This window comes from Streptomyces sp. CC0208 (assembly GCF_003443735.1).
Classification (GTDB): domain Bacteria; phylum Actinomycetota; class Actinomycetes; order Streptomycetales; family Streptomycetaceae; genus Streptomyces; species Streptomyces sviceus.
The window spans coordinates 1,998,530-2,229,215 of the sequence record NZ_CP031969.1; the positions used below are offsets into that span (position 1 = coordinate 1,998,530).

Here is a 230,686-nt window from a genome sequence, read left to right on the forward strand (position 1 = left end):
GGAGCGGCGCGGTTTCGGCGCCGCCTGCCATGCGGGGCTGACCGCGGCCACGGCCGACATCGTGTGCTTCTGCGACTGCGACGCCTCCCTGGACCCCTCCGACCTGGTGCCGTTCGTGGCCGAGGTGCTGGCCGGCGAGGCGGACCTCGTGCTCGGCCGGCGCCGCCCGCAGGCCCGCGGTGCCTGGCCGCCGCACGCCCGGGCGGGCAACCTCGCGCTCGCCCGGCTGCTGCGCCGCCGCACCGGTCTGCGCCTGCGTGACCTGGGGCCCCTGCGGGCCGCCCGGCGCGAGCCGCTGCTCGCCCTCGGCCTGACGGACCGGCGCAGCGGCTACCCCCTGCAGATGGTGGTGCGGGCGGCCGACGCGGGCTGGCGGATCACCGAGCACGACGTGCCGTACCACCCGCGCACCGGCGCCTCCAAGGTGACGGGCACCTGGCGGGGCACCTGGCAGGCGGTGCGGGACATGAGCCACGTCCTGAACGAGACGGGGGTGCGCGCGTGACCACGCTGCTCGTCATCGCCAAGGAGCCGAGGCCGGGGCGGGTGAAGACCCGGCTCACCCCGCCGTTCACGCCCGAGGAGGCGGCCGCGCTGGCCGAGGCGTCCCTCGCGGACACCCTCGACGTCGTGGCCCGTACCCCGGCCCGGCGCCGGGTGCTGGTCCTGGAGGGCACGCCGGGCCCCTGGCTGCCGCCGGGTTTCGAGGTCGTCCGGCAGTGCGCGGGCGGTCTCGACGAACGGCTGGCCGCCGCCTTCGCGGGCTGCGAAGGACCGGCCCTGCTCATCGGCATGGACACGCCCCAGGTGACTCCGGAGGTGCTCACGGTGGACTTCGCCGACTGCGATGCGTACTTCGGGCCGGCCGTGGACGGCGGCTTCTGGGCCCTGGGCCTCGCGAAGCCCGACCCGGCCCTGCTGCGCGGGGTCCCGATGTCGACGCCCCGCACCGGCGCGGCCCAGCGCGCCCGGCTGACCGGACTGCGGGTGCGGGAGCTGCCGCCGCTGCGGGACGTGGACACGGCGTACGACGCGGAACTGGTGGCGCGGGCGGCACCGGACGGACGGTTCGCGGCGGAGCTGGCACGGCTCGCGGGGGTGGCGCGGTGAGGGGGCTACAGGTCGGCGTGGCACCCCGGCCCGCCACGGACACGGCACCCGTACGACCGGACGCCGGGACGGGGCCCGGGCCCGGGCCCGGGCCCGGGACGAGCGAGCCCCGCCCACACGGCAACCCCGACAGTCCATGCCCCCGGGCGGACGGGATCGGGCACCCGACGGACACCGGCCGAACACCCCGAGAACCGGACCGGCCCACGGAACCCGGCACGCCGACCGGTGTCGGGCCGCCCGCCGAGGGCCCGGAGCCGGTCGGGGCGGCAGCTGCGGCGACCGGCCCAGTCCCCGGCCCCCGGCCTGCCCTCCCGGGCGTCGATGCCCGGCCGTACGACGGCACCTGGTCCGCCGACCCCTATGCGCGGGCCCTGCGCACCGGCCGCGGCCCCCTCTTCCTGCGCCGCTCCGACGGCTGGCTGCTCCCGCTGGAACTGGAGCGTTGGTGCGCCGCCGCGGATGCCGCGGACCTGGAGGTGCTGCGGCGCTGCGAGGGTGCGGTGCTGGACGTCGGGTGCGGTCCGGGCCGGCTCGTCGCCGCGCTCGGGGCCCGTGGCCGGAGGGTCCTCGGCATCGACGTGAGCGAGGCGGCGGTCGCGCGGACCGTCGCGCTCGGCGGACAGGCCCTGCGGCGGTCCGTCTTCGAGTCCCTGCCGGGCGAGGGCCGTTGGGGCACCGCGCTGCTGATCGACGGCAACGTCGGCATCGGCGGCGACCCGCAGGCCCTGCTCGACCGGACGGCCCAACTCCTCAGGACGGGAGGTCTGTTGATCGCCGAGACGGTCACCGGCCCGGACCTCGACGAGCGGGTCCAGGTGCATGTCACCGACGCCCGGGGTGCCGTCGGCGACCCGTTCCCGTGGGCCCGGCTCGGCACCCCCGCCCTGCTGCGGCACGCCGCCCGCTCCGGCTGGGTATCCGTGGATCAGTGGACGGCGGGCGGCCGCTCCTTCGTCGCCCTGCGCCGCCGTACGACGAAGACCACGGCGGAACCGCCGAAGAGCACGGCCGTCACCAGCAGCCACCGGGCCAGGAACCCGTCCGGGGACAGGCCCGTCGCCCGGCCGTAACGGTCCGCGACCTGCCCGCTGATCAGCGGGAACCACACGAGCAGGAGCAGCAGGGAGAAGGCGGCGGGGACCCGGACGTACAGGACGTGCCGCCCCGCCGCCTTCACCAGTGCCCGGTCCGCCGCCGCGTACAGCGGCAGCAGCACCAGGTCGTGCAGGACGGCCGCCCCGACGAACCACAGCGCGACCCCGAACCAGTCGCCTGCCAGCAGCCGCACCCCCGCATATCCCGCCAGGGCGAACGAGCAGACGAGCAGGAGGAGTTGGAGAGGACTGCCGAGAGGGATCCGCATCACAGGTCTCCGAAGGTCAGCCGCGCCACCCACTTGGTGTTGAGCACACCGGGGGCCGCGGGCACGATGATCCGGGCCGGGTGGCCGTGGTCGGGGGTCAGGTCCTCGCCGTTGACGAACAGGGCGAGCAGGGACCGCGGGTCGGCGACCTGGTTGGCGCGCAGGGCGGCCCGGCGGAAGGCGCCGTGCCGTTGCAGCGACTCCACGAAGAGGTCCGGCGGATCGTCCTCGTACCCGACGAGCGCCGCGAGGTCCCGCAGCCGCACCCCGCGCCACCACTGGTCGGAGGTCGACCAGCCCTCCACGCAGGCGATGGGCAACGCCGAGCTGTGCAGGGGCAGTCGGAGGAGTTCGGCACGCCCGATCCGGACCGTGCGGCCGTCGCGCCCGGTGACGACCAGCCGCCAGGCCTCCTCACCGGTCTCGGCCGGGTCGATCCCCGCGTACGCGGCGGTCTTGTTGATCTGGAAGCCGCCCGGTCCGGACGCCGGCTCGGCGCCGCCGTGCGGGGCGAGGAGGGCGGTCCGGCGCAGGACGCCGTCGAAGTTCTGCCCGGCCGTGGTGAGGAACAGCAGCAGCGAACCGCCCCCGACGAACCAGAGCGCCCCGCGCCGCGACACAGTCGGCTCGGCCGGGTCCGGGGACACCAACTCGCTCTGTTCCTCCCGGGGTTCCCGAAGCCGGCGCAGATTGCGCAGCGCGAGCGGCGTCTTCAGCACGGCATGGGCGACGAACGCGGTGAAGAACACCCACGCCCCGTAGAAGTGCAGTGGGTAGAAGGACCCCGGGAAGAGGTAGTCCAGCTGGACGTTGAGCACCCCGGTCACGAACTCGAACAGGGCGCCGCCGACCAGCAGCAGCAGCGAGATCCGCTCCAGGGCGTGGGCAAGCGAGCGCGCGGGCGGCAGCGTGAACAGCTTCGGCACCACCGACCACAGCTTGGCCAGCAGGACGGGGATCAGGGTGATGCCCAGGGTGACGTGGACACCCTGGTCCAGCCGGTACAGCCAGTGCGGGTCGGTCGGCCAGGAGAAGAGGTAGAAGCCGAGGATGCCCTTGTCCGGGGTCTTGTCGTTCACCGGCGCGAGGTCCGGGTTGTAGGCGGCGTACGACAGCAGGCCCGTCACGAACAGCAGGGTGATTCCGCCGAGGAGGACGATCCCGAGGACCGAGGTGAGCCAGGGGCCGCGCAGCGGGCTGCGCCAGAAGGAAGGTGCGAAGGGAGACCGTGCCATGCCCCGACGGTAGGCCCGCACCACCCCGTGAACGGGCCCGCGAACCATGACGAAACTCTGACGTCGTCGCATGTCAGCCGTCCGGAGGCGGTCGTGCGGCCTAGCGTCGTCCGAGTGAACCGGGACCTCCTGCGTGACCTGTACGCGGCCGTGTGCGCCGCGCTCCTCGTGCTGACCGCCGTACTGGTCGGCACGGCGATCCAGCACCGGAACGGCTCGCTGCGTGTCGGCTGGCCTCCTCTGCTGGCGAGTTGGGACCCGCATGTCGGCCCCGGCACGCCGGCCGCGGTGGTCGTCGCGGCCGTCGTGGTGGTCTACGGTCCCTCGCTCGCCCTCCGGCTCCCCTGGCGTCCGCTGCTGCTCGCCGTCTGGGCCGCGGGCATGGCCTGGACATGGTCCCTGGCCCTCGTGGACGGCTGGCACCGGGGCATCGCCGAGCAGCTCACCACCAAGAACGAGTACCTCCGGGCCGTCGGTCGCTTCCACGACATCCCGGCGGCCCTGCGGGACTTCACCGGGCACATCCTGATCGGCTCGCCGGACAACTGGGGTGCCCATGTCGCCGGGCATCCCCCGGGCGCGACCCTCACCTTCGTCCTGCTCGACCGGGTCGGGCTCGGCGGCGGGGGCTGGGCGGGAACCTGGTGCATCACCGTCGGCACGACCGCGGCGGTCGCGGTCCTGATCGCCGTACGCGCCCTCGCCGACGAGTCGCTCGCCCGCCGCGCCGCGCCCTTCCTGGTCCTGGCCCCGGCCGCGGTCTGGGTGGGCACGTCGGCCGACGGGTACTTCGCGGCGGTGGCCGCGTGGGCGGTGACCCTGCTCGCCCTCGCGGTACGGGGGTTCCGGCCGGGACCGTACGGCTTCTGCTCCGGGTTGTTGTTCGGGCTGACCGTCTATCTGTCGTACGGCCTGACCCTCATGGCCGTCGTCGCGGGGGCGGTGCTGCTCCTGGGCTCCGCGCGTCGGCCCCTGCTGTTCGCCGTGGCCGGGTTCGTGGTCGTGCCGGTGCTGTTCACCGTGTCGGGGTTCGCGTGGTGGGAGGGGTACCGGGTGCTGGTGACGCGGTACTACCAGGGGGCGGGCGGGGTGCGGCCGTACGGGTACTGGGTGTGGGCGAACCTCGCGTGCACGGTGCTGATCGTGGGGCCGGCGACGGTGGCGGGGCTGCGGCGGGCTGTCACTCGGCTGCGGAGGCGGGGCGAGGGCCGCGTCGATCTTCGGCTCTGTCTGCTGGTGCTCGGTGCTCTCCTCGCGCTTCTCCTCGCCGACCTGTCCGGGATGAGCAAGGCGGAGACCGAGCGGATCTGGTTGCCGTTCGCGGTGTGGCTGCTGCCCGCGTGCGCCTTTCTGACGGGGGTGCGGGGATGGCTGATCGGGCAGGCCGTACTGGCGCTGCTCCTCAACCACCTGCTGCTCACCGGGTGGTGAGGGCCCGTCCGGGCCGGCCGTGCACGGCCGGCCCGGACGGGTGGGGTCGGCCCGGACGGGTGGGGTCGGGTCAGCAGGTGGCCACGCCCGGCAGCCAGTCGGGGCCCTTGATGTAGATGACGGTCATCCACGAGCCGTCGGTCAGCTTCGCCCAGGCGTCGTTGGTGTAGCCCTCGGCCGTGACCTGCTGGGCGTGGGCCTGGCAGACCACGTTGACCGTGGTCGGCTGCGCGAAGTAGTCGACCACGCCGGCGTTGACGTTGGGCTCGCTGTGGGTGCGCACGCCGGTGCCCCAGGTCTGGAACGCCTTGCTGCCGCCGGACGGCGGCGGGGTGCTGCTGCCGCCGCAGTCCGGGATGCCGGGCAGCCAGGCCGGGCCCTTGATGTAGATGTTGGTCACCCACGAGCCGTCGGCGAGCTTGGCCCAGGCGTCGTTGGTGTAGCCCTCGGCGGTCACGGTCTCCGCGTGCTGCTGGCACTGGACGGACACCTGGGTCGGTCCGGGGAAGGTGTCGACGACGGCGGAGCCCACGCTCGGCGACCGGTGCGTGCGCACGCCGGTGCCCCAGGTCTCGAAGACCGTGCCGCCGTTCGCGGGCGGCGGGACGGGGGTGCCGGAGCCGTTGATGCGGACCGCGCCCGCGTAGTCGCCGCCGGTGCGCACGGACGTGACCCTGATGTGGGTGCCCGACTCGTACGCCTCGACCATCTGGCCGCCGCCCAGGTACATGGCGACGTGGTGGATGTGGCCGCTGCCCCAGAACATCAGGTCGCCCGGCAGCAGCGGGGCGGTGCCCTGTCCGGCGGAGAAGCGGGCGGAGGCCTGCGAGGTGTGGAACTGGTCGTCGGCCGTGCCGTTGAGCAGGTCCCTGCCGGTCGCGCGGTAGTAGGCGTACCGCATCAGGCCCGAGCAGTCGAAGCCCTTGCGCTCGCCGTCGTGGAGGCTGTCCGGGTCGGAGCCGTCGTAGTAGCCGTAGCTGGCGCCGGGCGTGGCCGCGTGGCCGCCGCCCCAGCTGTACCAGACACCGATCTGCGAACAGGCCGCGTCGACGGCGGCCTGCGCGGTGGCCGAGGCGCCGGGCGCCAGGACACCGCAGGTGGCGTCCTGGGCGGCGTGGGCCGGGGCGGAGAAGAACGCGGTGAGCGCCAGGGCCGAGGCGCCCAGGATCGCGCCGCTGGTCCGGCGGCGCGTGCTGATGGTCTGCAAGGGACTCTTCCTTCGTCGAGGTGGCGTCAGCGGGATGCCGGGGACGCCGGAGGCAGACGCGGATGGCACACCCCACCCCCGTGGAGGTGTGCCATCCGGGCTAGGGGTGGAGGGCGGCACGCATCTTGGCGAGGCCGCGCAGGCGGTTGCGCTGGACCGTGCCTCGGTGGGCGCCGAGCCGCTCCCCGGCCGTGTCGTGGGTGAGTCCCTCCAGGTCCACGAGGATCACCGCGGCGGCTTCCTTCTCGGAGAGCATGCGGAGCAATGCGAGCGCCGTGGCGGAGGCCTCGTAGGAGTCGAGTCCGCCGTCCCAGCCGGCTTCCGGCAGCTGGTCCGTGGTGCGCTCGCGACGGGAGGGGTGCTGCCAGGAGTCGCGCAGCAGGTTGAGGGCGACGGCGCAGGTGTAGGCGTACGGGTGCTGCTGCCGTGTCAGGCTCTGGGAGCGGGCTCGCCGGGAGAGCCGCAGATAGGTCTCCTGGAGCAGGTCGTCGGCGTCGTGCGGATTGCCCGTCAGTGCCAGCAGCCGCCTTCGCAGGCGGGGCATGTCGGCGGTGAAGGACGCGTCGAAGTCGCCGGCGCTCATCCGGTTGTCGGCCTCGCGCGGTGGTGGTGGGCAGGTGGCATGGCTGTGGTGCATTTCTTTCCCCCTTGCGGTGATCCCTTGCGGTGATCCCTGCGGTGTTCTCGCTGCGGTCGTCGTGCGCCGCCCCGCTCCGGTGGTCAGGCCGGAGGACGGGGCGGGTCGGCGGGGCCGTAGCGGGCGGCCGGTACGCGGCGCATCAGGGCCCAGTACCGGTCGCCGTACGACCAGTGCCACCACTCCGTCGGGTAGTTGACGAACCCGGTCTCGGTGAGCACCCGGCCCAGCAGGGCCCGGTACTCGCGCGCCTCGGCGCCGATGCCGGGCGCGTCGGTGCGGCAGGCGCCCGCGCTCTCCTCCGGGGTGGCGTTGACCTCCGTGCCGAGCGGCAGCTCCCGGCCCGCGTGGTCGCACAGGGTGAGGTCGACCGCGCCGCCGCTGACGTGCGGGGCGACCTCGGGCGGCGAGATGTACGCGCTCGCCAGCTCACGGATCCGCTCGGGAGCCGCGTCCGGGTGGGCCCGCCGCATGGTCGCTGCGTACTGCTCGAAGTACCGGCGCTGGAGGCCGGGCGGCCGGTACCCCTCCACCACCAGCAACCGGATCCCCGCGGGCAGCATCCGCTGCGCCCGCACGAGCCGCTGCAGCGCACCGGCCCTCAGATGCGCGTAGCTCCCGTCCTCGTCGGCCTGCCGGGAATCGAGGAGCAACTGCCCCTCCTCCCGCAGATCGACGAGCGGTTCCCCGCACTCGTCGTGCGTCACCGCGGCAACCCTCGGGTCCGCGAGCGTGATGATGTCGGTCACGGAAAGAGCATCCCGGGGGCCTCTGCAATTGCTCTGCAGATCGCCTGCAAGCGCCGGACCAGGGGTTCTGTAGCACCCTGCCGACACCCCCGGACCGCCTGGGCCCACGCCCACCCCTCATCCCGGGCCCCCGGACCACCGACCCCGCAACCGCCCCGCACCGCGGCACCCCCGGACCGCGGACCCCCGCAACCGCCCCTCTTCGCGGCACCCCCAGACCGCCGCCCCCCGCGCTCGCACCACATCACGGCACCCCCGCCAACGCCCGCACCCGCGCCACATCACCGCACCCCGGGCCGTCGACCCCCGAGAGCTGCCCCTCACCGCGGCCCCCGGACCACCGACCCCCGCACCCGCGCCACACCGCGGCACCCCCAGACCGCCGACCCCCACAACCGCCCTACACCGCGGCGCCCCCGCCAACGCCCGCACCCGTTCCACACCACAGCACCCCCGCCCCGCCTACCCCCGCTCCCGCGCCTCCCGTGCCCCCGACTCCCGGAAGAAGCGCATCGCCTCGGCGCGGGCCTCCGAGGCCGCGGCCGTCTCTCCGGCGGCCTCCCGCACCTCCGCCAGGTTCCACAGCGTGCGCGCCCGCCACAGCGGGAGCCGCAGCGCCTCCCAGAGCGACAGTGCCCGCTCCAGCGGGTCCCGTGCGCTCCCGGCGTCACCTGCGGCCAGCCGCCACTCCCCCAGTGTCCGCAGCACCAGCGCCTCGCCGAACCGGTCCTGCCGCTCCCGGGCCAGCTCCAGACACCGCCCGAGGCGTTCGCGCGACGCGTCCAGGAGGCCCAGCCGCAGCTCCACCTTCGCCAGCGACTGCTCCGTGTACATCACGCCGAACGTGTCGTGGAGGCCCGCGAAGATCCGCAGCACGTCCCGCAGCAGCCGCTCGGCCTGTGCGTACTCCCCTTCGGCCCGGTGGCACAGCGCCACCGCGCGCAGCACCAGCGCCTCGCCGTGCCGGTCGTTCTCCGCCCGGTACAGCTCCAGCGCCTGCGCGAAGGCCTCGCGGGCGGCGGGGTCGTCGCCCTGTTCCCGGTGGACGTAGCCGAGGCCGTAGAACACCCGGGCCCGGGCAAGGCGGTCGTCGAGCCGCCCGTACCCGTCCAGAGCCCGGTTGAGAAGCTCCAACGCCTCGCTGTAGCTGGCCTGTTCACGCCGGGCGGTGGCCATGCCGAGCAGGGCCTGGGCGGCGCCCTGGACGTCGTCATGGGCCTCGAACAGCCGCAGCGCGTCCCGGTAGTAGGCGTACGACTCCTCGAACTCGTCCTGTTCGTAGCGCAGTTGACCGAGCCCGGTAAGGAGCCACGCCTCGCCCTCGCCGTCCCCGCTGCGCCGCACCGCCGCCATGGCCGCGGTGTGCGAGCGGGACCAGGCGTCGAACTGGTTGTACAGCGCGACCGAGCTCGCGATCAGCGCGCCGGCCAGATCCCGGGCGGCGCGGTCCATGCCGTGGTCGGCGCAGTACTCCACCGCCGCCAGCAGACCGGCCTGTTCGGCGGCGAACCAGGCCGCGGGCCGCGTGAGCAGCTCCTCCTCGGCCCGCGGGTCGGCCGGGTCGAGGGGACGCACGGCGGCCGGTTCGGGGAAGTACCGTGCCGTGCCGCCGGGGCCCCGCGCGGCGGCCTTCTCGGCCAGCCCCAGCCAGCACTCCACGAGGCGCCGCACGGCCGCCGTCCGCTCCTCGGCGCTCTCCTCCGACAGACAGCGCTCGCGGGCGTGTTCCCGGGCCAGGTCGTGGATGCGGTAGCGGCCGCGGCCCGTGCCGTCCACGCCGATCACGTCGATGAAGTGGCAGTCCACGAGCCGCTCGACGGCCTCCTCGGCCTCCTCCGTGCCGATGTCCAGCAAGGGCGCGGCGATCCAGGCCGCGAAGTCGGGCAGGTCGAGCAGGGCCAGCCGACGCAGGGCGCGCTGTTCCTGCGGGTCGAGGTCGGCGTAGCCGAGTTCGAGGCTGGTGCGCAACTCCAGGTCCCCGGCGCGCAGTTCGTTGAGCCGCAGCCGCTCGTCCCGCAGACGGGCGGCGAGCCGGCCGGGCACCCAGTGCGGCCGGGCCGCGAGCCGTGCCCCGGCGATGCGCACGGCGAGCGGCAGCCGCCCGCACAGGGAGACGATCTCGGCGGTCTGTTCCGGCTCGGCGCGCACCCGGTCCGCTCCGGCGACCCGGCGCAGGAGTTCCAGGGCCTCCTCCTCGTCCGGGACGGTCAGATCGAGGTGCGCCGCGCCTTCCAGCGCCACCAGCCGGCGCCGGCTCGTGACGAGCACGGCGGAGCCGGGACCGGGCGGCAGCAGCGGCCGTACGTGCGCCTCACCGGCGGCGTTGTCGAGGATCAGCAGGATGCGGCGGTGCCCGGTGTACGTGCGGTACAGCCCCGTCAATTCCTCGACGGAGCTCGGCAGGGTCTCCGGTTCGGCGCCCATGGCGCGCAGCAGCCGGGCGAGGGCGTCGGCGGGCTGCAGGGGGGCGGTGTCGGCGGCCCGCAGGTCCACGAACAGGCGGCCGTCCGGGAAGAGTTCCGCGGTGCGATGGCCGACGTGGACGGCGAGCGCGGTCTTGCCCGTGCCGGAGCGCCCGGAGATCACCCCGATCGGCGGGGCGGTACGGCCGGGCTCGTCGACGCGGCCCAGCAGCGTGACGGCCCAGTCGATCTGCTCCGACCGGCCGACGAAGTCGGCTATGTCCGGGGGGAGATGGGAGGGGGCGGGTCGCGGGGCCGACGTGCCCGGTCCGCCGCCGGCCGCCGCCGTACGGTCCGCGGTCCGCTGCCGGGCTTTCGAAGCGGTGGCGGTTTCCGTGGACGACGGGTCGGATCCGGGGCCGGGCTGCGAGGGGTCGTGGGAGCGTGCGCGGGAGCCGAGTGGTGACGGGCCGCGGGAGCGCGCGCCCCGGCCGAGCGGCGAGGGATCGTGCGGCCGGGAGCCGGGGCCGAGCAGGGCGGGGTCGTTGGTGAGGACGGCCTTGTGCAGCGCCCGCAGTTCCGGCCCGGCGTCGATGCCCAGCTCCTCGCGCAGGGCTTCGCGGCCCTCCTGGTAGGCGCGCAGGGCGTCGGAGACCCGTCCGGTGCGGAACAGGGCGGTCATCAGCTGGCCGCGCGGCCGTTCCCGGAGGGGGTGGGCGGCGACGTGCGCGAGCAGGGGCGCGATGGTGCGGTCCGCACGGCCGAGCTCCAGCTGGAGGCCGAAGGACTCCTCCTGGGCGACCAGCCGCAGTTCGGCGAGCCGGGCCGCCTCGATCCGGGCGAACGACTGGTTCAGCCCTTCGAGTGCCTCCTGCCCCCGCCACAGCCCCAGCGCCTCGGACAGCAGCTCGGCGGCCTCCTCCGCGCGGCCCCCGGCCGCCCGGGCCCGGCCGGAGACGAGCAGTTCCTCGAAGCGGCGGGCGTCGACCTGGGAGGCGTCGAGATCCGCCACGTACCCCGGGGGCCGGGTGCGGATCACCTCCGCCTCGCCGACGCGGGCCAGGGCGCGGCGCACCGCGGAGACATGGGTGGCGACGAGGGCGCTGGCCGTGGCGGGCGCCTGCTCGTCCCAGACACAGTCCACGAGCCGTTCGGTGGAGAGCACTTCGCCGAGGTGCACGACGAGTGCGGACAGGACCGCCAGGGGTCTGACCCCGCCCAGCGGGGCACGTCGGTTCCCTTCCCACACCTCCACCGGACCGAGAAGACGTACCTGGAGCATCGTTCCCCGATCGCCGTACCGCCCGCCCCACGGATGCGTGTTCGACGATATCGACGGGCGGTGTCCGCGGACGACGTGAGCTGCGCCGTCCTGGCCGGATCCGGCCAGTCGGCCACCCTGTGCAGGCCAGGCGGCGGGGCCTGACACCGGTGCGAAGGGGCTGATTTCCCGGCTCCCTCCGTGGACGTCGGTTGACTGGATTTCGACGGTGTCCACAGCTGCCCCTCAGCTGAGGGACGGCTGGTCGGGGGCGTTCGTATGAGCGCTCTCCGACATTCATGGCGGAGCACTCTCCGAATTCATGGCGGAGCGCTCTCCGACATTTCTCGCGCCGGAAGACCGGTCGCCCCACCCGGTGTCGTCCGCCCGCCCGCACTCCTTCGACTGCCGGACATTTGAACGTCACACCGAGCGGGAACGTTTCCCTCGTCCCCTCTGCATCGCCTTGCCTCCGTCATGCCCCGTGTCCCGCACGGGGCATGACGCGAAAGGACGACGTGCGCCGTGTCCCTGCTTCCGCTCGAAGGTCCCCCGGGTCCGCTCCCCGTCACCGCCCCGGCCCCGCTCCCGATCAACACCCCGGCCCCCGCTCCCGCCGGTTCCCGCCGCCCCCTGACCCGGCTCACCCGCCGCCTGGTCACCGTGCTCCCCCTGCTGCTCATCGGCATATGGGCGGCACTGGACTGGCGTGCCCTGTACGACGGCACCGCGCGGCTGGCCTCGGCCGATCCCGGCTGGCTGCTCGTCGGGCTCTTCTACACCTGCCTGGGCTGGATCTCCGCCTCCGTCGTCCGCCAGGGCGCGCTGCCCGAGCGGCTGCCGTCGGGGCTCCTGGTGGCCTCGCAGTTCGCCGCGGGCGCCGCCAATCATGTACTGCCGGCGAGCCTCGGCGCGCACGCCGTCACCCTGCGCTTCCTCCAGGGCCAGGGCATCCCACTGGCCCGCGCCACCGCCTCGCTCGCCCTGTACGCGCTGGTCAGGCCGATCGCCAAGACGCTCGTCCTGATCGGCTTCCTGGTCGCGCTGCCCGGTCTGCTGCGGCTCGGTGATCTCGTCCCCGATCGGCGCATGCTGTTCCTGCCGCTGGTGGCCGCGGGACTCGGACTCGGCGCCACGCTCCTGCTGTTGACCCTGGTGCGCCCGCTGCGCCGCCCGGCGGTCACGTTCGTGCGGACCGCCCTGACCGACGCCCGCCGTCTGCACACCATGCCCAGCCGGGTCCTCGCCCTGTGGGGCGGCGCGGCCGCCGCGCCGCTGCTCCAGGCGAGCGTGATCCACGCGGTCGGCGCCTCGCTCGGGGTGACGCTGTCCTGGGCGCAGGTCACGTTCGCGTACCTCGCCGCGAGCAGCGCGGTCGGGTCCGTGCCCGCGCCAGGCGGCATCGGCCCGGTGGACGCGGCCATGGTCTTCACCCTCGCCGTCTACGGCGTCCCGTTGAGCGTCGGCACGGCGACCCTCATCGGCTATCGCGTCCTGACGGTGTGGCTGCCCCTGTTGCCCGGGGTGCTCTGCATGTCGGCCCTCGTGCACCGAAAGGTCCTGTGAACACCTGGCGACAGCCGCCCCATTGAATGATGCATTCAACACTCCTAGCATTCTCAGGTGGATTCATTCATCAATCTCAGATGCATGGCCGCCGCCCTGCTGCTGGCGCTCGGCCTCGCGGCCCCCGCGGCCCCCGCCTCGGCCGAGCCCCGGCATTCCGTGCCGGAGGTATGGCCGACGCCCCAGAGGATGACCGTCGGAGCCGGCCGGCTCCCCGTCCCCGACCGGGTCGTCGAGGTCGTCGGCCCGGGCACCGATCCGTCCGCCCGAAGGGTTGTCGAGGCGGCTCTGAAAGCGGCCGGGGCTCACCGCATCACGAAGGTCGACGCCGGAGACCGGCCGCCCCCGGCCGGCCTGACCGTCTACCTCGGCGGCCCCGGCGAGAACACCGCCACCGCCCGGGCCCTCACCCGCCTGGGCGCCGCCTCCCCGTCCGGCCTCGCCTCCGGCGGCTATGTCCTGGCCTCCGGCCGCAGCCACGGCCAGGCCCTCCTGGCCCTCTCCGGCGTCGACACCACCGGCACCTTCTACGCCGCCCAGACCTTGCGCCAACTCCTCGACACCACCCACGAGTTGCCCGTGGTCACGGTCCGCGACTGGCCCACCGCCGCCCTCCGCGGAGTCATCGAGGGCTTCTACGGCACCCCCTGGACGCACGCCGAGCGGCTCGCCCAGCTCGACTTCTACGGCCGTACGAAGCAGAACGTCTACGTCTACTCCCCCAAGGACGACGACTACCTGCGCGCCCGCTGGCGGGACGAGTACCCGGCGGCGGCGCTGGCGCGGCTGAAGGAGCTGGTCGACCGGGCCGACGCCGACCACGTCCGCTTCACCTACGCCCTCTCCCCCGGCCTGTCGGTGTGCTACTCCTCCGACGCCGACGTCAGGGCGCTCACCGCCAAGTTCGACTCGCTGTACGCCATCGGGGTCCGCTCCTTCGCGATCCCACTGGACGACATCAGCTACACGAAGTGGAACTGCCCCGAGGACGAGCGGGAGTTCGGTACGGGCGGCGGTGCGGCCGGGACCGCGCAGGCCCGTCTGCTGAACACCGTCTGGAAGGACTTCTCCGCCACGCACACGGGGCTCCAGCCGCTGGAGACGGTCCCCACCGAGTACTCCGACCTCGCCGACTCCCCGTACAAGAAGGCCCTCAGGGAGCGGCTCGACCCGTCCGTGGTCGTGGAGTGGACCGGTGTCGGCGTCATGGCGCCGACCATCACGACCGACCAGCTGAAGCAGGCCCGCGAGGTCTACGGCCACCCGATCCTGGTCTGGGACAACTACCCGGTCAACGACTACGTCACCAGCCGCCTCCTCCTCGGCCCCTACACGGGCCGCGAACCGGGCGTGGCGAGCGCGGCCACCGGGGTGACCGCCAACCCGATGGTCCAGGGCGAGGCGAGCCGGATCGCCCTGTTCACCTCGGCCGCCTATCTGTGGAACCCGAACGCCTACGACCCGCGCCGGGCTTTCCTCGCCTCGGTCCGGGACCTGGCGGGTCACAGCGCCGCCACATGGCTGCGGATCTTCGCCGAGAACAACTACTCCTCCCAGCTGGACGCGACCGAGTCCCCCACCCTCACCCGGCTGATCGCCGCCTTCCGCAAGGCCTACGAGCACAACAGCGGACTCGACCGGGCGGCAGCCGCGTTGAAGGCCTACTTCACCGACATGGCCGCGACCCCCGCCCAGTTGCGGGCCCGGCTCGACAACCCCGGGTTCCTCGACGAGACCTCCGCCTGGCTCGACAAGCTCGGCAGCTACGGCCGCGCGGGCGGGACGGCCGTGGACCTGCTGCTGGCCCACAAGGCCGGTGACACGGACGCGGTCTCGACGTACTGGAAGCGACTCCAGCAGGAGCGGAAGGAGCTGGACGCCGTCCCGCAGCAGGTCTCGCCGGGTGTGATGGACCAGTTCCTCTACACGACGGTGCTGGAGAACGCGCCCGATCCCGGAGTCGACGCCTCCTTCTCCCCGGGCGCGCTCTCCTTGCAGCCCGGGGCGTCCGCGACGGTCACCCTGAAGCTCTCCGACGCCCGTGCCAAGACGGTCAGTTGGAAACTCGACATGCCCGATGGCGTCACCGCCACCCCCTCCGAGGGCACGGCGACGACCCCCGCATCCGTCACCGTCACGCTCACGGGCGGGACCGAGGGCGTGCACTCGGTCGTGGTCGAAGGCGCCGGAATCCTCGACCGGGCGCTCCCGGTCCAGGTCAGCGACGGCACCGGCACACCCCGCGCCCTGACAGCGAACTTCAGCGGCGCGTCGGTGAGTTCGATCGACCTCGCCTCCGGCACGACGAAGAACATCGCCGTCGGCGACAACCCCGGCGAGGTCGTGGTGAGCGCGGACGGCCGTACCGCGTACGCGGCCAACCAGGGCTCGAACACGGTCAGCGTGATCGATGTGGCGAGCGTCAAGGTCACCGCCACCGTCGCTGTCGGCAGGGTCCCGGCATGCCTCGCCCTCACCCCGGACGGCGACACTCTGTGGGTCGCCAACTACACGGACGGCACAGTGCAGTCGATCGACACGGCCACTCTGAGGACCGGCACACCGGTCCCGGTCGGGGACGGTCCCGAGAACATGGCGATCACCCCCGACGGCCGGACCCTGTACGTGGCCGACATCCACGACAACACGGTCAGCCCCGTCGACCTCGCCACCGGCAAGGCGGGCACGGCGATCCCGGTCGGCCCCAGTCCCTTCAACGTGGTGGCGGCCCCCGACGGCAGCACGGTGTACGTCTCCAACTCCGGTGGCTCGACGGTGACTCCGATCGACACGGCGACGAACGAGACCGAACCGACCTTCCTGGTCTCCGGCCAGGCGTACGGCCTCGCCCTCTCACCTGACGGCCGGACCCTGTGGGTCAGCCCGAGCAACGGAGACACCGTCACCCCCGTGGACACGGTCACCGGCGCACCGGGCAAGCAGGTGACCGTCGGGAAGTCGGCGTTCGACGTGGCCCTGAACTGGAACGGCAGCACGGCATACGTGACGACAGCGGACGGTAACGCCTTGGTGCCGATCGATGTCGCCTCGGGGACAGCAGGGCCCTCCTTCAACACCGGCGCCTACCCACTGGCGGTAGCGCTGACTCCGTAAAGGGGCGCGGGGAACTTGCGACCAGCCCCCACCGGCCGCAAGTTCCCCGCGATCCCGCAACCCCCGAAGAAGCTACGTCGCCGTACGCCGCACCCGCCCGGCGTACCGCTTCTCCAGCTCCAGGTTCCCCTCAAAGCCACCCGGCACATTGGCGGAGACATACACCGGCGGCCGCTCACCCGCCGCGAGCAACAGGCCCGAAGCCTCCGCAACAGCCATCTGCACCAGCATCACCCCGGTCAGGGTGGACAGCGCCCCCACCGCCCCGCCCCCCGGCAACGACAGCAACGCGTCCCCGACCGGAGCCGCGTTGTCCAGCACCACGTCCGCCAGGTCCACGAGCTTCTTGCCGCTCTCGTGCCCGGCGGGCACCGCCGCCGTATGCGTGAGGGAGGTGATGGCGAGGATCTTGTGACCCTGCTCCTTGGCGTGCAGTGCCATCTCCACGATGACGTTGTTGACGCCGGAGTTGGAGATGATGACGAACAGATCCCGGGCGTGCGGCGCGGCCAGGTCGTAGAGGCGGACGGCCACCCCCGGCTCACGCTCCAGCAGCGGGTCGTCGAGGACGCTCGGGTCGTCACCGCCGTAGAGGACCAGGTCGGAGATCTGCAGCCGGTTCGTGGGCACGAGTCCACCCGCGCGGCCCGCGACCTCCAGGACCATCGCCTGCGAGTGGCCGGTTCCGAAGGCCTGGATCACACCGTCGGCGCGGATGCAGTCGACGATCAACTCGGCGGCGCGGCGCACGTCCTCGCGGGCGGAGTCGACGACGTGACGGAGGACGTCCAGGCTCTGTTCGGCGAAGCCCTGGGCGCTGACTGACTCGACGGACACGCGACACTCCCCACTGATGGATTGAACCACCATACAATCAGCCATCAATGAATCAATAAACCATACTGTGGTCCTGGTATTCAATCAGTGGCCCTAAGGGTGGCTGGTACCTTCTTTCCATGCCTCCGACCGACGTCACCACACTGATCCGCACCGAACTGCCCCGGCTGGCCGGTTCACTGCGGAAGGTCGGCGAGCTGATCCTGGAGGATCCGGCCGCCGTCACCCACTGCTCGGCCGCCGAACTGGGCCGCCGCACCGGAACCTCGCAGGCCACGGTGACCCGGTTCTGCCGCGCCATCGGGCTCGAGTCCTACCAGCACCTGCTGATCGAGCTGGCCCAGGAACGCGGTCGCGGCGAGGTCTCCGACTGGGGCTCGGCCGAGATCGGCCCGGACATCTCCCCGGACGACAGCCTGGAGCGGGTCGTGCAGGTGGTGGGCAGCGCGGACCTGCGGGCGATCCAGCAGACGATCGAGCGCATCGACCTCGACGCCCTGGAGCGCGCGGCCCAGGCGCTGGCCAAGGCCCGCCGCATCGACGTGTACGGCGTCGGGGGCAGCGGCGCGGTCGCCCAGGAGACCGAGACCCGGCTGTTCCGTATCGGCTGCCAGGTCCGCGGCTGGACCGAGGTGCACGGCGCGGCCACCTCCGCGGCCCTGCTCACCCCGGCCGACGTGGCCATAGGGATCTCCCACTCGGGCGCCACCCGCGAGACCCTCGAACCCTTCGAGATGGCCAAGGAGCGGGGCGCGACCACCATCGCCATCACCACCGACCCGCGCTCCCCGCTGGCCAAGGCCGCCGACATCCGGCTCATCTCCGCGACCTCGGAGACCAGTTTCCGCACCGGCAGCATCGGCGGCCGGCACTCCGTCCTGATGATCGTCGACTGCCTCTACGTCCGGGTCGGCCAGGTCGCCTACCAGCGGGCCAGCGCCTCCCTCGCGCTCACCGACCACATCACCCCGCAGCACGCGGTGAAGGCTCGCCGGACGCGTTGACCGAGTCCGATCTTGCATGGATGAACCACCGAGATAACACAAAGATGGTTGTTTGAATCATCCCCTCGGTGCCAGGATGGGGCTCCCCCGAGTCATCTCGTAGGAGCCCCATGCGCGTCACCTCTGTTGAGTCGACCGAGCTGTTCGTCGGTACACCCGAGCAACCGCTCCAGCTGGTGTGGGCCGGGATCGAGCACGTCCCGGGCCGCTCGGTCCATGTGCGGGTCGAGGGGCACGGCACCGGGGAGACCGTCGTCACCGTCGGCGAGGACGGCACCGTACGCGCCGAGATACCCGTGACCGGCGCCGGCGGCCCGATCACGGTCACCGCGGCCGACGGGGACGAGACCGCGAGCGGCACCGGCGAGTTCACGGTCGCCGAGCCCGGCTGGACCATGTTCATGGTCAGCCACTTCCACTACGACCCGGTCTGGTGGAACACCCAGGGCGCGTACACCGAGACCTGGGACGTCGCCGACGACCCGGCCACGGCCGGCCTGCCCGCCCGTACCTTCGACTCGCGCGGCCAGTCCGGGATGAGCCTGGTCCGGGCCCACTCCGACCTGGCCCGGCGCGACCCGGCGTACACCTTCGTGCTCGCGGAAGTCGACTACCTCAAGCCGTACTGGAACGCCTTCCCGGAGGAGCGCGGCTTCCTGCGCGAGCTGATCCGCACCGGCCGCGTCGAGATCATGGGCGGCACCTACAACGAGCCGAACACCAACCTCACCGGCGCCGAGGCGACCGTACGCAACGCGCTGTACGGCGACGGATACCAGCGGGCGATCCTCGGGGCGTCCCCGGAGACCGCCTGGCAGCTGGACGCGTTCGGGCACGACCCGCAGTTCCCGGGGCTGATGGCGGACGCGGGGGTGACGTCCAGCTCCTGGGCGCGCGGGCCGTTCCACCAGTGGGGGCCGACCCTCTCCGTCTTCGGGGAGGAGCCGCGCGACCCGCAGCGGATGCAGTTCCCGGCCGAGTTCGACTGGATCGCCCCCTCGGGGCGCGGGATCCTCACCGCGTACATGGTCAACCACTACGGCGCCGGCTGGCGGATCGACAACGCGCCCACGCTGCCCGAGGCGGAGGCGGAGGCGTTCAAGCTCTTCCGGGGCCTGAAGAAGGTCGCGCTCACCCGCAACGTGCTGCTGCCGGTCGGCGGGGACTACGCACCGCCGTGCCGCTGGGTGATGGGCATCCACCGGGACTGGAACGCCCGTTACGTCTGGCCCCGGTTCGTCTCCGGCATCCCCCGGGACTTCTTCGCCGCCGTCCGCGCGGAGCTGGAGGCCGAGGGACGCAGGGCCTCGCCGCAGACGCGGGACATGAACCCGGTCTACACCGGCAAGGACGTCTCCTACATCGACACCAAGCAGGCCCAGCGGTACGGCGAGACGCTCCTCGCCGACGCGGAGGCCTGGGCGACCCTCGCCTCCCTCGTCACCGGGCATCCCTATCCGGACGCGGCCCTCGACAAGGCCTGGCGCCAACTGGTCTACGGCGCCCACCACGACGCCATCACCGGCTCGGAGTCGGACCAGGTGTACATCGATCTCCTCACCGGCTGGCGGGAGTTGGCCGATCTCGCGGAGACCGTGCACGCCGACGCCACCAAGGCGCTGGCCGACCGGGTCGAGCCGGGCACCGGGCCCGATCTGGTGGTCTTCAACCCGACCACCTGGGAACGCCAGGACGTGCTCACCGTCGACGACCCCGGCCTGGTACCCGTCGGTGACGACTTCCAGCCGCTGCCGGCGGTACGCGAGCAGGACGGCACCCTCAAGGTCGTCGTCCCCGAGGTCCCCGGCATGGGCCTCAAGGCCCTGCCCCTGGCGGCCGGTTCGCTGCCCGGATGGACCTCCGGCGAGGGCCTGACCATCCGCAACGAGTTCTACGAGGTGACGGTCGACCCCGCGCGGGGCGGTGCCGTGAGCAGCCTGCGGGCCGTCGACGGGGAGGGCCGCGAGCTGCTGCCCGCCGGTGACATCGGCAACGAGCTGGTCGTCCAGGAGGAGTTCCCGCGGCACCCGCGCTTCGGCGAGGGCCCCTGGCACCTCACCCCGACCGGCACGACCGCCGCCCGCAGCCGGGACGTCACGGCGGACGTCGACGTCGAGCACTCCCCTGCCGGGTCCCGCATCACCGTCCGCGCCGACCTCGGACTCTTCACGTACACACAGAAGCTGACCCTCTGGACCGGCGTGAACCGGCTCGATGTCGCCACGACGATCGACGGCTACGACGGCGAGGACCGCCTGATCCGGGTCCGCTGGCCCTCGGACGTGCGGGGCGGACTGCCGGTGCACGAGGTCGCCGACGCGGTGATCGGGCGCGGGTTCGGGTTCGTGGAGGTGAACAGCGAGGAGTTCCCGTGGACTTTGGACAACCCGGCCAACACGTGGTTCGGGCTGGGGTCCACGGCACGGGTGGCGCTGCGCGACGACTCCGGCGCGCTCCTGGGCCAACGGGCCTTCGGAGTGGCCGAGTTGGTGTACGCCGACTGGGACGAGGCGGGTGAGCTGGGCAGCCCGCTCGCGGCGGCCCTGGTGCGCGCGGGCGTCACCGCGACCTCGACCGTCGCGGGCGGCCCCCGCTACGGCGACCTCGAGGTCGACTCCAACCTTCCCGACATCCGGATCGCCGTCGGCGGCCCCGAGCGCAACCCCCTGGTCGCCGAGGCGCTCGCCATGGACCCGGCCGCCGACCGCGAGCTGCGCCGCCAGATCGCCCACCAGGGCGTGGCGGCCGTCTGGGTCGCACCGCGCGCCTCCCTGCGCGAGGAGTGGGTGCCCGGAGCCGACCTGCGCGACCTGGAGCGGCTGCCGTTGCTGGTGATCGCCGGCGCCGACCCCTCCGGGGACGCGAAGGCCGTCGACGCGCTGATCGCGGACCTGGAGGACTTCACCGTCACCGCCACGGCGGCGGGCGGCGGCGAGGCGCTCCCGCCCGGTGACGCCTGGGACGGGCGCGGCTTCGCCGTCCTGAACCGGGGCACGCCCGGCTGTGTGGTCACCACCTCCGGCGACCTCTACATGTCCCTGATGCGCTCCTGCACCGGCTGGCCGTCCGGCATCTGGGTCGACCCGCCCCGCCGTACGACGCCCGACGGCTCGGGCTTCCAGCTCCAGCGCTGGTCGCACACCTTCGAGTACGCGGTCGTCGCGGGCGAAGGTGACTGGCGGGACCTCGAACTCCCCGCGCGGGGCCATGAGTTCAACCACCCGCTCACGGCCCGCGTGCGCGGCGAGGGCGCGTCCGCGCTCCTGCCCCGCAGCACCTCCCTGCTGGAGGTGGAACCGGCCCGCGAGGTGCTCCTCGACGCCCTCAAGCCGCTGGGTTCCCCGCTGGCCAGGGGCAGCGGGGCACCCGTGGATCCGAGGCGCGGAGTCGTGGTCCGCGTGCACGAGGTCAACGGGCGGCCGGTGCGGGTGCGGGTGCGCGGGCCGGTCGCCTGGACCGAGGGCGCCCGGGCGGACGTACTGGAAAGGCCCGGGGAGTCCCTGCTGCCGGACGGCGAGGGGGCACTGGAGGCCGGGCTCACCGGATTCGAGGTGGCCACCGTCCTGGCCACGCCCCCGCAGGCACCGGAGCCCGGAACCGACCCCGGGGTCGCCGCCCACGAGCCCGCCCAGCCCGTCCACACCCGCTACTGGCTGCACAACTCCGGGCCCGCCCCGCGCGGCAACATGCCGGTCTCCGTCTACCTCTCCCCGACCGCGCTCACCGCGACCGGCCCCGTCACCGCGACCGTGCGGATCGGCTCCGAGCTCACGGACACGTCGACGAACGGCACGGTGGTCTTCGACGTGCCGCCCGGCTGGACCGCCGAGCCCCCCGAACTGCCGTACGCGCTCGGGCCCGGCGGCTTCTCGCTGGCCGAGGTGACGGTGACACCGCCACCGGGCGCCGAGCCCGGCCGGCACTGGCTCACGGCCCGGCTGTCGTACGGCGGCCAGACGTACGAGGACGTCGTGGGCCTCGACGTACCAGGCGGACCGCCCCCGGGGCAGGGCCTGGTGTGCGACCTGGCCGCCGACCGGGTCACCGTGCGCAGGGGTGAGCGGGCTCAGGTTCCGGTGAGCCTGCGCAACTCCACCCGGGGCCCGGTCGGCGGTCAGCTGTGGGCGGTGTCGTCCTGGGGCACGTGGCAGGGCGTGACACCGGGCCTCCAGGGCTTCACGGTGCCGGGCGGGGAGCAGACGGAGGCGGTCGTCGAGGTGGACGGCTCGCAGATCCCCCCGGGCACGTACTGGCTCATGGCGAAGGCGGCGTGGAACGGCCAGGTGGCGTACACGAGGACCATCCCCCTGGAGGTGACCCCGTGACGCCGGAGCACGCGGCACTGATCGACGGCGAACCACTGCCGAGGGAACGGGTGGACTCGTTCCTGGAAGCGCCCTATGGGGGCGCGGGGAACTGCGCGACAAGCCACGACGAACCCGCACCCGCCAGACGCCGGATGGAACCCCCCTCTGTCGCGAGACAAAGACGCCGCTGGGCCACACAGGTCGTGGTCACGGACGAACTCGCCCGCAGGGCCTGCGCGGACCGCGGCCTGAAGGTGCCGGAAGAGGTGTCACCGGTCTCCGTCCTGGCCGTCGCCGAGACAGACGTGGCGGACCTCGGCAGCATCGTCGCCGCAGCGTTGGCCCACTCCCCCGCCGCCCGCACGCTCCTCGCCGCCCTGGAGTCCGAACAGACGGTCCCGGAGACCGCCGTACGGGACTACTACGACCGCAACCAGGACCGCTTCCTCACCCCGGAGGCGCTACGGCGAGGCGTGACCCCCTTCGACGGGGCGTCCCCGGAGGACGTACGCCCGTACGACGAGGTCCGCGACCAGATCACCCGTGAGCTCCGCACCGCAGCCGGCCGCCAGGCGTTTTTCGGTTGGCTGGACCAGGCACGCGGCGCCGTGACCTACTCCCACGGGCACGAACACCCCGGCGACCCCTCACATCCGGACCACGAACACCGTCACTGATCTCGTACGGAACCTAAACGCAACACAGCAAACCATTGACCTCCGATGAATTCTGGTCCACCTTTTCATCAATCGGAGTCGGAGTTGGTTCATTGAACCAGCCGTGGAGGGCATCACATGCACGCAAAGAGACTGACCCGCACCCTGACCTGTATCGCCGTTCTGTCGCTCGCGGCCACCGGCTGCGGCCTCAGCGGCGGCTCCGACAGCGGTGACGCCACCGCCGGCGGCTGCAAGGTCGACAAGGGCAACGTCGGGTCGGGGAAGCTGACCGGGGACGTCAAGGGCACGATCACCTTCCAGACCACCAACCTGAAGAAAGACTTCGGCGGCTTCTTCAACGGAGTGATCGCGGACTTCCAGAAGGCCCACCCCGGCACCAAGGTCAAGTGGATCGACGACCCGGGCGACAACACCTTCACGAGCCGGACCGTCGCCGACGCCCAGGCCTGCACGATGGCCGACGTCATCAACGTCAACGCGCCGACGGCGACCGCCCTCACCAAGGCCGGCTACCTGCTCGACATCGGCACCAAGGACCCGGCCGCGTCCAAGCCCTTCGTCCCGTCGTTCTGGAAGACCGCCACCTTCGCGAACGCCTCCGGCAAGGCGATCCACACCACGCTGCCCTGGTACACCGGGGGTGTCCTGCTGACGTACAACAAGGACCTGCTCCAGAAGGCCGGCGTCGACCCGGCGAAGCCGCCGACGAGCATCTTCGGGCTCTTCGCCGACTACGAGAAGGTCGCCAAGGCCGCCGACGGCAAGTACTTCGCGACGATGGCCAACCCGATCTGGCGCATCCCCGCCGACTTCGACCAGATGGGCATCAAGGTCCTGTCCGCCGACGGCAAGTCCGCAGTGTTCGGCGACGACCCGCGCACCACCCAGTGGGTGGCGTGGATGGCGAAGCTGTACAAGGAGGGCGCGATGCCGAAGGACTCGCTGTCCTCCAGCAACGACCCCTCCACCCTCTACAGCCAGGGCAAGGTCGCCTACGGCTCGACGAACCCGAGCTTCGTGCGGTTCGTGAAGCAGAACAGCCCGTCGGTGTACGACAAGACGGCCGTCGGCCAGCAGCCCTACGACGCGCTCGGCCGGGCCTCCGCCGGTGCCCCGCAGTACATCTCGGTCGCCGCGACCAGCAAGAACGCGCCCACCGCCCTGTCGTTCGCCGAGTTCCTGACCAACGCCGAGAACCAGACGGCCTGGTGCAAGGACCCCGACGTGGTGATCTTCCCGACCACCACCGACTCGCTCAACGACCCGTTCTTCCAGAACGTGACCGGCAGCGACCCGTTCTCCCAGGCCCGCAAGCTCGTCGCCGACCAGCTCAAGACGGCCGACACCAACCAGACCAACCTCTCCCCGGCCGTGCAGAACGCCATCGTGTCCCAGGTGCAGCTGGCCATGCAGGGCAAGAAGAGCCCGGCGGACGCCGTCAAGGACGCCCAGGAGAAGGCGAACGAGCTGCTGAAGCAGGGCAGCTGACGGTGACGGCACAGATCATGCAGCCGGTGTCCGGCACGGAGTCCCCGAGCTCCGCGCCGGGCCCGGCCCCGTCCCCGTCCCGCCTCCGCCGACTCGCCAGGGCCGTGCTGCCCGGTCCAGCCCCCGGGGCCAACGGAGCGGCCATGTACCGCCGTTGGTGGCTGCCGTGGCTGTGGACCGCCCCGGCGATCGGGTGCGCGGTGGTCTTCGGGGTGTTCCCGTTCCTCAACACGCTCCTGCTGTCCTTCACCAACGCCAAGCCGCTGGGCGGCACCGCGGGTTTCGTCGGACTCGACAACTACACGCGGATGCTCCAGGACGACGACTTCTGGCTCGCCACCCGCAACAGCGTCCTGTACGCGGTGATCGTCGTGCCGCTGATGGTGCTGCTGCCGCTGATGCTGGCCGTCCTGGTGGAGCGGAACCTGCCCGGCATCGGCTTCTTCCGCTCCGCCTTCTACACACCGGTGCTCGCCTCCAGCGTGGTCGTGGGCCTGAGCTGGCAGTGGCTGCTCGCGGACGACGGACTGGTCAACACCTGGCTGGAGAAGGCCCACCTGATCAGGTCGGCGATCCCGTTCCTGTCGGACTCGTGGCTGATCCTGCTCTCCGCGATGGGCCTGACCCTGTGGAAGGGCCTCGGCTGGTACATGGTCTTCTACCTGGCCGCCCTCGGGAACGTGCCCAGAGAGCTGCACGAGGCCGCGCAGATGGACGGCGCCGGTGCCGTGCGCCGCTTCTGGCACATCACGATCCCCGGCGTACGCCAGGCCATGATGCTCGTCGGCACCCTCACCGGCATCGGCTCGCTCAGGGTGTTCACCGAGATCTACATGCTCGGCAGCTCCACCGGCGGTCCCGGCGGCGCCGACCGCACCCTGCCGTTCTACATCCGGGACGTCGGCCTGGACCCGATCACCGGCAACGCGGGATACGGCTCGGCCGTCAGCGTGGCCCTGTTCGCGCTGACGCTGGGGCTGACCCTGCTGGCGCAGCGTCTGACCAAGGAGGACGAGTCATGACGACGAGTGTCGTCGAGCCCAAGGGCCGTCGCCTGATGCCGCGTTGGGGTGACTACGGCCGCCCGCGCGAGCTCGTCGTCCGCTATCTGCTCCTCCTCCTGGTGCTCGGCCTCACCGTGGGCCCGCTGCTGTGGCAGCTCCTTGCCTCCCTGAAGGGCACGAGCGAGGACGTCTTCGGCGCGGACGCCACCCTGCTGCCGCACCACCCGACGCTGCGCGCCTACCGGACGGTCTTCGACCAGGTGCCGGTGTGGTCGTACATCAAGAACAGCCTGATCGTGGTCGCCCTGTCGGTCACCAGCCAGCTGGTCTTCTCCACGACGGCCGGCTACATGCTCTCCAAGCCCGACTGGAAGGGCCGCAAGGCGGTCTGGGTGGTGCTGGTCGCCTCGATGATGTTCCCCTTCGAGTCGATCATGGTGTCGCTGTTCATCAGCATCCGCGACCTGGGCCTGGTCGACAGCCTGGCGGGTGTGTGGCTGCCCGGGTTCGTCGGCGCCATCAACGTCCTGCTCATGCGCGGCGCGTTCCTCGCGGTCCCGCGCGAGATCGAGGACTCGGCGATGCTCGACGGCGCGAACGAGTGGCAGCGCTTCCGGTACCTGTATCTGCCGTCCGCGTGGGGCGCGATCATGGTGGTCGTCATCAACACGTTCATCAGCGCCTGGGACGACTTCCTGTGGCCGCTGATCGTGCTGCGCTCCGAGAGCCACATGACGCTGACACTGGGGCTCTCCCGTCTGCAGAGCTCGTCGTTCGGCTACGACCAGCGGATGGTCATGGCCGGTTCGGTGATCTCGGTGGTCCCGGTGCTGGTGCTGTTCGTGATCACCCAGCGGTGGTTCTACAAGGGCGTGTCGTCGGGGGCCGTCAAGCTGTGACCCTTCGCGGTGAGCGCCTCCCGGGCTGACGCGGCGACCCTGATCTCGACGGTGCCGCTGACGCCCTCCAGGGGCAGGGTCACCGTACGGCGCTCCCCCGGCGCCAGGCCGACACCCTCGAACGCGCACAGTTCGAGGGTGCGCGGCCAGGTGCGCGTGATCAGCCGGCGCAGATACACCTGGACGACCGAACGCCCGTACCGACGGCCGGTGTTGGTGATGTCGACCTCGACCGTGCGTCCCGTCAGCCGGGGCTCGCCGTACGCGAAGCTCGTGTACGACAGCCCGTGCCCGAAGGAGTACCGCGGCTCGGCGCTCTCGTCGACGTATCCGCCGTACTCGGTGTCCTTGTGGTTGTAGTAGACGGGGAGTTGGGCCGCCGAGCGGGGCACGGAGACGGGCAGGCGGCCCGCCGGTTCCGTGAGCCCGAGCAGCACCTCGGCGATCGCCTCGCCGCCCCACGGGCCGGGATACCAGGCGGAGAGCAGGGCGGGCGCGGTGTCCGGCACGAGGTGCGGGCGTCCCTGGACCAGCACGACCGCGGTCGGCGTGCCCGTCGCCACCACGGCGTCCAGCAGCGCGTACTGGGCGCCGCCCAGCCGCAGCCCGGCGAGGTCGACGCCCTCGCCGCAGGTCATCTCGGAGACCGCCTTGAGCGCGGCCCCGTTGGCGTCGAACTCGGTCCCGGGCGTACGGGCGCTGCTGCCGCCCAGCACCAGCACGGCGAGGTCGGACGCGGCGGCCTGGGCGATCGCCGCCGGGATGCCGGAGAGGTCGTCCCCCGTGAGGGAACAGCCCGGTTCGTGGCGGATGTCGAGGCCGGGCGCGAGCCCGCGCAGGGCGTCGAGGACGCTGCTGCCGGTGCCGGGGCGCTGCGGGGCGGTGTAGTCGCCCGACTGGTGGGCGGTGGTGGCCGCTTGGGGTCCGAGCACGGCGATCCGGGAGACGTCGGCGCCGACGGGGAGCACGCCGTCGTTGCGCAGCAGGGTGACGGCGGCCCGTGCGACCTCCTTGCTGAGTTCCGCGCCGCCGGCAGGGCGGGAGGCCGTCGGGTGCTGTCGCTCGAACAGTCCCAGCCGGAACTTGAGGCGCAGGACCCGGGCGACGGCGGCGTCAAGCGTCCCCTCGCTCACCAGGCCGCGCTCGACCGCCTCCTGGAGATGCGTGAAGCCCTCGTCCCAAAGGCTCAGATCCACACCGGAGTCGAGCGCGAGGGCGCCCGCGGAGACCTTGTCGCCGGTGATCCGGGCCAGCCGGTCGACGGCGAGGCCGTCCGCCATGACGAGCCCGTCGAAGCCCCACTCCTCGCGCAACAGCCCGGTGAGCAGGGCGCGGTTGCCGGAGCAGGGCATGCCGTCGACCTCGTTGTACGCGGCCATGACGGCGGCGGCACCGGCGCGGACACCGGCCCGGGCGGCGGGGAGGTGGATCTCGTGCAGCTCACGCCACCCCAGCTCCGACTCCGCGGAGTTGCGGCCACCGACGGTGGCTCCCTGCCCGGCGAAGTGCTTGAGGACGACGGGGGCTTTGTCGGCGGCGAAGAGGCCGTCCGGACAGGCGCCCTGCATGCCCCGGACCAACGCCTGTGTCAGCCGGCCCGCGAGGTGGGGGTCCTCGCCGAAGCACTCCTCCGTACGGCCCCAGCGCGGGTCGCGGGCGATGTCCAGCGCGGAGACGAGGGCCACGTGGCCGCCGCGGGCCCGCAGTTCGGCGGCGGCGTGGGCGGCGGCACGCTCGTACAGCTCGGGGTCCCAGGTGGCGCCGATCGCCAGGTTGACCGGGAGGACCGTGCCGTCGAGGGCCATGAGGCCGTGCGGGACCTCCTCGACGAACAGCGTCGGGATGCCGAGCCGGCTCCGCTCCACGACGTGTCGCTGCACCAGGTCGGCGAGGGCGGCCCCGTCCTCCGCTCCGGGGCCGTTCCCGTGGTCCACGCCGGACCAGGCGTCGGCGCGCTGGAGGCCGTACAGGGCGCCCAGGCCCTCGAAGCGGTCGGTCTCGGCGCGCAGGGCCTCGGTGAGCTCGAAGCCGCCGTCGGGGGTGCGGCGGTAGGCGTCCCAGCCGTACATCCGCTGGTTGAGCTGGCCGACCTTCTCGCGCAGGGTCATCCGGGACAGGAGGTCGCGGACGCGGGCGTCGACCGGGGCGGTGGGGTCGCGGTACACGGCGTCGCTCATGACCGGTGCGCCAGGCGTGCGAGGGCGACCGCGCCGGGGCAGCCGTCGGCCACCCAGTCCAGGCTCAGGCCGTGCGCGCGCAGCCGTTCGGCCAGCGGGGCGGTGAGCGGCCCCTCGGGACCCAGGAGCCCGCCCGTGGCCACGATCCGCTCCCCGGGCCGCGGTTCCAGCGCCCGGACGGACTCCAGCAGGTGGTCCGCCGCCTCGCTCAGGATGGTCCCGGCCACGGCGTCCCGCTCGGCGGCCGCCTCGGCGACCAGCGGGGCGAAGCGGGCCAGCCGGATCGGCGGATCGGCCATCACGGCGGGCAGCAGATGGCGGCGGAAGTCCTCACGCCGGGCGCGCTCCCAGCCGGGGACGCCGGTGGGGTGGGGGGCGGTACCGCCCGGGGGGACGGCGCCGGAACGGTCGTACGAAGGGATCGCGCTCTTCGGGAGGACGTCTACCGGCAGGTCCAGGGCGCGGCCGACCCAGCCGGCGAGGACCGTCGGACGGCCCCGGCCGTCGGCCATGCGCAGGGCGGCGCGGACCGCGCTGCGGCCGATCCAGAAGCCGCTGCCCTCGTCGCCGAGGAGCCATCCGTCGCCGTCCACGGTGGTCGTGGCGTGCCGGTCGGTGATGCGCATGGCGACCGCGCCCGTGCCCGCGACCAGGGCGAGGCCGTCGGAGGGGGTGCCGGGGGCGGCGGCGAACGCGGCCTCGATGTCGCTGCAGACGCCGACCCGGCCGGTCGGCACGCCCAGGCGGCGCAGGGCCTCGGTGAGGGCGGTGCGGGCCCTGCCGGTGCCGGGGTCGTCCTCGGAGGCCGCCGTGGCGCCCGCGAAACCGCCGGTCACGGCCACGACGCGGGTGCGCGCCGCCTCGGGCACCACCCGGGCGAGCGCCTCGGTGAGGTGGTCGGTGAGCTGGGGGACGGGGACGGTCATGGCGTTGCCCGGCCCGCCGGTGCTCTCGCCCAGCACGCGACCGTCGTCGGCGGCGGCGAGGACCGCGCGGGTGCGGGTGCCGCCGGCGTCGAGGCCGATGACCAGAGCGCCAAGGTCGCGCACGTCGTGGTTCAAATAATTACCCATCGATGACTATGGTGATTGATACATTCGCGCAGGACAAGAGCAGAACCCGAGCCGGACCGAGGTCGGACCTGGCCGAACCCGAGGAGGATCCCATTCCCACGCTCCGCTTCGGCGTCAACTACACGCCCCGCCACGGCTGGTTCCACGCCTGGCACGACTTCGATCCCGCACGCACCCGCGAGGATCTGGCCCAGATAGCCGGACTCGGGCTCGACCACGTCCGGGTCTTCCACCTGTGGCCACTGCTCCAGCCCAACCGCACGCTGATCCGCTCCGCCGCCGTGGACCAGCTGGCGCGGCTGGTCGGCCTGGCCGCCGAGGCGGGCCTCGACGTGCTGGTGGACGGCGTGCAGGGCCATCTGTCGAGCTTCGACTTCTACCCGGAGTGGACCCGCAGCTGGCACCACCGCAACGTCTTCACCGACCCGGACGCCATCGGCGCCCAGGCGGACCTGCTCCGCACCCTCGGCCGCGCCCTCGCCGGCCGCCCGAACCTCATCGGCCTCCAGCTGGGCAACGAGCTCAACAACCTGATCGAGCACAACCCGGCGACGCCGACGGAGGTCGACCACTACCTGGACACGCTGCTGGCGGCCGCCCGAGAGGGCCTCGGCGCCGACGGCGGACTGGTCACGCACTCCGCGTACGACGCCGCCTGGTACGGCGACGACCACCCCTTCACCCCTCAGGCCTCGGCCCGCAAGGGTGACGTCACCACGGTTCACCCGTGGGTCTTCTCCGGCGGCTGCGCGAGCCTGTACGGCCCCCGCTCCCCCCAGGTCCTGCACCTCGCCGAGTACGGCACGGAACTCGCCAAGGCCTACGCCGAGGACCCGTCCCGCCCGGTCTGGATCCAGGAGACGGGCGCCCCGGAACCGCACATCCCGGCCGCCGACGCCCCGCACTTCGCCCGCGAGACGATCCTGAACGCCTCTGGGTGCGCGGACCTGTGGGGCGTGACGTGGTGGTGCTCCCACGACGTGGACCGGTCACTGGCCGACTTCCCGGAACTGGAGTACACGCTCGGTTTGTTCGACGCGGCGGGCAGGCCCAAGCCGATCGCGGAGGCGGTGGCGGCGACGATCGCCGAACTGCGCGCGGGCCCGCTGTCGGTCGAGCCGCGCGACACGGCCCTGGTCCTGGACTGCACTCCGTCCACGCGCTCGGTGTCGGGGCCGGGCGGGGCGTACTTCGAGGAGTGGATGCGGTTGCGTCAGCAGGGGGTGCGTCCGGCGGTGGTCCTGGCGGAGCGGGCGGAGGACGAGAGCTACCTGGCGACCAGGGGAATCAAGGAGCTCATCCGAGTTCCGTAGCAGACAGATCACCGCACCCGGCCAGCACCTCGGCCACGGCCCGCAGATTGACCTTCCCCCGCCCGTAGGAACACAACGCCCCACCGTCCGGCAGCCCCGTGGCGACCCGCACCGCCCCCGGCCTCCGGACCAGCAGCTCATCCCTGACGCGGGCCTGCCACGGGTACAGGCTCGCGTCACACGTCGCCACCACCAACGGCGCGCTCCCGGCCTCGGCCAGAACCACGTCGACGAGCGCGGAAGGATCGACCGGCTCCCCCGCCACCGCCGTCCCCGTAGCCGTCGGATCCACCGCGAGCACTTGGGTCAGCAGATCCTCCCCACCCCAGTTCAACGCGGGATGCGGCGCCGGAAACAGGTCGACGACGTGCGCGCCCGCCACGGGCACGGGGAGCGCCTGCGAGCACACCGCCCGCCGGGCCGCCTCCAGCCCTGCCCCCGCGTCCCATACCGCGACCTCGTCCACCGGCGTGGCGTACCGCTCGACCAGCCGCTGAACCCGCCGGGCGGCCTCCCCCACCCGCTCCTCCGCCAGCATCCCGTCCCGCAACGCCTCCAGGACCGCGTCCCGGCACTCCAGCGTGACCCGCAGATCCGGTACGGCGACGATGACCTGGTCCGCCCCGGCGGCGAGTGCGATCCGCGCCCCGGCCGCCTCCCCGTACAGGTCGGAGATCGCCTTCATCTCCAGCGCGTCGCTGACCAGCACCCCGTCGAACTCGAGCTCCTGCCGCAGCAGGTCCCCGAGGATGCGCCGGCTGAGCGTGGCCGGGCGGTTGGCGTCCAGTGCCGGGAAGACGACGTGCGCGCTCATCAGCATCGGCACACCCGCGGCGATCGCGGCCCGGAAGGGGGCGAGATCGAGTTCGTCGTACGGCCGCGGGTCGACGGCGAGCTCGTGGTGGCTGTCGGTGAGCGTGCCGCCGTGCCCCGGGAAGTGCTTGGCGCAGGAGGCGATGCCGCGCGCCTCGGTGGCCGTGATCCAGGCGCCGAGGTGCCGGGACACCAGCGCGGTGTCCTCGCCGAAGGCACGGGTGCGCACGATCGGGTTGCCGGCCTGTCGCTGGACGTCGGCGACGGGGGCGTAGGAGGCGGTGACGCCGAGGGTGGCCAGGTGTCCGGCGAGGGCGTCGGCGCAGCGGGCGGTGAGGTCCAGGTCGTCGACGACGCCGAGCGCGTAGGAGCCGGGGACCTCCGGGGCGCCCGCGGCGACCAGGTGCCCGATGCCCCCGCCCTCGTTGTCGATGGCGACCAGCAGATCGGGGCGCAGCGCCCGCAGGGTGTCGGTGAGCCGGCGCACCTGTTCCGCGTCGCGCACGTTGCGGGTGAACAGGATGACCCCGCCGAGACCGCGGTCGATGAGCCGCTTCAGGGTGTCGGGGACGGCCGTGGTGCCGTCGAACCCGGCGACGAGACAGCGGTGGGCGGCCTCGTCGAGGTCGACGGGGAGGGCGGTGCGGGCAGACGGGCGGTCGGTGTGGGTCACCCCCGGAATCCTCTGGCTCACTCAGCCGAAAGTCAACATACCAGTGGTTCTGCCATTCATCGCTGCCTCTCCCAGCCCAGCCCGTCGGCGGAGGCGACGAGGTGGCCCGGCGCGGCGGGCGCGGTCTCGTCCAGGGGGCCGCCGTAGAGCGCCTGCTCCTGGAGGTCGTTGCCGGTGCGGAAGGTCTCGCCCACGACCCGCGTGGACAGCAGCGGGTTCGTCCGGTCGTCCGACGTGGCCAACCGGCCCACCGCGCCGTCCAGTTCGGCCGCCGCGGCACTCCACCGGTCCCCGAACCGCTCCGGTCCCAGCACCGCCGTGTCGCCCGAGACCAGTCCGCCCGCCAGCTCGGCGAAGGCCGCCACCTCGGTGCTGTCGACGTTCGTGACCTTCTTCGCGGACCAGAAGTACGACTCGTCGTTGCGCTCCATGTCGTAGAAGGCGATGAGGAAGTCGTAGAACACCCGGTACTCGTGCCGGTAGCGCGTCTCGAACTCGGCGAAGCCGCGCCCCTCGGGCACGCTGCCGTCGAGCGCGGAGTTGACCGCGCGGGCCGCCAGCAGGGCGCCGTAGGTGGCCAGATGGACCCCGGAGGACAGCACGGGGTCCACGAAGCAGGCGGCGTCGCCGACGAGCGCCATGCCGGGCGTCCAGAAGGACGTCTTCCAGTACGACCAGTCCTTGCGCACCCGCACCCGGTCGTACGGCGGCTCGGTCGCGGCCGGCACTCCGTCGACCAGCTCGGCGACCTCGGGGCAGGCCCGGACCATGTCCTGCCAGGCGGCACGCGGGTCCCGCTGGACGGCAGGATGGTGCTCGGGCGAGATCACGGCGCCGACGCTGGTCAGGTCGTCGCGCAGCGGGATGTACCAGAGCCAGCCGGCGTCGAACGCGGCGCAGAAGATGTTGCCCCGGTTCGGTTCGGGGAGCCGGCGTCCGCCCGCGAAGTACCCGAACACGGCGAGGTTGCGGAAGAAGTCGGAGTACACCCGCGCCCCGCCCACCCCGGAGTGGACCCGGCTGGTGTTGCCGGACGCGTCGATCACGTGACGGCCGTATGCCGTACGGGAGTTGCCGTCCCTGTCGGTGTACTCGACCCCGCGCACCCGCTCGTCGTCGGCGACGATCCGGCGCACCGGGCTGCCCTCGCGGACCTCGGCGCCGACCCGGGCCGCGTTGCGCAGCAGGATCTCGTCGAAACGGGAGCGCTCCACCTGGAAGGCCGTCGCCGTGGGTTCGGGCAGCCGGGGCGTCATGGCGAAGGAGAACTGCCATGGCTTCGGGTCGCGGCCCCAGCGCAGGGTGCCACCGCGTTTGAGGGTGAACCCGGCCGCGGCGACCTCGTCGGCGACCCCGAGGATGCCGCACAGGCCGTGCACGGTCGCGGGCAGCAGCGACTCACCGATCTGGTACCTCGGGAAGGTCTCCCGCTCCAGCAGCAGCACCCGGTGGCCGCGCAGCGCGACGGCGGCCGCCGCGGTCGATCCGGCCGGACCGCCGCCGACGACGATCAGGTCGTACTCGGGGTTCATCGGGAGCTCCTGTTCTCGATCGGGTCACTCGGTCAGCCAGGCCCGGATCGCCGCGGCCGTGGAGTCGGCGTCCTGGTGGACGACGGAGTAGTGGTCGCCGGGGACGTCCGCGGTGTCGTGGGGCAGCGGCCAGTGCGGCAGCCAGTCCCCGTCGGGGTCCGTGCGCCGCATCTCGGCGGTCGGCCGGCCGCGCAGCAGCAGCGTCGGCACGGGCGGGAGCCCCGGGTCCTGCCCGGGCTGCCATCCCTCGAGAACGCGCGCATAGCCACCGCCCGCGACGAGCAACGAGTCGTCGAACTCCGCGACCACGTCCTCCGGGAGGGCGGCACCGGCGGCCATCAGGGCGAGTGCGCGGGCGTCCCCGCGCCGGAGCACGCCCGCGTGGGAGTCGACCAGGACGACACCGGCCGGCGGCTCTCCCGCGGTCGCCAGACGGCGGGCCACCTCGTGGGCGATCACACCACCGGCGCAGTAGCCGACCAGGACGACAGGCCCGCCCCGGGCGATCTCGCGGACCGTGTCGGCGTGCGCCCGCGCCAGTGTCTCCATCGAGTCCGGAACCGCCCTGCGGGCACCGAGTCCTGGGTGCTCCAGGAGGTACACGTCCCGTTCCCCGTCGAACCGTTCGGCCAGGCCCGTGGGGACCCGGTGGAAGGGTGCCAGGTAGTCGGGGAGGTAGGCCAGCGCCGCGGCCCTTGCGCCGGTGCCGCCTCGGGCGAGCCGGACGGGTCGGACGGCGTGCCGCGCGCGGTCGGCCGCGGTGAAGGACGGCAGGGCGTACGAGGCGACGTACCGCAGGGTCATCGCCTCCAGGGGGCCCTGCTCACGCAGGACGCGGTGGTAGAGGGTGGTGAACCGGTAGGCGGGCGAGGGCACTTGGGTCGGCGGCTCCGTCGCCCCCGGCCCCAGGGTGTCCGCCGGCTCCGGGAACGCGCCCGCCTCGCCCAGCGCGGCGAGGAGGTGCGCCGACAGCCCCTCCAGCGTCGGGTGTTCGAGGACGACCGTCGGCGCCAGCCGCACCCGGGTGAACGCGCTGAGCCGGTTGCGGAACTGAAGGGCCGTCAGCGAGTCGAAGCCGAGCTGTCCGAACTCGCGGTCGGCGGGGAAGGCGTCCGCGTCCGGGAAGCCCAGCACTGCAGCCAGCTCGGCGCGGAGCAGACCCGCCAGCACACCCGCGCGGTCGGCCTCGGGAGCAGCGGCGAGCCGCTTGCGCCAGGCACCGGGCGCCTGGTCGGCCGCCGGTGCCGCGGCGGCCGGGGTCGGGCGCGCCGGCCGCAGGTCCGCGAGCAACGGCAGGGGCGAGCCGCCGCGCGGGGCGCGGGCGAACGGGACGGGCACCAGTACCGGTGCCGGCGTGCGCAGTGCGGAGTCCAGCAGTTCGGCGCCCTCCCGCTCGGTGATCGCCGGCACCTCGTCCTGGGCCGGCAGGTTCGGCGCGACCCGGCCCGCCATGCCGTCGTGGTGCGCGGTGGTCCAAGGGCCCCAGGCGAGCGACCGCGCGGGCAGCCCGCGGGCGGCCCGGTACGCGGCGAGCCCGTCGAGGAAGCCGTTGGCGGCCGCGTAGTTGGACTGTCCCGGCCTGCCCAGCACTCCGGCGGCCGAGGAGTACAGCACGAACGCGGCCAGGCCCCGTCCGGCGGTCGCTTCGTGCAGGTGCCAGGCGGCGTCCGCCTTGGGCGCCAGCACTTCGGCGACCCGCTCCGGCGTCATGCCGTCCACCACCCCGTCGGCCACCACTCCGGCGAGATGGAACACGCCGGTCAGGGGCGGCCGGCAGGACTCGACCAGGGCGTCCACGGCAGTCCGGTCGCTCACGTCGCAGGCCACCACCCGTACGTCCGCGTCCAGTTCGGCCGCCCAGTCGGGCGTACGGCCGCTGCGGCTCGCCAACAGCAGGTGGCGGGACCCGCGTTCGGCCACGAGGTAGCGGGCGAGGCTCGCGCCGAGCGCTCCGGTGCCGCCGGTGATCAGCACGGTGCCGTCGGGGTCGAGAGCGGGCGGCGGGGCACTCGCGGGACCCGTGGTGACCAGCCTGGGCACCAGGACCGTGCCGTCGCGCAGGGCGAGTTGGGGTTCGCCGGTGCGCAGGACGGCTTCCCGTGCCGCGGGCGTGAGGGTGCCGCCGCGGAGGTCGACCTGCACGATCCGGCCGGGGTGCTCGGACTGGGCGCTGCGCACGAACCCGGCCACCGCGGCCTGCGCCGGGTCCGGGTCGTCCCCGCCCGCGTGGTGGGTGAGCACCAGCAGACGGCCCGGACGGGTGCCGGCGACCCGGTCGCGTACCCGGGCGAGGACGGCCGTGACGAGCTCCCGGGCCCGGCCCGGCATGTCCTCGCGGCGGTGCTGGTCCAACAGGTCCGCCGTGTCCAGGAGTTCGTGCTCGGTGTCGGTGTGCCCGGCTTCCGCGGCGGGCCGCCAGGCCACCTGGTACAGCTCCGTCGGGCGGACCTTCATCACCCGGGTGACGAGGGATTCGACGGTGGCCAGCGGCCGCCCGTCCATGCCGGTCAGCGTCACCCGTGCCTCGTCGGGCCCGAGCCGTTCCAGACGGACCCGGGCGGCCGAGGCGCCGGTCTCGTGCACGCTCACGCCCGTGCAGGCGAGCGGGATCCGTGCCTCTCCGGGCCCCTCGGCCAGCAGCGCGGCGTGCAGGGCGGCGTCGAACAGCGCGGGGTGCAGGGTGTACGAGCCGGCCTCCGCCGCCTCTTGAGGCCGCAGCGCCACTTCGGCGAAGGTCTCGGCACCGCGCCGCCAGAGCCCGGTGACCGCGCGGAAGGCCGGCCCGTAGTGGTGCCCGTACGCGGCGAGCCGCTGGTAGTCGACGGCGACCTCCTCGGCGCCGACGGGTGGCCATGCGGTGTCCTGTGCGGCTGCGGGAGCTGTGCCGGCCGGGGCGACCGAGGCTGCGGCATGGCGCGTCCAGGTCGGGCCCGTCCGTGCCCACACGGTGACCGGACGGTTCCCCGCCGCATCCGGGGCGTCCGCGACCACCTGGATCCGCACCGGGTCCGAGGCGGGCAGCACCAGCGGCTCGTGGAGGACCAGCTCGGACAGCCGCAGCGGGCCGTTGGCCGCGTCCGCCCCCGCCGCCCGGAAGGCCAGCTCGGCGAAGACCGTCGCGGGCACCAGCAGCCGGTCGCCGATCACATGGTCCGCGAGCCAGGGCTGCCGTGCGGTGGACAGCACACCGCTGTACCGGGTCCCGGGCCCGTCGGCGTCCGGCTGCGCCTCGCCGACCAGCTTCCCGTCGTCACCGCTGCCCTGGTCACGGACGTCGAGCCAGTAGCGCTGCCGCTGGAAGGGGTACGTCGGCAAGGGCCGTCGGCGGGCACCGGTTCCCGCGTACACGGACCGCCAGTCGACCGGCACCCCGTGGACGTGCAGCTCCGCCAGGGCCACGGTCGTCTCGGCACCGGACGTGAACAGGGCTCCGGAGTCCGGCTCGACGCACTCCTCGGCCGCCGTGATGAGGGCCGCCGACGGTCCGGCCTCCACGTACGCGGTCACCCCCGTGCGCGCCAGCCAGTGCACCGCGTCGGCGAACAACACGGTCTCCCGCGCCTGCCGTACCCAGTACTCGGCGGTCCGGATCGCGTCCGGCTCCGGGCGGCCGGTCAGTGTCGACACGACCGGTACGGACGGCCGGTGGTAGGTGACCGACTCCGCGATCTCCCGGAACGCGTCCAGCATCGGGTCGAGCCGCGGCGAGTGGAAGGCGTGGCTGACCTTCAACCGGGTCGCCGTACGCCCGAGTCGGGCGGCCAGCGCGGACACCGCCTCCTCGTCGCCGGACAGCACCACGGACTCGGGTCCGTTGACGGCCGCGACGGCGACCCGGGCACCGGGTTCCTCGTCGAGCCGTTTCACCACGTCCGCCAGGGGTGCCCGCACGGCGAACATGGCACCGCCCGTGGGCAGTTCGGCCATCAGACGGCCTCGCGCTGCCACCAGCCGTACCGCGTCGGCCCGCGAGAACACACCCGCGATGTGCGCGGCGGCCAGTTCGCCGATCGAGTGGCCGACCAGGAAGTCGGGGCGTACCCCGCTGTCGGCGAGGAGGGCGTGCAGCGCGACCTCGTAGGAGAACAGGGCGGGTTGCGCGTAGTCGGTGCGGTGCAGGAGGCCGCTGTCGGGGTCGTCGATCACCTCACGCAGGGGCCGGTCGAGCAACGGCGTGAAGGAGTCGCACAGTTCGCCGAAGACGGTGGCGAACACGGGGAAGCGGGCCGCGAGTTCACGGCCCATGCCGGTCCGCTGGGCGCCCTGGCCCGTGCAGAGCAGCGCCACCTTGGCGGTGCCGCGCGCGGTGCCCTTGCGCAGTGCGGGGCTGTCGGCGCCTTCGGCCAACTCCCGTAACCCGGCGAGGAGTCCGTCGGTCCCGGTGGCCAGGACGGCGGCACGGCGCTGGAGGGGTGCGCGGGTGGTGGCGAGCGAGTAGGCGATGTCCAGGGCATCGGCCTCCCCGTCGAGGTCGGCCAGCGTGGTCGCCAACTCCCGGGCGTGGGCACGCAGTCCGGCCTCGTCGCTGCCGCCGACGAGCCAGGGGGTGGTGATGCCCGGGCCCGAGCGGATGGTCTCAGGCTTCTTCTCGGCTTCCCCCGACTTGGGGCGGGCCTCCTCGATGATCACGTGCGCGTTGGTCCCGCCGATCCCGAACGACGAGACCGCCGCCCGGCGCGGCCGGTCACGCTCCGGCCAGGGCCGGGCCCGGTCCAGCAGCCGTACCGCCCCGTCGGACCAGTCGACGTGCGGCGACGGCCGCTCCGCGTAGAGCGACCTGGGCAGTTCGCCGTGGCGCATCGCCTCGATCACCTTGATGACGCCGGCCACCCCGGCCGCGGCCTGGGTGTGCCCGAAGTTCGACTTCACCGAGCCCAGCCACACCGGGTCGTCGGCGTCGCGGCCCCGGCCGTAGGTGGCCAGCAGGGCGCCCGCCTCGATCGGGTCGCCGAGCGCGGTTCCGGTGCCGTGGCCCTCGACGACGTCGACGTCGGCCGTCTCCAGCCCGGCGTCGGCCAACGCCAGTCGGATCAGCTCGCGTTGGGCCTGGCCGTTGGGGGCGGTGAGGCCGTTGGACGCGCCGTCCTGGTTCACGGCGGAGCCGCGCAGCACGGCCAGGACCGGATGGCCGTTGCGCCGGGCGTCCGACAGCTTCTCCAGCAGCACCAGGCCGACGCCCTCGGCCCACGCGGTGCCGTCGGCGCCGTCCGCGAAGGACCGGCAGCGGCCGTCCGCCGACAGCCCGCGCTGCCTGCTGAACACCACGAACGGCTTCGGACTGGCCAGTACGGTCACTCCTCCTGCCAGCGCGAGGGTGCACTCGCCCGCGCGCAGAGCCGCGGCGGCCAGGTCCATGGCGACCAGCGAGGACGAGCAGGCCGTGTCGACGGTCAGGGCGGGACCGCGCAGGCCCAGCACATAGGAGATCCGCCCGGAGGCCACGCTGCCCGCGGACCCGACGCCCAGGTGCGACTCCAGCGCGTGTGCCGAGGCCCCGGCGCCGTAGCCGCCGTGCATCAGGCCGACGTAGACGCCGGTGGCACTGCCGCGCAGCGAGGGTGCGGGGATGCCGGCGCGCTCCAGCGTCTCCCAGGCGACTTCGAGCAGCAGCCGGTGCTGCGGGTCGGTGGCCGTGGCCTCGCGCGGCGAGATGCCGAAGAACAACGGGTCGAAGTCGGCCGCGTCGGTGAGGAAGCCACCGCGTCGGGTGTACGTCGTCCCGAGCCGGTCGGGGTCGGGGTGGTACAGGGCACCGACGTCCCAGCCGCGGTCGGCCGGGAACTCCCCGGTGGCGTCGACCCCGTCGGACACCAGCCGCCAGAGGTCCTCGGGCGAGCGCACCCCGCCCGGGTAACGGCAGCCGACGGCCACGATCGCGATCGGCTCGGCGGCGGGCCCGCGGCGCGGGGCCGTGGTCGCGGACCCCGCGCCGTGCAGCCGCTCGTCGAGGTGGGCGGCGACCGCGGCGGGCGTCGGGTGGTCCCAGACCAGGGTGGCGGGCAGCCGCAGTCCGGTACGGAGGCCGAGCCGGTGCCACAGGGTCATCGCGCCCATGGAGGTGAGACCGAGGTCGGCGAAGGCGGTGTGGGGGTCGATCGCCGCCGCGTCGGTGACGGGTGCCTCGTCATGGACGGCAGCGGCGTGACCGACGGACCGTTCGCGGCCCATGTACGCGCCGCGGACGGCAGCGTCCTGACCGCCGGACCGGGCACGGCCCCTTGCCGGCTCATGCAGGGCCGCGGGACTGTCGACGGCCGCGAGCCCACCGCCCACGGCCACTTCGGCGACCGCGACCGTCACACTTGCACGGCCCCCCACACCCCCGTTGACCACCGAGGCACCGCCGATCGCGGCCGTCTCCGCGCACACCAGCTCGGTCAGCGCCGCCCGGCGCTCCGCCGGGGTCCGGGCGGCGAGTCCCGCGAGGGCCTCCTCGGCCTGGCGGGCGGCGAGGCCCTCCCTGAGGACGGCCCGTCGCGGCTTGCCGGCCGCGGTGCGGGGGATGGCCGGGGTGAACAGGACGTCCTCGGGGACCTTGTGCGCGGAGAGCACTTCGGCGCAGGCCCGCAGCAGTGCGCCCGTGTCCAGGGCCCGTTCCTCCGGTACGACGAACGCGACCGGGACCTCGCCGAGCAGCGGATGCGGCCGCGCCACGACCGCCGCGTCCAGCACCCCGGGCAGCCCGCGCAGCACCTGCTCGACCTCGACGGGGTCGACGTTCTCCCCGCCCCGCACGATCCGGTCGTTCGCGCGCCCGGTGACGGTGAGATACCCGTGCTCACCCAGTCGCCCCAGGTCGCCGGTGCGGTACCAGCCGTCGCCGTCCACCCCCGCCCCGTCGCGGTAGCCGAGCATGACGCCGGGCCCGCGCACCCAGATCTCCCCCTCGGCGCCGACGACCTCCGCACCGGTCCCGGGCTCGACGAGCCGCACCTCCATGCCGGGCAGCACGGCCCCGCTGCTGCCCGGCACCCGCGGCCCCGCCGGCGACTCCATCGCGATCTTGCCGCAGGTCTCGGTGCTGCCGTACCCGTCGAGCAAAGGCGCCCCGAACCGCTCCTCGACCCGCTCCCGCAACTCCGGCGCGCTCGGTGCCCCGGCGGTGACACACACGCGCAGCGAGGACACCTCACCGAGTCCGGAGTCGAGCAACTGCTGGTAGGTGAGCGGCACTCCGCCCAGTACGGTCGGTGCGAACTCCTCGATGAGCCGTACCAGCGCGGCCGGTTCCCGCACCGCCGTGATCCGCGCGCTGCCGCCCGCCACGGTCGTGCCGAGGACGCAGAGCGAGTGGGCGTAGGTGTGCGCGAGCGGCAACGGCCACAGCAGCCGGTCGTCCGCCGAGAGCCCCAGGCGGGGCACGTAGCAGGCGACCGGCGACCACAGCGCGGAGCGCTGGCTGGCGACGGCGGCCCTGGGGGTGCCCGAGGTGCCGGAGGTGTACAGCAGCCAGGCGGGCTCGTCCAGGGCGAGGTCGTCGCGGGGCCCGGGTGAACGGCCGTCCGCCACAAGGTCGTCGAAGTGCGCGACCCCCTCGGGCACGGGTCCCTCGCCGGTCACCACGAGTCGCGGTGACCGCTCCCCCACCACGCTGGCGATCCGCGCCAACTGCCGCCGGTCGACGACCAGTACGTCGGGATCACAGTCGGCGAGCAGCGCCGCGAGCTCGGCATGGGTGCCCCGCGGACTCAACGGGACCCCGACGGCGGCGGCCCGCGATGTGGCGAGCAGTCCCTCCACGAGTTCGACGCTGTTGTCGAGGCAGAACGCCACCCTCGCCCCACGGGTCACCCCGAGCGCGCCCGCCAACCGCCGCGTCCGGAGCTCCAGTTCGGCCCAGTTCACCGATCGCCGGTCATCGGCGAACGCGAGCTTCCCGCCGTACCGCGAGGCGTTCTCGACCAGCAACTCCGCCACGGGCCGGACCGCGGACTCTGCCCCGACGCGCATCGGGCCTCCCTCTGGATCACCGAGTCCGCACCGTATCCCGCCCGGGCGCCCGCCACCGCATCGCAAGTGGACGCAGGGCGGGCGGAGTTGGCGGAACCGGTCACCGGACTCGGTGAACGGGACCCGGGGTCAGTCCTCGTCGGCCGTCAACCGCAGGGAGATGCTGTTGATGCAGTACCGCTGGTCGGTGGGGGTCGGATACCCCTCACCCTCGAACACATGTCCGAGGTGTGAGCCGCAGCGGGCGCAGCGCACCTCCGTGCGCACCATCCCGTGCGAGCGGTCCTGGATCAGCTCGACCGCGTCCGTGTCCTTCGGGTCGTAGAAGCTCGGCCAGCCGCAGTGGGACTCGAACTTCGTGGTGGAGGTGAAGAGTTCGGCACCGCAGGCGCGACAGGAGTACACGCCGGTGGCCTTGGTGTTGGTGTACTCACCGGTGAAGGCGGGTTCCGTCCCGGCCTGGCGGAGTACGGCGTACTCGGCCGGGGTCAGCTCCGCTCGCCACTGCTCGTCCGGCTTTTCGACGTCGTACGACATGAAGCTCAGCCCCTTACTTCGCGAGACGGTCCAGGATCAGCGGGCCGAGGTCCGTCACGTCACCCGCGCCCATGGTGAGAACGAGATCACCGGCCTTCGCCATTCCCGCGACCACCTCCGGCACGTCCGCCTTGTCGTGGACCGGCGTCACGTCCGCGCCCGCGGCCCGCGCCGCGTCGATGATCAGCTCGCTCGTCACCCCGGGGATCGGGTCCTCGCGGGCCGGGTAGATCTCCAGGACCAGCGAGCCGTCCGCGAGCGCGAGGGCCTCGCCCATCTCCTTGCCGAGCTCCTGCGTCCGCGAGAACAGATGGGGCTGGAAGACCACGAGGATGCGGGCGTCCCCGGCGGCGGCGCGCATGGCCTCCAGGTCCGCCGTCATCTCCGTGGGGTGGTGGGCGTAGGAGTCGATGACCTGCACCCCGGCCGCCTCGCCCTTGAGCTGGAGGCGCCGCTTGACACCGGTGTACGCGGCCAGGGCAGGCGCCAGATCCTCGGCGGGGACACCGAGCGCCACGCCCGCGGCCAGCGCGGCCACCGCGTTGTGCGCGTAGTGGCGGCCGGGGACGGAGACCGTGAAGGTGAGCTGCCTGCCGTCGAGGAGGACGGTGACCTCGCTCTTGAGGCCCTGGGGCGCGACCGACAGCACCCGCACGTCGGCGTCCTCGGCGTCGCCGTACGTCACCACGCGCACACCGCTCGCCGTGACCCGCCAGGTCAGCTCCCGGGCGCCCTCGTGGTCCGCGTTGACGACCAGCGTGCCGCCCTTGGCGATGCGGTCCACGAAGGTCTCGAAGGACTCGTAGATCTCGTCCATCGACGCGTAGTTGGCGTGGTGGTCGAGCTCGACGTTGAGGACGATGGCGACCTCGGGGGCGTACTTGTGGAAGCTGCGGTCCGATTCGTCCGCCTCGGCGACGAAGATCTCGCCCTCGCCGTGCAGCGCGTTGGAGCCGGGGGCGTCCAGGTCGCCGCCGATCGCGTACGAGGGCCGCAGTCCCAGCTCGGACAGGGAGACCGCCAGCATCGAGGTCGTGGTCGTCTTGCCGTGCGTGCCGGCGACCGCGATCGGCCGCAGGCCGTCCATCAGCGAGGCGAGGGCGTCGGAGCGGTGCACGACCGGGATGCCGAGCTCGGCCGCCCGGGCCAGCTCGGGGTTGTCGGCCCGGATCGCCGACGACACGACCACACAGGTGGCGTCGGCCGCCAGGTGCTCGGCGGCGTGCCCGATGTGCACGGTCGCGCCGAGCGCGCGCAGGGCCTCCGCGGTGGCGGACTCCTTGGCGTCACTGCCGGCCACCTTCGCGCCGCGCTGCGCGAGGATCTTCGCGATCCCCGACATCCCGGCCCCACCGATCCCGATGAAGTGCGGTCGGTCCATGGCGGTAGGAAGGCCGGGTGCCATGCGTGTGTCTCCCCAAGGTGGTGCGGTACGGATGCGGGGTTCAGCCTATGCCTTGCTGTGCGAGAACAGCTTCAGCACCGGTACGCCCACCTTGTGCCGGGCCCGGGACGCCCAGTCGCGGTGGAAGAACTCCTCCACGTAGTGGGGGTCGGTCAGCACGATCACCTCGTCCGCGCCGATCTCGCCGACCAGGGCCTTCAGCGCGTCCAGGGGGTGGTCCTCGACGAGCCGCCCCTCCGCCTCGCTCCCGGAGGCTCTGAGCGCCTGGAGGGACACCTCCAGGGCCCGCTCCCCCACCCCCTTCGCGGCCTCGCCCTCGGGCGTCTCCCGCTCCCGTACGGCCTCGTCCAGCTCGCCCAGCGCCACGTCGTCGATGGCCCGCAGCAGCCGGTCGGCCTGGTCCCCCCGCGGCTGGAGCAGCACATGGAACGCGACCGCCTCGTCGCCGTGCAACGTGGTGACGAACTCCACGTCGGCGGACGTCAGGGCCTTCTCGATCATCAAAACGCTGGTGAACACCGGGCATCCCCTTCTCTGCGCGCTGCGGAAACCATCCTGCCCCGTGATCGCACGGGTACTGCCGGATTCAGTGTGCCCGCCGGAAAACTAAACGGAACGAAAGATTCCGCTGATGTCGGCCTCAGCGGTACCGATCGAACCCGCGTCCGGGCGGTCAGTGCCTGCGATACCTGCTGTAGAGGAAGCCGTCCTCCTCCAGCAGGGAGTCCAGTTCGAACCGCGCCGGGACGGCCACCGACGGCCCCCCGGCGATCCGCTGCGCGCTTCCCGCGGTGAGCATCGGGGACAGGGTCAGACAGAGCTCGTCGAGCACCCCGGCGGCCACCAGCTGCCCGAGCAGCCGGGGGCCGCCCTCGGTCAGCAGCCGGGTGTGTCCGAGCTGGGCGAGCGCCCGCACGGCCCGCGCGGGGTCCACGCCGACACCGTCCCCGGCGATCACCACCCGCGCGCCCGCCTTCTCGGCCGCGGCGACCCGGTCCGGAGCCGCCGCGGCGCCGGTGAGGATCAGCGTGGGCACCAGGGGCGAGGTGTACAGCGGGAGCGAGAAGTCCAGGTCCAGGCTCGCGGTGATCACCGCGATCGCCGGGACCGGGCCCTGTCCGGCCGCCTCCCGGAGCTCCGCGAACTCGTCCCGCACGCGTGCGGGCCGGTATCCCTCCTGCCGTACCGTTTCGGCACCGGCGATCACCACGTCCGCAAGGGCTCGCAACGTTCCGAAGATCCGCATGTCGGTCGCGGTGGAGATGGGGTGCGACCGGCCGTCGTGCTGGGCGGCCCCGTCCAGCGTGGAGACCATGTTGGCGCGCAGCCACACCTCGGGGGTCCCGGGGCCGGGCCCGAGCTCGGGGTACGCGTAGGCGGCGGCCAGCTCGGCGAGGCTCCAGTCATGGCCGGTCTCCCCCTCGGGGTTCCGGATCTCTGTCTCGTCGGTCACAGGGAACAGGCGTCGCATGTCGTGCAGTGTGGCACGGCGCTTAGCATGGTGAACCGTGTCTACTTCCCCTGCCGCGTCCGGGTCCGGTTCGATGACCGACACCGCCCCGCTCTCCCTGTGCGACCGTGAGCCGCACGTTCCCGCGGACCGGCTGGTCGCCGAGATGGTGCCGCCGCCGCGGTTCGACTCGGTGCGTTTCGACACGTACATCCCGGACCCGAACCAGCCCAGCCAGACCGAGGCCGTCCGGGTCCTGGAGGGCTTCGCGGCGGGCCTCGGCGGCGCGCACGCGGTCGGCGGCGGCAGGCGCGGCTTCCTCGGACTCGGCAGGCCCAGGGCCCCGAAGACCCCGGCGGGCCCCCGTGGCGTCTACCTCGACGGCGGCTACGGCGTCGGCAAGACCCACCTGCTGGCCTCCCTCTGGCACGCCACCCCCGCCGAACCCTCCCTCAAGGCGTTCGGCACCTTCGTCGAGCTGACCAACCTGGTCGGCGCCCTCGGCTTCCAGAAGACGGTCCAGACGCTCTCCGGCCACCGTCTGCTGTGCATCGACGAGTTCGAGCTGGACGACCCGGGCGACACCGTCCTGGTCTCCACCCTGCTGGGCAAGCTGGTCGACGCGGGCGTGGCGCTCGCCGCCACCTCCAACACCCTGCCGGGCAAGCTCGGCGAGGGCCGGTTCGCGGCCGTCGACTTCCTGCGCGAGATCCAGGGCCTGGCGGCGCACTTCCGGCCGCTGCGCATCGACGGCGAGGACTACCGCCACCGCGGGCTGCCCGAGGCGCCGGCGCCGTTCACCGACGAGGAGGTCACGAGGGCGGCGTACGCCACCGAGGGCGCCTCGCTCGACGACTTCCCGAGCCTGCTGGCACACCTCGCCAAGGTCCACCCCAGCCGGTACGGCGCCCTGACCGACGACCTCCGGGCGGTCTGCCTCACCGACGTGCAGCCGGTGCCGGACCAGTCGACGGCGCTCCGGCTCGTGGTGCTCGCGGACCGTCTCTACGACCGCGAGGTTCCGGTGCTGGCCTCCGGGCAGCCCTTCGACCGGCTGTTCAGCGAGGAGATGCTGAACGGCGGCTACCGCAAGAAGTACTTCCGCGCGATATCCCGGCTGACCGCGCTGGCGCGCGACGCGAAGGGTCTCGTCGCTTAATCACAGCGAAACCTCGCACGTCAAGAGGGAGTTCGCGTCAGCGACCCCTCGCGCTTCAGCCTCTCTTCAGCCGGAAACGTTAAGTTAACCCTGCAAACGACTTTGCCGAGTTAGGGTGTTTCTTGACCAGTCATTGACCAGTGGTTGGTCTGGACTAGAGGTGTGAATCATCGAGAGGGGGGCGCATGATGCGAGGTGCGAGGCTACGGACCGCGGTAGCGGCCCTCACCGCCGTGCTTCTGGCGCTCCTTTTCTTCACATCCTCCACGGAATTCGCAACCGCGCACACAGGCCGTCAGGCTGAGGCCAAAGCCCAGAGCGGGACCCCGCTCTCCGGCAAGGCGTCACGCGCCGAAGCCCCCGGCAAACGCCACTGCAACCACCTCGGGGACCCGACCGGTCCCCTGCGCACCCGCGACCGGCACCGCGCCGTCGACTTCGCCCCCGAGGGGCCCGAGAGGCCCCTGCCGGCTCAGCAGCAGCCGGCGGCCGCGCCCGCGCGGGTCGCAGCAAGCGAGTTCCCCCTGTCGAGACCCTCGACAGCCCACGCTCCGGCGGCACTTCAAGTGTTCCGCTGCTGACAGCGGAGCAGCCCCACCTGCGTTCCCCCACCTGTCATGTAAGCCGACGCGCCCTTCGGCGCGCCAGGTAACCCGACGCGCCCCCACAGCGCGCCAGGAGGAGTCACCACATGCAGCCCCTCATCGACAACGCCCGTACGTTCGGACAGCGCCCTGAGGAGTTCGCCAAGCTGGCCGAAGGCCAGTCCCCCCAGGTTCTGTTCATCACCTGCTCGGATTCCAGGGTCGTCCCGGCCCTGATCACGGGCGCCAGCCCGGGCGAGCTCTTCGAGCTGCGCACCGCGGGCAACATCGTTCCCCCCTACGCCTCGGAGCACCCCACCAGCGAGGCGGCCACCATCGAGTACGCCGTGGAGGTGCTGGGCGTCCGCGACATCGTGGTCTGCGGACACTCGCACTGCGGCGCCGTCGGCGCCCTGGTCCGCGGCGACGACCTGGACGCCGTTCCGGCCGTGCGTGCCTGGCTCAACCACGCCACCCCGCGCCCGGCCGGCGCCACCGAGGACCCGGAAGTGGCCGAGGGCGTGCAGAACCACGTCCTGGCCCAGGTGCTGCGCCTCAGGTCGTACCCGTTCATCGACAAGAAGCTGGCGGAGGACCAACTGACCCTGCACGCCTGGTACTACGAGGTGCACACGGGCGCGGTGCGCGTCCACCGCGCCGAGACCGACGCGTTCGAGGGTCTGTGATCGCCATGATGACCAAATACCCTCACCTGCGGCAGGACTTCGCCGCTTCCCTGGTCGTCTTCCTGGTCGCGCTCCCGCTCTGCGTGGGCGTGGCCGTCGCCTCCGGCGTCCCGGCCGAACTGGGCCTCGTCACCGGCATAGTCGGCGGCATAATCACCGGTCTGATGCGGGGCAGCAGCCTCCAGGTCTCAGGACCCGCGGCCGGTCTGACCGTGCTCGTCTTCGAAGCGGTGAGCGAGTTCGGGCTGCCCGCGCTCGGTGTCATCGTGCTGGCCGCCGGACTGATCCAGCTCGCCATGGGCGCCCTCAAGCTGGGGCGCTGGTTCCGGGCGATATCCGTCTCGGTCGTCGAGGGCATGCTGGCCGGTATCGGTCTCGTGATCATCGCGGGCCAGCTCTACTCGGCGGCCGGTCTGAAGGCCCCCGCCTCCGGACTGGACAAGATCCTCGGCCTGCCCGGCGCCGTCGTCGACGCGCTGGGAAGCACCACGGCGCTCGTCTCGCTCGCCGTCGGCGCGGGCACCATCGCGGTGCTGGTGCTGTGGAAGAAGCTGCCCAAGAAGGCGCAGACCGTGCCGGGCGCGCTCGCCGCGGTCCTGCTGGCCACCGTGGTCACCCAGGTCTTCGGTCTGTCGATCGCCACCGTCGAGGTGAACGGCCTGCTGGCCTCCATCCAGCCGCCCGGTATGGACGCCTTCGGCGAACTGGCCAACCCGGCCATCTTCGGCACGATCATCGCGTTCACGCTGATCGCCTCCGCCGAATCGCTGTTCAGCGCGGCCGCGGTGGACCGCCTGCACGACGGTCCGCGCACCGAGTACGACAAGGAGCTCATGGCCCAGGGCGTGGGCAACACCGTGTGCGGCGCGCTCGGCGCCCTGCCCATGACCGCGGTCATCGTGCGCAGCTCCGCCAACGTCCAGGCGGGCGCGAAGACCAAGGCGTCCCGGGTCATGCACGGCGTGTGGCTGCTGCTGTTCGCGGCCCTGCTGCCCTCGGCGCTGGCCCTGATCCCACTGCCCGCGCTCGCCGGCATCCTGGTCCACGCCGGTTTCAAGCTGATCCCCTTCAAGGAGATCGTGTCGCTGTGGCGCGGCCACCGCGGTGAGGCGCTGATCCTGGTGGCCACGGCCGTCTCGATCGTCGCGGTGAACATGTTCGAGGGCGTGCTGATCGGTCTGGCCCTGTCGGTCGTCAAGACCGCCTGGGAGGCATCGCACCTCAAGCTGGAGATCGTCGACAAGGGCGCGGGCCCGATCCAGGCCCACCTGTCGGGCAACGCGACCTTCCTCAGGCTGCCGAAGATCCTCGACAGTCTGGAGTCGCTGCCCCAGGACCGGCCCGTGGAGCTGGACCTCTCCGGTCTGCACCACCTGGACCACGCCTGCCGTACGGCTCTGGAGAACTGGGCCGAGCGGCACAGCGCGGTCGGCACGGAACCGGTCCGGGTCACGGAACCGGAGCCGGCGAAGGCCACCGCCGCCTAGCGCTCTCCCGCCCGGTCCGGGGCCTGTCGTGGCCCCGGGCCGGGCACCGGGCATATCGTTGCAGGAGCAGACATACAGACCTCTGGACGAGGAGGTCGGAATGCTCCAGGAACTGTTGACGGCGGCCGTGGCGGCCGCGGCCGCCGGGACCGTCTACCTCGCGGCGGCGGCCAGGGTCGTCAAGCAGTACGAGCGCGGAGTGGTCTTCCGCCTCGGACGCCTCGCGGGCGAGGTGCGGGACCCCGGGTTCACGGCGATCGTGCCGTTCGTGGACCGGCTGCACAAGGTGAACATGCAGATCGTCACGATGCCGGTGCCGGCCCAGGAGGGCATCACCCGGGACAACGTGACCGTGCGCGTGGACGCGGTGGTCTACTTCCGGGTCGTCGACGCGGCGAGCGCCCTCGTCAAGGTCGAGGACTACAAGTTCGCCGTCTCCCAGATGGCGCAGACCTCGCTGCGCTCGATCATCGGCAAGAGCGAGCTGGACGACCTGCTGTCCAACCGCGAGAAACTCAACGAGGGCCTGGAGCTGATGATCGACAGCCCGGCCGTCGGCTGGGGCGTGCAGGTGGACCGCGTCGAGATCAAGGACGTGTCGCTGCCGGACACGATGAAGCGGTCGATGGCACGCCAGGCCGAGGCCGACCGTGAGCGGCGGGCCCGGGTCATCAACGCCGACGCCGAACTCCAGGCATCCAAGAAGCTCGCCGAAGCCGCCAAGGAGATGTCCGAGCAGCCCGCCGCACTGCAACTCAGGCTGCTGCAGACGGTCGTGGCGGTGGCCGCCGAGAAGAACTCGACACTCGTCCTGCCCTTCCCGGTGGAGCTGCTGCGCTTCCTGGAACGGGCGCAGGAACACCCGACCGGGACCTGACGGGCCGGGACACGCTACGCGCGTGGTTCCCGCGGGCCGACCCAGGTGATAGACACAGCGACGTCACAGTCCTGTCCGCCAGCAGGAAGGTTGCTTCGCCATGTCTCTGTCCGGTTCTCCGGCGACACGACGTCAGGTCCTGGCCCGTTCCGGCGCCTTGGGCGCGGGTATCGCCTTCACCGGCGCCCTCTCCGAACTCTTCGCCGGCACCGCCGCCGCCCAGTCCCTCGGACACCACGGCTACGGCCCCCTCGTCCCCGACCCGAAGGGCCTGCTGGACCTGCCGAAAGGTTTCCGTTACAAGGTCCTCTCCCGCGAGGGAGACCAGCTCCGCTCCGGTGAGGGCAAGGTCCCCTCGAACCACGACGGCATGACCGCTCTGCCCGGCAGACACGGTCGCGTCCACCTGGTCCGCAACCACGAGAACCGCCCCACCGCGGCCATCGCCGTCCCCACCGTCGACGGTCTTACCTACGACCCGGCGGGCAAGGGCGGCTGTACGGCCCTCACGCTGGACTCCCGCAACAACGTGCTGTCGGAGCGGGTCGCCATCGCCGGCACCGCCGTCAACTGCGCGGGCGGGCCCACGCCTTGGGGCACCTGGCTCACCTGCGAGGAGACCGAGGACAAGGCCGGCACCAACGGCTACACCAAGGACCACGGCTTCATCTTCGAGGTCGATCCGACGGACCCGCACCGCAGTGGCGCGGTCCCGCTGACCGCGATGGGCCGCTTCCAGCACGAGGCCATCGCGATCGACCCGAAACGCGGCATCGTCTACGAGACCGAGGACGCCTTCCTCAAGCCCTTCGGCCTCTTCTACCGCTTCCTGCCCCACAAGCCCGAGGGTGGCCTCGGTTCACTGCGCGCGGGCGGCCGGCTCCAGGCGATGCGGGTGCCCGGCGTACCGGACCTGTCCGCGATCCAGGAGACCGGCGCCTGCTTCGAGGGCATCGAATGGGTCGACGTACCGGACCCGCTGGCCACCGAAACCCCCGTCCGGCTCCAGGACTTCGGCCCCAAGGGCATCACCCACGCCCAGAAGCTGGAGGGCTGCTACTGGGGCGGGACGTCCGTCTACTTCGTCTCGTCGTTCGCGCACAGCGCCGACGGTTCGGCCGCCGACCACTTCGGGCAGATCTGGCGCTACGACCCCTCGGCGCGCCGCCTCACCCTGGTGATCGTCTTCGGTCCAGACACCGATGTGCAGCTGCCCGGCGAGTCCCCGGACAACATCTGCCTCGCGCCCAGCGGTGGCCTGATGGTGTGCGAGGACGGCAGCGGCGCCCAGCACGTCTTCGGTGTGACCCGGCACGGCGAGGTCTACGCGATGGCCCGCGGCCGGCAGAACATCGGCACGCCCGAGGCACCGGAATGGGGCGAGTTCGCCGGCGTCACCTTCTCCCCCGACGGGCAGACGATGTACGTCAACTGCTACACGCCCGGGACGACCTTCGCGGTGACGGGGCCCTGGCGCAAATAGCCGCCTGAACGACGGCCGGCGCGCCCCTGTCCCCCGGCGCAGGATCGAGGGGCCGGCCCCGGACCGGAAGGGGTGCCCCATGTCGAAGAAGGGCTCGAAGGCCCGCGAGGCGAAGAAGGGCGCGCAGGGCGGGGACGGCCTCGCCCTGCGCGAGCTGCTGCGCGTACCGGGCGGCAAGCCGGTGGACCTGGCCGCCCACGACGCGCGGGAGACCCCGGCCGGCCCCCGTGACAAGCGGGCCGGCCGGGCCGCGATGACCGAGCTGTCCGACCCGCTCGCCGACCTCCAGGAACGTTTGTGGGCGGCGAGCTCGGCGGGCGACCGGCGCCGGGTCCTGCTGGTGCTGCAGGGCATGGACACCAGCGGCAAGGGCGGCACGGTCAAGCACGTCATCGGCCTGTTCAACCCGTCCGGCTGCCGTGTCCACGCCTTCAAGGCCCCCACGCCGAAGGAACTCACGCACCCCTTCCTCTGGCGCATCAAGAAGGCCCTGCCGCAAGCCGGCGAGCTGGGCATCTTCGACCGCTCGCACTACGAGGACGTCCTCATCGCCCGCGTCCGCTCCCTCGCCGCGCCCGCGGAGATCGAGCGCCGCTACGACGAGATCAACCGCTTCGAGAAGGCCCTCACCGACGACGGCGTCACCGTCGTCAAGTGCTTCCTGCACATCTCGTACGGCGAACAGCGCGACCGCCTCCTCAAGCGCCTGGACCGCCCGGACAAGCACTGGAAGTTCAACGTCGCCGACATCGACGAGCGCGCCCTGTGGCCCGCCTACCAGCAGGCGTACGAGCTGGCCCTGGAGCGCTGCTCGACCCCGTACGCCCCCTGGTACCTGGTCCCCGCCGACCGCAAGTGGTACCGGAACTGGGCGGTCAGCCGGCTCCTCCTGGAGCACCTGTCGGAGCTGGACCCGCGCTACCCGGAGGCGGACTTCGACGTGGAGGAGGCCCGCCGACGGCTGCTGGAACAGTGAATCCCGGGGTACTCGGGGCGCATGACCGAGAACCGGCATGTCAAGGGCTCGTACTGGCTGGAGACGGCACCCGGCGGACCCCGGCCGCCGCTGACCGAGGACCTCGACGTCGACGTGGCCGTCATCGGCGCCGGCATCGCCGGGCTGAGCACGGCGTGGGAGCTGACGCGGGCCGGCCGGCGGGTGGCGGTCCTGGAGGCCGGGCAGGTGGCCGCCGGCGTCACCGGGCACACCACGGCCAAGCTGACCGCCCTGCACACCCTGATCTACGACAAGCTGCGCCGCACCCGCGGCCCCGAGGGCGCCCGGCTGTACGCCCGCTCGCAGAGCGAGGCGATCGAGCGGGCCGCCGAGATCGCGGAAGAGCTGGGCGTCGACTGCGACTGGGAGCAGCGCAGCGCCTACACCTACGTCCATGACGAGAGCCGGGTCGAGGAGCTGCGGGCCGAGGCGGCGGCCGCCCGGGAGGCGGGACTGCCGGCGTCGTTCGTGACGGAGACCGGGCTGCCGTTCCCGGTGGCGGGCGCGGTGCGGGTGACCGGGCAGGCGCAGTTCCATCCGCGCAAGTACCTGCTGGCCCTGGCCGAGGACCTGGTCGCCTCCGGTGCGGCCGTGCACGAGCACACCGCGGTCCTCGGGCTCGACGAGGGCGAGCCGTGCCGGCTGTCGACCGACACCCGGGCCACGGTGACGGCCCGGGACGTGGTGGTCGCCACCCACTACCCGATCTTCGACCGGGCCCTGCTGTTCGCCCGGCTCTCCCCGCGCCGCGAGCTGGTCGTCGCCGGGACGATCGAGCGGGAGCGGGACCCGGACGGCATGTACATCACGCCGGACGAGGGCACCCGCTCGGTCCGCACGGCCCCCTGGGACGCCGACCGGCGGCTGCTCATCGTCACCGGCGAGCACTTCACCCCCGGCACGGGCGACACCCGGGCCCGGTTCGACGACCTCTCGGCCTGGGCCACTCGGAACTTCCCGGGCGTCGAGCTCAGCCACGCCTGGGCCACCCAGGACAACGACCCCACCGACACCGTGCCGCTCGTAGGCCCGCTGCACCCGGGGGCCCGGCACGCCTATGTCGCCACCGGCTTCGGCGGCTGGGGCATGAGCGGCGGCATCATGGCGGGCCGCCTGCTCGCGGCCCAGATCACCGGCGAGGAGTGCGCGTGGAGCGAGCTGTACGACCCGCGCCGCCTGCGCTCGACGGTCCGCGAGGCCCCGACCTTCCTCAAGACCCAGGGAAAGGTGGCCCGCCACTTCGTCGGGGACCGGCTGCGCCCGGCACCCCCGCTGGAGTCCCTCCCGCCGGGCGAGGGCGCGGTGGTCCGGGTGAACGGCGACCGCCTCGCGGTCTACCGCGACGACGACGGCGACCTCCACGCCGTCTCCCCCCGCTGCACCCACCTGGGATGCCTGGTCTCCTTCAACGGCGCCGAGGACGCCTGGGAGTGCCCGTGCCACGGCTCCCGCTTCGCCACGGACGGCAAGGTGATCCAGGGGCCGGCGACCAAGCCGCTGGAGCAGCGGGACATCTGAGCGGGTGATGTCACGGCCGGGGTGACCGGCGAAGAGGACAGTTCGCCATATTTTCATATGGTGATCACTCTCGTACGACGCGTCACCGCCGCCTGTCTCCTCGGCGCCGCCCTCTCGGCCTGCGCCGCCACTCCCCACCAGGCCCCCCGGGTGACCCGCCCGGCTCCCTCCACGGCCTCCGCTCCCTCCACGGCCTCCGCTCCCTCCACGACCTCCGCGCCCCCCACGCTCGCCCCCGGCCCCGGGGGTCTGACCCCCGTCTTCAAGCACGGCTCCCGTGCCCGCGGCAGGACGGTCGCGCTCACCTTCGACGCCGACATGACCGCGGGCCAGGGGGCCCGGGCGGCGGCCGGCGAGCACTTCGACAATCCCGGGCTGATCGCGGCGCTGCGCGCCCTGAAGGTGCCGGCCACCGTGTTCATGACCGGGCGGTGGGCCGAGGAGTATCCGGACCAGGCCCGTTCTCTCGGGCGGGACCCGCTCTTCGAGATCGCCAATCACTCCTACAGCCACTACGCCTTCACCGACGACTGCTATGGGCTGCCGACGGTCTCCGGCGACCGGATGCGGGCGGACGTGGAGCGGGCGTACGCGGCGTTCCGTAAAGCGGGGGTGCCGGACGCGAGGCCGTACTTCCGCTTCCCCGGCGGGTGTTACGACCGGCGGGCGCTGAAGGCGCTGACCCCGGTCGGCGTGACCGCCGTGCAGTGGGACGTGGTGAGCGGGGACGCGTTCGCGACGGACGCTCAGGCCGTGTCCCGGCAGGTGCTGGAAGGCGTGCGTCCGGGGTCGGTCGTGGTCATGCACTGCACGCGCAGTGCCGCGCCGACGACGGAGCGGGTGGTGCGGACGGTGGTGCCCGAGCTGCGGGCGCGGGGGTTCCGGTTCGTGAAGGTGTCCGCGCTGATCGGGTCCTAGGCTGGAGGGATGAGCGAAGACCACTGCACGATCGGAGACGTGCCGAAGCCGCCGGTCGCCGAGGGGCCGCCGTACGCGATGGGGGTCCCCCCGCTCGAGCGAAGCCGAGAGTGGGGGAGCGTGCTGTGCCGGAAGCCGACCGAGTATCCGGAGTCGTTCAAGGGGATCACTCTGTGCCCGGTGTGCGAGTGGCAGGAGGCACAGCGGACGGCTTGTTCGGGGTGACCTTAGGGTTGTGCGGGTGAGCCACGATGTGACGCCCTCGACCGACAGCCCCTTCCGTTCCGAGCCGACCGCACGCGACCAGGCACCCCAGTTCGTGCTGCCCCTGGTCGTCCGCATCGAGAAGGCCGCTCCGCCCGCTCGTACAGACGCCCTCGAGACCGCCGCCCGCGCTGTTCTCGTCCTGCTCGCCGACGAGCGCTCGGCCGGCGACGGGGAGTGGGCCGAGGTGGTGCGGGACTGGCAGGACGCCCGGATCCGCAAGGTCGTACGGCGGGCCCGGGGGGCCGAGTGGCGGCGGGCCGAGGCCTTGCCCGGGATCACCGTGACGGGGAAGTCGGCCGAGGTGCGGGTGTTTCCGCCCGTGCCGCTCGACGGATGGCCCAAGGAGCTGGCCAGGCTCCAGGTCTCCGGTACCGATCTGGACGATCCCGAGCCGCCCGCGGCGGCGGACCCGGCGGCCCCCGTGCTGTGGCTCAGCCCGGACCTCGACATGTCGGCCGGCAAGGCGATGGCCCAGGCCGGTCACGGCGCCCAACTGGCCTGGTGGGAGCTGTCGGCCGAAGAACGGGCCGCCTGGCGGGACGCCGGCTTCCCACTCGCCGTACGGACTGCGGCTCCCGGTCGCTGGGCCGAACTCACCACCAGCGGGCTGCCGTTGGTCCGGGACGCCGGTTTCACCGAGATCGCGCCCGGCTCCTGCACGGTCGTCGCGGACCATCCGGCACTCCGGTGACCAAGGTCGACGGACGCGTCGAGCGGGGCAACCGCACCCGGCGGACCGTGCTGCGGCGGGCCGTCGACATCGCCTCGGTCGAGGGGCTGGAAGCGTTGTCGGTGGGGCGCCTGGCCGGGGAGCTGGAGCTGAGCAAGAGCGGGGTGTTCGCGCTGTTCGGGTCCAAGCAGGAGCTGCAACTGGCGACCGTGCGGGAGGCCTCGCGGATCTTCGTCACCGAAGTGCTGGAGCCGGCCTCCGGGGCGGCCGACGGGCTCGTCCGGCTGCGGGACCTGTGCGAGGGCTGGCTCAGGTACTCGGAGCGGCGGGTCTTCCCGGGGGGCTGTTTCTTCTACGGCGTCATGGCCGAGTTCGACGCCCGCGAGGGAGCGGTCCATGACGCCCTCGCCGAGGCACAGCGCGCCTGGCTCGCGGAGCTGGAGAGGTGCGCCGAGCGGGCCAGGGCCGCGGGCGAGCTGGGCGCGGACACCGATCCGGCGCAACTCGCCTTCGAGCTCGTCGCGTTGATGGAGACGGCGAACGCGATGTCGGTACTGCACGGCGAGACCGCGCCCTATGCCAGGGCCCGGCGGGGCATCGCCGCACGCTTGCGGGGCTGAGATCTGCAGCGAACCGGTCGCCAAGCCGTTTCGCCCTCGAAAACTAGTAGCACGATCGTTCGTTTAGTTTTAGGGTCGGGACATGGGCACCGACTTCACGGGAGTTCGGATGGATGTCGTCGCGCTGGACCGGATCGCCGTACAGGAGGCCGCGCGGGTGGTGGAGCTGGCCCGGGGCGGGGACGACGGGGACTGGGCCCGGGACACCCCCTGTGCGGGGTGGGACCTGCGGCGGCTGGTGGCGCACATGACCGCGCAGCACCACGGGTTCGCGGCCGCGGCACGGGGCGCGGGCGGCGAGCAGGCGTCCTGGCGGGAAGAGGAGGAGGTGGGCGAGCCCGCCCGGGCGCATCGCGCTGCCGCGGACGCGGTGCTCTCGGCGTTTGCCGAACCGGGCGTGACGGAAAGGGAGTTCGTGCTGCCGGAGCTGGGCGGAGGGTTCGCGGGCCGTACGGCGATCGGCTTTCACTTCGTCGACTACGTCGTGCACGCGTGGGACGTGGCGGCCGCGCTCGGGGTGCCGCTCCAGCTCACGGACGAGGTGCTCGTCGCGGCACTGGCCGTGGCCCGGCGCGTTCCCACGGATCCGGCCGGCCGGGGCCCGGGGTTCGCGTTCGCGCCCGCGCTGAGGGTTCCGGAGGGGACCGGACCGCTGGAGGAGACGCTGCGGCTGCTGGGCCGCGAACCGCGGGCGTGGCCCGGGACGGGCGGGTGACGTCACCGGCCCGAACCTCAAATGTTGCTCTGAACGTCCCCCCGGCGCGGTTCGGGCCCGGACGCCGGGGCCATACCTCCGTCACGCCGGGCGGGCGACGACCGGAGCGGATGCGGGAGTGGCCGAGAGGGGACGGACCATGGAGCGACTGGGCACGGGGATCGGATGGCGGCCGGAGATCGCGGACGCCGTGGAGAACATGCCGGGCATCGACTGGGTCGAGGCCGTGGCCGAGAACGTCTGCCCCGGGCACCTGCCCGAGTCGCTGCGGCGGCTGCGCGAGCGCGGTGTGACCGTCGTGCCGCACGGCGTCTCGCTCGGCCTCGGCGGGGCGGACCGGCCCGACGCCGGGCGGCTCCTGGCGCTCGCCGAGCGGGCCGAGGCACTGGGCTCGCCGCTGGTCACCGAGCACATCGCGTTCGTCCGGGCGGGCGGCCCGCTGACCGCCTCCCCGCGCCTGGAGGCGGGGCATCTGCTGCCCGTCCCGCGCACCCGGGACGCCCTGGATGTCCTCTGCGAGAACATCCGCATCGCGCAGGACGCGCTGCCGGTGCCGCTCGCCGTGGAGAACATCGCCGCACTGATCTCGTGGCCTGGCGAGGAGCTGACCGAGGGGCAGTTCCTGTACGAGCTGGCCGACCGGACGGGGGTACGGCTGCTGATCGACGTGGCCAACCTGCACACCAACCACGTCAACCGCGGCGAGGACCCGGCCGAGGCACTGGCCGGACTTCCCCTGGAGGCGATCGCGTACGTCCATGTCGCGGGCGGGTTCGAGCGGGACGGGGTGTGGCACGACAGCCACGCCCACCCGGTTCCGCGTCCGGTCCTCGACATCCTCACCGAGCTCGCGTCCCGGGTCTCGCCGCCGGGGGTGCTGCTGGAGCGGGACGAGAACTTCCCCGAACCGGCCGAGCTGGAGAGGGAGTTGGCGGGGATCCGGGAGGCGGTGGAGAAGGGGGGCGGTGCGCGGGCCGACGGCGCGTGGCGCGCTGCCGCGGAGCCGTCGAGCGTCTCGACCGAGTCCGCCCGCCAGCGGGTCGCGCTCGCCCAGACCGCGCTGCTGTCCGCGCTCGTGGCCGGGACGCCGGTGCCGGAGGGGTTCGACCGGGTGCGGCTGGGGGTGCAGGCGCGGGCGCTCGCGGGGAAGCGGGCGGACGTGGTGGCGAAGGTGGCGCCCGAGCTGCCGGTGATCCTCGGGGCGGGGTACCGGCCCGCGTTCCTGGCGTATGCGCAGGGGGCGCCGATGACCGACGGGTATCGGCGGGACGCGCTGGACTTCGCCGAACACCTCCTGCTGGCCGGGGAGCCGGGGGACGCGCGGGTGCGGCGGGAGCTGCGGGAGTGGTGGCTGGAGCGGTCGGGACCGGCACCGAGGTCCCGGAGACCGGGGATCCGGCTGGCCCGGGCCACACGGAGGGCGCTGCTGCGGCGGTGAGGGTACCGGGGGCCCGGGACGGGGGCGGGTGGTACCCGGGACGGGTGCGGGGGCCCGGGACGGGTGCCGGGGGCGGGTGCGGTTGGTGCCCGGGACGGGTGCCGGCGCGGGAGCCCGGGTGCGGGCGCGGGCGCGGATGCCCAGGACGGGCGCCGGCACGGATGCCCGGGCGCGGGCGCGGGCGCGGACGCCCAGGACGGGTGCCGGCGCGGGTGCCCGGGGCCGGGCCGTCGTGGTGGCCGGGCGAACACGGCGGAAAGGGACGTTGACCCGGCAGTAATATGTCAACCCCGCACCTGAGACCCCCTAGCGTGCGGTGCCGCACCAGGAGGCACCATGCGACCGCGACCGCGACCGCCCGTCAAGGGACGAGGCATCTTCACCGGCACCGGCGTCATCATCGCCGGACTGACGGCGACCCTCGTGGCCCTGCTCATCCCGATCTGGTCGTACGCCGACCGCTCCGGCACGGGACTGAGCGTGCTCAACGCCGAGACCGTGGCGACACCGTACGGGCCGCTCTCCGCGCTGGACCGGGAGTTCGTCACCAAGGTGCGCCTCGCGGGGCTGTGGGAGCTGCCCGCGGGTCAGCAGGCGCAGCAGAAGGGCACGACGCAGGCCGTGCGGACGGCGGGACAGCACCTCGTGGAGGGGCACACGTTCCTCGACGCACGCGTGCGTGACGTGGCGGCGAAGCTCGGGCTCGCCCTGCCCAACGAGCCCAATGACCAGCAGAAGCAGTGGCTGGCCACCCTCGACCAGGCCCAGGGCGTCGACTACGACCGCCAGTTCGCGAACATCCTGCGCCTCGCCCACGGCAGGGTGTTCTCCGTCGTCGCCGAGGTCCGCGCGAGCACGCAGAACTCCCTGGTCCGCGCGCTGGCCGACGACGCCAACAGCACCGTGCTGGACCACATCAAGGTCCTGGAGGCCACCGGGTACGTCGACTTCGGCGCCCTGGCCCGGGACATGGCCATGAGCAGCACCCCGCCGATCACCAACTCCCCGGCCCCGCCCGGCCCGACGGCCGACCCAGGCGCGGTCGTCCCGGTCACCCCGTCGCCGTACGCCACGACCTTCACCCTGCCTCCGGCCGCCTCCAGCCCGCCACCGGTGCCCCTGCCGTCGTAGTCCGCTTCCGGACAAACGGAACGTCACACACCGACAACACTCCGTCCGGATCGTGAACAGCCCATGGCGCCGCCAGGAGCCTTTGGCATAGAAACGCGGCATGTTCTGGGTTCTTCTTCTGCTGCTGGCCTGGGCCGCCGCCGGCACCGCGTGTACGCGGCTGTGCCTGGCCGCCGTACACGCGGCGGCCGCGGACGCGGATGCCCGGGGACACGATCTGACGCTCTACGAGGCCGCGTTCCTCTCCGGCGGCCCGCGGCGGGTCGCCGATCTGACGCTCGTCTCCATGGCCCGGCAGCGCCGGCTGCTGCTGGCCCACACCGGCTGGGCGACCGTCGTCGATCCGCGCGGCCGGGACGAGATGGAGCGCACGGTCATCGGGGCCATCGGGCCCGAGGGACAGTCCCGGATCGCTCCGGTGCGGGCGGTCGCGGCCTCGGCGGAGGCGGTGCGCGGCCTCGCCGACCGGCTCGTGGACGCGGGGCTCGCCATGCCCGCCGGCACCCGGTCCGGCATCGCGGCGGCGGTCCGCCAGGTGCGGGTGGCCGCGGTGGCCGTCATAGCGCTGGGCGCGATCGCGCTGCTGACGCCCGCCCCGTCGGAGATGCCGCGGCATCTGGTCGCCCTCTGGTTCGCGCTGCCGCTCGCACTGACCTTGAGCTGTCTGGCCATCGCACGGATGGAGGTCCACCCGTACTCGCGCTGGGCGTCCCCGGCGGGCCAGCGACTCCTGGGCACCCTGACCCGGCGCCCGGCCGGCACGGACGAGCGGACGTATCTCACCTCCGTCGCCGTACGGGGCATCAGCGCGATCGGCGAACCGGACCTGCGCGCGGCCTTCGCCCACCGTGAGCAGCACCATGGCCCGCACCGCGAGGTACGGCGAGGAGAGCGGCCCGGCGGACACGGCGAGGAGCACCGCCGCCCGCACCGGCACGACTGAACCCACCTGGGGGCGCACGGAGGCATTGGGGCCGACACCGGCGAGGCGGTGCTTGCCTTCCCCCGCGGCCGAACCAAACATCCCTTTTGTCGCTGCCGCGCACCGAAGGGACACCGATGAGAGCTCCCGCCCTCTACACGGCCGCCGGAGCCTTGCTCCTGACCACGCTCGCCGCCGCACCGGCCGGGGGCGCCCCGGCCGCCCCGGGTGCGGCCGAGCTGCACGGCACCGCGGTCGCCGCCGCGCGGGCGGGGACGTCCGGCGTCCGCTTCGGCGCCTGCCCGGCGGTCGAGGACCTGCCCGGCGGTGTCCAGTGCGGCACGGTGTCCGTTCCGCTCGACTACGCGCACCCCGACGGCCGGCAGATCGAACTGACCGTCAGCCGGGTGCGGGCCACCCAGAAGGACCCGCACAACAGCAAGCGCCGGGTACCGCGGCAGGGCGCCCTGGTCTACAACCCCGGCGGTCCCGGCGCCTCCGGCATGTACTTCCCGCTGATCGGCGCGCTGCCCGAGTGGAAGGGGCTCGCCGCGGCCTACGACCTGGTCGGCTACGCCCCGCGCGGGGTGGGCCGTTCGGCGCCGCTGTCCTGCACGGACCCGAAGCAGTACTTCAAGGCGCCCACGCAGGCGCCGACGCACCCCTCGGAGTCGTACAAGAAGGAACGCATCGCGCAGGCGAAGGCGTACGCGCGCGGATGCGCGCGGCGGGCGGGCGCGGCTCTCCCGTACTACAGCTCCCTGAACAACGCCCGGGACCTGGACGTCCTGAGGGCCGCGCTGGGCGAGCAGCGGCTGACGTTCATGGGGGCGTCGTACGGGACCTACTTCGGCGCGCTGTACGCGACGCTCTTCCCCTCGCATGTACGGCGGATGGTGTTCGACGCGGCCGTGAACCCGGCCCCGGAGCAGGTCTGGTACCGCAACAACCTGGACCAGTCGGCCGCGTTCGAGGAGCGCTGGGCGGACTTCCGGGAATGGGTGGCCCGGCACGACGACGTGTACGGGCTAGGAACCACGTCCGAGGAGGTGCTGCGCAGCTACGAGAAGGCGGCTGCGCGGCTGGCCGCCGAGCCGGCCGGCGGGAAGGTCGGGCCGGGGCAGCTTCAGGGGGCGTTCCTGTCGGCGGGCTACTACGACGACTTCTGGCCGCATCGGGCGCAGGCCCTGTCGGCGTATCTCAAGGGCGATCCGAAGCCGCTGATCCAGCAGGCGGCGCCGCATCAGGAGGCGGCGAAGGAGGCGGAGAACTCGGACGCGGTCTACACCGCCGTCGAGTGCAGCGACGCGCCCTGGCCGACGGACTGGAAGGTCTGGGACCGGGACAACACACGGCTGGCGCGGGTGGCGCCGTTCGAGACGTGGGACAACGCGTGGATGAACCTGCCCTGCGCCTACTGGCCCACGGCCCGGCAGGAGCCCCTGGACGTGCGGACCGGGCCCGGTGAGCTGCCCGCGACGCTGATCCTCGCCGCCGAGAGGGACGCGGCGGCTCCGTACGACGGCGCCCTGCAGCTGCACCGGCGGCTGTCCGGATCGGTGCTGGTGACCGAGCGGGACGCGGGCACCCACGGCATCGCGGGCGGCCCGAACCCCTGCGTCAACGGATACCTGGACGCCTACCTGCTGGAGGGCAGCCTCCCGGTGCGGCGCGCCGCATGCGCCCCGCACCCCGAGCCGGAGCCGAAGCCGACGGCCGGCGCCCGGAAGGCGACCGGCAAGCCGACGCGCTGATCAGGCGAGACCCGCCACGAGGTCGCCGAGGTCCTTGCGGCGGCCCGTGTAGAACGGGACCTCCTCGCGGACGTGCATGCGGGCCTCCGAGGCGCGCAGGTGGCGCATGAGGTCGACGATGCGGTACAGCTCGTCGGCCTCGAACGCCAGGATCCACTCGTAGTCGCCGAGGGAGAAGGAGGCGACCGTGTTGGCGCGGACGTCCGGGTAGCCGCGGGCCATCTTGCCGTGGTCGGCGAGCATGCGGCGACGGTCCTCGTCGGGCAGGAGGTACCAGTCGTACGACCGCACGAACGGGTAGACGCTGACGTAGTCCCGGGGGTTCTCGTCGGCCAGGAACGCCGGGATGTGCGAGCGGTTGAACTCGGCGGGGCGGTGCAGCGCCATGTTCGACCAGACCGGCTCCAGGGCGCGGCCCAGCTTCGTGCGGCGGAAGAGGTTGTACGCCTCCTGGAGCTGGTCGCTGGTCTCCGCGTGCCACCAGATCATGACGTCGGCGTCGGCGCGCAGGCCGGACACGTCGTAGGTGCCGCGGATCGTGACGTCCTTGGCGGCGAGCTGGTCGAACAGCTCCTGGACCTCGTCGGCGTAGCCGGTGCGGTCCTCGGGCAGCACGTCCTTCAGCCTGAAGACGGACCAGAGCGTGTAACGGATGACCTCGTTGAGGTCCTTGGCCAGCTTGCCCTTGTTCGGGACCCTGCCGGACTCGGGGGTGGGGGCGTCGTTGCTCATGGCCTCTATTCTCCCGCTCCGCCGTGCAGACTCTGCACCGGGTTGGCGGTGAGCTCCCGCACCGCGGTCAGGTCGCCCTGGATCTGGTCCACGGCCGCGTGGGCACTCGCGATGCAGGCCGGGATGCCGACGCCGTCGTACTGCGCGCCGCACACCGCGAGGCCGGGGAGCTTGGCGACGTGCTCACGGATGCGGGCCACGCGCGTGTGGTGGCCGACGGGGTACTGGGGCAGGCCGTCGGTCCAGCGGGTGACCCGGGTCTCGAGGGGGGCGGCGTCCAGCCCGGTCGCCTCGCGCAGGTCGTGACGGGAGACGTCCACCAGGGCGGTGTCGTCGCGCTCCAGGATCTCCGTCTCGCCGAAGCGGCCGACGGAGGTGCGCAGGACCACCAGCTCCGGGTTCTCCTCGGCGATCCAGCCCCACTTCTGGGAGGCGAAGGTCGAGGCCTTGATGGTGCGGCCGTCCACCGGCGGGACGAGGAAGCCGCTGCCTGCCGGAAGGTCCGTGTCGGAGCGGCGGTAGGCGAGGGTGACCAGGGCCATGGAGGCGTACTCCACGGTGTCGAGCTCGGTGGCGGCCTCGGGGGCCTCGGCGCGCAGCAGGCCGGCGGCGGCCGGGGCGGGGACGGCGACGATCACGGCGTCGGCGTGCAGGACGCGGTCTGCGGTGACGACCTTCCAGCCGCCGGAGGGTTCGCGGCGCAGCTCGCTCACCGGGGCGCCGGTGACGATCTCGCCACCCCGCGCGCGGACCGCGTCGGCGACGGCGAGCGGGAGGGTGCCCACACCGCCCTCGAGGCCCATGAACACGGGCCCGGTCTGCTGGTTGGCCACCATCCTGGCCTGGATCTCGCGGACGCCCTCCGTGAGCGAGGTGTGGGTCCTCGCGACCTGGAAGAGCTGCGGGACCGCCGAGCGCATCGAGATGCGGTACGCGTCGCCCGCGTAGACCCCGCCCAGCAGGGGCTCGATGAGGCGGTCCACGACCTCGCGGCCCAGGCGCGCCGCCACGTACTCCCCCACCGCCACGTCGTCGCCGACCTCCGTGCGGGGCAGCTCGGCGTCCTGCTCGATGCGGGCGAGGCCCTCCTCGGACAGCACTCCGGCCAGGGCCTCGGCGGTGCCGGGGACGCCCATGACGTGCCCCTTGGGCATGGGGCGCAGGGCGCCGCGGGTCCAGATCGAGGCGGTCGCGGTGGCCGGCGGCCGGAGGCGCTCGTCGAGGCCCACCTCGCGCGCCAGGGCCACCGCCTCCGGCCTGCGGGCCAGCATCGACTCGGCGCCGAAGTCCACGCGCGCGCCCGCGATCTCGCCGGGCAGCAGCTTGCCGCCGACACGGTCCGACGCCTCCAGCACGGTGACGCGGGCGCCGCGCCGCGTCAGCCGGTGGGCCGCGGCCAGTCCCGCGATGCCGGCTCCGATGACGACGACCTGTGATCCGCTCATGGACCCAGCCTCTCAGACCCCACTGACAGTCCACCGGCGGCCCGGTGTCCTTCACGAGTCCTGACCGTGACCGCATCGGAACCACCGCAGTCCAACGTCCGCGCCCCCTCGGGCGTCGAAGGAGCGTCAGTTGTTCACGACCCTCGGGGGGACGCCCGCATGCGCACATCACGATCACGACGTTCCGTACGGCCGTCACAGGCCCTGGCCGGCCTCCTGCTCGCCGCGGGCCTCGCCCTGACCGGGTGCAGCGTAGGCGCCGACAGCAGCAGCGACGGCGGCAGCGCCCTGTCCGACCACAAGGCGGCACAGAGTCAGGCGGAGGGCGCGGCCGGTGCCGAGGCCGGCACGGGCGGCAAGCAGGCAACGACCGCGCCCCAGCCCGCCGCGAACCACATCATCCGCACCGCCACGCTGACCGTGCAGGTCAAGAACGTGCCGAAGGCCCTCGCCGCGGCCCGCACCACCACCGAGAACGCGGGCGGGTTCGTCGGCAAGGAGTCCACCTCCCGGGACGAGGAGGGCCGGGAGCAGACGGAGGTGGTGCTGCGGGTGCCCGTCGAGAAGTACGACGAGGTCCTCTCCGACCTGGAGGGGGCGGGCAAACTCCTGGAGCGCACCGCGAACGCGCAGGACGTCACCGACCAGGTCGTCGACGTGCAGAGCCGGATCGCGACGCAACGCGCGAGCGTGGCGCGGATCCGGGAGCTGATGGACAAGGCGACCAAGCTGAGCGACGTGGTGACCCTGGAGGGTGAGCTGAGCACCCGTCAGGCCGACCTGGAGTCGCTGCTGGCCCGCCAGGCGTCCCTGAAGGACCGCACGAGCCTGGCCACCATCACGCTGTCCCTGTCCGAGTCGCCGGTCGTCAAGGCCGAGAAGGACGACGACCCCGGCGTCGTCGACGCGCTGGCGGGCGGCTGGGACGCGTTCGTGACCATGCTGCGCTGGATCGTGGTGGCGCTGGCCGCGGTGCTGCCGTTCCTGGCCGGGATCGCGCTGCTCGTGCTGGTGTGGCTGCGGCTCGTCCGGCCCCGGCTGCCGCGCCGGCCGGCGCCCGCGGGTGCCTCGACCGCACTGGGCCCGCTGCCCATGGCCCGTCCCGTCCCGGACCCGGAACGTGAGCAGGAGCGGGGCGAGCGGGAGTGAAATGCCCCGCCCTCGTAGCGTGTTCGCATGAACATGAGCCGTACGCGGGACACGAGGGAACGTCTGGTCGTGATCGGCGGCGACGCCGCGGGGATGTCCGCGGCGTCGCAGGCCCGTCGGATGAGGGACCCCGACGAGCTGGAGATCGTGGCGTTCGAGCGGGGCCACTTCACCTCCTACTCGGCGTGCGGCATCCCGTACTGGGTGGGCGGGGACGTCGCCGGGCCGGACCAGTTGATCGCCCGTACGCCCGAGGAGCACCGGGAGCGCGGCATCGACCTGCGCATGCGCACCGAGGTCACGGAGATCGACGTCGAACGGCAGCGGGTACGCGCGCGTGACCTCGATTCGGGGGCCGAGTCCTGGACGTCGTACGACAAACTCGTGATCGCGACCGGCGCCCGCCCGATCCGCCCGGACATGCCGGGCGCCGACGCCCCCGGTGTGCACGGGGTGCAGACCCTCGACGACGGCCAGGCGCTGATCGACACGCTGGCACACACGCGTGGCCGCAGGGCGGTGGTGGTGGGCGCCGGGTACATCGGCGTGGAGATGGCCGAAGCGCTGATCAACCGTGACTACGAGGTGACGGTCCTCAACCGGGGCAGTGAGCCCATGTCGACGCTCGACCCGGACATGGGCCGCCTGGTGCACGAGGCCATGGAGGGCCTGGGCATCACCATGGTCAACGACACCGAGGTGACCAAGGTGCTCACCGGCGACGACGGCCGGGTCCGCGCGGTGGCCACGCAGGACGCGGAGTATCCGGCGGACGTGGTGGTGCTCGGTATCGGGGTACGCCCCGAGACGACCCTCGCGAAGGCGGCCGGCCTGCCCCTGGGCGAGCACGGCGGCCTGCTGACGGACCTCGCGATGCGGGTGCGCGGCCACGAGAACATCTGGGCGGGCGGTGACTGCGTGGAGGTCCTCGACCTGGTGTCGGGGCAGGAGCGGCACATCGCGCTCGGCACCCACGCCAACAAGCACGGGCAGGTCATCGGCACGGGCGTCGGCGGCGGCTACGCCACCTTCCCCGGGGTCGTCGGCACGGCCGTCAGCAAGGTCTGCGACCTGGAGATCGCCCGCACCGGGCTGCGCGAGAAGGACGCGCGCCGGGTGGGCCTGCAGTTCGTGTCGGTCACGATCGAGTCCACCAGCCGGGCCGGCTACTACTCGGGCGCCTCCCCCATGACGGTGAAGATGCTCGCCGAGCGCCGCACGGGGCGGCTGCTCGGCGTGCAGATCGTCGGACGAGAGGGCGCGGGCAAACGGGTCGACATCGCCGCGGTGGCCCTGACGGCGGGGATGACGGTGGAGCGGATGACGGCCCTGGACCTGGGGTACGCGCCGCCGTTCAGCCCGGTGTGGGACCCGGTGCTGGTGGCGGCCAGGAAGGCCGTCGCGAAGGTGCGGGGCTCCTGAGGGCCAGGCCTGTCCGGCGGATCAGGCCCGCTGCGAGAGACGGCGCGGAGCCACGGCAACGCCGCTGGGGGCACCCCCTCCGGGGGAGCGTGTGCCAGACCCCGCGGCATCGGCATGATCCGCCGGGCAGGCCCTACGCCGTTCCGTTGATCCGCTCGATGGCCTGGCGGGCCTGGTCGGCGGGCGGGCGGGGCGGCAGCGCCGAGACGGAGGCGCTGGTGCTGGCGGGCATCGCGGTGGGCTGCTCACCGGCCGGCTTCGCGTGCGCCGCGGGCCGGGTGGACCGGAGACGGTTGCTCACCGCCTCGTCGAGCGTCACCGGCCGCTGCATCTGGGACGCCAGCCGCCCGGCCTCCTGACCGAGCCTGGCCACGTCCTCCCACGGCAGTCGCACCACCAGGGAGAGTTCGGCCTCACCGTCGGGAAGAGCGTGCATCGGCGGAGTAATACGGTCGTTCATCGCTGTTCCTCACGTCGTCCCCGCGGCCCGCCTTCCCCGTGCCGCGGGCGGTTGAGGAGACATACGCACGCGTGGGTGCGGGTGTTCACCGGGACCCCACCGATTCGCCGGGCCCATCGCGGGCAGTACTTCCTTGTGGTCATCCCCGTCCATGACGTGAACCCCGTGCGCCGCACCCCCGTGGTGACGTATGCGCTCATCGCCGCGAACGTCCTCGTGTTCCTGTACACGCCCGGCCTGGCCGGCTCCGTGGCGGGCGACAGCAGCGTGTCGCAGCTGTGCCACCTCCAGGCGTTCCTGGACCACTGGGCGGCGATCCCGCAGGAGTTGATCCACCATCAGATGCCGAGGCTCGTCCCCACGGGCGAGGTCGGCACCAGCGCACAGGGCGCGGCGGGGTGTGTGGTGGCCCCGCCGGACTACGACAAGTCCCCCGCCCTGTCGGTCCTGACGGCGATGTTCCTGCACGGCGGCTGGCTGCACCTGCTGGGCAACATGCTGTTCCTGCTGATCTTCGGCAACAACGTCGAGGACCGCATGGGGCATGTGCGCTTCTCGCTGTTCTACGTCGTCTGCGGCTACGCGGCGTCGTACGGCTTCGCGCTGCTCAACGACGACTCGGGCGACCCGCTGATCGGCGCCTCGGGGGCCATCGCCGGTGTCCTGGGCGCCTATCTGGTGCTGTATCCGAAGGCCAGGGTGTGGGTCCTGGTGCCCTTCCTGGTGTTCCTGCCGCTCAGACTGCCGGCCTGGCTGGTGCTGGGCTTCTGGTTCGTGCTCCAGGCGTTCTACTCGTCAGGGGAGGGCGTCTCCGCGGCGGGCACGGTGGCGTACGCGGCGCACGTCGTCGGCTTCCTCGCCGGGATGCTGCTCGCCTGGCCGCTGAAGCCGGGCACTCCCCCGCCGCCGGAACCACGCGGCCTGCTCTTCGGCAGGAAGGCGCGGCCCCGGCACACGTGGTGACTCAGCGGGCGGTGTGCGTGTGGACGTACTCGACGAGGCGGGTCAGCGCGTCCGGGTCGGTGGACGGCATGACGCCGTGACCGAGGTTGAAGACGTGGCCCTCCAGGCCCTCGGCGGAGTCCAGGACCTCGCGGGTCTTGGCCTCGACGGCCTCCGTGGAGGCGAACAGGACCGTCGGGTCGAGGTTGCCCTGGAGCGCCTTGCCGGGGCCGACGCGGCGGGCGGCCTCGTCGAGCGGGACACGCCAGTCGACGCCGACGACGTCCGCGCCGGCCTCGCCCATGAGCTGCAGCAGCTCACCGGTGCCGACGCCGAAGTGGATGCGGGGGACGCCGTATCCCTCGACCGCCTTGAAGACCTTCGCGGAGGCGGGCAGCACCGAGCGGCGGTAGTCGGCGGGGGCGAGGGCGCCGGCCCAGGAGTCGAAGAGCTGGACGGCGGAGGCGCCGGCCTCGATCTGGACCTTCAGGAAGGCGGCGGTGATCTCGGCGAGGCGGTCGAGGAGGTCGGCCCACAGCTCGGGGTCGCCGTACATCATCGACTTGGCGTTCTCGTACGTGCGGGACGGGCCGCCCTCGACGAGGTAACTCGCGAGGGTGAAAGGCGCGCCCGCGAATCCGATGAGGGGGGTCGGGCCGAGCTCCCGGGTCAGCAGGCCGATGGCCTCGGTGACGTAGGAGACGTCCTCGGGGGTGAGGTCGCGCAGCTGGGCCAGGTCGGCGCGGGTGCGGATCGGGTGCTCGACGACCGGGCCGACGCCGGGCTTGATGTCGAGGTCGATGCCGATGGCCTTGAGCGGGACGACGATGTCGCTGTAGTAGATCGCCGCGTCCACGTTGTGGCGGCGCACCGGCTGAAGCGTGATCTCGGCGACCAGTTCGGGCCGCGCGCAGGACTCGAGCATCGGGATGCCCTCGCGCACCTTGCGGTACTCGGGCAGCGAGCGCCCGGCCTGGCGCATGAACCACACGGGGGTGTGCGGCACGGGTTCGCGCCGGCAGGCCTTGAGGAAGGCGGATTCGTACGTGGCCGGCGGCGGCGTTTGGTGTGCACTCACGTCGGAAAGTCTCGCACGGTGCGATGAGTGCCCGATGCGCGGTGTCTGTGTGGGCATGGAGCCGAGTCAGGGTGTCTAGGCCCGCACCAGGCCCCCGTTCCCCTTAACCTTCCCGCATGGCTGCGGCACAGGGACGACTGTCGGACGACTCGGGCGGAATGGACGACGCGAAGGGGAGTGACCGGGATGGGAGCGGTGCGGCTCCGCCGGCCTTCCAGGCCGCGGTTCAAGCCCTGCGCGGCAGTCGGCTGCGGCCGCAGATCGAGATCGAGCCGACCCGGGCGCCCCAGCGGCTCGCCCCGCACGCGTACGCGTTGGAGGCGACCGTCGTCGACGGCGACCAGGACCTCGCCGACGGGCGGCTCGTGCTGCTGCACGACCCGGACGGCCACGACGCCTGGCGGGGCACCTTCCGGCTGGTGACGCTGGTGCGCGCGGAGCTGGAGCCGGAAATGGCCGCCGACCCGCTGCTGCCCGAGGTCTGCTGGTCGTGGCTGACCGGCGCGCTCTCGGCGCGCGGGCTGTCGTACGGCGAACCGAGCGGCACCGTCACGCGCGCGAGCTCGCACTACTTCGGCGGTCTGTCCGAGCGCCCCGCGGCCTCGCAGATCGAGATCCGGGCCTCCTGGACGCCCCGTGAGGGCCTGGGCGGGGTGCCGGACACGGCGGGCCACCTGATGTCCTGGTGCGACCTGTTGGCCCAGGTCGCGGGCCTGCCGCCGGCCGGGCCGGGTGACGCGTCGGTGGTGACGTTGCCACAGCGACGGGACCCGCAAGCCCGCTGACCCTCCGCCTGACCAGCCGTAGCGGCCACCCACATGGAGCATCAATTTGTCGATACGGCCACTTTCAGTCAGGAGTGAGTCATCGAACGAACCGATATGTTCACCGAACGATCGACCGTACGTCCGAATTGCACTAATTGTTACTCACTAGATCGTGATCATTCTCTAAAGGACGCCGGGTTCGGTGCCGAAGACGTCTGTGACCTTCCAAGCCGTCCCGCACCCCAGGAGGCCCGGTGTCCGTTCTCCTCGAGCAGCCCGCAAGCCTGGTCGCCTACCGCCCGAACAAGCCCACCGCCATGGTGGTCGTGGCCGACCCGCGCGTCCGATCCACCGTCACCCGTCACCTCTGGGCGCTCGGTGTGCGCGATGTCATTGAAGCCTCGTCCGTGGCGGAGGCCCGTCCCCGTATCGGCAGTCCCAGAGACATCTGCGTCGCCGACGTCCATCTCCCCGACGGCTCCGGCCTCACCCTGCTGTCGGAAACCCGCGCCGCGGGCTGGCCCAACGGGCTCGCCCTCTCCGCGGCCGACGACATCGGCGCCGTACGCAACGCCCTCGCGGGCGGAGTCAAGGGCTATGTCGTCACCGGCACCCGGACCAACCTCGGGCTCCCCACCCGACCGGGAGCCGCCCCCATCGGCGCCGCCGCCGCCCGTATGCACCGCCGCCCCCCGGGTGCCCCGAGCCACCCGGGCGGCTACCGCGAGCTCTCCGGCCGTGAGGTCGAGGTGCTGCGGCTGGTGGCCGAAGGGCAGTCCAACAAGGCGATCGGCGTCTCGATGGGCCTGTCCGCACTGACCGTCAAGAGCCACCTCGCCCGGATCGCCCGCAAGCTCGGCACGGGAGACCGTGCCGGGATGGTGGCGGTGGCTCTCCGTACCGGCATCATCCACTGAGGCTCCGTCCGAGCCTCCCCGTTCACGGACGTGAACCAGAGCTTTCACCGAGCTGACTGGTTTACGACCCCCAGGCGCCTGCCGACGGAACGTTCCGTCGGCAGGCGCTGTCCATACACAGATACCCTTGACATGTGACCGACGCCCAAGAGACCGCAGCAGACGTTTCACTGCGAACCACCGGAGGCGGCCCTCCGGACGATGGCGAATCTTCTGCCGCGGAGGCTCCGATCCCGCTGCTGGAGCCGCGCGAGGGCATTCCGCCCGTGATCGCCGACGAGGACGCGCTCGCCGAGGTGATCGCCGCGTTCGCCGCGGGCTCCGGCCCCGTCGCCGTCGACGCCGAGCGGGCGTCCGGCTACCGCTACGGACAGCGCGCGTATCTCGTGCAGCTGCGCCGCGCGGGCGCGGGGACCGCGCTGATCGACCCCGTGGCCTGTCCCGATCTCTCGGGTCTCGGCGAGGCGCTCTCCGGGGCCGAGTGGGTGCTGCACGCCGCCACGCAGGATCTTCCGTGTCTGCGCGAGATAGGCATGATCCCCTCGCGCCTCTTCGACACCGAGCTGGCCGGGCGGATCGCCGGGTTCCCCCGGGTCGGGCTCGGCGCGATGGTCGAGGGAGTGCTCGGCTTCGTCCTGGAGAAGGGGCACTCGGCCGTCGACTGGTCGACCCGTCCGCTGCCCGAGCCGTGGCTGCGCTACGCCGCCCTCGACGTGGAGCTCCTCGTCGACCTGCGGGACGCGTTGGAGAAGGAGCTCGACCGGCAGGGAAAGCTGGAGTGGGCGCTTCAGGAGTTCGACGCGATCGCCTCCGCCCCGCCGGCCGAACCGCGCAAGGATCCCTGGCGCCGGACCTCCGGAATGCACAAGGTACGGCGGCGGCGGCAGCTGGCCGTCGTGCGCGAGCTGTGGGAGGCGCGGGACCGGATCGCCCGGCGGCGGGACGTGTCACCGGGCAAGGTGCTGTCCGACACGGCGATCGTCGAGGCCGCGCTGGCCCTGCCGGTCAACGTGCACGCGCTGGCCGCGCTGAACGGGTTCGGGCATCGGACGGGACGGCGGCAGCTGGAGCAGTGGCAGGCGGCCGTCGACCGGGCCAGAGCCCTGCCCGAGGCGCAGCTGCCGCAGCCCGGGCAGTCGGTGACGGGACCTCCGCCGCCGCGCGCCTGGGCCGACAAGGATCCTGCGGCGGCCGCGCGGTTGTCCGCCGCGCGGGCCGCGGTGTCCGCGCTGGCCGAGACGCTGAACATGCCTCAGGAGAACCTGATCACTCCGGACACCGTCCGGCGGGTCTGCTGGGAGCCGCCGGCCGAGGTCAGTGCGGAGTCGGTGGGAGCGGCGTTGGCTGGTTACGGGGCTCGGCCCTGGCAGGTCGAGCAGGTGACTCCGGTGTTGGTGGCCGCGCTGTCCGCCTAGCCGTCGCGGGTGGTTCTCGGGAGGGGAGTCATCTGGTCGCGCCCCTCATGAAGCCGTTGTAGATGAAGCGCTGCAACGACAGGAAGACGATGAGCGTGGGCAGGATCACCAGGACCGCTCCTGCCGAGATCACCTCCCAGTGGGCCGCGTACGGGCCCTTGAAGCGGAAAAGCGACGTCGAGATCACGCCAAGATCTTCCGAGGGCATGTAGAGGAACGGGATGTAGAAGTCGTTGTAGACCGTGATGCCCTTCACGATCACCACGGTCGCCGTCGCAGGCTTCAGCAGCGGGAAAATGATCTTCCGGTAGATCGTGAAGGCGTTGGCGCCGTCCAGGCGGGCCGATTCGTCCAGGGAGATCGGGATCGAGCGGACGAACTGCAGGAAGATGTAGATCGAGACGATGTCCGTGCCCATGTAGAGGACGATCGGCGCCCACAGCGAGTCGAACATGCCGAGGCTGTTGACGATCTGGAACGTGGCCACCTGGGTGGTGACGCCGGGGACCAGGGCGGCCGTCAGGAAGAGCGCCACCACCAGCTTCTTGAAGCGGAAGGTGAAGCGGTCGATGGCGTAGGCCGTCATCGACCCGATGAGGACCGTGCCGCCGACCGAGACCAGCAGGATGATCCCCGTGTTGGTGAAGGCGGAGAGCATCCCGCCGTCCTGGAAGGCCGCCACGTAGTTGTGGAAGTTCAGCGGGTCGTCCGGGAGGTCGAGGGCCCCGCTCGTGTTCGCCATCTCCTTCTCCGACTTGAGGGAGGTGAGCAGGACGACGACGAGCGGGAGCAGGACGACCACCGTCGCGGCGAGCAGTGACAGGTGGACCAGGGCGCGGGTGAGCGTACGGCGGGTCATACGAGGTCCACCTTGTCGTCGGGGACCAGGCGCCGCTGCACCCAGGTCACCAGCAGGATGATCAGCAGGAGGACGACGGCGGCGGCCGAGGCCAGGCCCGTCTTGTTGAACCGGAAGGCCAGGTTGACCGTCTGGATCACGAAGGTCTCGGTGCCGGTCGCGCCGCCGGTCATGATGTACGGGATCTCGAAGACCGAGAGCGAGCCGGAGATCGAGAGGATCACCGTCAGCGTCAGGACCGGTTTGATGCCCGGCGCGATGATGTAGCGGAACTGGTGCCAGCGGCCCGCGCCGTCCAGCTCCGCGGCCTCGTACAGCTCCCCCGGGATCGACTGGATCGCGCCCAGGAAGAGGACGAAGTTCAGGCCCAGGTAGCGCCAGACGGAGACGCCGGCCAGCGAGGTGTTCGCGGAGGCGGGGGTGCCGAGCCAGGCGTGGTCGGTGTGGACCCCGAACAGGCTCAGCACCGAGTCGAGGGTGCCGCCGTCCTGGAAGAAGTAGAGGAACACGAACCCGATCGCGACCCCGTTGATCAGGTACGGGAAGAAGAGCACGCCCTTGAAGAAGTTCCGGAAGCGGACGTTGAAGCTCAGGACCGTCGCGAAGTAGAGCGCGAGGACGATCTGGACCGCGGAGGCGGCGAGGTAGTAGCCGCTGACCCAGAAGACCTCGAAGAGATCCGGGCGGGTGAAGACCTCCTGGTAGTTCTCCGTGCCCGTGTAGTGCAGGACGGGGCTGACGCCGTCCCAGTCGGTGAAGCTGTACGCGAGCATGTTGACGATCGGCGCGTAGGTGAAGGTGATCAGCAGCGCGAGCGGGGCGACCAGGAACAGCCACGGGGTGACGCCCCGCCGGAGCCGGGTCCGGCGCGTGGCGGGGGCCGGGGCGGGGGCGGCCGGGATCACCTCCACGGCCGCCTTCTGTGTCGTGTCCGTCATCAGGACCCCAGGTTCTTCTGGGCGTCCGTCCAGCGCTTGCTGAGGTCGCCGAGGAAGCTGTCGAGGCTGCCCTTGCGGGCTCCGCGGGCGAGGTCGACGAGGTTCTGGCGGTACTCGGGGGCGTAGATGCCCACCTCCGAGTCGCTGTCGAGCTGCTTGACCCGGGCGCCCTTGGAGTCGTCGACCTCGATGAGCTTCACGCCCCGCTCCTCGTACGGCTTGAGGACCTCGGGCATGGAGGCGTTCTTCAGCGGCGAGATGGCCAGGTTGTCCCGCCCGTACGTGGACTTGTCGGTGAACCAGTCGATCCAGGCGCGGGCGGCCTCCTTGTGCTTCGAGTGGACGTTGACGGCCTGGTTGTAGTCCGGCGCCACCGTCGCGCAGAACTTCCCGTCCGTCTGGGACGGGAAGGGCATGAAGCCGATGTCGTCGGGGTTCACCCCGGCCTTCTCGGCGGCGTCCCGGAACTGCACGATCGCCCAGGTGCCGAGCCACTGGGTGGCGATCTCGCCCTTGGCGGTACGGGGCTTGGACTCCTCCCAGTTGCTGGTCGTGGGGTCCTTCTCGACCAGGCCCGCCTTCACGATGTCGTGGAGCAGGGTGTCGCCGACGCGCAGGTCGGCGCCCTTCGCCCACGGGTCGCCGTCGGCGAGCTCGGTGGTGGCCTGCGGATCGCAGTGGACGGCGCCGTCGACATACGTCCACGAGGTGAGCGTCCAGCCGGCCGCGAAGTTGGTGTAGTACGGGATCGCGTCGGTCTTCGCCTTGATGGCCTTGAGGTCCTGGATGAACTCGGCCGGGGTGGTGGGCCATTCGGTGACCCCGGCCTCCTTCCAGATCCGCTTGTTGTAGACGAACCCGGGGGCCACGCCGATCGGGCTCTGTCCGTAGACCTTGCCGTCGACGGTGGTGTAGTCGGTGAAGCGGTACTTCTTGCCGCGCTCGGCCGCGGTGCCCAGCGAGGCGAAGAACCTCGGGTAGTCGGCCTTCTTGATGACCGCGGGGATCAGCAGGACGTCACCGTAGTTCTCGGTGTTCATCCGGATCTTGACCTCGGCCTCGTAGTTGGTGAGGGCCTCGAACTCGACCTTGACCTTGGGGTACGTCTTGTTGAACTCGGCGGCGTACTTCTTCATCGTGCCGTCCTGCACGAGGTCGGTGCGGACGGTGAGGACCTTGATGGTTCCGGTGACCTTCGACGGGTCGTCAGGAGCCTTGGCGTCGGCGCCCTTCGAGGATCCTCCGGTGCCGGTGCAACCCGGCAGCAGCAGGGCGGCACTCACGACCACGGCCAGGGACAGGACAGTACGGCGGTTCATGTGCATCAGCTCCGTTCACGGGACGGACGAGCACGAGCGGGTTGGCTGGTTCGGTACTCTGACAACGTTTTCTTAACCGGTAAAGTCCCTATCCCGCCAACGATGGCAGCGCTGTCGGAAAGTGTCCGCAGCGCTGAACTTGATCGGTTTAGGGAGTGCGTAGATGCTTCAGGCCACACCGCTCACCGAGGGATGGATCCTGCGGCACGAGGGGGGCGCGCTGCCGGCCGTGGTGCCGGGCTGTGTGCACACCGACCTGCTGGCGGCGGAGGTGATCCCGGATCCGTTTCTCGGGCGCAACGAGAGCGAGGTCGCGTGGGTGGGGCGGCGGGAGTGGACCTACGAGAGGGACCTCGCGCCCGTGAACGGGCATGAGCAGACCGACCTCGTCCTCGACGGTCTGGACACCGTGGCCGAGGTCCTGCTCGACGGCCAACTCCTGGGCCGGACACGGAACATGCACCGCTCGTACCGCTTCGACGTGACCGGCATGTCCGGGCGGCTCGCGGTGCGGTTCGTCTCCGCGTACGCCGAGGCCGAGGCGGTGCGCGGGAAGCTGGGCGAGCGTCCCGCCGCGTACGCCGAGCCGTACCAGTACCTCCGCAAGATGGCCTGCTCGTTCGGCTGGGACTGGGGGCCCACATTGGTGACGGCCGGGATCTGGCGGCCGGTCCGTCTGGAGCAATGGTCGACGGCCCGGATCGCCCGGGTGCGGCCGCTGGTGACCGTCGAACAGGGCGCGGGCGTCGTCGAGTTGGCGGTCGAGGTGGAGCGGGCCAGAGTCGAGGCGCCGCTGTCGGTGGAGGCTTCCGTGGGCGGGGTGCGGGCGCGCGCCGCGATCGACGGGACGACGGGGACCGTACGGTTGGAGGTGCCCGACGCACGACTGTGGTGGCCACGAGGGTACGGCGAACAGCCGCTGTACGAGGTGGAGTTGACGCTGCTGCACGAGGGCCGCCCGCTCGATGTGTGGCGGCGCCGGGTGGGCTTTCGGACCGTCGAGCTGGACCGGTCGGCCGATGAGCACGGCACCGGGTTCACGTTCGTCCTGAACGGCGAGCGGCTCTTCGCGCGCGGCGTGAACTGGATCCCGGACGACGTGTTCCCCTCCCGGATCACGCGTGAGCGGTACCGGGAGCGGCTCGGCCAGGCGGCCGACGCGGGCGTCGACCTCGTGCGGATCTGGGGCGGGGGGATCTACGAGAGCGAGGACTTCTACGACGTCTGCGACGAGTTGGGGCTGCTGGTGTGGCAGGACTTCCCGTTCGCGTGCGCGGCCTATCCGGAGGAACAGCCGCTCAGGGGTGAGGTGGAGGCGGAGGCCCGGGAGAACGTGGTACGGCTGATGCCGCATCCCTCGCTCGTGCTGTGGAACGGCAACAACGAGAACCTGTGGGGCTTTCGGGACTGGGGCTGGGAGGTGCGGCTCGCCGGGGACTCCTGGGGCGAGGGGTACTACCTGGGTGTACTGCCGCGGGTGGTGGCGGAGTTGGACCCCACGCGTCCGTACACGGCGGGCAGCCCCTGGTCCGGTTCGTGGGAGCACCACCCGAACGACCCGGCGCACGGGACGCACCACTCGTGGGAGGTGTGGAACCGTCTCGACTACGCCGGGTATCGCGACGACGTCCCGCGGTTCGTCGCCGAGTTCGGCTGGCAGGCACCGCCCGCGTACGCCACGCTCGCGCGTGCGCTGCCCGGGGAAGAGCTCGCCGCGGACTCCCCCGGTGTGCTGCACCACCAGAAGGCGGACGACGGGAACGGGAAGCTCCGGCGGGGCCTGGAACGCCATTTCCCTTTTCCCGAGGGGGACTTCGACCGCTGGCACTACCTCACGCAGGTCAACCAGGCGCGGGCCGTGGCCGCCGGGATCGAGCACTGGCGGTCGCACTGGCCGGTGTGCGCGGGCACGGTGGTGTGGCAGCTCAACGACTGCTGGCCGGTCACGAGTTGGGCGGCGGTGGACGGCGACGGCCGGGAGAAGCCGCTCTATCACGAGCTGCGGCGCCTGTACGCGGACCGGTTGCTGACGGTTCAGGAGCGGGAGGGCGGGCTGGTGCTGGCGGCGGTCAACCAGGCGGGCGATCCATGGGCGGGGGTGCTGCGGCTGCGGCGGATGTCGGTGGAGGGGGTGCTGATCGGCGAAGGCGAAGTGGGGTTCGCCGCCGAGAGGCGTGCGGTGGCCCGCGTCGACGTGCCGAGGGAGCTGGAGCCGCTCGGACCGAAGGAGTTCCTCGTCGTGGACGCCGACGGGCTGCGGGCCCTGCACTTTCCCTGCCCCGACCGTGACATCCCCTACCCCCGGCCCGAGTTCGACGTGTCCGTGGCGCCGGGTTCGGTCACGGTTGCGGCTCGTACCCTCGTACGGGATCTGCTGCTCCAGGCGGACCGGCTGGATCCGGGGGCGCGGGCCGACCGGGGGCTGGTGACGTTGTTGCCCGGGGAGCGGGTGACCATCGGGGTGCGGGGCTGGGAGACTCCTGACGCGGATGCCGCCCGGTCCGCCCTGTACTGCCTGGAGCCCAGCCGATGACAGCCCAGCCGGCCCCGCGCGTCACCATCAAGGACGTCGCCGCGCGCGCCGGGGTGTCCAAGGGGGCCGTGTCGCTCGCCTTCAACCACAAGCCGGGGCTGTCGGAGGCGACCCGGGACCGGATCTTCCGGGCCGCGCGGGAGCTGGGCTGGGCGCCGAACCTGACGGCACGGACGCTGGCGGGGTCGAGGGTGGACGTCGTCGGGCTCGCGATCTGCCGGCCGGCCCGGCTGCTGGGGCTGGAACCCTTCTACATGGAGTTCGTGTCGGGCGTGGAGAGCGTGCTGATCGAGCGGAACTGCGCGCTGCTCCTGCGGCTCGTGCGGAACGTGGAGGAGGAGGTCGGCCTCCAGGAGTCGTGGTGGCGGGGACGGCAGGTCGGGGGGTCGATCCTGGTCGACTTCCGGGCCGAGGACCCGCGCGTCGCGGCGGCCGAACGGCTGGGGATGCCGGTGGTGGCCGTAGGGCATCCGTCGTTCACCGGCGGCCTCACCTCCGTGTGGACCGACGACGCCACCGCCGTGACGGAGGCCGTGCGGTATCTGGCGGCGCTGGGACACCGGCGGATCGCCCGGGTGGGGGGCGCGGCGGCGCTCGGGCACACGGCGACGCGGACGGCCGCGTTCGACGACGCGGCGCGGGGGCTCGGGCTCGCGGGGGCCTGGCAGGTGACCACCGACTACTCGGGAGAGGCCGGAGGGCGGGCCACCCGGTCCCTGCTGACCGCCCCGCCCAGCGACCGGCCGACCGCGATCGTCTACGACAACGACATCATGGCGGTGGCCGGGCTGGCGGTCGCGGCGGAGATGGGGCTGCACGTCCCGCGTGACGTCTCGCTGCTCGCCTGGGACGACTCCCAGCTGTGCCGGCTCACCCATCCCACGCTCTCCGCGATGAGCCATGACGTGCACGGATTCGGCGCGGAAGCGGCCCGTACGCTGTTCGGGGTGATCACCGGGGAGGGGCCGGGATCGCACCCCGTGCCCACTCCGGTGCTGACACCGAGGGGTTCCACGGCACCTCCCGGGGTGTGACCTTCGCCGCTCCGGCCTCCAGGGGTGGGCAGTCACGTTACTGATAAGTAGCATGGGTCCTGAGCGCGCGCTCAGCGCAGCGCGGCAGTGCAGATCCCGCATCTGGAGGAGAGCCATCGTGCCTCGTACCGTCAGGGACGTCGTCTTCGTCGACGGCGTCCGCACCCCGTTCGGCAAGGCGGGCCCGAAGGGTATCTACCACGAGACCCGTGCCGACGACCTCGTCGTGAAGGCGATCCGGGAGCTGCTGCGCCGCAACCCGGGTCTCGACCCCAAGAAGATCGACGAGGTCGCCATCGCCGCGACCACGCAGATCGGTGACCAGGGGCTCACCATCGGCCGTACCGCCGGGATCCTCGCCGGTCTGCCGCAGTCCGTGCCCGGTTACTCCATCGACCGCATGTGTGCCGGTGCGCTGACCGCCGTCACCACGGTGGCCGGTTCGGTCGCCTTCGGGGCGTACGACATCGCCATCGCCGGCGGTGTCGAGCACATGGGCCGCCACCCCATGGGCGAGGGCGTGGACCCGAACCCGCGGTTCGTGAGCGAGAAGCTGGTCGACGAGTCCGCCCTGTTCATGGGCATGACCGCCGAGAACCTGCACGACCGGTACCCGACGATCACCAAGCAGCGCGCCGACGAGTACGCCGTGCGCTCCCAGGAGAAGGCCGCCAAGGCGTACGCCAACGGCAAGATCCAGGCCGACCTGGTGCCGATCTCGGTGCGCCGCACCAACCCCGAGGCCGGTGAGACCGGCTGGGGCCTCGTGACCGCCGACGAGCCGATGCGTCCGGGCACCACCCTGGAGAACCTGTTCGGGCTGAAGACCCCGTTCCGCGTCCACGGCCGGGTCACCGCCGGTAACGCGGCCGGTCTGAACGACGGCGCCACCGCCTCCCTCATCGCCTCCGAGGACTTCGCCCGCGAGAACGACCTGCCGGTGAAGATGCGCCTGGTCGCTTACTCCTTCGCGGGCGTCGAGCCGGAGGTCATGGGCTACGGCCCGATCCCGGCCACCGAGAAGGCCCTCGCGCAGGCGGGTCTGTCGATCTCCGACATCGGTCTGTTCGAGGTCAACGAGGCCTTCGCGGTCCAGGTCCTCGCCTTCCTGGAGCACTACGGCATCGCGGACGACGACGAGCGCGTCAACCAGTACGGCGGCGCCATCGCCTTCGGCCACCCGCTGGCCTCCTCGGGTGTGCGTCTGATGACGCAGCTGGCCCGCCAGTTCGAGGAGCAGCCCGAGGTCCGCTACGGCCTGACCACCATGTGCGTCGGCTTCGGCATGGGCGCGACGGTCATCTGGGAGAACCCGAACCACAAGGACGCCGGAGGCAGCAAGTGAGCACCACGGAGCTTTTGAAGGGTGCGGCCGAGCTGTTCCCGGACGAGGTAGTCACCCAGGCGCACGTACGCCACCTGGACCTGCCGTTCAACGCGGGCCGCTTCGCGCTCATCACGCTGGACAACGGCTTCGACCACACCAAGCCGACCACCTTCGGCCCGGCGTCGCTGGCGAACCTGAACACCGCCATCGACCAGGTGGAGAAGGAGGCGTCGGCCGGCGAGATCGTCGGTGTCGGCATCACCGGCAAGCCGTTCATCTTCGCCGTCGGCGCCGACCTCAAGGGCGTCGAGCTCCTCAAGGAGCACAAGGACGCGCTCGCCATCGGCAAGGGCGGCCACGAGGTCTTCAAGCGCCTCGCGGGCATCGCGGTGCCGACCTTCGCGTACTACAACGGTGCCGCGATGGGCGGTGGCGTCGAGGTCGGTCTGCACTGCGCCTACCGCACGGTCTCCGCTGCTCTGCCCGCGTTCTCGCTCCCCGAGGTCTTCCTCGGCCTGGTGCCCGGCTGGGGCGGCTGCACCCTGCTGCCGAACCTGATCGGCGCCGAGAAGGCCGTCTCGGTCATCATCGAGAACAGCCTCAACCAGAACAAGCAGCTGGGAGGCGCCCAGGTCTACGAACTGGGCATCGCCGACGCGCTGTTCGAGGGCGCGGACTTCCTGGAGCAGTCCCTGCTGTGGACGGCGTCCGTCCTCAAGGGCGAGATCGTCATCGAGCGCCCGGTGATCGACCGCGGTGAGGCCTGGGACCAGGCCGTCGCCAAGGGCCGTTTCATCGCGGACTCGAAGGTGCACGGGGCCGCTCCGGCCGCCTACCGCGCCCTGGACATCATCCAGGCCGCCAAGAACGGCGACCTCCAGCAGGGCTACGACGCCGAGGACCAGGCCCTCGCCGACCTGATCATGGGTGGCGAACTGCGCTCCGGCATCTACGCGTTCAACCTGGTGCAGAAGCGCGGCAAGCGTCCCGCGGGCGCCCCGGACAAGAACCTGGCCCGCCCGGTCACCAAGGTCGGTGTCGTCGGCGCCGGTCTGATGGCCTCCCAGCTCGCGCTGCTCTTCCTGCGCCGCCTGGAGGTGCCGGTCGTGCTGACCGACATCGACCAGGAGCGCGTCGACAAGGGTGTGGGCTACGTCCACGCCGAGATCGAGAAGCTGCTCGGCAAGGGCCGTATCAACCAGGACAAGGCCAACCGCCTCAAGGCCCTGGTCACCGGTGTGCTGGACAAGGCGGAGGGCTTCTCCGACGCGGACTTCATCATCGAGGCCGTGTTCGAGGAGATCGGCGTCAAGCAGCAGGTGTTCGCGGAGGTCGAGGCGGTCGCCCCGGCGCACGCGATCCTCGCCACCAACACCTCCTCGCTCTCCGTCTCGGAGATGGCGTCGAAGCTGAAGAACCCCGAGCGGGTCGTGGGCTTCCACTTCTTCAACCCGGTCGCGATCCTCCCGCTGCTTGAGATCGTCCGCGGCGAGCAGACCGACGACGCCTCGCTGGCGACCGCCTTCGCCGTCGCCAAGAAGCTGAAGAAGACGGCGGTTCTGGTGAAGGACGCCCCGGCGTTCGTCGTGAACCGCATCCTCACCCGCTTCATGGGCGAGATCCAGAACGTCATCGACGAGGGCACCCCGGTCGCCGTGGCGGAGAAGGCGGTGGAGCCCCTGGGCCTGCCGATGTCCCCGCTCGTCCTCCTGGAGCTGGTCGGTCCCGCGATCGGTCTGCACGTCTCGGAGACCCTCAACCGGGCCTTCCCGGACCGCTTCACGGTCTCCCCGAACCTCGCGGCCGTCGTCAAGGCGGGCAAGCGCGGCTTCTACGTCTACGACAGCGGCAAGCCCGAGCTCGACCCCGAGGTCGCCGCACTCCTCAAGCAGGGCGATGTCGTCCTGTCCGAGGAGCAGGTCCGTGAGCGCGTCCTGGACGCCGTCGCCCAGGAGATCGGGCTCATGCTCGACGAGGGTGTCGTCGCCGAGGCGCAGGACATCGACCTCTGCCTGATCACGGGCGCCGGCTGGCCCTTCCACCTGGGCGGCATCACGCCGTACCTGGACCGCGAGGGTGTCTCCGAGCGCGTGAACGGCAAGAAGTTCCTGGCTCCGGGCGTGGCGTCGGTTCCGGCGTAACACCCAGGCAGCTGAAGAGGGCCTCCGCTTCGGCGGGGGCCCTTTGCCGTTCACCACGGACCGGACGGGGGCGGGTGGGCCCTCAGACCTCCTGCCAGGCCGCCAGGGCCAGTCCCGGCTCGTCCTTCTGCCGGGCGATCCTGAGCTCTCCGTCGGGGGTCACCGTCGCCGCGACGACCCGGCCGTCGGCGTCCTCGGCGAGGGCGACGGCCGTGTCCGCCGGCAACTGCGGTCCGGACTCCGTCCACCACAGGCCCGCCGACTCCTGCTCCGCCGGACAGGCGGCGAAGGCGACCCGGCCGGAGGCCGAACGCTGGGCGAGCAGCGTGCAGTCGTGGCCCTCCAGGGTGCAGCGCAGCAGGGCCGCCGGGCCGGGCCCGGCCGCCGCCGGCAGTGGGGTGGGCTCGGTGCCCGGACGCCAGGCGTAGAGCATGCCCTCGCGGTCCGCGAAGAACAGGGTGGTGTGTTCCTTGGAGGTGGGCAGGGCGCTGAGCGTGCCCGGCTCGACGCGCACCGGCAGCGAGTCGGCCGGGACGAGAGGCGCGCCCGCCTCCTCCTGGCGCCAGCGCAGGATGCCGGCCTGGTTGCTGCCGTACAACTCGATCCGGCCCGACTCCCCCGTCACGGCGGTCAGTTGCTCGTGCACGTCGGTCCCCTTGAGGTCGGCCCAGGCGTTCCAGCCGCCGCGCTCCTTCTGGATGAGGGCGCGCACGCTGCCGCCGCGGTTGCGGACGAAGACATGGGCCCTGCCCTCCGCGTCGACGGCCACGGCGGGTGTGCCGGTACGCGCACCGGCCTTGTCGGGGTGGCCGACCGGGCTCCAGTCGAGGGCGGCGAGGTGGACGCGGAAGTGCGTGGAGTGCACCAGGCCTGCCTCCTGGGCCTTGGTGGGCCGCCAGGAGACGAGGTGTGCGTAGCCGTCGGCGCCGTGTCCCACGGCGAGGACGGGGTGCAGGCGCTGGTCGCCGCCGACCTTGCGCCATGGCAGCCAGGTGTCGCCGCCCGGGCGGCGCTCGGCCCTGCACCACACCGCCTCGTCACGGATGGCGTAGACGCCGAGTCGGCCGTCGCGGGCGCGGATGAGCCAGTCGCCGTTCACTGTACGGACCATTGACACGGCTCCACTCTAATCGGGCGGCCGGCGCCGTCCTCGGGTGGGCCGGTCGTGGGACGCTGAGGGCATGAGTGACGTGCTGTTGGTCGTCGTGGATGCCGCGAACGTCGTCGGCTCGGTGCCGGACGGGTGGTGGCGGGACCGTCGGGGGGCGGCGGAGCGGTTGCGGGACCGGCTGGCGGCGGACGGGGTGCCGGGGCGGCCCGGGGCGGTGGAGATCGTGCTGGTGGTGGAGGGGGCGGCTCGGGGGGTGGAGTCGGTGCCGGGGGTTCGGGTCGAGTCGGCTCCGGGGAGCGGGGACGACCATATGGTCGAGTTGGTGGCGGAGGCGGGTGAGCGGCCCGTACTGGTGGTGACGGCGGACCGTGAACTCCGGCGGCGAGTCGGGGAGTTGGGGGCGGAGGTGGCGGGGCCGCGGACGGTTCGTCCCTGAGCGCCTTCCGATGTGCCGCGCTGTGCCGTGTCGCGGCTGCGGGCCGGTGGGGGCTGGTCGCGCCGTTCCCCGCGCCCCTTGGGTACGTGCTCTGGCCCCCCTCCAGAGGTGCGGGGGGCGCGTGAAGGACGGGCGGCCCCATATCTCCTGGGTGAGCAGGACACATGGGGCCGGAGAGGTGGAACGTATGCGCTACTCCCTGTTGTCTGCCGTCGCCGCCATGCGCTGTCCGAGACGGCTGTGGCTCCGGCCGTAGAGGAAGTACACGGCGAACCCGATCACCATCCAGATCGCGAACCGCAGCCAGGTCTCGGCCGGCAGGTTGAGCATCAGCCAGAGGGAGGCCGCCACCGACAGGATCGGGATGACCGGCACCCACGGGGTGCGGAAGGCACGGGGCAGGTCGGGGCGGGACCTGCGGAGGATGATCACGCCGATGGCGACGACCACGAAGGCGAACAGGGTGCCGATGTTGACCAGTTCGGCGAGTTCGCTCAGGGGCGTGAAGCCGGCGACGATCGCGATGATCACGCCGAGCAGGATGGTCGGCCGGTGCGGGGTCCGGAACTTCGGGTGGACGTGGGAGAAGAACGTGGGCAGCAGTCCGTCGCGGCTCATCGCGAAGAAGACCCGGGTCTGGCCCAGCAGCAGGATCATGCACACCGTCGTCAGGCCGACCGCGGCGCCGAAGCTGATGAAGCCCGCGAACCAGGGGTGGCCGGTGGCCTTGAAGGCGTCCGCGAGCGGGGCCGTGATGGACAGGTCCGTGTACTTCTGCATGCCCGTCACGACGATCGACACGGCCACGTAGAGGGTCGTGCAGATGAGGAGGGAGCCGAGGATGCCGCGGGGCATGTCGCGCTGCGGGTTCCTGGTCTCCTCGGCGGCCGTGGCGACCACGTCGAAGCCGATGAAGGCGAAGAAGACGACGGAGGCGGCGGTGAAGATGCCCATCACACCGAAGTTGGAGGGCGCCCAGCCGAACATCAGCTGGATCAGCGGCGACTGGAGACTGTCACCGGCCGGCACTTCCTGGGCCTTCGGGATGAACGGGTCGTAGTGGTCGCCCTTGACGAAGAAGGCGCCCGCGATGATCACGGTCAACACGACCGTCACCTTGACGGCGACGACGATCGAGGTCACGCGCGCGGAGAGCTTGGTGCCGAGCACGAGGATGGCGGTGAGCACCAGGACGAGCGCGGCGGCGAGGATGTCGAAGCCGAAGCCGTGGGCCCCGTCGCGGCTGCCGAGCGCGGCCGGCAGATGCCAGCCCGCGTTGTCCAGCAGGGAGGCGATGTAGCCGGACCAGCCGACGGACACCACCGCCGTGCCCAGCGCGAACTCCAGGACCAGGTCCCAGCCGATGATCCAGGCGGGCAGTTCACCGAGGGAGGCGTAGGCGAAGGTGTACGCCGATCCGGCCACCGGGACGGTGGAGGCGAACTCGGCGTAGCAGAGCGCGGCGAGCGCGCAGACGACGCCGGCCACGACGAAGGCCAGGGCGACCGCCGGTCCTGCGTTGTTCTTGGCGACGGTGCCGGTCAGGACGAAGATGCCGGTGCCGATGATGACACCGACACCGAAGACGGTCAGATCCAGCGCGGACAAGGACTTCTTGAGCGCGTGCTCTGGCTCCTCGGTGTCGAGGATGGACTGCTCGACCTTCTTCGTCCGGAAGAGGGTGCTGCTCACGGGGACCTCCCACGCTGTGTCGTCCTCGACATGATCGAGAGGGGGCGTAGGTCGTATGCCCCGGCACGGGCGGATTCACGCGAACGGGCCGGTCACACCACTGTCAAGAGTGGTGTGACCGGCCCGTTCGGCCGAGTTCCGAAGGCGCTAGTCGCGGGCGGGCTGCGCCTCGGCCGGGGCGTTGTCGTACCGGCCGTCCAGCTTCGAGACGAGGCCCGTGACCTGGCGGGCGATGTCGGGCGCGGTCAGCCCGATCTCCGCCATGATCTCGGCGCGGGAGGCGTGGTCGAGGAAGCGCGGCGGGATGCCGAAGTCGCGCAGCGGGACGTCGACGCCCGCGTCGCGCAGGGCCTGTGCGATCGCCGAGCCGACACCGCCGACGCGGGAGTTGTCCTCGACGGTGACGACCACGCGGTGCCGCTCCGCGAGCGGGGCCATGGCCTCGTCGACGGGCTTGACCCAGCGCGGGTCGACGACGGTGGTGGAGATGCCCTGCTTGTCGAGCAGACCGGCGATCTCCAGGCACATGGGGGCGAGGGCGCCGACGGAGACGAGGAGCACGTCGGGCGTGTCCGTGCCCGGCTCGCGCAGCACGTCCATGGAGCCGACGGTGCCCACGGCGGGTACGGCGGGGCCGACGACGCCCTTGGAGTAGCGCAGCACGGTCGGCGCGTCGTCGACCTGGACGGCCTCGCGCAGCTGGGCGCGCAATTGCTCGGCGTCGCGCGGGGCGGCGAGCCGCAGCGTCGGGATGACCTGGAGCATCGACATGTCCCACATGCCGTTGTGCGAGGCGCCGTCGTCGCCGGTGACCCCGGCCCGGTCGAGCACGAAGGTCACGCCGCACTTGTGCAGGGCGACGTCCATGAGGACCTGGTCGAAGGCGCGGTTGAGGAAGGTGGCGTAGACGGCGAACACGGGGTGCAGGCCGCCCGTCGCGAGGCCCGCCGCGGAGACGGCCGCGTGCTGCTCGGCGATGCCGACGTCGTAGATGCGGTCCGGGAAGGTGTCCGCGAACTTCTTCAGGCCGACCGGCTGGAGCATGGCCGCGGTGATGGCGACGATGTCCTTCCGCTCCCGGCCCAGCTTGACCATCTCGTCGCCGAAGACGGAGGTCCAGCTGGCGGCGGCAGCCTTGATGGGCAGGCCGGTGTCGGGGTGGATGGGGCCGATGCCGTGGAAACGGTCGGCCTCGTCCTGCTCGGCGGGCTCGTAGCCGCGGCCCTTCTCGGTGAGGCAGTGCACGATGACCGGGCCGCCGAACCGCTTGGCGCGGGCCAGCGCCGACTCCAGCGCCTCGATGTCGTGGCCGTCGATGGGGCCGACGTACTTCAGGCCGAGGTCCTCGAACATGCCCTGGGGCGCGATGAAGTCCTTGAGGCCCTTCTTGGCGCCGTGCAGGGTCTCGTAGAGGGGCCGGCCGACGACCGGGGTGCGCTCCAGGAGGTCCTTGCCGCGGGCCAGGAAGCGCTCGTAGCCGTCGGTGGTGCGCAGGGTCGCCAGGTGGTTCGCGAGGCCGCCGATGGTCGGCGAGTAGGAGCGCTCGTTGTCGTTGACGACGATGACCAGGGGCCGGTCCTTGGCGTCGGCGATGTTGTTCAGCGCCTCCCAGGCCATACCGCCGGTCAGGGCGCCGTCACCGATGACGGCGACGACGTGGTCGTCGCGTTCGAGCACCTGGTTGGCCTTGGCGAGCCCGTCGGCCCAGCCGAGGACGGTCGAGGCGTGGCTGTTCTCGATGACGTCGTGCTCGGACTCGGCGCGCGAGGGGTAGCCGGACAGCCCGCCCTTGGAGCGCAGCTTCGAGAAGTCCTGGCGGCCGGTGAGCAGTTTGTGCACGTACGCCTGGTGGCCGGTGTCGAAGAGCACCCGGTCCTTCGGCGAGTCGAAGACCCGGTGCAGCGCGATGGTCAGCTCGACCACACCGAGGTTGGGGCCGAGGTGGCCGCCGGTCTTGGAGACCGCGCCGACGAGGAAGCTCCTGATCTCCTCCGCCAGCTGGTCCAGCTCCTCGAGGCTGAGCCGGTCCAGATCACGCGGTCCCCTGATACGGGTCAGCAGCGGCACCCGTGCCTCCTTGCTTAGAGCTGATCGAGCTTTGCCGGGCGGGGTCGAGTCTAATGTTCCACGAGAACAGTCCTGCCCGGCACCTCGTGGGTGCCGGGCAGGACCGTCGACCGGGAGGGGCTGTCCCCTGCGGTGTTATCCGCGGCCCGAGGCCTTCTGAGACCTTCGCGACACCGAGTCGATGACGACCGCGCCCAGCAGAACACCGCCGGTGATCATGTACTGGATCGAGGCGTTCATGTTCAGCAGGTCGAGACCGGTCGTGATGGACTGGATGACCAGCATGCCCAGGAGGGCCGACCACACCGAACCGCGGCCGCCGAACAGGCTCGTACCGCCGATGACGGCCGCCGCGATGGCGAGCATCAGGGTGTTGCCGCCACCGGCGCTGAGCGTCGCGCTCGCGGTCTGACCGGCGAAGAACATACCGCCGATCGCCGCGAAACCGCCGGAGATGGCGAACACGGTGATACGGACCATCGGCACGTTGATACCGGCACGGCGCGCGGCCTCGATGCCGCCGCCCACCGCGAAGACCTGACGGCCGTACGTGGTGCGGCGGAGCACGAAGTCGACGACCACCAGGGCCGCCAGGAAGATCACCAGCGAGTTGGAGACACCGGCCGCGTTGTTGAGCACGGCGGCGGCCAGGAAGGACGCGATGGCGAGCGCGCCGACGCGGACCAGGATCTCGACGGTGGGCCGGAAGGGCACGCCGGCGGCCTTGCGGCGCCGCTGCTCGCTGAAGTTGCCGACCAGGGTCAGCACGACGGCGAGGCCGGCCAGCAGGTACGCGCCGACGATCGCCTGGTCCATGAAGAACGAGCTCTGGCCGAACAGGTGGATCGGACCCGAGTCGGACGGGATGTTGATGGTGCCGCTGGAGCCCAGCAGCCACAGCATCAGGCCGTTCCAGCCGAGCAGACCGGCCAGGGTGACGACGAACGCCGGTACGCCGACCTTGGCGAAGAACCAGCCGTGCAGGGAGCCGATGGCGACACCGGTGACGATCGCCAGGAGCAGCGCCAGCCAGACGTTCATGCCGTGGTTGACCACCCACACCGCGAACAGGGTGGAGGCCAGGCCGCTGACGGAACCGACCGACAGGTCGATCTCGCCGAGCAGCAGCACGAACACCAGGCCGATGGCGATCATGCCGGTGGCCGACAGGTAGTAGCTGATGTTGGAGACGTTGTCGGCGCTCAGGAAGCGGTCGTTCTTGAACTGGAAGATCGCCCAGATGACGATCAGTCCGACCACCACGGGCAGCGAGCCCAGTTCACCGCCCTTGACCTTGCGGGTGAACTCGGTCCAGTAGCCCTTGAAGCCCTCTTCGCGGACCAGCAGCCGGGGGTCGACCACCGAGACCGGTGCCGCGGTGGGGTCGTCGGCGGGGGCGACCGTGGTCTGCGTCTCCGTGTCCGCCTTGGAAACCTTCGAGGTGTCGCTCACTTTGCCGCCTCCGCGCTGCGACGTCCCGCACGACGGGTCACGGCGTTGTCCGTGGCACCCGTGATCGCGGAGATGATTTCTTCCTGACTGGTGTCCTTCACCGAGAAGGAACCGTTGTTCCTGCCCAGCCGCAGCACGGCGACGGTGTCGGCGACTGCCTTCACGTCGGCCATGTTGTGGCTGATGAGGATGACGCCGAGGTTGCGCTCGCGCAGCCGCTCGACGAGGTCGAGGACCTGTGCGGTCTGCTCGACACCGAGGGCGGCGGTGGGCTCGTCGAGGATCACGACCTTGGGGTCGCCGATCAGGGCGCGCGCGATGGCGACGACCTGACGCTGACCGCCGGAGAGGCTCGCGATCGGGATGCGCACACTCGGGATGCGGATGGAGAGCGTGTTCAGCAGCTCGCGCGCCTTCTGCTCCATCGTGACCTCGTCGATCACACCACGGCGCAGCAGCTCGCGTCCGAGGTAGAGGTTGCCGACCACGTCGAGGTTGTCGCACAGGGCGAGGTCCTGGTAGACCGTCGCGACGCCGAGTCCCTGGGCGTCGTGCGGCCTGTTGATGCTGACCGGGTTGCCGTCCCACTCGATGACGCCCTCATCGATGGGGTGGACACCGGCGATCGTCTTGACCAGCGTGGACTTTCCGGCGCCGTTGTCGCCGACCAGGGCGACGACTTCTCCGGCGTGGACCTCCAGTTCGACATCGGTGAGGGCCTGCACCGCACCGAATCGCTTGGAGACTCCGCGCAACGCCAGCACGGGCGTAGCGGACACGTGAACCATCTCCTTCGCCGCCTGACCGGCGGGGATGCCGCGCTTGGGGTAAGGCGCGGAGGGGTTGCGCTCGTGGCACTCAGGCTCGTAGCACTCGACTGACGAGTTGTGCCGTAAGCACGGATTTACTAGTCGAACATGCGCGCGACCGGTGCCTCTTGGCAACGGTTGCGTCCGTCATGCTTCCGTCCGGCGCCCGCCCCGCAGCGGGGTATGAAGGCGGTGCGGGCGCCGGACAGGCTTGGTGCCTGCCTCGGGGCGGCCCGTCGAAGGACGCGCCCCGGGGCTCAGCGGCTCTTTACTGAAGGCCGGCCTTCTTGCACGCGGCGGCGTAGTCCGCGGTGCAGATGTCGGCGACGGTGTACAGACCGTCCTTGACGACCGTGTCCTTGATGTTCTTGACGGTCACCGAGACCGGGGTCAGCAGCTTCGCCTGGACCTTGTCGCCGGAACCGCTGGTCACCGTGGTGTCGGCCAGGGACTTGATGTCCTTGCCCTGCAGCAGGTTGACCGCGAGCTCGGCGGCGGTGTCGGCCTCCGGCTTGTAGGCCTTGTAGACCGTGGCGGACTGGGTGCCGGCGACGATCCGCTGGATGGCCGCGAGCTCGGCGTCCTGACCGGTCAGCGGGATGGTGCTGATGCCCGCGCCCTTGAGGGTGTTGGCGATACCACCGGCCATGCCGTCGTTGGCGGCGTAGACGCCCGCGATGTTCTTGGCGCCCAGCTGGGTGATGGCCGCGGACATCTTCTGCGCGGCGACCGTGTCCTTCCACAGGCCGGACTGCTCGTAGGCGATGTCGACCTTGCCGTCGAGGACCTTGTGCGCGCCTTCCTTGAACTGGCCGGCGTTCGGGTCGGCGTCGTCACCGTTGATCATGACGACCTTGGACTTCGGCGTCGCCTTGGAGCCGAGGGCGTCCAGCAGGGCCTGGCCCTGGAGCTGGCCGACCTTGACGTTGTCGAAGGAGACGTACGCGGAGACCGGGCCCTGGGCCAGACGGTCGTACGCGACGACCTTGACGCCCTTGCTCACCGCGGAGGCGATGGAGGACTTGATGGCGGCGGAGTCCTGCGCCGAGACCACGATCACCTTGACGCCCTTGGTGACCATGCTGCTCATCTGCTGGGCCTGCTTGGCCGGGTCGGCCGCGGCGTTGGCGTAGGAGACGGTGCAGTCGCTGCACAGCTCCTTGACCTTGGCCACGAAGTACGGCTTGTCGAACTTCTCGTACCGCGCGGTGACGTTGTCGGGCAGGAGCAGACCGATCGACTTGCCGCCGGACCCGGAGCTGCTGCTGTCGCTGCCGCTGTTGTCGTCGCCGGCCTTGCCGCAGGCGGCGACCGAGACGGCGAGCGCCGAGATCGCAACGGACACGGCGGCACGACGCATGAGCGTGTTCACTTGAGAAACCTCCCTGACGAGGCCGCGTCGTTGCGGCCGAGGTGGCTGGAAGTCAACTCGGCCACACGTGCGACGTCAAGAAGTAAATACTTAACGAGATGGCAACGGCGTCCTGCGTTCTCTAAGTGAAGGCAGGTGTCGCTGCGTGCAACGTGCTGTCCAAAAGGGTCGAATCACCCATCTCGCTGAGGGCGAGGGCGAGTGCTCCGAGCACCTCCGCACGTCCGCCAAGTGCCCCTGGAAGCACGGACAGTTGACGGGCCGCACTGGGGATCGCATAGCGGCCGACCGACTCCCGGATCGGACCGAGCACCAGCTCACCGGCCTCGGCGAGATCACCGCCCAGGACGACTCGGCTCGGGTTCAGCAAGTTGCAGAGATTGGCGACTCCACTGCCGATGTGTCGGCCGACGTCGGCGATCACCCGACGGCAGCCAGGATCTCCGTCCCGTGCGAGTCGAACTACGCCTTCCATGGTGAGATCGGTGCCGTGGCTGGACTGGAGCAGCGGAAGCACATAGCGCGCGGCCGCGAAGGTCTCCAGGCAGCCGCGGTTGCCGCAACGGCAGACGGGGCCGGACTCATCAAGAGTAATATGCCCGATTTCTCCCGCTGTGCCACCTGGGCCACGGTAGATCTTGCCGCTGATCACCAGACCGGCGCCCACACCGCTCGCGACCTTGATGTACGCCAGATCGCGCACTCCCCGGCCGCTCCCCCAGACGAGTTCACCGAGGGCGCCCAGGTTCGCGTCGTTGTCCACGTGAACAGGCACGCCGAGGCGCCCCCCGAGCTCCTCGGCGGGCTTGGTGCCGATCCAGCCCGGCAGGATGGCGGAGGAGCCCAGGGAGCCGGATTCCAGGTCGATCGGGCCGGGCACGCCGAGGCCCACCCCGGCGATCTTCGTACGGTCCACCCCGGTCGCCTCGATCAGCCGGTTGACCAGCTGTTCCGCCCGGTCGAAGCCCTGGGTGGAGGAGGCGTCCACGTCCAGCGGCTCGGACTCCTCGGCGAGCACCTGGTGGGCGAGGTTCCCGACCGCGACGCGCAAATGGGTGTGTCCGAAGTCCACCCCTATGACGATGCCGGCGTCTCCGCTCAGGGAGACCGCGCGGGCCCGCCTGCCACCCGCCGACGTGGGCGTGACCTCGACGGTTCCGCCGTCCTTGAGCTCACGGACGATGTTGGAGACGGTCGCGGCGGACAGTCCCGTGGTCCGTGCGATCTCCGCCTGCGTGAGCGACCCGGCCAGCCGGACGGCTCGGACGACCCGTTCCAGGTTGGCCCGATGCAGTGACGACTGCGACCCCGGAGTCTCCACGACGACCTCCTGCGCGCGGGACCGCACCAATGAGGCCCCGTCTATGTCCAACTAGTGAACTCTAAGCTGAGCCGTTCGGGTCGCCTCCCGTCAAGAGGTTGAACACTATCCGCGCTCTTGCCCATGCCGAAGGGGCGCCGCCCGCTCAAGATCCGGATCTTGAAGGGGTGACGCCCGCGCGGGCGGCCCGAGATCTACTTCAGGGCGCCCGCCGTCAGCCCGGCCACCACCTGTCGCTGGAAGACGATGTAGGCCGCGAGGACCGGGAGCATCGCCATGACCAGGCCCGCGAACAGGCCCGACCAGTCGCCCTTGTAGCCCTGGCTGGCCGCGAGTTGGACCAGCCCCTGGGTCAGCACCCGTTTGTCCGGGTCGGTGTTGAGCACCGTGGGCAGCATGTACTGGTTCCACTGGCCCAGGAAGTTGAAGATCCCCACGCTGATCAGGCCCGGCTTGGCCATCGGCAGCATGATCTGGAAGAACGTCCTCGTGTGCGAGGCCCCGTCCACGAAGGCCGCCTCCGCCACCGAGGTGGGCAGCGTGCGGAAGAACGCGGTCAGGAAGAAGACCGTGAAGGGCAGCGAGTAGGCGATGTAGACCAGGATCAGCCCGTGGATGGTGTTCAGCAGGCCCATGTTGTTCACGACGTAGAACAGCGGGACCAGCGCCAGCATGATCGGGAAACTCATGCCGCCGATGAACAGGAAGTAGATGAACCGGTTGCCCGGGAAGTCGAACCGGGCCAGCACGTACGCCGCCATCGAACCGAGGACCAGAGTGCCGATGAGTGAACCCGCCACCACCAGAACGGTGTTGAGGAAGTAGTCGCTCATGTTGGCGTCGGTCCAGGCCCGCGCCCAGTTGTCGAAGTGCAGCTTGTCCGGCAGCGCCCAGGGCGAGTTGAAGATGGAGCTGTCGTCCTTGAAGGACGTCATCACCGCCCACAGCAGCGGCATCACGACCATGAACGCCCATATGACCAGGACGCCGTGCGAAAAGACGTTGAGGACACCGCCCTCCTTCTTCTCCTTCCGGGGCGGCCGGTCATGGAGGTCGGTCTTGGCGACGGGAGCACCGGACTCGGCCGGTACGGGGGTTTCGGTCGTCTTCATCGGATCAGTACTCCAGCCGCTCGCGCCGGCCCAGCCGCATCACCAGGGCGGCGAACGCCAGCGTGACGAGGAGCAGGGCGACGCCGATCGTGGTGGCGTAGGCGGCCTGCCCGTCACGGAACGCCTTCTGGTACACGTACAGGACCATGACGGTGGTCGAGTAGTCGGGACCGCCGGGCCCGGTCGTCATGATCTGTACGACCGCGAACGACTCGGCGCCAAGGGCCAGGATGCCCATGTAGATCCAGCCGGACTGCACGGTGTCCCACAGCAGCGGCAGGGTCATCCGGAAGAACGTGGTGGCCCGCCCCGCCCCGTCGAGCAGCGCGGCCTCGTACAGATCCGCCGGGATGGAGGCCATACCGGCGCTGAACAGGACCACGAAGAAACCGACCGTGGACCACACGAGGACCGCCATCACGGCCCACAGGGCGAGGTCCGGGTCCCCCAGCCACAGCGGCTGGACGCTGTCGAGCCCGATGCCCCGCAGGACCGAGTTGATGGCACCGCTGTCCGGGTTGTACGCGAAGGCGAACAACAGGGCGACGATCGCGATGGAGAGGACCTGCGGGAAGAAGTACACGATCTTGTAGAAGGAGGAGCCCCGGACACCGGTGACGACCGGGCCTCCCCTTCTGTGACGTCCGCCGACATTGATCATGAAGGAGAAGAACAGTGCCAGGCTGATCGTCACCAGCGGCAGCACGAGCGCGAAGATCAAGCTGTGCTGCAAGGACTTCCAGAAGATCTCGTCGTCCAGCATCCTCCGGTAGTTGTCCAGGCCGACCATCTTGAATTCGGGGCTCAGGCCGGTCCAGTCCGTGAACGAGTAGTAGATGGACTGGATGAACGGCCAGACCACGAATAGCGCGTACAGTCCCAGGGGCAGCGCCAGAAACCCCACGATGAACCGGTACTTGCCGTGCTGCATCGCTGCTCCGTCGCCGTTACTGGTGCTTGTAGTGCTTGATCGACGAGTCCTTCGCGGCCGCGTCGGCGTAGCCCTGGATCTTCTTGATGGCCTCCGCCGGAGTGAGCCGTCCGGCCATCATCTCGCCGAGGCCCGCCACCCCGATCTGCTCCTTCTGGAGCTGGACGTACCAGTCCTGCAGACGCGGGTTCACCACGTTGTCGCCGGCCAGCTTCAGCGCCGCCACACCGGACTTGAGGCCCGGGGTGAGGGTGATGCCCTCGGTGCCGCCGTTGTAGGCGGTCAGGGACTTCACCTTGGACGTGAAGTTCTTCGAGGACGCCTCGCTGAGCATGATGCGCAGCTGCTCCATGCCGCCCGCGGTGTTCTTCGCCTTGGCCGGCACGATGAAGGGCTCACCGCCGGAGGCCCAGATGGTGCCGAAGGGCATCTTGTCGGAGGAGTCGATGCCGGTGGGGGCGGAGACCGCGAGGTCGAAGTCCTTGGGGATGACGTTCGCCGACTCGTTCTCCACCCAGGAGCCGTTCGGGATGAACAGCGCCTTGCCCTGGGCCCAGGCGGTCTGCGACTGGATGTGGTCCAGGCCGGGGGTGCCCTTGAGGACGTAGCCCTTCTTGTAGAGCTCGTAGTAGGCGTCGAAACACGCCTTGACCGCCGGGTTCTTCCAGGCGTTGGGCTCCAGGTTGTCGATGGCGTCGAGGACCTCGCGGCCGCCGACCTTGCCGATCATCGGGTAGAGCGAGAAGGGGAGGTAGTACGGGTACTTGCCCGCGTACGTCCAGCCCGCCATGCCCTTCTTCTTGGCCTTCGCGCACACCGCGAGCATCTCGTCCCAGGTCTTCGGGTACTCCGCGTCGAGGGAGTCGAGGGCCTTCTGGGAGTACCAGACGCCGTAGACCGTGTACGCGTAGTACATGATCCACACCGGGTCGCCGTCGAACTGGCCCATCTCGACGATCCCGGGGCGCAGGGTGTCGCGCACCTTCTTGTTCGGGTCGTCGTAGGACGGCGCGTCCAGGAGCGGGGTGAGGTCGGCGAGCTGCTTCTTGCCGACCAGGACACCCATGTCCATCTGCTCGGCGCCGGAGTTGTCGATGAGGTCCGGCGGGGTGCCCTGGTTGAAGCGGGGCTGGAGCGTGGACTGGATCTTCTGGGTGGCGGAGAACTTCACCGTGGCCTTGGGGAAGTTCTTCTCGTAGATCTTGACGGCGTCCTCGGCGTACTCCTTGCCGAAGCCGCCGTCGAACAGGACGAACTCCATCTGCGCGGTCTCGTTGACGGCCAGGGGGTTCTTCGCGGTCTTCTTGCCCGCCTTGGCCTTGTCGCCGCTGTCGTCGCCGCCGCTGCTCGCGCAGGCGGACAGAAAACTCATCGTCGGGACGGAGATCAGACCGAGTGCGGCCGATCGCTTGATCAGATCTCGGCGGCCTACACCCGCGCTGCCGTTGTTGCTGTTCTCGGCGGAAGTGGATCCCATGCTCAAGTCCTCGCCTTCTCCAGGACTCAGGCGGTGAACCGGATCCTCCCCGGCACCGCGGTCAGGTCAAGCAGGTTCGTGCAGGAGGTTCGTGCAGGTTGGGGTGAATCGCCGACAGGTATAGTCCACTTCCGGTCGGCGGAGCAAGATCGAATGCAATGTTGGCCTTGGGTGTTTTCGAGTTGAGACCTCGCGGAAATATGAGCGCCCTGTGCGAAGCTTGCCGGAAAAATCCGCGACATACGCCCCGAATGCCGCAGCCAACACCCTTGACATCACCGTCCACTTGGGCCCCTACTGATCCTTGCACGGATTGTGTGACAACGTTGTCCGTCCTTGTGCAGGGAGGGTACTCGCCGATGGATCGGTACAGAACTCGGCTCAGACGGAGTACGGCGGTCGTCTTCACGGCCGCCTTTGTCATGACGGTGGGCTCCCAGGGCGCGGCGGTCGCCCTGCCCGAGGCTCCCAGCCCGGCCGACCGGCAGTTCACCTCCTCCTTCGAGGCGGGAGAACCGGCCCCCGACTGGATCAGCACCGTCGATCACGGCCGGGCCTCCGGCGTCGACGGCGGCTACCGCACCGGTATCCCGGGCAATGTCACCGACCACGTCACCGACGTCCGGGCGAGCGCCGAGAACACCTCCGGCGGCGAGGTGAAGGAGAACCTCGCCGACAGCGAGCCGGGCACCAAGTGGCTGGCCTTCGCCTCCACCGGCTGGGCGGAGTTCGACCTGGACAAACCGGCGAAGGCGGTCACCTACGCACTCACCTCGGCCAACGACTTCGCCGAGCGCGACCCCAGGGACTGGACGCTCAAGGGCTCCACGGACGGCAAGGACTGGAAGACCCTCGACACCCGGGCGGGCGAGACCTTCGCCGAGCGGTTCCAGACCAAGTCGTACGACATCCCCGCGGACGCCGTCGCCGAGTACCGGCACTTCCGGCTCGACATCACCGCGAACAACGGTGCCTCCGGCATCCTGCAGCTCGCCGACGTGCAGTTCTCCACGGGCGGCGGCGACGGGCCGGTGCCGCCGGAGATGCTCTCGCTGGTCGACCGTGGTCCGAGCGGATCGCCCACCGCGAAGGCGAGCGCCGGATTCACCGGAAAGAGAGCTCTGCGTTACGCCGGTCGGCACATCGCGGACGGGCGGGCGTATTCGTACAACAAGATCTTCGACGTGGACGTAAGGGTCGACGCGCTCACCCGGCTGTCCTACCGGATCTTCCCGTCGATGGCGGACGGCGACCGGGACTACGACGCGACGAACGTCTCCGTGGACCTGGCCTTCACCGACGGCACCTTCCTCAGCGACCTCGGGGCACGCGACCAGCACGGATTCACGCTCTCGCCGCAGGGACAGGGCGCCTCGAAGGCCCTCTACGTCAACCAGTGGAACAACGTGGTCGCGCGGATCGGGTCGGTCGCGGCCGGGCGGACCGTCGACCGGATCCTCGTCGCCTACGACTCCCCGACCGGGCCGGCGAAGTTCCGGGGCTGGCTGGATGACGTGACGCTGGAGCGGGCCGCGCCGGAGGAGCCCAGGGCGCATCTGTCCGACTACGCGCTCACCACCCGGGGGACCAACTCCAGCGGCGGCTTCTCGCGCGGCAACGACTTCCCGGCGACGGCCGTGCCGCACGGCTTCAACTTCTGGACGCCGGTGACCAACGCGTCCTCGCTGAGCTGGTTGTACGACTACGCACGCGCGAACAACGGCGACAACCTGCCGACGATCCAGGCGTTCAGCGCGAGCCACGAGCCGAGCCCGTGGATGGGTGACCGGCAGACCTTCCAGGTGATGCCGTCGACCGCCTCGGGCACCCCGGACACCGGCCGTGAGGCGCGGGAGCTGGCCTTCCGGCACGAGAACGAGACCGCGCGGCCGTACTACTACGGGGTGCGGTTCGAGAACGGGCTGAAGACGGAGATGGCGCCGACCGACCATGCGGCGGCGCTGCGCTTCAGCTACCCGGGCGACGACGCGAGTGTGCTCTTCGACAACGTGACGGACCAGGCGGGGCTGACGCTCGACAAGGACGCGGGCGTGATCACCGGGTACTCGGACGTGAAGTCCGGACTGTCGACCGGGGCCACCCGGCTCTTCGTCTACGGCGTCTTCGACCGGCCGGTGACGGACGGCTCGTCGAGCGGGGTCAAGGGCTATCTGCGCTTCGACGCCGGCACCGACCGGACCGTCACGCTGCGGCTCGCGACCTCGCTGATCAGCCTCGACCAGGCGAAGGACAACCTGCGCCAGGAGATCCCGGACGGCACCTCCTTCGAGAAGGTCCGCGACCGGGCCCAGCGGCAGTGGGACCGGCTGCTCGGCAGGGTCGAGGTCGAGGGCGCCACGCAGGACCAGCTGACCACGCTGCACTCCAGCCTGTACCGGCTGTACCTGTACCCCAACTCGGGCTTCGAGAAGGTGGGTTCGAAGTACCAGTACGCCTCGCCCTTCTCGCCGATGCCGTCCCCCGACACTCCGACGCACACCGGGGCGAAGATCGTGGACGGCAGGGTGTACGTCAACAACGGCTTCTGGGACACCTATCGGACCACCTGGCCGGCGTATTCGCTCCTGACGCCCTCTCAGGCGGGCGAGATGGTCGACGGCTTCGTCCAGCAGTACAAGGACGGCGGCTGGACCTCGCGCTGGTCCTCCCCCGGTTACGCGGACCTGATGACCGGCACCTCCTCGGATGTCGCCTTCGCGGACGCGTACGTCAAGGGTGTCGACTTCGACGCGAAGTCGGCGTACGAGGCGGCCCTGAAGAACGCCACGGTCGCACCCCCGTCCTCCGGCGTGGGCCGCAAGGGCATGGAGACCTCGCCCTTCCTCGGCTACACCAGCACCGACACCCACGAGGGCCTGTCCTGGGCACTGGAGGGCTACCTCAACGACTACGGCATCGCGCGGATGGGCCAGGCGCTGTACGCGCGGACCGGCGAGAAGCGCTACCAGGAGGAGTCGGCGTACTTCCTCAACCGGGCCCGGGACTATGTGAACCTCTTCGACTCCAGGGCCGGTTTCTTCCAGGGGCGCAGCGAGACCGGCGAGTGGCGCGTCGAGTCCTCGAAGTACGACCCGCGCGTGTGGGGCTACGACTACACCGAGACCAACGGCTGGGGCTACGCCTTCACCGCCCCGCAGGACAGCCGGGGCCTCGCCAACCTGTACGGCGGCCGCTCGGGTCTCGCCGACAAGCTGGACGAGTACTTCGCGACACCCGAGACGGCCTCGCCGGACTTCGTCGGCTCCTACGGCGGTGTCATCCACGAGATGACCGAGGCACGGGACGTCCGGATGGGCATGTACGGCCACTCCAACCAGGTCGCCCACCACGTCAACTACATGTACGACGCGGCCGGTCAGCCCTGGAAGACGCAGCGCAACGTCCGTGAGGTGCTGTCGCGGCTGTACGTCGGCAGCGAGATCGGGCAGGGCTACCACGGGGACGAGGACAACGGCGAGCAGTCGGCCTGGTTCCTGTTCTCGGCGCTGGGCTTCTACCCGCTGGTGATGGGCAGCGGCGAATACGCCGTCGGCTCACCGCTGTTCACCAAGGCCACGGTCCATCTGGAGAACGGCCGGGACCTGGTGGTCAGGGCGCCGAAGAACAGTGCGCGGAACGTGTACGTACAGGGCCTGCGGGTCAACGGCAAGCCCTGGAGGTCGACTTCGCTCCCCCACTCGGTCCTGTCCAAGGGTGCCGTCCTGGACTTCGACATGGGTCCGCGGCCGTCCAAGTGGGGCACCGGGAAGAGCGCCGCCCCGGTGTCGATCACCCAGGACGACGAGGTGCCGTCGCCGCGTGCGGACGTGTTCGCCGGGGACGGGGCGCTGTTCGACAACACGTCGGCGACGGACGCGACCGTGACCTCCGTGGACCTTCCGGTGGCCGGTGAGGTCAAGGGGGTCCAGTACACGCTGACCTCGTCGTCGGACCGCACGAAGGCCCCGACCGGCTGGACGCTCCAGGGCTCCGACGACGGCTACAAGTGGAAGACCCTCGACCAGCGGTCCGGGGAGTCCTTCGGCTGGGACCGTCAGACACGGGCGTTCTCGGTGAGGTCTCCGGGTACGTACGGGAAGTACCGTCTCGTGCTCGACGGCGAGGCGGTGGTCTCGGAAGTCGAACTGCTCGCCTGAGCAGGAGTGTTGGGGGTCTCATGCAGGGTGTCGATCCGGCCTGGCTGCCGGACGGGGCGTTCCGGCCGATCGGCACCCGGCGGACCCTGATCCGCGGCTCGGGCCCGCTGGTGGACACGGTCCACGGCGAGGTGGCGGAGGCCTGCGAGCGGTTCGGCGGCAGTGTCTCGCGTGCACCGGAGCCATGCGACCTGGTGTTGGAGCTGACGGGCGACGACGGCTCCGAGGGGTTCGTGCTCGGGCGCCGTGACGGCTGTACGACCGTCACGGCGTCCGGCGCGCGCGGGTTGCTGTACGGGCTGTTCCACGTCGTACGGCTCGGGGAGGCGGCGTTTCTCGGCGAGACTCAACCTGCCGTCCATGAGCCGAAGTTGGCGCTGCGCATGCTGGACCACTGGGACAACGTGGCCGTGCACCCGGTCATGGGCCAGGTCGAGCGCGGGTACGCCGGCGGGTCGCTGTTCTGGGAGGACGGGCGGGCGCGCGGGGACCTGGACCGGGTGCGGCGGTACGGCAGGCTGCTCGCCGCCTGCGGGATCAACGCCGTGTCCGTCAACAACGTCAACGTGCACGCGGCCGAGGCACGACTGCTGACCGAGCGGCTCGGCGAAGTGGCCGACATCGCGGGCGCGTTGCGGCCGTACGGGATTCGTGTCCATCTGTCGGTGACCTTCGCCGCCCCGATGGTGCTGGGCGGTCTGCCGACGGCCGATCCGCTCGACCCGGGGGTGTCCGCGTGGTGGGCCGAGGCGACCGCCCGGGTGTACGCGGCGGTCCCCGACTTCGGCGGCTTCGTGGTGAAGGCCGACTCCGAGGGACAGCCGGGCCCGTTCGCGTACGGGCGCACCCATGCCGACGGCGCCAACATGCTGGCCGCCGCCGTGGAGCCGTACGGCGGTACGGTCCACTGGCGGGCCTTCGTCTACGACCACCGCCAGGACTGGCGGGACCGCTCGACCGACCGGGCGCGGGCGGCGTACGACCATTTCGTGCCGCTGGACGGGGAGTTCGCCGACAACGCCGTCCTCCAGGTCAAGCACGGGCCGATGGACTTCCAGGTGCGGGAGCCGGTCTCCCCCCTGATCGGGGCGATGCCGGGCACACGGCTGGCGGTGGAGCTCCAGGCGACGCAGGAGTACACCGGGCAGCAGCGGCATGTGTGCTGGCTGGGGCCGATGTGGAGCGAGGTGCTGCGCTTCCGGATCGACGGGGAGTCCACGGTCGGCGCGTCGGCGCGCGGCGGGCTCGTGGCCGTGTCCAACGTCGGGGACGACCCGTTCTGGACCGGGCATCCGCTGGCCCAGGCGAACCTGTACACGTTCGGGCGGCTGGCCTGGGAGCCGGGCGGCGATCCGCATCGGTTCCTCGACGAATGGATCGGGCTCACCTTCGGGAGCGCCCCTGGGCTCGCGAAGGGTCTGCGCTCGATTCTGGACGGCTCATGGCGGACGTACGAGAAGTACACCGCTCCCCTCGGGGTCGGGTTCATGGTCCAGCCGGGGCACCACTACGGGCCGAGCGTCGACGGGTACGAGTACAGCCCGTGGGGCACCTACCACTTCGCCGACCGCGACGGTGTGGGTGTCGACCGGAGCGTGGCGAGCGGGACCGGCTACGCGGGGCAGTACGCGAAGCCCTGGGCCGAGGTGTACGAGTCCGCGGAGACCTGCCCGGACGAGCTGCTGCTGTTCTTCCACCACGTGTCCTACGGACACACGCTGCACAGCGGAAAGACGGTGATCCAGCACATCTACGACACGCACTTCGAGGGGGTGGCGGAGGTGGAGGCGGCCCAGGAGGTGTGGGCCTCGCTGGCGGACCTCGTGGACCCGGCGCGGCACACGCGGGTGACGGAGCGGTTCGAGGAGCAGCTCCGCAGTGCCCGCGAGTGGCGCGACCAGGTCAACAGCTACTTCTTCCGTAAGTCGGGGGTGCCGGACGCGCGGGGGCGGACGATCCACTGAAGACGATCTACTGAAGCCGGAGGACCGCCACGCCTCTCGGGTCGAGGGCGAAGGGGGCTCCGGCCTCCGTCCGTTTGCCGGTGAGCAGGTCGGTGGCGGCGATGTGGGCCTTCAACTCGGCTGTTCTGTCGGTGTGGTTGAGGAGGAAGAGCAGGCGGGTGCCGTCGGGGGTCGTCCGGTTCGCCGTCTCCACGCCGGCGTGGCCCGCGTACGGGCCGACGAGGTCGTGGCGGTCCAGGACGCGGCGGACGACCTCGTCCACGCCCGGCTGGTCGAGGGCGGTGGCGACGTACCAGCCCTCGCCCTGCCCGTAGGCGTTGCGGGTGACGGCGGGGGTCCCCGCGTAGAAGTCGGAGCCGTAGGTGGCGACCGCCTCGGCGCCCCGGAGCCGCACGATCTCGAAGACGAGCCGTCCCTCCGAGGCCAGTTCGGGGATGGACTGGGCGAACTCCGGTCGGCGGGAGTCCCATTCGTCGATCCGGATGCCCATCAGGGGCGCGAGCGGGCCGGGGACGTCCGTGAGGAATGCCCGGTCGTGTGCGTCGACGCGACCGGAGAGGAAGGTGGCGAGGACCGTGCCGCCACGTTCCGCCACCGCTTCGAGGCGGGTGGCGAGGTCGCCCTTGACCATGTGCAGGGCGGGGGTGAGGACCACGTCGTACGGGGTGAGGTCGGCGGTGTGCGGGACGACGTCCACGTCGGCGCCTGCCTCGCGGGCGGCCCGGTAGTAGGCGTGGACCACCTCCTGGTACTTGACCAGCCGGGACGGGCCGTCGGAGATCTCCAGGGCCCACCAGCTGTCCCAGTCGAAGAGCAGGGCCGTGCGGGCGGGGGTGCGGGCGCCGAGGGAGACGTCGCCGAGCTGCTCCAACTCCGCTCCCAGCACGGCCACTTCCCGGAACACCCGGGTGTCGTCGCGGCCCGCGTGGCCGATCACCGCTCCGTGGTACTTCTCGCAGGCTCCCCGGGAGGCGCGCAGCTGGAAGTAGAGGGCCGCGTCGGCGCCGTGGGCGATCGCCTGGAAGGTGGCCAGGCGCAACTCCCCCGGCCTGCGCAGGGGATTGACGTCACGGCAGGCCGTCGTTGACGGGGTCTGCTCCATCAGCCAGAAGGGGGCGCCGTCCTTGAGGCCGCGCATCAGGTCGTGGGCCAGGGCGGCCCAGGTCGGCGGGGCGTCCAGGGGTGGGTAGCTGTCCCAGGACGCGAAGTCGAGGTGGGGCGCCCAGCGGTGGTAGTCGAGGGGGCGAAACATGCCCATGAAGTTGGTCGTGACGGGGGTGACCGGATCACGGGCGCGGATCACCTCCTTCTCGGCGAGGAAGCAGCCGAGCAGCGCGTCGGTGGTGAAGCGGAGGTAGTCGAGCGTGATGCCCTGGAAGGCGGTGTGGTCGGGGCCCCGCCAGTGCTCGGTGAGGGCGTTGGGCGGCTCGATCTCCTCGTAGGAGGTGTAGCGGTGCGACCAGAACGTCGTCCACCAGGCGTCGTTGAGGGCGTCGAGGGTGCCGTACCGGTCCCGCAGCCAGTCCCGGAAGGCGTCGGCGCACAGGTCGCAGTAACAGGCGCCGCCGTACTCGTTGTTGACGTGCCAGGCGAGCAGCGCCGGGTGGTCCGCGTACCGTTCGGCGAGGCGTGCCGCCATCTTCGCGGCCAGTCCGCGGTACGCCGGTGAGCTGGGGCAGAAGTTGTGGCGCTGGCCGTAGCGGTGCCGGCGGCCCTCGAAGTCGGTGCGGTTGACCTCGGGGTACTTCTTCGCGAGCCAGGGCGGCAGGGCGGCCGTACCGGTGGCCAGACAGACCTGCCGGCCCTCGGCCGCCGCCCGGTCCAGGATGCGGTCGAGGACCGTGAAGTCGTAGGTGTCCTCGGCGGGTTGGGTGAGCGACCAGGAGAAGACGCCGACGGTGAGGGTGTCGATGCCGGCCCGGGTGAACAGCCGGTGGTCCGCGTCCCAGACCTCCGCCGGCCACTGCTCGGGGTTGTAGTCGCCGCCGTAGGGGATCTTGGAGCTCGACGGCCTCATGCGGTGAAGTCCTTCTGGGTCTCGGCGATCACCGGGCGGCTGCTGTGCAGCAGGGACAGCAGCAACGGGGCCGCGAGCAGGGCGGGCAGGGCCTCGGTCAGTACGGCGGTCCCGGCGGCCGTCAGGACGAGCAGCGAGGCGGCGCCGAGGGTGGCGCGGCCGTGCCGGAACAGGAAGTAGCCGGCGAGGCGTGCGGTGTCCCTGGCCCGGAAGGCGAACAGGGCGGTGAGGACGAGCGCGTGGGCGCCCCACAGGAGGGAGCCGACGCCGACGGCCGCGAGCAGTACGGCCCACCAGTCGGGCAGGCCGGTGGCGGTGAAGTGGGTGAGCGTGAACGCGATGACCGTGAGCCAGGCCAGCAGGGGTGTCCACAGCTTCAGCGCGGGAACGGCGTTGAGCCGCCAGCCGCGCCAGTAGGAGCGGGCCGGGTGGAGGTCGGTGAGGTCGCGGTCGCGGCGGTCGAGGGCGTACAGGGCGGCGGCCGTCGCCGGACCGAGGGGCAGCAGGCACACGGCGGCGAGCGGGAGGTTGGCCGGGGCCGGGCCCAGCAGGAGCAGAGCCGCCAGGCCCGGGGAGGTGGCGACGAGGAGCAGGGCCTCGACGGTGACCAGGGTGTGGATCAGGGCTGCGGCGCGGGAGAGGGAGCCGGTGCCGAAGGAGGGGGCGGGGGGTTCACGGTTCTCCGGCGGCTCCTGCCCCGCGGGCGGGCGGCGTGGGGTGTCATGGGTCCCGGCCCTGGTGCCACCGGCGGCCGCCCGTACTCGGCTCGTTCCGGTCACCGCGGCTCCCTCCCCAGCAGCCGACGTAGCGTGATCTCGTGGCGGGTCGGCGGCAGGTCCAGTGCGGCCCTGCCGTCCGCGCGTGCGATCCTCCCGGTGTTCACGCAGTGGCGCCAGGCGTCGGAGAGCGGGCCGGACGGCTCGGCGGGGACGCGGAGGATCACCCGTTCTCCTTCTTGAACCGTTCGTGCGCCTTGTTGTGCAGGTCGACGAGTTGCTGCATGTTCTTCGCCTTCAACTCGGCGAGATACGCGTCCCATTCGGACATCGGGCGCTTGCCGAGCACGAACTGCAGGGTGTTCTGGATGGCGTGGTCCTTGAGCGGGGTGTCCCAGAGGGTCGCCTGCTCCTGCTCGAAGGACTGCAGGGGGTGGGCCGGGTCGACGGGGAGTTCCTTGCGCTGGGACATGACGTCCTGGAACTTCTTCTCGTCCGGGCTGAAGTTGGAGGACACCAGCTCCCAGCTGCCGCCGTAGGTGAACACGCCGTTGAAGAAGCCGTAGTCCTTCTGGAGGTCCTTCGGGGCGTCGGGGTCGGAGCCCATGAGGGAAATCCCGGGCTTCAGCGTGTACGTGCCGCCGGACTCGGTGTAAGTGACGCCCTCCACGCCCCACTTGCAGAACTTCTGGCCCTCGTCGGAGTACCAGAGCCAGTCCACGAACTGCATCATCGCGACGAAGTCGGCGCTCTTGAGGGCCTTGCTGGAGATCATGACGCCGTTCTCCAGCCGGATGCCGCTCAGCAGGATCGGTCCTGCCGGGCCGAGCGGCACCGGGACCATCTCGATCTTCGCGCCCTTGACCTGCTTGCCCAGGTTGTAGCGGTAGTTCTGCACCAGCTCCTGGGGGTTGGCGCTGATCACGTAGGACTTCTCGGCCAGCAGCTTCTGCACGGCCTGGTCGTCCTGCTGGGTGAAGCTCTCGGGGTCCAGGAGCTTCTCGGCGACGATCTTTCTCAGGAACTCGATCATCTGCCGGTAGGCGTCCTGGGCGGCCGTGAAGACGAACTTCTGGGCCTTGGTGTCGAAGCTGATGTTGTCGTACGTCCAGCCGGCCTTCACCCCGTAGGCCTGGCCGAGGTATTGGAACAACGCCCCGCAGGGGAAGGGTGTGTTGGTGCTCCAGCGGTCGCTCCAGGGGTATGTGCCGGGGTACTGCTCCTTGAGCGCCTTGAGGACGTCGTACACCTCGTCCCAGGTCGTGGGCAGGGTCAGTCCGTGCTTGTCGAGGATGTCCGTGCGGAAGGACAGCGAGTAGCCGGACTTGGGCTTCTCGTGCAGGCCGGGCAGCAGGTAGTACCTGCCGTCGGACTGGCGGATGGAGTCGAGCTCGGGCTCGAGCTTCCACTTCTTCACCTTGTCCCGGAAGTTGGGCATCAGGTGGACGTACTCGCTGACCGGGAGGATCGCGCCCGAGGACACGAAGGCGACCTCGCCGGGGTGGTACGTCTTCGGGATGATGAAGGGGGCATCGCCCGCGCCGATGAGGACACTGCGCTTCTTCTCGTAGTCGGCCAGGGGGACGTCGAGGGGTTTGATGGTGACCCCGGTGCGCCGGGTGACCTCCTTCCAGAACAGCCAGTTCTTCTTCAGGGGATAGACCGGGTTGTCGTTGTGCAGCATGGAGAAGGACAGCGCCTTGGTGGCCTTGAACTGCTGGCCGGCCTGGTACTCCTTCATCGCTCCCTGTCGCTTCTTGGAAAGGTCCTTGGAGTCCCCTCCGTCATCGCCGCTGCCGCAGCCGGTCAGGGTGGCGAGGCCGATGAATCCCGCGGCGGCGAGGATCTGACGCCGTGACAGCTGTCCTGAGTTCTCCACGGATACTCCCTTGTTCCGTAAGCGAATTGACGGACTGTCAGCCCTTGACCGCGCCGAGCATCACGCCCGAGACGAAGAAGCGCTGGACGAACGGGTACACGCAGATGATCGGCAGCGCGGTGAGCACGATCGTGACGGCCTGGATGCTCGCGCCGACCTGGCTGAGCTCCGCGGTGCCGGCGCCCGCGTTGCCGCCGCCGGTGGCGCCCGCGATGAGGTTGCGCAGATAGACGGTGACCGGCATCAGGTCGGACTGGTCCAGGTAGAGGAACGCGCTGAACCACGAGTTCCAGAAGGACACCGTGTAGAAGAGCACCATGGTCGCGACGACCGCCTTGGACAGCGGCAGCACGACCCTGAAGAGGATGCCGTAGGTGCTCAGGCCGTCGATCTGCGCGGCCTCCTCCAGCTCGGCCGGCAGGCTCTCGAAGAAGGCCTTCATCACCAGCAGGTTGAAGACGCTGATCGCGTTGGGCAGCGCGATCGCCCAGACGCTGTTCTTCAGTCCGAGCTCGGTGACCAGGATGTAGTTGGGGATCAGACCGCCGGTGAAGAACATCGTGAACACGGCGATGCCGACCAGCACCCCGCGCCCCTTGAGGTTCTTCTTCGAGAGGACGTAGGCGTAACAGGTCGTCAGAACCATCGCCACGGCGGTGGATACGACCGTGTAGAAGACGGTGTTGCCGTAGTTCCGCCAGAACATCGAGTCCTGGAAAACGATCCGGTACGTGGTGAGGTTGAACCCCTTGGGCCACAGGGTCACTTCACCGGCCCGGATCTGCCGTTCCCCGCTGAAGGACCGCGCGACGATGTTGGCGAACGGGTACAGGGTCACCAGCACGACGAGGGTGAGGACCACCCCGTTGACGCCCTGGAAAACCCGGTAGGAACGGCTCGGCCTCACCACAGGCTGGTCCCCACTGTGCGGCGCGAGAGCGTGTTGGCGGTCGTGATCAGGACCAGGCCGATGACCGCCTCGAACAGGCCGATCGCGGCCGCGTAACTGAAGCTGTTGGACTCGACACCGGCGCGGTAGACGTAGGTCGAGATCACGTCGGCGGTCGGGTAGGTCAGCGGGTTGTAAAGCAGCAGGACCTTCTCGAATCCGACCGCCATGAACGTGCCGACGTTGAGGATCAGCAGTGTGACCATGGTGGGGCGGATGCCGGGCAGGGTGACGTGCCAGGTCTGCCGCCAGCGGCCCGCGCCGTCGATGCGCGCGGCCTCGTACAGGTCCTCGTCGATGGTGGTGAGCGCGGCGAGGTAGAGGATCGTGCCCCAGCCGGCGGTCTGCCAGATCTCCGAGCCGACGTAGATCGTGCGGAACCAGCCGGGTTCCTGGATGAACCGGATCTCGCCGTGGCCGAACCAGCCGAGGGCGTGGTTGACCGGCCCGTCGGTGGCGAGCATCTGCATCGTGAGGCCCGCGACGATCACGATCGACAGGAAGTGCGGGAGGTACGAGACCGACTGCACGAACCGCTTCAGGGAGCGCCGGCGCACCTCGTTGAGGAGGAGGGCGAGGACGATCGGGATCGGGAAGCAGAACACCAGCGTGAGCCCGCCTAGCCACAGGGTGTTGCGGAACACCTGCCAGAAGGTCGGGTCGCTGAGGAACATGCGCACATAGCGCAGGCCCACCCAGTCCTCGCCGAACATCGAGCCGCCGGGCTCGAAGCGCCGGAACGCGATCACGTTGCCGATCATCGGCAGATAGCGGAACACCAGGAAGAACAACAGCGGCAGGACCGCCAGGGAGTAGAGCTGCCAGTCACGGCGCAGGGCCCGGCGCCACGTGCCGCGCGGCGCGGGGCGGGAGACGGCGCCGGGCAGGTCTTCGACGCTGGATGGTGGAGAGGCCGACTTGACGGATGTGCTCATGCTCGGTCCTCTCAGACGGAGACATGGAACCGAAACTTTCGAGCTCTTACCGGTAACTGCGCGGCAACTTAGAGGGACGAAGAAAGCGCTGTCAATGGGGCGGACAGGAGATACGTGGGGCGGGAGTGGGGTAGAACCGGGAGGCCACACCCCTTGACTCTCCGCAAGTTTCACTACTTGGACCGACTCATGCGAGGTGCCCTGTGCCTGCGTTCGACCTGCCCGTCGCGGAGCTGGAGCACTACCGTCCCGATGTCCAGGAACCCCCGGATTTCGACGAGTTCTGGCGTGACACCCTGAAGGAGGCGGCGCAGACGGACGTGTTGGTGTCGATGCGCCCGGCACCGAGCGGACTGCGGCTGACCGAGACCTGGGACGTCACCTTCCGGGGCTTCGCCGGCGACCCGGTACGCGCCTGGTACAGCCGACCCGCCGGGGTGCGTGAGCCACTGCCCGCGGTCGTCGAGTACGCCGGCTACGGCCGTGGGCGCGGCCTTCCGCACGAGCGGCTGACCTGGGTGAACGCCGGGTACGCGCATCTGCTGATGGACAACCGCGGCCAGGGCGACCAGTACGGCAACGGCGGCGCGACCCCCGACCCGCACGCCTCGGCACCGGGCGGCCCGGGGCCCGCGGTACGAGGCCTGCTCGACCCCCGCGCCTACCACTACCGGCGCCTGATCACGGACGCGGTGCGCGCGGTGACCGCGGTGCGGGCGCTACCGGAGGTGGACGTCCGGCGCGTCGCGGCCGTCGGCAACAGCCAGGGCGGCGGGCTGGCGCTGGCGGTCGCGGGACTGGTGCCGGATCTGGCGGCGGTCCTGGTCACCGCGCCTTTCCTGTGCGGCATCCGGCGCGCTCTGGACCTCACCGACGCGAGTCCGTACGGCGAGATCGGCGCGTACCTGTCCGTGCACCGGGGCGTGGAGGAGGCCGCGTATCGCACGCTCGCGTATGTGGAGGGCGTCTCCTTCGCGCGGCGCGCCGCGGCCCCGGCCCACTTCGGGACCGGCCTGCGGGACACGGTGTGCCCGCCGAGCGGGGCGTACGCGGCCTTCAACCGCTACGGCGAGCTGACCGGCGTGGACCCCCGCAAGGAAATCCACGCCTATCCGTACAACGGCCACGAGGGGGGCGACGCCGTGCAGGTGCGGCGCCAACTCGACTGGTTGGCGGATGTGTTGCGGGTCAGCCGGTAGCCAGCGTGAACACGTGCAGGTCCGTGTTCCGCGGCAGCTTCACGCTCGCGATCCGCTTGCCCTCCGGTGCGGTGAACGGCTTGGTGGCGAAGACGTACGTGGCCACCGGGTCCCGGTCCGCGCCCGCCACGTTGCGGTAGGCGGCGCGGGCGACGACCTCGTTGCCGTACTGGACGGTGCCGCCCCCTCCCCCGACGGTCCAGTCGGTGAAGGCCAGTTCGACTGTGTCGGTGCTGCCGTCGGTGTAGGTGACGGTGGCCTGGCTCTGCTGGTTTCCGTTGACCGCGCTGCCGATGAAGGACAACTGACCTGCCGACTGGTGCAGTTGGACGGTCTGACCGGATGCCGTCGCGTTGTCGGGCCGGCCGCTCGGTGAGTTCGGCCAGGTGAAGGACAGGCCGTCGACCGTCCCCTGCCCGCCCGGGGTGAGACCGGCCGCTTCCAGCGCCTGGCGGGAGTAGCTCCAGCCGCCGCCGTCGTAGTCGGCCTCGTCGTGGTCGCCGGAGTCGTCCGAGATCCCGGTGTTGTCGTAGGCGGCGAGAAGGGTGCCGGGTGCGGCGACCGTGAGGGACACGGGCTGTTCGTACGCGGTGCCGTCCGAGGTGACGGCGACCGTGACGTCGTAGAAGCCCTGCGCGGTGTCCTCGGTGGTGGTCAGGGTGATCTCCTGGGAGCCGTCGGCCACCGTGCCCTCGGCGGGGCTCGCTGTGATGCCTTCCGGTGTGCTGACGCGGAAGCGGACCTCGGGGCCCGTGCCGTCGCCGCTCAGCGACAGCGCGCGGACACCGGTCTTCGTACTGCCGCCCGGCGCGATCGTCGCCGCGGTCGGGCCGACACCGATCTGGTACGGCTGCTCGCCCGCGCGGAAGGACGGCGGGGCCGCGTCCGCTCCCCAGGCCGGGGCGGGCTCGGTGGACAGGGTGTAGTCCAGCCGGCCGCCGTCCCGCACGAAGGAGGCGGGGAGCCAAGGTGCCTCACTCGTACGGCCGTCGACCTTCAGGGAATGGACGTACGGCGCGTCGGCGGCCGCTCCCTGCGCGCGCACGGAGATGTCGTTGCCGAAGGGGCGGTCGATCTCGATGCGCGGGAACAGCGGTGAGGCGAGGACCAGTTCGGACCGGGACGGCACCTGGGGGTACATGCCGAGCGCGGAGAAGACGTACCAGGCCGACATCGCGCCGAGGTCGTCGTTGCCGGGGATGCCGCCCGGCTGGGTCGACCAGAGCTGTCGCATGGCGGCGCGGACGGTCTCCTGGGTCTTGTGGGGGGCGCCCGCGTAGGCGTACAGGTAGGGGACGTTGATCGACGGCTCGTTGTCCAGCTCGGACTTGTCGCCGCCGTTGCCGGTGAAGGCCCAGTCGCCCTTCTCGTCGTGGAAGAAGGAGTCGAGGCGGTCGAGGGCCTTGTCGCGGCCGCCCATCGCGGCGAACAGGCCCGCCGGGTCGTGCTGGACCATCCAGGTGTACTGGGCCGCCGTCCCCTCGACGAACCCGTTGCCGGTGGCCGGGGTGAAGCCGGTGACCCAACTGCCGTCCGCCTTGCGGTGGGCGATGTACCCGCCGCCCGGGTCGGCGGCGATGTTGAAGGTGTTCTGCCACCACTGGGATCTCTTGGTGAAGGCTGCCGCGGTGTCCTTCTCCCCTGCCGCGCGGGCGAGTTGGGAGAGCGCGAAGTCGGCGCCGGACATCTCCAGGGTCTCGGCGGCCCCGCCCCAGGCGTTGGAGACGGACGGCATGTAGTGCAGCTTCAGGTACTTGTCGAGGGAGGGCCGCTGGCCGACGGACAGCACGGGCTTCCCCGCCGACGACAGGTCCCCTTCAGTGGGGAGCGTGGCCGCCCGGACGAGCGAGTCCAGTGCGCCGCGCAGGTCGAAGCCGGTGCCGCCGAAGGCATGGATGCCGGCCAGGGCGATGGGTGAGGGGTCGCCGTTCATGACGTGGGTGCCGCTCGCGCCGTGCAGCCAGCGGTCCCAGACACCGCCGTTCTGCCGGGCCAGTTCGTACAGGGACTGCGCCACGTCCGAACCGGTGCGCGCGTCGAGCAGGGTCAGCAGTTGCACCTGGCCGCGGTAGACGTCCCAGCCGGAGAAGGTGCCGTACTGGGCCCGGTGGCCGCGGGCCACGCGGTGCACCTCGTCGTCGCTGCCCCGGTATCTGCCGTCGGCGTCGCTGATGACGTTGGGGTGGAGAAGGGCGTGGTAGAGCGCGGTGTAGAAGGTGATGCGTTCGTCGTCGGTACCGCCGCCGACGCGGATCGCCCGCAGCCGGTCACGCCAGGCACGGCGGGCCGCGTCGCGCACCGCGTCGAAGGAGCGCCGGGGCGGGTTCTCCGCGGCGAGGTTGGCCTCCGCCCCCGCCCGGCTGACGTACGAGATCCCGATCCTGACGCCGACCTGCTCGGTGCCGGGTGCGAACCGGACGTATCCGCCCGCCCCCTTGCCCGCGACGGGCCGCCCGTCCTGGGAGAAGCCGCCGGTGCCGCCGGAGGCCTTGAGGGACCCGGGGGCGAGGGTGTCGTCCTGCCAGGTGCCGGTGGCCGCGAAGGGGCGGTCGAAGTGGGCGGTGAAGTGGAGGGTGTAGTAGGCGCGTCGGCCTTCCGGGTCGAGGTAGCCGCAGAAGTTGCCGGAGGTGACCGAGCCGGAGACGGTCCGGGCCTCCGGGTCGATCTCGACCGTCGAATCGGTCGAGCCCACCTCGGAGTTGGCGGTGCGGAACAGCAGCGAGGCGGGCTTGTCGGCCGGGTAGGTGAAGCGGGCCGAGCCGGTGCGGGCGGTGGCGGCGAGGTCGGCGGTGACGCCGGAGTCGAGGCCCACCTTGTAGTGGCCGGGCTCCGCGGTCTCGTCGGCGTGGCGGAAGCCGGCCGCGTACACCGCGTCCTTGGTGTCGCTCGCCGGGGACGAGGTGACCTCGCCGGCGAAGGGGAAGAGGGGGACGTCACCGCTGCCGCCCGCGCAGCCCGTCCCGGACATGTGGGTGAGGCTGAAGCCGCGGATGCGGGTGGCGTCGTACAGGTAACCGCCGGGGGCGGCGGTGCGGGTGGCGTCGCCGCGGGTGTTCTCGGGGCTGAAGGAGAACATGCCGGACGGGGTGACGGCGCCGGGGAAGACGTTGCCGCCGTTCTTCGTGCCGATGAGCGGGTTCACGTAGGCGGTCGGGTCGTCGACGAGGCCGGGTGGCGCGGCGGGCGCCGCGAGGGCGGGGGTGGCGCCGGTGGCCGCGAGAACGGCCGCCAGCAGCAAGGACGTAGGACGGAAACGCATGACGCGGCCCCTCCTCCTTCGGACGGGTCGCGCACCACAGGTCGCACAAGCCGCAGGGACAGTAACGTGCGCCACGCGTATCACGGAAGGGTGCGTACGGCGGAAGGGACGCGCGAGGGTGTCGCCCGGGCGGCCGGGCCGGCCATTTTCCCCAACTTATTTGACATCGTTGTCCGTTGGCGCGGTAAAGTCATGTATAGACCACTCGACAACGTTGTCGCGCGTCGGGTCGTCACAAGCCATGCACCATCCGCGTCGGCCATCACCCCCCTTGCGCCGGCACGGCTCGCGGACCCGGTGGCGCACAGCTCCACCGGGTCCGCCCTGAGCGGAAGGTTCGAGCGGGTTTCTGACGCTCGCGTTTTCTGAAACGCTCGTGCTTTCTGAAACGCTCGTGTTTTGACGCCGACTCAGCCGACTCGGCAGGGAAGGGTCGCGGCAGTGTCACCTCCGGAGCCGGTGACGACGTATCCGAACGTCGTACTCTGCCCCGGACTGAGCGAGCCGTTCCAATTGGCGTTGTGGACCATGACCGCCTGGCCGTTGTAGGTGGCGTTGCCGTTCCAGAGACTGTCGACCTTCTGTCCGACCGGCAGGCTCCAGTCGACCATCCAGCCCAGCATCGGGACGTCGCCGGAGTTGGTGACGGTCACCTCGGACTGGTAGCCGCCGCTCCAACTGCCGGTGGTCTTACGGGTGGCCGTGCAGGTGCCGGGCACCGGCTCGGTCGGGTTGCCCGGCTCGTGGATGCCGGTGACCTCGCCGTTGCCGCCGTCGAAGACGACGTCGGAGCAGGAGTAGAAGGTCTCCGCGCTGTCCGAGCGCTGCCAGACCATGTAGATGATGTGGCGGCCGGACTTGTTCGCCGGAAGCTGCCCGGTCCAGGAGTAGTTGGCCTCTACCGTGCCCGGGCTGCCGTTCAGCGGCGGGTGGTCGACGCTGAGGAACGGCTGGGCCTCCATGTCGTCCCAGGTGAGGGTCTTCTTCGGGTCGAAGCCGTCCTTGGTGACGTAGACGTAGAACCAACCCGGGTGCGCCGCCCAGGCGTTGTAGGAGAAGTCGACCGTCTTGCCCGCGGTGAGATGGGTGAGCGGCCAGTCGTCGCGGGCGGCGTTGAAGCCGGTGAAGTTGGGGTTGCCGCCGCTGCACAGCTGGCCGTCCGGGACGAAGCCGCGGGTGCGGCCGGCGCCGTCCGAGCGGAGCACGGAGAACCAGTTGTAGAACGGGGTGGTGCCGCTGACCGCCTGCGCGTTCTTGCAGGCCGGGTTCACCGGTTTGATCTCACCGGTGTCGGTCAGCGCGTCCTGCCAGCACAGGAAGGTGCGGCTGGCGGGCTTCATCGGGGTGCCGTGAGCCTCGGCCTTGACGCCGGCCGTGAGGACCAGGCTGAGGGCGGGGATGGTGGCCAGGAGGGAGACGAGGACCAGGAAGAGGGCTCTGGGACGGGTCACCCTCGATAACTTTGTCAGGATCATGACAGTCCAGTCCGTTCCTTGAGGTACGGGCCGTGCGGGGTGTGTGTGGTTGCCGTGGGATGGGAGCTCCAGGCGGGCGGGTTCCGGTCCGTCCGAGTGGGAGCGCTCCCACCCCACGTGTTGCGGAAGGTAGCGCGAAGTGGGGCGGGTGTAAACAGGGGGCGGGGGGTTGGGGGAATTGCCCCGTGCGGGACGTGGAGGCCCTACCGACTGGTCACACCGGGTGGGCCGTCTGAAAGGCCAGTCGCTTCTGCGCGCCTTCTCCTATGGCTGTCAGCGTGTCGTCGAGGGCCAGGAACTCCTCCCACACCGTCCGGCCGCTCGCCTCGGCCAGCCTCCTGATCACCAGGTCCTCCAGTTCCGGCACCCGCTTGTTCTTCCAGATCTTGTCGGCGACGCTGACGAGCAGGTCTTCGAGCTCGATGTCCGGGCGTGTCCAGGCCGCGTGCGTGGCGGCGAAGCGGGCGCGGTCGGGGGTGATGCCGTGGGCCAGGAGGAGTTCACGTCCGGCCTCCTCGTGTGCGGAGCCGGGGCCGGAGAGTTCGGAGGCGTGCGCCGTCTTTCCCACGTCGTGCGTCGCGGCCCCGAACAGGACTGCCTCACGGTCCAGTTGGAGCCCCGGGTACCGCACCGCCAGCCATTCGACGAGCTCGTACGCCACGTCGTGCACGAGTCTCAGGTGGGCTGCCAGCCGGGGTGGGGCGTCCAGCGTACGCAGGAGCCTGGCGGCCTCATCGGGGAGGGGGCGGGGGCCGGGGGCCTGGAGGGCTTGGTGCAGGGGGTCACGGGGGGTCACGCGGTAAGGGTAGGGGTGAGTAAAGGAGTTGGGGTGGGTCCGGGCGTGCCGTCCGCCGGCCGACGTCGTACCGGCAAGGTCGGCCCGTCTGCCGGTTCTGACAACGAGCTCCGCACGGTCGCCCCGACCGGGCTGTGGCCCGTGCGTGACGGCGGGCCGACTACTCGATGAAGGAGGCTTCCCCGCGGGACCACGCGGGACCACGCGGGAAGGCACGGGGAAAGCAGCGTCTCCGCGTGCTGCGTGACAGCGCTCCGGGCGATCCTGAGCGCGCGCACTTCGTTCCCGTGGGTCGAGCCCTCGTCGTCGCGCATGCGCAGGACGCCGCTGCCGCGGTCTCCCTGACCGTGCCCTCCAGCGGTGGTGCTCGAACACACCGCGCTCCAGATGAGGCCGGTGGCAGCGGTTGCCACCCGCCTTGCTGGCACTTGGAGCCTGGCCCGACAGGCCCCAAGTGCCCATGCCGGCTCAGCGTTTGAGCGTGAAGGTGAAGTCGCCGGAGAGTCTGGAGCTCAGCCGGGCCACGGAGACCAGCTTCCCCTCCGTGACCAGTCTCTCGACCTCGGCCCGGGACACGCCGCAGCCCTCGGCGATCAGCCGCACCGGACGGACGGGGATCCGTGCCGCGAAGCGGACCGAGACGTCGATCACCTCGCGGTCCAGGTGATCCGATCCGCCGGTGTCGAGACGCCAGGCGTCGTTCCAGTCCAGGGCGATGCGGTTACGGCGCCGCACGACCGGGTCCTGGAGCAACTCGGCCGCGAGAGCAGGGTCGTTGTCGTGCAGCCGGTCCAGCAGTTCAGGTCGTACGGAACGCACATGCGTCCGCTCCAGGAGTGTGAGCTTCGCCGTTTCCCCGCAGGCGGTGCAGAGCACGAGGAGCCAGATGTCGAGGAGCTTGTGGTTCGCGTTGACACGGAACCTGCCGTCGGCCCGGAAGCGATCCGACGCGCACGTGCGGCAACGGCGGAGAACCAGCGGAAGGCAGGTGGGCATGACCACCCAGTTGGTGAGCACAGAAGTACACCGGTTTCAGTGAGAAGTCCGCAGCAAGAAGCGGCGCGGCGCACATGCGCGACGCGCGACCGATCAGCGCTTGGGGGGTCTCACAGGGTGTACAACGGCACGTCCTTGCCTGGGCGACTCGGTTCGCCAGCACGCTAACGGCGACCGGCGGTGCTGATCCATTGGTTTTCGGTCGAGGCGGCTGAGCGCCCCCACTCGACGGCCGCCCCCGCCTGCCCGGCACCCGGCCGCATGCCTGTCGCCTCCAGGAAGAACACTCCTTCAGGAAGAAACGCCGTCGTCGGCGTTCATGCGCGGGACCGCCCGACTTGCCACCCTCGTAAGGGAGTTACACCGATAGCCCGCTTCCGGACACCGCTCGTGCCTCGGCCCCCGCCTCCATGGCCGCCGGGAGATCGATCGTGAACTCGGTGCGTCCGGGGACGCTGTTCACCTGGATGCGGCCCCCGTGCGCTGCCGAGATCGCCGCCGCGATGGCCAGACCGAGGCCGGAGCCGCCGGAGTCGGCGTCGGCGCGTGAGCGGGAGGTGTCTGCCCGGGTGAAGCGTTCGAAGACCGTGGGGAGGAGGGCCTGGGGGATGCCGGGGCCGTTGTCGCGGACGCGGATCACGCAGCGGCCGTCCGCGGACTCCACCGATGCCGTCACCCTCGTGCCGGCCGGCGTGTGCATCCTCGCGTTGGACAGAAGGTGGGCCACCACCTGGTGCAGGCGGGCCTCGTCACCAGACACCAACACCGGTGCGTCCAGGCTCAGTTCGAGCTGCCAGTCGTGGCCGCTCCCCGTCGCCCGCGCGTCCCACACCGCCTCCGCGACCAGGGCCGCCAGGTCCACCTCCCCGGACTGGAGGGGGCGGCCCTCGTCGAGGCGGGCGAGCAGGAGCAGGTCCTCCACCAGGCCCGTCATCCGTGCCGACTCCGCCGAGACCCGGCGCCAGGCCAGCACCGGTTCGACGCGGCTGGTGCCGCGGTTCATCAGCTCGGCGTACCCGGCGATCGAGGCGAGCGGTGTCCGCAGTTCGTGGCTGGCGTCGGCCAGGAAGCGCCGCATGCGTTCCTCGCTGCGCCGCATCCGCTCCTCGCCGTGCTGCCGTTCGGCAAGGGAGAACTCCACATGATCGAGGAGGTGGTTGAGCGCGGCCCCGACCTGGCCGGCCTCGCTGGCGGGGTCGGTGTCCCGTTCGGGCACCCGGGTCAGGGTGGTGGCCTCGCCGTGTCCGAGCGGGGCGCGGGAGACCTCGGCGGCGGTGGCGGCGACCCGGCGGAGGGGGCGCAGTTGCCGTCGTATGACCACCGCGCAGACGCAGCCGGCGGCGGCGAGTCCGGCCAGGGCAACGCCTGTCTCGATCATCACAAGGCCGCTGATCATGTCCTGGACGCCGTCCATGGGCAGGCCGGTGAGGACCCGGGCGTCTCCGCTCACGCGGACGGTGACCCGGTAGCTGCCGAGGCCGGGCACGGCACGGGTGTGCAGTGCACCGTCCGCCCGGATCCCGGCCAGGGCGGTGCGCTGGCCGGTCCTGAGGCCACGGGTCGGGGCGTCCGGGACGGCGACGGCCGCGGAGACGATGGCGCCGTCCTCGTCCAGCCGGGCGGAGAGCATCCCGGCGGGCTGCCCGGACTCCCGCAGGAAGGCCAGGTCGTCGTCCGTGTCCCGGTGCGACGAGGCTCCTCCCAGGGCCCGTTCGGCTGCGTTGCGGACGCGGTCGTCCAGGTTGCCCATAAGATAAGCACGTTGGAAGAGCGCCGTGATCAGGCCCGTCGCGACACAGACGACGACCAGCGTGGCACTGACGAACACGAGCAGACGGGTGCGGAGGGACCGGGTGCGCGTCCTCGCGTTCGGTCGCCGGCTCATCTCCCTTCCTCCGCGGCCCTGACGGCGTACCCGAGGACGCCGAAGAAACCGCACCGGAGGTGCTCGGGGATCCGCGCCTTCCTCAGGATCTGACGCGGGTGTGCGAGCAGGTCGTACTCCCCCGCGGTGAGCCGGACGGACCCGCCCGCGTGGCGCACTTCGCGGGTGTCCTCGATCGTGACCAGGTCGCCGCGCACGTGGACGGAGGCGTCGGCGCCGGTCTCCGGAGCGTCGAGCCGGTGTGCCGGGGCGTCGGGGGCGGTCAGCGTGCGGACGGGCGGCTTCGGATTATCGAAACGCAGCCGGCGCGGGACCTGGAGGCCGTCGAGGGCGGGCGGCATCCCGTCGGGCACAACGGCGTGCGGTGCGCAGCCGCGCGCGGTCCGCAGCCCGCTCCGTCCGTCCAGCGCCGGGTAGGGGCGCCGGGCCGCCTCGGTGACGGCGACGGACGGCACTTCGCCGAGTGCGGGCTCGTCGTCGACGATGAGCACGCGTGCGCGGCCGGTTCGTGGTCCGGAGGTGCCAGTCATGTACCGATCGTGTCCCCGCCCGCTGAGGGAATCCTGTGTTCCACCTGAGGCTGGGTGATGACCCCCGCCGCGGCGGGTACGGCCGAGGGCCGCACCCCGTCACGGGAGTGCGGCCCTCAAAGGCCCGAAAGGACTTGCCCTGGGACCTACTTGCGGATCAGGCTGCGCAGCACGTACTGCATGATGCCGCCGTTGCGGTAGTAGTCGGCCTCACCGGGGGTGTCGATGCGGACGACCGCGTCGAACTCGACGCCCGTGTCGGTGGTGACCTTGACCGTGCGCGGCGTGGTGCCGTTGTTCAGCTCCTCGACACCGGTGAAGGAGAAGGTCTCCTCGCCGGTCAGGCCGAGGGTCGCGGCGGACTGGCCCTCGGGGAACTGGAGCGGCAGGACGCCCATGCCGATGAGGTTCGAGCGGTGGATGCGCTCGTACGACTCGGCGATGACGGCCTTGACGCCGAGGAGCGCGGTGCCCTTGGCGGCCCAGTCGCGGGACGAGCCGGAGCCGTACTCCTTGCCGGCCAGGATGGCCAGCGGGATGCCCTGCTCGATGTAGTTGCGGGAGGCGTCGTAGATGAACGACACCGGACCGCCGTCCTGCGTGAAGTCGCGGGTGTAGCCGCCCTCGGTGCCCGGCGCGATCTGGTTGCGCAGGCGGATGTTGGCGAACGTGCCGCGGATCATGACCTCGTGGTTACCACGGCGCGAGCCGTAGGAGTTGAAGTCACGACGCTCCACACCGTGCTCGGTGAGGTACTTGCCGGCCGGGGTGTCGGCCTTGATGGCGCCGGCGGGCGAGATGTGGTCCGTCGTCACCGAGTCGCCCAGCTTGGCCAGGACCCGGGCGCCCGCGATGTCGGAGACCGGGGTGGTCTCCATCGTCATGCCCTCGAAGTACGGGGGCTTGCGGACGTACGTCGACTCGGCGTCCCACTCGAAGGTGTTGCCGGTCGGGATCGGCAGCGCCTGCCACTGGGCGTCACCGGCGAAGACGTCGGCGTAGGACTTGTTGAACATGTCCTCGCCGATGGCGTTGGCCACGACGTCGTTGACCTCGGCCTCGGAGGGCCAGATGTCCTTCAGGTAGACGGCGTTGCCGTCCTGGTCGACACCGAGCGCGTCCTTGGTGATGTCCACCTTCATGGAGCCGGCGAGGGCGTACGCGACGACCAGCGGCGGAGAGGCCAGGTAGTTCATCTTGACGTCGGGGTTGATACGGCCCTCGAAGTTCCGGTTGCCGGAGAGGACCGAGGTGACCGCGAGGTCGTGGTCGTTGACGGCCTTGGAGACCTCCTCCGGCAGCGGGCCGGAGTTGCCGATGCAGGTGGTGCAGCCGTAGCCGACGAGGTTGAAGCCGACCTTGTCGAGGTACGGGGTCAGGCCCGCCTTGTCGAAGTAGTCGGTGACGACCTTCGAACCCGGGGCGAGGGTGGTCTTGACCCACGGCTTGCGGGTCAGGCCCTTCTCCACGGCCTTCTTCGCGACCAGCGCGGCGGCGACCATGACGTACGGGTTGGAGGTGTTGGTGCAGGAGGTGATGGCCGCGACCGTCACCGCGCCGTGGTCGATCTCGTACGTCGAACCGTCGGGGGCGGTCACCGTGACCGGGTTGGACGGGGCGCCGTTCGGGGCGACGGCCGGGGCGTCCGAGGCCGGGAAGGACTCCTTGCCCGACTCGTCGACGTCGTCGACGTAGTTGCGGACGTCCTGCTTGAACTGCTCGGCGGCGTTCGCGAGGACGATACGGTCCTGCGGGCGCTTGGGACCGGCGATCGACGGGACGACCGTCGACAGGTCCAGCTCCAGCTTCTCGGAGAAGTCCGGCTCGGCCTTCGGGTCCAGCCAGAGGCCCTGCTCCTTGGCGTATGCCTCGACGAGCGCGACCTGCTGCTCGTCACGGCCGGTCAGGCGCAGGTACTTCAGGGTCTCGTCGTCGATCGGGAAGATCGCGGCGGTGGAGCCGAACTCCGGCGACATGTTGCCGATGGTGGCGCGGTTCGCGAGGGAGGTGGCGGCGACGCCCTCACCGTAGAACTCGACGAACTTGCCGACGACGCCGTGCTTGCGGAGCATCTCGGTGATCGTGAGCACGAGGTCCGTGGCGGTGGTGCCGGCGGGCAGCTCACCGGTGAGCTTGAAGCCGACGACGCGCGGGATGAGCATGGAGACCGGCTGGCCGAGCATCGCGGCCTCGGCCTCGATGCCGCCGACGCCCCAGCCCAGCACACCGAGGCCGTTGACCATGGTGGTGTGGGAGTCGGTGCCGACGAGGGTGTCGGGGTACGCCTGTCCGTTGCGGACCATGACCGTGCGGGCCAGGTGCTCGATGTTCACCTGGTGGACGATGCCGGTGCCCGGCGGGACGACCTTGAAGTCGTCGAAGGCGGTCTGGCCCCAGCGCAGGAACTGGTAGCGCTCGCGGTTGCGGCCGTACTCCAGCTCGACGTTCTGCGCGAACGCCTCGTGGGTGCCGAACTTGTCGGCGATGACGGAGTGGTCGATGACCAGCTCGGCCGGGGAGAGCGGGTTGACCTTCGCGGGGTCGCCGCCGAGCTCCTTCACGGCCTCACGCATGGTGGCGAGGTCGACGACACAGGGCACGCCGGTGAAGTCCTGCATGATCACGCGGGCCGGCGTGAACTGGATCTCCTGCGACGGCTGGGCCTGGGAGTCCCAGCCCCCGAGGGCGCGGATGTGGTCGGCGGTGATGTTCGCGCCGTCCTCGGTACGGAGCAGGTTCTCCAGGAGAACCTTGAGGCTGTACGGCAGGCGGGCCGAGCCCTCCACCTTGTCCAGCCGGAAGATCTCGTACGACTCGTCGCCCACGCTCAGCGTGGCGCGGGCGTCGAAGCTGTTCGCCGACACGACAGTCTCCTTCATTTTTGTGCGCTTACCACCGCATCCTGCCGCCACGCCGTCTTGGCCGATCCGCTAAGGTAAGGCTAAGTTAGGTATGCCTTACTGTCAGACCCAGCGAAAGCGTGCGACTGCGGTACGCCTCGGCAGATATCTCGATGTCGAGATAACTCTAGTACATGAGGCCGGGATGGTCATGCCCGGCCTCACTGTGATGTGCGGCGCGCTGAGGATTCTCCGGGAGCGGGGGACGGCCGGGCCGGGGGCGGCCGGGCCGGCTCTCCCCTGTCGACTCCCGGACGAGGTCCGGACCCGCACCCCCAACTCGCCCACGCCGAAGGGGCGGTACGAACCCGGTACCCATCACTTCACCGAGCCGGGGTAGGCGAACGAGGTCGAAAGCACGCGACCGACCTTCAAAGGGAGGCCCCCATGCCGCTCACGTTCCGCAAGAGTTTCCGGATCCTTCCCGGGGTGCGGCTGAACATCAACCGGCACTCCTGGTCCATCACGACCGGTGGCGGAAGCCACGGACCGAAGCACACCCACAGCAGCACGGGACGTCGTACGACATCAGTCGATCTGCCCGGGCCTTTCGGGTGGCGTCGGACCCGCACCGCCAAGCGCCACTGACGTTCCCTCAGGTCCGTTCGGGCCTCTCCCCCGAACGGCCCTCTCGAAATGCGGCATCTCATATCTGAGATAGCCTCAACCTCATGGCAGACGACTACCTCGTACGTATCGGCAGGCTCATCCGTGACGCCCGGCAGCACCGGGGCTGGACACAGTCGCAGCTTGCCGAGGCGCTCGGCACCAGTCAGAGCGCCGTCAATCGCATCGAGCGCGGCAACCAAAACATCAGCCTTGAGATGATCGCCCGTATCGGTGAAGCACTGGACAGCGAAATCGTCTCTCTGGGCTACGCGGGCCCGATGCATCTGCGGGTGGTCGGCGGTCGTCGGCTGTCCGGCGCGATCGACGTCAAGACGAGCAAGAACGCGTGTGTGGCCCTGCTCTGCGCCTCGCTCCTCAACAAGGGGCGCACGGTGCTGCGCAGGGTCGCCCGCATCGAGGAGGTCTACCGCCTTCTGGAGGTGCTGAGCTCCATCGGGGTGCGCACCCGGTGGATCAACGGCGGTGTCGACCTCGAACTCGTGCCGCCGGCCGAGCTGGACATGGCCGCCATCGATGCCGAGGCCGCCGTCCGCACGCGCTCGATCATCATGTTCCTCGGCCCGCTGCTGCACCGCATGGACAGCTTCAGGCTGCCGTACGCCGGCGGCTGCGACCTCGGCACCCGGACCATCGAGCCGCACATGATCGCGCTGCGCCGGTTCGGTCTGGACGTCGCGGCGACCGAGGGCCAGTACCACGCCCGGGTCGACCGGCAGGTCCGCCCCGACCGTCCGATCGTGCTGACCGAGCGCGGCGACACCGTGACGGAGAACGCGCTGCTCGCGGCCGCCCGCCACGACGGCGTCACCGTCATCCGCAACGCCTCCTCCAACTACATGGTCCAGGACCTGTGCTTCTTCCTGGAGGCCCTCGGGGTCAGGGTCGAGGGCATCGGCACCACCACCCTCACCGTGCACGGCGTGCCGCACATCGACGTGGACGTCGACTACTCCCCCTCCGAGGACCCGGTCGAGGCGATGAGCCTGCTGGCCGCGGCCGTGGTGACGGAGTCGGAGCTGACGGTGCGCCGGGTGCCGATCGAGTTCCTGGAGATCGAGCTCGCGGTCCTGGAGGAGATGGGGCTCGACCACGACCGCACACCGGAGTACGTCGCCGACAACGGCCGCACCCGGCTGGTCGACCTCACGGTGCGCCCCTCCAAGCTGGAGGCGCCGATCGACAAGATCCACCCGATGCCGTTCCCCGGGCTGAACATCGACAACGTCCCGTTCTTCGCGGCGATCGCGGCGGTCGCGCAGGGCCAGACCCTCATCCACGACTGGGTCTACGACAACCGCGCGATCTACCTGACGGATCTCAACCGGCTGGGCGGACGCCTCCAACTCCTCGACCCGCACCGGGTACTGGTGGAGGGACCGACCCGCTGGCGCGCCGCCGAGATGATGTGCCCGCCGGCCCTGCGCCCCGCCGTGGTCGTCCTGCTGGCGATGATGGCGGCCGACGGCACGTCGGTGCTGCGCAACGTCTACGTCATCAACCGGGGTTACGAGGACCTGGCCGAGCGGCTCAACTCGGTGGGGGCGCAGATCGAGATCTTCCGCGACATTTGATGGGCATCTCTGGGACGTCTCTGGGCCTTCGGGCCCGCGCCGGGCCACGGGCCACGCCGCAGAGGCTCTGCCGACCGGCCGAAGGCTCCGGGTGTCAGCCGACTGCCGGGACCGTTCCCGCCAGTCGGCTGACGGCGAGTTCCGCGAGCAGTGCGGCCCCGTCGGCGAGCACGGAATCGTCGAAGGAGGCCTGTGCGGAATGGTTGTACGGCGCGGTGTCGGGGTCACGGTCCGAAGGACAGGCACCGAGCAGGAGGTAGGCGGACGGCACCCGCTCGGCGACGTAGGAGAAGTCCTCGGAGCTGGAGACGGGGCGGGACAGGTCCACGAAGCGGTCTGCGCCCAGCAACCCGCGGGCCACCGAGGCCGCGAAGTCGGTCTCCGCCGGGTCGTTCACCGTGGGGGGATAGCCCTCCTCCCACCGGACATCAGCCGTCAGCCCATGGGCCTCGGCCACACCTCTGATGGTGCGGAGCGCCTCCTCGCGCAAGCTCCCGCGGGCCTTCGGTGTGAAGGAACGGGCTGTCGCCTCGTAGCCGGCCGTGGCCGGGATGACGTTGGCCACCTCCCCCGCGTGGATGCTGCCGACCGTCACGATCACCGGGTCGAAGACGTCGAACCGCCTGGTGACCATGGACTGCAGGGCAAGGACCGTTTCACACACCACCGGTACGGGGTCCAGGGCGCTGTGCGGAACGGAGCCGTGCCCACCCCGGCCGTGTACCGTCACCTTGATCGTGTCGGAGGACGCCATCAGGGTCCCGGGACGACTGGCGACCACACCGCAGGGCAGCGCGGCCGAAGCCACGTGCAGCGCGTAGGCCGCCACCGGCGGGGCGCCGGCGGCCTCGAGCACCCCCTCTTCGATCATCAACCGTGCGCCGGCACCCTCCTCCTCGCCAGGCTGGAACATCAGCACCACCGAGCCCCGCACCTCGTCCCGCCTGTGGAGCAGTTCATGCGCGGCGCCCACCAGCATCGCCGTGTGCAGGTCATGCCCGCAGGCGTGCATGGGCGCACGGACGGCCGACCCGGGCGGCGTTCCCGGTTCCGCCACGGGCAGGGCGTCCATGTCGGCGCGGAGCAGCACCGTGGGTCCCGGGCGCGTGCCTTCCACGACGGCGGTCACCGAGCTGAGCCGACGCCCGGTGGTGATCCGCAGTCCGAGGCCCGACAGGGCCCCGAGGACCAGTTCCTGTGTGCGTGGCAGGTGCAGTCCGGTCTCGGGCACCCGGTGCAGTGCGCGCCTCAGCCGCACCAGTCGGCGTTGCGCGGCAGCCCGCCCGGACTGTCCTCGGCTCGCAGGCGGCGGCCCTGCGACCGGTGTCCGGGCCGTCTCGGCCATCGCCTTCTCAGCCGCCGTTTCAGCCATCGGCCTTCGCCAGGAATCCACTGATGGCCTCGGTGATCTCCTTCGGCTTCTCCTCCTGGGGGAAGTCGCCGCAGTCCGGCAGTACGACCAGGGTCGCGTCGGAGAGCAGGGACTCGAAGCGTCGGCCGGTGGACACGGGGACGAGCCGGTCCTCCGCGCCGAAGAGCAGCAGGGTGGGTACCGCGAGGCCGCTGATCGGCTCGGCCAGTGCGTCGAAGCGCTCGCCGTAGCTCAGCCGCAGTTGCAGACCCACCCGGGCCATCTGGGCACCCTGGCGCCGCAGTTGCCGGAAGTAGCGGTCCACCACCCCCGGCTCCGGGTGATAGCCGGGGCCATGGGCCGCCAGCCACCGCCGCTCGAACATCCCCTTCGGGAACAGACGGGCGATCCAGGCGCCCAGCCACCGGTGGGCGAGCAGCCGGTACAGCGTCAGGTTCGCCTCCGACTCACCGAGAGCCCCGGCCGCCATGAGGACCAGACGGTCCACCCGCTCGGGACGCCGAGCGGCGAACCAGGCGGCGAGTGAACCCCCCATCTGGCTGCCGACGAAGACCGCACTGCCGATGCCCAGTTCGTCGAGGAGTTCCTCCACGAGCCGGACCCAGTGAGCGGCGTCCCATCGGCCGTCCCCGGGCGCGGGTGTGTCGCCGCTGCCCGGCAGGTCCACCAGGATCACCCGGTAGTGGCCGGTGAACGCGGGATGGATGTTGCGCCAGGTGAACGCCGAGGTCAGAAAGCCGTGCAGGAAGACCAGCGCCGGCCCGTCCGGTCGCCCCCTCTCGTAGACGCGGACCTGCCCACCCGCCACGTCGACCAGGCGCCCGGCGTGGGTCTCCTCCGGTGCCGGGGTCACCGCTCCGCCCCGAAGAACTCGGTGACGATCTTGTTGAACGGCAGCGGAGCCTCGACCGGGGGCACATGTGCGGCGGGCAGCAGTTCGAGCGACGCGCCCGGGATCGCCGCGGCGAGCGCCTCGGTGACGGACGGCGGGAAGAGCATGTCCTCCGCTCCTCCGATCACCAGGGTGGGGCTGTGTATCGCGCCGAGCGCGGCCAGGAGATCGTGCTCGCGCGCCTGGCCGTAGATGCTGCGCAGCGCCGCGACGGTGTACTGGTCGAACATCGCCCGCCGAAGGTGCGTCTCCATCCGGGTCATGCGTTCCCAGCCGGCGGCCGAGAACAGGAAGCTCTTCAGTACCTCCCAGAAGTTCGGCAGGTCGTCGCGGTCGAGGAAGCCGTTGAGCATGTTCAGGAAGATGCCCGTGGAACTGCCCGGCCGGCCGAAGGTCGCGACCAGCGCGAGTCGGTGAACCCGGTGGGGATGGCGCAGGGCGAAGTGCTGGGCGACGAGACCGCCGTGGGAAAGCCCGAGTACGGATGCCCGGGGGATGCCCAGTTCCTCAAGGAGCCGGTCCAGATCGTCGGCGTGCTCCGCGTTGGAGGGGAAACCCTGTGAGGACGGAGAGTCGCCGAAGCCGCGCATGTCGTAGGTGATGACGGAGAAGTGCTGGGAGAGTTCGGGAATCTGCCGTATCCAGGTGCCGGCCAGTGTCGACACCAGGACGAGCGGCGGGCCCTCCCCCTGTGTGCGGTAGCTGATCGCGCCGTTGCCGAGTTCCAGGGTCTGTCGCGTCATGGTCATCCCCTCACGCTGAGCCACTGTGCCCCGGCGCCGTAGATCTCCTCGATCTTGTGCCGACGGGGCTTGCCGGTTTCGGTCAGACAGCCGTCCTCGACGGAGGGCATGGCAGCGACGACCGAGAAGCTGTGGAGGCGCTCCCAGGGGTGCAGTCGCTCGTTCACCACCTTGAGCGCGGCCCGGCATTCGTCCTCGCTCCCGGCTCCCTCCGGGGAGGCCGGATCGAAGAACAGCACGGCGCCCAGGCGAGATCCGTCGGTCTTCATCACGGCGCACAGCCCGGCGCCGGTGGCGGCCGCGGCGGATTCCTCCACGGAGCGCAGGAAGACCTTCTCGCCGTTGGGCAGAGCCACGAAGTCCCGCATGCGTCCGTAGACGGTCACGTAGCCGTCCTCGTCGACAGCGCCGACGTCGCCCGTCGGCCACCAGACGTCCGGGTCCCGTACCACGGGGACGATGCGGGGCCCCAGCACCTCGCCGTAGAGGAAGGGGGTGGGGGTACGGACCAGGATCTCGCCGGTGGCCGGGTCCGTCCTCACGTCCCCCCAGGGGATGGGACGGCCGACGGTGCCCGGGCGGGTGGCCCCGGGGACGTTGAGGCCGATCATTCCGAGTTCGGTGGTGCCGTAGACCTCGTAGACCGGCAGCCCGCCGGCGTGCAGCTCGGCGAGCAGCGCCGGATCGGTGGGCGCGCTGCCCACGAAGACCGCCTTCAGGGCCGTCCCGAACACCGACGCGTAGGCCTTCGCCATGCCGCCGTCGGTGCCCTCCAGCCCCTGTCGCCGCGCGATGTCCTGTGCTCGCTTGTGCAGGTGCTGCAGCGAGCGCGGTACGGCCACGTGAAGGGTGGGGGACAGGTCGGCGCTGTCCGTCGTGATGCGGGCCGGGTCGCTGAGGACGAAGTCCATCCCCTGGCCGAGACCCCAGTACAGCATCATGCGCTGCGGCAGGTGGGACAGCGGCAGGTAGAGCAGCAACCGGTCCTGGCCACCGAATCCGTACAGTTCGGCGAACCGGTCCATGGTGTACAGCAGCGGGGCGGAGTGGACCGCGAAGAGTTTCGGTTCGGAGAGGGTGCCGCTGGTCGAAACGATGGTGAACGGGCCGTTTCCCCGGTCCACCGGCTCGAAGGTGTCCTCGGCGGCCTCGGCTTCGCCGATCAGGCCGACCACCGACGGCGCCGCGTCGGCGCTGCCCAGGACCACCACGTCCATTCCCGCGGCGCGGAAGGCGGCCGCGCAGCCCGCCTGGTCGGTGAGGACCGTACGGCAGCCGGCTTCGCGGGCGGTGGCCACGGCCCGGTCCTGCGGGGCGCTCGGGTACAGCGCCACCGAGACGGCCCCGGTCAGCAGGACCGCGAGATCGGCCAGGACCCATTCGTATGACGTCGCGCCGTGTATCGCGACCCGGGAGCCGGGGGTGACGCCCCGCCGCCGCAGGGCAGCGGCGAGCAGCAGGGCGTCACGGTGGCACTCCGGATAGGACACGGACGTCCGGACCCCACCGCGCCGACACAGCAGAGAACTCGACGTCATGCTCGGCATGGCGGCGACGATCTCGGTGAGCGAACAGGATCCGACAGCCATGGTCATGCCATTGGTGTCCATGTCATCCGATCCGCGGGGCCGCGGTGGCCAGGTCCGAGCCGCCTCGCTCCAACGCGTCGGTGAACAGCTGGGCGTAGGCCCGGAGGGTGTACTTCCAGGCGGCGACCATCACCGTGTACGCCTCCTCGGACTCCGCGCAGCGCTCGAATCCCTTGCGGACGGTCTCGATGTGCTCCTGGTCCTCGGTCGAGTGCACTCGGAGGAAGGACAACGCGTCCTTGGCGAAGTCGTACTGCCGCATCGCCTCGGCCACCTTGGGGGCGAGAGTGGCCCCGAGCCCCTCGGTGGCGGCGGCGAAGCCGATGATGCCCGCCGGTTCGGCCGCGCGGGCCAGGTAGTGGTTCTGTCCCACCATCGTCCAGGTGCCGAGGCCCGGGACGGCACCGAGGTACCCGTCGGGGTCGATGCCCAGCTTCTTCAGGTCGCGCACACAGAGCCTGTTGTGGTGCCGCTCGTCGCGCGCCAGGTCCAGGAACCAGTCCTGCAGCCACTCGCTGTCGCTGTGCGAGGCGGCGGCCGCCAGAAAGTAGGGGGTCTGGCTCACCAGGTGGTAGGTCTCGCGCAGATAGGCCGCGTAGACCTCCTCGGTGAGCGTCCCCTTCAGGATGCACTCGATGAAGGGGTGCTTCTCGATGTACTCCGCCAGCACGGGCGCGGTCTCGGCCTCCGCCCGCTCGTACGCGGTCGTGGTCATCTCATACCTCCACAAGGCCCAGCTTGGACATCGTCTCGTCGAACCGCGCCCGGGTGCGCGGGATGTAGTCGGCCTCGACGAAGCCCTGGCCGATCGCCCACGAGATGGTCTGCGACAGTTCGCCGCCGAGATAGTTCTCGAGATGCTCCGAGTACCACTTGCAGTACTCGATGCCCCGACGCCGGGTGTCCTCGTCCTCGTCGAGCAGCCGCTTGGCCACCGTCAGGCCGAAGCCCATGTGACGGCGCTCCTCGCGCTCGATGCGGGCGAACTCCGGGAAGTACTCGGGCTTGTTCCGGCCGAGCTGGTGCAGTTCCTCCATGGCGAGCACGCCCTCGGCATAGAGGTTCAGCCCGATGAGGACCTCGATCTCGTCGTCGCTCTCGAACAGCCGGCGGAAGCGCTGGTCGATGTCGTCGATGCGGTACTTGTCGTGGTCGAACTCGTCCCAGACCAGTCCCAGCCGCTCGACACCCTCCTTGAACAGACGGGCGTGCACGACCTCGTCGGACGCGTGGTGGAGGAGGTACGACTTCTCACGCAGGTCCTCCCGCCGCGGGATCCAGCGGGCGCACAGGTCGATGATCTCCAGCTCGGAGTAGTAGAAGTTCAGGTACACGGTCAGCACGAGGTCCAAGGCGTTCTGGCCGTGCTTCTCGATGATCTCGTCCTTGAGAGTCGGGGTGCTCATGGCGGTGCCTCCTTCACTCCGGATGTGCCGACGCGGCGGAGAAGATCTCCTCGACGTCGATGGACAGGGCTTTGAGGAACCTGCTGGTGAGGTTGTACGTGCCGATCGCGAGCACGATGTTGACGATCTCCGCCTCGCTGAACACCTCACGCAGCCGCTTGCGCAGTTCGTCGGTGGTGCCGTCCGGATCGTGCGTCAGCCGGTCGGCGAGTTCGAGGATCAGCGCCTCCCTGGGGTCGAACACCTGCGCCTGGACCACCGAGTTGCCGACGGCGCCGATCTCGTGCTCGTCCATGCCGGCCTTGCGCGCCGAGGCACTCATGTGAGCCACGCAGTAGGTGCACTCCTGGGCCTTCGCGGTGCCGAGTGCCGCCAGGGCACGCAACCGTGGGCCGATGGTGGGCGAGGCGTAGATCTGCGCCCAGAAAGGGACGAACGTCTGAAGCAGGTCCGGGCAGTGTGCCATCGCCCGGAGGATGTTCGGCACGAACCCGTATTCCTCGCGGACCGCGGCGAAGGTGGATCGCACCTCCGGTGCGACGTCCTCGTCCTGCTGTAGGTCGACGAATGCCATCGGAGCCTCCTCTCAGTCCTTCGCCGGTTCCTGGGGCTCGAACAGCCCGAAGGCGATGGCCTCGTGCACCAGTGCCCGGGCCCGGTCCGGCGGTTCGAGCTCCTTGTCCACCAGCAGGCCGATGAGGTCGTCGGCCGATCGGCTGCCGTCGGCCAGTTCCCGCAGCGCCGCCAGCGCCGGGGTGAGCGGCATGCTGGTGCCGGAGGAGTGGCGAAGGACCGGCGACGGCCTCAGATGTCCGCCGTCCACGGCGAGATCCTCCCCGACCTCGATCTCCTCGGACGGTACGACGGGCTGCTTCCAGTCCACGTTGACGCCGACCGTCTTGCCGTCGAAGACCCCTTCGATGGTGCTGCGCAGGTCCGCGGGGACGTCCAGCTGTTCCAGGTACCTGCGGTACCAGGAACGGTGCTGGAAGGCACCGGCGATGAGGGAGATGAAGGCCTTCTCCGGTTCGATTCCCGGCACGTCGAACTGGCTGCGGGCGTGCCAGAAGTAGGACTCCTTCGACCCGCCATGACCGCCGTAGAGGAAGTAGACCTGGGCGCGGAGCCGCTCGAACTCCTTGCGGTAGGCACTCTCGTAGAAGTCCAGCACCGTGTCACGGCCGAGCTCGGGCTTGTCCAGGATGGTGTTCACGGCGGTCGCGGCCAGGTACCCACTGAGCATCGACAGGTGCACTCCGGTCGAGAACAGCGGGTCGATGAAGCAGGCGGCGTCGCCGACGGCGATGTAGCCGTCCCCACTGAACCGGTCGTAGATGTACGACCAGTCGCGCTGGGCGTGCATCTTGTCCACCTGTTCGGCGCCCTGCAGCCGCTCGGCCAGCTCGGGTGTCCGCTCCAGGCAACTTCGGTAGTAGTTGTCCAGCCCGGCTTCCTTGTTCTTGAGGTACGACTGGCGGTCGACGACGACGCCGACGCTGGTGATGTCGTCGCGCAGTGGGATGAACCACCACCAGCCCTCGTCGAAGGTGGGCAGGAAGGTGTTGCCGGCGTCCAGCCCGGCCGGGCGCTCGGCCCCGCGCCAGTAGGTCCACATGGCCATGTTCTTGAGGTACGGGTCCCACTCCTGCTGATGCAACCGCTTGGTGACCAAGCCGCCCTGTCCCGAGGAGTCCACGAGCCAGCGGGCGGTCACGGATCCGGGCTTGTCGTCGGCGTCCCTGTAGTCGACCCGTACGGTGCCGTCGTCGCCGATCACGAAGTCCGTGACGCGGTGCTCCTCGCGGGCGTCGACGCCGTGCTCGCGGGCGTTCTCCAGCAGCATCTGGTCGAAGGGGCCGCGTTCGACCTGGTAGCCGTAGTCGTACGGCATGGCCAGCGCGTCCTTGAAGTACACCGTCCACGGCTCGCGGCGTTCCCCCCAGACCCACTCGACGCCGTACTTCTTGATGAACCCGGCATTCTCCAGTTTCTCCAGGACACCGATCTTCTTGAGCAGGTCGGCGGTGCCGGAAAGCAGCGATTCGCCGATGTGGTAACGCGGGAACTTCGCCGCCTCGAACAGAATGACGCGCTTTCCGTACTGAGCCAGCAGGGTGCTCGTCATGGAACCCCCGGGCCCACCGCCGATGACTACGACGTCGTACTCGGATGCGGAGTCCGTCATTTTTTCTCCCGTCCCGGTGCTTCAGTGGTAGACGTCAACCGTGCTGTCGTACTCGTTGAGATAGCGGTAGAACGAGGCACTGGTTCGGAACGGCCGCGAGAACAGCTCGGCAACACGCAGGAGCAGAGCGATGCTCCGTCCGGAACCTTCGAGTTCCGTGTCGATGAACTCCTTTCCGGTTTCCTCGAAACCGAGCGCGACCAGCGGGGCGATGGGCGTGGTCGCGGTCTCGGTGAAGAGATCGGCCACGATGTGCGTGGCATTGTGGACGACGCACCAGTGAATACAGCCCTTCACCAGAGCGGCGAGCACCCCGTACGGCATCTGGTCGTACCGCCGGTTGCGGTACTCGGGGAGGATCATCAGCCGCTGACATTCGATGAGCCGTCGGCGGGGGCCGCGCAGATCGTCGATGGCGACGAACTGCTCGATGGGCAGTCCGTCGGCCCCGTCCTCCACCAGCCGCATCGTGCCGACCACCCGGCCCTCGGCACGGGCGAGCAGATAGGTGGACTGCGCGTCGTACCGATCCTTGTGCCGGGGACCCTCCGCCGCGGGCAGCCAACCGCACTCCTCCCCGTACACCGCCTCCCACAGCGCGTCCACGGCTTCGAAATCCGCTTCGGTCGAGGCGATGTACAGGAAGAAGGGCTGATCCGCGTCTTTGGGCTCCTCCCGGAATTCCCAGCCGGCGAGGCGTTTTCCTGCGGTTTTCCGGGGCGCCGGCCGATCGCCGGCAATGATCAGATCCTGGGATTCCGACCCGCTCTTCATAGGCACCACCCTTATTTCGTCGGGAAGTACGGAAGGAACCTCGATGCGCAGCGGGCAAGCCGCACGGCCCCGCTTGAGGATTTTGGGATGCATTCGGCATAACTGTGCGATGTGCGTGACAACGCGCTCGTCGTAGAAGTCAAGCGACCAGATAGCGCTTGCGACTTGCCGAACCTAGCGGTGCCGATCGACACAGAGCAACAAGGCCGGACAAGGGCTGCACCGATATCCGGCCGCCTGCGGGCAACACTCCGGCGTCACAGCTCATCACACACGCAACACCCGTTGTCTGCATGCCTGCTCGGGTGGCCCAGCGGAACCGTTCCGCACATTGGCCAATTGACGCCACAGAGCCCTTGTGAACGGCATGCGAAACGTTTCGTCAAGAGGTTACTACAAGACCCGAAGGCGATATTCGGCCAACAGTTCACCACACCATTGGCGGATTATCGCGATTCTGCAATTCTCGACCCTCGGGTCCGCCGTCGATGCCCTCCCGGCGCTCAGCAGGTTCGCGCGCCCAGGCTCAGGTCGAACATCCGTCCACCGTGACGCGGATACCGCAGTGCCCCCGACGATGTGGGCACCTTCCGCTGAACACGCCTGCTCGCGGCTTCGATCCGCGCGCTCGGGCCCTGCCCTCGGTCTCCCGGACAGTTGACAACGGAGCGTGTCATGGACGTGATGACAGCCATCCTCACCCGCCGCAGTGAACACTTCCTTGCCGATCCGGCCCCGTCGGACGACGAACTCACCTACCTTCTGCGCGGTGCGGCGACCGCTCCGGACCACGGAACGCTCAAGCCGTGGCGGTGGATACTGCTGCGCGGCAAGGACCGCGTCGTGCTCGGGGACTGCCTGGCGGACGAACATCCGGGGCAGGCCTCGGACCGGATGGCGGCCCGCATGCTGAGTGCACCGCTCCTGGCCGTACTCGTCTTCGCGCCGCGACCGAACGCCAAGGTGCCGGAATGGGAGCAGCTCGCCGCCACCAGCTCCATGACGCATTCGCTCATGCTTCTCCTGCATGCGCGGGGCTACGGAAGCATCTGGCGTACCGGGCGGCTCGCCGAAAGCACGGCAGTCCGTTCCCTGCTGCGGATCGACCCGGCTGAATCGCTTCTCGGCGGCCTCTGGGTGGGTACACCGGATCCTGCCAAGGAGCGCCCCCGGCGGCCACTGGAAGACGTGTCCCATCGGATATCGGTGTTCAGGGCGACTGAGCAGACCGCCGTGGAACACGTCTCGCACGCCGTGTGACTCCGCTCTTCGGCCGGTGTTCCGAAGCGCGTTCGTGACGCCCCCGTCCGCGCCGGCCTGAGCCGTGGGCGGCGGGGACCGGAAAGCAGAGGAACGCATGACAGAACTCCAAGCGGCGATCCTCCTCGCCGATCTCGCACTGATCCTCGTCCTGGCCCGGTTGGCCGGCCGACTGGCCCGCGCGCTGGGACAACCACCCGTCCTGGGAGAGATCGTCGGGGGAATCCTGGTGGGTTCCACTCTCTTCGACGGAGCCATCGCCGAGACGCTGTTCCCGCACGAGGTCCGCCCCTATCTCGGCGCCCTCGCGAACATCGGGCTCGTGCTGTTCATGTTCGTCGTGGGCCTGGAGTTCGACTTCTCCCGGCTGCACGGAAGCGGGCGGGTCGCCGGCGTCACCGCGCTGGGCGCCACCGTGGTGCCGTTCGGACTCGGCTGCCTGCTCGCCCTCCACCTCGCCGCCTCCCATCAGGCGACGAGCCGCCTGAGCTTCGTCCTCTTCATCGGCGTGGCCCTGTCGGTGACCGCGTTCCCCGTGCTCGCGCGCATCCTCGACGACCGCGGGATGACCGGAACCAGAGCCGGGACGCTCGCACTGTCCGCGGCAGCGGTGTGCGACTTGGCCGTGTGGACCATGCTCTCCTTCGTCCAGGCGCTCGTCGACGGGGACGGCCGGGATCACTGGCGGGTGACCCTGGCCATCCCCTTCGCGCTGTTCCTTTACGTTGGCGTCAGGCCGCTGCTCACGAAGATCCTGGTCCGGCAGGGAGCCGGCCGCCCGCTGACCGGTAACAGCCGCGTGGTACTGCTCAGCGGTCTGCTCGCGTCGTCCGCAATGACCCAGTGGCTCGGGCTGCACTTCGTGTTCGGCGCGTTCCTGTTCGGACTCGTCGTACCGCGCTCCGCGAACAGTGGCTACCGGCAGGAGGTGACCCAGGACATCAAGTCCGCCACCAACCTGCTGCTCCCGGTCTACTTCATCGTCGCGGGGCTCAACGTGGACCTGTCCGAGGTGGGACTCCAGGGACTGGGCGAACTGTCCCTGATCATGCTGGTCGCTGTCACCGGGAAGTTCGGGGGCGCCTGGCTCGCGGCCAGATCCCAGGGGATGCCGCCACGCGACTGCGCGGTTCTCGCCACGTTGATGAACACCCGCGGCCTGACCGAACTCGTAGCGCTGAGCGTCGGTTTGCAGGCCGGCATTCTCGACGAACGGCTCTACTCGCTGATGACCGTCATGGCCGTGGTCACCACCGCTGCCACCGGTCCACTGCTGGCGTGGCTGGCCCCTCGGCGGGAGAGCGCGAAGGCGTTCGGGAGACCGGACGACCAGAGCCGGACGGCACCCGCTCGCTCCCCGGCGGCGCAGGTGCCCGGCGAGGGACAGTCCCCGCCGTAGCCCGGCGGACCGAACACCGGTCACTGGCGGGAGGTCGGCTCCGGTTCGGGGCCGGTCGGCACGGGCCTGTGCGGTGTCCGCCCACCAGGGGCACGGGTGAGGACCACGCCGACGACCACCAGACAGGCGCCGACCAGTGTGTTCCAGGACAGGGGTTCGGACAGCAGCAGCGTCCCGAACAAGGTGGACCAGAGGGGAATCACGTACGTGACGGTGGAGGCGATGGTCGGCCCCGCGACCCGGATGACCCTGAGGTTGAGGATGTACGCGATGCCGGTGCCGAGCGCGCCCAGCACGGCCAGGGCAGCGAGGCCCTTCGCACCCGGGACCTCCGGGGCACCGTTGAGAAGGGGGGCGAGCAGCGCGAGTTCGACCGTCGCACAGATGAGTTGGACCGTCGACAGCGCCACGGCGGAGCCGTCACGGCCGGAGAAGAACCGGCGCGTGTACGCGAAGCCCGCGCCCAGGCAGACGGTCGAGGCGATACAGGCCAGGCTGCCCACGAGGGACGCGCCGCCGAGTCCCTGCCACACGCCGAGCACGACCAGCACCCCGCAGAAGCCGACCGCCAGTCCGGACAGCCGCCGCGCTGTCAGCTGCTCCTGCGGGACGAGAGCCAGCGCGAACAGCAACGTGGAGAGAGGGGTGACCGCGTTGAAGACGCCGGCCAGCACAGAACTGACATGGGTCTCCCCGAAGGCGAGGAAGGAGAAGGGCAAGGCGTTGAGCAGCGCGGCCACCGCGAGGGCGTGGCTCCAGGTCGCGCGGGAGCCCGGAAGCGCGTCCCGTCGCACCAGGCAGATCGCGCCCAGTGCCAGAACACCGAAGAAACAGCGGCCGAAGGCGACCCAAACCGGAGCCACTCCTTCGTCCAACGCGACCTTGATCAGGGCGAAGCTGGAACCCCACACGACCGACAGGGCCAGAAAGCTTGGCATCCACCGGACGGTTTCCCCGTGTACCGACCGGCCGATCGTTCCCGTTCTCACAACGTCCCGTCCTCAAAGTCTTGACGAATCGCATTGCCGCCTTCGCCGCAAGATTGTGCAAGAACGGGACGCGTGCGTCCAACAAGTAATCAGAAACCCGCCATGAACATCCCTCATGACCATAATGAGATCCAGTCAACTTCGCACTCGTCCGATGTTGTATGCCGATCAGCCGAATGCTAACGTGGCCGACACCAATCCAATTCGCGGGACGCGATATTTGCCGTGCCCGCCGGTGCGGGCACGGCCGTAAAACGGGGGGACAGAAAGCACGATGTGTCGAATAATTCTTGCTCGGGGTGACTTCGACTCCGATGCGATGGTGAACGCCGCCCTGGCCATGAGCACCGGGCGCACCGCCGACCACGAGAAGCCGGAGCAGACCCACGCCCACGGATGGGGTGCGGTCTGGCGGGATCCGGAGGCCGAGGGCGGACTCGGGGTCCACCGTGACGTGCGGTCCCTGGCCGAGAGCGTCGAGGAGTCGCCACTGCGGTCGGTGCGCAGCGACTTCCTGGCCATCCATGTGCGCCACGCGACCCTGGAGCACCACCGGGGCCCGGACTTCACCCACCCGCTGGAACGCATGAATTCCGATCCGGCCTGGTACTTCATGCACAACGGGTATCTGCCCACCGTCCACCGCCGGCTCGGACTGCTGGCCTCGACGTTCGACACGGCCGAGTACTTCCAGTACATCGTGCCGGGGGAAGGCAGCCGACTCGACCCGGACGAGACACTGGCACGACTGCGCTCGATACCGCCGGGCGGCCTGGCGGCAAACGCTGTCGCCGTGAACCGGGAACGTGCCTACGTCATCCACTGGTCGCCTGAGGAAAATCCCTTTCCGCGCTACTTCGGAATGTTTCGCCTGAACCTTCCCAACTCACTCGTGATTGCCTCGGAAATAATTCCCGAGCTTTCCCCGGCAGCAGAATGGGAACCTCTCAAACCGGAGCAGATCCTCGAAATTGATCTCGACTCGGAGTGGTACTGAAAAGGAGCAGAAGTGGGATCAGAGGTCCACACGGCCACGGCTACGGCAACGACGAACCGCTGGGATCGCGTGGTGCGCCGGGTCGGCATCGACCCGATCGAGCCCGACTTGTTGCGGCGGCTGATCGACGGGGACATCGCCGTCCTCGTGCTCAGGGGTCTGCTGCCGAGTGAGAACTTCGCGCGGCACAGGCAACTCGTCAACGACATGTTCGACCGCGCGTCGACCACCTACTACGCCAACGGACATCTGACCACCATCGGCTCGTATCTGGCGAAGCACCTGTCCGACGTGGACGAGTACTTCGCGGAGAGCGAGAAGATCGCCCAGGTCACCGCGGATGCCTCCTTCACGCTCGGGGACGACGTCAGGGCGGGGCTCGCCCGGGCGCTGTCACTGCGCTCGCTGGATGTGGCCGAGGAACCCGACGGCCGGCGCTATGCCGACGTCTGCGTACGGATTCACCCCGACGGGGTGGCCAACCCCATGCACAACGACAAGATCATCCGGGACGCGGCCGGACTCGACCTGGTGGTCTCCCGCCTGCTGTACCAGCTGAGTTGTGTCATCTGCGTCCAGGAGTGCGACACCGGCGGCGAGGCCAAGGTCTACGCGAAGCCGTGGGAGCCGCAGGACGAGAAGTTCAAGATCCCCAACGGCCTCGGCTACGAGTACGGCGTCGTGGAGGGCGTACCCGCCCATGAGTTCAAGCCGCAGGCGGAAGACGTGTACCTGATCAACCCGACGTATTACCACGAGATTCTCCGGGTCGGCGGTGACACCAGGGTCACGGTCGGGTTCTTTCTAGGGTTCTTCGACGACACGCTGGACAGCGCTGTCACTTGGGGCTGAGTGGGTTCGCTCGGAATCGGCGGGACGGGGCTGCGGGCCACCGCTGCCACGTCCCGCGGTTCAGCCCGCCCGAACGGCTCGTTGCACTCGGCGAGGGGCTTCACCATCATGAGTGGACTGAATGAGTCTCCGGGCCACTTGAGAGCGGTTCATGAACATCGGCATTTCACATCTGCGGGCTTTCGTCGCCGTCCTCGACTGCGGCAGTTTCAGCCTCGCCGCCGCCGAACTGGGCATCAGCCAATCAGCGGTGTCGCACTCCGTGGCCACGCTCGAACGCTCGCTGGGCGCTCCTGTGTTCGTCCGCAGCAGCGGGGTGCGACTCACTGTTCTCGGAGAGCAGATCCTCGTCCACGCCCGCCAGGTGGTCGGTGCCTACGGCGCCATTCGTGACGTGGCGAGCCAGCATGGTGGGCAGCCGTCCGGAACGGTTCGGATCGCCGCGACCCCCACCGCCTGTCAGGGAGTTCTGCCGCAGTTGCTGCACCGCTGGCAGCACGAGTTCCCCCTGGTCACGGTCGTGGTGCTCGAGGGCGACGATGCCGAGGTCGAGTCATGGCTGGGCGAGGGCGCCGTGGAGCTGGCCGTGCTCATCGACCGGCCCTCCGATGCCGGGGTGCTGCTGACCACCGATCACTTCCACGCGCTGCTGGGAAGCGATCATCCGCTCGCGGGCGAGGCCGAGATCGACATCGCCGACCTCGACGACGACTCGATGATCGTCTCCACAAGCGGCTGCGAGGAGTACGTACGGAAGGTCTACCGGTTGGCCCACCGCTCATTGCGCCCAGGTCACCGCGTCCGGGACATGGGGACCCTGCTCGCCATGGTGCGCAGCGGCCTCGGGGTGTCCGTCGTCCCCGGGCTGACCTCGGCGATGCTGGACCACCGGCTTGTCATGATCCCATTACGGCAGTACGTCAGCCGCGACCTGACGCTCACCGGCCCGATCGGACGGCCGTGGCACAAGGCCGCGCAGGTCCTCGTGGAGTCGTGCCGGCAGGTCCCCTCCCAGCCGCTCCCCGGACAGCAGGGCACCCGGCTCACCCTGACAACCAGCCGTGGAGCGGCGCGGCGGGCGAGAACGGCCCGGTCCGAGGCCGGCTGAGGATCAGCCGCGCCGACGGCAGGCGGCATCGGCGGCGGCGAGCATGGCGTCGTACAGGTGCTGCGCCTTCTCGGGGGACTTCTCGATGGCGACCAAGCCCAGTTTGCCGACGCCGGGGAGCGCGCCGAGCACGTAGAAGACGACGCCGGTGCGCGTCGCCCGGCTGTAGTGCAGTCCCTCGCGCAGAGCGATGTCGACGACCTCCTCGGGCCGCAGCAGTTCATATCCCTCACGCTGGGCTCGGTCGCTGGCGACATAACAGCGTGGTTCGCCCTCAGGCGTCAGGTATTCACCGGTGTCCTGCGCGTACGTACCCTCGACCGCCCCGTGCAGCAGGAAGAACGGCGCGGTGGCGCCCCCCATCCGCAGATTGATCTCCAGCGCGTGAATCCCTTTGCCCGACACCGGGTCCTCGACCAGGAAATCGACGCTGAGGTGGCCCAGTACGCCCTTCGCGGCCAGCGCATCGCCGGCCCGCAGGGCCAATCGCTGAATCTCCGTCCGGTAGGCGGGCCCGGCCGGGAACGTACAGCCCACGAACACCTGCCCCGCCGATCCCCCGAGTACCTGCTCGTGGGTGGACACCACCTGTGCGCCTCGCACCGGGTCGATCTCCAGCTGGACGGACGGGGAACACGCACCCGGCGTGTCGATGAAGCGCTCCACGATGCCGCCCATCTCCCACAGCCGTGCCCCGTAGCTCTCCCAGGTGTCGGACTGCGCGGTGAAGGAGAGTTGTTCCGGCAACCTGGCGCTCACCCACGACTCCAGGTCGGTGGCCGGCGCCCCGGCGTAGGAGAACACCGCGTTGCCGCAGCCCGCAAAGCTGTCGTCGAGTTTGACGACCGCCCGCTCACAGCCCGCGTTCTGGGCTCGCAGCTCGGCAAGGGCCTTGACCAGTCCCTGTTCGTCCCTGATGTCCTCGAACCCCTCGGGTACCGGGACGCCGGCCATGCGCAGCAACTGCCGTCCGCCGCTCTTGGTGCCGCTGGGAGACAGTGCCGGGTCGCAGGCGTAGAGCGGAATGCCCAGTCGCAGCGCCAGCGCCCGCTCCAGGGGAGTGCTGTTGAAGGTGACCAGATAGGCCTGGTCACGGTCGGGGACGGCGGACAGGATGCGGTCGAGCAGTCCATCGTCCTTGAGGATCTTCTCGGTCAGTGGCTGGGAAGATCCGTCCGCGCAGTCGAGCAGCGTCAGCCGACTGCGCGCGTGTCCGGTCGGCAGTGACGAGATCGCTCCGAGGGCGTAGTCGACGACGGTCTGCTGCAGCGGAAGGCTCGTGACGTACAGCATCCGGGCGTCGGGAACGCGGAGGGCCTGGGTGAGAAAGAGGAGGCGCTCCTCGAAGTGGATGACGCCCTTGATCTTGCGGAGTTCTTCGCTGTCGAGGGAGAGACTGGGCACGACGACCAGGGTTGGTGCTTGAGCGCCCCGCCGGGCGAACAGGGCCGGGAGCCGCTGCTGGAGCTGCTCGAACGTCTGCTGACTGGTCGGGCCGTCCGATTGCGTCGCAAGCAGGCCGCTGGTCATCTGTCTTCCTTTCGGCGGGGGGTGCCGGAATGATTCCGTATGGCGGATAATTCCGCTCGCTGTACAGACGCGTCAAAGAATCAGCGTTTTACGGAGTATGAACACCGCTCATCTTGCGACACATGTACGACGGAAAACCGTGCGAGTCCCCACCGGCTGCGAGCACCCCTGGCGAAGCCCCTTTTCCAGCGTTCGCCGACCGCTTCGGCCGCCGCCTGAAAAAACGCGGACCTGCCATTGCCGGTCTCGGAGCAATTCGCCTTCGACATCACCTCTGTTCGCTCTCCCCGCGTTCGGGCTGTTCCCGGAGGTCTTCTCGCGGGGAAGACGAACTGCGCCGCCCGCGGTCGTCGCGCATGCCGACCGCCACGGCCACGGCCGCGAGCAGTCCCGTGGCACCGAACAGCGTCCAGACCATGCTGTTCAGCGCGCTCCACAGCGCCACGCCGACGGCTGGGCCGAGCGCGGTGCCGGCACCGAACACCGCCTGGGACGCGCCCATGTAACGGCTCACCAGCTCGGAACGAGCGGCGGCCTGAGCTGGGTAGGCGACCATCGTGGGCGAGCCCACGGTCTCGCCGAGCGACCAGACGAGGGTGGCCACGACGAATCCCGCGACGCCGAGCGGAAGTGCGTAGGTGGCCACCCCCGCTGCCACCAGCACGATGCCGCTCACGGCTGCCACTCGGTGCGGCCAGTGCTGCACCTTCCTGGTCACCACGAGTTCGCAGGCAATCACGATCAGACCGTTGAGAGAGATCAACATCCCGTAGACGAAGGTGGACAGGCCCGCGTCCCGCACAGCCAGCGGCAGCACGGAGACGTAACTGATGTAGATCGCCGCGTACGCCAGCATGCCCAACAGGAACAACAGGTAACGGGCGTCGCGCAGCACCGTCAGATAGCCGACCGGGGCGAAGCGCTCACCGCTCGGGCGGGTCTTTCGGGGTGTGTCACGCGGCAGCGCCCGCCAGCCGATCGCGGCGCAGGCCAGCGCCGCCGCGGCCTCGGCCCAGAAGAGCAGCGGGTAGGAAACGGAGGCGAGCACCGCGCCGATCAGCGGGGCGGCGGTGGTACCGGCGTTCAGGGCGAGACGGTACATGGCGAAGACCATCACCCTGCGCCGGGGCGCGATCCCCGCGCTGACCACCTCGGCGGAGGCTGGGCGGTAGACCTGGCCGGCGGCACCGAGTGCGGTGACCACGACCAGCAGCAGGGGGTAGGAGCCCACCCAGAGGACGGCGGCGGTGAGCGCGGCGGTGAGCGTCATCGAGCCGCTGATCGCCCTTCGCGTGCCGATCCGGTCCGCCAGCCAGCCGCCGAGCAGTGCTCCGGCGATCCCGCCCGCGCCGTTGGCGCCGAGCGCGATGCCTGCCTGAACGAAGTCGTAGCCGCCCTGGACCAGGTAGAGCACGAGAAACACCTGGAGGAAGCCGCCCAGCCGGTTGACGAAGATCCCGGCGATGACGGCCTTGACCTCGGCCGGAGCTTCCCGCCAGGTCGCCACCACCCCGGTCGCCTCGGCGTCCATGGGCTCCTGACGGGAGGTCACTGCCGGATGTTCCCTTCTCGGAAGTCGGCCTCGCCGGACCCTCCGGCTTCGTCCGCCGGGACCAGGGTGACGGCGTGAGCCGCCGCGTCCAGGGCCTCGGCGCACTCCGCGGCGGTGGCAGCGGTGACAACGATCAGGGCGTAACGGCACGTCACATGCGCGGCCGGCGGAAGCAGCAGTGACTGGCCGGGCTCGGCGAGGATCTCCAGCCGGTCCACGGAGGCGGGCAGCCTGGCCTCGTCGACCTGGACGGATCCGACGACCGTGTCCCGCTCGGGGTACAGGAAGCGGATCGCCGCCGCGCCGTGCGGCCGTACCCGTGCCTGCGGACGGATGCCGAGCCCGAGCGAGGCCGCGGCAAGTCCGGCGTCCACGCCGGTGACCAGGCGGCCGAGATAGGGGATCAGGTCACCGCCGCTTCGCGCGTTGATCTCGACCAGCCGTGGGCCGCGGGCGGTGAGCCTCCACTCGGTGTGGGTCCACCCCCGGGTGAGACCGACGGCCGCGTGCGTCGCGTTGAGGCACGCGGCCAGGGCCGGGTCCTCCAACAGCGGGTCGGCGGCATCGACGGTGTGGCCGACCTCCTCGAAGTGCGGAGGGAAGCCGAGTTCCTTGCGGGCGACGAACAGCGGGGTGACGCTGCCGTCCCAGCAGAGGCTGTCGACGCTGATCTCCGGGCCGTCCAGGTACTCCTCGATCACCACCGGGGCCGGGAACCGCTCCCGTACTTCTGGCATGGAGCACGCGGCGACGGAGTCGAAGACGGACAGCAGCCGTTCGCGGTCGGTGACCAGAGTGGTGCCGTTGCTGCCGACCAGGGCGCGCGGCTTGACGACGACGGGGTAGCCGACGCGTTCTGCCACCGCCAGGGCCTCGGTGGAGTCGCGGGCGGTGGCCGCGGCCACCGGTGAGACTCCGGCCCGGCCCAGGGCCTGCCGGGTGGCGAACTTGTCACGGCAGGTACGCACCACCTCCGGGGGCATCGTGGGCAGGCCGAGAGCCCGCGCGAGCAACGCCGAGGCCAGAATGCGGGTCTCGTCCCAGCACACGACGGCGTCGGCAGGGATGTCCCGCGCGGCCTCGATCATCGCCTCGGCGTCCAGCGTGTCCACGACCGTGTGGCCGCACACCGAGTCCCGTTCCCAGGAAGGTTCCTCCTCCTTGAACAGCCACAGCCGGTACTCCTTCGCGACGGACTCCAGCAGATAGCCGCGAGTGAGTTCCCCCATCGGACTGACAAGGATCAGTAATGGCCGGCTGTCCCCGACTGTCCGCCTGTCGGCGTCCGTTCCCCGATGCATGTTCCCCGTTACCTCTCTTTGTGCTGATGGCCTTTGCCGCCGCCGCTCCGCGGCGTCACCCGCCCCGCCCGGCTTCCAGCGGCACTGCGCCGGCGCTGTCGAGGTGTTCCGTTCGCCGCACCGACCTGAGGCACGGTAGCGCCATGTGGATGACCACATGCGTGACAGTGATCGCGAGCAGCGTGGCACGGACACCGAAGGCGTCGACCGCGCCGCCGACGGCCGCGTACCCGAGCGGCGCGAACGCCAGGGAGCCCAGCCAGTCGTAGGAGCTGACCCGGGCGATGACCCCGGGCGGGACGCGTTCCTGGAGCGCCGTCTCCCACAGGGTGTCCGCGGCGTTGAGCCCCGCGGCTGCCACGGCGGCGCCGAGCAGCAGGGCTGCCAGCCCGGCTCCCGACCACAGCGCCACCAGAAACGGCACGTCGAGCAGCAGGAGGGCGGCCGCGAGCATCAGGGGCCGGTGTGGCCGCCAGCGCAGCAGTGGGAACCCCGCCACGAGGGCTCCCACGGCACGCGCGGTGAGGACGGCCGCCCAGCCGGTCACGCCGACGGTGGACCGGGCGATCCCGGGCCCGGCGACGTAGATCGCGGGCAGTACGGTCGCCTGGTAGACGGCGAAGCTGGTCACCATCATCCAGATCCACGGCTGTGAGACGAACGTTCGCCAGCCCTCGGTCACGTCCCTCAGCAGCCGGGCGTGCGGCTGGCGGGTGCGCAGTCCGGCGGGCAGCCCGGCCATGGCCACCGCGGCGGCAGCGAAGCTGGCGGCGTCCACGGCGAGCGCCCAGCCCGGCCCGGCCACGGTGACCAGCACTCCGGCGCACGGCGGTCCGAGGATACCGAAAGCGTTCCTGGCCACCCGCATCACGGAATTGGCCTGCTGGAGCAGGTTCTTGGGCGCGATGTCGGGGACCGCGCCGGTGGTGGCGGGCAGCGCGAAGGCGCCCGCGCAGCCGTAGAGGATCTGCAGCAGTGCCAGATGCCATACCCGCCCGGCGCCGGAGAGCAGCAGCAGGGCGGTGACCGCCTGACAGAGCGCCATGCAGACATCGGTGCCCAGCAGCACCTTGCGGCGTTCCAGACGGTCGCCCGCGACCCCGCCCAGCAGGACGAGCGCGACCTTGGGCAGGACCGTCGCGCCGAGTACCAGGCCCACGTCGCCGGCGTCGCCGCCGATCGCGAACACCGCGAAGGGCAGCGCCACCTGGGTCATGGCGGTGCCCAGTTCCGACACCGAACGGCCCACGAAGTAGCGGCGAAACGCGGGCTGCCGCAACACCGCGAAGTCACGCGTCGCGTTCATGTGCGGTCCTCCGCGGGCTCGGCCGCCAGCCGGACCCGGTCGATCTTCCCGGCCGCGGTACGGGGAAGTGCCGGGCGTTCGACGATCGTGGCCGGCCGGGCGGCGGCGGGCAGCCGTTCGGCGAGCCAGGCGCGCAGCGTCCGCGGGGACACGCCGACGGACGAGGCGACCACATAGGCGCTGATGTGCGTGCGCTCCGGTCGCTCCGCCTCGCGCACCACGGCGGCGGCCTCGACCACGTCCGGGTGTTCTTCCAGCGCGGCTTCCACCGCGCCCAGCTCGACGCGGTGGCCACGGAGTTTCACCTGCGCGTCGTCGCGGCCGAGGAATTCCAGTACGCCGTCGGGGCGGGCGCGGGCCCGGTCTCCGGTGCGGTAGCAGCGCCGTGGCCCGTCCGGGGTGTCGAGGGTGAGGAAGCGCCGCAGGGTGGCCTGGGGCGCGTCGAGGTATCCGTCGGCCAGACCGTGCCCGTACAGCACGACCTCCCCCTCGCCGGGCGGGTCGAGGAACATCCCGGAGCCGGGCAGGGGCTCGCCGAGGCCGACGCGAGCGGGGTCTCGGACATGGTCGGCACTGGCCCAGATGGTGGCCTCGGTGGGGCCGTACAGGTTCCACAACTGCGCGCAGCGGGGCAGCAGTTGCTCGGCGAGCGACGTGGTGAGCGCCTCACCGCCGCACCAGAGGCGACCGTCCGGCAGCCCTTTCCAGCCCCAGGCCAGCAACAGCCGCCAGAAGCTCGGCGTGGCCTGGACGACGTCGGGCCTTCGCCGGCCGACGAAGTCGGCGAACGACTCGGGGTCGATCCGCGCCTCGGCGGGCGCGACCTCCACGCGGGCGCCGAGGGTCAGCGGCAGCAGCAGTTCCGCCATGACGATGTCGAACGACAGGGCGGTGACCGCCGCCATCGACTCCCCCGCCGTGAGCCCCGGTCGGGCGGCCAGCCCGCGCAACCGGTCGGACAGGGCGGTGTGCGGCACGAGGACGCCCTTGGGTTCACCCGTCGAGCCGGAGGTGTACATCACGTACGCGATGTCGGTCAGGTCGGGTGCCCGGGTCGGGAACGCCGCCTCTGACAGGCAGTGGACCGTCAGGTCGGCCTCGCCCGGGGCCGCCTCGCGCAGCAGGCCCGCAGGGGCGGCGTGGCGCAGCACGCGCTCCCGGCGGTGCGGCGGGTCGGCCGCGCTGAGCGGCAGTACGGCGCAGCCCGCACGGGCGGCCGCCAGCACCGCGACGGCGGCGGCGGCGTGCCCGGTGGCCTCCAGGGCGACCAGCGAGCCGGCCGGGCAGACCTCCCGAAGCAGGGCGGCCGTGTGCCCGGCGCGGTCGATCAGCTCCCGGTACCCGATGTCCCGGCCGTCTGCGTGCATGGCGGTGACCTCGGGGGTGCGGCGCGCGTGGGCGAGGACGGCGTCCCAGATCGTGGTGGGCAGCGGAGGTGTCGCTGTCACTCCGCGGTCCTTGCCTCGGTGCGGTCCGCGAGGGCGCGGGCCAGGCGCTCGGGGGTGGGCTCGTGGACGATGTCGATGAGCCGCAGCCCGTGACCACTGCGCTCGGTGAGCCGTGCGACCAGCTCGAGGGCGAGCATGGAATTGCCGCCGACGTCGAAGAAGTTGTCGTCGAGCGCGATCTCGTCGGTCTCGATGATCTCGCCGAAGATGTCCGCAATCTGATGGGGTGTCATGTGGGGGTCCTTGTTCTCGCGATCTGTGTCCACCAGTCGTCGTCCCGCAGTGTCCGGCCTTCGGCGTCGCGGTACTGGAAGCGTTCCCCTAGCAGGGTCACGGTGTCGGTGAGCCGCGCGCTCAGCGCGTCGTGGTCGTCCGCGCCGAGCCACACCGTGGCGACGGTGCCCGCCGCACCCGTACGCCAGTGCACCGGACGGCCCGCCGTGGCCACGTGGTCCACCGCCAGTACGCCGGGCAACCGGGCGATCTCACGCCGGGCGGGAGCGGCGGTGATCCGGGCCGCGCCGGGCGGTGCCGGGAAGAGCAGCACCAGGACTGCTCGGTGCCAGGCCAGGCGGAGTTCCGTGGGGCGGGACAGGGCGGCGTCCAGGGCGGTCCGTGCCAGGTCCTGGCCGGTGCCGTAGCGCACCAGCCGGGTCACGAATCCGCCCAGTCTGCCGTTGACTTCGATGATGTCCGGGCGCTGCGTCCCGGGTTTGACCTCGACGTGATAGGCGCCGTCCGGCACGTCCAGTGCTCGCAGCGCGCGCTCGGCGCAGTCGGTGACCGCGGCCCGGCTGCCCGTGTCCAGGCCGGTCGGTAGCACCAGTCCGGTCTCCCGGCAGGGGCGTTCGGGCAGCAGCCGGTCGGTGACGAAGGCGGTGCGGGCCCGTCCTCTGCTCACGAACACCTCCACGGAGACGTAGTCCGCCAGGTGCGGCGCGTGCGGCCGACCGCCGATCACGTACTGCTCGGCGAACATCCCGGCGGACAGCGCGCCGCCGTCAGGGGCTTCGGCACGCCTCTCGTACAGGAACCGGTCCAGCTCCTTGTCGTCGCGGACCAGCCAGACGTCCCGGCCGGAGACGCCGTCGGCCGGTTTGACGACCAGCGGCCAGCCCGCCTCGGCGGCGAAGCGCCGCAGCGACGCCTCGTCACCGAGCGCGGCGGAGCGCACCCCCGATACCCCGGCCTCGCGCAGTACGCGGCGCTGGAGGTCCTTGCGGCCCCACAACCCCGGTGTACCCATGAGCAGGGCGGCGAGCGGACACAGTCGGTCCACGAAGGTCGTCACCGCGTCCGCTCCGGCGACCGCCCGCCGACAGGCGTCCACGTCGGTGAAGTCCACACGCAAGGTGGGCGCCAGGGCTTCGGCGATCACGGCCAGCCCGTCGTGGTCGGCACCGGAGTCGACCAGGAACCGAATCCGTACAGGGTTCGAGGCGTCGTCGGCCGCGCCGGCGATCTGCACGGGCGTCAGCGAGCCGGAGTCCCCCAGCAGTACGGCCAGAAGCGGATCCGGCGGGTCTCCCCCGGCGCGGATGTCGCGGTCAACAGATCTCATCTGCAAGCCTCTTGGTGTCCGAGACGCTCAGCACGCCCCCGTAGACCTCGTGCATGACCGCGCCCCGGGACTTCTTGGGCACCTCGGCCGCCAGGCCCGCGCGGATCGCGGTCAGCCGGTGGTCCCTGGCGTACGCCAGGGGCTGGTGGAAGAGCAGGTCGAGATAGACAGCGATGCGGTCGGGGCTCTCCTGTCCGGTCAGGCCGATCTCGTACAGCTCCAGCTCACTTCGCCACACCAGGGCGGTCAGCACGCCTCGCGCGGTGCCGGCCGACGCGGTGAGGGCGATCACCCGGACCGGTTCGCACAGCGCCCACTGTTCGTGCCGCAGCGCGACGAACTCCGGGTGGTCCGGGCTTCCCTTGCGGCTGTTGTGCCGGGCGATCAGATCGGCCGCGTCGTCGGCGACGTCCGCCCAGTCGCTCACGGTGGTACGTACCCCGGCCGCGGCGATCAGCCTTCGGTCACGGCGCAGCACACCGCGTACCCGGGACACGGCACGTTCCTCGCGGTCGGGGGCGTCGGCGTCCGGGAAGCGGGCCTCGCGGCCCAGCGGGGCCCACCCCGCCCGGTCGCGACATGCCTGGGCGATCAGTCGCCGGGCGGGGGCGTAGACATACGGGAAGGCCAGGCACTGGTCGGTCTCGGCGGCCGTCCTGGCGAGCCCGGCCAGGACGGACCGCGCCACCCGCTCGCCGTCTGCCGTCGGGCCGATGTGGAGGGCGGAGCGCAGGTCGGTGCAACCGCCGACGAACAGGCACCGGTCGGCGGTCAGGTCCTCGGGCACCAGCCCGGCCGGAAGCCCCCAGCGGCGCACGTCGTACGCGGGGTCCGGCCAGCCGGTGCCGAGCCTGGTGCAGGCGGGTACGGCGGCCAGCAGTCGGTCGGCCTCGCGCCGCACCGCGTACCGCATCCGCCAGCGGAGGTCCGACTCGCGCTGCAGCAGCCGATGATGGCAGCCCGCGGCTCCGGCGCTGTCGTCCAGGGCGTCGAACTGCTCGGGTGACAGCGCCCCGATGCTGTCCAGGAGCGTGGTGGTCACAGCCCGCCGCTCCCTTCGTCCCCGGTCGCGGACAGTACGGCGGCGGGCAGTTCCGCCGCTTCCAGCAGGTCCTGCCCGGCGACCGGCAGGTACACGGTGCGCGGGGGCCGGCTGTCCGGCCATGGCAGGCCGAGCCGGTCGTCGTTGCCGCCGACCAGTCGAGGAGCGATGGCGGGCGCCGGCCCGGCCCGTACGTCGTGCGCGACGGTGAGCTGGAAGCCGAGCCAGGCCCGGTAGCGATCGAGAAGGTCGTGCAGGAGATCCTGGCCCTCGGGCGTGCCGAGCCCGCGTCGCGTGGCAGCGGCGGCCGTCTCCGTCTCCAGTACGGCCATCATGTGTCCCAGCGCTGCCTCGGGTTCCTCCCCGTCAGGGCAGGGGCCCCAGGGCGCAGGCGGTTCGCCGTCCGCCCACTGGGCGCGGAAGGACTCGAACTCCTCCCACGCCTTACGTCCGGTGGGCCAGGTGGGCTGCACCAGGACGCAGTGGCACGGCGGTCCGCACGGCCCACCGAGCCGCTCGGCCACCCGCAGCGCGAGGGCTGCGGCACTGCAGTAACCGACGACCAGCGGGGGCCGGCCCGTGAAGGCCGTCAGACCGGCGCACAGCTTCGCGTACTCGTCGGCCAGTTCGGTTATACCGACGCAGTTCCGGCTCCGGGTCAGGAGCCCGACCGGGTCGGCGCGGAAGACCGGTCGGCCGCCGCCCTGCGCCGCGAGTACCGAGCCGAGCGACCGGGCGGCGGTGAACTGGAGGAAGTCGACGACGAGGACCGGTGTACCGGACCCGTCTGCCAGTCGCTCCCATGCCCGTTCCATCATCACCTTCCCGGGGCCCCGGCGCCGGGTGGGCGCTCGTCGTCGTACCAGAGGCGCTGGACGACATCGGCGACATGGCCGACGTTCTCCTCCGCGATGAGGTTGAAGTGGTCACCCGGCACGTCGTGGACGGCGACCCCGCCCAGGCTGCTCCGCTTCCAGATCGCCAGGTCCTCCTCATCGGTCCGGCCCTCTCGGGGGCGGATCAGGTCGGTGCGACCGGGGTGGACGCCCGGCCGATAGGCGTACGCGGCATCGGCGTTGATCTGGTAGATGCCGATCAGCCGGGTGAGCCGGTCGGTGCCGAACCCGGGCGGCAGGGTGCCGTGGCGGGTGGCGAGCCGGAGGATGCGCTCGGCTTGCTCCTGCGGGTCGAGCGCGGCCAGCTCCTCGACGTCCACGTCCAGGCCGAGCGCGTGCCCGACCAGCGACCACAGCAGCCGGGCCCGGGACGGGGGCTCCTCGAGGCTCGTGGTCGCGGGGGTGTCGAGCAGCAGGACGCCGGCCGCCGGGGTCCCGGCGTCGGCGAGTTGGCAGGCCATCTCGTGGGCGACCAGGCCGCCGAAGGAGTACCCGACGAGCACCACGTCACCCGGGGCGTATGCCGCCGCGACGGTGTCGGCGATGTAGCGGCGGGCCATGGCGGGGATGTCCGGGTCGGCAGTCAGCGCGGGGTTGAGACCGCGGGCCTGCAGGCCCAGGGTCGCCACCCCTTTCGGCAGCGCGTCGGCCAGGTGGCGATACCACAGGACGGTGCCGCCGATGGGGTGGACGCACACCAGCACCGGCCTGCGCTCGCCGCCGAGGATCGTCACCAGCGAGGTGGCGGGCACCTGTTCGGCGCGGGCGCCGGTCCTGGCCAGCGCGGCCATGGCCTCCACGGTCGGCGCTCTCAGGATCGCGTCCAGCGGCAGCTGCACCCCGGTTCGCTCGCGGATGCGCGCCAGGAGCGAAACGGCGCCCACCGAGTCGCCGCCGAGGGCGAAGTAGTCGGCGTCCAGCGTCACCCGGGCGGTGTCGAAGTGCTCCCGCCACGCCCCCCACACCGCCAGCTCGACCGCGTCGCGTGGGCCGCGCACCGTGCCGGAGGTGATATTGCCCCGGCGCGCGGCGTCCAACGCGTCGGGCGGGGTCGTGGGGGACGAAGGAGTCATGTGGGCGTCGTTCACCGGTGGTTCTCCAGCGCTCTGTGTGCGGCCTGGTCGCTCACCAGGCCGATGTGGGCGGTGGCCGCGAAGGAGCCGGGCGGGCAGAAGCGCACCCGGTCCACCACGGCACGCGCTTCGAGGTCCACGACGAACAGCTCGGCCGCTCCGGTCATGAAGACGTACCGCCCGTCGGAGCTGACCGCCAGATAGAGCGGGGCGCTGCTGTTCTTCTCACAGACGTAGGGCGGTTCGCGGTGTTCCTCCTCGAACAGGACGATGCGGTCCACGAGTTCGAGGGTCTCGGCGTCCAGTATGTACAGCTTGTTGGGATAGCCGGTGACGGCGAGGAGCCGGCGTTGCTCGCGCTGGAAGCAGCGCTGCGAGGTGATGCGCAGGAACTCGGGGTCGCTGTAGCTGCCCTCCAGGGTGACCGCGCCGTCCCGGTAGCGGTAGCGCTCGATGGTGCCGGGGCCATGGAGCACGACCTGGTTGCGCCATTTGGAGATGTTGTTGCAGGACACGTAGAAGACTTCCGGGTCGTGCGGGTCGATCTCGGCGTGCGCGGCGCACGCCCGGGACGGCGTACGCACGGTGAGGTGCTTGAGGTGCTCGTCGGCGACGAAGAAGGCGGACCGCGGGAAGCTGCCGGCCGTGTAGGCCGCCACGTCCACCCCTTCCCTGGAGGCCCCCGGAACGCCGTCGGGCCCCGGCAGTACGGACAGGTTCATGTCCACCCCGACGAAGTATCCGTCCGGCGAGTGGACGAGCTGGTGCAGGGTGTCGATGAGGAAGTCCGGGAGCTCGCCCCGGGATTCCACGGCCCCGGTGACCCGGTCGTAGGTCATGAGCCGGGTCCGCAGCGGATGGTCCGGGACGTCGTAGCGGCGCAGCCGATCGGCGGTGTCCGTGCTGGTGAACGCGATGGTGTCCGGGGCTGCCTCGCAGTTGGTGGAGGACAGCGTTCCCACCACGTCACCGGGCGGGTCCGGTGACCACACCGGGTGGCCCTCGGCCGCGCTCAGAATCCGCAGATAGGGGGCTTGTTTGAAGGAGACGACGAGGTCTTTCGAGGCGGTCTCCAGGAAGCTGTGCGGATGCAGAAGGTACGGCAGGAGGTCCTCGACCCGGTCCAGTCCGTACGGCGGCTCGCCCCTCAGGTGCCGTCGCAGGAAAGCCAGCTGGCTCTCGCGCTGTTCCTCGATGCCGAGACTCACCTCATGCAGTCGCCCTCGCTTCAGGTCCACGAACTTGTACAGCTCGCTGCGGCCGTCGGCCGACAAGCCGCTCAGCAGCAGCCAGCCGTCCGTTCGGCCGCCGGTCAGGCCGAGGTCGGTTCCGCCGTTCATCCCAACTCCCTTGTGGACGGGCCTGACTGTGCTTTGCTCACGATGACGTCACCGAGGACCAGGTAATCGATCTCGGTGCCGAGGAAGCACTCCAGCGCGTCGCGCGGGGTGCACACGATGGGTTCGCCGGCCACGTTGAACGATGTGTTGATCAGGCAGGGCAGCCCCGTCCGGTCCCGGAAGGCACGCAGCAGGGCGGCCAGTGGGGGGTTGGTCAGGTCGGTGACGGTCTGGGCCCGCGCGGTGCCGTCCACATGGCAGGCACCGGGCAGCAGGGCGCGCGCCGGCTCCCGCACCGGGAAGACGAAGGTCATGTAGGGGGATCCGGTCTTCTTGCCCAGGTCGAGGACGTCCGCAGCGTCCTCCTCCAGCAGGACGGGGGCGAACGGGCGGAAGGGCTCGCGGCGCTTGACACGGGTGTTGATGATGTCCTGGATGTCGTCGAACCCCGGGTTGGCGAGGATGCTGCGGTTTCCCAGCGCGCGCGGCCCGTACTCCATCCGGCCCTGGAACCAGCCGATGACGACCTTCTCGCACAGCAGTCCGGCGACGTCCTCGGCCAGCTTCCCGTCCGCGCACTGTCGCCACCACACTCGTCCGGAGTACTCGCGCAGGGCCGCCTCGATGTCGTCCGGGCCGAAGGCGGGACCCAGGTAGGGGCTCGTGCGGTGCACCGGCCGCTCGCCGAGTTCTCGTACGGCGTGATGGCCCGCGCCGATGGCCACGCCCACGTCGCTGGCGCCGAAGCTGACGCGCAGGTCCTGGAACTGGCCGGAGGCGGCGAGCAGCTTGGAGTTGTTGACGCAGTTCAGCGCCAGGCCGCCCTCCAGCAGCAGCCGGGTCCGGTCGGTGCGTTTCTCCAGGGCGGCGAGCTGATGGGCGGTCACCGCCTCCACGGTCTCCTGCGCCCAGCGGGCGACTTGGGCCTTGAAGGCGAAGTCGGCCTGGTCCGCCGACGAGCCGGAGGGGGCCGCCGCGCGGCCGAAGACCTCGTCGAAGAGCGCGTAGTAGCTCTGGGTGTCGAGGAGTTCGTTACGGAACCGCAGCTCGTATCGGCCGTCGTCCATCAGTTCCACGACCTGGTCGAGGAGCGGGTTGTCACCGGCCGGTTCGGCGTAGGAGGCGAGCCCCATCACCTTGTACTCGTCGTTGTTGGGCACGAAGCCGAGGTAGCGGGTGACCTTGCTGTACAGCATGGCGAGGGAGTTGGCGATGTCCACCGAGCACTCCTCGAAGACCGCGTGGCCGTGATCGTCGATCTCGCCCATGACCGACGAGAACGTCTCGGCCCGGCCGTCGCTGACCAGGAAGGCCGCTTCGCCACCGCCCGCCAGATAGTGGCCGCACATCAGGTGCGCCAGATGGTGCGGTACGAGCTTCAGCCGACCGTCCGGGATCTCGTACCCGGTGCGCTCGGCGAAGTCCGAGCGTATGGCCTCCTCCGACGTCACCCGCCGGTACAGCTCTCCGAGTCGGGAGAACTGCTCGAACTTCGCCGTGAGGGCGAGTGGTGAGGCGAGCAGGCCGCGCAGCTGACTCTCGACGACCTCCGGGGTGAAGGCCCAGGGAAAGGCGAACACGTCGACGTCCCCAAGCCCGGCCCCGGCCTCCCGCAGCGCCCAGCGCAGAGCACGCGCCGGGAAGTCGGAGGTCTTCTTCTCCCGGTTGAGCCGCTCCTCCTCCACCGCCGCGACGAGTTCGCCGTCCACGAAGACGGCGGCCCCGGCATCGTGGCCGAGCAGCCGATACCGGTCGACGCCGCTCCGGCGGAAGTGACGCGCGAAGACATCAGCCGTATGAGTGAATCCGTTGAACCCGACGACGATCATCGATGACTCCGCCCTATACCAGGAAGGCCAGCTTCAGTTGCAGTTCGCGCAGCTCCTGCTCGGCCGACGACTCCACGGTCACCCCGCCCGCGCAGCGCAGCAGCACGTCGTCACCCTCGCGCACTCCGCAGGTGACGACGGTGCTGGAGACCAGGTCGGCGCCGGCGCCCCGGTACCAGCCGACAGCCCCGCTGTAGAAGCCGCGCGGCACGTCCTCGATCTCGTCCAGCAAGCGCTGCGCGCGGGCCTTGGGCGCGCCGGTGACGACACCGCGCGGGAAGTTGCCGAGCACGGCGGCCACGTCGAGCGCCGGACGGGCGAGCCGTCCGCGCACGGTGGTCGCCAGGTACGTGGTCGGGCCGATGACCGTCGGCTCCAGCATGTCGCACACGGATACAGAGGCGGGTGCGCAGAACTTGCCGAGGTCGTTGCGTTCCAGGTCGACGAGCATGACGTGTTCGGCGAAGTACTTGGAATCCGCGCGCAGCCGCTCGCGCAGCACGGCCAGCTCGGCGTCGTCGCGGGCAGCCGGCTGAGTACCCGCGAAGACCCGGGTGCTCACCCGGTCGCCGGTGACCGACAGGTGGGGCAGTGAGCAGGCGCCGAAAAAACCTTGGCCGCCCAGGCTCACCCAGTACGAGTAGTCCGCGTACCGATAGCGGTGGGAGATCTGCCGGAAGTACTCGGTGAGCGGCATCCGGGGCCGCACCCGGACCGACTGGGAGATGACGGCCTGGTACACGTCACCGCGGCGCAAATGGCCGCGTACGGCCTCCAGTTGTTCGGTGTAGCGCGCCTCGTCCAGCCGGCTCAGCACATCGCAGAGCGGGGTGGCCCGCGACAGCAGTGCGGGCGCGGGCTCGGCCCGGACGCGCTCGACGATCCGCTCGGCCTCGGCTCGCAGGCCGTCGTCTCCGCTGATCCGAACCGTGTCGTCGCTCTCGTCGTACCGGACGGCTGCCGCCACTCGGGCGACGAAGCCGAGCAGCCGGTCGTCGCTGACGGTACCGCCGGGGCGGGCCGGCGGCGCGCGAAGGCCGTCGTACGCGAGGGCGAAGACCAGCTCGCCGGCTTCCTCGGTGGCCGAGCGCAGCAGCCGGTCGATGTGCCGGGTCGGCGATCCGGGCACCCGCCGTCCCTGCCGGTACAGGCCCGAGGCGCGCACCTCCCAGGCGCCCTCCAGCGAGGCGAGAAGGTAGCTGCGCCGCCCCGGCGGGTCCGGAGAACGGTAGAAGAACAGGGAGCCGAAGAGTGCTTCCACCGGCTCGATCAGACGGTACGGATCGAGACCGACGCTCCCTGTGCGGCCATCCACCGCGCTCGTGTACGTCACCCGGCCCCCTAGACCACGAAGTCGAAGGCGTTCGTGGCCGCCGGGCGCGCCGGCGACTCGGAGTCGGCTCGCCCGCCCTCTGCGTGCCGCGGCGGCTGACCGGTGGCCGAGCGGATACGGGAGTTGACCTCATCGGAGTAGAAGAGCCGGACGAACCGGTCGCTGAGGTCGGCGAATTCAGGGACGTACTTGATGCGCTCCGCGTCGCGGGTGACGATCCCGAGGCATTCCAGGGCGTCGAAGGCCGTTCGGAAGCGCTCCAGCGGCCGGGAGCCCGGGGGGTAGTGGGACTCGAAGGCGCGGATGTCGAGCTCGGCGTGTTTCATGGCGAGCACCAGATGGCGGCGGAGCGACTCGTCCTCGTCGAGCGGGAAGACCTTCTCCACCGCCGATTCACCGCTGTTGATACGGCGCATGTACTCGCGGTAGTTGAAGGCGTTGAGGTAGGTGTGGCTGTGGCTGTGGCTGTATCCGCTGGCGCCGAGCGCGAGCACGTAGCCGTTGTTTCCCCAGTGGTTGTCCTGGTAGTGGAAGATCCAGTCCTCGCGGGGAAAGAGGTTGCGCGAATACTGCCAGTACCCCATGTCGAGCATGCGGCGCTTGGCGTACCGGTAGAGGGTGAGGCTGCGGCGGAACATGCGGGCCGGGTCGTCGACGCTCAGCAGTGTCCTGTTGTTGATGGAGCCCTCGCGCACCGACAGGGTGAACAGCGTGATCTGGGTGGGCAACGGGTCCAGGGCGGCCACGGCGTCCATGGTGCGTTCCATGTTGCCGAACGCCTCGCGTTCGATCCCCGCGATCAGATCGATGTTGACGTTGGGCACGCCGCTGTCGGCCATGTGGTAGTAGGTGCGGATCACCTCGTCCGGCGAGTCGTTGCGGCGCGACTTGCGCAGGATCTCCGGGTCGAGGGTCTGCACTCCCATGGACAGGCGGTTCACGCCGTGCTCGGCCATGGCCCGGATGCGATCGAGGGTGGCCGAATCGGGTGAGCACTCGTAGGTGATCTCACGGCAGCCGGAGAGGTCGAAGCGGCCGATGACGCGTTCGAAGAGGAAGGCGATCTGCTCCGGGTTGAGCCTGCTGGGCGTGCCACCGCCGACGAAGACGGTCTCGATCCGCCAGCCGGGACGCGCCTGCAAGTAGCTCTGCGCTTCCTTCTCCAGGCAGTGCAGGTAATCCCAGATGATCGTTGTGTCGTCCCGTACGACCGCGACGCTGTAGTAGCAGAAGCTGCACTTCTGACGGCAGAACGGGATGTGGATGTAGAGGTTGTGCGAGAACGTCTCGCTTCCCTCCCACAGTTCCTCGGGTGTCGGTCGCTGTTCGCCGGCAGGCTGCCAGGCAGACAGGGGCGGATAGGAGAAGACGAGGCCCGGAATGTGGTTCTCGGCCTCCATCAGGGTGTCGATGACGGCGTCCCGGCCACGGTCATTGACGTCGAACAGGAACTCGGCAGGCATGGGTGGGTCCTCTTGTGGCGGAAGGAGGGACGGTCGGAGGGTGCGTGGGGACAGGGCCGACGAGTGGCCGCGTGGCCGGCCGGCTCACATGGCCAGGAAGTTCACGAAAACGCGTATGCCGTGCGGTGTTCCGATGGACTCCGGGTGGAACTGCACTCCGTACAGCCGGTGCCACCGGGATTCGAAGGACATGACTTCGTTGTCGTCCTCGGCGATGCTGGTGATCATCGAGCGGTGGGGCAGCGACTCGGGGGCGACGACGCTGCTGTGGTAGCGCATGACCTCGGCGGCCTCCGGTAGCCCGGCGAGCAGTCGGGAGGATGCCGTCAGGCCGAGCCGGGAGATCCGGCCGTGCCGGCCGTCCCGGGCCGCGGTGATGCGCCCGCCCAGGTGGCGAGCGAGGATCTGATGGCCGAGGCAGACGCCGAGCATCGGGATCCGTCCCGCGAATCGTCCGACGATCCGGTAGGCGTTCCCGCAGTCCGCGGCTTCCTCGGCGTGGCCGCCGCCCGCGGACAGCACGAGATGTGTGGGCCGCGCTCGCTCGACGCGGTCCACGGCTGCCGTGTTGGTGAGGATGTCGACCTCGGCCCCGCTCATGGCCAGGTACTGGGCGATGTTATGGGTGAACGAGTCGTGGTTGTCGATGATGACGGCGCGGCATTCGGCTGCGGCCGACTCGTTCATGCGGTCGCTCCCTCCTGCTGCTCCGTCCCGCTGGGCTCGCCGCGCATCGCCCGTGCCTCGATCTCGAAGACGAGTTCGGGGCGGCACACGGGCACGTAGGTGAGCAGGTGCGGGAAGGCCAGCCCCTCTGCGGCGAGATACGCGAAGAACGCCTCCCGCACCGCGGGGTCCCGGCAGTAGACGTAGGCGCTGCAGATGTCCTGCGGCCCTGTCCCGCCCGCTGCGAGGACACCGACGAGCGAGCGCATCGCGTAGTCGACGCAGACGGACGGGTCCTCGGAAGTGATGGAGTGGCCCTGCGGATCGATGCTGGAGATTCCGGACACGTTCACGGTGCGGCGGCCGGCCATCCGCAGCAGATTGCCGCGGACGAACCGGGGTCCGTACCTGCTCGGCGCGGTCTGCAGGGTCGTGCTGAGGACCGTGAGGTCCTTTTCCGCCGCCCCTTCCGCCTCGCCTGTGGCCCGTATCGTCTCGTGCCGGGACGCCTCGACGATCAGGCTGACCTCGGCGCCGGGCGGCAGTCCCGCACCGATGCCGGTGCTGGCCGGGTACTGCCGGATTCCCCAGCGGTCGAAGGCCTCGTCCCTCGCCTTGTTCAAAGCACTGTAGGAACTGCCGATGTCGGCGAGGAAGAACCACGTACGGTCGATGTCGAGGGGGGTCATGCCCGCCTCGCGCAGCGCTGCCTCCACCACCTCCAGCCCGCAGGTGACCTGCTCGTAGGTGCCGGTCCCGGCCGGGCGGGGCAGGCAGTGGACAAGCCTGCGCACCCCTGACCCGTCGGGCATCCGGTGCGTCACCAGGGACGCGCCCGAGCTGATCCTGGCCACCGTCGCGTCGCCCGGCGCACGCGGTGCCAGCGCCGTCAGCTCGATGGACGTGCCCGGTTCGCCGGTGTGCGTGGTCGGCCGTACCCAGACCCAACGGTCGTCGTGGACGGGCGGCGCCGTGGTCAGTTCCCCGAACACGACCGCCCGCAGCAGGTGCGCGCCGTATGCCGCGCACAGCTGGTCTGCCAGCGCCTCGACCGTGTCGAAGCCGACGGGTCCCGGCGCGTGGTGCACGGCGTGGATCTCGGTGTCGGCCACGCCCGGCACGGCGCGGATGGTGAGCGGGAGACTGGCCGGCGTGGTGGGCAGATCCGCGCGGGTCATGTACGGCCCCCCGCCCGCCTCCGGCGTACCGGATCGATCGAGGCGCTCACCGGTGCGCGGTCGATGGGCGAGAAGTCGTAGCGGTCGACCGGGTCGTGCTTGAGGTCGGTGATGAGCCCGTTGGCCGCCCGGATGCGGGACAACACCGACTCGCTGGCAAGCTTGATCGCGATGCTGTCCGCGAACGGCGCGCCCATGTCGGTGATCTGCATACGACGGTCGTCGACCTCCAGGAGCCCGTGGTCGACGAAGGGGGCGAGTTCCCCGGCGAACTGGTCCACCGGGTCCACTCCGTAGCGCAGGCGGAATTCCTCGCGGTCCACCCCGGCGGACCGCAGGGGGAACATCACCGCCCGGCGCATGCGCTCGTCAAGATCGAGCCGCGCACCGCGCCACACCGGGGGACGACCGCTCTCGACGGCCGCCGTGTAGCTGTCGATGGTGCACTCGTTGTAGTACTGGGTCTGGCCGACATAACCGAAGCCGGAAACCCCGAACGGCAGGAGATTGATGTCCTCGATGGAATCGTACTTGTTCTCCTGCTGACGCGAGTGGTGCTCGGTTTTCGCGTAGTAGAAGAGCGGGCCGCGACGGAATCCGATCTCCCTCATGATGATCTCGGTGGCAAAGTGCATGAGGAGCCGGTCACGATTCCCCGGGAAGATCTCCGGACTGTTCCGGTAATGCATGGAGATCGGATCGGACTGCTTGAACATCAGAGGAAAGATGTTGAACTTCTCGACGCCTGCGGCCACCAGGGAGCAAATGGTCGTGTACCAGTTCTCGAGATTCTGGTACGGAAGCCCGAAGATGAGGTCCACGGAGAGGTTTTCCACGCCCCGGTCGGCAAGCATCCCGAGTAATCGGTGCACGTCGGCCGCGGTGTGGCCCCGGTTGAGCTTTTCGAGGATGCGGTCCTCCATGGACTGCACTCCGAACACCCAGCGGTTCACCCCGGCCTCGGCGATGGCGTCGAGGCGGTCCTCGTAGTCCGGTGCGCCGATGACGCTGGGGTGGAGCTCGAAGGTGGTTTCCGTGTCGGCCGTGACCTGCACGGATTCACGCAGGCGGGCGAAGACCTCGGTGATCTGACGAGGGTTCAGGTACGAGGGGGTGCCACCGCCGAAGTAGACGGTCTGTGCGGTGGGGTGACCGGTCAGCGCGCCGGTACCGGCCAGTTCCGCGTACAGGGTCCGCAGGTAGCGCTCGACCCGCTGCTCGGGCGGCAGGATCTCCTTGGCGAAATGGCAGAAGGTGCAGCGCTGTTCACAGAACGGGATGTGGAGATAAATGCTGCACATCCTGGTGGCCTGTGGCAGAAAATCCGCGGGGTCCACGGATCCCATGGCCTTGAGTGGTGGGTACGTGCCGATGAGGTAGTAATTCTCAATCGGCTGCAGTATGCCGAGCCGTTCCAGTGCGGCTAATGGAAGGCTGTCGACAGCGGAGTGCGCCTCGTCCGCCACCTGCTTTAAGTCAGGGAACGGTGATAAATCGCTCAAGTGCCAGTCTCCCCCGGTAGGCGACACGCAAGTTCCCGGGCTCCCTGTGCGGAGCCTGTGGACCCGAATGGTGTCGACACGTTTCGTGGATAGCTGCTTGAAGCAATGAACTCTGAACAGGTAACAGTGCGGTGCGCGTGGCTGTCAACCCCGAATATTCCCGGACCGGTCACGGCTTTGGCCCGCACCGGTCGAGGCATGGGCCGGTGCGGGCCGACGGGAGCTTGCTGATGCCGACGGGTCTCAGGCCTGGAGGTACGCCAAGGTCTCGCGCAGGATCGCCAGGCAGTTACTGGTCAGCACTGACTCGACGTGGAACTGGAACGTGCAGAAGTTCTCTGCGCGCAGCGCGAGCACCCGGCCATCGGGCTCGGCGGCGATCCGGACACCCGGCGGTGCGATCTCGGGGCGCAGCGCGAAGTAGGTGTTGTAGAAGCCGACCGTCTCCTGGGTGCCGAACAGGTCGATCGACTCCTGCACCCCCTGCAGCGGCGGGTCCACCGGGACGACCTGCATTCCCAGGTGCTGGCAGACCATCTGGTGGCCGAGGCAGACCGCGAGGAACTTCCGCCGGTCCTCCACCAGGGTGGCGACGAGTTCCCGCACCCGACGCATCTTCGGGTCGTCGGCGTCGGTCGGGTCGCCGGGGCCGGGGCCGATCAGTACGAGATCCGTGCTGATGGCGGCGAGATCGGGATCGTCGTAGTCGCGGACCGTCACGTCCAGACCCAGCCGCACCAGTGCGTGCGCCAGCATGTGGCTGAATTCGTCCTCGTTGTCGACCAACAGGACGGACTTGCCCATCACCTCGGGGGCAGGCAGACGCTTGTCGGCCTGGTCGGCGATCCAGAAACGTGACAGATGCTTGTTCCGCGACCTCAGGACCTGCTCCACCTGCTGGTCGACGAAGCCGTCCAGCACCTTCTCGGCACGCCGGGGCGAGGAGATCGCGTGCAGCAGACCGGCGACCTTCGCCTGGACCTCACGGGTCTCCTTTTCCGGGGAGGAGTCACGGACGATGCTGCCGCCGCTCTGCAGCAGGGCGCGGCCGTCCGGGGTGACCTCCATGGTGCGGATGGTGATCGCACTGTCCAGGTATTCGTCGCCGTCGTCGTCGACTCCGTTGACCACGATGGCGGACGAGTAGTAACGCCGCGAGGTGTCCTCGTACCGGCGGATGATGCGGGCCGCGTTCTCCAGCGGACTGCCGATCATCGTCGCGGCGAACATGGACTCCCGAAAGGCGTCGATCTTGTCCATGTCGCTCTGCCCGACCAGCAGGTACTCGGTGTGGATGAGGGAACTCATCTCCTTGAGGAACGGTCCCTCGACCACACCGCCCGCCGAGCAGATCCGGGCCATCATCTTCAGTTCCTCGTCGACCACCTGGAAGAGTTCGTTGATCTCCTTGGGGTCGGTCAGGAACTCGATCAGGTCGGCCCGCTTCGTCAACGAGGCCTTCGGCAGCGTCCCGCAGATGGGGTTCATGGTCACGGTGTTCTTGACGAAACTGATGTGCCGCTCCGGCGAGGCTCCGATGAAGTAGCGCTCGCCGTCGAAGAAGCAGAAGGTCAGGTAGGCGTCGGGCTCGTTGTGCACGAGCCGCCGGAAGACCGTCAGGGCGACGTCGGGCGAGAAGCCCTCGATCATCGCCTCCCCGCGCCGGGAAATCAGGAAGTTCGAGCCCTCACCGCGGCAGATCTCGTCCGAGATGATCCGCCGCACCTTCTCCGCGTACTCCTCGTCGGTCATCTCGAACTTGACGCCGGACATGCCGAACTCCCGCTCCGAGCCGGCCAGCACCTCGTCCAGATCCACCTCGCGGCACTCGGAGGCGACGAGCGAGATGATGGGCTCGCCGCCGTCGTGCAGTTCGAACCCACGCTCCCGCAGCTGCGCGTAGGGGACCATGCTGATCACGGGCAGGCCGGTCGGACGCGGCATGTCGGCAAGCAGGGTCGTGTACCGGATCTCACCGACGGCCTTGCGGGTCTTTCCGTCAAGGTGGAAAAGACAGTACGGCTGAGGGCTGGCAGTCAAAGGGGTGCCCTTTCACGACAGATGCAGGCAGGGGGGTTTCCGCTCGCGCGATGTCCGGCGCGTACCTGCGACGGCAGCGAGGGGGTAATCACAGTACAGCCAGCGGCTCCCCCCGACCGTCGAACGAAGCCGGGGAGGCGGAGGCGATCCACGCCTCCCTCGGACACGGTCGCACCTCGTGGATAGGGTTGGTTGCCCCGAACCGCTCCACTGTGAGGGGAACAGCATGGAGAACTCCTCTTTACCATCTGCACCGCCGGCCGCACTGCTGCTGTCAGCCGCCGACATCGCGTTCGAGGTCCATCGGCATGAAGCGATCCGCACCGCGGAGGACATCCGCGCACGCACCGCCTTCACCGAACAGAACCGGGCGAATTCGGTGAAAACGATGGCTTTCGTCACGGCCCCGGGCGACGTGGTACTGGCCGCGGTCCCCGGCCTGACGCGAATCCGCTACGGCCCGCTCGCCTCGGCCCTGGGGGTCAAGCGGGCCGCGCTGAAGCCCGCGGACGAGGAAGCGCTGCGGCAGCTGGACATGGAGCCGGGCGGCGTCAGTCCACTCTGCGCCGATCCCAGGGTCACGGTGGTCTTCGACTCCGCCGTCCCCCTGATGGGTCGCGTGTTGTGCGGCAGCGGATGGCCGCAGTACACCGTGGAAGCGGAGTCGGCCGACATCGTGCGCCTCGCGCCGAACGTGGTGATCGCGGACATCGCCGTCCCGTGACCACCGGGCCTTGGCCGGTCGAAGGCCACGGCGGGTGCGGGCCGAGCACCGGTCGGCCGCGTCAGGCGGCAGGCCCCGGGTCCTTTACGTCGTCGTCCGGGACGGAACGCTCTCGGGCATCGTCGACTTCGGTGCCTTGTTCGCCGGCGACCCGGCGCGCCCGTGGGCCGGCCGCGATGACGAGCCTCTTCCTGCGGTCACGGCGACTCCTTCAGTGGGCCGGGCGATCCTGACGCCCACCACGGCCTCGCCCGATCGTCGCGCCCTTCACCGCAGGCGCCCAAGGCTGCGGCCCGAGGCCGGTTCCTGTTGGAGGTGCCAGGTTCCCTTGCCGGCACAGGTATCGGCCCCGGACCTGACCGGACGCATACCCGCGCGGAGACCGGCGAGACAACCGGCCGTGTGTACAGAACGTGAGGGATACCCGGACATGGCGACGGGGGGTGCACCATCGGCGCACCCCCCACTCACATCTGGCGTCCGGTCAACGCTGCTTACCAGCGATACCAGCGGCCACGCTTTCCGCCTGCTCCGGTGGAGCGGGCAAAGAACCCGACCAGCCAGATCACCAGGACGATCACGGCGAGCCACCACAGGGCCTTCAGAGCGAACCCGGCACCGAAGAGGAGCAGGGCCAGCAGCAGAACCACTATCAGGGGAACCATAGTTATCAACCTCCGTCCCGCCGTGTGCCCGGACTTGATCTCCGTACACGCCGAACATTTATCTGTTTCTTATCCGTCGTTCGGGGCATCCGACCGGACTCTCCCGCTCACGTGGCGCGACCGCACCTCCCTGCTCGCGCAACGAGCTGACGCGGCCTCGGGAACTCGGCCGTTCGGCGGAGCGCACCTCGGTGTCGCTCGCGGTCGATCCGGTGGCGACCTCCCCAAAGTCCATGCGCGCGGCTCTGCACGGATGCGGGCACACACGGTCCTACGGCCACGGCCACGGCCACGGCCACGGCCACGGCCTGGAGCGCTGATCGCCTATCTTGGCGCGTATGCAGTCCTACACGATCGGCCAGGCCGCACGGCTGCTCGGCGTGAGCCCCGACACCGCGCGGCGGTGGGCGGACGCCGGGCGGGTGCCCACGCATCGGGACGAGGGCGGGCGGCGCCTCGTCGACGGCAGGGATCTGGCCGCTTTCTCCGTGGAACTGGCCAAGGGGGAGGGCGGTGAGGAGGACGTGTCCCACACGTCCGTCCGCAACGCCTTCCCCGGCATCGTCACCGCCGTGAAACTCGGCGATGTCGCGGCCCAGGTGGAGATCCAGGCGGGCCCGCACCGGCTGGTGTCGCTGCTGACACGGGAGGCCGTGGAGGAACTCGGCCTGGAGGTCGGGGTGGAGGCCACCGCCCGGGTGAAGTCGACGAACGTGCACATCGACCGCGCCTGAGCGGGCCGTCGCCCGGGTCAGAGGGTGAGCAGTTCCTCGTGGAAACCGCCGAACTCCCGCCCGGCGTCGATGAGATGGATCTCCAGGATCCAGTGGCAGCGGCGTCCGGCCTTGTCGGTGCGGCGCAGCGGGGTGTCGTTGGCGGGGGTGATGTACGACTCCACGTCGGCGCCGTCGATCCATTCGTGCGGAAACTCGCCGACGAGGTGACCGGCGTGCCAACCGCCCAGTGCCCAGCCGGACTCGGCGGCGAGCCGTTCGACCTCGGCGTGCAGCCGCGCGCCGGTGATGTCCTGGTCGGCCTCGAAGGCGCTCCGGCCCGCCGCGAAGATCTTCGGCAGGTCGTCGCGGAGGCGGTGCTTGACCGGGTCGTCGCCGAGGATGAAGGTCCGCCCGAAGTCGGCCTCGTACTCCTCGAAGATCGGGCCGAAGTCGGCGAAGACGATGTCGTCCGCGCCGATCACGCGGTCCGGCGGGTTCTCCCGGTACGGCTGGAGCGTGTTCGGTCCCGAGCGCACGATCCGCTTGTGCCAGTGCCGGGTGGTTCCGAACAGTTCGTTCGCCAGGTCCCGGATCCGGTCGCTGACGGCCCGCTCCCTGCGGCCCGGCGCGACCAGTCCGCGCGCCTCGATCTCCGCGAAGAGCCGTGCGGCCTTCGCCTGGGCGTCCAGCAGCCTTGCCGCGCGTGTGGGTTCGTCGTCCGCCATGGGGCCGAACGTATGCACCTCGGTTCGTGGCCGGCAACGGAATTCCCTCGCACCGCTCCGGCCGGGGCCGCAGTCCGTATGAACGCACATGCCAGCCTAGTGGATTAGATTTCCTGCTCATGCGATGTGACAGGAGACTTTTACCTGGCATCTGCGTCAGTATGATCGACGTACACGCGGATCGCCGACGAGCGGGACCGCCGGGACGCAGGTGATCGTGTCCGTGAGGACCAGAGGGAGTGGACCCGTGATGACCCCTACCCCGCGCCGGAACCACCGGGGCCTGCGGACGGCCGGCGTCGGCGCCGCCGCGCTGCTGGCTCTGAGCGCCTGCTCGTCGTCCGGCTCGGACTCCTCGTCCACGAAGCCGGACTCCTCCGCCTCGGGCCGGCTCTCCGGCACGGTGACCGTCTTCGCCGCCGCCTCCCTCCAGGAGAGCTTCACAACGCTGGGCAAGCAGTTCGAGCGGGCCCACCCGGGCACGAAGGTCACCTTCAGCTTCGGCGGCAGCGACTCGCTGGCCGCGAGCATCACCGGCGGCGCCCCGGCGGACGTGTTCGCCTCGGCCAGCCCCAAGACGATGAAGATCGTCACGGACGCGGGGGACGCCTCCGGCACGCCCGTCACCTTCGCGCGCAACCAGCTGGAGATCGCCACCCTGCCCGGCAATCCGGACCGGGTCGGGTCGCTGAAGGACCTCACGGACAAGGACCTGAAGGTCGTGCTGTGCGCCCAGGAGGTGCCGTGCGGCGCCGCCGCGCGCAAGGCCCTCGACGCGAGCGGGCTGAAGCTCGCCCCCGTCTCCTACGAGCAGGACGTCAAGGCCGCGCTGACGAAGGTCGAACTGAAGGAGGCCGACGCCGCGGTCGTCTACAAGACCGATGTGCACGCGGCGGGTGACAAGGTGGAGGGCGTGGAGTTCCCCGAGTCCGCCGACGCCGTCAACGACTACCCGATCACCCTGCTCAAGGGCGCTCAGGACACGGAGACCGCGAGGGCGTTCATCGCGCTCGTGCGGTCCGCCGAGGGCCGAAAGGTCCTGACCGGGACCGGGTTCCTGAAGCCGTGAGCCCGACCGACAAGGCCGCTGCCGCGTCCGAGACCCTCAGGGGCGGGCCGCGGCGCCGCCGGGTCAGCATGCCCGGCGGTGGCCTCGGTGTGCCCTTGCCGCTGCTCGTGCCCGCGTTGATCGGCGTGGCGTTCCTGACCGTGCCGCTGGTCGCCCTGCTCGTACGGGCCCCCTGGCGCGGTATGCCCGAACAGCTGACCGGCGCCGCCGTGTGGCAGGCGCTTCAGCTGTCCCTGGTCTGCGCCACGGCCGCGACCGCGGTGAGCCTGGTGATCGGGGTCCCGCTGGCCTGGCTGCTGGCCCGTGTCGAGTTCCCCGGCCGAGGCCTGGTCCGTGCCCTGGTCACCCTGCCGCTGGTCCTCCCGCCGGTCGTCGGCGGTGTCGCGCTGCTCATGGCACTGGGGCGCAACGGGGTCGTCGGGAAGTGGCTGGACGCCTGGTTCGGGATCACGCTGCCCTTCACCACCGCCGGGGTCGTGGTCGCCGAGGCGTTCGTCGCGATGCCCTTCCTGGTCATCAGCGTGGAGGGCACGCTGCGGGCCGCCGACCCGCGCTACGAGGAGGCGGCGGCGACCCTGGGCGCCTCCCGCTTCACCGCGTTCCGGCGGGTCACGCTGCCGCTGATCGCGCCGGGTGTGGCGGCGGGTGCCGTGCTGGCCTGGGCACGGGCGCTGGGCGAGTTCGGCGCGACGATCACTTTCGCCGGCAACTTCCCCGGCCGTACCCAGACGATGCCGCTGGCCGTCTACCTCGCCCTCCAGAGCGACCCGGAGGCGGCCATCGCCCTCAGCCTGGTGCTGCTGGCCGTGTCGGTGGCGGTACTGGCGGGGCTCCGCGACCGTTGGATGGCGGCGGGATGAACGGGGCCGAGGGTGGCGGGACGGCGGGGGGTGGCGACGACGCGAGGCGTGACCCCGGTGGCGCCGGGATCCCCCGGACCGCCCGGCCGGCCGAACACCGGACCCCGCGGACCGGATCCGGTCCGGCCACCGGCATCGATGCCGACCACGCGACGCACGACCCCAGTGACACCGAGGCCGCCCGGACCTCCGAGAGCACTGAGCACCGGACCGCGCAGACCGGCACCCGTCCAACCGCCGCGACCGGCGTCCGCCCCGCGAGCCGGACCGACGGCAAGCGTCCGGTCGGAACCGGTGACGGGCGGTCGGCGCAGACCGGTGGGGACGACGCGGACGGGGGCGGCAGCAACGATTCGGACGGGACCGGTGACCGCCCCATGACCGGCAGGACCCGCGTCACCGTCCCCGACGCCACCGCGGACGGTCTCGACGCCCGACTGGTCGTGGACCGCGGCGCCTTCCGCCTCGATGTGTCCCTGGCCGTCGCCCCCGGCGAGGTCGTCGCCCTGCTGGGCCCGAACGGCGCCGGAAAGACCACCGCCCTGCGCGCCCTCGCCGGACTCACCCCACTTACCGGCGGCCATCTACGGCTGGACGGCGCCGCGTTGGAGCGCACGCCTCCCGAGTCCCGCCCGGTCGGCGTCGTCTTCCAGGACTATCTGCTCTTCCCGCACCTCACCGCCCTCGACAACGTCGCCTTCGGCCCGCGCTGCCAGGGTGCGAGCAAGGCGCAGGCACGGGCACGGGCCGCCGAGTGGCTCGACCGCATGGGTCTCGCGGCCCACGCGGGCGCCAAGCCCCGCAGGTTGTCCGGTGGTCAGGCCCAACGCGTCGCCCTGGCCCGCGCGTTGGCCACCCAGCCCCGGCTGCTGCTCCTCGACGAGCCCCTGGCCGCCCTCGACGCCCGCACCCGTCTGGAGGTCCGCGCCCAACTCCGGCGCCACCTGGCCGAGTTCGAGGCCGTCGCCGTACTCGTCACGCACGACCCGCTGGACGCGATGGTCCTCGCCGACCGCCTCGTGGTCGTCGAACACGGCGAGGTCGTCCAGGAGGGCACCCCCTCCCACATCGCCCGCCGTCCGCGCACCGACTACATCGCCCAGCTGGTCGGCCTGAACCTCTACCGGGGCGAGGCCGACGGCCACACGGTCCGCCTAGACGCCGGGCCCGCGCTCACGACCACGGAAGACCTCACGGGGCCCGTTTTCGTGGCGTTCCCGCCGAGTGCCGTGACCCTCTACCGCGAACCCCCCGCCGGCTCGAGCGCCCGCAACCACTGGCGCTGCGAGGTGGCCGGACTCGAGACCCACGGGGACCAGATCCGCGCCGACCTCACCGGCGAGCTCCCCCTGGCGGCGGACCTCACGGCGGTGGCCGCGGCCGAACTGGACCTGCATCCGGGCGCGGAGGTCTGGGCCGCGGTCAAGGCGACGCAGACGCACGCGTATCCCGTCTGACGTCCGGGTCCGGGTCCGGAGGGAGGCTCCGGGCGGGTCCGGAGCCTGCGGGGACCGGGCCGACGACTCACGGATGAGCACGCACCACCATGGCCTGGCGCCCCTCGCCGGGAGTCCCGGCGTCGTCGCGGGAGCTCCCGGCCTCACCCGAACGGCCGCCAGGACAGGCTGCCCGACCCGCCCGTTCCTAGCGTGAACACATGCGGGTACGCCTGCCCGGCCCCTCGCGGAGGGCAGGACCGCCGGGCGGCAGGACCGCAGGAGGAGGAGACCATGATCCTGGCCACCCTCGAACACATATCGGACGCGAAGGCGGGGGTCCCGTGACGGACGCGGAGGACCCGCCCGCACGGCGGTGCGCGAGCCGGCACTCCGGTCCGCGGGACGGAGAGGAGTGCGGGGCCCGCGCCCGTTTCCAGATCGCCTGCCACGCCCGGCCACCGCTGGTCGTGTGCCCTCAACACCTCGGTCCCGCCCTGCTGTTGGCCGAGGGTGTGCTGTGGCCGCCGGAGATCACACTCGTGCGCTGACCGCCCCGTGGGGAGCGTGGGCCGCGCTCAGCCCTTCGTCAGGGTGATGTCCTGCTGCTGGGCCGCGTGGAAGCGGGGCAGCGGGAGACCGCTCTGGAGGCTGAGTTCCATGAGGGTGGCCTCGACGTGGATCGCACCCGGTTCGAGCGCGCCCGAGGTGACCTTGCCCGTGTTCTCCCAGTGGTGCTCCACGCCGTCGCACTCCGCGCGGGTTCCGCCGATGCCGTATCGCTCCGACGAGGAGCGCCCGTCCACGGAGGAGCTCACGAACACGGGGCCCGTACCGCCGGTGCAGCGGTAGGTGCCGGACAGGGTCACGGTGCCGTCCTCGGCGATACGGCCGACGGGGTCGACGGTGACGGTCTCGGACGGGTCGGCGCTCGCGGGCAGTGCGGGGGCGGCCAGCAGGAACAGCGCGGCACCGGCAGCGGCGGTGAGAGCGAGGCGAACAGGCATGGGGGGTACCTCCCGGATGATGGAGTGAGAGCCTCCACTGCTACCGGGTACACGCCCGGACAGCCGTGACCGTCACTCCTTCGGTGGCGAGTCCGCACCGAGCGTCGTGGAACCGTCCGAGAGTTGTCCGCGTGTTGTCACGCTTCATGTCGAGCCGTTCCGATGAGTCCGCGACGGGAGCATGGTCTACCCATACGGATACGGCCCCCACAGGGACGGTCCAACCAATGTGGAGGTGCGCCATGTGTTCTCACCAGTCTTCGTGCGCTTCGTCCGACAACACCGCCGTGCACATCGTCGCCGCCCACCCCGAGCAGGGCTGGAACCTGCTGTGCAACGGCGCGATCGTCTTCGACGACACCGGCGAGCTGCTGCCCGACGGCCGCGTCGTCGCCCCGCACCGGGTGCCGGCCGACCAGCTGGCCGTCGCCGCCTGATCTGCGCGGGGCCGTTCCCGGGTAGATCAGGACGCTACGGCAGCACAGCGAAGCCGTCGAGCTCCACCGCCGCCTGGTCGTCCCACAGCCGTACGACCTCCACGACCGCCATCGCGGGATAGTCACGGCCCGCCAACTCCCGCCAGATGCGGCCGAGTTCGCGCACATGGGCGCGGTAGGCGGCGATATCGGTGGCGTAGACGGTGACCCGGGCGAGGTCGGCGGGCGTGCCACCGGACGCTCGCAGAGCCGTCAGCAGGTTCGTGAGCGCGCGCTCGAACTGCTCGGGGAGGGTCTCCCCCACCACCTTTCCGTCGGCGTCGAGCGCGGTCTGCCCCGCGAGGAAGACCACCCGGGATCCGGTGGCGACGACCGCGTGGGAGAAGCCGGTGGGCGGGGACAGTTCGGGCGGGTTGATGCGCTCGGCGCTCACGGCACCTCCAGGTCGGCGTACAACTCCTTGGCGATGATGCCCCGTTGGACCTCGCTGGCCCCTTCGTAGATGCGCGGGGCGCGCACCTCCCGGTACAGGTGCTCCAGCAGGTGACCGCGCTCAAGGGCACGGGCGCCGTGGAGTTGGACCGCGGTGTCGACGACGTACTGCGCGGTCTCGGTGGCGAGCAGTTTGGCCATCGCCGCGCGCTTGGGAACGTCCGGGGCGCCTTCGTCGTACGCCGTCGCCGCCGCGTACACCATGAGGCGGGCCGCGTCCGTGCGCAGGGCCATCTCGGCGACCGTGTGGGCGACGCTCTGCAGGTCCCGCAACTTGCCGCCGAAGGCGTCCCGTCGGGAGGTGTGCGCGAGGGTCGCGTCCAGCGCCGCCTGTGCCATGCCCAGCGCGAAGGCGCCGACGCTGGGCCGGAAGAGGTTGAGGGTGCCCATGGCGACCCGGAAGCCTCGGTCGACCTCACCGAGGACGTCGTCGGCGCTCACCGGTACGGCGTCGAAGGCGAGGGCGCCGATGGGGTGCGGGGAGAGCATGTCGAGGGCGGTGCCGGTGAGCCCGGGCCGGTCGGCGGGCACGAGGAACGCCGTGACTCCGCGGGCTCCGGCGCCGGGGGTGGTGCGGGCGAAGACGGTGTAGAAGTCCGCCTCGGGGGCGTTGGAGATCCAGCACTTCTCCCCGGTGAGGCGCCAGCGGGAGGGGCCGTCGGGGGTGGCGATCGGCTGCGCCGACGCAGGATCGCCGGGCGCGGCGGCTTCCCGCTCCGCCCGCAGCGACAACGCCGCCGCGTCCGACCCCGCCCCGGGCTCGCTCAGCGCGAACGCGGCCACCGCCGTGCCCTCGCCGACCGCCGGCAGCCAGCGTTCCCGCTGGGCCGGGGTGCCGTGGGCGTGGACGGGGTGGGCGCCGAGGCCCTGGAGGGCGAGGGCCGTCTCGCCTTCCGTGCAGGCGTAGGCGAGGGACTCCCGCATCAGGCAGAGGTCGAGGGCGCCGGAGGTGAACAGCCGCTCCAGCAGGCCCAGTCGACCGAGCTCGGCGACCAGGGGACGGTTCACCTGCCCCGGCTCGCCCTTCTCCGCGAGCGGGCGCAGCCGTTCCGCGGCCAGGGCACGCAGCTCCGCACACCGGGCGGTCTGTGACGGTTCGAGCGAGAATGCGGGCATGGCCGGTCCCCTCTCGTCGACAGGACCCTTCGACAGTATCGCGCACCGTTGACTGTCGTCACCAACACGATACGCTCCTCGTACGAGCCCACCATCGACGCCCACAAGGCGGCCCACGCGGCCATGCGGCCACGCGGTCCACAAGGCAAGGGGGCGACCCGCCATGAACGTCTCGGCCCACGTCGACACCTTCGCGCGCGACCACCTCCCGCCCCCCGACCAGTGGCCGGAGCTCCGCTTCGGCCTGCCGGAGCTGAGGTACCCCGATCGGCTGAACTGTGCCGCCGAACTGCTGACGGGCCCGCCCGACGACCGCCCGGTCTTCCGCACCCCGACCGGGGCCACATGGACGTACGGCACACTCCGCGCCCGGGTCGACCGGCTCGCGCATCTCCTCACCGGCGATCTCGGGGTCGTCCCCGGCAACCGTGTCCTGCTGCGCGGCCCCACCACGCCCTGGCTCGCGGCCTGCTGGCTGGCGGTGCTGAAGGCGGGCGCGGTCGCGGTGACGGTGCTGGCCCAGCAGCGCCCGCACGAGCTGGCGACGATGTGCGAGATCGCGCGCATCGAGCACGCCCTGTGCGACATCCGCGCCGTGGACGACCTCGCCAAGGCCGAGATACCGGGCCTGAGGATCACGACGTACGGCGGCGACGCCCCCGACGACCTCCTGAACCGCGAGGCGCCCGGGACGCCGTACCCCGCCGTGGAGACCGCAGCCGACGACGTGGCGCTGATCGCCTTCACCTCCGGGACCACCGGACGCCCCAAGGGCTGTATGCACTTCCACCGGGATGTGCTCGCGATAGCCGACACCTTCTCCAAGCATGTGCTCAAACCACATGGGGACGATGTCTTCGCCGGCAGCCCCCCGCTCGGATTCACCTTCGGGCTCGGCGGCCTGGTGATCTTCCCGATGCGCGTGGGCGCCAGCTCCCTCCTTCTCGAACAGGCCGGTCCCAGGCAGTTGCTGCCGGCCGTCGCCGAGCACCGGGTCTCCGTGCTCTTCACCGCGCCCACCGCCTACCGCGCGATGCTCGACGAGCTCGACGCGTACGACGTCTCGTCCCTGCGCCGCTGTGTCTCCGCCGGGGAGAACCTGCCCGCGGCCACCTGGCGGGCCTGGCGGGAGCGGACCGGGCTGCGGATCGTCAACGGCATCGGCGCCACCGAGCTGCTGCACATCTTCATCTCCGCGGCCGACGAGGACATCCGGCCCGGGACGACCGGGGTGCCGGTACCCGGATGGCACGCGCGCGTGGTCGACGAGACGGGTCACGAGCAGCCCGACGGCGAGCCCGGGCTGCTCGCCGTGCGCGGCCCCGTGGGCTGCCGCTATCTCGCCGATCCCCGGCAGCGCGAGTACGTGCGGGACGGCTGGAACATCACCGGCGACACATACATCCGCCAAAGCGATGGGTACTTCCGCTATGTGGCCCGCGCGGACGACATGATCATCTCCGCCGGGTACAACATCGCCGGACCGGAGGTCGAGGACGCCCTGCTGCGACACCCGGACGTGGTGGAGGCGGCGGTCGTGGGACGGGCCGACGAGGCGCGCGGTCAGGTCGTCGTCGCCTTCGCCGTCCTCAAGGAGGGCGCAGAGCGCGACGCGGAGGCGCTGCGCACCTTCGTCAAGGGCGAACTGGCGCCCTACAAATGCCCGCGCGAGATCGTCTTCCTGGACGCGCTGCCGCGCACGGCGACCGGCAAACTCCAGCGGTTCAGGTTGCGCACCGATGGTGACCAGCAGTGATCCACACGACCTAAGATGATCAACGTGTCCGACCAGCATGCACCACGGTCTCTCATCGTCACGCTCTACGGAGCCTACGGCCGCTTCATGCCGGGCCCCGTGCCCGTCGCCGAGCTGATCCGGCTGCTGGCCGCGGTCGGCGTGGACGCCCCCTCCGTACGGTCGTCGGTTTCCCGGCTCAAGCGGCGCGGCCTGCTGCTGCCGGCCCGCACGTCCCTGGGCGCAGCCGGGTACGAACTGTCGCCGGAGGCCCGTCAGTTGCTCGACGACGGCGACCGGCGCATCTACGCGGTGACACCGCCCGAGGACGAGGGCTGGGTGCTCGCCGTGTTCTCGGTGCCCGAGTCGGAGCGGCAGAAGCGGCACGTGCTGCGCTCACGACTGGCCGGACTCGGCTTCGGCACGGCGGCTCCCGGCGTGTGGATCGCCCCCGCGCGGCTGTACGAGGAGGCCCGGCACACCCTCCAGAGGCTGCGGCTCGACCCGTATGTGGACTTCTTCCGCGGCGAGCATCTCGGTTTCGCGGCGTCCGTCGAGGCGGTCGCCCGCTGGTGGGACCTGGCCGCGATCGCCAAGGAGCACGAGGCGTTCCTCGACCGCCACGCGCGCGTGCTGCGCGACTGGGAGGACCGGGCCGACACCCCACCGGAGGAGGCCTACCGCGACTACCTCCTCGCCCTCGACTCCTGGCGCCGTCTCCCCTACGCCGACCCCGGCCTGCCCGCCCCCCTGCTCCCGGAGGACTGGCCGGGCGAGCGGGCGGCGGCGGTGTTCCGAGGCCTGCACGAGCGGCTGCGGGACGCGGGGGCCACGTTCGCCGGCCTGTGAGCACCACGGCACGGGCCCGGAGCCACCGTCCGGCACACGGGACTGCCGAGCGCGGGCGAGATGTGCGCGAGCGGCACGAGGCGAGCGGGACGCCGTACGTGGCCCTCAAGTCCCCAGCCCGAGACGGGGCTTGGGGGCGTCCGTGCGTCCGGTCTGCGGCCGTCGGCTGCCCGCGCGGTACGGGTCGGGCCAGGCGACGCCGGGACCGTCGTACCCCTGCTCGGCGGCCGCGTGCAGGGTCCAGTGCGGGTCGTAGAGGTGCGGGCGGGCCAGCGCGCACAGGTCCGTACGCCCGGCCAGGATCAGTGAGTTGACGTCGTCCCAGGAGGAGATGGCGCCGACCGCGATCACCGGGACGCCGGTCTCGTGGCGGATCCGGTCGGCGTACGGCGTCTGGTACGAGCGCCCGTACTCCGGGTGCTCCTCGGCCACGACCTGCCCGGTCGACACGTCGATGGCGTCGGCGCCGTGCGCGGCGAAGGCGCGGGCGATCTCGACGGCGTCCTCGGCCGTGGTGCCGCCCTCGGCCCAGTCGGTGGCGGAGATGCGGACGGTCATGGGCCTTTCCTGCGGCCACACTTCCCTGACCGCGTCGAAGACTTCGAGCGGGAAGCGCAGGCGCTTGTGGAGCGAGCCGCCGTAGGCGTCGGTGCGCCGGTTGGCCAGCGGGGAGAGAAAGCCGGAGAGCAGGTAGCCGTGGGCGCAGTGCAGTTCGAGGAGGTCGAAGCCCGCTCGGGCGGCACGCCAGGCGGCGGCCGTGAACTGCTCGCGGATGTCGGTCAGTTGGGCGCGGCCGAGCTCGCGCGGGGTCTGGTTGGAGGGCTTGTACGGGATCGGGGACGGCGCCACGACCGGCCAGTTGCCCTCCGGCAGGGGCTCGTCGATGCCCTCCCACATCAGCTTGGTCGAGCCCTTGCGGCCGCTGTGGCCGAGCTGCAGGCCGATCGCGGTGCCCGGCGACCGCTCGTGCACGAAGTCGGTGATCCGTTTCCAGGCCGCGGCCTGCCTGCCGTTGTAGAGACCGGTGCAGCCGGGTGTGATGCGTCCCTCGGGTGAGACGCACACCATCTCGGTCATCACCAGCCCGGCGCCGCCGAGGGCCCGGGCACCCAGGTGGACCAGGTGGAAGTCGCCGGGGACGCCGTCGGTGGCGGAGTACATGTCCATCGGCGAGACCACGACCCGGTTGCGCAGGGTCAGACCGCGCAGCCGGAACGGGGTGAACATCGGGGGCGTGCCGGGCGGGCAGCCGAACTCGCGCTCCACGGCGCCGGTGAAACGCGGGTCGCGCAGGCGCAGGTTGTCGTGGGTGACGCGGCGGCTGCGGGTGAGCAGGTTGAAGGCGAACTGGCGGGGCGGCTGGTCGAGGTACAGGTTGAGGTTCTCGAACCACTCCAGGCTGGCGCGGGCGGCGCGTTGCGTGGAGGCGACGACGGGTTTGCGCTCCGCCTCGTAGGCCGCCAACGCCCTGTCCAGCGAAGGCTGTTCCTCGAGGCAGGCGGCCAGGGCGAGGGCGTCCTCCACGGCGAGCTTGGTGCCGGAGCCGATGGAGAAGTGGGCGGTGTGGGCCGCGTCGCCGAGCAGCACGGTGTTGCCGTGCGACCAGTGGTCGTTGACCACCGTGCGGAAGGTGGTCCACGTGGAGTTGTTGGAGCGCAGCGGGCGGCCGCGGAGGGCTTCGGCGAAGATCTTGGCGCACCTCTCCGTCGACTCCTGCACGGTGACCTCGTCGAAGCCGGCCGCCCTCCAGACCTCCTCGCGCATCTCGATGATCACGGTGGAGGCGTCGGGGGAATAGGGGTAGCCGTGGAGTTGCAGCACGCCGTGCTCGGTCTCGGCGATCTCGAACCGGAACGCGTCGAAGGGGAAGTCCGCGGCGAGCCAGATGTAGCGGCAGTGGTGTGGGGTCACATGGGGGCGGAACACATGGCCGAGGCGTTGGCGGGTGGTGCTGTTGACTCCGTCGGCCGCGATGACCAGGTCGTGGGTCCGGGCCGGGTCGGGTGGCGCCTCGGTGCGAAAGCGCAGGTCGACGCCGAGTGCGCGGCAGCGGGTGTGCAGGATGTCGAGGAGTCGCCTGCGGCCCAGTGCGGCGAAGCCGTGCCCTCCGGAGGTGTGCCGGGTGCCCCGGTGCACGATGTCGATGTCGTCCCAGCGGACGAAGTCCTCGCACAGGGCCTCGTAGACCTCGGGATCCGCGTGTTCGATGCCCCCCAGGGTCTCGTCGGACAGCACCACGCCGAAGCCGAAGGTGTCGTCGGGAGCGTTGCGTTCCCACACGGTGATGTCCCGCCCGGGATCGAGCCGCTTCAGCAGAGCTGCCGCGTACAGCCCTCCGGGGCCGCCGCCGATGATCGCGATGCGCCGGACCGGAGTGGACATGCCCCGGACAGGAGTGGACATGATCACCGCCCCTTCCATTTCGGCGGTCGCTTCTCCGTGAACGCCGCGTGGAACTCCCGGTAGTCGTCGCCGTTCATCAGCAGGGCCTGCGTCGAGGCGTCCAGTTCCACCGAAGCCGCGAGCGGCATGTCCAGTTCCGCCGTCAGCAGTGCCTTCGTCTGGGCGTACGCCAGTGCCGGGCCCTCGGCCAGGCGGTGGGCCAGGGCCTGCGCGGCCTCGTCCGCGCCGCCCTCCGGCGTCAGTTCGCTGATCAGGCCGATGCGCTCGGCCTCGGGCGCGCGGACCGGCTCGCCGAGCATGAGGAGGCGGGTGGCGTGGCCGAGGCCGACCACGCGGGGCAGCAGATAGGCCGCGCCCATGTCGCCGCCGGACAGGCCGACCCGGGTGAACAGGAAGGCGAAGCGGGCCGAGGGGTCCGCCACCCGGAAGTCGGCCGCCAGGGCGAGGACCGCGCCCGCGCCCGCCGCCACCCCGTGCACGGCCGCGATCACCGGGAACGGACACTCCCGTACGGCCCGCACCACCTGGCCCGTCATCCGGTTGAAGTCGAGGAGCTGGGCGGTGTCCATGGCGAGGGTCGCGCCGATGATCTCGTCGACGTCGCCGCCGGAGCAGAAGCCGCGGCCCTCGCCGGCCAGGACCAGGGCCCGGACGGAGCGCTCGCGGGACAGCTCGGCGAGCAGGTCGCGCAGGTCGGCGTAGGCGCCGAAGGTGAGCGCGTTGAGTTTGTCGGGGCGGGCGAGGGTGACCGTGGCGACCCCGTCGGCGAGGTCGACGCGCAGGTGCTGCCAGTGGGGGGTGCGGGCGGCGGAGCCGGTGAAGGGGCTCATGTCCGTGCGGCCTCCTCGTGCTCGGTCGGGGTGCGAGGTTCGAGGTGCGCTCTGCCCTTCGAAGTTATCACCCATCTTTGACTGTCGTCACGAGTGCGCAATAGGAGCGTTCGGATGTGACCTGGCCCCGTCACATCCGTCACGGCTCGTCGACAGAGGGGCAACGGCGGGATCAGCGGTGAGAGGCAAGCCGTTGCTACGGGTAAGCCGCCTGCCAAGGGGGCCGAAGGTCCCCTGCGGTGCCCGCCGGACGACTCTGCCGACGGCGCCGTACCATTCATCGGGTTGAAAGCAGGACAGCCTGCTCATGAACGGAACCGCCTTGCAAGATCGCCCCTCAGCCTCGGCCTCCTGGCGCATCGCGCTGCCGCATTCCGCCGCGGCCGTGCCCGTGGCGCGCGCTCTGGTCCGCACCGCGCTGGCCGAGCTGGAGCACGGGGCGGACTGCGACACCGCGGAGCTGCTGACGGCCGAGCTGGTGGCGAACGCCGTGGAGCACACGGCCGGCGACACCCCGATAGAGCTGGTCGTGGAGCTGCTGCCGACCGGCTGCCAGGTGGAGGTGCACGACCCGGACCCGGCGCCCCCGGGGCATCTCACCCGGCCGGACACCACGGACCCGGACCCCTGGCAGGAGCACGGCCGGGGACTGCTCCTGATCAGGGCGCTCAGCTCGTCGTGCGGTCACCGCCCGACCGAGACCGGCAAGGCGGTGTGGTTCCACCTCAAGGCGGTGCCGCCTCAGTGGCACCCGGCGTGACGCTCAGGCCAGCGTCGCCACCAGCACGGCCTTGATCGTGTGCAGACGGTTCTCCGCCTCGTCGAAGACGACCGAGTGCGCCGACTCGAACACCTCGTCCGTGACCTCCAGGGACTCGAGGCCGTGGGTCTCGAAGATCTCCTGCCCGACCTTCGTACCGAGGTCGTGGAAGGCGGGCAGGCAGTGCAGGAACTTCACGTCCGCGTTCCCCGTGGCCCGCAGCACGTCCATGGTCACCGCGTACGGCGACAGCGCGGCGATCCGCTCGTCCCACACGTCCTTCGGCTCCCCCATGGACACCCAGACGTCGGTGGCGACGAAGTCCGCCCCCCGCACGCCCTCCTCCAGCGACTCGGTGAGGGTGATCCGCGCCCCGCTGTCCACGGCGAGCGCCCGCGCCCGCTCGACGACGTCCTGCGCGGGCCAGTAGGTCTTCGGCGCGACGATCCGTACGTCCATGCCCAGCAGCGCGCCGGTGACCAGATACGAGTTGCCCATGTTGAACCGCGCGTCCCCGAGGTAGGCGAACGCGATCTCCCGGACCGGCTTCGCGGTGTGCTCGGTCATCGTCAGCACATCGGCCAGCATCTGTGTGGGGTGCCAGTCGTCGGTGAGCCCGTTGTACACCGGCACTCCGGCGTACTCGGCCAGCTCCTCCACCTTCTGCTGGCTGTCCCCGCGGTACTCGATCCCGTCGTACATACGGCCGAGCACGCGCGCGGTGTCGCGCACGGACTCCTTGTGCCCGATCTGCGAGCCGGACGGGTCCAGGTAGGTCGTCGAGGCCCCCTGGTCCGCCGCCGCGACCTCGAACGCGCAGCGGGTGCGCGTCGAGGTCTTCTCGAAGATCAGCGCGATGTTCTTCCCGCTCAGGTACCGCGTCTCGGTCCCCGCCTTCTTGGCGGCCTTCAGCTCGGCCGCCAGCGCGACCAGGCCGAGGAACTCCTCTGCCGTGAAGTCGAGCTCCTTGAGGAAGTGGCGCCCGGCGAGGGCGGTGGGAACAGTCGCCATGGGGGCGCTCCAGAGGGACGGGAACAGGACCGTGGAAGTCTATACGATATTCAGCATTTCTATACAGCCGCCCTTTCCACCGGACAGCTCATGCAGCGCGGCCCGCCCCTCCCCCGCCCCAGCTCGCTGCCCGGGATCTCGATGACCTCGATGCCCTGCTTGCGCAGATGGGTGTTGGTGGTGGCGTTGCGCTCGTAGGCGACGACGACACCCGGCTCGACGGCGAGGACGTTGCAGCCGTCGTCCCACTGCTCGCGCTCGGCCGCGTGCACGTCCTGGGTGGCGGTCAGGACCCGGATCTCGCTCAGCCCGAGCGCGGCGGCGATCGCGCGGTGCATGTGCTCCGGCGGGTGGTCGGTGACCTTGAGCTCCTTGTCACCGACGCCCGGTTCGATGGTGTACGAGCGGAGCATGCCGAGCCCCGCGTACTGGGTGAAGGTGTCGCCGTCGACCATCGTCATCACGGTGTCCAGATGCATGAAGGCCCGGCGCTTCGGCATGTCGAGGGCCACGATCGACTGCGCGGAGCCCTCGGCGAAGAGCTTGTGCGCGAGCATCTCGACGGCCTGGGGCGTGGTCCGCTCGCTCATGCCGATGAGGACCGCGCCGTTGCCGATGACGAGGACGTCACCGCCCTCGATGGTGGACGGGTAGTCGGCCTGGCCCTCCGACCAGATGTGGAACGTCTCGTCACGGAAGAGCGGGTGGTGGCGGTAGATCGCCTCGAAGTGGACGGTCTCGCGCTGACGGGCGGGCCACTTCATCGCGTTGACGGAGACCCCGTCGTATATCCAGGCGGAGGTGTCCCGGGTGAAGAGGTGGTTGGGCAGCGGGGCGAGAAGGAAGTCGTCGAGGTCCATGACGTGGAAGCGCACCGAGGTGGGCTCCGGGTGGGCGTCCAGGAACTCCCGCTTGGTCATCCCGCCGATGAGGGCCTCCGCCAGCTCTCCGGCGGGCAGCGTCTCGAAGGAGGCCCTCAGGTGGTCGGTGGCCAACGGGCCGTACTCCTTCTCGTCGAAGACGCGGTCGAGCACGAGCGACCGGGCCGCCGGCACCTCCAGGGCCTCGGCGAGCAGGTCGCCGAAGAGGTGCACGGCGACACCGCGGTCGCGCAGCACGTCGGCGAACCCGTCGTGCTCGGCGCGCGCCCGGCGCACCCACAGCACGTCGTCGAAGAGGAGTGCGTCCTTGTTGCTGGGGGTGAGCCTTTTGAGCTCGAGATCCGGCCGGTGCAGGATGACGCGGCTGAGCCGCCCGGCTTCGGAGTCGACGTGGAATCCCATGCCTCCATCCTGACCAACGGGAAGCGTCTTGACGCCTTCGTTCGTACAGATTTCCCGTTCTCGTCCTCTTGACGATAAACGGATCGCCTGGTTATCGTCGTACGGACGAAAAGAGGGGGTTCGATGGCCGACATCACCCGGCGCCTCGGTTGGCGCCATCTGCGCGGCGCGCCCACGGCGCACATCCGGCACCACCGCGGCGGCAAGCTGCTGCACGACGGTCCGGGGCTCAGCTTCTGGTTCCGCGCGCTGACGGCCGCGCTCTCCGAAGTTCCGGTGGACGACCGCGAGTTGGCCATGACCTTCCATGCCCGTACGTCCGACTTCCAGGACGTGGCGGTCCAGGCGACCGTGACCTACCGGATCGGCGACCCGGCGCTCGCCGCCGCCCGCATGGACTTCTCGATCGACCCGGACACCGGGGTGTGGCGGGGCGCGCCCCTGGAACAACTGGGCACGCTGCTCACGGAGACGGCCCAGCAGCACGCGCTCGACGTACTGGCCCGCACTCCCCTGTCCGCCGCCCTGGTGGACGGGGTGGCGGCGGTGCGCGAGCGGGTCGCGGCGGGCCTGGACGCCGAGCCACGACTGCCGGCCACCGGCATCGAGGTGGTCGCCGTACGCGTGATGGCACTGAGACCCGAGCCGGAGGTGGAACGGGCCCTGCGCACCCCGGCCCGCGAACAGATCCAGCAGGAGGCCGACCGGGCGACCTACGAACGGCGGGCCGTGGCCGTGGAGCGCGAGCGGGCCATCGCCGAGAACGAACTGGCCAGCCAGATCGAACTCGCCCGCCGCGAAGAGCAGTTGGTCGAACAGCGCGGCACGAACGCCCGCCGGGAGGCGGAGGAGCACGCGGCGGCGGACGCGGTACGGGCCGAGGCGGAGGCGACGCGTTCGGTACGGCTGGCTCGGGCGGAGGCCGAAGGAGCGCGCGCGGTCGGCGACGCGAAGGCACAGGCGCAGGCCGCCTGGCTGAAGGTCCACGAGGACGTCGAGGTCGCCACCCTGCACGCCCTCACCGGAACCCGGCTCGCGGAGAACCTGCCGCACATCGACAGCGTGACGATCTCGCCGGACGTGCTGACGGGTCTCCTGGCCAAGCTGGGCGCACGGGAGCCGGAGTGAGTCTCGCGCCACGGGCCGTCCTGGTCCATCGCACCACGGAGTACGAGGAGTTGGTGGCCCACCACGGCACCCACGGCCAGGCCGCCTTCTTCCTCTCCTCCCGGGGCCGGGACATCGAGGAGGTCGCCGAACGCCACGAGCGCACCCGCCGCGCACTCGCCGAGGTGACCTCCGCGATCCCGCTGACCTGGCGTCAGGCACGGGTGGAGCGGGCCGACCTGGACCGCTTCCTGTTCGCCCCCGAGGACGTCGTGATCGTGGTCGGCCAGGACGGCCTGGTGGCGAACGTGGCCAAGTACCTCTCGGGACAACGGGTGTTGGGCATCGACACCGAGCCGGGCCGCAACCCCGGTGTCCTGGTTCGGCACCGTCCGCGGGACACGGCGGGGTTGCTGACGGCGGCCGGTGGAAGCGTCGACGAGTTGACGATGGTCGAGGCCGTCGCGGACGACACCCAGCGGCTCGTCGCACTGAACGAGATCTACCTGGGCGCCGCCGGTCATCAGACCGCCAGATACCGCCTGGGCCTGGAGGGCGACGGGGGTGTCGTCGAGGCCCAGGCTTCGTCCGGGGTGCTGGTGGGGACCGGGACCGGAGCCACGGGCTGGCTCCGGTCCGTGTGGCAGGAGCGGGGCGCCGCCCTAAGGCTGCCGGCCCCCACGGAAACCCGCCTGGTCTGGTTCGTCCGTGAGGCCTGGCCGTCCCCGGCCACCGGCACCTCCCTGACCGCCGGCGAGCTCCCCGCCTCCACCCGCCTCCGCCTGACCGTCGAGTCCGAGCGCCTGATCGCCTTCGGGGACGGGATGGAGGGCGACTCACTGGAGCTGACGTGGGGACAGACGGTGGAGGTGGGGGTGTGCGCGGAGCGGTTGCGGTTGGTGGGGTGAGGGGTGACCGCAGATCACCCCTCACCCCCGGCCCCGCGGCTCACAGCCGTGGGTCGACCGGCTCCGACTCCAGCGCCAGCACCCCGAACACCGCCTCGTGGACCCGCCACAGCGGCTCGCCCTCCGCCAGCCGCTCCAGGGCCTCCAGGCCGAGGGCGTACTCGCGGATCGCCAGGGAGCGCTTGTGGTTCAGGAACCTCCCCCGCAGGCGGTCCAGGTTCTCCGGACGGGTGTACTCGGGGCCGTAGATGATCCGCAGGTACTCCCGGCCGCGGCACTTGATGCCGGGCTGGACCAGACGGCCCTCCCCGCTACGGACCACCGCGCCGAGCGGCTTGACGACCATGCCCTCGCCGCCGCGCCCCGTCATCTCCAGCCACCAGTCGACGCCCGCCCGCACCGACTCCGGGTCGCCGGTGTCGACGTAGAGCCGGCGGGTGGTCTGGAGCAGGCCCGTGCCGTCGTGCTCCACCAGGCGGTCGATCAGGGCCAGCTGCTCGTCGTGCGGGAGCCCGGCGAGGCTGCGGCCCTGGACGGCGAGGACCTGGAACGGGGCCAGGCGGACGCCGTCCAGGCCGTCCGTGGTCCAGCAGTAGCGGCGGTACGCGTCGGTGAACGCGGCGGCGTTCACCGCGCGTTCCCGCTGGCGGGCCAGCAGGTCGGCGACCTCGACACCGCGCGCCGCGGCGCCTTCCAGCGCGGCCAGCGCGCCCGGGAACACCGCGCCGGACGCGGCGCCGACGGCCGCGTACTGCGAGCGCAGCAGGCCCGAGGCCTTCAGCGACCACGGCATCAGCTCGGCGTCCAACAGCAGCCAGTCCGTGTCGAGTTCGTCCCACAGGCCCGCCTCGCCGACAGCCGTCCGCAGGCGGTCGAGGACCGTCTCCGTCACCGACTCGTCGTCGAAGAAGGGACGGCCCGTGCGGGTGTACAGCGAGCCCGTCGGCCCGTCCACCCCGAAGCGCCTGCGGGCCGTCTCCGCGTCGCGGCACACCAGGGCCACCGCCCGCGAGCCCATGTGCTTCTCCTCGCACACGACCCGCTCGACCCCGTCCCCGGCGTACTGCGCGAACGCCTCCACCGGGTGCTCCAGGAAGCCTTCGACATGTGAGGTCGCCGTCGGCGCCATGGTCGGCGGGAGGTACGGCAGCAGCCGCGGGTCCACCGCGAAGCGGCTCATGACCTCAAGGGCCGCGGCGGCGTTCTCCTCGCGGACGGCGACCCGGCCCTGGTGCCGGGTCTCGACCGCCCGGCGGCCGTGCACGTCGGCGAGGTCCAGCGGCCGGCCGTCGTGCCCGCCGGGCGCCTCGGACCTCAGCGGTTTCGTCGGCTCGTACCAGACCCGCTCCGCCGGTACGTCGACCAGTTCCCGCTCCGGCCAGCGCAGCGCCGTCAGCTTGCCGCCGAAGACCGCGCCGGTGTCCAGGCAGATGGTGTTGTTGAGCCAGGTCGCCTCCGGGACCGGGGTGTGGCCGTAGACCACGGCCGCCCGGCCGCGGTAGTCCTCCGCCCACGGGTAGCGCACCGGCAGCCCGAACTCGTCGGTCTCACCGGTGGTGTCGCCGTACAGCGCGTGCGAGCGGACCCTGCCGGAGGTGCGGCCGTGGTACTTCTCCGGCAGACCGGCGTGACAGACCACCAGGCGGCCGCCGTCGAGGACGTAGTGGCTGACGAGGCCGTCGATGAACTCCCGTACCTCGGCCCGGAACTCGTCCGGGACGCTCTCCATCTGCTCGATGGTCTCCGCGAGGCCGTGGGTGTGCTGGACCTTGCGGCCCTTGAGGTAACGGCCGTACTTGTTCTCGTGGTTGCCCGGCACGCACAGCGCGTTGCCCGACTTGACCATCGACATCACGCGGCGCAGCACACCGGGGCTGTCCGGGCCGCGGTCGACGAGGTCGCCGACGAAGACCGCGGTACGGCCCTCGGGGTGGACGCCGTCGACGTAGCCCAACTTGCCGAGCAGCGACTCGAGTTCACCGGCGCAGCCGTGGATGTCGCCGACGATGTCGAAGGGTCCGGTGAGGTGGGTCAGGTCGTTGAAGCGCTTCTCGGTGACGACGGTGGCCTGCTCGATGTCGGCCACCCCGCGCAGGACGTGCACCTTGCGGAAGCCCTCGCGCTCCAGGTGGCGTACCGAGCGCCGCAGTTCGCGGATGTGGCGCTTGATGACCCGGACCGGCATGTCGGCCCGGTCGGTGCGGGCCGCGTTGCGCTCGGCGCACACCTCCTCGGGCACGTCGAGCACGATGGCGATGGGCAGGACGTCGTACTGCTTGGCCAGGTCGATCAGCTGCCGTCGGGAGTCCGACTGCACGGACGTCGCGTCGACGACGGTGCGACGGCCGGCGGCCAGGCGCTTGCCCGCGATGTAGTGCAGGACGTCGAAGGCGTCCTTCGTCGCGCCCTGGTCGTTCTCGTCGTCGGAGACCAGGCCGCGGCAGAAGTCCGAGGAGATCACCTCGGTCGGCTTGAAGTGCCGGCGGGCGAAGGTCGACTTGCCGGAGCCGGACGCGCCGACGAGGACGACGAGGGAGAGGTCGGTGACGGGAAGAGTGCGTCCCTTGGTCTGTGTCTCGCTCATGCGGCCTTCACCTCCTTCTCGGTCCTGATCACGGCTGTGCTCAATACAAAAACGGCCATCTGGGTGGGTGGTCCCACCTCCGGGTCGTCCGGTCCCACCGGCACGAACTCCACGTCGTAGCCGTGCCGTTCGGCCACCGACGCGGCCCAGGCGCGGAACTCCTCCCGCGTCCACTCGAAGCGGTGGTCGCCGTGCCGGACGTGTCCGGCCGGGAGCGACTCCCAGCGGACGTTGTACTCGACGTTGGGGGTCGTCACGAGGACGGTCCGCGGGCGGGCCGCGCCGAACACCGCGTACTCCAGGGCGGGCAGCCGGGGCAGGTCGAGGTGCTCGATGACCTCGCTGAGCACGGCGGCGTCGTACCCCTTGAGCCGCTTGTCGGTGTAGGCCAGCGAGCCCTGGAAGAGCTGGACGCGGGCGGCCGTCCGCTCCCCCATGCGGTCCAGCTTCAGCCGCCGGGAGGCGATGGTGAGCGCCCGCACCGACACGTCGACGCCGACGATCTCGGTGAACTTCGGGTCCTTGAGCAGCGCCTGCACCAACTGGCCCTGTCCGCAGCCGAGATCGAGGACGCGGGCGGCGCCGGCGGCGCGCAGCGCCTGAAGGATCGCCTCGCGGCGCTGGACGGCGAGCGGGGTAGGCTTCTCCTCGGTCTCGGTCTCCGCCTCGACGGCGTTGTCGATGTCCTCGACCTCGCTGTCGTCGGCCTCGGCGAGCCGCACCAGTTCCAGGCGTTCCATCGCCTCCCGCGTCAGCGACCAGCGGCGGGACAGGTAGCGGCTGGTGATCAGCTTCTGCTCCGGGTGCTCGGACAGCCAGCCCTCACCGGCCCTGAGCAGCTTGTCGACCTCGTCGGGGGCCACCCAGTAGTGCTTGGCGTCGTCGAGGACGGGGAGGAGGACGTACAGGTGGCGCAGGGCCTCGGCGAGCGTGAGTCGCGTGGACTCCAGTTCGAGCCGGACGTAGCGCGAGTCGCCCCACTCCGGGAACTCGCTGTCCAGCGCCACCGGTTCGACGGTCACGGTCCAGCCGAGCGGCTCGAAGAGCCCCCGTACGAGCGCGGGACCGCCACGAGCCGGAAGCGCCGGTACCTCGATGCGCAACGGCCGGGCCCGCGAGGGCAGTTCGGGCTTCGCGGTGCACACCCCGCGCATCGCGCTGGAGAAGACCGCGCTCAGCGCCACCGCGAGCAGCGAAGAGGCCGCGTAGGGACGGTCGTTGACGTACTGCGCGAGCGCCGCGTCCGGGGCGCCGCCGCGCCCCTTGCCCTTGCCGCGCTTGACCAGCGCCACCGCGTCGACCTCCAGCAACAGCGCCGCCGTGCAGCGCTGATCGTCCGCCTCGGGATACAGGACGTGCGCCCTGCCGTAGGAGGTGGAGAACGCCTGCGCCTTCTCGGGATGCTTGTGCAGCAGGAAGCCGAGGTCGGTGGCGGGGCGCTCGGGAGTGCCGGTGGTACTGATCGTCAGAAACATGCGAGTGGCCTTTCCGGCCGGTGGCAGGGACAGGGTGCCGTACGCGCGAGAGCCCCCGAGGACGGTGATCCCGGGGGCTCGGCAGGACGACTGCCTCAGCTTCCCACAGTCGGTCCCACCTGCGCCTTCGATTAACGGCAGGCGCCGGCTACGACAGCTGCGACTGGACCTGGGCGGAGATCAGCTCCAGATGGTCCAGGTCGTCGAGGTCGAGGATCTGGAGGTAGATCCGGCGGGACCCCACGGCGGCGTAGCGGCCGATCCTGTCGACGACCTCGGCGGGGGTGCCGGCCAGGCCGTTGGTCTTGAGCTCCTCGACCTCACGGCCGATCGCCGCGGCACGGCGGGCGACCTCCTGGTCGTCCTTGCCGACGCAGACGACGAGGGCGTTGGAGAAGGTGATCGCGTCGGCCGCGCGGCCCGCCTCCTGGGCGGCGGCTCGGACCCGGCCGAACTGGGTCTCGCTGTCCTCGGGCGAGGCGAACGGCATGTTGAACTCGTCGGCGTAGCGCGCGGCGAGGCGCGGGGTGCGGGTCGCGCCGTGACCGCCGATCAGCACGGGGATCTTGTGCTGGGCGGGCTTGGGCAGCGCGGGCGAGTTCGTGAGCTCGTAGTGCTTGCCGTGGAAGTCGAAGGTCTCGCCGGGCTCGGTGGCCCACAGGCCGGTGACGATCTCCAGCTGTTCCTCCAGGCGCGGGAACTTCTCCTTCGGGAACGGGATGCCGTACGCCGTGTGCTCCTCCTCGAACCACCCTGCGCCCAGGCCCAGTTCGACACGGCCGCCGGACATCTGGTCGACCTGGGCGACCTGGATGGCGAGGACGCCGGGGAGCCGGAAGGTGGCGGCGGTCATCAGGGTGCCCAGGCGGATCCGCTTGGTCTCGCGGGCGAGGCCGGCGAGGGTGATCCAGGCGTCGGTGGGGCCGGGGAGGCCGTCGGCGTCGCCCATCTTCAGGTAGTGGTCGGAGCGGAAGAACGCGTCGAAGCCGAGGTCTTCCGTGGCCTTGGCGACGGTGAGGAGGGTGTCGTAGCTCGCGCCCTGCTGGGGCTCGGTGAAGATGCGGAGATCCATGGCTCCATCCTGCACGCAGCGGTTCGCCGCACTCCCATCGGTCCCTGTGCTCCCGCGCGTCCCCGGGCGGGTGAAAATCCGTGGGCGGGATGTGCGAGGGCTGACCGGGCCAGTGACCGGGCCCTTTGGTGATCGTTGGCTCGGGCGGAGCCGGCTTGTCGTCGCCGGTGCGTGATCCGTTACCCGCGTCGGCCCCGTCGCCGGGGTCCTGGGGCCGAGGAGGCCGTCATGTCCGAAGAAACCGTGCCGCTGACTGCGGGGGCTGGGCAGCCGAAGGGGTTGCTGCAGCAGATGGAGGAGTTGATGGCGGCGCTGAACGCGGATCTTTCTGCGCTGGATGCGGATCTTCAGGGGACCGGGGGTTCCGGGCGGGGGGCTGGTGAGGAAGAGGTCGGCTGAGGGCAGTTCTCCGGCTGCGGGTGCGTCATGGCTGGTCGCGCAGTTCCCCGCGCCCCTGAAAGAGGTGGGTACAGCTGGGCGTACTTCGACTGCACCCACTGAGGGGCGCGGGGAACTGCGCGACCAGCCGTCACCGGCTCGCAGCCGAGGACTCACCCCGCCTCCGGCAACCCCTCCACCCGGTCCGCCAGTCTTCGCAGCATCTGCAGTACCCGGTCCCGCGACTCGTCCGCCGCGTCGATCGCCTCCATGCACTGCCAGTACGTCGTCTCGTCGTCCGCCGCGCAGGCGAGGCCGACCAGGGCTATGCCCACCTCGCCGAGGAGGCCGCCGAGGCAGAGGAGGGCCTGGCGGGCATCGCCGAGTTCGGTGAGCTGGGCGGCCCGCAGCTCCGCCACGGCGATGTCGGGACGCTCCAGGACCCCGCAGCCCCGGCCCGCCAGTTCGGTCAACCCCAGCGCCTCGCCCCGGAGTTCCGGGGGTCCGGCGACCGCGAGCCGGCTCCCTATCGCCTGGGCCAGGGCCTGCGCCTGCCACACCTCCGCCATGACCTGGGGCGCCTCGCCGCCCCCGGCCAGGGCACGCCTGCTCGTCACGATGAGCCGCACCGCGTCCATCGGCTGCCCCCGTCTGTCGCCCGAACTCCCTTGTCCACTACCCAGAGTGAGATCGCTCGGAACGAAAAACCAGAGGTAGACGGAAATCTATGGACAACAAATCGGTTTCGAAGCGGTTTTTCGTCACGGACAGTAAAAGTGGACTGAATCCTTCCTCACGGCGCCGGAAACCGCCGCTCGTTGCGGTCGATCTTCGCGTCCAGCGCGGTCAGCGGATCGACGCCGAGCACCTCGCACAGCTGGAGCAGATAGGCGAGCACGTCGGCGATCTCGTCCGTGACGCGGTGCGCGCTGTCGGGGTCGTCCATGACCCGCGTCGACTCCTCGGGGGTCAACCACTGGAAGATCTCGACCAGTTCGGAGGCCTCCACGCTGAGCGCGGCGACGAGGTTCTTGGGGGTGTGGTACTGCTGCCAGTCGCGCGCCGCCGCGAAGTCGGCCAGCCGGCGCTGCAGTTTCGCCACGTCGAGGGGTTCGGTCACGGCTCCAGGTGTACCACCGTGACGCCGTCCACCCCGGCGGCCCACGAGGCGTCGCTCACCGCGCCGACGAGCCGGATGTGCCCGCGCTCGCACATCCGCACGGCCAGCCCCAGCAGTTCGGTCCGCTGCCGTGGGTCCAGGCTCCGGTCGAGGTTGTCGGCGAGCACGGTGAGCGTCTGCATCGCGGCGGGCACCTCACCGGCCGGGTCGACCTCCAGCACCCCAGGGCCGGTGAGCAGCACCAGGGCGAGGGCGAGGTACCTCAACTCGCCGTCGCCCAGCCGCGCGAGCTCCGTCCGGCCGCCGTCGCCGCGGTCGAGCAGGGCCCTGACCCTCCCGGCGACCAGGGGTTCGGCGAGCACGTCGGCGACGGGGCCCGCGCATCCGGCGCGCACCGCGGCGACGAGTTGGGCGTGCCGTCGGCCGCACTCCGCCCGGGTGCGCCACAGCACGTCGGCGAGGTTGTCGCAGCCGCCGAGCAGCCGTCCCGAACCGGTCGGCACGGGCAGGCGCATGCGTCCGGGCCGCGGGTCGCAGCCGAAGACGGAGCGCAGGGCGACGACCATCTGTTCGGCGGCGGCGAGGACCCGCCGCTGCCCGTCCGTCTTGCCGGCCACGCGCAGCGGCAGCAGGGGGGTGCCGAGCCGGTCGTCCGGGAGCGGGGCACGGGTGACCGGTGCGTTCCCGGCGGTGTGCCAGGCGGCCTGCACGGCCCGGCGGGAGGGGTCGCGCAGGGCGGTCTCCAGCAGGACGAGCCCACCGGAGGTCAACCGCTCCCCCACGATGCGCAGTTCGGGCTCGGCCTGGACCGCGAGGTCGAGCCGGACCGGACCCTCGGGCCCGTCGGCCGTGCAGCCGATCCTGAAGCCGCGGCGGCGCTGTGCGTCCGGGCGGGCCCGGTCGGGGACGCAGGCCTCGGGTCGGAGGAACACCTCGCCGAGGCTCGCGCCGCCCCCGAGCCGCGCGAGCGCCTCGTACGCCCTGAGCGCGCTCGTCTTGCCGCTCCCGCTGGGCCCGGCCAGCAGGGTCAGCGGCCCAAGCGGCAGTCCGGCCCGCCGGTGCACGGCGTACGCGGAGAGCCGCAGTTCGACGAGGCAGGGCCGGTCGGGGCGGGGCTGAGCGCCCTGCGTCGGCTCCGCGAGCGGAGACGCCGACTGAGCCGGCACTACGGGGGAGGTGGGGGACACACGCATATCCGGACCGTAGGACTCCGCCACCGGGCGAACCGTTCCTCCGCGGCGGCCTTCCTACGAACGAGCTAACCTCCCCGAGGCTCAGGACCCCGGCATGCCGGCGCTCTCCATCAGGCCCGTCACCTCGGTCCCGGCCGGAGTGAGCAGGAACACGTTCCGGTCGACCCGGTGCATCCCGCTGGCCAGCCCGAACACGACTCCCGTACTGAAGTCGAGGACCCGCTTGGCGACCTCGGTCTCCGCGCCGGTGAGGTCGAGCAGGACGGGGATGCCCGCCATCAGGGTCTCGGCGACCTCGCGGGCGTCCGCGAAGACGTTGATCCGCAGGACGACGAAACGGCGTCTGGCCTCGGTCTCGGCCTCCGGCATGGACCGGTGTCCGACCGCGGACGGCCACGCGTCCCGCCCACGCAACGGAACGACCTGGGCGAGCCCCTCCCACTGTTCATCGGTGACGTCGTACCTGTTCACCGGCTCCCCCCGATCCGACTCGCCTTCAATGCCTGCACCAGCCAATTCTTACGCCAAGTCACCCGTTCGGCCCAACAGCGACACGGTCCGCGACCGTCACGGCGGTCACATCACACCGCCGTCCGGCGCGGACGAAAGGGTCTTACCCGCCTCACACCGGACTCTTGGCCTCCGGCGGAGACCCCCTCACCGGGTCCGATTAGCGTCCGATCCCGTGCTCCTGGCAGATACTCAGCTGTCGGCACCCGGCCGGCCGACCCAGCCGGCGGTGTCCGCCGCCCCGGAACCTCCCACGCAGTGGCATCGCGTCCTGACGCTGCTCGCGGACGTCAGCCTCTTCATCGGCACGCGCGAGGTGTGGACCCAGGCGGCCACCCACCGGCCCGCCGTGGCCGCGGTCATCTCGGTCTGCTACGCCTCGATCCTCGTCTGCGGTGTCCTGGCCCTGGTCGTGCGCGGCCGACGGTCGCTCGCGCGCGTGGACCTGTGCGTGCTGGTGACCGGCCTGATGCTCGCCCTGTGCGCGTTCGTCCTGTTCCACCGCGGCTCCGACGAGTCCGTCCTCACCGCCCAGGCGGCCCGCGACCTGGTCGCCGGGCACGGGATCTACGGCCGTCCCTGGCCCTGGCTCTTCGGCGGCGACGGCATCGCGCTCACCCCGACCGTCACGGGTGGCTACGACTACACGTACGGCTATCCCCCGCTCGCCCCGCTGCTGACCGCCCCCCTCCTGTGGCTCGGGCACGGTGGCCTGCCGGCCATAGCGATGAGCACCGGAGCACTGCTCGTCGGCACGGTCGTGCTGTGGTGGCTGCTGCCCGCCCCGTGGCGGTCGGCGGCGACCATGACGTGCCTGGGGTTCTCGATGATTCCCATGTACGGCCGTCTCGGCTACCCGGCGATCCTGGCGCTGGCCCTGCTGGTGCCGGTGGTGGTGCGCTGGCCCCGGATCGGCCGGGGCGGGCGGCTGGGTGCTGCCGGGGTGGCGCAGGCCGCCTGTCTGGGCGCGGCGTGCGCGGCGCAGCAACTGCCGTGGTTCCTCGCGCCGTTCCTGTTCGCCGGGATCTACGCGGTACGGCGCGGGGAGCTCGGCGGGCGGGCGGCGGGCCTGGTGGTGCTGCGGCTCGCCGGGGTCGCCACCACCGTATGGCTGCTGATCAACACGTACTTCGTCGTGAGCCAGCCGGTCGCGTGGCTGAAGGGGATCGCGCTGCCGCTGATCCAGGGCGCGGTGCTGCACGGCCAGGGCCTGGTGGGCGTGTCGCTGTATCTCACGGACGGCAGCGACCGGCTCGACTGGTACGGGTACGCGAGCCTGTTGCTGCTCGCCGGTCTGCTGGCGCTGTTCGTGCTGTTCGTGCGCCGCCTCGGTCCTGCGGCGACCGTGCTGCCGTGGCTGGCCTTCTGGCTGGCGACGCGTTCGCAGGACGGTTACTACCTGATGATGACCCCGCTGTGGCTGGCGACGGCGGTCACCGCGCCGGCCTCGGAGCTCGCCGGGGCCTGGCAGCCGTTCGCGCGCCGGCTCACCGGCCCGCACCGGCGTCCGGCGCGGATCGCCGCGGCCGTCGTACTGCTGAGTCCGGCGCTGGTGAGCGCGACACTGGCGGCCACCGGGTCGCCGCCCCTGCGCCTTGAGGTCACCTCGGTGCGGCACGACGTCCGCACGCTCTCCCGGCTGACCCTCCGCGTCACCAACACGGACGACGACGCCCTCACGCCCCACTTCACCCTCACCCGGGGCCAGGGCATGTACCCGTACTTCTCGGTGCTGCGCGGTCCGGCCACGCTGGCAGCGCACACGACGGCGACCTATGAACTGCGGCCGCCCGGGGGGACGTACGCCCTCCCGAAGCCGGGTCAGAAGGTCCGGCTCCGGGTGTTCACCTCCGCGCCGCAGACGCTGTCGAGCACGTACGTCACGCTGCCGACCGCTTGAAGCGGAGCGAGGCGGTGACCGCGGTCAGGCCGCGGATCATGCCGAGCTGGTTCCAGCCCAGGCCGAAGTGCTCGCGGTCCACCGAGAACTCCGCGTGCAGCGTGACCGCGTCGGCGCTCGCGTCGACGAGCCGCGCGGTGAAGGACTGGGGGCGGCTGACGCCGCGCGCGGTGAGCTGACCGATCACGTGCACCTGATCGCCGTCGCGCAGCTCGGCGCTGCGCACCGCGAAGGTGATCTCGGGGTGGTTGTCGACGTCGAAGAAGTCGGACCCGCGCAGGTGGGTGTCCCGCTTGGCGTTCTTGGTGTCGAGGGAGGCGGCGTCGAGGGTCACGGTGCCGACGGCGGACCCGTCGGCCCGCACCTCGCCGTGACCGTCCACGGTGGTGAAGGTGCCCTTCACGGTGACCAGGCCCCACATCGTCCTGTGCTTGAGCGCGACGGTGGTGGCGGTCCGGTCGAGCTGCCAGGTTCCGGTTTCGACGGCGACGGACATGATGGCTCACTCCTGTAGTCCAAATTTGGATGACACCACGCTAGCTCATACTCCAAATTTGAACAACAGCTACACTCGAAGCATGGCCGATCCGTCCGAATGTCCCACCACGTCCGGCGGGCTCCTGCCCCCTGAGCTGCACGCATGGATGCTGATGCTGGCCGCGACGGGAGCCGTCGAGCAGGAGCTGCGCTCCGTCGTCAAGGAACGCCTGGACGTCTCGCACGACGAGTTCCTGGTCCTGTGCCTGCTCGCCGCGGACCCCGGCCAGGCCCTGCGCATGACCCAGGTCGCCGAACTCCTGGGCCGCCCCAAGACCCGCCTCACCTACCAGGTCGCCTGCCTTCAGCACGCGGGGCTGGTCACCCGCAGGTCGGTCTGCGGCGACAAGCGGGGCATCGAGGTCGCCCTCACCGAGAAGGCCCGGGGACTGCTCAAGGACGCATCCGACGCACTCGCCGAGACGGTCAAGGAGGCACTCGGGCGCTTCATGGGCCCGGCACAGCGCCAGGCGTTGTGCGCGCTGATGCCCGATTTCGCCGCGGAGACGGCACGGGAGTAGTCACCGGTGCGGTGCGGGCAGTCCGGCCCCAGCAGGTACGGCTGCCCCGTGCCTCCGCACCAGGCGGTGAGCGGGTTCAGGGGCGCGGGTTCAGGGGCGCGGGTTCAGGGGCGCGGGGAACTGCGCGACCGGCCACCACGCTGCCGCACTCGCCCCCACGACCCCCTCGTGGCACCCCGGCAGGCGCACTCACACCACCAGTTCCATCAGCACCCCCCTGGCCCGCGCCACCCGGGACCGCACAGTCCCCACCGGGCAACCACTCACCACAGCGGCCTCCTCGTACGACAAGCCCAGCAACTGCGTCAGCACAAACGCCTCCCGCCGCTCGTCGGACAACGCGCCCAACAGATCGAGCAGCGCTATCCCGTCGTCGAATCCGGGCACATTCCGGGGCTGCGCACGCTCCACCGCGGCCTGCCAGTCCGAACTGTCGTACCGGCGGGGCCGGGCCGCGGCGTGCCGGAAGCCGTCGATCACCGCACGGCGGGCGATGGACAGCAGCCAGGTCCGCGCCGAGGACCGCCCCTCGAACCGGTGCAGGCTGCCGAGCGCCCGCAGGAAGGTGTCCTGGGCCAGGTCGTCCACGGACTGGGGGTCGGCGCAGAGGTAGGAGACATAGCGCAGGACGTCATGGTGCAGCGCGCGTACGAAACGGTCGACGGCATCGGTGTCACCGGCGCGGGCGGCGAGTGCCCAGGCGGTGACGGAGGCGTCGGCGGAGTCCCGTTGAGCGCGGAGTTCGGCAGCGGCGGGCAGGGCGGAAGTGATCACCAGGTGTCCTTCTCGGGTCAGCCGTGATCCGGGCCGCTCCGGCGCACACAGGTGCACGGCGGTCCGGTGAGGGGATACGGCCGTGCGGCGACCACGTGTGCGGTGGGCACACGTGCGGCGGGCACAGGTGCCGGCGGCACAGGTGCGGGTGCACGACCGAGCCCGAGGCGCGCGAGGGGCGCCTCGGGAAACCGTCTGTCGTCAGGCGACAGCGGTCCCCGGGGGCGGGCCCCGATGGGTGATCGCGTGGACGAGAAGGAGAAGCCGCGGCGCCCGCTGCGAGCGGGCCCGGCGTACCCGCAGACGCGGGCGGTGCGGGGTGGCGGGCAAGGCGAACAGCAGGCGCAGCGGGGCGACCAGCCGGGCCCCGACAGCCCGCAGGATGCGGAACGCGGCCCGTTCGCCGTACGCCAGCCAGAGCCCGGTGAGAAGCGCGGCGAGCAGATGGGCGGCGTACATCCCGAACGGCACGAGGAAGGAGAGGGCGCCGACACCCGACGAGGTCCCCGCTGGGGCCGCGTCGAGGGAGTCCATGCCGCTCATGTGCATGGACTCCATGTGCATCCCGCCCATGTCCTGCCCCGCCGTTGTGGGCTGCGTCAGGGAGAACGCCGAGTGGAGGGCCGTCTGGGCTGCGACCACGACGGCCACGATCAGCGGCAGCCCGCGTTCACGGCCGGCCAGACACCAGCCCGCGCACCCGGTCACCGCCAGGCCCGCGGCCAGTGTCCAACCCGGCACGGGGGCGCCGGACATGAGGACATGGCCCAGGGCGGCGAGCAGCACACAGACGGCCGCGAACACCGCGGCCCGTACTGTGCGTGCACACCACCCTGCTGTCATGGCGCCTCATCCTCCCATCCGGGCACCCGCCTTCACCTGTGGGTACGGAAATCCACAGGCTCCCGCTCACTGCGCACGGCGACCCCGCACGACGGCGAAGGCGGCCGCCGCCAGGCCCAGGACGCCCACGACCAGTCCGGCGACGCCGAGGCCGCGGGCGGTCGAGTCGCTCACGGCGGCAGCGGAGGTGGTCGCCGAGACCTTGGGGGCGGCGGACGCGCCGGTGCCCGAGGTCAGCTTCAGGACGGGCGCCGGGTTCTCCGGCTCGTCGTCGCCCCCGGCGGCCTCCTCGATCCAGCGGACGACCTTCCCGTCGGAGTAGGTCTGGAGGGTCTTGAAGGTCAGCTGGGCGGTGTCGTCGGGCAGTTGACCGAAGGCGACGTCGAAGTCCTCGTACTGGCCGGGACCGATCTTCCCGCCGGTCCAGGTGATCTCGGAGACCGCGTCGGTGATCGTGCCGTCGTCCGTCTTGACCGGCGTCTTGAGCTTGGTGTCGGTGACCTTGGCGGTCCAGCCGTCGCGCGGGGAGACGAGCACGCCGAGCAGGGGGTGGTCGGTGGGCAGGAACAGCTGCACCTTCGTGGTGCTCGCGGTGTCGCTCTCGTCGGGCACGCGGAACGTGAGGGCGCCGTCGGTGGCGCCCTTGGCGTAACGGTCGGGATGGACGGTGACGTGCGCGGAGGCGACGCCCGCGGCGGTGAGGACGGCGGAGGCGGCGAGGGCGGCGCCGAGGCCGGCGCGGCGCAGGGCGGTGCGTGCTGAGGACATGGGTGAGGGATCTCCGTACTGACAGGAAAGGGGTGAAGGGGTCAGATCGCGTACGGGATCCAGGTGGGCGGTCCGCGCCGGTGGACGGTGTGGCGGAGCAGGAGCGGGCAGGGGGTGCGCGGGCCGTCGGCCGGTGGGCGTACGGGATCCGGGGCGACCGGTTCGCCGTATCCCCGCCACCAGGCCGCGAGGCCCGGTACGAGCGTGACCGCCCGGCGCAGGATCGACCACAGGGCGGCCTCGCCGCGCCGCAGCCACCAGGTCAGCAGGACGGCGGCCGCGACGTGGGCCGCGGTGGCGTGCGGGGTCAGGGTGTGGACGTGCGAGTGGGTCATGCGCATGCCGTGCATGACCATCACCGGGTGCGGCCGCGCCGCGCCGAAGGCCAGATGCAGTCCGCCCTGGGAGGCGAGGGTCGCCCCGCCGATGGCCGCGAGGGGCCTCTCGCGGCCGCCGAGCAGCCACCCGGCCGCGAACACCGGCACGAACCCGGCCGTCTGCGTCCACACCGGCGGTGCCGTGCCGGTCGCCAGGGTGTGCCCGCCGGCGGCCAGCAGCACGCAGAGCGCGGCGAACACCGCCGCGCGCAGGCTCCGGACCGCAGGGGACGCCCTCATGGCGATCGATACTCCCACGTGTGGCCCGGGCCCCGGACTCGGGTTCGGGTTCGGGTTCGGGTTCGGGTTCGGTCAGTAGATGTCACGCACATAGCGCTTGTCGGTGGCGAGTTGCTTCACATAGGCCGCCGCGCCCGCCTCGTCCATGCCGCCGTGCAGGACCGCGATGTCCCGGAGCGCCCGGTCGACGTCCTTCGCCATCCGGGAGGCGTCACCGCACACGTAGAAGTGGGCGCCCTCCTGGAGCCAGGACCACAGCAGCGGGCCGTGCTCGCGCATCCGGTCCTGGACGTAGACCTTGGCGCGCTGGTCGCGGGAGAAGGCGGTGTCCAGGCGGGCGAGGGTGCCGTCCGCCAGGAAGCCGGTCAGCTCGTCCTCGTAGTAGAAGTCGGTCGCCCGATGCTGTTCGCCGAAGAACAGCCAGTTCGGGCCCCGTTGGCCGAGAGCCCGGCGCTGCTCCAGGAAGCCGACGAAGGGCGCGACACCGGTGCCGGGGCCGACCATGACCATGGGCGTGGCGGAGTCGGCCGGCGGGCGGAAGTGCGGGGAGCGCTGGACGTGGACGGGCACCGGGGTGTCCGCGGCGGCGTCGGCGAGGAAGGGCGAGCAGACACCCTGGCGGGGCCTGCCGCGCAGGTTCTCGTAGCGCACCACGGACACGGTCAGCGAGACCAGGTGCGGGTCGGTCAGCGGGCTGGACGATATGGAGTACAGGCGGGGCTGGAGGCGTCCGAGGATCCGCGCCCACTCCTGTGGGCCGGCCTCCACGGCGTACTCCGTGATCACGTCCACGGCCTGCCTGCCCCAGCCCCACTTGGCGAGCTCGTCCTTGTTGTCCGGGCGCAGGAGCTTCTTCAACTCCCGTGGGTCCCTGGTGCGTTCGGCGACGAACCGGAGCAGGCCCGGGGTGATCCTGGTGATGTCGAGGTGGCGCCGGAACGCCTCGCCGAGGGCGACCTCGCCCACGCCGTTGACGTCCACGGCGGCCTCGGCGTCCAGACCGGTCACCGCAAGCCACTCCTCGACCAGGTCCGCCGAGTTGAGCGGCCGGATGCCGAGGGCGTCACCCGCCTCGTAGAGCAGCGGGCTCTCCGCGTCCCGGGTGTCGAAGGTGAACCTGCGGACCTCCTTGCCGGCGCCGGGCAGGCTCAGGAGGCGGTTGCCGGTGAGGCGGGCGAGGACGGGGGCAGGTTTCGCCGGGCGCGCGGGCGCCGCGGGGGCGGCGGGTCGCGAGGTCGGTCCGGCGAGGGCGACGGACCTGGTGGAGGCGGCCGTCGAGGTGCCGGAGTGTGCCTCGGCGGCGTCGGACAGGGCCGTCAGGATCTGGTCAAGCCAGCCGTGTGCCGCGTCCTCGTAGTCCGGTTCGCAGTCCGTGCGCGGGGCGAGCCGTCGCGCGCCGAGTTCGTCGAGGCGCTGGTCGAGGCGTCGGCCGTGGCCGCAGAAGTCGTCGTACGAGGAGTCGCCGAAGGCCAGCACGGCGTACCGACGGCCCTCCAGGCGGGGGGTGCCGGGGTCGGCCAGGGTCTCCCAGAAGCCGCTGCCGTTGTCGGGGGCGTCGCCGTCGCCGAAGGTGCTGGTGATCAGCAGCAGGTCGGCCTCGGCGGGCAGCGTACCGAGATCGGCCTCGTCCATGCCGAGCAGGGAGGCGGGGTGACCGACGGTCTTGAGCCGCTCGGCGGTGGCGGCCGCGAACTCCTCGGCGTTGCCGGTCTGCGAGGCCCACAGGATGACGACCTCACGGCGTGACAGTGTGGCCGAAGGCTGTGTGGCCGCCGCCCGGGAGTACATCCCGGCGAGTGTGCCGTTCACCCACAGGGCGTGTTCGGGGCTGAAGGGTGCGTCGGGCGGCAGCACCGGCACCCCGGGCGCCCCGGCGGGGACCCCGGCGAGGAAGCCCACCAGGTACTGACGCTCCTGCGCGGTGAGGACGGGCGGCGGTGCGGGGTCGAGGCCGAAGACGGACGCGGCCGTGGCGGCGGAGGGGGCAGCCTCTGCGGCCTCCAGCGCGACCGCCGGAAACGGGGCCGGAGCCACCGCGGCCACCGGAGTCCGCACGGTCACCGGCGTGGGCACCTTCGTCAGCGACACCGCGCACACCTTGAACTCCGGCTGGAACGACAGCGGATCCACCGCGTCGCTCGTCACCGCGTTGACGCTCAAGTACTCGCCGAACAGGTCGTTCCAGTGGAAGGGCGCGAAGCAGCACCCCGGCCGCACCCGGTCCGTCACCACGGCCGGCAGCACGGCCCGCCCGCGCCGCGAGGCCACCTCGACCGAGTCGCCGTCGGCCACCCCCAGGGCCGACGCGTCCCTCGGATGCAGCTCCACGAAGGGCCCGGGGTTCAGCTTGTTGAGCTTCGCCACCTTCGCCGTCTTGGTGAGCGTGTGCCACTGGTGCTGGAGCCGCCCGGTGTTCAGGACGAAGGGGTAGTCGTCGTCCGGCATCTCGGCCGGCGGAATGTGCGGCCGGGCGTGGAAGACGGCCCGCCCGCTGGCGGTGGGGAAGCGGAGCGTCCCGTCCTCCCCCACGTACCGGATCGGATTCCGGTCCGGGCCGTCCTCGCTCGCCGCGGGCCACTGCACCGGTGTCCGCCGTAGCCGCTCGTACGTCACCCCGCGCAGGTCCCATCCCGTCTTCGGGTTCCAGGCCCGCTTGATCTCCTCGAAGACGTCCTCCGCGCTGTCGTACGAGAACCCCTTGCCGTACCCCATCTCGCAGGCGACGGCGGCGATGATCCGCCAGTCGGCCATCGCCTCGCCGGGCGGGTCGGCCACGGCAGGCGTCAGCGTGAGGTTGCGCTCGCTGTTGACGAAGACGCCCTCGCCCTCCGTCCACAGCGCACCCGGGAGCACGACATCGGCGTACGCGTTGGTCTCGGTGTCGCCGAAGACGTCCTGGGTGACGACGAACTCGGCGGCTTCCAGGCCCTCGATGACCGTGCGGCGGTTGGCGACCGAGGCGACCGGGTTGGTGCAGATGATCCAGCAGGCCTTGATCTCGCCGTCGGCCATCTTCTGGAACATCTCGACCGTGCCCTTGCCGACGCCGTCGGCGCGCAGGGTGTCCGGGGGCAGCTCCCAGAGCTCCTCCATGAAGGCCCGCTCGTCGTCGACGAGGACGGAGCGCTGGCCGGGCAGGCCCGGGCCCATGTAGCCCATCTCGCGGCCCCCCATGGCGTTGGGCTGGCCGGTGAGGGAGAAGGGGCCGCTGCCGGGGCGGCACAGGGCGCCCGTGGCGAGATGGAGGTTGACCAGGGCGTTGGTGTTCCAGGTGCCGTGGGTGGACTGGTTGAGCCCCATGGTCCACAGGCTCATCCACTCACCGGCCTCGCCGATCAGCCGCGCCGCCTCCCGGATGTCCTCCTCGGCGAGGCCCGTCGTCTCGGCCACCGCGGCGGGCGGGTAGTCGGCGAGGAACTCCGGCATCGCCTCCCAGCCCTCGGTGTGGGCGGCGATGAAGTCCGGGTCGATGTCCCCGTTCGCGTGCAGCAGGTGCAGCAGGCCGTTGAGCAGCGCGAGGTCGGTGCCCGGCTCGATCTGGAGGTACAGGTCCGCCTTCGCGGCCGTGGCGGTGCGCCGCGGGTCGACGACGATCACCTTGGCGCCCGCCGACTTCACCCGCTCCATCATCCTGAGGAACAGGATCGGGTGGCAGTCGGCCATGTTGGAGCCGATGACGAGGAAGAGGTCGGCCTCCTCGAAGTCCTGGTACGAGCCGGGCGGGCCGTCCGCGCCGAGGGACAGCTTGTAGCCGGTGCCGGCACTGGCCATGCACAGCCGGGAGTTCGACTCGATCTGGTTGGTGCGCAGGAATCCCTTGGCGAGCTTGTTCGCCAGGTACTGGGCCTCCAGGCTCATCTGCCCCGAGACGTAGAGGGAGACCGCGTCGGGGCCGTGCTCGTCGACGATCTCCCGCAGCCGCCTGGCGGTCTCGGTGATCGCCGTGGCGACGGCTTCCGGCACCGGTTCCTCGCCCCGCTCGGGCCTTACCAGGGCCGTGGTCAGCCGTCCGGGTGCGGCCAGCAGGTCGGCGGTGGTCGCGCCCTTGGTGCAGAGCTTGCCGAAGTTGGCGGGGTGCTCCTTGTCGCCGGAGGCCTTCAGGACCGTACGCCGTCCGTCGGGGCCCATGCCGATGTCGAGGACCAGGCCGCAGCCCACACCGCAGTACGAGCAGACCGTCCGCACCACGGGCACGCCTCCTGACCTCAGCCGAATCGATCTCACCGACCGTACGAAATGCCCATTACACAGATGTCTCCCGAGCCGTTCATCAGGGGTTACACCGCCCGCACACCTCACCGGGCACTGTTGTGAGCGCCTTCGTGACGCAGCGGGGCCCCGATCCGACGCGCCACAGATTTGGAACGGTTCCATTTCTTGAACCATTCGTGTTTGTGGGGGTAGGTTGGTCCCCATGACCGCCCCCCAGCTTCCGAACACCGCCGATGAGCTGCGCGGTGCCGGCCTGCGGGTGACGGCCGCGCGCGTCGCACTGCTCGAGACCGTCCGGGCCGGTGACCACCTCGCGGCCGACGCGATCGCCACGGGAGTGCGCGACCGTCTCGGCCACATATCTCTCCAGGCCGTGTACGAGGCCCTGCACTCGCTCACCGCGGCGGGCCTCGTGCGCCGCATCGAGCCGCCCGGCAGCGCGGCACGGTTCGAGGGACGGGTCGGGGACAACCACCATCACCTGGTCTGCCGGTCGTGCGGGGCCGTCGTCGACGTCGACTGTGCCGTCGGTCACGCGCCTTGCCTGACAGCTTCCGACGACCGCGGCTTCTCGATCGACGAGGCCGAGGTCATCTACTGGGGCCTGTGCCCCGGCTGCTCCACCCAAAGGCTTACTTCAGCACCGTGATCCACCCAGTTCGGAAGGACTTCCATGTCTGAGAACCCCGATGCAATCGTCACCGACGCCAAGACCGACGGCACCGGTGGTGGCTGCCCGGTCGCCCACGGGCGCGCCGCGCACCCCACCCAGGGCGGCGGCAACCGCCAGTGGTGGCCGGAGCGCCTGAACCTGAAGATCCTCGCCAAGGACCCGGTCGTGGCGAACCCGCTCGGCGCGGACTTCGACTACGCCGAGGCGTTCCAGGCCCTTGACCTCGCCGCCGTGAAACAGGACATCGCCGAGGTGCTGACCACCTCGCAGGACTTCTGGCCCGCCGACTTCGGCAACTACGGCCCGCTGATGGTCCGGATGGCCTGGCACAGCGCCGGCACCTACCGCATCAGCGACGGCCGCGGCGGTGGCGGCCGCGGCCAGCAGCGCTTCGCACCGCTGAACAGCTGGCCGGACAACGTCAACCTGGACAAGGCCCGCCGTCTGCTGTGGCCGGTCAAGAAGAAGTACGGCCAGTCCATCTCCTGGGCCGACCTCATGATCCTCACCGGCAACGTCGCGCTGGAGACCATGGGCTTCGAGACCTTCGGCTTCGCCGGCGGCCGCGCGGACGTCTGGGAGGCCGACGAGGACGTCTACTGGGGTCCCGAGACCACCTGGCTCGACGACCAGCGCTACACCGGTGACCGTGAGCTGGAGAACCCGCTCGGCGCGGTCCAGATGGGCCTCATCTACGTCAACCCCGAGGGCCCCAACGGCAACCCGGACCCGCTGGCCGCGGCCCGCGACATCCGCGAGACCTTCCGCCGCATGGCGATGAACGACGAGGAGACCGTCGCCCTCATCGCCGGTGGTCACACCTTCGGCAAGACCCACGGCGCCGGCCCGTCCGACGCGGTCGGCAACGACCCCGAGGCCGCCTCGTTCGAGGAGCAGGGCCTGGGCTGGAAGTCCACCCACGGCACCGGCAAGGGCGGCGACGCCATCACCTCCGGTCTCGAGGTCACCTGGACCACCAAGCCCACCCAGTGGAGCAACGACTTCTTCGACATCCTCTTCGGCTACGAATGGGAGCTCACCGAGTCCCCGGCCGGCGCCAAGCAGTGGGTGGCCAAGGACTCCGAGGAGATCATCCCGGACGCCCACGACCCGTCGAAGAAGCGCCGGCCCACGATGCTCACCACGGACCTCTCGCTGCGCTTCGACCCGATCTACGGCGAGATCTCCAAGCGCTTCCACGAGAACCCGGACCAGTTCGCGGACGCCTTCGCCCGCGCCTGGTACAAGCTGACCCACCGTGACCTGGGCCCGAAGTCCCTGTACCTCGGCCCGGAGGTCCCGGCCGAGACGCTGCTGTGGCAGGACCCGCTGCCGCAGGCCGAGGGCGAGACCATCGACGCCGGTGACATCGCGTCCCTGAAGGCCAAGGTCCTGGAGACCGGCCTCACGGTCTCGCAGCTCGTCTCCACCGCGTGGGCCTCGGCGTCCACCTTCCGCGGCAGCGACAAGCGCGGCGGTGCCAACGGCGCCCGTATCCGCCTGGAGCCGCAGCGCGGCTGGGAGGTCAACGACCCCGAGCAGCTCGCCCAGGTGCTGCGCGTCCTGGAGGGTGTCCAGGCCGAGTTCAACACCGGTGCGAAGAAGGTCTCCCTGGCCGACCTGATCGTCCTCGCGGGTGCCGCGGCGGTCGAGCAGGCCGCCAAGGACGCGGGCTACTACGTGGAGGTCCCCTTCACGCCGGGCCGCGTGGACGCCACCGAGGAGCACACCGACGTAGAGTCCTTCGCGGCGCTCGAGCCGGTCGCGGACGGCTTCCGCAACTACCTCGGCAAGGGCAACCGCCTGCCGGCCGAGTTCCTGCTGGTCGACAAGGCGAACCTGCTCACCCTGAGCGCCCCCGAGATGACTGTCCTCGTCGGTGGTCTGCGCGTCCTCGGCGCCAACCAGGGCGGCACGACGCACGGCGTCCTCACCGACCGTCCGGGCGTCCTGACCAACGACTTCTTCGTCAACCTGCTCGACCTGGGCACGACGTGGAAGTCCACCTCCGAGGACCAGACGGCCTTCGAGGGCCGCGACGCGGAGACCGGCAAGCTGAAGTGGACCGGCACCCGTGCCGACCTGGTCTTCGGCTCCAACTCCGAGCTGCGCGCGCTCGCCGAGGTCTACGCGAGCGACGACGCGAAGGAGAAGTTCGTGAAGGACTTCGTCGACGCGTGGGTCAAGGTCTCCAACCTGGACCGCTTCGACCTGGTCTGAGCGGTAACCGAATGACGTCGGGGCCGGTCCACTGGACCGGCCCCCATGTCATTCACAGCGTGCCGAGGAACTTCCCGAGCCGCGCGATCCCCTCGCGCAGCTCGTCGGCCGAGGCGGCGTAGGACAGCCGTACATGCGTGTCGGCGGTGCCCACCCCGAAGTCCCGCCCCGGCGTGAGCGCGACCCGCGCCTGACGCAGCGCCCGTCCGCAGAACTCCCACGAGGTGAGCCCGGTGCCGCTGACGTCGAAGTAGATGTAGAAGGCCCCGTCGGGCGGCACGGGCACCGGCAGCCCGATCTGCGCGAGACCGTCGAGGACGAGCGCCCGCCGCCGCCCGAACTCGGCCCGCCGGTCCTCGCACACGGCGAGCGACTCGGGCGTGAAGCAGGCGAGCGCGGCGTACTGGGCGGGCGTGGAGGCGCAGATCATGTAGTTCTGGGCCAGCCGCTCCAGCGCGGGCACCAGTGCCTCGGGCACCACACACCAGCCCAGCCGCCAGCCGGTCATCCCGAAGTACTTCGAGAAGCTGTTGATGACCACGGCGTCCTCGTCGTACGACAGCACACTGCGCGGCGGCCGCCCGTGCTCGTCATGGTCGCCGAGGTCGAGGTAGATCTCGTCGACGATCCGCCAGGCGTCCCGCTCCCGGGCGAGCTCGCAGATGGCCGCCAGCTCGTCGGCCGGGACGGAGGTGCCCGTCGGGTTGGACGGGCTCGCGATCATGATCCCGCGGGTGCGGTCCGTCCAGTACGACCGCACGGAGGCGGCGTCCAGCTGGTACCGCGACCCGGCGCTGGTGGGCACGAGCGTGACCCGCGCCCCGAAGCTCTCGGCGATCTGCCGGTTGCAGGGGTACGAGGGGTCGGCGATCAGCACCTCGTCCCCGGGATCGACGAGCGCGGCGGCACCCAGCACCAGCGCGGCCGACGCCCCGGCGGTTACGACGACCCGCCCCGGATCGACGTCGACACCGTGCCGCTCACCATAGAACCGCGCTACGGCCAGCCGCAGTTCGGGCAGCCCGAGCGCCCCCGTGTAACTCAGGGGCCTGCTCCCCACGACCCCCCGCAGCGCGTCCAGCACGGCCGGCGGCGCCCCGAAGTCCGGCTCCCCCAGACTGAGCTTGACGACGTGCTGCCCCTCGGCCTCCAGCGCCGCGGCATGCTTGCCGAACTCCATGGCGTAGAACGGCGCGACGGACTGGGCACGTTGCGAGATCCTCATACGCGGGCCTCCGGGGGTCACTTGGTCGAGGGCTCCAGAAGGGCCGCGCGCCATGGGGTGGGTCGTCGCAAAGATGCCATGGGGAAGCCGGATGCGAAAACGCGGAGGTCGGGCGGCGCCCTTTCGGTGCCGGCGACCTGCCGGGCAGGACCGGGCAGGACCGGGCAGGCAGAGCTGTGCCCGAAGTGATGCCCACACGCCCCGGCCATCGTCGGCCGGTTTCACGCCAACGACCGGGACAGCAGACCCACTTGGACGTCCGGTGTCAGTGCCGGGCACTAGTCTCGTTCGCCCGGCAGGGAGCCGGTGAATCCAGGGGGAGCACGAGACCGCCATGCCCGACAACCACACCGGATACCTGATCTCCGTCGTCGACGACGATCCGCTGCGCGCCCGCAAGGACGCGCGCGAACTGCTCGCCGCGTTCGGCGAGGTGGACCCCACGGCCAGGCTCGACGTTCCCGCGCCCGGCAACGTGCTGGGGGCCGGCGACAAGGGCGGGCCGTCCGCCGAGACCGTGGGGCTGCTGCTGAGCGCCGGTTCCTTCGTGGTCGCGCTGGTGCAGACGTGGCTGGCGCGGGTCCCGCAGCGCACCATCGTAGTCAAGCGGCCCGACGGGGCAACCCTGCACATCAGCGGCAAGGAGGCCCGCGAGGACGACGCACTGGTCGAGCGGTTCCTCGCGGACGACGGCGACGGCACGACGGCGACGACGGCGGGCTGAGCGGCGATGACCGACAACGACCGGCACGCGCTGCTCGTCGGCGTCTCCACGTACGACAGCGAGACATACGCCGACCTCCCGGCCGTACGCGCCGATCTGCACTACATGCGGGCGGTGCTGGAGAACACCGAGATCGGCATGTACAACGAGTGCGCGCTGGCCGCGGAGCCGACGCGGGCGCAGATGCTGCACGCCGTCGAGACGTTCCTGGAGGCACGGCAGCCCAGTGAGACCGCGCTGCTCTACTTCAGCGGGCACGGCGAGTACTGCGAGCAGGACGGCCAGCTGTACTTCCTGACCCGGGACACCGACCCGGCCGACCTGCCGGGCACGGCCGTACCGGCGGAGTTTCTGGAGCGGATGCTCCAGTCCTGCCGGGCCGCCTCCAAACTGGTCCTGCTGGACTGCTGCTCCAGCGGGTCCGTCGTCCAGGGCTGGACCGCCAAGGGCCCGTCGGGGGACCCGGACCGGCCCGCGCCGAGCACCCTGCTGCAACCGACCGGCGTGTACTTCATCACCGCGTCCGACGCCCTCCAGGCGGCCTCCGCGATGGCGCCGCCCGGGTCGGGCCTCGGCACCTCCCGGTTCACCGGGGAGATCGTCGAGGGGCTGCGCAACGGCCGGATCAAGGAGGGCGGCTGGATCACCCCGGACGACCTCTTCGACTACCTCACCGCCCAGATGACCCGCGACGGCGTACCGGAGGAGCAGCGGCCCACCAAGTCCACGATCAGGGCGACCCGCAGCCTCCCCTTCGCCCGGTCGGTGGCACGACCGGTGCGGCTCCCCGCGCTCCCCCACGCCGTCTCCGGAACCGTCCGGCACTCCCCCGCGCTGCTCAAGGCCCGGGAGCTGGCCGACGCGGACGAGCGGGACGGCGTCGACGCGCAGCGGCTGCTGCGGTACTACGCCGACTGCCTCACCGCGCAGGCGGCGGCCGGGATGCGGCCGGACCGGGACAGCGGCCGGAACAAGAAGTACTTCCTGCTGGCCCAGGGCGAGGAGACCATCCAGTCGGGGCGCGGACCGCACATCGTCGCGCCCGGAGCGTTGCCCCGACCGCAGGAGGGGCGGAGCGGCTCGGACACCGAGGCGGGCTCGCGACAGGAGTACTGGTACGGCTATCCGGCGATCACGCTGCCCGCGCGGGACGGCGGCCGGGGGCGCCGCGCGGCGGTGGAGCTGGCGCCGCTGCTCATCCAGCAGATGGAGCTGGCACCGGACGAGGAGGGCCGGGACGTACTGCGGCCCAGCGGGGTGCCGTCCCTGCACAGCGGCGTCGTCTCGGAACTCCTGGACGCCGGCGACGCGGCCGACCTGGTGGCGCGCTGGCAACCGGCCTGGCAGGAGGGCAACGACGCCCAGATGCTGCGCGCCATCAGGGAGTTGCTGGACGAGCTGGGGCTGCCGGAACTCGAACCGCTGGACCCCTCCGCGCTGAGCGACCGCACGGTGATGCAGGCGCTGCGGCCCGGCGCGCACAACGCGGCCGTGCTGCTGGTGCCTTCGGGCGCGGAGGCCATGGCCACCCAGGCGCTGGTGGAGAACCTGCTCCAGATCTCGACACGGACCGCTCAGATCCCGGGCACCGCCCTGGACGCACTCCTGAACGGCGGGGCCCGGCAGGACCCGACCCCGGCCGCCGTCGCGGCGAACCCGGTGACACCGGTCGCTCCGGGGCCGTGCAACGAGAGCCAGGAGCGGGTGATCTCGTCGGCGATGACCCAACCGCTGACGGTGGCGACCGGACCGCCCGGCACGGGGAAGAGCGAGGTCGTCACGGCGGTCGTCACCACCTGTGTCGCCGCGGGGCAGTCGGTGCTGGTCGCCTCCACGAACAATGAGGCAGTGAACGTCGTCGCCCAGCGCTGCGACGACATCGCGCCCGGCCTGCTGATGCGGACGGGCAACGCGGAGGCGCTGGAGCGGGAGGCCGCCAAACTGGAACTGCTCCTCGCCGAACCGGCCGGGGCGACGCCACGCGGATCGGCCACCGTGGGCGGGGAACTGCGCACCACCCGGGGAACGGCCGACCGGTTGCGGGCACAGGCGGCCCATCGCGTCGGCGAGGAAGGACGGCTGCTGGAGCTGCTCCACGACCGGGAGGAGCGGGCCGCCGCCCTGGAGCTGCCCGTGCCCCTGCTCGAAGGGGCCTGGGCGGCGGACAGCGACGGCGTGGCATCGCTGGGCCGCTGGGCGGAGCGGGCGCGGAAGACCGTCGGCTTCCGCTGGTGGCAGCTCGGGGCATGGCGGCGCGGGCGGGCGCTCGCCGCTCTGATCGCGGCGGAAGCGGAGCTTGCGGACGGTGCCGGACCGGCATGGCCGGAGTGGGCGACGGGACGCCCCGTGCCGCCCGCACTGCTGGAGTCCCTGGCCGGGCTCGTGTCCGTGGAGCGGGAGCTACGGGAACTCGTCCAAGGGCACGGGGAATGGGACGAGGAAGGGCTCAGGCAGGCCCGGCTCGCGACGGCGGAAGCGCTGTCCGGGCTGTCGGCGGAACTGTCCCGCGCGCTGTCCGCCGAGGCGCTGAACCGGGCCACCTCGCTCATGAACCAGCGGCTCCAGGCGCTCCGCCGCCGCTCCGGCTACCAGCGCAGCCAGAAGAACCTGATGACGCACATCAAGGGATGGGCCGTCAGCACCCACTCGGTACGGCAACTGGAGCTCGCCCCGAAGCTGTTCGACCTCGTGGTCATCGACGAGGCCAGCCAGTGCTCCGTCCCGGCGGTGCTGCCGCTGCTGTTCCGGGCCCGTCGGGCACTGATCATCGGTGACCCCATGCAGCTCGGGCACATCCCCGGCGTGTCACCGCAGCAGGAGCGTCAGGCACGGGTACGGGCCGGGCTGAGCGCCGCGCAGTTGGAGCACCATCGCCTCACCTACCACGTGCACTCGTCCTACCACGCGGCCGAACAGCACGGCGACAGCGCGCTGCTCCTCGACGAGCACTACCGCTGCCACCCTGGCATCGCGGACGTCGTCAACGGCCACTGCTACGGCGGCCGGTTGCGGGTGCTGACCGACGTGCGGCGGCAGGTGCCGGCACACGACCCGGTGGGAGCGGCCGACCCGGCACCGGTGCTCGGCTGGGTCGACGTACCGTCCGGGGAGTCGGCGCGCGGCGGCGACGGGCAGTCCTGGCGGAACGCGGCGGAGGCGAGGGCCGTACGGCACGTGGTCGACGGGCTGCTGGCGGGACTTCCGCCGGACGCGACGGTGGGAGTGGTCACGCCGTTCCGCGCGCAGAAGGAGACGCTGGCCCCGATGTGGCGGGACGACGACCGCGTCCGGGTCGGCACCGTCCACACCTTCCAGGGCGGACAGCGGGACGTGATGGTGCTCAGCCCGGTGGCCACGCACAACACACCGGACCGGACGACCCACTGGGTCGCGAGCCAGGTCAACCTGTGGAACGTGGCGGTCACACGCGCCAAGTCGCAGCTGATCACGGTAGGAAGTCGCGCCTTCTGGCAGGACCAGAGCGGCCTGCCCGCCCTCCTCGCCGCGCGTTCGGCACCCCTGGGAGCGGGCGACGCGGGCACGACGGCCGAGGCAGGCGCCCCCGGCCCGGTGGCCGAGGCCCGCGAGGACCTCGCCGACCGCCTCCAGCAGTACCTGGCCGGACGGGGCATCACCGATCTGGAGCGGGCCGTTCTGGTGGGCGGCCACTCGGTGGACCTGCTGTTCACCGACGCCGGCGAGAACACGGCGGTGCTGATCGACCCCGGCCCGAGGCCAGGCGAAGACCCCGCGCGACACCTTCGGCTGACCCACGCGCGAGGCGACCTGCTCACCGGCCTGCCCTCCGGAGGCCACGGGGCGAAACCCTGCCCCGTGAGCCGGACGGTGCGGGTACCCGCCTGGCGGATCCTCGCGGGCGACACCGCGCTGGCACCGCTGTTCGACTGAGCGTCGGCCAAGGCCAGCCCCCTCACCGAACACCGGCGCCCTCGCCGAACGTCGAGCCCCTGCACGGGCAACTGTCGGTGCCCGGGCCAACTGTTCGCCGCACGCCCCGGCTTCACGCAGGCGCCGCAGGCGTTCGTCGTGGGTGCGGCGGGAGCCCATCGCGCCGACGTAGCCGACGAGCAGGGCGAGCGCCCGGCGCAGCAGGGGGATGTCGAACTTGGCGTCGTGGGTGAGGACGCAGACGGCGGTGCGCTCGTCGACATCGGTGCGTTCCAGGTAGCGGTGCGGCCAATCGACCACCACCTCGTCCGCGTGCGGGAAGCGTGCGGCCGTGGCGAAGACGGGGCGGGCGTCGCAGACGGTGACCCGGTAGCCCAGGAAGCGGCCCACCTGGCTGAGCGCGGCGGCGAAGTCGACCGCACCGAAGATCGGCATGCGGGGGCGGGTGGCCGCCACGTGGACGAGGAGGGACAGCTGCTCGGGGCATTCTTCCCCCGCCCCGTCGAGGTCGGCGCGGGACGTGCCCCACGGCACCAGCGGTGCAGTGTGTCCGCGATGTTCAGCATGGGTCGCTCTCCGTGGTTGGCCATGCGGGGGATTGCCGGGCGGGTCGGTGGCCCTGCAACGAAGGAAAATCCAGGGCTAGAGCAACGCCTCGGCAGTGATGGGCAGTTCGCGGATGCGGCGGCCGGTGGCGTTGAACACCGCGTTCGCGATGGCCGGCGCCACGCCGACGAGGACAACCTCGCCGAGGCCCTTGACGCCGAGCGGATCGGCCTCGTGGTCCTCGCCGTTCAGATAGATCGCCTCGACGTCGGGGACGTCGGCGTTCACCGGGACGAGGTAGTCGGCGAGGTTCGCGTTGACGATCCGCCCGTCGCGGTGGTCGGTGACCGTGTGTTCGAGCAGGGCCTGGCCGATGCCGCCCACCATGCCGCCGATGGCCTGGCTGTCGGCGAGCTTGGGGCTGATGACGCGGCCCGCGTCGTACACCCCGAGCATCCGCCGCACCCGCACCAGCCCCAGCGTGGCGTCGACGGCGACCTCGGCGAAGGTGGCGTTGTAGGCGGAAATCGAGTGCCGCCCGGGACGGGACGGGCCGCCGTAGGAGCCACGTACTTCCAGGTGGGAGCGGTTGTTGCGGGCCAGCAGGCTCTTGTACGTCTCCCCCCGCGCCGGGTTGCCCGGTACGTGCAGTCGGCCGTTGCGGACCACCACGTCGTCGGCGGCCACCCCGTACAACGGTGACCCGCGGTCCTCGACGGCCAGCTTGACCGCCTGCCTGCGGACCTTGTCGCAGCCGTCCAGGACGGCGGAGCCGACGCTGGCCATGGTCTGGGAGCCGCCATGGGGCGGAGTCGGCGGATAGAGCGAATCTCCCAGCCGGAAGGTCACCGAGCGCACGGTCAACCCGAGCGCGTCGGCGGCCACCTGAGTCTGCGAGGTGTAGGTGCCCGGCCCCATGTCACTGGCGGCGGTCTCCACCAGAGCGGTGCCGTCGGCGTCCAGGCGGACCCGCGCCTCGGCAGCGTTGCTGCCCGAGTGGTAGACGCCCGCGGCCATGCCCATGCCGATCAGCCAGTCACCCTCACGCCGGCCACGCGGCCGGGGCGAGCGGCGGTGCCAGCCGAACTCACGCGCTCCCACGGTGTAGCACTCACGCAGCCGGCGGGTGGAGAACGGCAGGTCGTTCGACGGGTCCTCGTCCGGTTCGTTGCGCAGGCGCAGCTCGATCGGGTCGATGCCGAGCTCGTGCGCGAGCTCGTCCATGGCCGACTCGATCACGAAGGACCCCGTGGCGAAGCCGGGCCCGCGCATCCAGATCGGGGTGTTCACGTCCAGGGGCACCTGCCGGTACGCCTGGCTCACGTTCGGCATGCTGTAGAGCATCTGTCCCGGCGCCCCGGTGGCTTCGACAAAGGTCTCGTACGAGGAGGTCTCGGCGTCCATGTCGTGGATCGCGGCGTTCAACCGCCCGCGCCGGTCGCTGCCGAGGCGCAGCCGGTACGCGTAGGAGGGCCGGAAGCCGGTACCGAAGTACATCTGCCGGCGGCTGAGCACCAGCATGGCCGGACGGCCCGTCTCCCGTGCGGCCAGGGCTGCCACGACCGTGTGCGGCCAGCAGCGCAGCCCACTGCCGAAGCCTCCGCCGACGAACGGGTTGATGACGCGCACCGACTCCGCGGGCAGACCGAACACGGCGGAGAGTTCGTCACGCGTGCCCATCACCCACTGGGTCTTGTCCCAGACGGTCAGCTTGTTGCCGTCCCAGCGGGCGACGGTGGCGTGCGGCTCCATCGGATTGTGGTGGTTGCGGGCCAGTTGGTAGGTCAGGTCCAGCCGTACGGCGGCTGAGCGCAGCCCGGCTTCCGCGTCGCCGCGGGCATAGTTCGCCGGCTCGCCCGGCTCAGCCTCGGTGAGGTCGGTCGACGGCTGTTCGCCGTCGTAGCGGACCTCGACCAGGCTCGCGCCGTGTTGCGCGGCCTCCAGGGTGGTGGCCACGACGACGGCGACCGGCTGTCCGTGGAAGAGCACCCGGTCGTCCTGGAAGACCCGAAGCCGATGCCCGGGCGGGTTGTTGGAGCCTGCGTTGTCGCGGTACGGCAGCTTCGGCGCGTTGCGATGGCTGATCACCCGCAGCACACCCGCGGCCTTCTCGGCGGCAGCGGTGTCGAGGGAGGTGATACGGCCGCGCCCGATGCTCGCATCCACGAGGACGGCGTGAACCGCCCCCTCGATGTCGTGCTCGGCGGCGTACACCGCCTTGCCCGTGACCTTGAGCCGGCCGTCCACCCGGGACAGCGGCGCACCCACGGCTGCCTGCGGCTGAGGGCTCATTTCATACCTCCTACGACGCGCAGCTGACGTTCGACGGTCCGCCTGAGCAGCGCGACCTTGAAGCGGTTGTGCGCGAGCGGGCGCGCCCCCTCCGCCGCCTTCTCCGCGGCCGTCGTCCACAGAGCGTCCGAGGGGCGTCGGCCGACGAGGTGCCGCTCGACCTCGGGCAGCTTCCAGGGCACCGTGCCCACTCCCCCGGCGGCGACCTTCGCCTCGTGGATCACCCCGCCCTTGATGTGCAGCGCGACGGCCGCCGAGGTGAGCGCGAACTCGTACGACTGCCGGTCACGCACCTTCAGATAGCCCGACCTCAGCGGACGCGGAAGCGCCGAAATCTCCACTGCCGTAATCAACTCGCCCCGTCTGACGGCCTGTTCACGCTGAGGGGTGTCACCCGGCTTGAGCAGGAAGTCGGCGAAGGGCACCCGGCGTTCCCCGCCGGGACCCAGTAGGTGCACGCTCGCCTCCAGGGCGGCGAATGCCACGGCGACGTCGGAAGCGTGGGTGGCCACGCAGGAGTCGGAGGTACCCAGGATCGCGTGCGCGCGGTTGTAGCCGTCCCGGGCCGCACAACCGGATCCCGGATCCCGCTTGTTGCAGTCGGCGGTCACGTCACGGAAGTACGTGCACCGGGTGCGTTGCATGATGTTGCCGCCGATGCTGGCCATGTTGCGCAGCTGGGCCGACGCGCTCAGCTCCAGCGCCTCGGAGACGACGGGGTACAGGGTGCGCACTTCGGGATGCGCTGCGGCCTCGGACATGGTCACCAGGGCGCCGATGCGCAGCCCGCCCCGCTCGGTGGCGGTGATCTCGCGCAGCGGCAGACGGGAGATGTCGACGAGGGCGGCGGGGTGCTCGACGGTCTCGCGCATCAGGTCGACGAGCGTGGTGCCGCCGGCGATGTAGCGCCCGCCGCGACGGCCGGCGTCGATGGCCTCACGGGTGTCGGAGACGCGGGTGTAGGTGAAGGGATGCATGAGGGCCCGGCCTTACTTCCGGCCCGCGGTCTGTTCGACCGCGCGCACGATCTTGACGTAGCAGCCGCAGCGGCAGATGTTGCCGCTCATCCACTCCCGGATCTCCTCCGGCGAACCGGTATGCCCCTCCTGGATGCAGCCGACCCCGGAGAGGATCTGGCCGGGAGTGCAGTAGCCGCACTGAAAGGCGTCCTGCTCGATGAACGCCTGCTGCAACGGGTGGAGTTGATCGCCCTCGGCCAGGCCCTCGATCGTGGTGACCTCGGTGCCTTCCAGCCGGACGGCGAGCGTCAGACAGGCGTTGACCCGCCGGCCGTCGACCAGCACGGTGCACGCTCCGCAGGCCCCGGCGTTGCAGCCCTTCTTCGAGCCGGTGAGGCCGAGGTGCTCGCGGAGCAGGTCCAGGAGTGAGGTGCGGTTGTCGACCGTCACGGTCCGACGGGTGCCGTTGACCGTCAGGGAGACCCGGCTGGAGGGCGGCCGCTCGGCGGCCGTCGCCCCCTCCGGGTCGAGAAGCGAGGTCCCTGCGATCACGCCGCCCGCGACGACGGCACCACCGGCCGCGGTGCTGGTGGCGATGAACGTGCGCCGAGTGGGCGCCGGGGAGGACTCGCCGGCCCCGGTGGGGGGTGGAACGGCAGACTCGGGGAGTTCAGTGGACATACGTACGCCTTCGTTCGCGGACGGATCGGCCGTACTCAACAGCGGGACGGGAGAGCGGATCGTCGTCACCGCAGGGACAGGGGCAACCGCGCGCTGTGGCAGCGGTGACTGGTCACCTGGGGAGTCTCACACCACCGGCAACTCTCGTGGCAGGGAGACTTTTCTCCCCCCTTTACGCTCCGTCAGAAGCGACTGGCCGACGTCGTCAGGGGCACTTGCGCGCGCGGCGGGGCAGGACAGAGCCGGTCTCTGACCGCGGCCCTGGTGCGGGCTCCCCTGACGTCGTGCGTGAGCCCGGGTTGCGTGGTCGACCGGACGAGGCTACTGGTTGCGGGTGCGGGTGCCGTTGTACTGGTGGTCGGTCACCGGCTCGGCCCAGTCGGTCTCGGGAGTGCTGTCGCCGGTGCCCTCCCACAGGGCGATGTGCTCCATGAACCGGTCGGGGAGGGCGCCGTGCCAGTGTTCCTCGTTCGGCGGGCAGGCGACGGTCTCGCCGGGGTGGGCCTCGAAGACGGTGCCGTCCCGGGTACCGATCAGGGCGATGCCGGAAACGACGTGCAGGGTCTGGCCCAGGGCGTGGGAGTGCCAGTTGGTGCGGGCGCCCGGTGAGAAGCGGACCAGGTTGGCGCGCATCCTGGACGGGGCATGGCCGGCCACGATGACGTCCCACCAGACGTCGCCGGTGAACCAGTCCGCCGGGGCCTTGCTGCTGGGCTGTTCCTTGATGAATTCCACGGTGTCTCTCCGGTGTTGTCGATGCGTGGGTTGTCCCTGGCGGGCGACGCAGCCGCCGTCAGACGGTCTGGCCGCCGTCGACGACCAGGGCGTGGCCGGTGGCGAATGAGGCGGCGTCCGAGCAGAGCCACAGCACGGCGGCTGCGATCTCCTCGGGCGTGCCGAGGCGTCCGATCGGCTCGTCCGCGAGCAGGGCGTCCCGAAGCCCTTGACGCCCGCGCCGGACGAGGCGTTGACGATCGCGCCGCCCCCCTGCCGGAGCATGAGGGGGATCTCGTGCTTCACGCACAGGAACATTCCGGTCAGGCTGACGCCGAGGACCCAATCCCACTCGTCCTTCGCGATGTCCGCGGCCGGTTTGACCGGCTGCTCGACGCCGGCGTTGTTGAAGGCCGCGTCCAGTCGCCCGAACGCCTGGACGGCGTCGCCCAGGGCCGAATTGACGTCGTCTTCACTGGTGACGTCGCAGGTGAGGGCCAGTGCCTGCCCGCCCGCGCGAGCGAAGGCTACGGCGGTGGCGCGGCCGATGCCCGAGCCGGCTCCGGTCACGAAGGCCGCCTTGCCGGTGAAGGCCGCGTCGGTCACGGTCATGGGGCGGAGTCCTCTCGCTTGCTGGTACGTCGTCGGGTTCGTGTCGGCAGGGCACGGCTCGGGGCTTGAGTCAGTGCTGCGGCGGCACCTGCGCGGGTTCGTCGCGTCGAGCGTGGGTGTGGGCACCGCTCTGGGCCACGATCCGCCCCTTGTGGGACGTGCCGGAGACGGCGAGGCCGATCAGGGGCAGCAGGGTGAGGGCGGCGATGACGGTGCCGACCAGGGGCGGGCCGGTCAGGCCGAGGGAGGAGTCCAGGGCCGTACCCGCGAGCGCCGAGCCGGCGGCGATCCCCGTGTTGAAGGCGGAGGTGGTCAGCGCCGAGGTCAGGGTGGGGGCGTCGCCCGCGAAGCGCATGGCGAGGGCGGTGACGACCGGGTTGACCGTGAAGCCGGTCAGGCCCATGAGGAAGACGAGGACGGTGGCCGTCACCGGGTTGCCGGACAGCGGGATCATCAGGAGCAGGACCAGGGCGGTGGCGGCCGCGGCCGTCAGAGTGGTGGCCATCGGCCGGCGGTCGCCCAGGCGGCCTCCGGTGGTGGTGCCGCCCAGGGCTCCGACGCCGAAGGCGATGAGGACGAGCGGTACCGCGCCTGCCGGGATACCGGCGCGGTCGGTCAGCAACGGGGTGACGTACGTGTACGTCGCCAGCACACCGCCCATGATCAGCATCGCGGCGCCGAGCGCCAGCCACAGCCGGCCCTGCCTCAGCGCCCGGACCTCGGCCCGGAGGGACACCTCGACGCGCTGTCCCTGGGCCGGGATGAAGCGGCCGATGAACACGGCGGCAAGCCCTGAGAGGACGGCCAGGGCCCAGAAGGGGCCGCGCCAGCCGGTGAACTGGCCGGCGAAGGAGCCGATCGGCACGCCGACGACGTTGGCCAGGGTCAGGCCGCCGATCATGGCGCCCGTGGCGCGAGTCGCGTTGCGCGGCCCGGCAGCGGTGGTGGCGACGACGAACCCGACGGACCAGAACGCTCCGGTGGCCAGGGCTGTGACGACGCGGGCCGAGAGCACGACGGTGAAGGACGTGCTCAGGGCGGCCACCAGGTGTCCGAGGCAGAACACGGACAGGGCCAGGACGAGCGTCCGACGCTGAGGAAGGCGCAGCGTCGCCATGGCCATGGCCGGCGCTCCGATGATCATGCCGATGGCGAAGGAGGTGATCAGCAGCCCTGCGTGGGAGACGTCGACTCCGAGGTCGGCGGCCAACTCCGGCAGCAGACCGGCGACCACGAACTCGGTGGTCCCCATCAGGAACGTGCCGGCGGCGAGCACCCAGACGACGAAGGGAAGCTTGGCGGGGGTAGTCCCGGACGCGGAAGGCATACCTGTGGTCTCTCCTTGTGCGGAAAACGGCGGATCATGGGCGGCGGCTCGGGCGTCACGGCAGACTGCGGACGGCGCGGCCACGTCCTCGACGGTTCCATGGACCGAACCGGGCGAAAAGGGGAGGGTCTCCTCCCCCCTTCATGCGTGGCGTCACGTGCGGGGCGCGTGGTGGGACGGGTCAGGGCGCGGCTTCGACGGTGATGCGGTCGGCCCCGGCAAGCCTGTCGGTGTCGGCGTCGATGCTGCCGAGGATCAGCAGGTCGGCGTTGGCGGAGTCGCCGTCGCGGTAGAAGAGGGCCAGGTTGCCCCAGGGCGCGTAGTAGGCCAGGTCGCCCGCCTTCGGCGTGCGCGGCTCGGGAGCGCCGGAGGTGGTCAGCCTGCGCGGCAGGTCGGCGATCCGCTCTGTGTGGTGGAAGTCCTTCAGGTCCACAGTGAGCGGGAGCAGCGCGGCGAAGTCACGGGCGGCAGGGCTGTCGTTCAAGCGGGCGCCGACGGGGCGGCCGTCGAGGGTGACTTGGATGTCCATGGCGGTGTTCCTGTCGGATGGTGCGGTGGGTGCCTCGGTTGTCGGCGTCTGCTGCCCGGTGGTGGTCGCCGGCGAGGAGGCTGGGGAGGTGTGGGTGCAAGCCGCCGCGGTCAGCACGAGAGTGGTGGCGGTGACGGCACGGGCGAGGACACCGAGGGCGGCCGAGTTCACGGGTGTCGTCCCGGGGATTGACCGGGCAGGGGCTCGGCGTAGTGGCGGAATCCGTCGCGCTGCTGGTGGATGTCGTACAGCCGCTGTGCCAGCGCGTCGGGGCTGCTGTGCTCGGCGTCGGGCCGGATGGCGCCCGGGATGATCAGCTGGGCGGCGTGGATGTTCTCCCCGGCGAGCGTGTCGTGCAGCATGCGGGCGTAGGCGCTCTCGGCGGCGAACGCGATCGACGTGCCGGCCACGTTCGGGTTGGGGCGTACGGCGCTGGAGCCGTTGACGAACAGCAGAGTGCCGCGGCCGAGTTCGCGCATGCCGGGCAGGACGGCGTTCACGGCGGTGACGGCGCCATTGACGGAGAAGGCGAGCGGCGCGTCGAGGTCGTCGGCGCTGGTGTCGAGGACCGGCCTCATGAAGTCGGCGCTCGGCACCGGGCTGTACTGGAGGATCTCGATGGGGCCCGGATCGGCCGCAGCCGCGTACAGGGCCGCGTCCAGTGACTCGATGTCGAGGACGTCGGCGGTGAAACCGCGCGCCTGGATACCGTCACGGGCCAGCTCGGCGGTCATCTCCTCCAGGCGCTCGGCGTCGCGGGCGATGAGGGCGACGGTGTGGCCGGCGCTTCCGAAGCGGCGGGCGGTGGCCAGCCCGAGACCGGGGCCGGCGCCGATGAGAGCGAAGGTCGTCATGGGATTGGTCGTTCCTTGTGTGAGGGGGGGCTCCCGCCCGCATGCGCGCTGCCGGGGATGCAGGCTGACGACGCCGACGGTCCCGGTTCACGAAGTCGGGGGCGCCGACGATGATCGCGGGGTGTTCCTGGGAGGGTCTGCGGAGATGCTGATCCGTACCTGTGCTCGTACGACAACGGCCCGGTCAGAGGGGGGCGAGGGTCAGGGCGAGGGTCGATGTACGGCAGCCCGTGGTCATGACCGGCTGCTCGACATCGAGCCTCACACGCGAGGGCAAGCGCGAAAAGCGGAGAAATTCATCCCGGGAGGAGAACATCCTGGGAGTAAATCCTCCCCCCTTTCCCGAGTGGAATCGGTGTCATCCTGGGAAGCATGACCGCCAACGTTCCCCTCAATGAGCTGGGAGAATTCCTCAAGAAGCGCCGCGCCGAGCTGAGCCCGCACACGGTCGGGCTGCCCGAAAGCGACAGGCCCCGGCGCGTGGACGGGTTGCGCCGCGAGGAGGTCGCCCAGCTCGCCAGCATCAGCACCGACTACTACACCCGCCTCGAACAGGGCCGTATGCAGGCGTCCGCACCCGTGCTGGACGTTCTCGCCCGGGTGCTGCATCTGGATGACGACGAGCGCGGCTACCTCTTCCAGCTCGCGGGCAAGACCACCAGCCGCACCCGCCGCCGCGGCCGGCAGAAGGTCCAGCCGCAGCTGCAGCGGGTCCTGGACGACCTGACCGCCACCCCGGCCGTCGTGCAGGGCCGGCGCGGGGACATCCTGGCCTGGAACGCGCTGGCCGCCGCGCTGGTCACCGACTTCTCCCAGATCCCGGAAAAGCACCGCAACTACCCGCGGATCATCTTCACGGATCCGGCGATGCGCACCCTGTACGCCGACTGGGAGACCTCCGCGCAGATCTCCGTGGCCCAGTTGCGCATGGAGGCCGCCAAGTATCCCGAGGACCCCCGCCTGACCGAGCTGGTCGGCGAACTGTCCATGCGGGACAAGCAGTTCGCCCGCTGGTGGGGCGACCACCGGGTGGCCGCCCGCACCGTGGGCACGAAGACTCTGAACCACCCGGTCGTCGGCGAGCTCGTCCTGGACTGGGACACCCTCACCGCCAACACCGACCCCGACCAGCACCTGACTGTCTGGACCGCCGCCCCCGGCTCCCCCACCCACGAGCGGTTGCGCATCCTCGCGTCCTGGGCCGCCGACCACCATCTGCCCGCGTCGCCGCCACTCGTCTGACCCCGTCGGCCGCTCCCGCTACTCCGGGGGCAGACGGTCGTTCACCCTCCCCCGCCGCCGCGCGAGGAGTGCCGGGGATGCACACCGGAAGGCGATCTTCGTCCCCGCTTCGATGCGGAGCATGGCCGACACCCGCCTGGTTTTCGAGAGAGCACGCTTACGGCTGTCGGGCTTCCGGCGAGCGCCGGGCGCCGGGCGCCGGGCGCCGGGCGCCGGGCGCCGGGCGATGAGGGATTGTCCTGGACGGGCGTTGCCTCAGCGCACGCCTGCCGCGTCGAGCAGGGTGGTCACCGTGGGGGTGATGAGGCCGGTGAGGGTGTCGGCCTGGATTCCCGCGCGGGCGCTGGCGCCGTCGAAGACCAGGCTGAGCTGCCGGGCCAGCAGATCGGGATCGCTCGCCCCGCCCTGTTCGGCCTCGGCGCGGAAGAAGGCGGTCAGGTTCGCCTTGACCTGATGGGCGACCCGGCTCGCGGGGTGACTCTGGTCCTTGAGTTCGATCTGCACGGCCAGGTACCGGCAGCCGCGGAACTCGGGTGCGCCCGACTGCAGTTCCGCCTGTGCGAAGACGCGCAGGATCCGCTCGCGGGATGAACGGCTGTCGTCCGCCGGGGGCAGAAGTGTCGCCACGTAGGCGGAGGCGCGCTCCTTCAGGCTTGCCGCCAGGAGTTCGTCCTTGCTCTCGAACAGCTGGTACATGGAGCGCTTCGACACCCCCGCCGCCTTGCACAGCGCCTCGACGCCGATGTTGACGCCGTCTCGGTAGGTGAGCGTGGCCGCCGCTTCCAGCAGGCGCTCCCTGGGGCTCAGTTTCACTTCGGTGGCCATATCGCGAGGTTAACCCGAAACAGACAAAAAGAAAACCGATCGGTTTTCACGAGGGTGTGCCGCCTGTCGCCCCCGGCAGGGCGACACGCGGACCTGCGACTACGCCGGGACGGCGGTCTTGCCGGGCGCCGGCTCCACCGGGATGCGGTGCAGCCCCTTGCGGTCGTACCACCCCAGCACGCCGAAGCCGAACAGCGCGGCCGCCACGAGTCCGGCCGCCATCATGACCCAGCCCCGCGTCAGACCGGCGTCACCCTGGGCGTCGTAGTAGAGGATCGAACGGACACCCCCGGTGATCTGCCGCAGCGGCTCGAACTCCGCGAGGAAGCGGTAGAAGCCGGGCAGTGCCTCAAGGGGGGTGGTGGCGCCGGACGTGGGTACCGCCATCCCGATGAAGACCAACGTGACCAACAGCATGCCTGGCGTGCCGAAGACGGCGAGGAGAGTGAGGGCGCCGATCCCGGTGACGGCGACGGCGCACACCGAGTACAGCCACAGCAGGGGCAGGTGGGAGGCGTCCATGCCCATGATGCCGACCGCGCCCGCCATGACCAGGGTGCCCATCAGCAGGGACAGACCGGCCATGAGGGTGCCGCTGATGGCGAGGGTCTGCACCCGGGTCGCCCGGATCAGCGGGCGGTGCAGGCGCCGCGGGCCCATGTCGTTGTGGGTGTAGCCGAGCGCGTGGTCGACCTGGCCGCTGATGACGTTGGCGGCGAGCATGCCGACGACCACCAGGGTGAGCGCGTAGTAGAACGCCGTCAGGCCCAGGCCGCTGTGTGAACCGAGGGGGTGGCCGTCCTCGACCGTGACGGCGGCCGGGTCGGCGAGCAGGACGCGCGCCGCTGCGGGCAGCCGCGCCTGCGCGGTCCCGATCTGGGCGGTCAGCTCCTTGCCCAGCTGGAGCGAGGCGTTCTCGGCTGCCCGGGTCGTCGCCGTCCGGGCCAGGCCGGAGCCGATGCTGCCGGCGGACTGGTTGGTCAGCACCGTCAGCGTCGGTCGGGCCGGGGTCGCGGTGGGTGCGGTGCCGGTCAGTGCGGTGGCGGAGGAGGTGAAGTCGGCGGGGACGACGAGCGCGCCGAACAGCTTGCCCTTGCCGAGCTCCTCCTTCATCTCCCTCTCGTCCATCACCTTCCAGTCGATCCTGCCCCCGCTCGCGGTCGACTTCTTGATCGACTCGGTGATCCGGGCCCCGAGGTCGACCTGCTTGCCGCCGACAGTGGCTCCCTTGTCGGCGTCGACCAGACCGACGGGCAGTTTGGTCAGGTGGTCGGCCGGATCGATGTTGGCGCCGACGTAGAACACGGCGAACAGCAGCGCGAGTACGCCCGTGATGACGCCGTTGGCCATCCACAGCGGCTTGGCGCGCAGGACGCGGAAGGGGGGAACAGGGGTCATGACGTACGTGTCTCTCGGTCGGATGACGTGGAACGTTTCGCCGGGGGCTGCCAGCCGCCGGTGACTTCCTTGACGGGCTTGTGGGGGAAGCGGCGCCGGGCGTACTCCTGTGCGTGGGAGCCCGGCAGGACGTACAGGGTTTCCTTCTTGTCCTGGAGCGGGCGCAGCACGGTGTCCATGAACGTCCTGCGGTCGTCCAGATACGGGCCCAGGACGTCCTCGCCGGCGGGGCAGACGGCGACGCAGTAGCCGGACTTGTAGCCGGGCGGCGAGGACAGGCTCTGCCACATGGAGGCGCTCTCGGAGTCGGTGACGCGGGAGCGGTAGTCGGCCGCGTCCTCGCTGTCGGCCACCGTCTGCGCCCAGTCGGTGAACCCGCTCATGAACTCGCGGTAGTTGTGCGTGGTGCAGGCCAGCGCGTCGAAGGCGCCGTCCTTGGCGATGGCGCCGACCGGGCAGGCGGCGACGCACAACTTGCAGTCGATACAGGGGTTGTAGTCCAGCGCCTGCCCGTACTCGCTCACCTCCGCGTCCACCAGGACGGTGACCAGCAGGACGAAGCTGCCGAACTTCGGGTGGATGACGTTGCGGTGCAGGCCCATCACACCGAGCCCGGCGGCCACCGCGACCGTCTTGTGCGCCACCACCCAGATCCGCTCGCTGGGGAAGCGGTCCATCTCCTGCGGAAAGCCGACGGACGGATTGAGCGCGCGGTAGCCGGCGTCCTGGAGGGCCCGGGTGACCGTGCGGGCGGCGTGGTTGGCCTGCTCGTCGGCCTGGTGGAACTCCTGGTTGGCCACACTGCGGGCCGGGGAGCGGCAGTTGTCGCGGTTCATCCGGACCGCCATCGCGATCAGGGTGCGGGTACCGGGCAGCGCGGACTGCGCGTACTCGCGCTCGCCCACCAGGTCCGGGTGGTCCAGACCGACCGCGGCCGCGTCGTCCGCGCCGGCGGCCAGACACAGCTCGCGCAGCCAGTCCGCGTCGATCACCGCCGGTGGATTCACCGCGTCACCCGCTCTGCGCCGGGTGAGTACGGCCTGTACGGAGGGGTGGGCGGCCAGCTTCGCCGGAAGCCTGGGGGCCCGGGTCGTCTGTTGCCCCTCGGCGTCGCGCGCGGCAGTCATCCGTACTCCTGGGGATTCGGGCTCGTGGCCGGCCTGCACGGCGAGAAACCGAACAGTTTCACCACTGTAAACCGATCGGTTTCATGACGCAAGCCCGAACTTCTGACGTGCCCTTTCTGGACTCGGACGAGCTGATCGAGCGCAGCCGGGGCGAAGGTGTCCCCGCGCTCCACACCTGCCTTCGGCGAACACGGATTCCGCCGGCTGCCGCGATGCGCTGCGCGCGTCCGGGGCACGGGTCGTCTCCTCGCGCACCTCCCTCGGCACGCTCCACGACCGTGTGGTGGCGAGCAGCTCACGCCCGGTCCTCGCCGGGGACTACGAGCCCGTCCGGCACAACTGGCCCACGCCCGTGAGCCGTTGTGCACGCAGGTCGCCACCGCGACCGTCGACACCGACGGCCGCCACCCACGGGAGCCGGCCCTGGCGGCCGCCACGCTCCCGTCCCCTCACCCCGGCCGGTCGCCCGTAGAAATCGGCGTCGTGAACGACGGTGGAACCGGACTCCTTGAATCCGGACGGCTGTCGGAGCGTCGCGGAGTGGGGCGCACAGGGCGGTCAGGCGGGTGAGGGTCGCACCGAGCTGTGCGACGCAGCTCGGCGGTCGCGCCCGGTCAGTCCGCCAGGTGGTCTCCCCGTGTCGTTCGTGCAGATGGTCCGCCCCGGACCCGTACGGGGGATTTCCGGGTCCGGGGCGGTACTCGGGGCCGCGGCGCGGAGCTGATCGCAGGCGCCGGGGCCGGTCGGGGACATCGGCGTCACTCGAGGACGGCGGCATCGCTTGTGGACACCGGCATCACTCAGGACGCCGGCGTCACTTGAAGGCGTGGACGTTGCGCTTCGCCCACGAGGCGAAGGAGCTTGCCGGGCGGCCGAGGATCCGCTCGACGTCGGGGCTGACCCGCTGCTCGGCGGGGAGCGGCTCCCCGAGGATGTCGAGCGTGCCCTCGATCACCGGCTCGGGCATGAACTGTGCCATGTGCTCGCGCGCTTGCTCACGGGTCAGCTCCACGAAGCCCACCTCCTCGCCGAGCGCCTCGGACAGGGCCGCCGCCTGCTCGCGCGGGGTGACTGCGGCCGGGCCGGTCAGCTCGTACGTCTGTCCGGTGTGGCCCTCGTCGCGCAGGACCACGGCGGCGACCTCCGAGATGTCCGCCGGGTCCACGACCGGCAGCGCCACGTCGGCGAACGGGGCGATCACCGCGCGCTGCGTGCGGACGGGCTCGATCCAGGCGTAGGCGTTGGAGGCGAAGCCGCCCGGGCGCAGGACCGTCCAGTCCAGGCCCGAGGTGCGTACGGCCTCCTCGAACTCCCGAAGCCGGCCGTGCGAGAGGGCGTCCGGGCGGGTGCCGTTGATCTGCGAGGAGAGCAGCACCACACGCCGCACGCCCGCTTCCCTGGCCGCGGCCAGGACCTCGACGGCGGGCGCGCCGCCGCCGAGCAGTTCGCCGGCCAGCAGGATGAACAGGGCCTCCGCGCCGTCCAGGGCGGGGCCCAAGGTGACGGGATCGCCGAGGTCGGCGCTGACGTGCCGCGCTCCCCCCGGCAGGTCGTAGGAAAGGGGACTGCGGGACACGGCCGTCACCTTCTCGCCCGCAGCGGCGAGCGCCTCGACGAGGGGACGGCCGACATTTCCGGAGGCTCCGGTGACAACGATCATGAGAACTCCCAAAGTCGTGAACAAATGGTTGATTTGCGGCGAGGTCGGGCTATGTCTGCGACGTTACCATCCTCGGTATAGTAGGTACCTAGAGGAAAGTGACTATGCTGCCGCCGCCTCATGGAGAGCCCCGTAGTGAGCCATGAGCTCGCGGCCGAGGCGGGCCAGGTAGTCACGTGCCTGGGGCGGACCCACCACCTCGACCTGGGTCCCCAGACCCGCCAGCTGCGCGGCCAGCACCTCCACCGACGGCCCCGCGGCCTCGATCTCCCGCCTGCCGTCCGCCAGCAGCCGGCCGATGCTCAGCCGCCCGCCGAACAGCCGCTGCAGCACGGGCAGAGTGTCCTGATCCGCCCGGGCCGTCACCGTCGCGGCGAGCAGACGGTCCTCCAGCCGGGTGGCCAACGAGCGCCAGGCGGCCGCCAGATCGAAGTCGGCGGGACGGCGCACCGGCTCGCCCGTCGGCTCGGCCGAGGTCACGCGGCCCAGCCGGAAGGAGCGCAGGCCTTCCGAGGTACCGGCCACCATGTACCAGTGGCCCGCCTTGAGGACCAGCCCGAGCGGGTCCACGGTGCGCTCGTGCGGCTCGTGGCCCGGACGGGCGTAGCCGAGCCGGACCCGTACGCCGTCCAGTACCGCGCGCTCCAGGGCCGTACGGTGCGGGCCGCCCTCTGTCACGGCGGTGCGCGACCAGTCCAACTCGTCGACGATCCGCGCCCGGGACGCCGCCTCGGCGTGCGGCCGCAGCGGTTCCGGCACCGCGCGCAGTAACTTCCGCAGCGCGGAGCGCAGTTCAGGGGAGGCCCCCGACGAGCCCGCGGCCAGGAACAGTGCCTGCACCTCCGGTGAAGTGAGTCCGGTCAGGTCCGTGCGCGCTCCCCCGACCAATTGCCAGCCGCCGCCTCGACCACGCTGCGCGTAGACGGGTACGCCGGAGGCGAGCAGGGCCTCCAGGTCGCGTCGCGCGGTGCGCTCGGAGACCTCCAGCTCCGCGGCGAGTTCCGCGGCGGTCACCCGGCCGCGCGCTTGGAGGAACAGCAGAGCCGCCACCAATCGGTCAGCTCGCATCAGTAATTCAGCCTTTCGTGGAAAGTGGCCGGAGGATGTCCTGTTTGGCCGCAAGACTCGGCGGCATGACGAATCCCGTGAACCCGCCCGCAGGCGCGCCGGCCCTCGCCGATCCCCGTAACGGCCTGTTGAAGGCCGTCGACCTCGCCGGCGACGTACTCGGCGCGGTGCGCCCCGATCAGTACGACAGCATCACGCCGTGTCCGGACTACTCGGTGCGCCAACTGTCCAATCACCTTGTCTCCGTGCTCCGCAGGGTCGCCGTGATCGGCGCCGGCGGACAGTTCTTCAGCGTTCCGCACTTCGCCGAGGACGTCGCCGACGGCGCCTGGGCCGAGGCCTGGGCCGACGGGACGAAGGAGCTGAAGTCCGTCTGGACGGACCCTGCGGTCCTGGGCCGGGAGATCGGCCTGCCCTGGGGACCCGTCCCCGGCGCCGTCGCCGCGGTCATCTACACCAACGAGTTCGTGCTGCACATCTGGGACCTGGCCAAGGCGACCGGCCAGAGCCCCGAGTGGGACGAGACCGTCCTGGCCGGACCGCTGGCCGCGATGCACCGTGCTGTGCCCCGCGAACCGCGCGGCGGCCAGGTGCCGTTCGGCCCCGTGGTAGACGTCCCTGAGGACGCTCCTGCCATCGACCGCCTGGTCGGCTGGTACGGCCGTACGCCCTGAGGCCGTACTTCCTGAGGCCGTACTTCCCGAGGCCGCAGGACGGGGCCCCGCGAGGCCGCCGGACCCCGTTGTCCGGCGGCCTCGCGCGTGTGTACCCGCCCGGTCCCCCGGTGCCTGGGGGGTGGGCGCCTGGGACCAGGCGGGCGGTCGGTGCGGCATCGTCGGTCGACAGCCGTCAGGCGCCTATGGACTGCGGGAAGCGGAAGAACCGGTTCGGGTCGTACTTGGACTTGATCCGGGACAGCCGCGCGTAGTTCTCCGCGTAGTACGACGTCTTCCAGTCCTTCAGGGACGGGTCCATCCAGTTCTGGTAGGTCTCGCCGTTGGACAGCGGGTCGATCGCGGCGAAGCCGTTGTCGGCCCAGGCGTTGGCCACCGCCTTGGCCTCGTCGGTCACCTGGGCCGGGTCGTTGATCAGGACCCGGTAGTTGACCGAGAACAGCGAGTCGCGGTGGACGTACGCGGTCGCGGTGCGCGAGACGTCGTTGGCGGCCCCGCCGAAGAAGTGGAAGTCCAGGTAACGCGCCTGTCCCGCCCTGCGGTTGGCGTCGAACGCCGTCATCACGTCCGCCCAGCCGCTCGCCGAGTAGGGCTCGCTGCCCATGCGGGTGCGCTCCAGGCCGTAGGCCGGGCGGGACAGCGTGCCCTCGGGGGTCTTCTCGGAGCGCTGGCACTGCGCCTCGGTGAGGGTGGAACAGCCGAAGATCATCATCATGAGCTGCTGGTACGTCATGACGGCGTCCTGACGCTGCACGGGAGCGCCGGTCAGGGCGATCAACCGGGCCGCCTCACCGGCGAGTTCGGTGGGCGTGCCGCGAGAGGCGAGGAAGACGTTGGCCTGCGGCACCGAGCCGGGCGCGGCGTCGGGCTGCACCACGTAGGCGCCGCCGCCGATGGTGTGGGGGGCGTCCACCAGCCACCGGGCCACGCCGTCGAGGACGTCGGCCATGCGGTCGTAGGGGAAGATCAGGTTGCTGATGGCCATCTGGTCGCCACTGTGCGGGGTGACCGTGAACTTGGTGACGATGCCGAAGTTGCCGCCACCGCCGCCGCGGATCGCCCAGAACAGGTCCGGGTACTGCTTCTCCGAGGTGGTCACCACGCGGCCGTCGGCGAGCACCACCTGGGCGGAGGTCACCGCGTCGCAGGCCATGCCGGTCGGCCGGGTCAGGAAGCCGAAGCCGCCGCCCTGGAGGAAGCCGCCGGCGCACACGGTCGGGCAGCCGCCCTCGCTGACCACCAGGTGGTGCGGGGCCAGGGCGTTGAGGATGTTGACGTTCTGGGCCCCCGGGCCGATCTCCACCGACGAGGCGCTGTTCACCGTCACGGCGTTGAGCCGGGACACGTCGATGATCATGCCCGGGGTGGTGGACCAGCCGCCGTAGTTGTGACCGCCGCTGCGGACCGCCGTGCGGACGCCGTGGTCCTGGGCGAAGCGCACGCAGACCGAGACGTCCGCCGCGCTCGTGCAGTAGGCCACCGCCTGCGGGTTCACGGTGTCGAACTGGCCCAGCTCCACCTGACGGGCGATGGTGTAGTACGGGTCGGTGGGCAGCACCAGCCTGCCCGAGAACTTGGCCGCGAGCTGGCTCCACGGCGTGCTCGAGCCTTCGGCGGCGACGGGGGCTGCGGGTACGAGGGCGAGACCGGCAGCGGCGGAGCCGGCGCCGAGCAGGGTTCTACGACTGATCACACGGTGTCCCAGAGTCGAAGCGGGTGGGTGGAGAGAAATCGGTGCATGGACCCGCACAGGGGCGGTGCGTGGGGGGTGGCACCACGCCCCGTGCGGGCCGGTGGAGGGTGCGGCGGCGGTCAGGAGACCTTGCGGCCGCGCGCGGCGGACTTGACGACGCCCTTGAGCATCGAGCGGCCGAGGTCGCGCATCTCCTTGGGGCCGTTGGTGCTCGCCCACCACATGAACTTGATCATCGTGGGGGTGGTGGCCCGGTAGAAGCGGTGGTCCTCGCCGTCCTTCCAGCCGAACGGCGTGTTGACCGACTCGCAGTCGTTGATGGCCTGGAAGACGATGTCGGCCGCCTTGTCGCCGTCGATCTCGCCCTGCTCGTAGCGCACGCAGGTCTCGTGCGTGACGTCGAGCAGGTGCTTGAAGGCGTGGCTGTCCGGCCACCACAGACCCGGGTACGGGGAGTTCTCCATCTCCCGGAAGTGCCGGTCGTCACCGTCCAGCATGAACTCCTGGCGGGCCTGGATCTGCCGCATGGTCGCGGGCGTGGTGAAGCAGGCCCAGACCCGGAACACGGCGTTCCAGAGCCGGAAGTGGGAGAACGCGATGTAGGAGCTGTCGACGATCATGTCGTTGTAGGTGAGAAGCCCCTGCTCCAGGCGCTCGACGTACTCGAAGCGCTTGGCGGAGAAGTCGCCGTCGCGCAGCGCCTCCAGGACGCGGTAGCACAGCGCGTCCACGACCTCGAAGGTGTTGGACAGGCCGCGCGAGTACAGAGGGTCGACGAAGCCGGCCGCGTGCGACATCAGGCACCAGCGGTCGCCGATCGTCTGCTTGGACGAGTACTGGATCCGGTCCGGCGTCGACACCCACTCCCGCACCCGCCGCGCGCCCTCGAACTGGCGTTTTACGGCCGGGTACATGTCGAGGTAGTGGTTGAACTCCTCGTCCGGGGTCATGTCCTTGGGCTGCGGGTACAACCGCTCGTCGAAGGTGAGGCCGACGCTGCAGACGGGGTTGCGGGAGTCCACATGGTTGTCGAACGGGATGATCCAGAACCAGCCGCGCTCGATCAGGTGGTGCAGGGTGCCGCCGTGGAACGGGGACTCGGCCGGGGGCCGCAGCGCCTCGGGGTAGTTGCACACGTCGTCGTACGGCTTGATGCCGACGTAGTGCGTGAACATCGAGCGTGCGTGGTGCTTGATCCGCGAGGGCTTGTCACGCAGGTCGAACTTCTGGGCGAGCGGCGAGCGGAAACCGCTGGCGTCGATGAGGTACTTGGCGCGGAAGACCTCGCCGTTCTGGCCGGTGACGGTGACGCCGTCGTCGTCGAAGTCGAGATCGGTGGCACGCCAGTTCTGGCGCAGGGTGCAGCCGTACTTGGCGGCGACGTTGAAGTAGTAGGTGTCGGTGTCCTGGCGGAACATGTGCGACGCCTCGGTCAGCATCTTCGGGATGACGAACATCGTCGCCTCGCGCGGGTCCGGCTCCCGGTCCGGGACGTGCCGTACGAAACCGAAGCTCTGCTTCCTGCCGTGGTGGGCACCGATGTACTTGGTGACCGCCTTGATGTCGAGCAGGTGCTTGATCTCGGGGACGTCGTAGCGCACGGCGAGGATGTGCAGCCACTCCACGAGCTGCGGGTTCTGCGACTCACCGACCGCGAACCGCGGGTGCTGGCCGGCGTCGACGAGCACCACCTTCGCGCCCTGTCGGGCCAGGATCGCGCCGGTGATCGAGCCTCCGATCCCGGCACCCAGGATCACGACGTCGCACTCGGTCCACTCGCCGGCCTTCGGCGCCCTCTTCTGCGTGTCGGCCTTGGTGGGCATCTCTGTCTCGGCCTTGCCGGTCAACTCGGAACTCCTCTTCTGACGAACGGTCGGCGCGCGTCGTCGGCGCCGGTCGGGTGGGCGGA

Annotated in this window: 181 protein-coding genes and 3 pseudogenes (1 of these 184 only partly in view); 71 read left to right on the forward strand and 113 right to left on the reverse strand. The window is 71.0% G+C overall.

Annotated elements, in window-relative coordinates; genetic code table 11:
• From D1369_RS09110 to D1369_RS43770, 3 genes and pseudogenes are all read left to right on the forward strand, one after another.
• Positions 1-505: the 3' portion of a glycosyltransferase family 2 protein gene (locus D1369_RS09110; protein ID WP_240436060.1), read on the forward strand. The gene continues 200 nt to the left of window position 1, outside the view; only the last 505 of its 705 coding nucleotides appear in the window; its start codon lies beyond the left edge, outside the window; the stop codon is at positions 503-505.
• Positions 502-1,110 carry a DUF2064 domain-containing protein gene (locus tag D1369_RS09115; protein WP_118082391.1) on the forward strand — a complete coding sequence of 203 codons (609 nt, stop codon included), beginning with the start codon at positions 502-504 and terminating at the stop codon, positions 1,108-1,110. The genes D1369_RS09110 and D1369_RS09115 overlap by 4 nt, the downstream gene beginning before the upstream one ends.
• 503 nt (positions 1,111-1,613) lie before the next feature.
• Positions 1,614-1,850 (forward strand): annotated as a pseudogene (locus tag D1369_RS43770) (methyltransferase domain-containing protein); the annotation flags it as partial.
• 188 nt (positions 1,851-2,038) lie between these two features.
• Here D1369_RS43770 and D1369_RS43415 read toward each other — a convergent pair.
• Complete coding sequence (locus D1369_RS43415; protein ID WP_240436061.1) at positions 2,039-2,476, reverse strand: hypothetical protein; 438 nt, start codon at positions 2,474-2,476, stop codon at positions 2,039-2,041.
• Positions 2,476-3,711 (reverse strand): molybdopterin-dependent oxidoreductase, encoded by a 1,236-nt coding sequence (locus D1369_RS09125; protein WP_118082392.1) that lies wholly within the window; start codon positions 3,709-3,711, stop codon positions 2,476-2,478. The genes D1369_RS43415 and D1369_RS09125 overlap by 1 nt, the downstream gene beginning before the upstream one ends.
• A gap of 114 nt (positions 3,712-3,825) precedes the next feature.
• Between D1369_RS09125 and D1369_RS09130 the strand changes: the two genes are divergently transcribed.
• Entirely contained in the window at positions 3,826-5,142 is a 1,317-nt protein-coding gene (locus D1369_RS09130) for a hypothetical protein (protein ID WP_205574464.1), read from the forward strand.
• A 70-nt stretch (positions 5,143-5,212) separates the two neighbouring features.
• On the opposite strand, the gene D1369_RS09135 is transcribed toward D1369_RS09130, so the two are convergent.
• The 4 genes from D1369_RS09135 to D1369_RS09150 form a co-directional block, all read right to left on the reverse strand.
• The gene (locus tag D1369_RS09135) at positions 5,213-6,349 is read right to left on the reverse strand and encodes an NlpC/P60 family protein (protein WP_118082394.1); all 1,137 of its coding nucleotides are present in this window, start codon (positions 6,347-6,349) and stop codon (positions 5,213-5,215) included.
• A gap of 100 nt (positions 6,350-6,449) precedes the next feature.
• Positions 6,450-6,986 carry a sigma-70 family RNA polymerase sigma factor gene (locus D1369_RS09140; protein WP_007385448.1) on the reverse strand — a complete coding sequence of 179 codons (537 nt, stop codon included), beginning with the start codon at positions 6,984-6,986 and terminating at the stop codon, positions 6,450-6,452.
• A gap of 83 nt (positions 6,987-7,069) precedes the next feature.
• The gene (locus D1369_RS09145; RefSeq protein ID WP_007385447.1) at positions 7,070-7,735 is read right to left on the reverse strand and encodes a M15 family metallopeptidase; all 666 of its coding nucleotides are present in this window, start codon (positions 7,733-7,735) and stop codon (positions 7,070-7,072) included.
• A 462-nt stretch (positions 7,736-8,197) separates the two neighbouring features.
• Positions 8,198-11,419 carry an AfsR/SARP family transcriptional regulator gene (locus D1369_RS09150; RefSeq protein ID WP_118082395.1) on the reverse strand — a complete coding sequence of 1,074 codons (3,222 nt, stop codon included), beginning with the start codon at positions 11,417-11,419 and terminating at the stop codon, positions 8,198-8,200.
• Positions 11,420-11,923: 504 nt separating this feature from the next.
• On the opposite strand from D1369_RS09150, the gene D1369_RS09155 reads away from it, so the two are divergent.
• Positions 11,924-12,964: a lysylphosphatidylglycerol synthase transmembrane domain-containing protein gene (locus D1369_RS09155; RefSeq protein ID WP_118082396.1), complete on the forward strand. Its 1,041-nt coding sequence runs from the start codon at positions 11,924-11,926 to the stop codon at positions 12,962-12,964.
• 84 nt (positions 12,965-13,048) lie between these two features.
• The gene (locus tag D1369_RS09160) at positions 13,049-16,078 is read left to right on the forward strand and encodes a beta-N-acetylglucosaminidase domain-containing protein (protein WP_118082397.1); all 3,030 of its coding nucleotides are present in this window, start codon (positions 13,049-13,051) and stop codon (positions 16,076-16,078) included.
• 72 nt (positions 16,079-16,150) lie between these two features.
• Here D1369_RS09160 and D1369_RS09165 read toward each other — a convergent pair whose 3' ends face one another.
• Positions 16,151-16,915, reverse strand: a complete 765-nt coding sequence (locus D1369_RS09165; RefSeq protein ID WP_007385444.1) for an SIS domain-containing protein — start codon at positions 16,913-16,915, stop codon at positions 16,151-16,153.
• A 119-nt stretch (positions 16,916-17,034) separates the two neighbouring features.
• Between D1369_RS09165 and D1369_RS09170 the strand changes: the two genes are divergently transcribed.
• The 6 genes from D1369_RS09170 to D1369_RS09195 all read left to right on the forward strand — a co-directional run bounded on the left by D1369_RS09170 (position 17,035) and on the right by D1369_RS09195 (position 26,297).
• Positions 17,035-17,919: a MurR/RpiR family transcriptional regulator gene (locus D1369_RS09170; RefSeq protein WP_037901727.1), complete on the forward strand. Its 885-nt coding sequence runs from the start codon at positions 17,035-17,037 to the stop codon at positions 17,917-17,919.
• Positions 17,920-18,029: 110 nt separating this feature from the next.
• Positions 18,030-22,244: an NEW3 domain-containing protein gene (locus D1369_RS09175; protein ID WP_007385442.1), complete on the forward strand. Its 4,215-nt coding sequence runs from the start codon at positions 18,030-18,032 to the stop codon at positions 22,242-22,244.
• Positions 22,241-22,903: a hypothetical protein gene (locus D1369_RS09180; protein WP_007385441.1), complete on the forward strand. Its 663-nt coding sequence runs from the start codon at positions 22,241-22,243 to the stop codon at positions 22,901-22,903. The genes D1369_RS09175 and D1369_RS09180 overlap by 4 nt, the downstream gene beginning before the upstream one ends.
• A gap of 117 nt (positions 22,904-23,020) precedes the next feature.
• Entirely contained in the window at positions 23,021-24,394 is a 1,374-nt protein-coding gene (locus D1369_RS09185; protein WP_007385440.1) for an extracellular solute-binding protein, read from the forward strand.
• Positions 24,395-24,411: 17 nt separating this feature from the next.
• The gene (locus D1369_RS09190; protein ID WP_037903775.1) at positions 24,412-25,416 is read left to right on the forward strand and encodes a sugar ABC transporter permease; all 1,005 of its coding nucleotides are present in this window, start codon (positions 24,412-24,414) and stop codon (positions 25,414-25,416) included.
• Positions 25,413-26,297: a carbohydrate ABC transporter permease gene (locus D1369_RS09195; RefSeq protein WP_007385438.1), complete on the forward strand. Its 885-nt coding sequence runs from the start codon at positions 25,413-25,415 to the stop codon at positions 26,295-26,297. The genes D1369_RS09190 and D1369_RS09195 overlap by 4 nt, the downstream gene beginning before the upstream one ends.
• Here D1369_RS09195 and D1369_RS09200 read toward each other — a convergent pair.
• Positions 26,261-28,474, reverse strand: a complete 2,214-nt coding sequence (locus tag D1369_RS09200) for a glycoside hydrolase family 3 N-terminal domain-containing protein (protein ID WP_037901726.1) — start codon at positions 28,472-28,474, stop codon at positions 26,261-26,263. The two genes, D1369_RS09195 and D1369_RS09200, sit on opposite strands and share 37 nt — an antisense overlap.
• Positions 28,471-29,547, reverse strand: coding sequence for a BadF/BadG/BcrA/BcrD ATPase family protein (locus tag D1369_RS09205; protein ID WP_118082398.1), 1,077 nt, complete (start codon positions 29,545-29,547; stop codon positions 28,471-28,473). The genes D1369_RS09200 and D1369_RS09205 overlap by 4 nt, the downstream gene beginning before the upstream one ends.
• An 8-nt stretch (positions 29,548-29,555) precedes the next feature.
• Between D1369_RS09205 and D1369_RS09210 the strand changes: the two genes are divergently transcribed.
• On the forward strand, positions 29,556-30,860 hold the full coding sequence (locus D1369_RS09210; protein WP_037901722.1) for a glycosyl hydrolase: 1,305 nt from the start codon (positions 29,556-29,558) through the stop codon (positions 30,858-30,860).
• Here the strand turns inward: D1369_RS09210 and D1369_RS09215 are convergent.
• From D1369_RS09215 to D1369_RS09245, 7 genes are all read right to left on the reverse strand, one after another.
• Positions 30,844-32,346 carry a glycoside hydrolase family 3 N-terminal domain-containing protein gene (locus D1369_RS09215; RefSeq protein WP_007385433.1) on the reverse strand — a complete coding sequence of 501 codons (1,503 nt, stop codon included), beginning with the start codon at positions 32,344-32,346 and terminating at the stop codon, positions 30,844-30,846. The genes D1369_RS09210 and D1369_RS09215 overlap by 17 nt on opposite strands.
• Positions 32,347-32,402: 56 nt before the next feature.
• Positions 32,403-33,878 carry a tryptophan 7-halogenase gene (locus D1369_RS09220; RefSeq protein WP_007385432.1) on the reverse strand — a complete coding sequence of 492 codons (1,476 nt, stop codon included), beginning with the start codon at positions 33,876-33,878 and terminating at the stop codon, positions 32,403-32,405.
• 24 nt (positions 33,879-33,902) lie between these two features.
• The gene (locus D1369_RS09225; protein ID WP_118082399.1) at positions 33,903-41,828 is read right to left on the reverse strand and encodes a type I polyketide synthase; all 7,926 of its coding nucleotides are present in this window, start codon (positions 41,826-41,828) and stop codon (positions 33,903-33,905) included.
• 129 nt (positions 41,829-41,957) lie between these two features.
• Entirely contained in the window at positions 41,958-42,365 is a 408-nt protein-coding gene (gene msrB, locus D1369_RS09230) for a peptide-methionine (R)-S-oxide reductase MsrB (protein ID WP_007385428.1), read from the reverse strand.
• A 13-nt stretch (positions 42,366-42,378) separates the two neighbouring features.
• Positions 42,379-43,770 carry a UDP-N-acetylmuramate--L-alanine ligase gene (murC, locus tag D1369_RS09235; protein WP_007385427.1) on the reverse strand — a complete coding sequence of 464 codons (1,392 nt, stop codon included), beginning with the start codon at positions 43,768-43,770 and terminating at the stop codon, positions 42,379-42,381.
• A 45-nt stretch (positions 43,771-43,815) separates the two neighbouring features.
• Positions 43,816-44,289, reverse strand: coding sequence for a hypothetical protein (locus D1369_RS09240; RefSeq protein WP_007385426.1), 474 nt, complete (start codon positions 44,287-44,289; stop codon positions 43,816-43,818).
• Between the two features lie 154 nt (positions 44,290-44,443).
• The gene (locus tag D1369_RS09245; protein WP_037901716.1) at positions 44,444-45,241 is read right to left on the reverse strand and encodes a pyrimidine reductase family protein; all 798 of its coding nucleotides are present in this window, start codon (positions 45,239-45,241) and stop codon (positions 44,444-44,446) included.
• Between the two features lie 73 nt (positions 45,242-45,314).
• On the opposite strand from D1369_RS09245, the gene zapE reads away from it, so the two are divergent.
• The 16 genes from zapE to D1369_RS09330 all read left to right on the forward strand — a co-directional run bounded on the left by zapE (position 45,315) and on the right by D1369_RS09330 (position 62,446).
• On the forward strand, positions 45,315-46,379 hold the full coding sequence (gene zapE, locus D1369_RS09250) for a cell division protein ZapE (protein WP_050789768.1): 1,065 nt from the start codon (positions 45,315-45,317) through the stop codon (positions 46,377-46,379).
• A 691-nt stretch (positions 46,380-47,070) separates the two neighbouring features.
• A complete protein-coding gene (locus D1369_RS09260; protein ID WP_007385423.1) occupies positions 47,071-47,649 on the forward strand; it encodes a carbonic anhydrase in 579 nt (192 codons plus the stop codon).
• Positions 47,650-47,657: 8 nt separating this feature from the next.
• Positions 47,658-49,136 (forward strand): SulP family inorganic anion transporter, encoded by a 1,479-nt coding sequence (locus tag D1369_RS09265; protein ID WP_037903769.1) that lies wholly within the window; start codon positions 47,658-47,660, stop codon positions 49,134-49,136.
• 100 nt (positions 49,137-49,236) lie between these two features.
• Positions 49,237-50,013 (forward strand): slipin family protein, encoded by a 777-nt coding sequence (locus tag D1369_RS09270; RefSeq protein ID WP_037901713.1) that lies wholly within the window; start codon positions 49,237-49,239, stop codon positions 50,011-50,013.
• A 100-nt stretch (positions 50,014-50,113) separates the two neighbouring features.
• Complete coding sequence (locus D1369_RS09275) at positions 50,114-51,496, forward strand: PhoX family protein (protein WP_007385420.1); 1,383 nt, start codon at positions 50,114-50,116, stop codon at positions 51,494-51,496.
• Between the two features lie 79 nt (positions 51,497-51,575).
• Positions 51,576-52,472, forward strand: coding sequence for a polyphosphate kinase 2 family protein (locus D1369_RS09280; protein WP_118082400.1), 897 nt, complete (start codon positions 51,576-51,578; stop codon positions 52,470-52,472).
• Between the two features lie 21 nt (positions 52,473-52,493).
• Entirely contained in the window at positions 52,494-54,011 is a 1,518-nt protein-coding gene (locus tag D1369_RS09285) for an FAD-dependent oxidoreductase (RefSeq protein ID WP_007385418.1), read from the forward strand.
• A 60-nt stretch (positions 54,012-54,071) separates the two neighbouring features.
• Positions 54,072-54,929, forward strand: coding sequence for a polysaccharide deacetylase family protein (locus D1369_RS09290; RefSeq protein WP_106433638.1), 858 nt, complete (start codon positions 54,072-54,074; stop codon positions 54,927-54,929).
• A 9-nt stretch (positions 54,930-54,938) separates the two neighbouring features.
• The gene (locus D1369_RS43780) at positions 54,939-55,154 is read left to right on the forward strand and encodes a hypothetical protein (protein ID WP_007385416.1); all 216 of its coding nucleotides are present in this window, start codon (positions 54,939-54,941) and stop codon (positions 55,152-55,154) included.
• 16 nt (positions 55,155-55,170) lie between these two features.
• Entirely contained in the window at positions 55,171-55,887 is a 717-nt protein-coding gene (locus D1369_RS09300; RefSeq protein WP_037903767.1) for an aminoacyl-tRNA hydrolase, read from the forward strand.
• Positions 55,884-56,486 carry a TetR family transcriptional regulator C-terminal domain-containing protein gene (locus tag D1369_RS09305; RefSeq protein WP_037901710.1) on the forward strand — a complete coding sequence of 201 codons (603 nt, stop codon included), beginning with the start codon at positions 55,884-55,886 and terminating at the stop codon, positions 56,484-56,486. Before D1369_RS09300 ends, D1369_RS09305 begins: the two co-directional genes overlap by 4 nt.
• Positions 56,487-56,568: 82 nt before the next feature.
• Positions 56,569-57,201, forward strand: coding sequence for a TIGR03086 family metal-binding protein (locus D1369_RS09310; protein WP_237557683.1), 633 nt, complete (start codon positions 56,569-56,571; stop codon positions 57,199-57,201).
• A gap of 139 nt (positions 57,202-57,340) precedes the next feature.
• Positions 57,341-58,639 carry a DUF692 domain-containing protein gene (locus tag D1369_RS09315; RefSeq protein ID WP_118082401.1) on the forward strand — a complete coding sequence of 433 codons (1,299 nt, stop codon included), beginning with the start codon at positions 57,341-57,343 and terminating at the stop codon, positions 58,637-58,639.
• Between the two features lie 336 nt (positions 58,640-58,975).
• The gene (locus tag D1369_RS09320; RefSeq protein ID WP_007385411.1) at positions 58,976-59,770 is read left to right on the forward strand and encodes a DUF4142 domain-containing protein; all 795 of its coding nucleotides are present in this window, start codon (positions 58,976-58,978) and stop codon (positions 59,768-59,770) included.
• Between the two features lie 100 nt (positions 59,771-59,870).
• Positions 59,871-60,713, forward strand: coding sequence for a TIGR04222 domain-containing membrane protein (locus D1369_RS09325; protein ID WP_118082402.1), 843 nt, complete (start codon positions 59,871-59,873; stop codon positions 60,711-60,713).
• 116 nt (positions 60,714-60,829) lie between these two features.
• The gene (locus D1369_RS09330; RefSeq protein ID WP_118082403.1) at positions 60,830-62,446 is read left to right on the forward strand and encodes an alpha/beta hydrolase; all 1,617 of its coding nucleotides are present in this window, start codon (positions 60,830-60,832) and stop codon (positions 62,444-62,446) included.
• Here D1369_RS09330 and hemQ read toward each other — a convergent pair whose 3' ends face one another.
• Together hemQ and hemG are read right to left on the reverse strand one after the other, a co-directional pair.
• A complete protein-coding gene (gene hemQ, locus D1369_RS09335; RefSeq protein ID WP_007385408.1) occupies positions 62,447-63,178 on the reverse strand; it encodes a hydrogen peroxide-dependent heme synthase in 732 nt (243 codons plus the stop codon). It lies immediately after the preceding gene.
• Positions 63,179-63,183: 5 nt separating this feature from the next.
• A complete protein-coding gene (gene hemG, locus D1369_RS09340) occupies positions 63,184-64,623 on the reverse strand; it encodes a protoporphyrinogen oxidase (RefSeq protein WP_118082404.1) in 1,440 nt (479 codons plus the stop codon).
• Between the two features lie 159 nt (positions 64,624-64,782).
• Here hemG and D1369_RS09345 point away from each other — a divergent pair, with 159 nt between their 5' ends.
• Both D1369_RS09345 and D1369_RS09350 read left to right on the forward strand, forming a co-directional pair.
• Positions 64,783-65,772, forward strand: coding sequence for a DUF4349 domain-containing protein (locus tag D1369_RS09345; protein WP_007385406.1), 990 nt, complete (start codon positions 64,783-64,785; stop codon positions 65,770-65,772).
• Between the two features lie 27 nt (positions 65,773-65,799).
• A complete protein-coding gene (locus D1369_RS09350) occupies positions 65,800-67,194 on the forward strand; it encodes an FAD-dependent oxidoreductase (RefSeq protein ID WP_007385405.1) in 1,395 nt (464 codons plus the stop codon).
• A gap of 133 nt (positions 67,195-67,327) precedes the next feature.
• On the opposite strand, the gene D1369_RS09355 is transcribed toward D1369_RS09350, so the two are convergent.
• Entirely contained in the window at positions 67,328-67,654 is a 327-nt protein-coding gene (locus D1369_RS09355) for a hypothetical protein (RefSeq protein WP_007385404.1), read from the reverse strand.
• Between the two features lie 135 nt (positions 67,655-67,789).
• Between D1369_RS09355 and D1369_RS09360 the strand changes: the two genes are divergently transcribed.
• Entirely contained in the window at positions 67,790-68,617 is an 828-nt protein-coding gene (locus D1369_RS09360) for a rhomboid family intramembrane serine protease (RefSeq protein ID WP_037903765.1), read from the forward strand.
• Position 68,618: 1 nt separating this feature from the next.
• On the opposite strand, the gene hemE is transcribed toward D1369_RS09360, so the two are convergent.
• A complete protein-coding gene (hemE, locus tag D1369_RS09365; protein ID WP_007385402.1) occupies positions 68,619-69,674 on the reverse strand; it encodes a uroporphyrinogen decarboxylase in 1,056 nt (351 codons plus the stop codon).
• Between the two features lie 116 nt (positions 69,675-69,790).
• Between hemE and D1369_RS09370 the strand changes: the two genes are divergently transcribed.
• The 3 genes from D1369_RS09370 to D1369_RS09380 all read left to right on the forward strand — a co-directional run bounded on the left by D1369_RS09370 (position 69,791) and on the right by D1369_RS09380 (position 72,773).
• Positions 69,791-70,459, forward strand: coding sequence for a DUF3000 domain-containing protein (locus tag D1369_RS09370; RefSeq protein WP_007385401.1), 669 nt, complete (start codon positions 69,791-69,793; stop codon positions 70,457-70,459).
• Positions 70,460-70,695: 236 nt separating this feature from the next.
• Positions 70,696-71,358, forward strand: coding sequence for a response regulator transcription factor (locus D1369_RS09375; protein WP_007385400.1), 663 nt, complete (start codon positions 70,696-70,698; stop codon positions 71,356-71,358).
• A gap of 134 nt (positions 71,359-71,492) precedes the next feature.
• Positions 71,493-72,773 carry a ribonuclease D gene (locus D1369_RS09380; protein WP_118082405.1) on the forward strand — a complete coding sequence of 427 codons (1,281 nt, stop codon included), beginning with the start codon at positions 71,493-71,495 and terminating at the stop codon, positions 72,771-72,773.
• A 28-nt stretch (positions 72,774-72,801) separates the two neighbouring features.
• Here the strand turns inward: D1369_RS09380 and D1369_RS09385 are convergent, their stop codons facing one another.
• Genes D1369_RS09385 through D1369_RS09395 form a run of 3 tightly spaced genes read right to left on the reverse strand, consistent with a single transcriptional unit; the run spans position 72,802 to position 75,889 of the window.
• The gene (locus D1369_RS09385; RefSeq protein ID WP_007385397.1) at positions 72,802-73,632 is read right to left on the reverse strand and encodes a carbohydrate ABC transporter permease; all 831 of its coding nucleotides are present in this window, start codon (positions 73,630-73,632) and stop codon (positions 72,802-72,804) included.
• On the reverse strand, positions 73,629-74,570 hold the full coding sequence (locus tag D1369_RS09390) for a sugar ABC transporter permease (RefSeq protein ID WP_037901698.1): 942 nt from the start codon (positions 74,568-74,570) through the stop codon (positions 73,629-73,631). Before D1369_RS09390 ends, D1369_RS09385 begins: the two co-directional genes overlap by 4 nt.
• On the reverse strand, positions 74,570-75,889 hold the full coding sequence (locus tag D1369_RS09395) for an ABC transporter substrate-binding protein (protein WP_037903761.1): 1,320 nt from the start codon (positions 75,887-75,889) through the stop codon (positions 74,570-74,572). The genes D1369_RS09390 and D1369_RS09395 overlap by 1 nt, the downstream gene beginning before the upstream one ends.
• A gap of 163 nt (positions 75,890-76,052) precedes the next feature.
• On the opposite strand from D1369_RS09395, the gene D1369_RS09400 reads away from it, so the two are divergent.
• The 4 genes from D1369_RS09400 to D1369_RS09415 all read left to right on the forward strand — a co-directional run bounded on the left by D1369_RS09400 (position 76,053) and on the right by D1369_RS09415 (position 82,924).
• Positions 76,053-78,422 (forward strand): glycoside hydrolase family 2 protein, encoded by a 2,370-nt coding sequence (locus D1369_RS09400; RefSeq protein ID WP_007385394.1) that lies wholly within the window; start codon positions 76,053-76,055, stop codon positions 78,420-78,422.
• Positions 78,419-79,456 (forward strand): LacI family DNA-binding transcriptional regulator, encoded by a 1,038-nt coding sequence (locus tag D1369_RS09405; RefSeq protein WP_007385393.1) that lies wholly within the window; start codon positions 78,419-78,421, stop codon positions 79,454-79,456. Before D1369_RS09400 ends, D1369_RS09405 begins: the two co-directional genes overlap by 4 nt.
• 118 nt (positions 79,457-79,574) lie before the next feature.
• Complete coding sequence (locus tag D1369_RS09410) at positions 79,575-80,801, forward strand: acetyl-CoA C-acyltransferase (protein WP_007385392.1); 1,227 nt, start codon at positions 79,575-79,577, stop codon at positions 80,799-80,801.
• Positions 80,798-82,924: a 3-hydroxyacyl-CoA dehydrogenase NAD-binding domain-containing protein gene (locus D1369_RS09415; RefSeq protein ID WP_007385391.1), complete on the forward strand. Its 2,127-nt coding sequence runs from the start codon at positions 80,798-80,800 to the stop codon at positions 82,922-82,924. The genes D1369_RS09410 and D1369_RS09415 overlap by 4 nt, the downstream gene beginning before the upstream one ends.
• Positions 82,925-83,006: 82 nt before the next feature.
• On the opposite strand, the gene D1369_RS09420 is transcribed toward D1369_RS09415, so the two are convergent.
• Positions 83,007-84,035: a hypothetical protein gene (locus D1369_RS09420; protein WP_007385390.1), complete on the reverse strand. Its 1,029-nt coding sequence runs from the start codon at positions 84,033-84,035 to the stop codon at positions 83,007-83,009.
• A gap of 70 nt (positions 84,036-84,105) precedes the next feature.
• Between D1369_RS09420 and D1369_RS09425 the strand changes: the two genes are divergently transcribed.
• On the forward strand, positions 84,106-84,471 hold the full coding sequence (locus D1369_RS09425; protein WP_007385389.1) for a hypothetical protein: 366 nt from the start codon (positions 84,106-84,108) through the stop codon (positions 84,469-84,471).
• A gap of 192 nt (positions 84,472-84,663) precedes the next feature.
• On the opposite strand, the gene D1369_RS09430 is transcribed toward D1369_RS09425, so the two are convergent.
• From D1369_RS09430 to ngcE, 9 genes are all read right to left on the reverse strand, one after another.
• Positions 84,664-86,163 (reverse strand): amino acid permease, encoded by a 1,500-nt coding sequence (locus D1369_RS09430; RefSeq protein WP_007385388.1) that lies wholly within the window; start codon positions 86,161-86,163, stop codon positions 84,664-84,666.
• 147 nt (positions 86,164-86,310) lie between these two features.
• The gene (gene dxs, locus D1369_RS09435; protein ID WP_007385387.1) at positions 86,311-88,230 is read right to left on the reverse strand and encodes a 1-deoxy-D-xylulose-5-phosphate synthase; all 1,920 of its coding nucleotides are present in this window, start codon (positions 88,228-88,230) and stop codon (positions 86,311-86,313) included.
• A gap of 135 nt (positions 88,231-88,365) precedes the next feature.
• The gene (locus D1369_RS09440) at positions 88,366-89,682 is read right to left on the reverse strand and encodes an ABC transporter permease (protein WP_007385386.1); all 1,317 of its coding nucleotides are present in this window, start codon (positions 89,680-89,682) and stop codon (positions 88,366-88,368) included.
• Positions 89,679-90,470 carry an ATP-binding cassette domain-containing protein gene (locus tag D1369_RS09445; RefSeq protein WP_082319483.1) on the reverse strand — a complete coding sequence of 264 codons (792 nt, stop codon included), beginning with the start codon at positions 90,468-90,470 and terminating at the stop codon, positions 89,679-89,681. Before D1369_RS09445 ends, D1369_RS09440 begins: the two co-directional genes overlap by 4 nt.
• A 289-nt stretch (positions 90,471-90,759) precedes the next feature.
• Positions 90,760-91,851, reverse strand: a complete 1,092-nt coding sequence (locus D1369_RS09450; protein WP_037903757.1) for a substrate-binding domain-containing protein — start codon at positions 91,849-91,851, stop codon at positions 90,760-90,762.
• 133 nt (positions 91,852-91,984) lie between these two features.
• Positions 91,985-93,184, reverse strand: coding sequence for an ROK family transcriptional regulator (locus D1369_RS09455; RefSeq protein WP_037901697.1), 1,200 nt, complete (start codon positions 93,182-93,184; stop codon positions 91,985-91,987).
• A gap of 194 nt (positions 93,185-93,378) precedes the next feature.
• Positions 93,379-94,296 carry a carbohydrate ABC transporter permease gene (locus D1369_RS09460; protein ID WP_007385382.1) on the reverse strand — a complete coding sequence of 306 codons (918 nt, stop codon included), beginning with the start codon at positions 94,294-94,296 and terminating at the stop codon, positions 93,379-93,381.
• A gap of 4 nt (positions 94,297-94,300) precedes the next feature.
• Positions 94,301-95,227, reverse strand: a complete 927-nt coding sequence (locus D1369_RS09465; RefSeq protein WP_007385381.1) for a sugar ABC transporter permease — start codon at positions 95,225-95,227, stop codon at positions 94,301-94,303.
• A 16-nt stretch (positions 95,228-95,243) separates the two neighbouring features.
• On the reverse strand, positions 95,244-96,704 hold the full coding sequence (ngcE, locus tag D1369_RS09470) for an N-acetylglucosamine/diacetylchitobiose ABC transporter substrate-binding protein (RefSeq protein WP_007385380.1): 1,461 nt from the start codon (positions 96,702-96,704) through the stop codon (positions 95,244-95,246).
• 422 nt (positions 96,705-97,126) lie between these two features.
• Here ngcE and D1369_RS09475 point away from each other — a divergent pair, with 422 nt between their 5' ends.
• Positions 97,127-100,861, forward strand: a complete 3,735-nt coding sequence (locus D1369_RS09475; RefSeq protein WP_037901694.1) for a GH92 family glycosyl hydrolase — start codon at positions 97,127-97,129, stop codon at positions 100,859-100,861.
• A 20-nt stretch (positions 100,862-100,881) separates the two neighbouring features.
• Positions 100,882-102,825 carry an alpha-glucuronidase gene (locus D1369_RS09480; protein WP_037901692.1) on the forward strand — a complete coding sequence of 648 codons (1,944 nt, stop codon included), beginning with the start codon at positions 100,882-100,884 and terminating at the stop codon, positions 102,823-102,825.
• Positions 102,826-102,832: 7 nt separating this feature from the next.
• Here the strand turns inward: D1369_RS09480 and D1369_RS09485 are convergent, their stop codons facing one another.
• The 6 genes from D1369_RS09485 to D1369_RS09505 all read right to left on the reverse strand — a co-directional run bounded on the left by D1369_RS09485 (position 102,833) and on the right by D1369_RS09505 (position 109,321).
• Positions 102,833-104,842, reverse strand: a complete 2,010-nt coding sequence (locus D1369_RS09485) for a beta-galactosidase (RefSeq protein WP_007385377.1) — start codon at positions 104,840-104,842, stop codon at positions 102,833-102,835.
• The gene (locus tag D1369_RS09490; protein ID WP_050789921.1) at positions 104,839-105,465 is read right to left on the reverse strand and encodes a DUF624 domain-containing protein; all 627 of its coding nucleotides are present in this window, start codon (positions 105,463-105,465) and stop codon (positions 104,839-104,841) included. Before D1369_RS09490 ends, D1369_RS09485 begins: the two co-directional genes overlap by 4 nt.
• Before the next feature lie 152 nt (positions 105,466-105,617).
• The gene (locus tag D1369_RS42845) at positions 105,618-105,785 is read right to left on the reverse strand and encodes a hypothetical protein (protein ID WP_158680172.1); all 168 of its coding nucleotides are present in this window, start codon (positions 105,783-105,785) and stop codon (positions 105,618-105,620) included.
• Positions 105,782-107,437: an extracellular solute-binding protein gene (locus tag D1369_RS09495; protein WP_037901690.1), complete on the reverse strand. Its 1,656-nt coding sequence runs from the start codon at positions 107,435-107,437 to the stop codon at positions 105,782-105,784. Before D1369_RS09495 ends, D1369_RS42845 begins: the two co-directional genes overlap by 4 nt.
• 37 nt (positions 107,438-107,474) lie before the next feature.
• Positions 107,475-108,347 (reverse strand): carbohydrate ABC transporter permease, encoded by an 873-nt coding sequence (locus tag D1369_RS09500; protein ID WP_007385374.1) that lies wholly within the window; start codon positions 108,345-108,347, stop codon positions 107,475-107,477.
• Positions 108,341-109,321: an ABC transporter permease subunit gene (locus D1369_RS09505; RefSeq protein WP_007385373.1), complete on the reverse strand. Its 981-nt coding sequence runs from the start codon at positions 109,319-109,321 to the stop codon at positions 108,341-108,343. The genes D1369_RS09500 and D1369_RS09505 overlap by 7 nt, the downstream gene beginning before the upstream one ends.
• A gap of 203 nt (positions 109,322-109,524) precedes the next feature.
• On the opposite strand from D1369_RS09505, the gene D1369_RS09510 reads away from it, so the two are divergent.
• Positions 109,525-110,520: an acetylxylan esterase gene (locus tag D1369_RS09510; protein ID WP_007385372.1), complete on the forward strand. Its 996-nt coding sequence runs from the start codon at positions 109,525-109,527 to the stop codon at positions 110,518-110,520.
• Here D1369_RS09510 and D1369_RS09515 read toward each other — a convergent pair.
• From D1369_RS09515 to acnA, 7 genes are all read right to left on the reverse strand, one after another.
• Entirely contained in the window at positions 110,510-113,779 is a 3,270-nt protein-coding gene (locus D1369_RS09515) for a GH92 family glycosyl hydrolase (protein ID WP_007385371.1), read from the reverse strand. The genes D1369_RS09510 and D1369_RS09515 overlap by 11 nt on opposite strands.
• A 410-nt stretch (positions 113,780-114,189) precedes the next feature.
• The gene (locus tag D1369_RS09520; RefSeq protein WP_007385369.1) at positions 114,190-115,254 is read right to left on the reverse strand and encodes a lytic polysaccharide monooxygenase; all 1,065 of its coding nucleotides are present in this window, start codon (positions 115,252-115,254) and stop codon (positions 114,190-114,192) included.
• 214 nt (positions 115,255-115,468) lie between these two features.
• Positions 115,469-116,050 carry an HD domain-containing protein gene (locus tag D1369_RS09525; RefSeq protein ID WP_050789767.1) on the reverse strand — a complete coding sequence of 194 codons (582 nt, stop codon included), beginning with the start codon at positions 116,048-116,050 and terminating at the stop codon, positions 115,469-115,471.
• A 468-nt stretch (positions 116,051-116,518) separates the two neighbouring features.
• Positions 116,519-117,067 carry a DUF1062 domain-containing protein gene (locus tag D1369_RS09535; protein WP_007385367.1) on the reverse strand — a complete coding sequence of 183 codons (549 nt, stop codon included), beginning with the start codon at positions 117,065-117,067 and terminating at the stop codon, positions 116,519-116,521.
• Between the two features lie 337 nt (positions 117,068-117,404).
• Positions 117,405-118,931 (reverse strand): HAMP domain-containing sensor histidine kinase, encoded by a 1,527-nt coding sequence (locus D1369_RS09540; protein WP_007385366.1) that lies wholly within the window; start codon positions 118,929-118,931, stop codon positions 117,405-117,407.
• Positions 118,928-119,461 (reverse strand): response regulator transcription factor, encoded by a 534-nt coding sequence (locus tag D1369_RS09545; protein ID WP_007385365.1) that lies wholly within the window; start codon positions 119,459-119,461, stop codon positions 118,928-118,930. Before D1369_RS09545 ends, D1369_RS09540 begins: the two co-directional genes overlap by 4 nt.
• A gap of 146 nt (positions 119,462-119,607) precedes the next feature.
• Positions 119,608-122,325, reverse strand: a complete 2,718-nt coding sequence (acnA, locus tag D1369_RS09550) for an aconitate hydratase AcnA (RefSeq protein ID WP_007385364.1) — start codon at positions 122,323-122,325, stop codon at positions 119,608-119,610.
• 423 nt (positions 122,326-122,748) lie between these two features.
• On the opposite strand from acnA, the gene D1369_RS09560 reads away from it, so the two are divergent.
• Together D1369_RS09560 and D1369_RS09565 are read left to right on the forward strand one after the other, a co-directional pair.
• Positions 122,749-122,949, forward strand: a complete 201-nt coding sequence (locus D1369_RS09560; protein WP_007385362.1) for a DUF4236 domain-containing protein — start codon at positions 122,749-122,751, stop codon at positions 122,947-122,949.
• 83 nt (positions 122,950-123,032) lie between these two features.
• Positions 123,033-124,562, forward strand: coding sequence for a UDP-N-acetylglucosamine 1-carboxyvinyltransferase (locus tag D1369_RS09565; protein ID WP_007385361.1), 1,530 nt, complete (start codon positions 123,033-123,035; stop codon positions 124,560-124,562).
• A gap of 94 nt (positions 124,563-124,656) precedes the next feature.
• On the opposite strand, the gene D1369_RS09570 is transcribed toward D1369_RS09565, so the two are convergent.
• From D1369_RS09570 to D1369_RS09610, 9 genes are all read right to left on the reverse strand, one after another.
• A complete protein-coding gene (locus D1369_RS09570) occupies positions 124,657-125,820 on the reverse strand; it encodes a M20 family metallopeptidase (RefSeq protein WP_276147281.1) in 1,164 nt (387 codons plus the stop codon).
• A 106-nt stretch (positions 125,821-125,926) separates the two neighbouring features.
• Entirely contained in the window at positions 125,927-126,787 is an 861-nt protein-coding gene (locus D1369_RS09575) for an alpha/beta fold hydrolase (RefSeq protein ID WP_007385359.1), read from the reverse strand.
• Positions 126,784-127,569 (reverse strand): alpha/beta fold hydrolase, encoded by a 786-nt coding sequence (locus D1369_RS09580; RefSeq protein WP_037901685.1) that lies wholly within the window; start codon positions 127,567-127,569, stop codon positions 126,784-126,786. The genes D1369_RS09575 and D1369_RS09580 overlap by 4 nt, the downstream gene beginning before the upstream one ends.
• A 2-nt stretch (positions 127,570-127,571) precedes the next feature.
• Complete coding sequence (locus D1369_RS09585; RefSeq protein ID WP_158680171.1) at positions 127,572-129,164, reverse strand: AMP-binding protein; 1,593 nt, start codon at positions 129,162-129,164, stop codon at positions 127,572-127,574.
• 16 nt (positions 129,165-129,180) lie between these two features.
• The gene (locus tag D1369_RS09590; RefSeq protein ID WP_007385356.1) at positions 129,181-129,873 is read right to left on the reverse strand and encodes an iron-containing redox enzyme family protein; all 693 of its coding nucleotides are present in this window, start codon (positions 129,871-129,873) and stop codon (positions 129,181-129,183) included.
• Position 129,874: 1 nt separating this feature from the next.
• Complete coding sequence (locus D1369_RS09595) at positions 129,875-130,564, reverse strand: hypothetical protein (protein ID WP_037901683.1); 690 nt, start codon at positions 130,562-130,564, stop codon at positions 129,875-129,877.
• A 13-nt stretch (positions 130,565-130,577) separates the two neighbouring features.
• A complete protein-coding gene (locus D1369_RS09600; protein WP_007385354.1) occupies positions 130,578-131,138 on the reverse strand; it encodes a peroxidase-related enzyme in 561 nt (186 codons plus the stop codon).
• Positions 131,139-131,150: 12 nt separating this feature from the next.
• Positions 131,151-132,749, reverse strand: a complete 1,599-nt coding sequence (locus D1369_RS09605; protein WP_007385353.1) for an NAD(P)/FAD-dependent oxidoreductase — start codon at positions 132,747-132,749, stop codon at positions 131,151-131,153.
• Positions 132,750-132,770: 21 nt separating this feature from the next.
• Positions 132,771-133,616: a GNAT family N-acetyltransferase gene (locus D1369_RS09610; protein ID WP_082319481.1), complete on the reverse strand. Its 846-nt coding sequence runs from the start codon at positions 133,614-133,616 to the stop codon at positions 132,771-132,773.
• Between the two features lie 582 nt (positions 133,617-134,198).
• Between D1369_RS09610 and D1369_RS09615 the strand changes: the two genes are divergently transcribed.
• Together D1369_RS09615 and D1369_RS09620 are read left to right on the forward strand one after the other, a co-directional pair.
• A complete protein-coding gene (locus D1369_RS09615) occupies positions 134,199-134,783 on the forward strand; it encodes a nitroreductase (RefSeq protein ID WP_007385351.1) in 585 nt (194 codons plus the stop codon).
• A 97-nt stretch (positions 134,784-134,880) separates the two neighbouring features.
• Positions 134,881-136,182: a cation:proton antiporter gene (locus D1369_RS09620; protein ID WP_050789765.1), complete on the forward strand. Its 1,302-nt coding sequence runs from the start codon at positions 134,881-134,883 to the stop codon at positions 136,180-136,182.
• A 20-nt stretch (positions 136,183-136,202) separates the two neighbouring features.
• On the opposite strand, the gene D1369_RS09625 is transcribed toward D1369_RS09620, so the two are convergent.
• Positions 136,203-137,120: a DMT family transporter gene (locus D1369_RS09625; RefSeq protein WP_050789764.1), complete on the reverse strand. Its 918-nt coding sequence runs from the start codon at positions 137,118-137,120 to the stop codon at positions 136,203-136,205.
• 370 nt (positions 137,121-137,490) lie between these two features.
• On the opposite strand from D1369_RS09625, the gene D1369_RS09630 reads away from it, so the two are divergent.
• The 3 genes from D1369_RS09630 (at position 137,491) to D1369_RS09640 (ending at position 140,128) form a co-directional block, all read left to right on the forward strand.
• The gene (locus tag D1369_RS09630) at positions 137,491-138,168 is read left to right on the forward strand and encodes a class II glutamine amidotransferase (RefSeq protein ID WP_050789763.1); all 678 of its coding nucleotides are present in this window, start codon (positions 137,491-137,493) and stop codon (positions 138,166-138,168) included.
• Between the two features lie 12 nt (positions 138,169-138,180).
• Positions 138,181-139,020: a hypothetical protein gene (locus tag D1369_RS09635; protein ID WP_007385347.1), complete on the forward strand. Its 840-nt coding sequence runs from the start codon at positions 138,181-138,183 to the stop codon at positions 139,018-139,020.
• Positions 139,021-139,171: 151 nt separating this feature from the next.
• The gene (locus D1369_RS09640) at positions 139,172-140,128 is read left to right on the forward strand and encodes a LysR family transcriptional regulator (RefSeq protein ID WP_007385346.1); all 957 of its coding nucleotides are present in this window, start codon (positions 139,172-139,174) and stop codon (positions 140,126-140,128) included.
• A gap of 3 nt (positions 140,129-140,131) precedes the next feature.
• Here the strand turns inward: D1369_RS09640 and D1369_RS09645 are convergent, their stop codons facing one another.
• The 18 genes from D1369_RS09645 to D1369_RS09730 all read right to left on the reverse strand — a co-directional run bounded on the left by D1369_RS09645 (position 140,132) and on the right by D1369_RS09730 (position 163,092).
• Positions 140,132-141,658 carry a peptide ligase PGM1-related protein gene (locus D1369_RS09645; RefSeq protein WP_007385345.1) on the reverse strand — a complete coding sequence of 509 codons (1,527 nt, stop codon included), beginning with the start codon at positions 141,656-141,658 and terminating at the stop codon, positions 140,132-140,134.
• Between the two features lie 268 nt (positions 141,659-141,926).
• Positions 141,927-143,210 carry an MFS transporter gene (locus D1369_RS09650; RefSeq protein WP_118082407.1) on the reverse strand — a complete coding sequence of 428 codons (1,284 nt, stop codon included), beginning with the start codon at positions 143,208-143,210 and terminating at the stop codon, positions 141,927-141,929.
• Positions 143,207-144,439, reverse strand: coding sequence for an ATP-grasp domain-containing protein (locus tag D1369_RS09655; protein ID WP_007385343.1), 1,233 nt, complete (start codon positions 144,437-144,439; stop codon positions 143,207-143,209). The genes D1369_RS09650 and D1369_RS09655 overlap by 4 nt, the downstream gene beginning before the upstream one ends.
• Positions 144,440-144,566: 127 nt before the next feature.
• Positions 144,567-145,817, reverse strand: a complete 1,251-nt coding sequence (locus tag D1369_RS09660; RefSeq protein WP_007385342.1) for an MFS transporter — start codon at positions 145,815-145,817, stop codon at positions 144,567-144,569.
• Entirely contained in the window at positions 145,814-147,265 is a 1,452-nt protein-coding gene (locus tag D1369_RS09665) for an amino acid adenylation domain-containing protein (protein WP_240436063.1), read from the reverse strand. Before D1369_RS09665 ends, D1369_RS09660 begins: the two co-directional genes overlap by 4 nt.
• Positions 147,262-147,498, reverse strand: a complete 237-nt coding sequence (locus tag D1369_RS09670; protein WP_037901679.1) for a phosphopantetheine-binding protein — start codon at positions 147,496-147,498, stop codon at positions 147,262-147,264. The genes D1369_RS09665 and D1369_RS09670 overlap by 4 nt, the downstream gene beginning before the upstream one ends.
• Positions 147,495-148,826 (reverse strand): ATP-grasp domain-containing protein, encoded by a 1,332-nt coding sequence (locus D1369_RS09675; protein WP_118082408.1) that lies wholly within the window; start codon positions 148,824-148,826, stop codon positions 147,495-147,497. The genes D1369_RS09670 and D1369_RS09675 overlap by 4 nt, the downstream gene beginning before the upstream one ends.
• On the reverse strand, positions 148,813-149,868 hold the full coding sequence (locus tag D1369_RS09680) for a hypothetical protein (RefSeq protein ID WP_007385340.1): 1,056 nt from the start codon (positions 149,866-149,868) through the stop codon (positions 148,813-148,815). The genes D1369_RS09675 and D1369_RS09680 overlap by 14 nt, the downstream gene beginning before the upstream one ends.
• Entirely contained in the window at positions 149,865-150,686 is an 822-nt protein-coding gene (locus tag D1369_RS09685; protein WP_158680169.1) for a hypothetical protein, read from the reverse strand. The genes D1369_RS09680 and D1369_RS09685 overlap by 4 nt, the downstream gene beginning before the upstream one ends.
• Complete coding sequence (locus D1369_RS09690; RefSeq protein WP_158680168.1) at positions 150,686-151,837, reverse strand: alpha/beta fold hydrolase; 1,152 nt, start codon at positions 151,835-151,837, stop codon at positions 150,686-150,688. The genes D1369_RS09685 and D1369_RS09690 overlap by 1 nt, the downstream gene beginning before the upstream one ends.
• An 11-nt stretch (positions 151,838-151,848) precedes the next feature.
• The gene (locus D1369_RS09695) at positions 151,849-153,177 is read right to left on the reverse strand and encodes a hypothetical protein (RefSeq protein ID WP_007385337.1); all 1,329 of its coding nucleotides are present in this window, start codon (positions 153,175-153,177) and stop codon (positions 151,849-151,851) included.
• Positions 153,174-155,006 carry a carbamoyltransferase C-terminal domain-containing protein gene (locus D1369_RS09700; RefSeq protein WP_007385336.1) on the reverse strand — a complete coding sequence of 611 codons (1,833 nt, stop codon included), beginning with the start codon at positions 155,004-155,006 and terminating at the stop codon, positions 153,174-153,176. The genes D1369_RS09695 and D1369_RS09700 overlap by 4 nt, the downstream gene beginning before the upstream one ends.
• 13 nt (positions 155,007-155,019) lie before the next feature.
• Positions 155,020-156,339, reverse strand: a complete 1,320-nt coding sequence (locus D1369_RS09705) for a chorismate-binding protein (protein WP_007385335.1) — start codon at positions 156,337-156,339, stop codon at positions 155,020-155,022.
• A gap of 8 nt (positions 156,340-156,347) precedes the next feature.
• Positions 156,348-157,802 (reverse strand): coproporphyrinogen-III oxidase family protein, encoded by a 1,455-nt coding sequence (locus D1369_RS09710; RefSeq protein ID WP_007385334.1) that lies wholly within the window; start codon positions 157,800-157,802, stop codon positions 156,348-156,350.
• 84 nt (positions 157,803-157,886) lie between these two features.
• Entirely contained in the window at positions 157,887-158,489 is a 603-nt protein-coding gene (locus tag D1369_RS09715) for an aminodeoxychorismate/anthranilate synthase component II (RefSeq protein ID WP_007385333.1), read from the reverse strand.
• Complete coding sequence (locus D1369_RS09720) at positions 158,486-159,646, reverse strand: hypothetical protein (RefSeq protein WP_007385332.1); 1,161 nt, start codon at positions 159,644-159,646, stop codon at positions 158,486-158,488. The genes D1369_RS09715 and D1369_RS09720 overlap by 4 nt, the downstream gene beginning before the upstream one ends.
• On the reverse strand, positions 159,643-161,148 hold the full coding sequence (locus D1369_RS09725; protein ID WP_202477107.1) for a coproporphyrinogen-III oxidase family protein: 1,506 nt from the start codon (positions 161,146-161,148) through the stop codon (positions 159,643-159,645). The genes D1369_RS09720 and D1369_RS09725 overlap by 4 nt, the downstream gene beginning before the upstream one ends.
• 243 nt (positions 161,149-161,391) lie before the next feature.
• Positions 161,392-163,092 (reverse strand): chorismate-binding protein, encoded by a 1,701-nt coding sequence (locus tag D1369_RS09730; protein WP_205574465.1) that lies wholly within the window; start codon positions 163,090-163,092, stop codon positions 161,392-161,394.
• Between the two features lie 322 nt (positions 163,093-163,414).
• Between D1369_RS09730 and D1369_RS09735 the strand changes: the two genes are divergently transcribed.
• Positions 163,415-163,912 carry a YbaK/EbsC family protein gene (locus tag D1369_RS09735; RefSeq protein ID WP_082319480.1) on the forward strand — a complete coding sequence of 166 codons (498 nt, stop codon included), beginning with the start codon at positions 163,415-163,417 and terminating at the stop codon, positions 163,910-163,912.
• A gap of 494 nt (positions 163,913-164,406) precedes the next feature.
• Here D1369_RS09735 and D1369_RS09740 read toward each other — a convergent pair whose 3' ends face one another.
• A complete protein-coding gene (locus D1369_RS09740) occupies positions 164,407-164,577 on the reverse strand; it encodes a hypothetical protein (RefSeq protein ID WP_037901672.1) in 171 nt (56 codons plus the stop codon).
• Between the two features lie 338 nt (positions 164,578-164,915).
• Here D1369_RS09740 and D1369_RS09745 point away from each other — a divergent pair, with 338 nt between their 5' ends.
• Positions 164,916-165,311, forward strand: coding sequence for a helix-turn-helix transcriptional regulator (locus tag D1369_RS09745; RefSeq protein WP_007385327.1), 396 nt, complete (start codon positions 164,916-164,918; stop codon positions 165,309-165,311).
• A 17-nt stretch (positions 165,312-165,328) separates the two neighbouring features.
• Here D1369_RS09745 and D1369_RS09750 read toward each other — a convergent pair whose 3' ends face one another.
• Positions 165,329-166,018 carry a M24 family metallopeptidase gene (locus D1369_RS09750; RefSeq protein WP_037901670.1) on the reverse strand — a complete coding sequence of 230 codons (690 nt, stop codon included), beginning with the start codon at positions 166,016-166,018 and terminating at the stop codon, positions 165,329-165,331.
• Between the two features lie 250 nt (positions 166,019-166,268).
• Here D1369_RS09750 and modA point away from each other — a divergent pair, with 250 nt between their 5' ends.
• The 4 genes from modA to D1369_RS09770 all read left to right on the forward strand — a co-directional run bounded on the left by modA (position 166,269) and on the right by D1369_RS09770 (position 169,934).
• Positions 166,269-167,087, forward strand: a complete 819-nt coding sequence (gene modA, locus D1369_RS09755; RefSeq protein WP_007385325.1) for a molybdate ABC transporter substrate-binding protein — start codon at positions 166,269-166,271, stop codon at positions 167,085-167,087.
• Positions 167,084-167,947 (forward strand): molybdate ABC transporter permease subunit, encoded by an 864-nt coding sequence (modB, locus tag D1369_RS09760; RefSeq protein WP_118082409.1) that lies wholly within the window; start codon positions 167,084-167,086, stop codon positions 167,945-167,947. Before modA ends, modB begins: the two co-directional genes overlap by 4 nt.
• Before the next feature lie 377 nt (positions 167,948-168,324).
• Complete coding sequence (locus D1369_RS09765; protein ID WP_007385323.1) at positions 168,325-169,404, forward strand: ABC transporter ATP-binding protein; 1,080 nt, start codon at positions 168,325-168,327, stop codon at positions 169,402-169,404.
• 323 nt (positions 169,405-169,727) lie between these two features.
• Positions 169,728-169,934 (forward strand): hypothetical protein, encoded by a 207-nt coding sequence (locus D1369_RS09770; protein ID WP_007385322.1) that lies wholly within the window; start codon positions 169,728-169,730, stop codon positions 169,932-169,934.
• Between the two features lie 27 nt (positions 169,935-169,961).
• On the opposite strand, the gene D1369_RS09775 is transcribed toward D1369_RS09770, so the two are convergent.
• Positions 169,962-170,390, reverse strand: coding sequence for a DUF6299 family protein (locus tag D1369_RS09775; protein WP_007385321.1), 429 nt, complete (start codon positions 170,388-170,390; stop codon positions 169,962-169,964).
• Between the two features lie 242 nt (positions 170,391-170,632).
• On the opposite strand from D1369_RS09775, the gene D1369_RS09780 reads away from it, so the two are divergent.
• Positions 170,633-170,827 carry a DUF5999 family protein gene (locus D1369_RS09780; protein ID WP_037901668.1) on the forward strand — a complete coding sequence of 65 codons (195 nt, stop codon included), beginning with the start codon at positions 170,633-170,635 and terminating at the stop codon, positions 170,825-170,827.
• A gap of 34 nt (positions 170,828-170,861) precedes the next feature.
• Here D1369_RS09780 and D1369_RS09785 read toward each other — a convergent pair whose 3' ends face one another.
• Together D1369_RS09785 and D1369_RS09790 are read right to left on the reverse strand one after the other, a co-directional pair.
• Positions 170,862-171,260 (reverse strand): RidA family protein, encoded by a 399-nt coding sequence (locus tag D1369_RS09785; RefSeq protein WP_007385319.1) that lies wholly within the window; start codon positions 171,258-171,260, stop codon positions 170,862-170,864.
• Complete coding sequence (locus tag D1369_RS09790; RefSeq protein WP_118082410.1) at positions 171,257-172,435, reverse strand: acyl-CoA dehydrogenase family protein; 1,179 nt, start codon at positions 172,433-172,435, stop codon at positions 171,257-171,259. Before D1369_RS09790 ends, D1369_RS09785 begins: the two co-directional genes overlap by 4 nt.
• Positions 172,436-172,487: 52 nt before the next feature.
• Here D1369_RS09790 and D1369_RS09795 point away from each other — a divergent pair, with 52 nt between their 5' ends.
• Together D1369_RS09795 and D1369_RS09800 are read left to right on the forward strand one after the other, a co-directional pair.
• The gene (locus D1369_RS09795) at positions 172,488-174,191 is read left to right on the forward strand and encodes an AMP-binding protein (RefSeq protein ID WP_007385316.1); all 1,704 of its coding nucleotides are present in this window, start codon (positions 172,488-172,490) and stop codon (positions 174,189-174,191) included.
• A gap of 15 nt (positions 174,192-174,206) precedes the next feature.
• Complete coding sequence (locus D1369_RS09800; protein WP_118082411.1) at positions 174,207-175,019, forward strand: PaaX family transcriptional regulator C-terminal domain-containing protein; 813 nt, start codon at positions 174,207-174,209, stop codon at positions 175,017-175,019.
• Positions 175,020-175,124: 105 nt separating this feature from the next.
• On the opposite strand, the gene D1369_RS09805 is transcribed toward D1369_RS09800, so the two are convergent.
• Together D1369_RS09805 and D1369_RS09810 are read right to left on the reverse strand one after the other, a co-directional pair.
• Positions 175,125-177,422, reverse strand: a complete 2,298-nt coding sequence (locus tag D1369_RS09805; RefSeq protein ID WP_240436064.1) for a bifunctional salicylyl-CoA 5-hydroxylase/oxidoreductase — start codon at positions 177,420-177,422, stop codon at positions 175,125-175,127.
• Between the two features lie 2 nt (positions 177,423-177,424).
• Positions 177,425-178,252, reverse strand: a complete 828-nt coding sequence (locus D1369_RS09810) for an enoyl-CoA hydratase family protein (RefSeq protein ID WP_007385313.1) — start codon at positions 178,250-178,252, stop codon at positions 177,425-177,427.
• 307 nt (positions 178,253-178,559) lie between these two features.
• Here D1369_RS09810 and D1369_RS09815 point away from each other — a divergent pair, with 307 nt between their 5' ends.
• A complete protein-coding gene (locus D1369_RS09815) occupies positions 178,560-179,012 on the forward strand; it encodes an ATP-binding protein (protein ID WP_118082412.1) in 453 nt (150 codons plus the stop codon).
• Positions 179,013-179,015: 3 nt separating this feature from the next.
• Here D1369_RS09815 and argF read toward each other — a convergent pair whose 3' ends face one another.
• Positions 179,016-180,023, reverse strand: coding sequence for an ornithine carbamoyltransferase (gene argF / locus D1369_RS09820; RefSeq protein ID WP_007385311.1), 1,008 nt, complete (start codon positions 180,021-180,023; stop codon positions 179,016-179,018).
• A gap of 59 nt (positions 180,024-180,082) precedes the next feature.
• A complete protein-coding gene (locus D1369_RS09825) occupies positions 180,083-181,306 on the reverse strand; it encodes an arginine deiminase (protein ID WP_007385310.1) in 1,224 nt (407 codons plus the stop codon).
• A 123-nt stretch (positions 181,307-181,429) separates the two neighbouring features.
• Between D1369_RS09825 and D1369_RS09830 the strand changes: the two genes are divergently transcribed.
• Together D1369_RS09830 and D1369_RS09835 are read left to right on the forward strand one after the other, a co-directional pair.
• Positions 181,430-182,434: an SPFH domain-containing protein gene (locus D1369_RS09830; protein ID WP_007385309.1), complete on the forward strand. Its 1,005-nt coding sequence runs from the start codon at positions 181,430-181,432 to the stop codon at positions 182,432-182,434.
• The gene (locus tag D1369_RS09835) at positions 182,431-183,321 is read left to right on the forward strand and encodes an NAD(+)/NADH kinase (protein WP_007385308.1); all 891 of its coding nucleotides are present in this window, start codon (positions 182,431-182,433) and stop codon (positions 183,319-183,321) included. The genes D1369_RS09830 and D1369_RS09835 overlap by 4 nt, the downstream gene beginning before the upstream one ends.
• Positions 183,322-183,361: 40 nt before the next feature.
• Here the strand turns inward: D1369_RS09835 and D1369_RS09840 are convergent, their stop codons facing one another.
• From D1369_RS09840 to D1369_RS09850, 3 genes are all read right to left on the reverse strand, one after another.
• Positions 183,362-185,905: a polynucleotide kinase-phosphatase gene (locus tag D1369_RS09840; protein ID WP_007385307.1), complete on the reverse strand. Its 2,544-nt coding sequence runs from the start codon at positions 185,903-185,905 to the stop codon at positions 183,362-183,364.
• Positions 185,902-187,380 carry a 3' terminal RNA ribose 2'-O-methyltransferase Hen1 gene (locus tag D1369_RS09845; protein WP_007385306.1) on the reverse strand — a complete coding sequence of 493 codons (1,479 nt, stop codon included), beginning with the start codon at positions 187,378-187,380 and terminating at the stop codon, positions 185,902-185,904. Before D1369_RS09845 ends, D1369_RS09840 begins: the two co-directional genes overlap by 4 nt.
• Before the next feature lie 148 nt (positions 187,381-187,528).
• The gene (locus D1369_RS09850; protein WP_007385305.1) at positions 187,529-188,452 is read right to left on the reverse strand and encodes an LLM class F420-dependent oxidoreductase; all 924 of its coding nucleotides are present in this window, start codon (positions 188,450-188,452) and stop codon (positions 187,529-187,531) included.
• A gap of 228 nt (positions 188,453-188,680) precedes the next feature.
• Here D1369_RS09850 and D1369_RS42850 point away from each other — a divergent pair, with 228 nt between their 5' ends.
• Positions 188,681-188,851 carry a hypothetical protein gene (locus tag D1369_RS42850; RefSeq protein ID WP_162951005.1) on the forward strand — a complete coding sequence of 57 codons (171 nt, stop codon included), beginning with the start codon at positions 188,681-188,683 and terminating at the stop codon, positions 188,849-188,851.
• A 152-nt stretch (positions 188,852-189,003) separates the two neighbouring features.
• Here the strand turns inward: D1369_RS42850 and D1369_RS09855 are convergent, their stop codons facing one another.
• From D1369_RS09855 to D1369_RS09870, 4 genes are all read right to left on the reverse strand, one after another.
• Positions 189,004-189,468, reverse strand: coding sequence for a DUF6099 family protein (locus tag D1369_RS09855; RefSeq protein WP_007385304.1), 465 nt, complete (start codon positions 189,466-189,468; stop codon positions 189,004-189,006).
• Between the two features lie 155 nt (positions 189,469-189,623).
• A complete protein-coding gene (locus D1369_RS09860; protein WP_007385303.1) occupies positions 189,624-189,950 on the reverse strand; it encodes a nucleotide pyrophosphohydrolase in 327 nt (108 codons plus the stop codon).
• Positions 189,947-191,143, reverse strand: a complete 1,197-nt coding sequence (locus D1369_RS09865) for a biotin transporter BioY (protein ID WP_037903729.1) — start codon at positions 191,141-191,143, stop codon at positions 189,947-189,949. The genes D1369_RS09860 and D1369_RS09865 overlap by 4 nt, the downstream gene beginning before the upstream one ends.
• 81 nt (positions 191,144-191,224) lie before the next feature.
• Positions 191,225-191,614 carry a cell division protein SepF gene (locus D1369_RS09870; RefSeq protein WP_007385301.1) on the reverse strand — a complete coding sequence of 130 codons (390 nt, stop codon included), beginning with the start codon at positions 191,612-191,614 and terminating at the stop codon, positions 191,225-191,227.
• A 268-nt stretch (positions 191,615-191,882) separates the two neighbouring features.
• Between D1369_RS09870 and D1369_RS09875 the strand changes: the two genes are divergently transcribed.
• Positions 191,883-193,553, forward strand: coding sequence for a hypothetical protein (locus tag D1369_RS09875; RefSeq protein WP_205574523.1), 1,671 nt, complete (start codon positions 191,883-191,885; stop codon positions 193,551-193,553).
• Here the strand turns inward: D1369_RS09875 and D1369_RS09880 are convergent.
• A complete protein-coding gene (locus D1369_RS09880) occupies positions 193,534-194,049 on the reverse strand; it encodes a YceI family protein (protein ID WP_007385299.1) in 516 nt (171 codons plus the stop codon). The genes D1369_RS09875 and D1369_RS09880 overlap by 20 nt on opposite strands.
• A gap of 82 nt (positions 194,050-194,131) precedes the next feature.
• On the opposite strand from D1369_RS09880, the gene D1369_RS09885 reads away from it, so the two are divergent.
• Positions 194,132-194,611 carry a MarR family transcriptional regulator gene (locus tag D1369_RS09885; protein WP_007385298.1) on the forward strand — a complete coding sequence of 160 codons (480 nt, stop codon included), beginning with the start codon at positions 194,132-194,134 and terminating at the stop codon, positions 194,609-194,611.
• Between the two features lie 189 nt (positions 194,612-194,800).
• Here D1369_RS09885 and D1369_RS09890 read toward each other — a convergent pair whose 3' ends face one another.
• The 5 genes from D1369_RS09890 to D1369_RS09910 form a co-directional block, all read right to left on the reverse strand.
• Positions 194,801-195,385, reverse strand: coding sequence for a sigma-70 family RNA polymerase sigma factor (locus tag D1369_RS09890; RefSeq protein WP_037901662.1), 585 nt, complete (start codon positions 195,383-195,385; stop codon positions 194,801-194,803).
• A 201-nt stretch (positions 195,386-195,586) separates the two neighbouring features.
• Entirely contained in the window at positions 195,587-196,228 is a 642-nt protein-coding gene (locus D1369_RS09895) for a hypothetical protein (protein WP_007385296.1), read from the reverse strand.
• A 66-nt stretch (positions 196,229-196,294) separates the two neighbouring features.
• The gene (locus tag D1369_RS09900; protein ID WP_037903724.1) at positions 196,295-196,996 is read right to left on the reverse strand and encodes a YcnI family protein; all 702 of its coding nucleotides are present in this window, start codon (positions 196,994-196,996) and stop codon (positions 196,295-196,297) included.
• Between the two features lie 41 nt (positions 196,997-197,037).
• Positions 197,038-197,613, reverse strand: coding sequence for a hypothetical protein (locus tag D1369_RS09905; RefSeq protein WP_162951006.1), 576 nt, complete (start codon positions 197,611-197,613; stop codon positions 197,038-197,040).
• A gap of 72 nt (positions 197,614-197,685) precedes the next feature.
• Positions 197,686-201,801, reverse strand: a complete 4,116-nt coding sequence (locus D1369_RS09910) for a molybdopterin-dependent oxidoreductase (protein ID WP_118082414.1) — start codon at positions 201,799-201,801, stop codon at positions 197,686-197,688.
• 226 nt (positions 201,802-202,027) lie between these two features.
• Between D1369_RS09910 and D1369_RS09915 the strand changes: the two genes are divergently transcribed.
• Both D1369_RS09915 and katG read left to right on the forward strand, forming a co-directional pair.
• On the forward strand, positions 202,028-202,474 hold the full coding sequence (locus D1369_RS09915; protein ID WP_007385291.1) for a Fur family transcriptional regulator: 447 nt from the start codon (positions 202,028-202,030) through the stop codon (positions 202,472-202,474).
• 24 nt (positions 202,475-202,498) lie between these two features.
• The gene (katG, locus tag D1369_RS09920) at positions 202,499-204,718 is read left to right on the forward strand and encodes a catalase/peroxidase HPI (protein WP_007385290.1); all 2,220 of its coding nucleotides are present in this window, start codon (positions 202,499-202,501) and stop codon (positions 204,716-204,718) included.
• 52 nt (positions 204,719-204,770) lie between these two features.
• On the opposite strand, the gene D1369_RS09925 is transcribed toward katG, so the two are convergent.
• Entirely contained in the window at positions 204,771-205,943 is a 1,173-nt protein-coding gene (locus tag D1369_RS09925; protein WP_118082415.1) for a pyridoxal phosphate-dependent aminotransferase, read from the reverse strand.
• 334 nt (positions 205,944-206,277) lie between these two features.
• On the opposite strand from D1369_RS09925, the gene D1369_RS09930 reads away from it, so the two are divergent.
• Entirely contained in the window at positions 206,278-206,667 is a 390-nt protein-coding gene (locus D1369_RS09930; RefSeq protein WP_007385288.1) for a hypothetical protein, read from the forward strand.
• 6 nt (positions 206,668-206,673) lie between these two features.
• The gene (locus D1369_RS09935) at positions 206,674-210,576 is read left to right on the forward strand and encodes an AAA domain-containing protein (RefSeq protein ID WP_007385287.1); all 3,903 of its coding nucleotides are present in this window, start codon (positions 206,674-206,676) and stop codon (positions 210,574-210,576) included.
• A 105-nt stretch (positions 210,577-210,681) separates the two neighbouring features.
• Here D1369_RS09935 and D1369_RS09940 read toward each other — a convergent pair.
• The 9 genes and pseudogenes from D1369_RS09940 to D1369_RS09980 form a co-directional block, all read right to left on the reverse strand.
• A pseudogene (locus tag D1369_RS09940) lies at positions 210,682-211,050 on the reverse strand (XdhC family protein); the annotation flags it as partial.
• Between the two features lie 168 nt (positions 211,051-211,218).
• A complete protein-coding gene (locus D1369_RS09945; protein ID WP_007385286.1) occupies positions 211,219-213,414 on the reverse strand; it encodes a xanthine dehydrogenase family protein molybdopterin-binding subunit in 2,196 nt (731 codons plus the stop codon).
• Positions 213,411-214,391 (reverse strand): xanthine dehydrogenase family protein subunit M, encoded by a 981-nt coding sequence (locus D1369_RS09950; protein ID WP_007385285.1) that lies wholly within the window; start codon positions 214,389-214,391, stop codon positions 213,411-213,413. Before D1369_RS09950 ends, D1369_RS09945 begins: the two co-directional genes overlap by 4 nt.
• Before the next feature lie 12 nt (positions 214,392-214,403).
• Positions 214,404-215,054: a (2Fe-2S)-binding protein gene (locus D1369_RS09955; protein WP_007385284.1), complete on the reverse strand. Its 651-nt coding sequence runs from the start codon at positions 215,052-215,054 to the stop codon at positions 214,404-214,406.
• 321 nt (positions 215,055-215,375) lie between these two features.
• A complete protein-coding gene (locus tag D1369_RS09960; protein WP_037903722.1) occupies positions 215,376-215,789 on the reverse strand; it encodes a cupin domain-containing protein in 414 nt (137 codons plus the stop codon).
• A gap of 58 nt (positions 215,790-215,847) precedes the next feature.
• Positions 215,848-216,380, reverse strand: a pseudogene (locus D1369_RS09965) (SDR family oxidoreductase).
• A gap of 70 nt (positions 216,381-216,450) precedes the next feature.
• The gene (locus tag D1369_RS09970; protein WP_007385282.1) at positions 216,451-217,707 is read right to left on the reverse strand and encodes an MFS transporter; all 1,257 of its coding nucleotides are present in this window, start codon (positions 217,705-217,707) and stop codon (positions 216,451-216,453) included.
• A gap of 181 nt (positions 217,708-217,888) precedes the next feature.
• Complete coding sequence (locus D1369_RS09975; protein WP_007385281.1) at positions 217,889-218,407, reverse strand: cyclophilin-like fold protein; 519 nt, start codon at positions 218,405-218,407, stop codon at positions 217,889-217,891.
• Positions 218,404-219,090 (reverse strand): SDR family NAD(P)-dependent oxidoreductase, encoded by a 687-nt coding sequence (locus tag D1369_RS09980; protein ID WP_007385280.1) that lies wholly within the window; start codon positions 219,088-219,090, stop codon positions 218,404-218,406. The genes D1369_RS09975 and D1369_RS09980 overlap by 4 nt, the downstream gene beginning before the upstream one ends.
• A gap of 372 nt (positions 219,091-219,462) precedes the next feature.
• Between D1369_RS09980 and D1369_RS09985 the strand changes: the two genes are divergently transcribed.
• Positions 219,463-220,332, forward strand: coding sequence for a helix-turn-helix transcriptional regulator (locus D1369_RS09985; RefSeq protein ID WP_007385279.1), 870 nt, complete (start codon positions 219,463-219,465; stop codon positions 220,330-220,332).
• A 255-nt stretch (positions 220,333-220,587) separates the two neighbouring features.
• Here D1369_RS09985 and D1369_RS09990 read toward each other — a convergent pair whose 3' ends face one another.
• The 5 genes from D1369_RS09990 to D1369_RS10010 form a co-directional block, all read right to left on the reverse strand.
• Entirely contained in the window at positions 220,588-221,157 is a 570-nt protein-coding gene (locus tag D1369_RS09990; protein WP_007385278.1) for a TetR/AcrR family transcriptional regulator, read from the reverse strand.
• A 99-nt stretch (positions 221,158-221,256) separates the two neighbouring features.
• Entirely contained in the window at positions 221,257-222,555 is a 1,299-nt protein-coding gene (locus D1369_RS09995) for an SNG1 family protein (RefSeq protein WP_037901658.1), read from the reverse strand.
• The gene (locus tag D1369_RS10000) at positions 222,552-223,682 is read right to left on the reverse strand and encodes a 4Fe-4S binding protein (protein ID WP_007385276.1); all 1,131 of its coding nucleotides are present in this window, start codon (positions 223,680-223,682) and stop codon (positions 222,552-222,554) included. The genes D1369_RS09995 and D1369_RS10000 overlap by 4 nt, the downstream gene beginning before the upstream one ends.
• Before the next feature lie 814 nt (positions 223,683-224,496).
• On the reverse strand, positions 224,497-225,342 hold the full coding sequence (locus tag D1369_RS10005; protein ID WP_007385275.1) for an NAD(P)H-binding protein: 846 nt from the start codon (positions 225,340-225,342) through the stop codon (positions 224,497-224,499).
• Positions 225,343-225,444: 102 nt separating this feature from the next.
• On the reverse strand, positions 225,445-226,410 hold the full coding sequence (locus D1369_RS10010; protein WP_007385274.1) for a WYL domain-containing protein: 966 nt from the start codon (positions 226,408-226,410) through the stop codon (positions 225,445-225,447).
• Positions 226,411-226,475: 65 nt separating this feature from the next.
• Between D1369_RS10010 and D1369_RS10015 the strand changes: the two genes are divergently transcribed.
• The gene (locus D1369_RS10015; protein WP_007385273.1) at positions 226,476-227,084 is read left to right on the forward strand and encodes a TIGR03086 family metal-binding protein; all 609 of its coding nucleotides are present in this window, start codon (positions 226,476-226,478) and stop codon (positions 227,082-227,084) included.
• 175 nt (positions 227,085-227,259) lie between these two features.
• On the opposite strand, the gene D1369_RS10020 is transcribed toward D1369_RS10015, so the two are convergent.
• Together D1369_RS10020 and D1369_RS10025 are read right to left on the reverse strand one after the other, a co-directional pair.
• Positions 227,260-228,777 (reverse strand): FAD-binding oxidoreductase, encoded by a 1,518-nt coding sequence (locus D1369_RS10020; protein ID WP_007385272.1) that lies wholly within the window; start codon positions 228,775-228,777, stop codon positions 227,260-227,262.
• 119 nt (positions 228,778-228,896) lie between these two features.
• The gene (locus D1369_RS10025) at positions 228,897-230,624 is read right to left on the reverse strand and encodes a tryptophan 7-halogenase (RefSeq protein WP_237557680.1); all 1,728 of its coding nucleotides are present in this window, start codon (positions 230,622-230,624) and stop codon (positions 228,897-228,899) included.
• Positions 230,625-230,686 lie beyond the last annotated feature (62 nt).

Bases quoted from the DNA above. Each gene is read 5' to 3' on its own strand.
- D1369_RS09465 (WP_007385381.1), bottom strand. From the start codon at position 95,227: ATGCAGCACGGCAAGTACCGGTTCATCGTGGGGTTTCTGGCGCTGCCC.
- D1369_RS09735 (WP_082319480.1), top strand. From the start codon at position 163,415: ATGGAGAACTCCTCTTTACCATCTGCACCGCCGGCCGCACTGCTGCTG.
- D1369_RS09905 (WP_162951006.1), bottom strand. From the start codon at position 197,613: ATGAGGGCGTCCCCTGCGGTCCGGAGCCTGCGCGCGGCGGTGTTCGCC.
- D1369_RS09700 (WP_007385336.1), bottom strand. From the start codon at position 155,006: ATGATCGTCGTCGGGTTCAACGGATTCACTCATACGGCTGATGTCTTC.
- D1369_RS09585 (WP_158680171.1), bottom strand. From the start codon at position 129,164: ATGACCATGGCTGTCGGATCCTGTTCGCTCACCGAGATCGTCGCCGCC.
- D1369_RS09765 (WP_007385323.1), top strand. From the start codon at position 168,325: ATGACCGGCAGGACCCGCGTCACCGTCCCCGACGCCACCGCGGACGGT.
- D1369_RS09815 (WP_118082412.1), top strand. From the start codon at position 178,560: ATGAACGGAACCGCCTTGCAAGATCGCCCCTCAGCCTCGGCCTCCTGG.
- D1369_RS42850 (WP_162951005.1), top strand. From the start codon at position 188,681: ATGTCCGAAGAAACCGTGCCGCTGACTGCGGGGGCTGGGCAGCCGAAG.
- D1369_RS09125 (WP_118082392.1), bottom strand. From the start codon at position 3,711: ATGGCACGGTCTCCCTTCGCACCTTCCTTCTGGCGCAGCCCGCTGCGC.
- D1369_RS09990 (WP_007385278.1), bottom strand. From the start codon at position 221,157: ATGGCCACCGAAGTGAAACTGAGCCCCAGGGAGCGCCTGCTGGAAGCG.
- D1369_RS09270 (WP_037901713.1), top strand. From the start codon at position 49,237: ATGCTCCAGGAACTGTTGACGGCGGCCGTGGCGGCCGCGGCCGCCGGG.
- D1369_RS09950 (WP_007385285.1), bottom strand. From the start codon at position 214,391: ATGCATCCCTTCACCTACACCCGCGTCTCCGACACCCGTGAGGCCATC.
- D1369_RS43780 (WP_007385416.1), top strand. From the start codon at position 54,939: ATGAGCGAAGACCACTGCACGATCGGAGACGTGCCGAAGCCGCCGGTC.
- D1369_RS09220 (WP_007385432.1), bottom strand. From the start codon at position 33,878: ATGAACCCCGAGTACGACCTGATCGTCGTCGGCGGCGGTCCGGCCGGA.
- D1369_RS09750 (WP_037901670.1), bottom strand. From the start codon at position 166,018: ATGGCGGACGACGAACCCACACGCGCGGCAAGGCTGCTGGACGCCCAG.
- D1369_RS09985 (WP_007385279.1), top strand. From the start codon at position 219,463: ATGACCGCCAACGTTCCCCTCAATGAGCTGGGAGAATTCCTCAAGAAG.
- D1369_RS09780 (WP_037901668.1), top strand. From the start codon at position 170,633: ATGTGTTCTCACCAGTCTTCGTGCGCTTCGTCCGACAACACCGCCGTG.
- D1369_RS09810 (WP_007385313.1), bottom strand. From the start codon at position 178,252: ATGAGCCCCTTCACCGGCTCCGCCGCCCGCACCCCCCACTGGCAGCAC.
- D1369_RS09285 (WP_007385418.1), top strand. From the start codon at position 52,494: ATGACCGAGAACCGGCATGTCAAGGGCTCGTACTGGCTGGAGACGGCA.
- D1369_RS09930 (WP_007385288.1), top strand. From the start codon at position 206,278: ATGCCCGACAACCACACCGGATACCTGATCTCCGTCGTCGACGACGAT.
- modA (WP_007385325.1), top strand. From the start codon at position 166,269: ATGACCCCTACCCCGCGCCGGAACCACCGGGGCCTGCGGACGGCCGGC.
- D1369_RS09485 (WP_007385377.1), bottom strand. From the start codon at position 104,842: ATGAGGCCGTCGAGCTCCAAGATCCCCTACGGCGGCGACTACAACCCC.
- D1369_RS09350 (WP_007385405.1), top strand. From the start codon at position 65,800: ATGAACATGAGCCGTACGCGGGACACGAGGGAACGTCTGGTCGTGATC.
- D1369_RS09420 (WP_007385390.1), bottom strand. From the start codon at position 84,035: ATGGTCCGTACAGTGAACGGCGACTGGCTCATCCGCGCCCGCGACGGC.
- D1369_RS09200 (WP_037901726.1), bottom strand. From the start codon at position 28,474: ATGAGCGACGCCGTGTACCGCGACCCCACCGCCCCGGTCGACGCCCGC.
- D1369_RS09150 (WP_118082395.1), bottom strand. From the start codon at position 11,419: ATGCTCCAGGTACGTCTTCTCGGTCCGGTGGAGGTGTGGGAAGGGAAC.
- D1369_RS09370 (WP_007385401.1), top strand. From the start codon at position 69,791: ATGGCTGCGGCACAGGGACGACTGTCGGACGACTCGGGCGGAATGGAC.
- D1369_RS09685 (WP_158680169.1), bottom strand. From the start codon at position 150,686: ATGATGGAACGGGCATGGGAGCGACTGGCAGACGGGTCCGGTACACCG.
- D1369_RS09925 (WP_118082415.1), bottom strand. From the start codon at position 205,943: ATGAGGATCTCGCAACGTGCCCAGTCCGTCGCGCCGTTCTACGCCATG.
- D1369_RS09425 (WP_007385389.1), top strand. From the start codon at position 84,106: ATGAGTGACGTGCTGTTGGTCGTCGTGGATGCCGCGAACGTCGTCGGC.
- D1369_RS09580 (WP_037901685.1), bottom strand. From the start codon at position 127,569: ATGACGCGACAGACCCTGGAACTCGGCAACGGCGCGATCAGCTACCGC.
- D1369_RS09805 (WP_240436064.1), bottom strand. From the start codon at position 177,422: ATGTCCACTCCTGTCCGGGGCATGTCCACTCCGGTCCGGCGCATCGCG.
- D1369_RS09880 (WP_007385299.1), bottom strand. From the start codon at position 194,049: ATGTCCGTCGCCGTCGAAACCGGAACCTGGCAGCTCGACCGGACCGCC.
- D1369_RS09545 (WP_007385365.1), bottom strand. From the start codon at position 119,461: ATGACTGGCACCTCCGGACCACGAACCGGCCGCGCACGCGTGCTCATC.
- D1369_RS43415 (WP_240436061.1), bottom strand. From the start codon at position 2,476: ATGCGGATCCCTCTCGGCAGTCCTCTCCAACTCCTCCTGCTCGTCTGC.
- D1369_RS09565 (WP_007385361.1), top strand. From the start codon at position 123,033: ATGGCAGACGACTACCTCGTACGTATCGGCAGGCTCATCCGTGACGCC.
- D1369_RS09615 (WP_007385351.1), top strand. From the start codon at position 134,199: ATGGACGTGATGACAGCCATCCTCACCCGCCGCAGTGAACACTTCCTT.
- D1369_RS09945 (WP_007385286.1), bottom strand. From the start codon at position 213,414: ATGAGCCCTCAGCCGCAGGCAGCCGTGGGTGCGCCGCTGTCCCGGGTG.
- hemG (WP_118082404.1), bottom strand. From the start codon at position 64,623: ATGAGCGGATCACAGGTCGTCGTCATCGGAGCCGGCATCGCGGGACTG.
- D1369_RS09660 (WP_007385342.1), bottom strand. From the start codon at position 145,817: ATGAACGCGACGCGTGACTTCGCGGTGTTGCGGCAGCCCGCGTTTCGC.
- D1369_RS09625 (WP_050789764.1), bottom strand. From the start codon at position 137,120: ATGCCAAGCTTTCTGGCCCTGTCGGTCGTGTGGGGTTCCAGCTTCGCC.
- D1369_RS09475 (WP_037901694.1), top strand. From the start codon at position 97,127: ATGACGGTGGGCTCCCAGGGCGCGGCGGTCGCCCTGCCCGAGGCTCCC.
- D1369_RS09400 (WP_007385394.1), top strand. From the start codon at position 76,053: ATGCTTCAGGCCACACCGCTCACCGAGGGATGGATCCTGCGGCACGAG.
- D1369_RS09645 (WP_007385345.1), bottom strand. From the start codon at position 141,658: ATGACCAGCGGCCTGCTTGCGACGCAATCGGACGGCCCGACCAGTCAG.
- D1369_RS09170 (WP_037901727.1), top strand. From the start codon at position 17,035: ATGCCTCCGACCGACGTCACCACACTGATCCGCACCGAACTGCCCCGG.
- D1369_RS09205 (WP_118082398.1), bottom strand. From the start codon at position 29,547: ATGGGTAATTATTTGAACCACGACGTGCGCGACCTTGGCGCTCTGGTC.
- D1369_RS09670 (WP_037901679.1), bottom strand. From the start codon at position 147,498: ATGACACCCCATCAGATTGCGGACATCTTCGGCGAGATCATCGAGACC.
- D1369_RS09695 (WP_007385337.1), bottom strand. From the start codon at position 153,177: ATGAACGGCGGAACCGACCTCGGCCTGACCGGCGGCCGAACGGACGGC.
- D1369_RS09845 (WP_007385306.1), bottom strand. From the start codon at position 187,380: ATGTTTCTGACGATCAGTACCACCGGCACTCCCGAGCGCCCCGCCACC.
- ngcE (WP_007385380.1), bottom strand. From the start codon at position 96,704: ATGGGATCCACTTCCGCCGAGAACAGCAACAACGGCAGCGCGGGTGTA.
- D1369_RS09675 (WP_118082408.1), bottom strand. From the start codon at position 148,826: ATGAGATCTGTTGACCGCGACATCCGCGCCGGGGGAGACCCGCCGGAT.
- D1369_RS09260 (WP_007385423.1), top strand. From the start codon at position 47,071: ATGCAGCCCCTCATCGACAACGCCCGTACGTTCGGACAGCGCCCTGAG.
- D1369_RS09385 (WP_007385397.1), bottom strand. From the start codon at position 73,632: ATGACCCGCCGTACGCTCACCCGCGCCCTGGTCCACCTGTCACTGCTC.
- D1369_RS09715 (WP_007385333.1), bottom strand. From the start codon at position 158,489: ATGAACGAGTCGGCCGCAGCCGAATGCCGCGCCGTCATCATCGACAAC.
- D1369_RS09865 (WP_037903729.1), bottom strand. From the start codon at position 191,143: ATGCGTGTGTCCCCCACCTCCCCCGTAGTGCCGGCTCAGTCGGCGTCT.
- D1369_RS09690 (WP_158680168.1), bottom strand. From the start codon at position 151,837: ATGACTCCTTCGTCCCCCACGACCCCGCCCGACGCGTTGGACGCCGCG.
- D1369_RS09655 (WP_007385343.1), bottom strand. From the start codon at position 144,439: ATGGGGGAACTCACTCGCGGCTATCTGCTGGAGTCCGTCGCGAAGGAG.
- D1369_RS09505 (WP_007385373.1), bottom strand. From the start codon at position 109,321: ATGAGCACATCCGTCAAGTCGGCCTCTCCACCATCCAGCGTCGAAGAC.
- argF (WP_007385311.1), bottom strand. From the start codon at position 180,023: ATGGCGACTGTTCCCACCGCCCTCGCCGGGCGCCACTTCCTCAAGGAG.
- D1369_RS09320 (WP_007385411.1), top strand. From the start codon at position 58,976: ATGCGACCGCGACCGCGACCGCCCGTCAAGGGACGAGGCATCTTCACC.
- D1369_RS09935 (WP_007385287.1), top strand. From the start codon at position 206,674: ATGACCGACAACGACCGGCACGCGCTGCTCGTCGGCGTCTCCACGTAC.
- D1369_RS09740 (WP_037901672.1), bottom strand. From the start codon at position 164,577: ATGGTTCCCCTGATAGTGGTTCTGCTGCTGGCCCTGCTCCTCTTCGGT.
- D1369_RS09720 (WP_007385332.1), bottom strand. From the start codon at position 159,646: ATGACCCGCGCGGATCTGCCCACCACGCCGGCCAGTCTCCCGCTCACC.
- D1369_RS09885 (WP_007385298.1), top strand. From the start codon at position 194,132: ATGGCCGATCCGTCCGAATGTCCCACCACGTCCGGCGGGCTCCTGCCC.
- D1369_RS09460 (WP_007385382.1), bottom strand. From the start codon at position 94,296: ATGAAGACGACCGAAACCCCCGTACCGGCCGAGTCCGGTGCTCCCGTC.
- D1369_RS09850 (WP_007385305.1), bottom strand. From the start codon at position 188,452: ATGGATCTCCGCATCTTCACCGAGCCCCAGCAGGGCGCGAGCTACGAC.
- D1369_RS09710 (WP_007385334.1), bottom strand. From the start codon at position 157,802: ATGCCTGCCGAGTTCCTGTTCGACGTCAATGACCGTGGCCGGGACGCC.
- katG (WP_007385290.1), top strand. From the start codon at position 202,499: ATGTCTGAGAACCCCGATGCAATCGTCACCGACGCCAAGACCGACGGC.
- D1369_RS09190 (WP_037903775.1), top strand. From the start codon at position 24,412: ATGCAGCCGGTGTCCGGCACGGAGTCCCCGAGCTCCGCGCCGGGCCCG.
- D1369_RS10000 (WP_007385276.1), bottom strand. From the start codon at position 223,682: ATGACTGCCGCGCGCGACGCCGAGGGGCAACAGACGACCCGGGCCCCC.
- D1369_RS09445 (WP_082319483.1), bottom strand. From the start codon at position 90,470: ATGGTTCACGTGTCCGCTACGCCCGTGCTGGCGTTGCGCGGAGTCTCC.
- D1369_RS09775 (WP_007385321.1), bottom strand. From the start codon at position 170,390: ATGCCTGTTCGCCTCGCTCTCACCGCCGCTGCCGGTGCCGCGCTGTTC.
- hemQ (WP_007385408.1), bottom strand. From the start codon at position 63,178: ATGAGCAACGACGCCCCCACCCCCGAGTCCGGCAGGGTCCCGAACAAG.
- D1369_RS09540 (WP_007385366.1), bottom strand. From the start codon at position 118,931: ATGAGCCGGCGACCGAACGCGAGGACGCGCACCCGGTCCCTCCGCACC.
- D1369_RS09560 (WP_007385362.1), top strand. From the start codon at position 122,749: ATGCCGCTCACGTTCCGCAAGAGTTTCCGGATCCTTCCCGGGGTGCGG.
- murC (WP_007385427.1), bottom strand. From the start codon at position 43,770: ATGGCACCCGGCCTTCCTACCGCCATGGACCGACCGCACTTCATCGGG.
- D1369_RS09900 (WP_037903724.1), bottom strand. From the start codon at position 196,996: ATGTCCTCAGCACGCACCGCCCTGCGCCGCGCCGGCCTCGGCGCCGCC.
- D1369_RS09915 (WP_007385291.1), top strand. From the start codon at position 202,028: ATGACCGCCCCCCAGCTTCCGAACACCGCCGATGAGCTGCGCGGTGCC.
- D1369_RS09195 (WP_007385438.1), top strand. From the start codon at position 25,413: ATGACGACGAGTGTCGTCGAGCCCAAGGGCCGTCGCCTGATGCCGCGT.
- D1369_RS09185 (WP_007385440.1), top strand. From the start codon at position 23,021: ATGCACGCAAAGAGACTGACCCGCACCCTGACCTGTATCGCCGTTCTG.
- D1369_RS09175 (WP_007385442.1), top strand. From the start codon at position 18,030: ATGCGCGTCACCTCTGTTGAGTCGACCGAGCTGTTCGTCGGTACACCC.
- D1369_RS09405 (WP_007385393.1), top strand. From the start codon at position 78,419: ATGACAGCCCAGCCGGCCCCGCGCGTCACCATCAAGGACGTCGCCGCG.
- D1369_RS09825 (WP_007385310.1), bottom strand. From the start codon at position 181,306: ATGGGATTCCACGTCGACTCCGAAGCCGGGCGGCTCAGCCGCGTCATC.
- D1369_RS09275 (WP_007385420.1), top strand. From the start codon at position 50,114: ATGTCTCTGTCCGGTTCTCCGGCGACACGACGTCAGGTCCTGGCCCGT.
- D1369_RS09245 (WP_037901716.1), bottom strand. From the start codon at position 45,241: ATGCGACGCCTGTTCCCTGTGACCGACGAGACAGAGATCCGGAACCCC.
- D1369_RS09590 (WP_007385356.1), bottom strand. From the start codon at position 129,873: ATGACCACGACCGCGTACGAGCGGGCGGAGGCCGAGACCGCGCCCGTG.
- zapE (WP_050789768.1), top strand. From the start codon at position 45,315: ATGACCGACACCGCCCCGCTCTCCCTGTGCGACCGTGAGCCGCACGTT.
- D1369_RS09730 (WP_205574465.1), bottom strand. From the start codon at position 163,092: ATGCCGCGTCCGACCGGCCTGCCCGTGATCAGCATGGTCCCCTACGCG.
- D1369_RS10005 (WP_007385275.1), bottom strand. From the start codon at position 225,342: ATGATCGTTGTCACCGGAGCCTCCGGAAATGTCGGCCGTCCCCTCGTC.
- D1369_RS09330 (WP_118082403.1), top strand. From the start codon at position 60,830: ATGAGAGCTCCCGCCCTCTACACGGCCGCCGGAGCCTTGCTCCTGACC.
- D1369_RS09390 (WP_037901698.1), bottom strand. From the start codon at position 74,570: ATGACGGACACGACACAGAAGGCGGCCGTGGAGGTGATCCCGGCCGCC.
- D1369_RS09225 (WP_118082399.1), bottom strand. From the start codon at position 41,828: ATGCGCGTCGGGGCAGAGTCCGCGGTCCGGCCCGTGGCGGAGTTGCTG.
- D1369_RS09450 (WP_037903757.1), bottom strand. From the start codon at position 91,851: ATGCGTCGTGCCGCCGTGTCCGTTGCGATCTCGGCGCTCGCCGTCTCG.
- D1369_RS10010 (WP_007385274.1), bottom strand. From the start codon at position 226,410: ATGCGAGCTGACCGATTGGTGGCGGCTCTGCTGTTCCTCCAAGCGCGC.
- D1369_RS09630 (WP_050789763.1), top strand. From the start codon at position 137,491: ATGGTGAACGCCGCCCTGGCCATGAGCACCGGGCGCACCGCCGACCAC.
- D1369_RS09355 (WP_007385404.1), bottom strand. From the start codon at position 67,654: ATGAACGACCGTATTACTCCGCCGATGCACGCTCTTCCCGACGGTGAG.
- D1369_RS09800 (WP_118082411.1), top strand. From the start codon at position 174,207: ATGATCAACGTGTCCGACCAGCATGCACCACGGTCTCTCATCGTCACG.
- D1369_RS09745 (WP_007385327.1), top strand. From the start codon at position 164,916: ATGCAGTCCTACACGATCGGCCAGGCCGCACGGCTGCTCGGCGTGAGC.
- D1369_RS09955 (WP_007385284.1), bottom strand. From the start codon at position 215,054: ATGTCCACTGAACTCCCCGAGTCTGCCGTTCCACCCCCCACCGGGGCC.
- D1369_RS09855 (WP_007385304.1), bottom strand. From the start codon at position 189,468: ATGGACGCGGTGCGGCTCATCGTGACGAGCAGGCGTGCCCTGGCCGGG.
- D1369_RS09315 (WP_118082401.1), top strand. From the start codon at position 57,341: ATGGAGCGACTGGGCACGGGGATCGGATGGCGGCCGGAGATCGCGGAC.
- D1369_RS09895 (WP_007385296.1), bottom strand. From the start codon at position 196,228: ATGACAGCAGGGTGGTGTGCACGCACAGTACGGGCCGCGGTGTTCGCG.
- D1369_RS09605 (WP_007385353.1), bottom strand. From the start codon at position 132,749: ATGACGGACTCCGCATCCGAGTACGACGTCGTAGTCATCGGCGGTGGG.
- D1369_RS09595 (WP_037901683.1), bottom strand. From the start codon at position 130,564: ATGAGCACCCCGACTCTCAAGGACGAGATCATCGAGAAGCACGGCCAG.
- D1369_RS09395 (WP_037903761.1), bottom strand. From the start codon at position 75,889: ATGAACCGCCGTACTGTCCTGTCCCTGGCCGTGGTCGTGAGTGCCGCC.
- D1369_RS09345 (WP_007385406.1), top strand. From the start codon at position 64,783: ATGCGCACATCACGATCACGACGTTCCGTACGGCCGTCACAGGCCCTG.
- D1369_RS09265 (WP_037903769.1), top strand. From the start codon at position 47,658: ATGACCAAATACCCTCACCTGCGGCAGGACTTCGCCGCTTCCCTGGTC.
- D1369_RS09520 (WP_007385369.1), bottom strand. From the start codon at position 115,254: ATGATCCTGACAAAGTTATCGAGGGTGACCCGTCCCAGAGCCCTCTTC.
- D1369_RS09600 (WP_007385354.1), bottom strand. From the start codon at position 131,138: ATGGCATTCGTCGACCTACAGCAGGACGAGGACGTCGCACCGGAGGTG.
- D1369_RS09640 (WP_007385346.1), top strand. From the start codon at position 139,172: ATGAACATCGGCATTTCACATCTGCGGGCTTTCGTCGCCGTCCTCGAC.
- D1369_RS09970 (WP_007385282.1), bottom strand. From the start codon at position 217,707: ATGCCTTCCGCGTCCGGGACTACCCCCGCCAAGCTTCCCTTCGTCGTC.
- D1369_RS09325 (WP_118082402.1), top strand. From the start codon at position 59,871: ATGTTCTGGGTTCTTCTTCTGCTGCTGGCCTGGGCCGCCGCCGGCACC.
- msrB (WP_007385428.1), bottom strand. From the start codon at position 42,365: ATGTCGTACGACGTCGAAAAGCCGGACGAGCAGTGGCGAGCGGAGCTG.
- D1369_RS09140 (WP_007385448.1), bottom strand. From the start codon at position 6,986: ATGCACCACAGCCATGCCACCTGCCCACCACCACCGCGCGAGGCCGAC.
- D1369_RS09210 (WP_037901722.1), top strand. From the start codon at position 29,556: ATGGTGATTGATACATTCGCGCAGGACAAGAGCAGAACCCGAGCCGGA.
- D1369_RS09995 (WP_037901658.1), bottom strand. From the start codon at position 222,555: ATGACCCCTGTTCCCCCCTTCCGCGTCCTGCGCGCCAAGCCGCTGTGG.
- D1369_RS09830 (WP_007385309.1), top strand. From the start codon at position 181,430: ATGGCCGACATCACCCGGCGCCTCGGTTGGCGCCATCTGCGCGGCGCG.
- D1369_RS09610 (WP_082319481.1), bottom strand. From the start codon at position 133,616: ATGCATCCCAAAATCCTCAAGCGGGGCCGTGCGGCTTGCCCGCTGCGC.
- D1369_RS09480 (WP_037901692.1), top strand. From the start codon at position 100,882: ATGCAGGGTGTCGATCCGGCCTGGCTGCCGGACGGGGCGTTCCGGCCG.
- D1369_RS09840 (WP_007385307.1), bottom strand. From the start codon at position 185,905: ATGAGCGAGACACAGACCAAGGGACGCACTCTTCCCGTCACCGACCTC.
- D1369_RS09515 (WP_007385371.1), bottom strand. From the start codon at position 113,779: ATGCGTTTCCGTCCTACGTCCTTGCTGCTGGCGGCCGTTCTCGCGGCC.
- D1369_RS09980 (WP_007385280.1), bottom strand. From the start codon at position 219,090: ATGACGACCTTCGCTCTCATCGGCGCCGGCCCCGGTCTCGGGCTGGCC.
- D1369_RS09620 (WP_050789765.1), top strand. From the start codon at position 134,881: ATGACAGAACTCCAAGCGGCGATCCTCCTCGCCGATCTCGCACTGATC.
- D1369_RS09790 (WP_118082410.1), bottom strand. From the start codon at position 172,435: ATGCCCGCATTCTCGCTCGAACCGTCACAGACCGCCCGGTGTGCGGAG.
- D1369_RS10015 (WP_007385273.1), top strand. From the start codon at position 226,476: ATGACGAATCCCGTGAACCCGCCCGCAGGCGCGCCGGCCCTCGCCGAT.
- D1369_RS09310 (WP_237557683.1), top strand. From the start codon at position 56,569: ATGGGCACCGACTTCACGGGAGTTCGGATGGATGTCGTCGCGCTGGAC.
- D1369_RS09160 (WP_118082397.1), top strand. From the start codon at position 13,049: ATGGCCGCCGCCCTGCTGCTGGCGCTCGGCCTCGCGGCCCCCGCGGCC.
- D1369_RS09280 (WP_118082400.1), top strand. From the start codon at position 51,576: ATGTCGAAGAAGGGCTCGAAGGCCCGCGAGGCGAAGAAGGGCGCGCAG.